Origin of the sequence: Nonomuraea sp. NPDC050733 (assembly GCF_040654215.1) — a bacterium.
Lineage (GTDB): Bacteria > Actinomycetota > Actinomycetes > Streptosporangiales > Streptosporangiaceae > Nonomuraea.
The window spans coordinates 111738-342423 of the sequence record NZ_JBFAHO010000002.1; the positions used below are offsets into that span (position 1 = coordinate 111738).

At 72.2% G+C, this 230686-nt stretch carries 196 protein-coding genes, 3 tRNA genes, 2 pseudogenes and 1 riboswitch (1 of these 202 running past the window's edge); of the genes and pseudogenes, 126 read left to right on the forward strand and 75 right to left on the reverse strand.

The window, feature by feature from the left end; translation table 11 throughout:
• The 7 genes from AB0H64_RS04205 to AB0H64_RS04235 form a co-directional block, all read left to right on the forward strand.
• Positions 1-476: the 3' end of an L-fuconate dehydratase gene (locus AB0H64_RS04205; RefSeq protein WP_357619926.1), read on the forward strand. It extends 850 nt beyond the left edge of the window; 476 of the gene's 1326 nt are visible here — the last part of the coding sequence; its start codon lies beyond the left edge, outside the window; the stop codon is at positions 474-476.
• Positions 473-1207 carry an SDR family oxidoreductase gene (locus AB0H64_RS04210; RefSeq protein ID WP_357619928.1) on the forward strand — a complete coding sequence of 245 codons (735 nt, stop codon included), beginning with the start codon at positions 473-475 and terminating at the stop codon, positions 1205-1207. Before AB0H64_RS04205 ends, AB0H64_RS04210 begins: the two co-directional genes overlap by 4 nt.
• Positions 1208-1296: 89 nt before the next feature.
• On the forward strand, positions 1297-2328 hold the full coding sequence (locus tag AB0H64_RS04215; protein WP_357619930.1) for a sugar ABC transporter substrate-binding protein: 1032 nt from the start codon (positions 1297-1299) through the stop codon (positions 2326-2328).
• A gap of 29 nt (positions 2329-2357) precedes the next feature.
• Positions 2358-3806, forward strand: a complete 1449-nt coding sequence (locus tag AB0H64_RS04220) for a sugar ABC transporter ATP-binding protein (protein ID WP_357619932.1) — start codon at positions 2358-2360, stop codon at positions 3804-3806.
• Positions 3803-4795: an ABC transporter permease gene (locus AB0H64_RS04225; protein WP_357619934.1), complete on the forward strand. Its 993-nt coding sequence runs from the start codon at positions 3803-3805 to the stop codon at positions 4793-4795. The genes AB0H64_RS04220 and AB0H64_RS04225 overlap by 4 nt, the downstream gene beginning before the upstream one ends.
• Positions 4795-5100, forward strand: a complete 306-nt coding sequence (locus AB0H64_RS04230) for an L-rhamnose mutarotase (RefSeq protein WP_357619936.1) — start codon at positions 4795-4797, stop codon at positions 5098-5100. The genes AB0H64_RS04225 and AB0H64_RS04230 overlap by 1 nt, the downstream gene beginning before the upstream one ends.
• Positions 5097-6026, forward strand: a complete 930-nt coding sequence (locus AB0H64_RS04235) for an aldo/keto reductase (protein WP_357619938.1) — start codon at positions 5097-5099, stop codon at positions 6024-6026. Before AB0H64_RS04230 ends, AB0H64_RS04235 begins: the two co-directional genes overlap by 4 nt.
• Before the next feature lie 39 nt (positions 6027-6065).
• On the opposite strand, the gene AB0H64_RS04240 is transcribed toward AB0H64_RS04235, so the two are convergent.
• The 3 genes from AB0H64_RS04240 to AB0H64_RS04250 all read right to left on the reverse strand — a co-directional run bounded on the left by AB0H64_RS04240 (position 6066) and on the right by AB0H64_RS04250 (position 8901).
• Positions 6066-6521: a GNAT family N-acetyltransferase gene (locus AB0H64_RS04240; RefSeq protein WP_357619940.1), complete on the reverse strand. Its 456-nt coding sequence runs from the start codon at positions 6519-6521 to the stop codon at positions 6066-6068.
• Positions 6522-6535: 14 nt separating this feature from the next.
• Positions 6536-7792: an ATP-binding protein gene (locus AB0H64_RS04245; RefSeq protein ID WP_357619942.1), complete on the reverse strand. Its 1257-nt coding sequence runs from the start codon at positions 7790-7792 to the stop codon at positions 6536-6538.
• A gap of 113 nt (positions 7793-7905) precedes the next feature.
• Positions 7906-8901, reverse strand: a complete 996-nt coding sequence (locus AB0H64_RS04250) for a DNA polymerase ligase N-terminal domain-containing protein (protein ID WP_357619944.1) — start codon at positions 8899-8901, stop codon at positions 7906-7908.
• Between the two features lie 252 nt (positions 8902-9153).
• Here AB0H64_RS04250 and AB0H64_RS04255 point away from each other — a divergent pair, with 252 nt between their 5' ends.
• Positions 9154-9876, forward strand: coding sequence for a hypothetical protein (locus tag AB0H64_RS04255; protein ID WP_357619946.1), 723 nt, complete (start codon positions 9154-9156; stop codon positions 9874-9876).
• A 203-nt stretch (positions 9877-10079) separates the two neighbouring features.
• Here AB0H64_RS04255 and AB0H64_RS04260 read toward each other — a convergent pair whose 3' ends face one another.
• From AB0H64_RS04260 to AB0H64_RS04270, 3 genes are all read right to left on the reverse strand, one after another.
• Positions 10080-10772 carry a FadR/GntR family transcriptional regulator gene (locus AB0H64_RS04260; protein WP_357619948.1) on the reverse strand — a complete coding sequence of 231 codons (693 nt, stop codon included), beginning with the start codon at positions 10770-10772 and terminating at the stop codon, positions 10080-10082.
• Between the two features lie 7 nt (positions 10773-10779).
• Entirely contained in the window at positions 10780-11805 is a 1026-nt protein-coding gene (locus tag AB0H64_RS04265) for an MBL fold metallo-hydrolase (RefSeq protein ID WP_357619950.1), read from the reverse strand.
• Positions 11806-12287: 482 nt separating this feature from the next.
• Positions 12288-12851, reverse strand: coding sequence for a TetR family transcriptional regulator (locus AB0H64_RS04270; RefSeq protein WP_357619952.1), 564 nt, complete (start codon positions 12849-12851; stop codon positions 12288-12290).
• 65 nt (positions 12852-12916) lie between these two features.
• On the opposite strand from AB0H64_RS04270, the gene AB0H64_RS04275 reads away from it, so the two are divergent.
• Positions 12917-13876, forward strand: a complete 960-nt coding sequence (locus AB0H64_RS04275) for a polyprenyl synthetase family protein (protein ID WP_357619954.1) — start codon at positions 12917-12919, stop codon at positions 13874-13876.
• A gap of 50 nt (positions 13877-13926) precedes the next feature.
• Positions 13927-14826 (forward strand): hypothetical protein, encoded by a 900-nt coding sequence (locus tag AB0H64_RS04280; protein ID WP_357619956.1) that lies wholly within the window; start codon positions 13927-13929, stop codon positions 14824-14826.
• A gap of 157 nt (positions 14827-14983) precedes the next feature.
• Here AB0H64_RS04280 and AB0H64_RS04285 read toward each other — a convergent pair whose 3' ends face one another.
• The 3 genes from AB0H64_RS04285 to AB0H64_RS04295 all read right to left on the reverse strand — a co-directional run bounded on the left by AB0H64_RS04285 (position 14984) and on the right by AB0H64_RS04295 (position 18207).
• Positions 14984-16102, reverse strand: coding sequence for a steroid 3-ketoacyl-CoA thiolase (locus AB0H64_RS04285; protein ID WP_357619958.1), 1119 nt, complete (start codon positions 16100-16102; stop codon positions 14984-14986).
• A gap of 43 nt (positions 16103-16145) precedes the next feature.
• Positions 16146-17147 carry a sigma-70 family RNA polymerase sigma factor gene (locus AB0H64_RS04290; RefSeq protein ID WP_357619960.1) on the reverse strand — a complete coding sequence of 334 codons (1002 nt, stop codon included), beginning with the start codon at positions 17145-17147 and terminating at the stop codon, positions 16146-16148.
• Positions 17148-17271: 124 nt separating this feature from the next.
• Positions 17272-18207 carry an NADP-dependent oxidoreductase gene (locus AB0H64_RS04295; protein WP_357620782.1) on the reverse strand — a complete coding sequence of 312 codons (936 nt, stop codon included), beginning with the start codon at positions 18205-18207 and terminating at the stop codon, positions 17272-17274.
• Between the two features lie 77 nt (positions 18208-18284).
• On the opposite strand from AB0H64_RS04295, the gene AB0H64_RS04300 reads away from it, so the two are divergent.
• Entirely contained in the window at positions 18285-19265 is a 981-nt protein-coding gene (locus AB0H64_RS04300; protein WP_357619962.1) for a helix-turn-helix domain-containing protein, read from the forward strand.
• A gap of 48 nt (positions 19266-19313) precedes the next feature.
• Here AB0H64_RS04300 and AB0H64_RS04305 read toward each other — a convergent pair whose 3' ends face one another.
• Positions 19314-20042: a TetR family transcriptional regulator gene (locus tag AB0H64_RS04305; protein ID WP_357619964.1), complete on the reverse strand. Its 729-nt coding sequence runs from the start codon at positions 20040-20042 to the stop codon at positions 19314-19316.
• A gap of 188 nt (positions 20043-20230) precedes the next feature.
• Between AB0H64_RS04305 and AB0H64_RS04310 the strand changes: the two genes are divergently transcribed.
• Genes AB0H64_RS04310 through AB0H64_RS04335 form a run of 6 tightly spaced genes read left to right on the forward strand, consistent with a single transcriptional unit; the run spans position 20231 to position 26596 of the window.
• On the forward strand, positions 20231-21910 hold the full coding sequence (locus AB0H64_RS04310) for an AMP-binding protein (protein ID WP_357619966.1): 1680 nt from the start codon (positions 20231-20233) through the stop codon (positions 21908-21910).
• A complete protein-coding gene (locus tag AB0H64_RS04315) occupies positions 21907-22875 on the forward strand; it encodes an acyl-CoA dehydrogenase family protein (protein WP_357619968.1) in 969 nt (322 codons plus the stop codon). The genes AB0H64_RS04310 and AB0H64_RS04315 overlap by 4 nt, the downstream gene beginning before the upstream one ends.
• Positions 22875-24029: an acyl-CoA dehydrogenase family protein gene (locus AB0H64_RS04320; RefSeq protein ID WP_357619970.1), complete on the forward strand. Its 1155-nt coding sequence runs from the start codon at positions 22875-22877 to the stop codon at positions 24027-24029. Before AB0H64_RS04315 ends, AB0H64_RS04320 begins: the two co-directional genes overlap by 1 nt.
• The gene (locus tag AB0H64_RS04325) at positions 24026-24979 is read left to right on the forward strand and encodes a Zn-ribbon domain-containing OB-fold protein (protein WP_357619973.1); all 954 of its coding nucleotides are present in this window, start codon (positions 24026-24028) and stop codon (positions 24977-24979) included. Before AB0H64_RS04320 ends, AB0H64_RS04325 begins: the two co-directional genes overlap by 4 nt.
• A complete protein-coding gene (locus tag AB0H64_RS04330) occupies positions 24979-25404 on the forward strand; it encodes a MaoC/PaaZ C-terminal domain-containing protein (RefSeq protein ID WP_357619975.1) in 426 nt (141 codons plus the stop codon). Before AB0H64_RS04325 ends, AB0H64_RS04330 begins: the two co-directional genes overlap by 1 nt.
• Positions 25405-25432: 28 nt before the next feature.
• On the forward strand, positions 25433-26596 hold the full coding sequence (locus AB0H64_RS04335) for a lipid-transfer protein (protein WP_357620784.1): 1164 nt from the start codon (positions 25433-25435) through the stop codon (positions 26594-26596).
• A gap of 31 nt (positions 26597-26627) precedes the next feature.
• Here AB0H64_RS04335 and AB0H64_RS04340 read toward each other — a convergent pair whose 3' ends face one another.
• Complete coding sequence (locus tag AB0H64_RS04340; protein ID WP_357619977.1) at positions 26628-28160, reverse strand: hypothetical protein; 1533 nt, start codon at positions 28158-28160, stop codon at positions 26628-26630.
• A gap of 292 nt (positions 28161-28452) precedes the next feature.
• On the opposite strand from AB0H64_RS04340, the gene AB0H64_RS04345 reads away from it, so the two are divergent.
• From AB0H64_RS04345 to AB0H64_RS04365, 5 genes are read left to right on the forward strand one after another with little or no spacing between them, the layout of a single operon-like run.
• Positions 28453-29514, forward strand: coding sequence for an ABC transporter ATP-binding protein (locus AB0H64_RS04345; protein ID WP_357619978.1), 1062 nt, complete (start codon positions 28453-28455; stop codon positions 29512-29514).
• Positions 29504-30208 carry an ABC transporter permease gene (locus tag AB0H64_RS04350; RefSeq protein WP_357619980.1) on the forward strand — a complete coding sequence of 235 codons (705 nt, stop codon included), beginning with the start codon at positions 29504-29506 and terminating at the stop codon, positions 30206-30208. Before AB0H64_RS04345 ends, AB0H64_RS04350 begins: the two co-directional genes overlap by 11 nt.
• Positions 30205-30903 carry an ABC transporter permease subunit gene (locus tag AB0H64_RS04355; protein WP_357619982.1) on the forward strand — a complete coding sequence of 233 codons (699 nt, stop codon included), beginning with the start codon at positions 30205-30207 and terminating at the stop codon, positions 30901-30903. Before AB0H64_RS04350 ends, AB0H64_RS04355 begins: the two co-directional genes overlap by 4 nt.
• Positions 30903-31835 carry an ABC transporter substrate-binding protein gene (locus AB0H64_RS04360; RefSeq protein WP_357620786.1) on the forward strand — a complete coding sequence of 311 codons (933 nt, stop codon included), beginning with the start codon at positions 30903-30905 and terminating at the stop codon, positions 31833-31835. Before AB0H64_RS04355 ends, AB0H64_RS04360 begins: the two co-directional genes overlap by 1 nt.
• 58 nt (positions 31836-31893) lie before the next feature.
• A complete protein-coding gene (locus AB0H64_RS04365) occupies positions 31894-32373 on the forward strand; it encodes a flavin reductase family protein (RefSeq protein WP_357619984.1) in 480 nt (159 codons plus the stop codon).
• Positions 32374-32380: 7 nt separating this feature from the next.
• Here AB0H64_RS04365 and sppA read toward each other — a convergent pair whose 3' ends face one another.
• Positions 32381-34078, reverse strand: coding sequence for a signal peptide peptidase SppA (gene sppA, locus AB0H64_RS04370; RefSeq protein WP_357619986.1), 1698 nt, complete (start codon positions 34076-34078; stop codon positions 32381-32383).
• 115 nt (positions 34079-34193) lie between these two features.
• Positions 34194-34775, reverse strand: coding sequence for a hypothetical protein (locus tag AB0H64_RS04375; RefSeq protein WP_357619988.1), 582 nt, complete (start codon positions 34773-34775; stop codon positions 34194-34196).
• A 369-nt stretch (positions 34776-35144) separates the two neighbouring features.
• Between AB0H64_RS04375 and AB0H64_RS04380 the strand changes: the two genes are divergently transcribed.
• From AB0H64_RS04380 to AB0H64_RS04390, 3 genes are all read left to right on the forward strand, one after another.
• Positions 35145-36389 (forward strand): sensor histidine kinase, encoded by a 1245-nt coding sequence (locus AB0H64_RS04380; RefSeq protein ID WP_357619990.1) that lies wholly within the window; start codon positions 35145-35147, stop codon positions 36387-36389.
• On the forward strand, positions 36386-37087 hold the full coding sequence (locus AB0H64_RS04385) for a response regulator transcription factor (RefSeq protein WP_357619992.1): 702 nt from the start codon (positions 36386-36388) through the stop codon (positions 37085-37087). The genes AB0H64_RS04380 and AB0H64_RS04385 overlap by 4 nt, the downstream gene beginning before the upstream one ends.
• Before the next feature lie 613 nt (positions 37088-37700).
• Complete coding sequence (locus AB0H64_RS04390; RefSeq protein ID WP_357619994.1) at positions 37701-38762, forward strand: lipocalin-like domain-containing protein; 1062 nt, start codon at positions 37701-37703, stop codon at positions 38760-38762.
• 33 nt (positions 38763-38795) lie between these two features.
• On the opposite strand, the gene AB0H64_RS04395 is transcribed toward AB0H64_RS04390, so the two are convergent.
• The 5 genes from AB0H64_RS04395 to AB0H64_RS04415 all read right to left on the reverse strand — a co-directional run bounded on the left by AB0H64_RS04395 (position 38796) and on the right by AB0H64_RS04415 (position 48601).
• Entirely contained in the window at positions 38796-40730 is a 1935-nt protein-coding gene (locus AB0H64_RS04395) for a S8 family serine peptidase (protein ID WP_357619996.1), read from the reverse strand.
• Between the two features lie 200 nt (positions 40731-40930).
• Positions 40931-43195, reverse strand: a complete 2265-nt coding sequence (glgB, locus tag AB0H64_RS04400; protein ID WP_357619998.1) for a 1,4-alpha-glucan branching protein GlgB — start codon at positions 43193-43195, stop codon at positions 40931-40933.
• Positions 43196-43324: 129 nt separating this feature from the next.
• Positions 43325-44539: a copper amine oxidase gene (locus tag AB0H64_RS04405; RefSeq protein ID WP_357620000.1), complete on the reverse strand. Its 1215-nt coding sequence runs from the start codon at positions 44537-44539 to the stop codon at positions 43325-43327.
• 1 nt (position 44540) lies between these two features.
• Positions 44541-45209 carry a hypothetical protein gene (locus AB0H64_RS04410; RefSeq protein ID WP_357620002.1) on the reverse strand — a complete coding sequence of 223 codons (669 nt, stop codon included), beginning with the start codon at positions 45207-45209 and terminating at the stop codon, positions 44541-44543.
• A 137-nt stretch (positions 45210-45346) separates the two neighbouring features.
• Positions 45347-48601 carry a BTAD domain-containing putative transcriptional regulator gene (locus tag AB0H64_RS04415; protein ID WP_357620004.1) on the reverse strand — a complete coding sequence of 1085 codons (3255 nt, stop codon included), beginning with the start codon at positions 48599-48601 and terminating at the stop codon, positions 45347-45349.
• A gap of 89 nt (positions 48602-48690) precedes the next feature.
• Here AB0H64_RS04415 and AB0H64_RS04420 point away from each other — a divergent pair, with 89 nt between their 5' ends.
• Entirely contained in the window at positions 48691-49545 is an 855-nt protein-coding gene (locus tag AB0H64_RS04420; RefSeq protein ID WP_357620006.1) for an NAD(P)-binding domain-containing protein, read from the forward strand.
• Between the two features lie 37 nt (positions 49546-49582).
• Here AB0H64_RS04420 and AB0H64_RS04425 read toward each other — a convergent pair whose 3' ends face one another.
• The 3 genes from AB0H64_RS04425 to AB0H64_RS04435 form a co-directional block, all read right to left on the reverse strand.
• Positions 49583-50956, reverse strand: a complete 1374-nt coding sequence (locus tag AB0H64_RS04425) for a phosphotransferase (RefSeq protein ID WP_357620008.1) — start codon at positions 50954-50956, stop codon at positions 49583-49585.
• Between the two features lie 3 nt (positions 50957-50959).
• The gene (treS, locus tag AB0H64_RS04430; RefSeq protein ID WP_357620010.1) at positions 50960-52660 is read right to left on the reverse strand and encodes a maltose alpha-D-glucosyltransferase; all 1701 of its coding nucleotides are present in this window, start codon (positions 52658-52660) and stop codon (positions 50960-50962) included.
• A 71-nt stretch (positions 52661-52731) separates the two neighbouring features.
• A complete protein-coding gene (locus tag AB0H64_RS04435) occupies positions 52732-54885 on the reverse strand; it encodes an alpha-1,4-glucan--maltose-1-phosphate maltosyltransferase (RefSeq protein ID WP_357620012.1) in 2154 nt (717 codons plus the stop codon).
• Between the two features lie 239 nt (positions 54886-55124).
• Between AB0H64_RS04435 and glgP the strand changes: the two genes are divergently transcribed.
• Together glgP and AB0H64_RS04445 are read left to right on the forward strand one after the other, a co-directional pair.
• Positions 55125-57707 carry an alpha-glucan family phosphorylase gene (glgP, locus tag AB0H64_RS04440; RefSeq protein WP_357620014.1) on the forward strand — a complete coding sequence of 861 codons (2583 nt, stop codon included), beginning with the start codon at positions 55125-55127 and terminating at the stop codon, positions 57705-57707.
• 58 nt (positions 57708-57765) lie between these two features.
• Positions 57766-58662 (forward strand): MurR/RpiR family transcriptional regulator, encoded by an 897-nt coding sequence (locus AB0H64_RS04445; protein ID WP_357620016.1) that lies wholly within the window; start codon positions 57766-57768, stop codon positions 58660-58662.
• On the opposite strand, the gene AB0H64_RS04450 is transcribed toward AB0H64_RS04445, so the two are convergent.
• Complete coding sequence (locus AB0H64_RS04450; RefSeq protein WP_357620018.1) at positions 58625-60556, reverse strand: peptidoglycan recognition family protein; 1932 nt, start codon at positions 60554-60556, stop codon at positions 58625-58627. The genes AB0H64_RS04445 and AB0H64_RS04450 overlap by 38 nt on opposite strands.
• An 8-nt stretch (positions 60557-60564) precedes the next feature.
• Entirely contained in the window at positions 60565-60696 is a 132-nt protein-coding gene (locus AB0H64_RS04455; protein WP_357620020.1) for a hypothetical protein, read from the reverse strand.
• Here AB0H64_RS04455 and AB0H64_RS04460 point away from each other — a divergent pair.
• The gene (locus AB0H64_RS04460; RefSeq protein ID WP_357620022.1) at positions 60695-61468 is read left to right on the forward strand and encodes an enoyl-CoA hydratase-related protein; all 774 of its coding nucleotides are present in this window, start codon (positions 60695-60697) and stop codon (positions 61466-61468) included. The genes AB0H64_RS04455 and AB0H64_RS04460 overlap by 2 nt on opposite strands.
• A 128-nt stretch (positions 61469-61596) precedes the next feature.
• On the opposite strand, the gene AB0H64_RS04465 is transcribed toward AB0H64_RS04460, so the two are convergent.
• The gene (locus AB0H64_RS04465) at positions 61597-62964 is read right to left on the reverse strand and encodes a glycoside hydrolase (protein WP_357620024.1); all 1368 of its coding nucleotides are present in this window, start codon (positions 62962-62964) and stop codon (positions 61597-61599) included.
• A 226-nt stretch (positions 62965-63190) separates the two neighbouring features.
• Between AB0H64_RS04465 and AB0H64_RS04470 the strand changes: the two genes are divergently transcribed.
• The 11 genes from AB0H64_RS04470 (at position 63191) to AB0H64_RS04520 (ending at position 76734) form a co-directional block, all read left to right on the forward strand.
• Positions 63191-63550, forward strand: coding sequence for a hypothetical protein (locus AB0H64_RS04470; RefSeq protein ID WP_357620026.1), 360 nt, complete (start codon positions 63191-63193; stop codon positions 63548-63550).
• A complete protein-coding gene (locus tag AB0H64_RS04475; RefSeq protein ID WP_357620028.1) occupies positions 63547-64752 on the forward strand; it encodes a DUF6395 domain-containing protein in 1206 nt (401 codons plus the stop codon). Before AB0H64_RS04470 ends, AB0H64_RS04475 begins: the two co-directional genes overlap by 4 nt.
• Positions 64753-64766: 14 nt before the next feature.
• On the forward strand, positions 64767-65609 hold the full coding sequence (locus AB0H64_RS04480) for a M55 family metallopeptidase (protein WP_357620030.1): 843 nt from the start codon (positions 64767-64769) through the stop codon (positions 65607-65609).
• An 85-nt stretch (positions 65610-65694) separates the two neighbouring features.
• A complete protein-coding gene (locus tag AB0H64_RS04485) occupies positions 65695-67278 on the forward strand; it encodes an FAD-dependent oxidoreductase (RefSeq protein WP_357620032.1) in 1584 nt (527 codons plus the stop codon).
• Positions 67279-67335: 57 nt separating this feature from the next.
• Positions 67336-67857, forward strand: a complete 522-nt coding sequence (locus tag AB0H64_RS04490; protein WP_357620034.1) for a YbaK/EbsC family protein — start codon at positions 67336-67338, stop codon at positions 67855-67857.
• A gap of 179 nt (positions 67858-68036) precedes the next feature.
• Positions 68037-70457 carry a protein kinase gene (locus AB0H64_RS04495; protein ID WP_357620036.1) on the forward strand — a complete coding sequence of 807 codons (2421 nt, stop codon included), beginning with the start codon at positions 68037-68039 and terminating at the stop codon, positions 70455-70457.
• Positions 70458-70473: 16 nt separating this feature from the next.
• Positions 70474-72321, forward strand: coding sequence for a serine/threonine-protein kinase (locus AB0H64_RS04500; RefSeq protein ID WP_357620038.1), 1848 nt, complete (start codon positions 70474-70476; stop codon positions 72319-72321).
• A gap of 35 nt (positions 72322-72356) precedes the next feature.
• On the forward strand, positions 72357-73916 hold the full coding sequence (locus AB0H64_RS04505) for a serine/threonine-protein kinase (protein ID WP_357620040.1): 1560 nt from the start codon (positions 72357-72359) through the stop codon (positions 73914-73916).
• Positions 73917-74163: 247 nt separating this feature from the next.
• Positions 74164-74943, forward strand: coding sequence for an electron transfer flavoprotein subunit beta/FixA family protein (locus tag AB0H64_RS04510; protein ID WP_357620042.1), 780 nt, complete (start codon positions 74164-74166; stop codon positions 74941-74943).
• 19 nt (positions 74944-74962) lie between these two features.
• On the forward strand, positions 74963-75916 hold the full coding sequence (locus AB0H64_RS04515; RefSeq protein ID WP_357620044.1) for an electron transfer flavoprotein subunit alpha/FixB family protein: 954 nt from the start codon (positions 74963-74965) through the stop codon (positions 75914-75916).
• A 479-nt stretch (positions 75917-76395) separates the two neighbouring features.
• Positions 76396-76734 carry a hypothetical protein gene (locus tag AB0H64_RS04520; protein WP_357620046.1) on the forward strand — a complete coding sequence of 113 codons (339 nt, stop codon included), beginning with the start codon at positions 76396-76398 and terminating at the stop codon, positions 76732-76734.
• Positions 76735-77038: 304 nt separating this feature from the next.
• Here AB0H64_RS04520 and AB0H64_RS04525 read toward each other — a convergent pair whose 3' ends face one another.
• The gene (locus tag AB0H64_RS04525; protein ID WP_357620048.1) at positions 77039-78232 is read right to left on the reverse strand and encodes an MFS transporter; all 1194 of its coding nucleotides are present in this window, start codon (positions 78230-78232) and stop codon (positions 77039-77041) included.
• A 693-nt stretch (positions 78233-78925) separates the two neighbouring features.
• A complete protein-coding gene (locus AB0H64_RS04530; RefSeq protein WP_357620050.1) occupies positions 78926-79444 on the reverse strand; it encodes a TetR/AcrR family transcriptional regulator in 519 nt (172 codons plus the stop codon).
• Between the two features lie 53 nt (positions 79445-79497).
• Between AB0H64_RS04530 and AB0H64_RS04535 the strand changes: the two genes are divergently transcribed.
• A complete protein-coding gene (locus AB0H64_RS04535; RefSeq protein WP_357620052.1) occupies positions 79498-80661 on the forward strand; it encodes a cysteine desulfurase family protein in 1164 nt (387 codons plus the stop codon).
• A 95-nt stretch (positions 80662-80756) separates the two neighbouring features.
• On the opposite strand, the gene AB0H64_RS04540 is transcribed toward AB0H64_RS04535, so the two are convergent.
• The gene (locus AB0H64_RS04540; protein WP_357620054.1) at positions 80757-81836 is read right to left on the reverse strand and encodes a DUF695 domain-containing protein; all 1080 of its coding nucleotides are present in this window, start codon (positions 81834-81836) and stop codon (positions 80757-80759) included.
• Between the two features lie 182 nt (positions 81837-82018).
• On the opposite strand from AB0H64_RS04540, the gene mnmA reads away from it, so the two are divergent.
• Positions 82019-83098, forward strand: a complete 1080-nt coding sequence (gene mnmA, locus AB0H64_RS04545; protein ID WP_357620056.1) for a tRNA 2-thiouridine(34) synthase MnmA — start codon at positions 82019-82021, stop codon at positions 83096-83098.
• A gap of 88 nt (positions 83099-83186) precedes the next feature.
• Here the strand turns inward: mnmA and AB0H64_RS04550 are convergent, their stop codons facing one another.
• Positions 83187-83828, reverse strand: a complete 642-nt coding sequence (locus tag AB0H64_RS04550; RefSeq protein WP_357620058.1) for an MBL fold metallo-hydrolase — start codon at positions 83826-83828, stop codon at positions 83187-83189.
• Between the two features lie 23 nt (positions 83829-83851).
• Here AB0H64_RS04550 and AB0H64_RS04555 point away from each other — a divergent pair, with 23 nt between their 5' ends.
• From AB0H64_RS04555 to gatB, 7 genes are all read left to right on the forward strand, one after another.
• Positions 83852-84841: a methionine synthase gene (locus AB0H64_RS04555; RefSeq protein ID WP_357620060.1), complete on the forward strand. Its 990-nt coding sequence runs from the start codon at positions 83852-83854 to the stop codon at positions 84839-84841.
• A 76-nt stretch (positions 84842-84917) separates the two neighbouring features.
• Positions 84918-87107 (forward strand): NAD-dependent DNA ligase LigA, encoded by a 2190-nt coding sequence (ligA, locus tag AB0H64_RS04560; protein ID WP_357620062.1) that lies wholly within the window; start codon positions 84918-84920, stop codon positions 87105-87107.
• Between the two features lie 405 nt (positions 87108-87512).
• Positions 87513-89588 carry an EAL domain-containing protein gene (locus tag AB0H64_RS04565; RefSeq protein ID WP_357620064.1) on the forward strand — a complete coding sequence of 692 codons (2076 nt, stop codon included), beginning with the start codon at positions 87513-87515 and terminating at the stop codon, positions 89586-89588.
• Between the two features lie 52 nt (positions 89589-89640).
• Positions 89641-91077 (forward strand): ATP-binding protein, encoded by a 1437-nt coding sequence (locus AB0H64_RS04570; protein WP_357620066.1) that lies wholly within the window; start codon positions 89641-89643, stop codon positions 91075-91077.
• Between the two features lie 108 nt (positions 91078-91185).
• Positions 91186-91485 (forward strand): Asp-tRNA(Asn)/Glu-tRNA(Gln) amidotransferase subunit GatC, encoded by a 300-nt coding sequence (gene gatC, locus AB0H64_RS04575; protein ID WP_101787882.1) that lies wholly within the window; start codon positions 91186-91188, stop codon positions 91483-91485.
• Positions 91482-92972, forward strand: a complete 1491-nt coding sequence (gatA, locus tag AB0H64_RS04580; protein ID WP_357620068.1) for an Asp-tRNA(Asn)/Glu-tRNA(Gln) amidotransferase subunit GatA — start codon at positions 91482-91484, stop codon at positions 92970-92972. The genes gatC and gatA overlap by 4 nt, the downstream gene beginning before the upstream one ends.
• Before the next feature lie 23 nt (positions 92973-92995).
• Positions 92996-94483 (forward strand): Asp-tRNA(Asn)/Glu-tRNA(Gln) amidotransferase subunit GatB, encoded by a 1488-nt coding sequence (gene gatB / locus AB0H64_RS04585; RefSeq protein WP_357620788.1) that lies wholly within the window; start codon positions 92996-92998, stop codon positions 94481-94483.
• Positions 94484-94630: 147 nt separating this feature from the next.
• On the opposite strand, the gene AB0H64_RS04590 is transcribed toward gatB, so the two are convergent.
• From AB0H64_RS04590 to AB0H64_RS04600, 3 genes are read right to left on the reverse strand one after another with little or no spacing between them, the layout of a single operon-like run.
• Complete coding sequence (locus AB0H64_RS04590; protein ID WP_357620070.1) at positions 94631-96151, reverse strand: tripartite tricarboxylate transporter permease; 1521 nt, start codon at positions 96149-96151, stop codon at positions 94631-94633.
• The gene (locus AB0H64_RS04595; protein ID WP_357620072.1) at positions 96152-96697 is read right to left on the reverse strand and encodes a tripartite tricarboxylate transporter TctB family protein; all 546 of its coding nucleotides are present in this window, start codon (positions 96695-96697) and stop codon (positions 96152-96154) included.
• Positions 96697-97677, reverse strand: a complete 981-nt coding sequence (locus AB0H64_RS04600) for a tripartite tricarboxylate transporter substrate binding protein (protein WP_357620074.1) — start codon at positions 97675-97677, stop codon at positions 96697-96699. Before AB0H64_RS04600 ends, AB0H64_RS04595 begins: the two co-directional genes overlap by 1 nt.
• 135 nt (positions 97678-97812) lie before the next feature.
• Here AB0H64_RS04600 and AB0H64_RS04605 point away from each other — a divergent pair, with 135 nt between their 5' ends.
• The 3 genes from AB0H64_RS04605 to AB0H64_RS04615 all read left to right on the forward strand — a co-directional run bounded on the left by AB0H64_RS04605 (position 97813) and on the right by AB0H64_RS04615 (position 102290).
• On the forward strand, positions 97813-99396 hold the full coding sequence (locus AB0H64_RS04605) for a sensor histidine kinase (protein ID WP_357620076.1): 1584 nt from the start codon (positions 97813-97815) through the stop codon (positions 99394-99396).
• Positions 99393-100121 (forward strand): response regulator, encoded by a 729-nt coding sequence (locus AB0H64_RS04610; protein ID WP_357620078.1) that lies wholly within the window; start codon positions 99393-99395, stop codon positions 100119-100121. The genes AB0H64_RS04605 and AB0H64_RS04610 overlap by 4 nt, the downstream gene beginning before the upstream one ends.
• A 93-nt stretch (positions 100122-100214) precedes the next feature.
• Positions 100215-102290 carry a VanW family protein gene (locus AB0H64_RS04615; protein ID WP_357620080.1) on the forward strand — a complete coding sequence of 692 codons (2076 nt, stop codon included), beginning with the start codon at positions 100215-100217 and terminating at the stop codon, positions 102288-102290.
• Between the two features lie 15 nt (positions 102291-102305).
• Here the strand turns inward: AB0H64_RS04615 and AB0H64_RS04620 are convergent, their stop codons facing one another.
• The gene (locus tag AB0H64_RS04620) at positions 102306-103421 is read right to left on the reverse strand and encodes a PQQ-dependent sugar dehydrogenase (protein WP_357620082.1); all 1116 of its coding nucleotides are present in this window, start codon (positions 103419-103421) and stop codon (positions 102306-102308) included.
• A 38-nt stretch (positions 103422-103459) separates the two neighbouring features.
• On the opposite strand from AB0H64_RS04620, the gene AB0H64_RS04625 reads away from it, so the two are divergent.
• The 5 genes from AB0H64_RS04625 (at position 103460) to ilvC (ending at position 110700) form a co-directional block, all read left to right on the forward strand.
• Positions 103460-104380: a 2-hydroxyacid dehydrogenase gene (locus tag AB0H64_RS04625; RefSeq protein ID WP_357620084.1), complete on the forward strand. Its 921-nt coding sequence runs from the start codon at positions 103460-103462 to the stop codon at positions 104378-104380.
• Positions 104381-104557: 177 nt separating this feature from the next.
• Positions 104558-107230 (forward strand): EAL domain-containing protein, encoded by a 2673-nt coding sequence (locus AB0H64_RS04630; RefSeq protein ID WP_357620086.1) that lies wholly within the window; start codon positions 104558-104560, stop codon positions 107228-107230.
• A gap of 206 nt (positions 107231-107436) precedes the next feature.
• A complete protein-coding gene (locus tag AB0H64_RS04635; protein ID WP_357620088.1) occupies positions 107437-109176 on the forward strand; it encodes an acetolactate synthase large subunit in 1740 nt (579 codons plus the stop codon).
• On the forward strand, positions 109169-109693 hold the full coding sequence (ilvN, locus tag AB0H64_RS04640; protein ID WP_357620090.1) for an acetolactate synthase small subunit: 525 nt from the start codon (positions 109169-109171) through the stop codon (positions 109691-109693). Before AB0H64_RS04635 ends, ilvN begins: the two co-directional genes overlap by 8 nt.
• 23 nt (positions 109694-109716) lie before the next feature.
• Positions 109717-110700: a ketol-acid reductoisomerase gene (gene ilvC, locus AB0H64_RS04645; protein ID WP_357620790.1), complete on the forward strand. Its 984-nt coding sequence runs from the start codon at positions 109717-109719 to the stop codon at positions 110698-110700.
• 43 nt (positions 110701-110743) lie between these two features.
• Here the strand turns inward: ilvC and AB0H64_RS04650 are convergent, their stop codons facing one another.
• Positions 110744-111682, reverse strand: a complete 939-nt coding sequence (locus AB0H64_RS04650) for an adenosine deaminase (protein WP_357620092.1) — start codon at positions 111680-111682, stop codon at positions 110744-110746.
• A 214-nt stretch (positions 111683-111896) separates the two neighbouring features.
• Here AB0H64_RS04650 and AB0H64_RS04655 point away from each other — a divergent pair, with 214 nt between their 5' ends.
• Together AB0H64_RS04655 and AB0H64_RS04660 are read left to right on the forward strand one after the other, a co-directional pair.
• Positions 111897-112292, forward strand: coding sequence for a helix-turn-helix domain-containing protein (locus AB0H64_RS04655; protein ID WP_357620094.1), 396 nt, complete (start codon positions 111897-111899; stop codon positions 112290-112292).
• A gap of 22 nt (positions 112293-112314) precedes the next feature.
• The gene (locus AB0H64_RS04660) at positions 112315-112473 is read left to right on the forward strand and encodes a hypothetical protein (RefSeq protein ID WP_357620096.1); all 159 of its coding nucleotides are present in this window, start codon (positions 112315-112317) and stop codon (positions 112471-112473) included.
• Between the two features lie 64 nt (positions 112474-112537).
• On the opposite strand, the gene AB0H64_RS04665 is transcribed toward AB0H64_RS04660, so the two are convergent.
• The 3 genes and pseudogenes from AB0H64_RS04665 to AB0H64_RS04675 all read right to left on the reverse strand — a co-directional run.
• Positions 112538-112981 carry a hypothetical protein gene (locus AB0H64_RS04665; RefSeq protein ID WP_357620098.1) on the reverse strand — a complete coding sequence of 148 codons (444 nt, stop codon included), beginning with the start codon at positions 112979-112981 and terminating at the stop codon, positions 112538-112540.
• A 147-nt stretch (positions 112982-113128) separates the two neighbouring features.
• The gene (locus AB0H64_RS04670; RefSeq protein ID WP_357620792.1) at positions 113129-113923 is read right to left on the reverse strand and encodes an MFS transporter; all 795 of its coding nucleotides are present in this window, start codon (positions 113921-113923) and stop codon (positions 113129-113131) included.
• Positions 113823-114230: pseudogene (locus tag AB0H64_RS04675) on the reverse strand (MFS transporter); the annotation flags it as partial. The gene AB0H64_RS04670 and the pseudogene AB0H64_RS04675, both read right to left, overlap by 101 nt.
• Positions 114231-114894: 664 nt before the next feature.
• On the opposite strand from AB0H64_RS04675, the gene AB0H64_RS04680 reads away from it, so the two are divergent.
• From AB0H64_RS04680 to AB0H64_RS04690, 3 genes are read left to right on the forward strand one after another with little or no spacing between them, the layout of a single operon-like run.
• Positions 114895-115986 (forward strand): hypothetical protein, encoded by a 1092-nt coding sequence (locus AB0H64_RS04680; RefSeq protein ID WP_357620100.1) that lies wholly within the window; start codon positions 114895-114897, stop codon positions 115984-115986.
• Positions 115983-117290, forward strand: a complete 1308-nt coding sequence (locus tag AB0H64_RS04685; protein ID WP_357620102.1) for a hypothetical protein — start codon at positions 115983-115985, stop codon at positions 117288-117290. The genes AB0H64_RS04680 and AB0H64_RS04685 overlap by 4 nt, the downstream gene beginning before the upstream one ends.
• Positions 117287-117682, forward strand: coding sequence for a hypothetical protein (locus AB0H64_RS04690; protein ID WP_357620104.1), 396 nt, complete (start codon positions 117287-117289; stop codon positions 117680-117682). The genes AB0H64_RS04685 and AB0H64_RS04690 overlap by 4 nt, the downstream gene beginning before the upstream one ends.
• A gap of 138 nt (positions 117683-117820) precedes the next feature.
• Here AB0H64_RS04690 and dacB read toward each other — a convergent pair whose 3' ends face one another.
• Together dacB and AB0H64_RS04700 are read right to left on the reverse strand one after the other, a co-directional pair.
• Positions 117821-119362 (reverse strand): D-alanyl-D-alanine carboxypeptidase/D-alanyl-D-alanine-endopeptidase, encoded by a 1542-nt coding sequence (gene dacB / locus AB0H64_RS04695; RefSeq protein ID WP_357620106.1) that lies wholly within the window; start codon positions 119360-119362, stop codon positions 117821-117823.
• A 105-nt stretch (positions 119363-119467) separates the two neighbouring features.
• Positions 119468-120019: a DUF1707 and FHA domain-containing protein gene (locus AB0H64_RS04700; RefSeq protein ID WP_357620108.1), complete on the reverse strand. Its 552-nt coding sequence runs from the start codon at positions 120017-120019 to the stop codon at positions 119468-119470.
• 109 nt (positions 120020-120128) lie between these two features.
• Here AB0H64_RS04700 and AB0H64_RS04705 point away from each other — a divergent pair, with 109 nt between their 5' ends.
• From AB0H64_RS04705 to AB0H64_RS04715, 3 genes are read left to right on the forward strand one after another with little or no spacing between them, the layout of a single operon-like run.
• Complete coding sequence (locus AB0H64_RS04705) at positions 120129-120641, forward strand: PadR family transcriptional regulator (RefSeq protein ID WP_357620110.1); 513 nt, start codon at positions 120129-120131, stop codon at positions 120639-120641.
• The gene (locus AB0H64_RS04710) at positions 120638-121318 is read left to right on the forward strand and encodes an ABC transporter ATP-binding protein (RefSeq protein WP_357620112.1); all 681 of its coding nucleotides are present in this window, start codon (positions 120638-120640) and stop codon (positions 121316-121318) included. The genes AB0H64_RS04705 and AB0H64_RS04710 overlap by 4 nt, the downstream gene beginning before the upstream one ends.
• Positions 121315-123906 carry an ABC transporter permease gene (locus tag AB0H64_RS04715; protein WP_357620114.1) on the forward strand — a complete coding sequence of 864 codons (2592 nt, stop codon included), beginning with the start codon at positions 121315-121317 and terminating at the stop codon, positions 123904-123906. The genes AB0H64_RS04710 and AB0H64_RS04715 overlap by 4 nt, the downstream gene beginning before the upstream one ends.
• On the opposite strand, the gene AB0H64_RS04720 is transcribed toward AB0H64_RS04715, so the two are convergent.
• Entirely contained in the window at positions 123866-125215 is a 1350-nt protein-coding gene (locus AB0H64_RS04720; protein ID WP_357620116.1) for an MFS transporter, read from the reverse strand. The genes AB0H64_RS04715 and AB0H64_RS04720 overlap by 41 nt on opposite strands.
• Before the next feature lie 159 nt (positions 125216-125374).
• Positions 125375-126232 (reverse strand): hypothetical protein, encoded by an 858-nt coding sequence (locus tag AB0H64_RS04725; RefSeq protein WP_357620118.1) that lies wholly within the window; start codon positions 126230-126232, stop codon positions 125375-125377.
• Positions 126233-126466: 234 nt separating this feature from the next.
• On the opposite strand from AB0H64_RS04725, the gene serA reads away from it, so the two are divergent.
• Both serA and AB0H64_RS04735 read left to right on the forward strand, forming a co-directional pair.
• A complete protein-coding gene (serA, locus tag AB0H64_RS04730) occupies positions 126467-128056 on the forward strand; it encodes a phosphoglycerate dehydrogenase (RefSeq protein ID WP_357620120.1) in 1590 nt (529 codons plus the stop codon).
• 319 nt (positions 128057-128375) lie between these two features.
• Entirely contained in the window at positions 128376-128498 is a 123-nt protein-coding gene (locus AB0H64_RS04735) for a hypothetical protein (protein WP_310708763.1), read from the forward strand.
• 141 nt (positions 128499-128639) lie between these two features.
• Here the strand turns inward: AB0H64_RS04735 and AB0H64_RS04740 are convergent, their stop codons facing one another.
• Positions 128640-129341: a C40 family peptidase gene (locus AB0H64_RS04740; protein WP_357620123.1), complete on the reverse strand. Its 702-nt coding sequence runs from the start codon at positions 129339-129341 to the stop codon at positions 128640-128642.
• 1 nt (position 129342) lies between these two features.
• A riboswitch (cyclic di-AMP (ydaO/yuaA leader) is annotated at positions 129343-129488 on the reverse strand.
• Positions 129489-129587: 99 nt separating this feature from the next.
• Between AB0H64_RS04740 and AB0H64_RS04745 the strand changes: the two genes are divergently transcribed.
• From AB0H64_RS04745 to cimA, 4 genes are all read left to right on the forward strand, one after another.
• Positions 129588-130634, forward strand: a complete 1047-nt coding sequence (locus AB0H64_RS04745; protein ID WP_357620125.1) for a 3-isopropylmalate dehydrogenase — start codon at positions 129588-129590, stop codon at positions 130632-130634.
• A 186-nt stretch (positions 130635-130820) separates the two neighbouring features.
• The gene (locus tag AB0H64_RS04750) at positions 130821-131918 is read left to right on the forward strand and encodes a branched-chain amino acid aminotransferase (protein WP_357620127.1); all 1098 of its coding nucleotides are present in this window, start codon (positions 130821-130823) and stop codon (positions 131916-131918) included.
• A gap of 163 nt (positions 131919-132081) precedes the next feature.
• Positions 132082-132726, forward strand: a complete 645-nt coding sequence (locus tag AB0H64_RS04755) for a thioredoxin domain-containing protein (RefSeq protein ID WP_357620129.1) — start codon at positions 132082-132084, stop codon at positions 132724-132726.
• A 183-nt stretch (positions 132727-132909) separates the two neighbouring features.
• Positions 132910-134487 (forward strand): citramalate synthase, encoded by a 1578-nt coding sequence (gene cimA, locus AB0H64_RS04760; protein ID WP_357620131.1) that lies wholly within the window; start codon positions 132910-132912, stop codon positions 134485-134487.
• A gap of 159 nt (positions 134488-134646) precedes the next feature.
• On the opposite strand, the pseudogene AB0H64_RS04765 reads toward cimA, so the two are convergent.
• Positions 134647-134751 (reverse strand): annotated as a pseudogene (locus AB0H64_RS04765) (IS5/IS1182 family transposase); the annotation flags it as partial.
• Positions 134752-134935: 184 nt separating this feature from the next.
• On the opposite strand from AB0H64_RS04765, the gene AB0H64_RS04770 reads away from it, so the two are divergent.
• From AB0H64_RS04770 to AB0H64_RS04780, 3 genes are all read left to right on the forward strand, one after another.
• Positions 134936-135883 carry a hypothetical protein gene (locus AB0H64_RS04770; protein WP_357620133.1) on the forward strand — a complete coding sequence of 316 codons (948 nt, stop codon included), beginning with the start codon at positions 134936-134938 and terminating at the stop codon, positions 135881-135883.
• 101 nt (positions 135884-135984) lie between these two features.
• Positions 135985-136116 carry a hypothetical protein gene (locus AB0H64_RS04775; RefSeq protein ID WP_357620135.1) on the forward strand — a complete coding sequence of 44 codons (132 nt, stop codon included), beginning with the start codon at positions 135985-135987 and terminating at the stop codon, positions 136114-136116.
• A 271-nt stretch (positions 136117-136387) separates the two neighbouring features.
• Complete coding sequence (locus AB0H64_RS04780) at positions 136388-137095, forward strand: helix-turn-helix domain-containing protein (protein ID WP_357620137.1); 708 nt, start codon at positions 136388-136390, stop codon at positions 137093-137095.
• Here AB0H64_RS04780 and AB0H64_RS04785 read toward each other — a convergent pair.
• Entirely contained in the window at positions 137077-137655 is a 579-nt protein-coding gene (locus AB0H64_RS04785) for a dihydrofolate reductase family protein (RefSeq protein ID WP_357620139.1), read from the reverse strand. The genes AB0H64_RS04780 and AB0H64_RS04785 overlap by 19 nt on opposite strands.
• Before the next feature lie 272 nt (positions 137656-137927).
• Positions 137928-139580, reverse strand: coding sequence for a heparinase II/III family protein (locus AB0H64_RS04790; RefSeq protein ID WP_357620141.1), 1653 nt, complete (start codon positions 139578-139580; stop codon positions 137928-137930).
• A 160-nt stretch (positions 139581-139740) separates the two neighbouring features.
• Here AB0H64_RS04790 and AB0H64_RS04795 point away from each other — a divergent pair, with 160 nt between their 5' ends.
• The gene (locus tag AB0H64_RS04795; RefSeq protein WP_357620143.1) at positions 139741-141153 is read left to right on the forward strand and encodes a hypothetical protein; all 1413 of its coding nucleotides are present in this window, start codon (positions 139741-139743) and stop codon (positions 141151-141153) included.
• Positions 141154-141167: 14 nt separating this feature from the next.
• Complete coding sequence (locus AB0H64_RS04800) at positions 141168-141764, forward strand: HD domain-containing protein (RefSeq protein WP_357620145.1); 597 nt, start codon at positions 141168-141170, stop codon at positions 141762-141764.
• Positions 141765-141778: 14 nt separating this feature from the next.
• Here the strand turns inward: AB0H64_RS04800 and AB0H64_RS04805 are convergent, their stop codons facing one another.
• A complete protein-coding gene (locus AB0H64_RS04805) occupies positions 141779-142144 on the reverse strand; it encodes an antibiotic biosynthesis monooxygenase (protein WP_357620147.1) in 366 nt (121 codons plus the stop codon).
• 124 nt (positions 142145-142268) lie between these two features.
• Here AB0H64_RS04805 and AB0H64_RS04810 point away from each other — a divergent pair, with 124 nt between their 5' ends.
• Both AB0H64_RS04810 and gltX read left to right on the forward strand, forming a co-directional pair.
• The gene (locus AB0H64_RS04810; RefSeq protein ID WP_310708774.1) at positions 142269-143045 is read left to right on the forward strand and encodes a fumarylacetoacetate hydrolase family protein; all 777 of its coding nucleotides are present in this window, start codon (positions 142269-142271) and stop codon (positions 143043-143045) included.
• Entirely contained in the window at positions 143038-144411 is a 1374-nt protein-coding gene (gltX, locus tag AB0H64_RS04815; protein ID WP_357620149.1) for a glutamate--tRNA ligase, read from the forward strand. Before AB0H64_RS04810 ends, gltX begins: the two co-directional genes overlap by 8 nt.
• Here gltX and AB0H64_RS04820 read toward each other — a convergent pair.
• Complete coding sequence (locus AB0H64_RS04820) at positions 144305-145558, reverse strand: MATE family efflux transporter (protein ID WP_357620151.1); 1254 nt, start codon at positions 145556-145558, stop codon at positions 144305-144307. The two genes, gltX and AB0H64_RS04820, sit on opposite strands and share 107 nt — an antisense overlap.
• 55 nt (positions 145559-145613) lie before the next feature.
• Between AB0H64_RS04820 and AB0H64_RS04825 the strand changes: the two genes are divergently transcribed.
• Entirely contained in the window at positions 145614-146162 is a 549-nt protein-coding gene (locus tag AB0H64_RS04825) for a PadR family transcriptional regulator (RefSeq protein WP_357620153.1), read from the forward strand.
• A 50-nt stretch (positions 146163-146212) separates the two neighbouring features.
• Here AB0H64_RS04825 and AB0H64_RS04830 read toward each other — a convergent pair whose 3' ends face one another.
• Complete coding sequence (locus tag AB0H64_RS04830; protein ID WP_357620155.1) at positions 146213-147358, reverse strand: FAD-dependent monooxygenase; 1146 nt, start codon at positions 147356-147358, stop codon at positions 146213-146215.
• Positions 147359-147413: 55 nt separating this feature from the next.
• Between AB0H64_RS04830 and AB0H64_RS04835 the strand changes: the two genes are divergently transcribed.
• The gene (locus AB0H64_RS04835) at positions 147414-147986 is read left to right on the forward strand and encodes a TetR family transcriptional regulator (protein WP_357620157.1); all 573 of its coding nucleotides are present in this window, start codon (positions 147414-147416) and stop codon (positions 147984-147986) included.
• A gap of 60 nt (positions 147987-148046) precedes the next feature.
• Here AB0H64_RS04835 and AB0H64_RS04840 read toward each other — a convergent pair whose 3' ends face one another.
• Positions 148047-150014: a M3 family metallopeptidase gene (locus tag AB0H64_RS04840; protein ID WP_357620159.1), complete on the reverse strand. Its 1968-nt coding sequence runs from the start codon at positions 150012-150014 to the stop codon at positions 148047-148049.
• 151 nt (positions 150015-150165) lie between these two features.
• Here AB0H64_RS04840 and AB0H64_RS04845 point away from each other — a divergent pair.
• The 3 genes from AB0H64_RS04845 to AB0H64_RS04855 all read left to right on the forward strand — a co-directional run bounded on the left by AB0H64_RS04845 (position 150166) and on the right by AB0H64_RS04855 (position 151005).
• Positions 150166-150237 (forward strand) — tRNA-Gln (locus AB0H64_RS04845).
• Between the two features lie 599 nt (positions 150238-150836).
• Positions 150837-150912 (forward strand) — tRNA-Glu (locus tag AB0H64_RS04850).
• Positions 150913-150932: 20 nt separating this feature from the next.
• Positions 150933-151005 (forward strand) — tRNA-Glu (locus AB0H64_RS04855).
• Between the two features lie 439 nt (positions 151006-151444).
• Here AB0H64_RS04855 and AB0H64_RS04860 read toward each other — a convergent pair.
• Complete coding sequence (locus AB0H64_RS04860) at positions 151445-153181, reverse strand: hypothetical protein (RefSeq protein ID WP_357620161.1); 1737 nt, start codon at positions 153179-153181, stop codon at positions 151445-151447.
• A gap of 58 nt (positions 153182-153239) precedes the next feature.
• A complete protein-coding gene (locus AB0H64_RS04865) occupies positions 153240-153956 on the reverse strand; it encodes an IclR family transcriptional regulator (protein WP_310708783.1) in 717 nt (238 codons plus the stop codon).
• A gap of 84 nt (positions 153957-154040) precedes the next feature.
• Between AB0H64_RS04865 and leuC the strand changes: the two genes are divergently transcribed.
• The 4 genes from leuC (at position 154041) to AB0H64_RS04885 (ending at position 156656) form a co-directional block, all read left to right on the forward strand.
• Positions 154041-155426: a 3-isopropylmalate dehydratase large subunit gene (gene leuC / locus AB0H64_RS04870; protein WP_357620163.1), complete on the forward strand. Its 1386-nt coding sequence runs from the start codon at positions 154041-154043 to the stop codon at positions 155424-155426.
• A gap of 12 nt (positions 155427-155438) precedes the next feature.
• Entirely contained in the window at positions 155439-156026 is a 588-nt protein-coding gene (gene leuD / locus AB0H64_RS04875) for a 3-isopropylmalate dehydratase small subunit (RefSeq protein ID WP_357620165.1), read from the forward strand.
• The gene (locus AB0H64_RS04880; protein WP_357620167.1) at positions 156005-156256 is read left to right on the forward strand and encodes a hypothetical protein; all 252 of its coding nucleotides are present in this window, start codon (positions 156005-156007) and stop codon (positions 156254-156256) included. Before leuD ends, AB0H64_RS04880 begins: the two co-directional genes overlap by 22 nt.
• A 100-nt stretch (positions 156257-156356) precedes the next feature.
• The gene (locus tag AB0H64_RS04885) at positions 156357-156656 is read left to right on the forward strand and encodes an HU family DNA-binding protein (protein WP_310708787.1); all 300 of its coding nucleotides are present in this window, start codon (positions 156357-156359) and stop codon (positions 156654-156656) included.
• A 60-nt stretch (positions 156657-156716) separates the two neighbouring features.
• Here AB0H64_RS04885 and AB0H64_RS04890 read toward each other — a convergent pair whose 3' ends face one another.
• Entirely contained in the window at positions 156717-156929 is a 213-nt protein-coding gene (locus tag AB0H64_RS04890; protein ID WP_310708788.1) for a hypothetical protein, read from the reverse strand.
• A 53-nt stretch (positions 156930-156982) separates the two neighbouring features.
• Between AB0H64_RS04890 and AB0H64_RS04895 the strand changes: the two genes are divergently transcribed.
• Positions 156983-158224 carry an MFS transporter gene (locus AB0H64_RS04895; protein WP_357620170.1) on the forward strand — a complete coding sequence of 414 codons (1242 nt, stop codon included), beginning with the start codon at positions 156983-156985 and terminating at the stop codon, positions 158222-158224.
• On the opposite strand, the gene cofC is transcribed toward AB0H64_RS04895, so the two are convergent.
• Positions 158166-158798: a 2-phospho-L-lactate guanylyltransferase gene (cofC, locus tag AB0H64_RS04900; RefSeq protein ID WP_357620172.1), complete on the reverse strand. Its 633-nt coding sequence runs from the start codon at positions 158796-158798 to the stop codon at positions 158166-158168. The genes AB0H64_RS04895 and cofC overlap by 59 nt on opposite strands.
• A gap of 88 nt (positions 158799-158886) precedes the next feature.
• On the opposite strand from cofC, the gene AB0H64_RS04905 reads away from it, so the two are divergent.
• From AB0H64_RS04905 to AB0H64_RS04915, 3 genes are all read left to right on the forward strand, one after another.
• Entirely contained in the window at positions 158887-159597 is a 711-nt protein-coding gene (locus tag AB0H64_RS04905; RefSeq protein ID WP_357620174.1) for a lysophospholipid acyltransferase family protein, read from the forward strand.
• A gap of 4 nt (positions 159598-159601) precedes the next feature.
• Positions 159602-160612, forward strand: coding sequence for an NAD(P)H-dependent glycerol-3-phosphate dehydrogenase (locus AB0H64_RS04910; RefSeq protein ID WP_357620176.1), 1011 nt, complete (start codon positions 159602-159604; stop codon positions 160610-160612).
• A 66-nt stretch (positions 160613-160678) separates the two neighbouring features.
• Entirely contained in the window at positions 160679-161776 is a 1098-nt protein-coding gene (locus AB0H64_RS04915) for a D-alanine--D-alanine ligase family protein (RefSeq protein ID WP_357620178.1), read from the forward strand.
• A 4-nt stretch (positions 161777-161780) separates the two neighbouring features.
• Here the strand turns inward: AB0H64_RS04915 and AB0H64_RS04920 are convergent, their stop codons facing one another.
• Positions 161781-162206, reverse strand: a complete 426-nt coding sequence (locus AB0H64_RS04920; RefSeq protein WP_357620180.1) for a DUF3515 domain-containing protein — start codon at positions 162204-162206, stop codon at positions 161781-161783.
• 30 nt (positions 162207-162236) lie between these two features.
• Complete coding sequence (locus AB0H64_RS04925; RefSeq protein ID WP_310708796.1) at positions 162237-162470, reverse strand: Lrp/AsnC ligand binding domain-containing protein; 234 nt, start codon at positions 162468-162470, stop codon at positions 162237-162239.
• A 68-nt stretch (positions 162471-162538) separates the two neighbouring features.
• Between AB0H64_RS04925 and AB0H64_RS04930 the strand changes: the two genes are divergently transcribed.
• The 3 genes from AB0H64_RS04930 to thiD all read left to right on the forward strand — a co-directional run bounded on the left by AB0H64_RS04930 (position 162539) and on the right by thiD (position 166395).
• Positions 162539-163492 (forward strand): thiamine-phosphate kinase, encoded by a 954-nt coding sequence (locus AB0H64_RS04930; protein WP_357620794.1) that lies wholly within the window; start codon positions 162539-162541, stop codon positions 163490-163492.
• Between the two features lie 126 nt (positions 163493-163618).
• Complete coding sequence (locus tag AB0H64_RS04935; protein WP_357620182.1) at positions 163619-165493, forward strand: hypothetical protein; 1875 nt, start codon at positions 163619-163621, stop codon at positions 165491-165493.
• Positions 165494-165600: 107 nt separating this feature from the next.
• Complete coding sequence (gene thiD, locus AB0H64_RS04940; RefSeq protein ID WP_357620184.1) at positions 165601-166395, forward strand: bifunctional hydroxymethylpyrimidine kinase/phosphomethylpyrimidine kinase; 795 nt, start codon at positions 165601-165603, stop codon at positions 166393-166395.
• Between the two features lie 100 nt (positions 166396-166495).
• Here the strand turns inward: thiD and rpmB are convergent, their stop codons facing one another.
• The gene (gene rpmB / locus AB0H64_RS04945) at positions 166496-166681 is read right to left on the reverse strand and encodes a 50S ribosomal protein L28 (RefSeq protein WP_253772968.1); all 186 of its coding nucleotides are present in this window, start codon (positions 166679-166681) and stop codon (positions 166496-166498) included.
• 197 nt (positions 166682-166878) lie between these two features.
• Here rpmB and AB0H64_RS04950 point away from each other — a divergent pair, with 197 nt between their 5' ends.
• The 8 genes from AB0H64_RS04950 (at position 166879) to mutM (ending at position 174890) form a co-directional block, all read left to right on the forward strand.
• Positions 166879-168435: a DAK2 domain-containing protein gene (locus tag AB0H64_RS04950; protein WP_357620187.1), complete on the forward strand. Its 1557-nt coding sequence runs from the start codon at positions 166879-166881 to the stop codon at positions 168433-168435.
• Positions 168436-168526: 91 nt separating this feature from the next.
• Entirely contained in the window at positions 168527-170740 is a 2214-nt protein-coding gene (recG, locus tag AB0H64_RS04955) for an ATP-dependent DNA helicase RecG (RefSeq protein ID WP_357620189.1), read from the forward strand.
• Positions 170741-171102: 362 nt separating this feature from the next.
• Positions 171103-171774: an RsmD family RNA methyltransferase gene (locus tag AB0H64_RS04960; RefSeq protein WP_357620190.1), complete on the forward strand. Its 672-nt coding sequence runs from the start codon at positions 171103-171105 to the stop codon at positions 171772-171774.
• Between the two features lie 26 nt (positions 171775-171800).
• Positions 171801-172277 carry a pantetheine-phosphate adenylyltransferase gene (gene coaD / locus AB0H64_RS04965; protein WP_357620192.1) on the forward strand — a complete coding sequence of 159 codons (477 nt, stop codon included), beginning with the start codon at positions 171801-171803 and terminating at the stop codon, positions 172275-172277.
• A gap of 71 nt (positions 172278-172348) precedes the next feature.
• On the forward strand, positions 172349-172900 hold the full coding sequence (locus AB0H64_RS04970; RefSeq protein WP_310708803.1) for a YceD family protein: 552 nt from the start codon (positions 172349-172351) through the stop codon (positions 172898-172900).
• 1 nt (position 172901) lies between these two features.
• Positions 172902-173081 (forward strand): 50S ribosomal protein L32, encoded by a 180-nt coding sequence (gene rpmF / locus AB0H64_RS04975; protein WP_033409409.1) that lies wholly within the window; start codon positions 172902-172904, stop codon positions 173079-173081.
• A 212-nt stretch (positions 173082-173293) separates the two neighbouring features.
• Positions 173294-174013, forward strand: a complete 720-nt coding sequence (rnc, locus tag AB0H64_RS04980; RefSeq protein ID WP_357620796.1) for a ribonuclease III — start codon at positions 173294-173296, stop codon at positions 174011-174013.
• A 1-nt stretch (position 174014) separates the two neighbouring features.
• Positions 174015-174890, forward strand: a complete 876-nt coding sequence (gene mutM / locus AB0H64_RS04985; protein WP_357620195.1) for a bifunctional DNA-formamidopyrimidine glycosylase/DNA-(apurinic or apyrimidinic site) lyase — start codon at positions 174015-174017, stop codon at positions 174888-174890.
• Here the strand turns inward: mutM and AB0H64_RS04990 are convergent.
• Positions 174808-175992, reverse strand: a complete 1185-nt coding sequence (locus AB0H64_RS04990; RefSeq protein ID WP_357620197.1) for an MFS transporter — start codon at positions 175990-175992, stop codon at positions 174808-174810. The genes mutM and AB0H64_RS04990 overlap by 83 nt on opposite strands.
• Before the next feature lie 79 nt (positions 175993-176071).
• Between AB0H64_RS04990 and AB0H64_RS04995 the strand changes: the two genes are divergently transcribed.
• The 7 genes from AB0H64_RS04995 to AB0H64_RS05025 all read left to right on the forward strand — a co-directional run bounded on the left by AB0H64_RS04995 (position 176072) and on the right by AB0H64_RS05025 (position 186440).
• Positions 176072-176977 (forward strand): LysR family transcriptional regulator, encoded by a 906-nt coding sequence (locus AB0H64_RS04995; protein WP_357620199.1) that lies wholly within the window; start codon positions 176072-176074, stop codon positions 176975-176977.
• Positions 176978-177161: 184 nt separating this feature from the next.
• The gene (locus tag AB0H64_RS05000) at positions 177162-177437 is read left to right on the forward strand and encodes an acylphosphatase (protein ID WP_310708807.1); all 276 of its coding nucleotides are present in this window, start codon (positions 177162-177164) and stop codon (positions 177435-177437) included.
• A 190-nt stretch (positions 177438-177627) separates the two neighbouring features.
• The gene (locus tag AB0H64_RS05005) at positions 177628-177822 is read left to right on the forward strand and encodes a hypothetical protein (protein ID WP_049556952.1); all 195 of its coding nucleotides are present in this window, start codon (positions 177628-177630) and stop codon (positions 177820-177822) included.
• A 184-nt stretch (positions 177823-178006) separates the two neighbouring features.
• Positions 178007-181762 (forward strand): chromosome segregation protein SMC, encoded by a 3756-nt coding sequence (gene smc, locus AB0H64_RS05010; protein WP_357620201.1) that lies wholly within the window; start codon positions 178007-178009, stop codon positions 181760-181762.
• Between the two features lie 185 nt (positions 181763-181947).
• Positions 181948-183129, forward strand: a complete 1182-nt coding sequence (gene ftsY / locus AB0H64_RS05015) for a signal recognition particle-docking protein FtsY (protein ID WP_357620203.1) — start codon at positions 181948-181950, stop codon at positions 183127-183129.
• Between the two features lie 353 nt (positions 183130-183482).
• Positions 183483-185153, forward strand: coding sequence for a tetratricopeptide repeat protein (locus AB0H64_RS05020; protein WP_357620205.1), 1671 nt, complete (start codon positions 183483-183485; stop codon positions 185151-185153).
• 3 nt (positions 185154-185156) lie between these two features.
• Positions 185157-186440 carry an MFS transporter gene (locus AB0H64_RS05025; protein WP_357620207.1) on the forward strand — a complete coding sequence of 428 codons (1284 nt, stop codon included), beginning with the start codon at positions 185157-185159 and terminating at the stop codon, positions 186438-186440.
• On the opposite strand, the gene AB0H64_RS05030 is transcribed toward AB0H64_RS05025, so the two are convergent.
• The 3 genes from AB0H64_RS05030 to AB0H64_RS05040 are packed head-to-tail and all read right to left on the reverse strand — an operon-like array spanning position 186376 to position 189256.
• Positions 186376-187164: an ABC transporter ATP-binding protein gene (locus AB0H64_RS05030; protein WP_310708812.1), complete on the reverse strand. Its 789-nt coding sequence runs from the start codon at positions 187162-187164 to the stop codon at positions 186376-186378. The two genes, AB0H64_RS05025 and AB0H64_RS05030, sit on opposite strands and share 65 nt — an antisense overlap.
• Positions 187161-188213, reverse strand: coding sequence for an iron chelate uptake ABC transporter family permease subunit (locus AB0H64_RS05035; protein ID WP_357620210.1), 1053 nt, complete (start codon positions 188211-188213; stop codon positions 187161-187163). The genes AB0H64_RS05030 and AB0H64_RS05035 overlap by 4 nt, the downstream gene beginning before the upstream one ends.
• Before the next feature lie 11 nt (positions 188214-188224).
• Positions 188225-189256 carry an iron ABC transporter permease gene (locus AB0H64_RS05040; RefSeq protein ID WP_357620212.1) on the reverse strand — a complete coding sequence of 344 codons (1032 nt, stop codon included), beginning with the start codon at positions 189254-189256 and terminating at the stop codon, positions 188225-188227.
• Positions 189257-189359: 103 nt separating this feature from the next.
• Here AB0H64_RS05040 and AB0H64_RS05045 point away from each other — a divergent pair, with 103 nt between their 5' ends.
• The gene (locus AB0H64_RS05045) at positions 189360-190352 is read left to right on the forward strand and encodes an iron-siderophore ABC transporter substrate-binding protein (protein WP_357620214.1); all 993 of its coding nucleotides are present in this window, start codon (positions 189360-189362) and stop codon (positions 190350-190352) included.
• 4 nt (positions 190353-190356) lie between these two features.
• Here AB0H64_RS05045 and AB0H64_RS05050 read toward each other — a convergent pair whose 3' ends face one another.
• Entirely contained in the window at positions 190357-191430 is a 1074-nt protein-coding gene (locus tag AB0H64_RS05050; RefSeq protein WP_357620216.1) for a PLP-dependent cysteine synthase family protein, read from the reverse strand.
• Between the two features lie 242 nt (positions 191431-191672).
• Between AB0H64_RS05050 and AB0H64_RS05055 the strand changes: the two genes are divergently transcribed.
• The 5 genes from AB0H64_RS05055 (at position 191673) to AB0H64_RS05075 (ending at position 196048) form a co-directional block, all read left to right on the forward strand.
• Positions 191673-192260 carry a sigma-70 family RNA polymerase sigma factor gene (locus tag AB0H64_RS05055; protein ID WP_357620218.1) on the forward strand — a complete coding sequence of 196 codons (588 nt, stop codon included), beginning with the start codon at positions 191673-191675 and terminating at the stop codon, positions 192258-192260.
• A gap of 194 nt (positions 192261-192454) precedes the next feature.
• On the forward strand, positions 192455-192760 hold the full coding sequence (locus AB0H64_RS05060) for a hypothetical protein (protein WP_357620220.1): 306 nt from the start codon (positions 192455-192457) through the stop codon (positions 192758-192760).
• 61 nt (positions 192761-192821) lie between these two features.
• On the forward strand, positions 192822-193613 hold the full coding sequence (locus AB0H64_RS05065; protein ID WP_357620222.1) for a polysaccharide deacetylase family protein: 792 nt from the start codon (positions 192822-192824) through the stop codon (positions 193611-193613).
• Positions 193614-193655: 42 nt separating this feature from the next.
• A complete protein-coding gene (locus AB0H64_RS05070) occupies positions 193656-194309 on the forward strand; it encodes a DUF2461 domain-containing protein (protein WP_357620224.1) in 654 nt (217 codons plus the stop codon).
• Between the two features lie 272 nt (positions 194310-194581).
• Complete coding sequence (locus AB0H64_RS05075) at positions 194582-196048, forward strand: DUF2079 domain-containing protein (protein ID WP_357620226.1); 1467 nt, start codon at positions 194582-194584, stop codon at positions 196046-196048.
• Positions 196049-196072: 24 nt separating this feature from the next.
• On the opposite strand, the gene AB0H64_RS05080 is transcribed toward AB0H64_RS05075, so the two are convergent.
• Both AB0H64_RS05080 and typA read right to left on the reverse strand, forming a co-directional pair.
• A complete protein-coding gene (locus AB0H64_RS05080) occupies positions 196073-198607 on the reverse strand; it encodes a hypothetical protein (protein ID WP_357620228.1) in 2535 nt (844 codons plus the stop codon).
• 178 nt (positions 198608-198785) lie between these two features.
• A complete protein-coding gene (gene typA / locus AB0H64_RS05085; RefSeq protein ID WP_357620230.1) occupies positions 198786-200636 on the reverse strand; it encodes a translational GTPase TypA in 1851 nt (616 codons plus the stop codon).
• Positions 200637-200870: 234 nt separating this feature from the next.
• Between typA and AB0H64_RS05090 the strand changes: the two genes are divergently transcribed.
• The 3 genes from AB0H64_RS05090 to AB0H64_RS05100 are packed head-to-tail and all read left to right on the forward strand — an operon-like array spanning position 200871 to position 206397.
• Complete coding sequence (locus tag AB0H64_RS05090; protein ID WP_357620232.1) at positions 200871-201614, forward strand: AMP-binding protein; 744 nt, start codon at positions 200871-200873, stop codon at positions 201612-201614.
• Positions 201615-201666: 52 nt separating this feature from the next.
• Complete coding sequence (locus tag AB0H64_RS05095) at positions 201667-205596, forward strand: LuxR C-terminal-related transcriptional regulator (protein WP_357620234.1); 3930 nt, start codon at positions 201667-201669, stop codon at positions 205594-205596.
• Between the two features lie 39 nt (positions 205597-205635).
• Positions 205636-206397 (forward strand): alpha/beta fold hydrolase, encoded by a 762-nt coding sequence (locus AB0H64_RS05100; RefSeq protein ID WP_357620236.1) that lies wholly within the window; start codon positions 205636-205638, stop codon positions 206395-206397.
• Positions 206398-206757: 360 nt separating this feature from the next.
• On the opposite strand, the gene AB0H64_RS05105 is transcribed toward AB0H64_RS05100, so the two are convergent.
• Positions 206758-208191 (reverse strand): aldehyde dehydrogenase, encoded by a 1434-nt coding sequence (locus AB0H64_RS05105; protein WP_357620238.1) that lies wholly within the window; start codon positions 208189-208191, stop codon positions 206758-206760.
• A 275-nt stretch (positions 208192-208466) separates the two neighbouring features.
• Between AB0H64_RS05105 and AB0H64_RS05110 the strand changes: the two genes are divergently transcribed.
• Positions 208467-209369, forward strand: a complete 903-nt coding sequence (locus AB0H64_RS05110) for a hypothetical protein (RefSeq protein WP_357620240.1) — start codon at positions 208467-208469, stop codon at positions 209367-209369.
• A gap of 11 nt (positions 209370-209380) precedes the next feature.
• On the opposite strand, the gene AB0H64_RS05115 is transcribed toward AB0H64_RS05110, so the two are convergent.
• The gene (locus AB0H64_RS05115) at positions 209381-210757 is read right to left on the reverse strand and encodes a GH1 family beta-glucosidase (protein ID WP_357620242.1); all 1377 of its coding nucleotides are present in this window, start codon (positions 210755-210757) and stop codon (positions 209381-209383) included.
• A gap of 92 nt (positions 210758-210849) precedes the next feature.
• Between AB0H64_RS05115 and AB0H64_RS05120 the strand changes: the two genes are divergently transcribed.
• Entirely contained in the window at positions 210850-211488 is a 639-nt protein-coding gene (locus AB0H64_RS05120) for a TetR/AcrR family transcriptional regulator (RefSeq protein ID WP_357620244.1), read from the forward strand.
• A gap of 10 nt (positions 211489-211498) precedes the next feature.
• Here AB0H64_RS05120 and AB0H64_RS05125 read toward each other — a convergent pair whose 3' ends face one another.
• Complete coding sequence (locus AB0H64_RS05125; RefSeq protein ID WP_357620246.1) at positions 211499-212434, reverse strand: aldo/keto reductase; 936 nt, start codon at positions 212432-212434, stop codon at positions 211499-211501.
• 77 nt (positions 212435-212511) lie between these two features.
• Between AB0H64_RS05125 and AB0H64_RS05130 the strand changes: the two genes are divergently transcribed.
• The 3 genes from AB0H64_RS05130 (at position 212512) to AB0H64_RS05140 (ending at position 215140) form a co-directional block, all read left to right on the forward strand.
• Entirely contained in the window at positions 212512-212883 is a 372-nt protein-coding gene (locus tag AB0H64_RS05130) for a MerR family transcriptional regulator (RefSeq protein ID WP_357620248.1), read from the forward strand.
• A gap of 36 nt (positions 212884-212919) precedes the next feature.
• A complete protein-coding gene (locus AB0H64_RS05135) occupies positions 212920-214365 on the forward strand; it encodes a penicillin-binding transpeptidase domain-containing protein (RefSeq protein WP_357620250.1) in 1446 nt (481 codons plus the stop codon).
• 247 nt (positions 214366-214612) lie between these two features.
• Complete coding sequence (locus AB0H64_RS05140; RefSeq protein WP_357620252.1) at positions 214613-215140, forward strand: GtrA family protein; 528 nt, start codon at positions 214613-214615, stop codon at positions 215138-215140.
• Here AB0H64_RS05140 and AB0H64_RS05145 read toward each other — a convergent pair.
• Positions 215131-216993, reverse strand: a complete 1863-nt coding sequence (locus AB0H64_RS05145) for an ABC transporter ATP-binding protein (protein WP_357620254.1) — start codon at positions 216991-216993, stop codon at positions 215131-215133. The two genes, AB0H64_RS05140 and AB0H64_RS05145, sit on opposite strands and share 10 nt — an antisense overlap.
• Before the next feature lie 239 nt (positions 216994-217232).
• Between AB0H64_RS05145 and AB0H64_RS05150 the strand changes: the two genes are divergently transcribed.
• From AB0H64_RS05150 to AB0H64_RS05160, 3 genes are read left to right on the forward strand one after another with little or no spacing between them, the layout of a single operon-like run.
• Positions 217233-218531, forward strand: a complete 1299-nt coding sequence (locus tag AB0H64_RS05150; RefSeq protein ID WP_357620256.1) for an ABC transporter substrate-binding protein — start codon at positions 217233-217235, stop codon at positions 218529-218531.
• Positions 218532-218586: 55 nt separating this feature from the next.
• The gene (locus tag AB0H64_RS05155) at positions 218587-219528 is read left to right on the forward strand and encodes a sugar ABC transporter permease (RefSeq protein ID WP_357620258.1); all 942 of its coding nucleotides are present in this window, start codon (positions 218587-218589) and stop codon (positions 219526-219528) included.
• Entirely contained in the window at positions 219525-220382 is an 858-nt protein-coding gene (locus AB0H64_RS05160; protein ID WP_357620260.1) for a carbohydrate ABC transporter permease, read from the forward strand. The genes AB0H64_RS05155 and AB0H64_RS05160 overlap by 4 nt, the downstream gene beginning before the upstream one ends.
• A 37-nt stretch (positions 220383-220419) precedes the next feature.
• On the opposite strand, the gene AB0H64_RS05165 is transcribed toward AB0H64_RS05160, so the two are convergent.
• The 9 genes from AB0H64_RS05165 to AB0H64_RS05205 form a co-directional block, all read right to left on the reverse strand.
• Positions 220420-221439, reverse strand: coding sequence for a 2-hydroxyacid dehydrogenase (locus tag AB0H64_RS05165; protein ID WP_357620262.1), 1020 nt, complete (start codon positions 221437-221439; stop codon positions 220420-220422).
• Positions 221436-222050: a histidine phosphatase family protein gene (locus AB0H64_RS05170; protein ID WP_310708839.1), complete on the reverse strand. Its 615-nt coding sequence runs from the start codon at positions 222048-222050 to the stop codon at positions 221436-221438. The genes AB0H64_RS05165 and AB0H64_RS05170 overlap by 4 nt, the downstream gene beginning before the upstream one ends.
• Positions 222047-223495: an FGGY family carbohydrate kinase gene (locus AB0H64_RS05175; RefSeq protein ID WP_357620265.1), complete on the reverse strand. Its 1449-nt coding sequence runs from the start codon at positions 223493-223495 to the stop codon at positions 222047-222049. Before AB0H64_RS05175 ends, AB0H64_RS05170 begins: the two co-directional genes overlap by 4 nt.
• A gap of 103 nt (positions 223496-223598) precedes the next feature.
• On the reverse strand, positions 223599-225086 hold the full coding sequence (locus tag AB0H64_RS05180) for an FGGY-family carbohydrate kinase (RefSeq protein ID WP_357620267.1): 1488 nt from the start codon (positions 225084-225086) through the stop codon (positions 223599-223601).
• Positions 225086-226312 carry a sugar ABC transporter permease gene (locus AB0H64_RS05185; RefSeq protein WP_357620798.1) on the reverse strand — a complete coding sequence of 409 codons (1227 nt, stop codon included), beginning with the start codon at positions 226310-226312 and terminating at the stop codon, positions 225086-225088. The genes AB0H64_RS05180 and AB0H64_RS05185 overlap by 1 nt, the downstream gene beginning before the upstream one ends.
• 5 nt (positions 226313-226317) lie before the next feature.
• Positions 226318-227139 (reverse strand): ATP-binding cassette domain-containing protein, encoded by an 822-nt coding sequence (locus tag AB0H64_RS05190; protein ID WP_357620269.1) that lies wholly within the window; start codon positions 227137-227139, stop codon positions 226318-226320.
• A 46-nt stretch (positions 227140-227185) separates the two neighbouring features.
• Positions 227186-228277, reverse strand: coding sequence for a sugar ABC transporter substrate-binding protein (locus AB0H64_RS05195; RefSeq protein ID WP_357620271.1), 1092 nt, complete (start codon positions 228275-228277; stop codon positions 227186-227188).
• A gap of 251 nt (positions 228278-228528) precedes the next feature.
• Entirely contained in the window at positions 228529-229488 is a 960-nt protein-coding gene (locus AB0H64_RS05200; RefSeq protein ID WP_357620273.1) for a sugar-binding domain-containing protein, read from the reverse strand.
• A 137-nt stretch (positions 229489-229625) separates the two neighbouring features.
• Positions 229626-230603 carry a DUF5937 family protein gene (locus tag AB0H64_RS05205; protein ID WP_357620275.1) on the reverse strand — a complete coding sequence of 326 codons (978 nt, stop codon included), beginning with the start codon at positions 230601-230603 and terminating at the stop codon, positions 229626-229628.
• Positions 230604-230686: the final 83 nt, after the last annotated feature.

The following is a 230686-nucleotide window of genomic DNA, read 5'->3' on the forward strand; positions in this document are numbered from 1 at the left end:
CGACCAGCCCCGACGACGTGCTCGGCCACGCCGCCATCGCCGAGGGCATCAAGCCCATCCCCGTCGCCACGGGCGAGCACGTGCAGAACCGCATCGTGTTCAAGCAGCTCCTCCAGGCCGACGCCATCTCGTACCTGCAGATCGACTCGGCGCGGGTCGGCGGCGTCAACGAGAACATCGCCATCCTGCTGCTCGCGGCCCGCTTCGGCGTCCCGGTCTGCCCGCACGCGGGCGGGGTGGGGCTGTGCGAGCTGGTGCAGCACCTGTCGATGTTCGACTACGCGGCGGTCAGCGGCTCCATGGACGACCGGGTGATCGAGTACGTCGACCATCTGCACGAGCACTTCATCGACCCGGTCGTGATCGACAACGGAAGGTACCGCGCGCCCTCCGCGCCGGGCTTCAGCGCGGAGATGCGTCCCGAGTCGATCGCCGCCCACAGTTTCCCCGACGGCGAGGTCTGGAAGGACGCATGAGTCTCAGAGCGATCGTGACAGGCGGCGGGTCCGGCATCGGCCTGGCCACCGCGACCCTGCTGGCCGAGCGTGGCATGAAGGTCGCGTGCCTCGACCTCAACCCTCCTGGCGATCCGTTCGTCGGCGTCAAGGTGGACGTCACCGACGACGCGGAGGTACGCGCGGCCGTCGCCGAGGCGGCCGAGCGGCTCGGCGGCATCGACGTGGTCGTCAACAACGCGGGCATCGGCGCCCAGGGGACGGTCGAGGACAACCCCGACAGCGAGTGGCAGCGGGTCTTCGACGTCAACGTGCTCGGCATGGTCCGGGTGAGCCGGGCGGCGCTGCCGTACCTGCGCAGGTCGGAGCACGCGGCGATCGTCAACACCTGCTCCATCGCCGCCACCGCCGGCCTGCCGAACCGCGCCCTCTACAGCGCCACCAAGGGGGCGATGCTGTCGCTGACCCTGGCGATGGCCGCCGACCACGTCCGTGAGGGCATCCGCGTCAACTGTGTGAACCCCGGCACCGCCGACACCCCGTGGGTGGGCCGGCTGCTCGACGCGGCCGACGACCCGGAGGCGGAACGCCTGGCACTGAACGCCAGGCAGCCGATGGGCCGCCTGGTCACCGCCGAGGAGGTCGCCGCCGCGATCGCGTACCTGGCGAGCCCCGAGTCGAGCTCGACCACGGGCACGGCGCTCGCGGTCGACGGAGGCATGCAGGGGCTGCGGCTGCGCCCCGCCACCTGAGGGAACGCAGGGCCCTCGAACTGAAGACAGCAATCCAGGGCCGGCCCCAGCGGGGGACCGGCCCAGCCCGAGGAAGGTGGCTCTCCACGATGAAGCTCGGCCCGGTCGTCGCCGGCGCGGCCCTCATGGCGGTCGTCGCCGCGTGCGGCTCCAGTACAACGTCCACCACCGGCAGCGGCGCGGCGGGCGGTGGGAAGGTCGGCGTCGACTACCCGCGCGCCGACTCCGACTTCTGGAACTCCTACATCAAGTACGTCCCGCAGATGGCCGCCGAGCAGAAGGTGGACCTGATGCAGCCCACCAACTCGCAGAACGACGTGGCCAAGCTCGTCAGCAACGTCCAGGCGCTGGTCGGCCAGGGCGCCAAGGCGATCGTCATGGCCCCCCAGGACACCGGCGCGATCGCCACCACCCTGCAGACGCTGGAGAACAAGAAGATCCCGGTCGTCTCGGTGGACACCCGTCCCGACAAGGGCAAGGTCTACATGGTGGTCCGCGCCGACAACCGGGCGTACGGGACCAAGGCCTGCGAGTTCCTCGGCGAGAAGCTGGGCGGCAAGGGCAAGGTCGTCCAGCTCATGGGCTCGCTCAGCTCGATCAACGGCCGTGACCGGGCCGAGGCGTTCCGCGACTGCATGAAGACGAAGTTCCCCGGGATCACGGTGTTCGAGGAGCCGACGGAGTGGGAGGGCAGCAAGGCCGCGTCCATGCTGCAGACCCGCCTGGAGCAGAACCCGGACATCAAGGGTGTGTACATGCACGCCGGCGGCGTCCACCTGGCACCGACGCTCCAGGTGCTCAAGCAGAAGGGCCTGCTGGTCCCGCCGAGCGACCCCAAGCACGTCTTCGTGATCTCCAACGACGGCATCCCGGAGGAGCTGGAGGCGATCCGCAAGGGCGAGATCGACGCCACGGTCTCGCAGCCGGCCGACCTGTACGCGAAGTACGCGATGTTCTACGCGAAGGCGGCGACCGAGGGGAAGACCTTCAAGCCGGGCGCGACGGACCACGACAGCTCGATCATCCAGCTTCCCAACGGCCTGGAGGACCAGCTTCCGGCCCCGCTGGTGACGAAGGACAACGTGGATGACAAGAATCTCTGGGGCAATCAGGTCAAGTGATGAAATATCATGTTGAAGCGCGAAATGTCGTGAAGCGCTTCGGGCCGACCGTGGCCCTGAACGGCGCGAGCATCGCGATCGCCGAGGGCGAGACGCACGCCCTCGTCGGCCGGAACGGCGCCGGCAAGTCCACGCTGGTGTCGATCCTCACCGGCCTGCAGCCGGCGGACGAGGGCGAGGTGCTGTTCGCGGGGGAGCCCGCGCCGGCCCTCGCCGACCGTGACGCGTGGCGGCGGCGCGTCGCCTGCGTCTACCAGAAGTCCACGATCATCCCCGCCCTCACCGTGGCCGAGAACCTGTTCCTCAACCGCCAGACCGACAGCGGGTTGATCAGGTGGCGGGCGCTGCGGGCCAGGGCCCGCGAGCTGCTCGACACGTACGAGGTGGACGTCGACGTCCAGGCGCTGGCCGGCGACCTCAGCGTCGAGCAGCGCCAGCTCGTCGAGATCGCCCGCGCGCTGTCGTTCGGCGCCCGGTTCATCATCCTGGACGAGCCGACCGCCCGCCTCGACGGCCCGGCCATCGACCGGCTGTTCACCCGCATGCGGTCGCTGCGCGAGCAGGGCGTCACGATGATGTACATCTCGCACCATCTGGACGAGGTGTACGAGATCTGCCAGAGCGTCACGGTCTTCCGCGACGCCCGGCACATCGTCACGCGGCCCGTCGCCGGGTTCCCCCACGACGAGCTGGTGGGCGCCATGACCGGCGAGGCCACGGTCGCCTACGAGGCGCGTTCCCGTACGGCCGGCGAGCGCGTCGTGCTCGCGGGGGAGGGCCTGTCGCTCGGCGGCCGCTACCGGGACGTGGACCTCGCCGTCCGGTCCGGCGAGGTCGTCGGCCTGGCCGGCTCGGCCAGCAGCGGCAAGGTCGGGCTCGCCGAGACCCTCGTCGGCCTGCGCCGCCCCGACACCGGCACGGTCACGGTCAACGGCGTCCGGGTCCGCCCCGGCGACGTGCCGTCCGCGCTGCGCGCCGGGCTCGGCTTCGTCCCCGAGGACCGCCACCACGAGGGATTCGTGCCGCTGCTGTCGGTGGCCGAGAACACCACCATCCCCGTCGCCCGCAAGCTCGGCCGCCTCGGCACGATCTCCCCGTCCAGGCAGCGGGCCCGGGCCGTACAGCTCATCGGCGACCTGGACATCAAGACCGAAGGACCCGAGCAGCCCGTCGGCGACCTGTCCGGCGGCAACGCGCAGAAGGTGGTGTTCGCGCGGGCGCTGGTCGACGGGCCGTCCGCGCTCGTAGTGATCAACCCGACGGCCGGCGTCGACGTCAAGGCCAAGCAGGCCCTGCTCGGCGCCGTCGAGGACGCGGTCGAGCGGGGCGCGGGAGCCGTGCTCGTCTCCGACGACCTCGACGACCTGCGCGTCTGCGATCGGGTGCTGGTGATGTTCCACGGCAGGGTCGTGAAGGACGTGCCGCGTGGGTGGACCGACCACGAGCTCGTGGCCGTGATGGAAGGCATTGAACAGTGACGACACTGACCGCGTCGCCGACCCCCCGGGTACGGCTCGCCCGGCTCCGGGACCTGACCCTGGTCCCGGTGATCCTCATCCTGCTCGTCGTGGGCGCGTTCCTGGACCCGACGTTCCTGACGAGCGGCAACCTGACGAACGTGCTCCAGCAGCAGGCGGCGATCTCCCTGCTGGTGCTGGCCGAGGCCATGATCCTGATCGCCGGCAAGTTCGACCTGTCGCTGGAGTCGACGGTCGGCATGGCGCCCGCGATCGCGGTCATGCTGGCGATCCCGGCCTCGGCCGGCGGGTTCGGCCTGGGCCTGCCCGGCGGGCTGGTCATCCCGCTCTGCCTGCTGGTCGGGGCGGCCATCGGGGCGTTCAACGGCTGGCTGATCGTCAAGTTCCAGCTGTCCGCGTTCATCGTGACGCTGGCCATGCTGATCATCGTGCACGGGCTCCAGCTCGGCCCGACCGAGGGCAAGACGCTCTTCGAGCTCCCCGACTCGATCCTCTACCTGGGCAGCGCCGTCTGGCTCGGCCTGCCGGCCGCCATCTGGATCGCCGGGGTGCTGTTCGCGGCCGGCATCGCCGGGCTCGCCTACTTCCGGATCGGCCGCTCCCTGTACGCCATCGGCGGCAACATCGACGCCGCCCGGGCCGCCGGCATCCGCGTGGACCGGGTGCTGTGGGGCGTGTTCATCCTCGGCGGCACGCTCGCGGCGCTCGCCGGAGTGCTGGAGACGGGCCGCCTCGGCGCGATCGGTTCCAACCAGGGCGTCGGCTGGATCTTCATGGTCTTCGCGGCGGCGGTCATCGGCGGCGTGAGCATGGACGGCGGCAAGGGCACGATCCTCGGCGCGCTGACCGGCGTCCTCGTGATCGGCCTGGTGCAGAACATCCTCACGCTCAAGGGCGTCTCCGGCTTCTGGCAGCCGGTCGTGTACGGCGGGATCATCCTGATCGCGCTCATCATCAGCCGGATCGCGGGCGGAAAGGCGCAGGACTGATGGAACGGCTCGCCCTGCGCACCCGGCTCAGACCGGGCTGCGAGGAGATCTACGACCGGGAGCACGCCGAGATCCCGGCCGAGCTGGAGCAGGCCATGCGCGAGCACGGGGTGCGCTCGTGGCGCATCTACCGCGACGGCCTGGACCTGTTCCACTTCGTGGAGGTCGAGGACTACGCCGCCCTGCAGGCCGCCCTCCGCGACCACCCCGCCGACCAGGCATGGCAGGCCAGGATGAACCGGCTGCTCGACGGAGACTTCGACAAGGGCTCCGGCGGGCTCCCACTGGTATGGGAGATGACATGAACGCGTTACCGCGATACGGGTTCGGCGCGGCGCCGATCGCGGGGCTGTACGAGGCGGTGAGCGAGGAGCAGGCCCGCGCCACGGTCGACGCCGCCTGGGACAGCGGGGTCCGGCTGTTCGACACGGCTCCGCACTACGGGCTCGGCCTGTCGGAGCGCCGCCTCGGGGCCGCGCTCGCCGGCCGTACCGGGTACGTGCTGTCCACCAAGGTCGGCCGGCTGCTGGTGCCGTCCGGCGGGGACGGGCACGACGAGCAGGGCTTCGACGTGCCCGCCGACCACGTCCGGGTCTGGGACTTCTCGCGCGACGGCGTGCGCCGCTCGCTGGAGGACTCCCTGGAGCGGCTCGGCCTGCCGGCCGTGGACATCGCGCTCATCCACGACCCGGACGACCACATGGAGGAGGCGCTGGCCCACGCCTACCCGGCGCTGGCCGAGCTGCGCGACCAGGGCGTGGTCAAGGCCGTCGGGGTCGGCATGAACCAGTGGCAGGCGCCGCTGCGGTTCGTGAAGGAGACCGGCGTCGACGTGGTCATGCTGGCCGGCCGCTACACCCTGCTCGACCAGTCGGGGCTGCCGCTGCTGGAGGCGTGCGCGGAACGCGGCGTGCGAGTGCTCGCGGCGGGGGTGTTCAACAGCGGCGTGCTGGCCACCGCGCGACCCTCGGGCACCTTCGACTACGCCCCGGCGCCGCCCGCCGTCCTCGACCGGGCCCGCCGCCTCGCCCAGGTCTGCGACTCGTACGGCGTGCCGCTCCCGCAGGCGGCGATGGCCTTCCCGCTGCGGCACCCGGCGGTGGCCTCGATCGTGCTCGGCGCCCGCTCCCCGGAGGAGGTCCGAGCCAACGCCGCCCTGTGGGACCGCCCGGTGCCGGAGGACCTGTGGTCGGAGCTGGAGACGGAGGGCCTGCTGCCCCCTGCTCCCTGAAACGGTCTGCTCCCTGAAACGGTCTGCTCCCTGAAACGGTCAGGCGGTGAGGGCGTAGCTCGCGATCCACAGCCCCGGGATCACCTCGCGCTCGCCCCGCGTCTGGAACCCCAGCCGCTCGTACAGCGTCCGCGCGGGCACGTTGTCGCGGCCCGTCGACACCACGACCCCACGGCCGGCCGCCCTGGTCAAGACCTCCTCGACCAGCGCGCGGCCGATGCCGCGCCGATGGGCGTCGGGGTGCACGATCAGCCGGTTGACGTCCACCTCGTCCGGCGTCTCCTCCCACGCCACGGCGCCCACCAGCCGCCCGTCCTCGTCGAACGCGCCCAGCCAGGTCAGCGGCTCGGCGCGCAGCGCGTCCAGGGTCTCGTGCAGGGGCGGGATACGGTCGTCGCCGATGAGCCGCGCCTCCACGGCGTACGCGGCGTGCTGCAGGTCCAGCAGCTCCTGGCCGAAGGGGTCGTCATGGGGGGAGATGTCCGAGATGAGCATGCGACGAGTATGACCTATCCCACCTCCCACAGCGCGCTCACCGGCATCGCCCGCATCCGATCGCCGAAGGAGTAGGTCTGGTCGCCGGTGTACAGCACCACTCCGGTGACGAAGTCGTCGCCGAGCCGGTCGGCCAGGTGCCTGAGTCCCCGGAAGTCCTCAGCCCGTACGGTCGACGCCGCTTTCACCTCGATCCCCACCACGCGGCCCTGCCGGTTCTCGAGGACGGCGTCGACCTCGACCTTGTCCTTGGTCCGGTAGTGGAAGAGGCCCACTCGCTCGTCGGCCCAGGTGAGCTGCCGGCCGAGCTCCATGAGGACGAACGCTTCGAGCAGCGGGCCGAACGCGCTCCCGGGCCGCACCAGGCCGCCCGCGTCCGCCCCCAGGAGGTTCGCCGCGATGCCGGAGTCGACGAAGGCCAGCTTGGGAGCCGCGACCGCGCGGTTCCCCACGTTACGTGACCACGCGGGGATACGTTTGACCAGGAAGACCTCTTCCAGGAGGGCGAGGTACCGGTGGACGGTGCTCGCCGACAGCTGCAACTCATTGCTCAGCCCGTTGACCATGAGAAGCTGCCCGGAGCGGGCGGCGAGCATGCGCAACAGCGCACGCATCTCACCTGATCGCTCGATCTCGGACAGCTGGCGGATGTCCCGGGCGATCAGATCACCCACGTACGAGTCGAAGAAACGCTGACTCCGTCGCGCTACTGGCCGGGCAACGGCCTCGGGGAACCCGCCTCGCACGAGACGCGCGGCGTAATCGGCCCGAGTCACGCCGGTCGTGTGACGCAACTCCGATCCCCGCGCGAACACGGCGTCGACGAATCCGTCGGCCGTGCCGTCGATCTCGCCCTGCGAGAAGGGCCACAGCTCGATGGTCTCCATCCGGCCCGGAAGGGTGTCCGGCAGATCGCGAAGGCCGAGCAGCCGGGACGAGCCCGTCAGCAGATAACGGCCCGGGCGCGGGTCGCGATCGACCTGGGCCTTGATCGCCAGCAGCAGTTCGGGAACCCGCTGGATCTCATCGACGACCATGAGCTGCGGGAAGTCCACGAACCCACCCGGATCCGAGACCGCGGCCTGACGGGCGACAGGATCGTCAAGGTCACGCCACTCCGCGGCGACGCCCTTGGCGATTCCTCTCACCAGCGTGCTCTTGCCGCTCTGGCGCGCTCCGTTGATCAGCACCACGCGTGTGTCGGACAGCGCCTCGCTCACCGCCCGCTCAGCACGCCTGGGGATCACGGTGCCCAAAGGAGTGTTGACCATTTCCCCAGGATGACATACCCGCCTGACATGTTGGTCGTGCTGGTGCTGACATGCCGGCCGTATGGTTGCTGACACGTTGGTCGCCATGATCGCGGCGTGTTGGTCGCTCCACGTCATGGCTTGGTAGAGGGGAGGAGCAGCCATGCCTTGGACGGGCCCGGGTCGTACGGCGTGTCGAGACGCTTGGCGACGACCCCCGGCAGGCCCTGCTCGCGGGCGGCCTGACGGACCGGCGCGGCCTGGCCGGGCCACGACGGGGCCGTTTGCCAGCGCGCCGCCGACAGGCCGAGCGCCTCCAGCGCCGCCCGGCGGGCCGTGTACGGCTCGGCCACCAGCGAGCGGCCGTCGTCGTACAGCAGGTCGTAGCAGACCAGCACCTCCGCGCCGCCCAGTGTGACCACCTCGCCGTCGAGGACCGCGCTGCGGCTGCCGAACGATGCGGCCAGGGGACGCAGCCACGGGTACTCGCGGGCCGCGTCCGTCCGCCCGCCGTCGATCGGCACCAGTGTCCGCCGGCCGCCCCACGCGAACTCGAACGCGTACTCCTCCTCGTCACGCGGCGGCCGGGCGCGCTCGACCGGCAGCATGGGCTCCAGCGGCGGGAACGGGTCGCGTGCCGGCGGGTCCATCCGGTGGATCATCCAGTTCTTGCCGTCCGTCTGGAACAGCACGAACCGCCCCGAGGCGCGGGAGCCGCGCAGCACCACCTTGACCTCGCGGTCCGACCACTTCTCGGTCTCGTACGTGCCCCGGTCCCAGATCGTCATCGCGCCGCCGCCGTACTCGCCGGCCGGGATCTCGCCGTGGAACGTGAGGTACTCCATCGGGTGGTCCTCGGTGTGGACGGCCAGGTGATTGACGGCCGGGTCGGCCGGCAGGCCCTTCGGGATGGCCCACGAGGCGAGGACGCCGTCGTGCTCCAGCCGCAGGTCCCAGTGCAGGGAGCGGGCGTGGTGCTCCTGGATCACGAACGCGGTGCCGTCGCTGTCGCCGTCGCGGGTCTCGGGCCGCTCGGGCGGCTCGGGGCGTTCGGGCGGCTCTGCGGGTACGGGCTCGGGGGTGCGGCTGGGGTCGCGTTTGCTCCGGTATCGCTCGAGTTTGTCGGCCACACGGGCCTCCTACCCCCGGCCGCCCGGCTCGCACTGCTCGCAGGTGGCGCCGGCGGGGCGGGAGGTGCCGACGACCAAAGTCGCGCACGGCCGATACTTTCGGATGAGGGCCGGTCACCCGTGCGCGGCTACGGTTGCTGCGGAGAACGACGCCGAGGGACGACGGACGCCAGGGACAACGGGGGCGCCGGTCGTCCGTCCCCTTCCGTGGCGGTCGTTCATGAGCCGCTCACGACGGAAGGAGCACGGCCCATGCCATCCGGTGACCCGTCCTCGCCGGACGCGACCACCCTGCCGACGCCGGGGGACCGAGTCGTCGTCTGGGTCGGGGCCCCGCTGCTGGGCGCCGGGGCCGGCTGGTTGTTGCGGTACGTCGCCGGTTGGGCGGCGTCACTGCCCTGGACCCCGTTCGAGGGGCCGTTACGGCTGATCGAGTCGATTCCGCCGACGGCGTTCACGATCGGTGCGGTCGTCGTGGGCGTCGTCGCTGGTCTCGTGCTCGCTGCGATCGCCGACGAGTACACCGTGAAGATCGTCATCGACGACCACCGGGTGTCGATCGCGCACCGGAGCTCCCGGCAGGAGCTGCCGCGCTCCGCAGTCGCCGTGGCCTTCCTCGACGCCAAGCAACTGGTGCTGCTCGGTCACGACACCGAGGAGCTGGTCCGGCAGGGCGGCGACCTGCCCCGGCCGCGCCCGCTGGCCGAGGCTTTCATGGCCCACGGCTATCCGTGGCGGGCCGAGGGCGATCCCCACCGCGAGGAGTTCCGGCGCTGGGCCGACGGCCACCCCGACCTGACCGACGCCGCCCACGCCTACCTCAGGGCCCGCGCCCGCGCGCTGGAGAAGGGTGACGGTGACGACGCCGAGCAGTTACGGCAGGAGCTGGCGAGGCTGGGCCTGGCCGTACGTGAGGAGGGCAAACGCCAGTTCTGGCGCCACGTCGGCCGCAGGGCAGGGCATCCCGAGAGCTGACCGAGAGGGTGTTCTGAGCGGTTGACGGGTCCGGTGCATCCGATGGGGAGCGGTGACGGTCTGCGATCGAGCCGATCGTGATGTGGGTCGAGGAGATCGGTAGCCTGGCGGCAATCCCAACCATCGCGGCACCTGGGGTTCGGCGATCATCTCCGACCCTCGAGGATCCGTGGGACGGTGACGTGGGCACGGGCTGACAGCGGTCAGTCCAGGGCCTTGCGGAGCCAGGACTCGACGCCCGCCACGTGCACCGTGGCCCAGGAGCGGGCCACGTCGGCCTGGCGGGCGGCGATGGCCTCGTAGATCGCGGTGTGCTGCTCGCGGGTCTTCTCCATCGCGCCCTCCTGGGTCAGGCCGCGCCAGATGCGCGCCCGGGTGGTCGGCCCGGACAGGCTCTCGATGAACGAGCAGAGCACGGTGTTGCCCGAGCCCTGGGCGATGCGCTGGTGGAACTCCAGGTCGTTGGCCACCAGCTCCTCGACGGTCGGCTCGGCGGGCAGCGACTCCAGGATCACCCGCAGCTCGTCGATCTCGTCATCCGTCATGAGCTTGGTGGCCATCGCGGTGGCGGCCGGCTCCAGGATGCGGCGTACCTCGAAGAACTGCAGCACGGTGTCGTCGCGGTGCAGGTCGAGCACGAACGACATGGTGTCGAGCAGCAGCCTGGGCTCCAGGCTGGTGACGTACGTGCCGTCGCCCTGCCGTACGTCGAGGACGTTGATCAGGGCGAGGGCGCGGACGGCTTCGCGCAGCGAGTTGCGTGACAGGCCGAGCCGTTCGGCGAGGTCGGCCTCCTTGGGAAGCCGGTCCCCGGGGGTGAGCTCGCCGGAGAGGATCATTTGCTTGATCTTGTCGATGGCCGCGTCGGTGACCGCCACGCTTTTCTCCCTAGACATCGGATGTCTAGGATTCTATGGCCTGGAAGCGGACCGCATCGACTCCTTGGACGCGCCTGATGGAGCCCCGGGCCTCCAGCGTCCGGAGATGCGCCGCGGCCTCCCCGGCGGCCATGCCTCTCAGAATGGGCCCCAGGGCGTCCCAGGGACGGTTCCAGGTCATCATCGCGGCGGTCTCCCAGATGGTCAGCGGCTCCGCGCGCTCGGCCAGCGACGTGGCCAGCCGGGCGAGCTTGTCCTCGTGATGGTGGCGGATCTCGGCCGCCCGCGCTGCCACATCCGGAAATATCCATTCATGTGCGGGGAGAGCGTCCAGGAGCCCCAGCTCGCCCACCCGGTCCAGCGAGGCCAGGAAGTCGCCCAGCGGGTCCACGTCGTCACGGTCGTAGGGGTAGATGCCGATGTGCGGGGTGATGTCGGGCAGGACGTGGTCACCGGTGAAGAGCCGGTTCGCGTCCTCGAGGTGCAGGCAGATGTGGCCCGGGGTGTGGCCGGGCGTGTGGACGGCCCGCAGCTTGCGGCCCGGCAGGTCGATCAGCTCGCCGTCGGCCAGCTCCCGGTCCGGCTGCGCCGGCGGCAGCGGGCGCTCGGCGGCGACCGCCTCCAGGTCGCCCGCGTCGGCTCCGGCCCGCTTGAGCATGTCCGCCTGGAACGCCTGCTGCTCACCGTCGCCGGCTCCGCGGATCAGCCTGACCAGCGCCGCGTCCGCCTCGTGCATCGCGATCCAGCCGCCCGACTCCTCCCGCACCCGGCCGGCCAGGCCGGCGTGGTCGGGGTGGAAGTGCGTGACCACCACGCCCCGCACCGTGGCCACGTCCATGCCCAGCGTGCCGAGCCCGCTGCTCAGCGCCTCCCACGCGTCGGGGTGGTTCCATCCCGCGTCGACCAGGACCGGGCCCTCGGGCGACTCGATCGCGTAGACGAGGGTGTAGCCGAGCGGGTTGCCGGGGATCGGCACCGGCACGCTCCACACCCCGCCGCCGAGGTCCTGCGGGCGCTGCTCGGCGTACGGCCTGCGCCGGGTCTTTCTCATGGTCGGTCCCCCGTCGTGCGTGAGCGTGGAACGAGTGTGGCGGACGGAACGGAGCACCGAAAGGGATTGCGGCACCTAACGTGACACATCCGGAGATGACGGGCCGCGCTGGGGCGTCACGGCGCCGGTCGCCAACCGGTGCCCCCGCCGCCGCGATCCAGCACTGGTCGGCGGCCCGGCTGCGAGATGGCGCTGGTCAGCGGCCCTGCCGTGATGAGCCGCCGGCCAACAGTTCTGCTGTGACGTGACGCTGCGGTCTCCCTGTCAGCGCAGGTGCTCCTCCGGCGACAGCCGGGTCATCTCACTCCTGCGGGGGAGCTGCTTCCCCCTCGCAGGTGATCCACGATCATCACTGGTTGGAAAAGAGTGGGGGCATGGCGATCAAGCTTCCTCATGTGGTTCCAGCATCTGGCGCCGCCGGGCGGAGCCCTCCTCGCTGGACGGTCCCTGTCGCTCACGCGATCCCCTGCTGCTCCAGCGCCTCACTTGAACAGGATGGCACGCAGCGTGCGGGCCAGATGTCCGATCAGCACGTCGGACGGCATCTCGGCCAGAGCGCCTGACTTCAGCAGGTAGCGGTTGAACGTCACTCCGATGAGCAGCGCGCCCATCAGGTCGATGCGCCCCTCGGCGTCCAATCCGTCAACGACAGGGCCGTAGGCATTCTGGATGGGCTGGCGCATGGTGGCGAACAGATCCTCGGCCGCCCGATCGCCGGACGCTGCACTGCGGATGAGCACGAGGAACGGATCGTCGTTGGCCGGATGTTCCATCCGCGTGACGTAGGCCTTCGCCATGCGTTCCGGGAGCGTCTCCGGCGTCCCGGGCTCGAGCTCGTCCACCGGCTTCGGTCCGGGAATGGCGGCGACGAAGAGCATCTCCTTGGATCCGAAGTGCCGCATCACCAGACCGTGCGTGACTCCGGCACGCCGCGCGATCTCGCGGATGGTGGCCTTGGCGTAGCCGAGTTCCGCGAAGGCGCCCCGCGCTGCCTGAAGGATGGCCGCGCGATGGGCCTCGGGATCGCGGAGTCGTTTCTTCTGCACCCAAGGAAGTATACAGGTGGTCATTAGGATGCTAATGTCCACCCGGTCATTAACTGGGAGGTCTCATGGAACGTCTGCTGACCCACCCTGCGATCGTCGCAGGGCTGAGTAAGGTCGAGTCCAGGATCGAGCGGCTGGGCGGATCATCCGCGCTGCCGGGAATCAACGCCGGTGCGGAGCGGATCATCCAGGCCGGCGGCAAGCGCCTGCGTCCCGCGCTGACGCTGGGCACGATGCTGGCGTTCGGCAAGCCAGCCGATCGGCGGGCTGTCACCGCCGCCGCGTGCATCGAGTTGATCCACGCCGCATCGCTGATCCACGACGACCTGATGGACGGCGCCTCGCAGCGGCGGGGCACCCCAACGCTCAACGCCACACTCGGCCAGGGCAAGGCATTGGTGATCGGCGACTTCCTGCTCGCCAGGGCCGGGCTGGCCGCCATCACGGCAGTGTCCAAGCCGGTGGCCGAAGTGCTGGCCGCCACGACGGTGGAGCTGGCCGAGGGCCAGTATCTGGAGGCTGTCGACCAGTTCAACCGCGACCGCACCGAGGAGTCGGCGCTCAGGTCGATCACCGGCAAGACGGCCGCGCTGTTCAGGGCGAGCTGTCTGGTGGGCGCGCTCTGTGCCAAGGCTTCCTCGGAGGAGCGCGCCAAGATGGCCGTCTACGGCGAGAAATTCGGCCTTGTCTTCCAAATCCTGGACGATTTGCTGGATCTGACGCTCTCGAGCGAGACGCTGGGCAAGCCGGCGGGCAACGACGTGCGTCAGAGCGTCTACACCCTGCCACTCCTGCGGGCCAGGGATGCAGACCCCCATCTGCTCGACGGCGATGCCGAGACGATCCTGGCCCGGGTCCGAGACACCGGCATCGTCGACGACACGTTGGCCTACTGCCGCGACCTGGCGGCGCAAGCGGTCAACGCTCTTCCTGCGGCGAAGGACGTCGGCCTCCTCGCCGATCTGCCAGGGTCCTACATCGCGAAGGCGGCGGACATGATCTCGGCTCCTGTGAGGGCAGCATGACCTTCCCCGCGAAGAAGCTGGCGGGCGAAGCGGTCTCCTCCAGGGAAGTCATGGCAAAGCTTCCGGTGGTCGCGGGCGTCTGGTCGCTGGCTCTCGGACTGGTGGGCGCCTACTGGGCGGTCGAAGGCAGTTCGTTCCCCCTGGGGAGCAGTGATCCTCGCGGCTCTGACATGGGCTCGTTCTTCGCCACCGCTGAGCCGGGCACCACCGGCGCGATCTTCGCTGTGGCCGGGGTGCTCGGTGTGGCCGCCGCGGTGGTGCTGGCCCGCGCGCCATGGACACAGTGGCCGAGGGCGGTCGGAGCGCTGCTTGCCGTCGCGTTGCTGGTGGCCGTTCCCGACGTCCGGGTGATCCAGAACTTCGGTTACCTGTTCATGGGATACACGAAGCTGTGGGACTGGCCACTGCTGTTCATGCTGTTCAGCATCGCGGGCGGAGGGTTGTGGGCACTGGTTGTCTGGAACACGCGCGGCGGCGACGTGAGCCCCGGGCGGTGGGGGAGGTGGGCCACCTACGCGGCGGCCATGCTGGCTCTGCCGTACGGAATCTCGCGCATCTCGTGGGGGCTGGGCATCCCGCTTGGAGTGCCGGCCGACTATCTGGTCGTGGACCCCGGGGCCTCGGAGTTCGTGCTGGGAGGACTGTGCGTGGCGGGGGCAGTGCTGACACTCGGGCTGGTTCAGGGCTGGGGTGAGGTCTTCCCGCGCTGGATTCCCTTCCTGCGCGGCAGGCGAGTGCCGATCTGGTTCGCCGTCGTCCCGGCGACGGCGGCCTCCATCTTGCTGATCCAGGCTGGGGCCAGGTTGTGGCTGTGGTGGGCCGCCGGGCAGATCACGATATCCGCGAGCCACTGGGGGACGTTCCTTCCAGGACTGTTCTGGCTGCCGTGGAGCCTGGCCCTCGCCGCCGCCACGTACGCCTACTACCTGCGGAGGCGGGCTGGCGGTTGACCGCCTTGCCGTGCAGTCGGCGGGCGATCGTGTCGGCGGTGTAGGCGGCGGTGGGGATGCCGCCCGGCAGGGGCCGTGGATCCGGACCCAGCCCCTGGGGCTTCCTCCGTCGACGGGCGACGTGCGTGACGCTTGGCATGTACGGTCGCTCGTACGGTCACGTGACGCGTTCGAGGATGGTGGCCGTGGCCAGGGCGCCGCCCGCGCACATCGACACCAGAGCCGTGGACGAGTCCGAGCGCTCCAGCTCGTGCAGCGCCGTGGTGAGCAGCCGGGCCCCGGTGGCGCCCACCGGGTGGCCGAGCGCGATGGCGCCGCCGTTGACGTTGACGCGGTCGAAGTCCGGCTCGTGGACGCTCGCCCACGACAGCACGACCGCGGCGAACGCCTCGTTGACCTCGAACCGGTCGATGTCGCCGATCGACATCCCGGCCATGGCCAGGGCCTTCGCGGTCGCCTCCACCGGCCCGTCGAGGTGGTAGTACGGCTCCGCACCCACCAGCGCCTGGGCCAGGATGCGCGCCCTCGGGCGCAGACCGTGTGCGCGGGCCGCCTCCTCGCTCATCACCAGCACCGCGGCGGCCCCGTCGGAGATCTGCGACGAGGTGCCGGCGGTGTGCAGGGCGTCCTCGCCCAGGATCGGCTTGAGCCGGGCCAGGCTCTCGGTGGTGGTCTCGCGCAGCCCCTGGTCCCTGCGGACGTCGCCGACCGGCACGATCTCCCGCTCGAACCGGCCGTCGGCCCACGCCTTGGCCGCGAGCTGCTGCGAGCGCGCCCCCAGCCAGTCGAGCCGCTCCCGGGTCAGCCCGCGCCGCGCGGCGATGCGCTCGGCGGCGGTGAACTGGTCGGGCAGGTCGATGCTCCAGTCGTCGGGCCGCGGCTTGGCGGGCAGCACGTTGCTGCCGAGCGGTGCGCGGCTCATGACCTCGACGCCGCACCCCACGCCCACCTCGATGACGCCGGCCCGGACCATCGCCGCCGCGAGGTGCACGGCCTGCTGCGACGACCCGCACTGCGCGTCGACCGTGGTGACCCCCGTCTGGTACGGCAGGCCCGCGTACAGCCAGGAGTAGCGCCCCACGTGGCCGCCCTGCTCGCCCGCCTGGGTCACGCAGCCGGCGAAGACCTGGCCGACGGCGGCCGGGTCGATGCCGGAGCGCTCGACCAGCCCGGTGAGGGCGGCGGCGAGGACCTGCTGCGGCTTGAGCCCGGACAGCCAGCCGTCGCGCTTGCCGATGGGGGTGCGGACGGCCTCGACGATCACCGGTGTGCCCACAGTCGCCTCCAGAACGATGCTCCGGAGCAGACTGTAACTCGTTCTACTTTCCGGCGGAAGCCTGCTCCGGGGCGGGCAGCGAGTGCGGAAGCCCGAACGGGTCGAAGAGCCCGACGTCGAAGAACATCCCCACGTGGCGGATTCCGTCGGCGGCGAGCGTCAGCACCATCAACGAGAACGCGTGATAGGTGTCACCCTGGCGGAAGTACACCGCGAAGGACGGCTGGCCGTTGGCCGCGATCGGCACCAGCCGCAGGTCGCCCGGCCGCTCGGCCGGGCAGTTGACCGCGATGAGCCGTCCGATCTGCTCCGCCCCCTGGTACCAGCCGGTGTAGGGCGGCATCTCCCAGACCGCGTCCTTGGTGAACAGCTCCACGATCGCCGCCACGTCGTAGCTCTCGAACGCCGCCACGTAGCGGTCGAGCCGCTCCCGCTGCTCGTGGGGCAGCGGCGGCGCGGGGTCGTCGAGGCTCGGTGACACGTCGTTGAGCTGCGCCCGGGCCCGCTGGAGGCCGCTGTTGACGGCGGCCGTCGTGGTCTCCAGCGCCTCGGCCACCTCGGCGGCCCGCCACCGCAGCACGTCGCGCAGCACCAGGATGGCCCGCTGCCGGGGCGGCAGGTGCTGCAGGGCCGCGATGAGGGCCAGCCGGATGCTCTCGCGCGAGGTCACGATCGCGGCCGGGTCGTCGGCGCCGGCCCCCACCATGCCGTCGGGAACCGGCTCCAGCCACGGCGCCTCCGGCCGCTGCGTCAGCGGCGCGGCCGGCTCCGAGCTGGGCGCGCCCAGCCCCGTGGGCAGCGGCCGGCGCCCCCGGCCCTCCAGCGCGGTCAGGCAGACGGTGGTGGCGATGCGGTAGAGCCAGGTGCGCAGGGACGAGCGCCCCTCGAACCCGTCGTAGCCGCGCCAGGCGCGCAGATAGGTCTCCTGGACGAGGTCCTCGGCGTCGTGAACCGATCCCGTCATGCGGTAACAGTGCGCGAGCAGCTCCCGGCGCATGGGGTCGGCCAGCCTGAGGAAGTCTTCCGTCGATGGCCTGTCGCTCATTCCCCCTGTATACGCCTCGCCCCCGACAGAACCCAGCCACAGGTCCGCGGGCCTGGCCATGCCGGGCGCCACCGAGGAGGACACCGGGCTCGCCTCCGGGCTGGTCGACACGACCGCCGTGACCTCACGCGACCGTGAGGACGATCTTCCCGGTGGTGCCGCCCGACTCGCCCAGCTCATGGGCCTTGGCCACGTCGGCCAGCGGCATGACGGCCGCGATCTCGGGTCGCAGCCGTCCGGCGCCGACCAGCGCGGCGAGGGCCCGCAGCGCCGCGTGGTCCGGCTCCACCAGCATGGCCTCCGAGCGGACGCCCTGCTCGGCGGCGGCCGCGTGCAGGCCCGGGTCCAGCAGCGACAGCGTGAGCGAGACGATCACCCCGCCCCGCCGCAGGGTCCGCAGCGACCGCGGGCCGTACTCGCCGCCGATCGTGTCGACGACCACGTCCACGTCCCGGACCGCCTCGGCGAAGTCCACGCTCCGGTAGTCGATGAGCTCGTCGGCCCCCAGCCCGCGCAGGAACTCGTGCTTGGCGACGCTGGCCGTGCCGATCACGTACGCGCCGCGCGCCTTGGCGATCTGCACGGCGAAGTGCCCGACACCGCCCGCCGCCGCGTGCACGAGCACCCGGTCGCCGGAGCGCGTCCCGGCGGTGTCGACCAGCGCCTGCCAGGCCGTCAGCGCGGCCAGCGGGATCGCGGCCGCACCCGTGTGGTCGACGGCCGCGGGCTTGCGGGCGAAGGTCCGCGCGGGCGCGGTCACGTACTCGGCGTAGGCCCCGTTGCCGAACGGGAACGGCAGCATCCCGAACACCTCGTCGCCCGGTTTGTGGATCGTGGTCCCGAGCCCCACGGCCTCCACCACGCCCGAGACGTCCCAGCCCAGCACAAAGGGCGGCGATCCGAGGTGTCCCCCCGTCGTCCGCGTCTTCCAGTCGGCCGGGTTGACCCCGGCCGCGTGCACCCGCACCAGCACCTCCGTGGGCCGGGGCTCGGGCCGGTCCAGCTCCACCGTCTTCAGCACCTCGGGTCCGCCCAGGGCGTCCTGGCTGATCGCTCGCATCCTCATGGGTCCAGCCTGCTGCGGGGCCGCCTCCGGTCGCGAGTGGCCCGGAGGTCAAGGTGTGCAAAGATCGGGCCATGCACCGTGTGGCCGTCCTGGCGCTCGACGGCGTCATCCCGTTCGAGCTGAGCATCCCGTCGAGGATCTTCACCACGGCCCGCGGCCCGGCCGGCGAGCCGCTCTACGAGGTGCTGACCTGCACACTCGACGGAGGGCCGGTGCGCACGGCCGCCGACTTCTCCATCGCCGCCGCGCACGACGCGGGCGCGCTCGCGACGGCCGACACCGTCGTGCTGCCCGCCGCGTCCTCCCACTCGGCCGTCACGGGCCCGGACGACCTGCCGCCCGGCCTGGTCGACGCCCTCTCCCGGGTACGGCCCGGCGCGCGGACGGTGTCGATCTGCGTGGCGACCTTCGTGCTGGCCGCCGCCGGGCTGCTGGACGGGCGGCCGGCCACCACCCACTGGAAGCACGCCGAGCGCTTCGCCCGGCTCTACCCACGGGTGCGGATGGACGCCGGGGTGCTGTTCGTGGACGACGGCGACGTGCTGACCTCCGCCGGCGCGTCCTCCGGCGTGGACCTCTTCCTCCACCTGCTGCGCCGCGACCACGGCAGCGAGGTCGCCAACCAGGTGGCGCGCAGCTGCGTCGTCCCGCCCTGGCGCGACGGCGGCCAGGCGCAGTACATCAAGCACCCGGTGCCGGAGCCGTCCACCGGCGGCACGGCGCCGACCCGGGAGTGGGCGCTGAGCCGTCTCGGCGAGCCCCTGCAGCTCACCGACCTGGCCCGGCACGCGGGCATGAGCAGGCGCACGTTCACCCGGCGCTTCCGCGACGAGGTGGGGACGAGCCCGGGGCAGTGGCTCACGCGGCAGCGGGTCGAGCTGGCCCGCCGCCTGCTGGAGACGAGCGACCTGCCGGTGGACGGGGTGGCGGAGCGCGCGGGCTTCGGCACGGCGGCGTCGTTCCGGCGGCACCTGCACGCCGCGCTGGGCGTCTCGCCGCACGCCTACCGCCGCACGTTCCGGGCCACGCGTGAGGAGCCGGCGCGGGCCTGAGGCCGGTCAGGCCCAGCCGGTCGAGTGGCGTGGGCCGAGCGGGACGGGTCAGGCGATGCCGGTGAGGAGGCGGTCGGCGGCGATCTCGATGCGGCGCTGGATCTGGTCGTAGGTGCGCCGGCCGCGCAGCATCTCCAGCAGCTCCTGGACCCAGACGCTGGACAGCGAGCCGGCCAGGGCGACCTGCTCCTCGGTGGCCTGGTCGCGGGTCAGCCCCGCGGCCGAGACCCGCAGCAGCAGGCCGGTCATGCGGTCACCGAACGGCGTCTCGACCTCGGCCAGGATGAGCGAGCGGATCAGCGCGTCGGCCAGCTCCGGCTCGCGCATGAGGCCGCGCGTGGCGCGCATCAGCACGTCCACGGCCCGTCCCGCCGGGGTCGACGCGCTCGGCGGGCGGCGCTCGATGCTGCTCTCCAGCAGGTCGATCTCCTCGCCGACCACCGCGACGACCAGGTCCATCTTGGACGGGAAGTAGCGGTAGAGGGTGCCGAGCGCGACGCCGGCCCGCTCGGCGACAGTGCGCATCTGCATGGCCTCGACGCCGCCGCGCGAGGCGAGGGCGGCGGCGGCCTGGACGATCCGCTTGCGGCGCTGGTGCTGGCTGCGCGTGCGGACACTGTGCCCACCGGCACCCTGCCCGCCTGCACCTTGCCCACCGGCGCCTTGCCCGCCGGCACCCTGTCCATCGGCAGTGGGCCCGCCAGGCGTGGGATGGCTCACCATGATCCCCTCGGTGTCGACGGAGGGCGCGGTGACGGCCGCGTGCGGGGTACGCATAAGAACACGTTATCTGATTTCTTCCTGGCACGGCTTGTTACTGACGAGTCACAAAGAACCCTGTATAGGCCCATGTCCCCGGCGTTACACGCATATATCAGGACTTCTCGGGGTGTGCGGGTACTGGACAGATACTAGAATCTGTTCTAGTTTGCGGATCGTTTGACCGAGCGCTTGCTGGAGGCGCGATGACCGCGGACACGCTCGCCGCCCTGCTCCTGGCACGGGCCGGCGACGACCGTCCCGGCCTGCTGTTCGAGGGCCGGGAGTGGTCCTGGCGTGAGCACGTGGCGGCCTGCCGGGCCGCCGCCGGCTGGCTCGGCACCCGTACCGTCCCCTCCTGGAACGCGGCCCGCGCCGCCGGCCGGCCGCACGTCGGCGTGCTCTGCGACAACGTGCCCGAGCTGCTCTTCCTCGTGAGCGCCGCCGCCCTGGGCGGGTCCGTGGTGGTCGCGCTGAACCCCACGCGCTCGCCCGCCGAGCTGTCCCGCGACGCCGCGGCGACCGACGTTGCCCTGCTCCTGTACGACGAGCCGTACGAGGAGTCCGCCACCCTGCTGGCCCGCGACCTCGGCGTGCCCCGCGCCCCCCTCGCGGCGCTCGCGGCCACGTCCGCGCCCACGGAGATGACCGCGCCCACGGAAGCGGCGGGGCCGGGACCCGGCGATCTGGTGATGCTGATCTTCACCTCCGGCACCTCCGGGCGCCCCCGGGCCGTGCGGATCACCCAGCGCAAGCTCGCCGTGCCCGGCAGCAGCCTGGGCGCCCTGCTCACCCCTGACGACGTCGTCTACTGCTCGATGCCGCTGTTCCACTCCGGCGCCCTCATGGCCGCCTACGCCCCGGCCGTCGCGTCGGGGGCCGCGCTGGCGCTGCGGCGCAGGTTCTCGGCCTCCGGCCTGCTGCCCGACGTCAGGCGGTACGGCTGCACGTACCTGCACTACGTCGGCAAGGCCCTGTCGTACGTCCTCGCCACCCCGGACCGCCCCGACGACGCCGGCAACCCGCTCCGCCTCGCCTTCGGCAACGAGGGCAGCGCCACGGCGACCAGGCGCTTCGGCGAGCGGTTCGGCTGCCGGGTGATCGACGCGTTCGGGTCCACGGAGACCGCGATCTCCCTCCCCCCGGACCCGGCCGCCCCGCCGGGCTCGCTCGGCCGGCTGCCGGACAATGTCGAGATCCGCGACCCGTTCACCGGCGCTCGCTGCCCCCCGGCGCGCGTCGAGGACGGCCGGCTGCTCAACCCGGACGAGGCCATCGGCGAGCTGGTCAACGTGGCCGGCGCGGGCCTGTTCGACGGCTACTACAACGACCCGGAGGCGGACGCCGAGCGGCTGCGCGACGGCGCGTTCTGGTCGGGCGACCTCGCCTACGCCGACGCCCGCGGCCACGTGTTCTTCGCCGGCCGCGGCACCGAGCGGCTGCGCGTGGACGGCGAGAACCTGGCGGTGGCCCCGATCGAGGCGGCCCTGCGGGAGTTCCCCGGTGTGGTGGAGGCGGCGGTGTACCCGGTGCCCGACGCGGCGGCCGGTGACCAGCCGATGGCGGCGCTGGTCATGGCCGGGCCGTTCGCGCCGGCCGCGTTCGCGGCCTTCCTCGCCGCCCGCCCCGACGTCGGCCGCAAGGCCGTGCCCCGCTACGTCCGCATCGCGCCGGCCCTGCCGCAGACCGCCTCGCACAAGGTCGTCAAGCGGCTGCTCGCCCGCGACGCCTGGCGCACGGCCGACCCCGTCTGGTGGCGTCCCCCCGCGCCCTCTCCCGACCGGGACGGGTGGCGGCGGCTGGAGGAGGACGACGTCAAGGCCATCGAGGACGACTTCGCCAGGAACGGCCGCGGACACCTACTGGCACACCTACGGGAGGAATGATGGACTTCGGCCTGGACGAGACCCAGCGCGACCTGCGCGAGCTGACCGCCGAGCTGCTCACGAAGGACGAGCCCGGGCGGCGGCTGCGCGAGGCCGGGCTGCTCGGCGTCTGCCTGCTCGAGGAGGCGGGCGGCGCGGGGCTCGGCCCCGTCGAGATGGCCGTGGTGCTGCGCGAGGTGGGCGCCCGCGCCGCGTCGGTGCCCGCGTTGCCGGCGCTGGCCGCCTCGCTGTTCCTCAGCCGGCACGGCTCCCGCCCCCAGCAGGAGCGCTCCGCCACCATCGCGCTCAGGGAGCCCGGCCGGGCCCCCGCCGCCCCGCCCGCGACCACCGCGGACCGGACCCGCGACGGCTGGGTGCTGACCGGCCGGAAGACCGGCGTCCCGTACCTGGAGTCCGACGTCCTGGTCACCGCCGACGCCGGCGTGTTCCTGGTGTCGGAGCCCGAGTCGAGCCCCGAGTTCGCCTCCACCGGCGAGCCCGCCGCCACCGTCGTCCTCGACCGGACCCCCGCGGAGCGGGTCGCCGGACCCGAGGCCGTGGACGGCCTGCGGCACGTCCTCACCGCCGCCGTGGCCGCCCAGGCGAGCGGCGTGCTCGCCGGGGCGCTGGAGCTGACCACCGGCTACATCCGGACGCGCCGGCAGTTCGACCGGGCGCTGGCCGAGTTCCAGGCCGTGACGATGCAGATCGCCGACGTCTACATCGCCGGGCGGGCGCTGGACGTGGCCATGTGGTCGGCCGTCTGGCGGCTGGGCGAGGGACTGCCGGCCGAGGAGGACGTGGCGCTGGCCGCCTTCCACGTGGGCGAGGCGTTCCGGGCGCTCTACACCTGCCAGCACCTGCACGGCGGCCTCGGCCTCGACGTGACCTACCCGCTGCACCGGTACTTCGCCCAAGCCAAGCACCTGTCGTTCCTGCTCGGCGGCCAGGACGCCCAGCTCGACCTGATCGGAGCGCTCGCCTGATGCTCATCGACCTGACCCCGGACCAGCGCGGGCTCCGCGACGAGCTGCGCGAGTACTTCCGTCACTGTCTCACCGACGACGAACGCCGCAAGATCGCCGACGACCCGTTCGGCGAGACGTACATGGAGCACTGCCGTCGCCTCGGCCGCGACGGCAAGCTCGGCCTCGGCTGGCCGAAGGAGTACGGCGGAGGCGGCTTCGGCCCCGTCGAGCAGCAGATCTTCGCCAACGAGATCGCCCGCGCCGGCGTGCCGTACCCGATCATCACGCTGCAGACCGTCGGGCCCACGCTGATGCAGTACGGCACGCCCGAGCAGAAGGAGTTCTTCCTGCCCCGCATCCTGGCCGGGGAGTGCCACTTCGCCATCGGCTACAGCGAGCCCGAGGCGGGCACGGACCTGGCCTCGCTGCGCACCACCGCGGTCCTCGACGGCGACCACTACGTCGTCAACGGCCAGAAGATCTTCACCAGCGGTGCCCACTACGCGCAGTACATCTGGCTGGCCGCCCGCACGAACCCCGGGGCGAAGAAGCACAAGGGCATCACCATGATGATCGCCTCCACGGCCGACCCGGGTTACTCCTGGACGCCGATCGTCACCATGGACGGCCGCCACCACACCAACGCCACGTACTACTCCGACGTCCGCGTCCCGGTGGACATGGTCGTCGGCGAGGTGGACAAGGGCTGGGACCTCATCGTCAACCAGCTCAACCACGAGCGGGTCACGCTCGGGCCGGCCGGCAACCTCGGCCAGACCTACGACCGGTTCCTGGCCTGGGCGCACCGTACGGGGCTGGCCGGCGAGCCGGACGTGCGCCGGGCGCTCGGCCGGGTGCGCGCCTACTTCCGTACGAACGAGCTGCTCAACTGGCAGGTGGCCGCCAACATGGACCTGGGCTGGCTGGGCGCGCCCGACGCCTCCGCCACCAAGATCTACGGCTCGGAGCGGATGCAGGAGGCCGGCCGGCTGGTCGGCGACGTGCTCGCCCGGTACGGCGACCCGTCCGACCCGGAGACCGCCGAGCTGCTCGAACGCGTGGACCACGGGGTCAAGGGCGCCGTCGTGCTGACCTTCGGCGGCGGCGTCAACGAGGTGCAGAGGGAGCTGATCGCCATGCTCGGCCTGAACCTGCCGAGGCCGCCCCGGTGACCGGGACCGAGGCCCGGATGACCGAGGCGGAGCTGCGGGAGCTGGCGGGCAAGCAGGCCGCGCTGGGGGAGGTGCGCGGCACCCCGGCCGCCGACCCCGTCAACCTCCCGATGATCAGGCACTGGCTCGACGCGATGGGCGACACCAACCGGACGTACCTGGACAAGGGCATCTCGCCGCCGGCGATGGCCCAGGTCTGGACGATGCCCGGCGTCCGGCGTGACGCCAAGGACCGCTCACCGGTGGACGACATGCTGGCCGCACTGGACGCCGAGGGCTACACGGGCGTGGTGGCGACCAACTGCGAGCAGACCTACCACCGCCACGCGCGCGTGGGCGAGCGGCTCACGCCGGCCACCCGCTTCTCGGGCCTGACCGGGCCCAAGCGCACCGCGCTCGGCGAGGGGTACTTCGCCACGTGGAACGTCACCTGGTACGGCGAGGGCGACGAGCCGGTCGCCGAGATGATGTTCCGGGTGCTCAAGTTCCGGCCCCACCGGCGGCGGGAGAGCCCGCCCCCGGCCGTGCGGCCGGAGCCGGCGGAGCGGGGGCCGTACCCGCTGAGACCCGCGCGGAACCGGGACACCGCGTTCTTCTGGGAGGGCGTGCGGGACGGCGAGCTGCGCATCCAGAGCTGCGCCGACTGCGGCCGGCTCCGGCACCCGCCCGGCCCCGTCTGCCCGGCCTGCCGCTCGGCCAACCGGTCCTACGTCGTCGCCCGGGGCGAGGGCACGGTCTTCAGCTACGTCGTCCACCACCACCCGCCGGTCCCGGGACGCGAGACGCCTTTCGTGGTGGCCGTGGTGGAACTGCCGGAAGGGGTGAGGATTGTGGGCAACGTCGTGGACTGCCCGCCTGACGCGGTGGGTATCGGTATGAAGTTGCGCGCGACCTATCGGGCAATGGACGACGAACTGATCCTTCCTATGTGGGCGCCACGGGAGTCGTGATGCGGACGTTGACCGAAGACCAGATCGAGATCGGCGCGGTCCTGCCCGAGCTGTCGATCGACCTCACGCCCACGGTGGTCGTCTCCACCGCCCTGGCCACCATGGACTTCACCCCGGTCCACCACGACGTCGGCGGTGCGCGCGCGCAGGGCTCCAAGGACATCTTCCTCAACATCCTGACCACGATGGGCCTGGTCGAGCGGTACGTCACCGACTGGACGGGGCCCGAGGCGATCATCAGGCGCATCAACGTCAAGCTCGGCGTGCCCGCGTACGCGGGCGACCGCCTGAGCTTCAACGGCACGGTCGTCACGCGGGACGGGCCCGACTACACGGTCGAGGTGCGCGGCAAGGTCAGCCTCGGCGACCACGCCACCGCCACCGTCACCTTCACCCTGCTGCCCGAGGGTCACGCGGGTCCCTGACCGGAGAACCATGAGGAGCCAGTACGTGTTGGGATCGCGAGCCGCCATCGCGGGCATCGGCGCCACCGAGTTCAGCAAGGACTCCGGCCGGTCGGAGCTCCGGCTGGCCGCCGAGGCCGTGTTCGCGGCGCTGGACGACGCCGGCCTCGACCCGTCCGAGGTGGACGGGATGGTGACCTTCACCCAGGACACCAACCAGGAGATCGCCGTGGCCAGGGAGATCGGGGCGGGCGACCTGACGTTCTTCTCCCGGGTCGAGTACGGCGGCGGCGCGGCCTGCGGGACGGTGGCGCACGCCGCCATGGCCGTCGCCACCGGCATGGCCCGCACGGTCGTCTGCTACCGGGCCTTCAACGAGCGGTCGGGCCGGCGCTTCGGGCAGCCCGACGCGCGGCTGGGCGGCCAGCCGACGTCGCAGGGCCTGGAGATGAGCTGGCACGTGCCGTTCGGGTTGATGACGCCGGCGGCGTGGGTGGCGATGTTCGCCCGGCGGTACATGCACGCCTACGGCGCCACGTCCGAGGACTTCGGCCGGGTCGCGGTGGCGATGCGCCGCCACGCCGCCACGAACCCGGCTGCCTGGTTCTACCGGCGGCCCATCACGCTGGAGGAGCACCAGGCGTCACGCTGGATCGTGGAGCCGCTGCGGCTGTTCGACTGCTGTCAGGAGAGCGACGGGGCGGTGGCCCTGGTCGTCACCTCCGCCGAGCGGGCGCGGGACCTGCGGCGCTCTCCCGCCGTGGTCACGGCCGCCGCGCAGGGGGCGGGGGAGGGACAGCGGATGATGACCAGCTACTACCGCGACGACATGACCGGCCTGCCTGAGATGTCCGTCGTCGGCCGCCGGTTGTGGGAGACGTCCGGGCTCACCCCGCAGGACGTGCAGACCGCCATCCTGTACGACCACTTCACCCCGTTCGTCCTCGCGCAGCTGGAGGAGCTGGGGTTCTGCGGCCGGGGCGAGGCCGCAGACTTCCTGCGCGACGGCGGCATCGAGCTGGGCGGCCGGCTCCCGGTCAACCCGCACGGCGGCCAGCTCGGCGAGGCGTACATCCACGGCATGAACGGCATCGCCGAGGCCGTGCGCCAGATCCGCGGCACGTCGGCCAACCAGGTCCCCGAGGTGGAGCACGTCCTGGTGACGGCCGGGACGGGGGTGCCGACCAGCGGCCTGATCCTCTCCGCCGGCTGACCGCCCCGTCCCGCCCGGGGGCCGGTGGCCGTCAGGGGCTGAGCATGGAGGGGACCGAGAAGAACACGATCATCGCGATCGCCACGCAGATCAGGAACCCGATCAGCTCCCACGCCCAGTCGTGGTGCCGGCGCGGGCGCGGCCGTCCCTTGCGCGGCGCGCCCTTGCCGGAGCGCGGCGGCCTGGGCGGGGCGTCCCTGCCGGAGCGCAGCGGCCTGGGCGGGGCGTCCCTGCGGGGCTTCGGCGGCCTGGCGGCGGCACCGGCGTCATCGGCCTCGTCCCCGCTCGCGGGCTCCGTTGCGGTTGGGGACGAGGTCGTCGTGGACGCGGCCAGGGGCGTGGGCTTGGGCCCGTCGCCGTCCGCCGGGAGCGGCAGCCGGTAGACCGGCTCGGCCGGCCGGTCGCGCCGGGCGAACAGGCTGCCGGGCGCGCGGCTCCCCCCGGTCGCGCCCGGGGAGTCGGGCGTCCTGTGGACCAGCACGTCACCGGACCGGATCGCGGGCATCTCCTGCGTGGCCGGCTCGTCGTCCAGCACGTCACCCGCCACCGGCCCGGCAAGGGGGCCCGCAGGGGCGGCGCGGGGCACCGGGAACACGTCTCCCGTGGCGAACACGTCACCGCCGCCCGGACCGCCGCCCGGCCGGAGGGACGACCGCTCCCCGGAGTCGCCGGTCCGCGGCTGTCCCCGCGTGATGAGCCCCTGGTCACGGGCGGAGGTGAACGCCTGCCACGGCCGCGTGAGCCCCGTGCCCGGCCGGGCCCGGTCCGTCGGGGCGAACGGGTCGTCCACCTTCGGCATCGGCTCGGTCGTGGCCTCGTGCGGCGGCACGCGGGACGGCGACGGCGGCTTGAGCAGCTCGGCGGGGAACAGCCCGGTGCTGGTCAGCGGGTCCCGGTCGCCGAGCGGCAGCGGCCAGACCGGCGGCACCGGCCAGCGCGGCTTGACGAACATCGGCGCGGTGCCGGCCGTGCGGGAGCCGGCGAAGTGCACCCGCAGCGCGGCGGGCGGCTCCGGCCACGGCAGGCGGCCGAGCACGTCGCGCAGCGGCGCGACGCCCAGCGCCCCGTACACGTCGGCCACCGGCTTCGGCACGCGCCGGGCGGCCGCGCGGTCCAGCGCGGCGCCGAGCAGGCGCCGGTAGCGGTGCGCGGCGGCGCCCAGGAGCTCGCCGGCCGTGTCGGGCGCCACGTCGAGCACCCAGGCCAGCTCGGCGCGGTCCAGGCCGCACACCTCGGAGAGCACGAGCACCTCGCGGTGGTGCGGGCGCAGCTCGTGCAGCGTGCGCTCCACCAGGGCGGAGGCGGGATCGATCAGGGGGTCGACGACAGGGGGCGTGTAGGTGACGTCGCGGCGGCCGATCTCGCGGCGGGCGAGCGCGTACAGCGCGGCGCGGGCCGGGACGGAGGCGGCGACGCTGGTGAGGACGGACACCAGGACGTCGGCCGCGGAGCCGGGGTCGCCGAGCTGGTCAGCGCAGTACGCGAACAGCCCGGCGGCGTGACTGTCGTAGAGCTCTGCGACCAACTCGGCGCGGGCGCGCTGGTCGGTGAGCGGCTGTGTCACGGGCCGTTCCTCTTGCTGGTATTGCGATGCGGGGGTATTGCGATGCGGGGGTGGAGAAAGGGGCCGGCGGTACGGGTGTTCTTACCGATGGTGAGGCAATCATGCCAAGTCGCCACCATCGGCGCATCACTAGATCCCTTTTTGTTGCGAATTCCCGCTGGTGAGGTGAAGCGTTTAACCATCGGGGTGACGCGACACACGCGTATCGAGGGTCATAGGGTGGGCGCGAAGAGATCTTGCGGCGGTCGTGGCAGGGGGGCCGCGGCCCTGCCCGGCAGGCGAGAGGTCGCGCGTGATCACATTCGACGCCGTCACCAAACGTTACGCGGACGGCACGGTGGCCGTGGACGGCCTGACCCTTGAGGCGCCCACGGGGGAGATCACCGTGTTCGTCGGGCCGTCCGGGTGCGGCAAGACGACGTCCCTGCGGATGATCAACCGGATGATCGACGCGACCGAGGGGCAGATCCTCCTCGACGGCAGGCCGGTGCAGGGCATCGACCCGCCCACCCTGCGGCGCGGCATCGGGTACGTCATCCAGCAGGCCGGCCTCTTCCCGCACAAGAAGATCGTCGACAACGTGGCCACCGTCCCGCTCCTCCTGGGCTGGGACCGCAGGAAGGCCCGCGCCAGGGCCATGGAGCTGCTCGAACGCGTGGGCCTCGACACCGCGATGAGCGAGCGCTACCCGTTCCAGCTCTCCGGCGGCCAGCAGCAGCGCGTGGGCGTGGCCAGGGCGCTCGCCGCCGACCCGCCCGTGCTGCTCATGGACGAGCCGTTCAGCGCCGTCGACCCGGTCGTCCGCGCCAGCCTCCAGGACGAGCTGCTGCGGCTCCAGGCCGAGCTGAACAAGACCATCGTCTTCGTCACCCACGACATCGACGAGGCCATCAAGCTGGGCGACCGCGTCGCCGTGCTCCGCGTCGGCGGCAGGCTGGCACAGCTCGCCGCCCCCAAGACGCTCCTGTCGGAGCCGGCCGACGACTTCGTGCGGGAGTTCCTCGGCCACGACCGGGGCATCCGCCGCCTGCAGTTCGTCTCCACCGAGGGCCTGCGGCTGCGCGCCGACCTGACCGTGCCCGCGGGCTTCTCCGGAGGCTCGCCGGAGCCTTGGGTGCTGGTCGTCTCCGAGGACGGCCGGCCGGTCGGCTGGGTGCCGGGCGCCGGTAACGGCGCCCCCGAGCCGTACGGCACGTTCCGCCCCGGGCACGACTCCATGCGCTCCGCCCTCGACGCGGCGCTGCTGTCGCCCTCCGGCTGCGCGGTGGCGGTCGACGAGGACGGCAAGGTCGTCGGCGTGGCCACTCGGGAGGCCCTGGACGAGGCGCTCGCGGAGGCAGCCGATGTCGGGTGAGCGGATGTTCCTGCCGTTGGCCGCCGACGGGCCGCCATCGCTGTGGGAGTGGATCGCCCGCAACTGGGACACCGGGCGGGTCGGCAGCATCAAGGACCTCCTCGGCGACCACCTCGTCATGTCGCTGGCGCCGATCGTCGTGGGCCTCGTGCTCGCCCTGCCGCTCGGCCTGGCCAGCGTCCGCTGGCGCTGGCTCTACCAGCCGACGACCGGCCTGTTCAACGTCGTCTACGCGCTGCCGTCGCTGCCGGTCTTCATGCTGCTGATCTCGGTCACCGGCCTGTCCAAGACCACGGTGATCATCCCGTTGACGTTCTACGCGATGGCCGTGCTCATCCCCGCCGTCGTGGACGGCCTCGGCTCGGTGCCCGACCACGTGCGCCAGTCGGCCGTGGCCATGGGCTTCACGCCGCTGCGCCGCCTCGTCCAGGTCGAGCTGCCGATCGCCGTGCCTGTCGTGCTCGCCGGGCTGCGGGTGGTCGCCGTCTCCAGCATCAGCCTGGTCAGCGTCGGCGCGCTGATCGGCCAGGGCGGGCTCGGGATGCTGTTCACCCGCGCGTACCAGAACCCGTTCCTGCCGCCGGTCATCGTCGGCATCGTGCTCATCGTGGCGCTCGCCCTGGTCGCCGACGGGCTGCTCGTTCTCGCGCAGCGGCTGCTCACCCCGTGGGTGCGGGCAAGGAGGACCTCGTGAGCTGGCTCAGCGACTTCTTCGGCGACCCGGCCAACTGGTCCGGCCCCGACGGCATCCCGGCCCGGCTGCTGGAGCACCTGGAGTTCTCGCTGCTGGCGCTGGCGCTGGCCATGCTCATCGCGATCCCGCTCGGGCTGCTCATCGGGCACACCGGCCGGGGCGGCGTCCTCGTGGTCGTCACCGCCAACCTCGCCCGGGCGCTGCCCACGCTGGGCCTGCTGGTGCTGTTCGTGCTGCTGCTCGGCACCGCCTCGATCCTGCCGGTCATCATCCCCCTGGTGCTGCTGGCCGTGCCTCCGATCCTGGTCAACACGTTCGAGGGCATCAGGGGCGTCGATCCCGAGCTGCGCGACGCCGCGTACGGGATGGGCCTGACCGGCGGGCAGGTGCTCGGCCGGGTGCTGGTGCCGGTGGCGCTGCCGCTGATCCTGCTGGGGCTACGGCTGTCGGCCATCCAGGTGGTCGCGACCACCACGGTCGCCGCGTACACCGGGCTGGGCGGCCTCGGCCGATTCGTGATCGACGGTTTCGCCACGAAGGATTACGCGAGCGTCGTCGGGGGTTCAGTACTGATTGTGCTGTTCGCACTCGCGGTGCAGCTCGTCTTCACGCTTCTCCAGCGGACGACGATCTCGCCCGGCGTCAGCCGGCGGGTGAAGGTCCGCCAGGTGACCTCAGAAAGGGAAACAACGTGATGAGACGTAGGTTCGGCACCGCGGCGGTGCTCCTGACGGCGGCACTCGCCCTGACCGCGTGCGGTGGCGGCGGCGGGGGCGGGGGCAACCCGCTCGACACCACGAGCGCGGCGCCCAGCGGCTCCGCTTCGAGCGGCGCGGGCGCCGGCAAGGTCGTCATCGGCTCGGCCGACTTCGACGAGAACGTGCTGCTCGGCTCCATCTACGCCCAGGCGCTGGAGGCCAAGGGCGTGCAGGTCGAGGAGAAGCCCCGCGTCGGCAGCCGCGAGGTCCTCTACGACCAGGTCAAGAGCGGCGGGCTGACGGTCGTGCCCGAGTACAACGGCAACCTGCTGGCCTTCATCGACCTGCAGAACAAGGCGTCCACGACCGACGACGTCAACGCTGCGCTGAAGGAGAAGCTCCCGGCCGAGCTGGAGGTCCTCGCCTCCTCGCCCGCCGAGGACAAGGACACCCTCTCGATCACCAAGGACACGCAGGCCAAGCAGTCCCTCAACACCATGGAGGACCTGGCCAAGGTGTCGAAGACCATGATCGTCGGCGGTCCGCCCGAGTTCAGGAAGCGGTGGGAGGCGCGCTTCAAGGAGGTGTACGGGCTGGAGTTCAAGCAGTGGAAGCCCACCGGCCCCACCACGGCCGACGCCATCAAGGACGGCTCCATCCAGGTCGGCAACGTCTTCTCCACCGACCCCAAGATGACGGCCAACAACCTCGTGCCGCTGCAGGACCCGAAGAACATCTTCCCCGCGCAGAACGTCACGCCCCTCGTGAACAAGGCCGCCGTGACCGACACGATCAGGACCACGCTGGACGCGGTCTCGGCCAAGCTGACGACGCAGTCGCTGCTGGACATGATGCAGAAGATCAGCGTCAACAAGGACGAGCCGGCCACGGTCGCCAAGGAGTGGCTGACGGGCAACGGCCTCGCCTGACCCGGTGACGGGCCCTCTCACTTCGGGGGCCCGTCGTCACCCGTCGTCGGAGGGGACCTTGGAATTCACGGAGGCGATGGCCCAGCTCGCCGCCGGGGTGGCGGTGGTGACCGTACAGGATGGGCGGGACGACCTCGGCACCACGGTGTCGGCGCTCATGTCCGTCTCCCTGGACCCGCCCCTCGTGCTCGTCAGCCTGGCCGCCCGCGGCTACCTCTGCGAGGTGCTGCTGCGCCAGGACCGCTGGGCGGCCTCGATCCTGTCGTCCGGCCAGGCCGCGATCGCCAGCCGCTTCGCCACCGCCGGCCGCCCCAGCGCCCGCCACCTCGTGGCGGGCGTCCCGCACCACCGCGGCCCGCACTCGGGCGCGATCATCGTCGAGAACGGCGTCGCGGCCGTGGAGGCGGAGACGACACAGGTGGTGCCGGCGGGGGACCACACGCTGTTCCTGGCCGGCGTGCTGAACGTCGCCTACATCACGCCGACCCTGGCCCCTCTGATCCGCCTCCGCGGCCGTTACCGCCCCATGGGCGGCTGAGGCGACGCTAACGGATCGTGTACCAGCCCGGCAGGGCGAGCGGCCCCGCGGCCGGCAGGCCCAGCTCGGCCGAAAGCCGCGCCAGCGGCCCCCAGGCGTCGATCCGGACCCTGGTCAGCGCCGCCGCCTTGTCCTCGCTCGACTCCGCCCCGCGCAGCCGCTCCAGCGGGTGGACGCGCGGGTAGAGCCGCACCGGCGCGTCGTCGGCCAGACCCGCCCGCTTGCGGGCCACGCCCAGCGCGTCCTCCAGCCCGCCCAGCTCGTCCACCAGCCCGCGCTCCTTCGCGTCGGCGCCGGTCCACACCCGGCCCCTGGCCAGCTCGTGGGCGCGCTCGCGGGTCAGGTCGCGCGACTGCGCCACCTTGCCCACGAAGTCGTCGTAGATGCGGTCCAGCCAGGCGTTCACCCGCTCCCACTGCTCGGGCGAGAAGCCGCGCGTGGTGGAGAACATCCCGGCGTTCGCGCCGCCGGTCACGAGCTCGGAGTTGACCCCGATCCGCTCCAGCAACTCCGACAGCACGGGCTTGCCGCCGAACACGCCGATCGAGCCGGTCAGCGTCCCCGGCTGGGCGACGATCACGTCCGCGGCCATGGAGACGAAGTAGCCGCCCGAGGCGGCCAGGTCGCCCATCGACACGATGACGGGCTTCACCTTGCGGGTCAGCACCACCTCGCGCCACACGGTGTCGGAGGCCACGTACGAGCCGCCGGGGCTGTCCACCCGGAACACGACCGCCTTGACGTGGTCGTCCCGCCGGGCGGCGCGCAGCGCGGCGCCGACCGTGTCGGAGCCCATCGCGCCGCCGCCCCCGAGGGGGCTGCGCCCGCTGCGGCCCATCCTGATCTGCCCGTGGCCCTGGACGAGCGCGATCCCGTCGGCGGTGGGCTGCGGCAGTTTCCGCACGGCCGCCGCCTTGGCGTACCGGGACACGTACTGCAGGTGCGCGTCGCTCCCGGCGGCCCGCTTGACCTCCTCGTACACCTCGTCCCGGTAGGCCAGCCCGTCCACCAGCCCCGTCTCCAGGGCCTCGGACGCGATGAACGGCCCGCGGTCGATCAGCTCGCGCACCTTGGCGGGGTCCAGCCGGCGCCCCTCGGCGATGCCCGCGACGACCTGCTCGACGACGGACTCGACGATCCGCTCCATCGACTCGCGGTGCGGCTCGGTCATGTGGTCCTGGGTGAACGTGTTCGCGGCGGTCTTGTACTCGTGCCGCTGGCCCAGCTCGTACCCGACGCCCAGCTTGTCCAGCGCCCCCTTGACGAACCGCTGCTCCAGCGCCACGCCGGTCAGCCCCACGTCGCCGCTCGGCTGGAGGTAGACGCGCTCGAAGGCGCTCGCGAGGTAGTAGGGGACGGTCCCGTTGCCGAACTCGCCGTACGTCTCGGCGAATGCCACGGTGAGCTTCCCGGAGGCGCGGAACCGCGTCACGGCCTCCCGCAGCTCCTGCGCCACGGCCAGCCCGAGCGGGTTCCCGCCGACCTTCACGACCAGCGCCTTGACCCGGGAGTCGGCACGCCCGCGCTTCAGCCCGGCGAGCACGTCGGCCAGCCGCGGCTTCCGCATGGACAGCACGGCGGACAGCGGATCGGTGGGCGGCCCCTCGGTGAGGCCCTCGGTCAGGTCCAGCTCCAGGACCAGCGGGGCGGTGCGCCGCTGACGAAGCCTGTCCACGGTCTCGAAGATCGCCTTGCCTGCGTCCATGAAGCCACCCTAAGCGACACATCTCGGACGCACGCGGGCACGGCTACGGCGGATCATCGGATCGGGATCGCGGCAGGCCGAGCAGGCGCCGACCGCACGAATCAGAGCCACACCGTCAGGCGGCCTCGTTCACGACGGCGGTTCGGCGCGGCAGGACCGGTAGCGCGAGCCAGATCAGCGACGCGCCCGCCACCACGTGCACGGCGCTGGTGACCAGGGTGTCGGGCAACGGGGCGAGCACCGCCAGCAGCGGCAGCGCGACACCGTACCCGTACACGGCGAGCCGGGGGAAGATCCGCGAGCGCGCCATCGAGACGGCGAACAGAACCGTGCCGGCCACGAACACCGCGGTCGCGGCGAGGAACGCCACCCTGGTCGGCCCCTGGAGCAACCGCTCCACGTTCGCCGGCTCCAGGTAGAACAGCACGAGGTTCAGGGTGAACGCGACACCGGCGAACAGGCTGAGCCCGACGATGTTCACCGCGTACGCGACGAGCCCGAAGCGCCCGCCGGCGGCGGCCTGGTGAAGGTAGAGGACCGTCAGCGCCGGTGTTCCCAGCGCGGTCCCGATTCCGAGGACGAAGCTCGTCGCGGCGGTCTCGCCGGTGAACGCCTCGACCATTGCCGGGCCACCGATCGACAGGCCCAACAGAATGGCGCAGATCGCGCCGAAGCGCGGCAGCCAGGTGGAAGTCATGGGGAAGCGGCTCCTTGCCGTAGGCAGCGGACGTGACGACCGTAGGAGCCCCAGGGTCGGCGCGTGCAGATGCCGGTCGTCCCGGCTTGCGTCCAGAGGTCACGGCGCGTACGCCAGGCGGGGCCGCCGGGTCCGGAGCGGCCCGTGCCGGTCGGCATGTGCCGTCCGGCCAGAACCGGCCCGCGACGATCGCCCCCGGCGGAAGCGGGGCGTAGCCTGACGGCGGGCGCTCCGGCCGGGCGGACGGGGACCCGCCGCCGTGCGGGAGCGGCTCCGGTTCCCCTCATCAAGGTCGCGCGAGCCGGCACGGCCGTGAGGGACGTGCTGCCCGGGAGGCGGGTGCCTCCGTACCGGTAGGGAGGGTTTGGGATGAGTCCGTCACCGACCGCGCTCGTCCCGGCCGGCGATCCCCCGTCACGCGCGTCCGGGCGTCCGGTGCCGTGGGTCGCGCCGGTGCTCTACGCCGCGGTGCTGGCAGGCGGGCTGTACTACGACGCTGTCGGCGCCGTCCCTCCGCCGCCCTCCGGAGTGGCCGTCCTCGTCGCAGGTCTCGCGGCGCTGTCCGGCCTGGACGTGCTGGAGCGGTGGCGCTACCGCGTGCGGACGCCCAAGGGCCCCGCCGCGGCCCTGACGGGAGCCCGGCTGGCCCTGTTCGTCGTGGTCGCGGCCGCCGACCCGGCCGGCCTGTCCCGGGTGCTGTTCGTCCTGCTCCCCTTCACCGCGTACTTCGCCTTCGGCCGCCGGGTCGCGGTCGCGCTGGCCGCCATGTGCCTCGGCCTGCTCGTCGCGTGGTTCTCGATCGCGGCCCCGGGCTGGTACGTGAACGCGGCCTACGTCTCCGACCTGCTCATGTTCGTCCTGGGCCTGGTCCTCGCCATCTCCATGGCCGCCGTGGCCGTCGGCGAGCAGGAGTCGCGTACGCGGCTGGAGCACGCGCTGGAGGAGGTGGAAGAGTCCCACGCGCGGCTCAGCAGGTACGCCGAGCGCGTCGCCGAGCTCACAGCGGCCGAGGAGCGCAACCGGGTGGCGCGCGAGATCCACGACAGTCTGGGGCATCACCTCACCGCCGCCGCGGTGCAGATGGAGAAGGCGGAGGCGTTCCTCGACCGTGACCGGCCCACCGCCGAGCGCGCGCTGGCCGACGCGCGGACGTCGGCCGCGCAGGCCCTGGAGGAGGTCCGTCACTCGGTGCGCGCCCTGCGTGGGGAGGCGGGGCCGTTCCGCCTGTCGGAGGCCCTCGCCGAGCTCGTACGGCGCCTGGACGGCGCCCGTCCACGCGTGACCCTGGAGACGGCCGGCGAAGAGTCGGGCTACGACGACGCGGCGCTGAGGGCGCTGTACCGGGCCGCTCAGGAGGCGCTGACCAATACCCTCAGGCATGCCGCCGCCGGGCGGGTCACGGTCTCGGCGACCTGCGGGGACGTGGAGGCGCGGCTCGTCGTGACGGACGACGGCACGGGCCTTCCCCCCGGCCCCTGGGAGGAGCGGGGGGTCGGCCTGCGCGGGATGCGGGAGCGGGTGCGTCTCGCCGGCGGAGCCGTCGCCGTCACGAGCGAGACGGGGCGCGGCACCACCGTCACCGTGACCGTGCCGCGCCGGTCGGCGGTGGGATGATGACGCTCTCCCCCGCGGATCCCACCGGCCCGGCCGGACCCGGCGAGCAACGCGTGCGGGTGCTGGTCGTCGACGACCAGGAACTGGTTCGCGAGGGCATCGCCTCCCTGCTCGGCATCCAGCCCGGCATCATCGTCGTGGGCACGGCCGCGGACGGTCAGGAGGCCGTCGAGGCCGCGCTCTCGCTGGAGCCGGACGTGGTCCTCATGGACGTCCGCATGCCGCGGATGAGCGGCGTCGAGGCGGTGTCGGTGCTGCGCCGCCGGGCCCCCGCCTGCCGTGTGGTGATGCTGACGACCTTCGACAACGACGAGTACGTCGTCGAGGCGCTGCGGGCGGGCGCGGCCGGTTATCTGCTGAAGAACCTCCCCGCCGCCCGGCTCGCCGAGGCGGTGCGGCTGGCGTCCGCCGGCGTCGCCCAGCTCGACTCCTCGGTCACCCTGCGCCTGGCCGCCGCCCTGCCGTCCGAGCCGGCGCCCGGCCGCGACGCCGGGCCGTCACCGGCCTCGCTCCTGACGCCCCGCGAGATCGAGGTCCTGAGGCTCATCGCGACCGGATCGACCAACAGGGAGATCGCGGCGCGCATGTATCTCAGCGAGGGCACGGTGAAGAACCACATCTCGCGGATCCTCGGCCGGCTGGGCCTGCGCGACCGGACCCAGGCCGCCGTCTACGCCAGGGATCACCGGCTCCTGTGAGCGTGCTGTTCAACCCCGCGCCCCACACGCGGGACGGCGTCCTACGGCGTGACGCCGACGGTTCGCGGCCTTGGACTCGGCGCTCAGCCGGACCTTCTCCGCGCTCGCCAGCCTCGCCGTGCCGCTCGTCCCGTGGGCCCAGGTCAGCCGGCCCGCCAGCAGCGAGGCGTCCAGCCGCTGCCGGGACGTCTTTCAGCAGGACGTATCCCAGGTGTCCGAGGTCGGTGAGGGGCCGCTGCACCCCCCTTGGCTGCGATCCTGGCCAGGGTGCCCTGGACCTGCATCACGGTGACGAAGAGCGCGAGCAACAGTCCTGCGCCGGCGCGGGCAGGCGCAGCGACGTACCGTGGTGGTCCATGCCGCGATCCTGGGGTTCGCGCGTGCGGGAGCACTCCACCTGGACGCGCGGCCGCCCTACCGCGACGGGCGTACGTGAGCACGAGTCGTCTACGCGGAACTGCGTAGACGCCGCCGCCCGCCGTCGGAGGCCACGGCGCCGCGACGGCGCGATGATCCATTTCGTGAGGTGGCGGCCCCCTCCGCTCGGGCTCGCCCGGGGATGGCGCCGACCACGTGAACAGGTGCGTTGCGCCGGTTGGAGATGAGGACTCGTATGCCAAGACAGCAACGTCGATCAGTCGCGGCCATCACCGCCCTGGTGCTCGGCGCGGTGCTGACCGTGGCGGCATCACCGTCCGTGTCGGCGGCGGCCGAGACCGGTCCCGGCCCAGCGGGCAGGGGCGCGCCGCCGGCGGCCACGGCGGCACCCGCCTTCCCCACGTTCGTGCGTCTTCCGGCAGATCAGGCGGCGCACCCGGAAGCGCGCCAGGAATGGTGGTACCTGGTGGGACACGTCAACGCCCGCGGCCACCGGTTCGGCTACCAGGTCACGATCGGTGGCGCCGGAAAACCGCAGGTCATGATCGCGATCTCTGACAAGACGACCGGCGCGTTCCACACGGAGAGCAAGAGTTACCCGCTCGACCAGACCAGCTTCTCCACTACCGAGCTGGACATACGCACGCCGACGGCGACGCTGTCCGGGCCCATGGAGGCGATGCGCCTGCGCGCCACGCTGCCGGTCGGCGAGCTGGATCTGACACTCAGGCCGCAGGGACCCGTGCTGTACAACAACGGGACGGGGCTGATCCCCTTCCTCGGCGGCACGAGCTACTACTACTCCCTGCCCAGCCTGGCGACGCAGGGAACGCTCAAGGTGGACGACCGTGCCTACCCGGTGACCGGGGAGTCGTGGTTGGACCGCCAGTGGGGCACCTGGGACTGGAGCACCATGCAGAAGTGGACCTGGATGGCCGTGCAGCTGTCCAACGGTGACCGGGTCAACCTCTGGGACCTGTTCGCCGAGGGAAGTGAGTTCCCCTACGCGACCGTGCTGCGCCGGGACGGAACCCACGAGGTCGTCGCGGTGAAGCCGCTCGCCGACACCGCCTCCGGCTTCTGGACCAGCCCCACCAGCGGGCAGCGGTACGGCACGCGGTGGATCGTGAACATCCCCGCGCTGGACACCAGCCTCACCGTCACCGCCAAGCCGGGACACGAACTCCAGAGCGCCTTCGGCGGCCTCTATGAGGGCGCGGCCACCGTCACCGGCCGGTACCGGGGCAAGCCGATCACCGGACAGGCGTTCGTCGAGCAGAACGGCAACTGGCGATAGAGCGCATCCGGCCGGCCGCGCCGCTGACCGGGGCTACTTGGCGAGGCTCTTGGCCGCCTTCTTCAGGATGGCGGCCTTGGACTTGGCGCTCAGCCGGACCTTCTCCGCGCTCGCCAGCCTCGCCGTGCCGTTCGTCCCGTGGGCCCAGGTCAGCCAGCCCGCCAGCAGTGAGGCGTCCAGCCGCTGCCGGGACGTCTTCGACGCCTTCAGCACCCGGTACGCCGTGCCCAGCGACGACGCCTTGGTGATCTCGGGGAACACCTTGCTGGCCTTCTGCACCAGCTTCAGGTAGCAGGTCAGCGTCGCGTCGGGGATCGTGCCGCTGGAGCGGTGGATCTCCACGGCCCACTGCTTGGCCGTCAGCCGCTTGGCGGTCTTGCCCCGCGTGCAGACCGGGGCGGGGGTGGCGGTGGCGGTCGGGGTGGGGGTGATCGTCACCGTGACCGTGACGGTGGGCAGCGGGATCGGGCTGGACGACGGCGTGGGCGTGGGATCGGGGTCGTCGTCCGTCGGGCCGGGCTCGGGCGTCGGGCCGCTGCCGTCCGTGGGGTCCGGCTCGGGGTCGGGGTCGGGCGCGGGGTCGTCGCCCGTCGGGGCGGGGGCCGGCGTCTGGCTGACCGTCGGCTGCGGGCTCGCGCCGCCCAGCGCCGCCAGCACGTCCAGGCGCGGCGTGACCACGTCCTTGTCGTTCGCGCGGTACGCGTACGGCCTGCCGGTCGACTTGAGCTTGGCGATCAGGTCCGGCATCGGCGTGTCCGGCGACTGGGCCTTCAGCAGCGCCAGCGCCCCGGCCACGTGCGGCGAGGCCATGGACGTGCCGCTGTGCACGGCCTTCTGGTTGTCCGGCACCGACGACTCGATGTCCACCCCCGGCGCGAACAGGTCGACCAGCTCGCCCCGGTTGGAGAAGTCGGCGATGACGTCGTTCCCGTCGTTGGCGCCGACGGCCACGGCCGACGAGACGCAGGCCGGGAACGACACGCCCTCGTAGTACTCGTTGCCGGCCGCCACCACGGTCGCGATGCCCTTGGCGAGCAGCGCGTCGACCAGCGGCTTGAAGACCTGGCCCTCCTCGCTGGTGTCGCAGGAGGTCTCGTGGAGCATGCCGCCGAGGCTGAGGTTCACCGCGGCGACGGGCGTGGACAGCTCGGCCACGTGCTCCATGGCCAGCCGCAGCGACGACTCGTACGCCAGCAGGCAGGACGGCTCGCCGCACACGCTCTCGTCGTCCACCCGGCTGAACACCTGGATCGCCACGATCTTCGCCTCCGGCGCCACCCCTTCGGCGCCCGCGGCGATGCCGGCCACGTGCGTGCCGTGCTCGCACAGGTTCACGCCGCCGGCCAGGCACCGGTCCGTGACGGCGTCGGCCGCGCCCGCCCCGACCATGCTGGTCTGGCCGTTGGGGCAGAGCGACGTGACCCCCTCGTCCACGGCGGAGAAGCACGCCTGCGCCACGACCCGGCCGCCGAACGACGGGTGGTCCAGGTCGATGCCGGTGTCCAGGACGGCCACCGCCTGCCCGGCACCCTTGAACCCCCGCGCGTGCGCCTGGTCGGCGCCGATCAGCTGGAGGTTCGACACCTCGGACGGGGGATAGGCGCGGTCCCGGTGGACGGCGGTGACACGTGGGTCGTCCGCCAGCGCGGCCAGCTCCTCGGCCGTGCCCTCCACGACCATGAACGGCTGCGTCCGCGACCGCAGCACCACGTCCACGCTCTCCTCGGCCGCCCGGGCCGCGATCGGCTCACGCTGGGCCGGGTCGGTCAGCTCGACGATCGCGCGTACGGTGCCCCGGTCGAGCGCGAGGCCGTCCTCCAGCTTCTCCTCGGGAGTGCTCGGTGTGGGCACCGGCTGCGCGGACGTCTCGGGGGAGGCGGTGGGGTCGTCGGCGAAGGCCGGGACGGCGGGGGTCGCCGTGAGCAGGGCCAGCGTGGTCACCCAGGTGACCAGGGAGCGAAGTCGCACGCGTCCTCCGAGCAGGGGGATGATCTCGGAGTTTAGGGTGATTTATCCGGCAGGCACAGGGCTGGAGACGGTTTCTCAGCGAACTCTGGGCGACCTCTCAGCGACGGTGAAGCGCATCGAATCCAGGCTCGAACGATCTCTGGCGGCCATGGAACGACGACCTCGGGCCCGGCCGGTCTCCCGGACGGGCCCGTACGAGATCACAAGGTCTCGGGCCGCTCCTCCGCCCGCACGGCCTGGTCGAGCGCCGCGGCCTGCTCCTCGATCCGCGCGCTCTCGTCGAGCGCCGCGGCCTCCTCCCCGTCGGGCGACGCCTCCGGCGCCTCCTTCAGCAGCCACACCACGCCCAGCGGCGGCACCCGCAGCCGGGTCGAGTACGGCAGCCCGTGCCAGGAGTCCTCGGCCGCCTCCACGGCGCCCAGGTTGCCGACCCCGCTGCCCCAGTAGGCGTACGCGTCGGTGTTGATCACCTCGGCCCACTGCCCGCCGTACGGCAGGCCGAGCCGGTAGTCCTCGTGCGCCGCCCCGCTGAAGTTGGCCACGCAGGCCAGCGCGGACCCGTCAGCCGCGTAGCGGACGAACGAGAACGTGTTGCCCGAGGCGTCGTCGGCGTCGATCCACCGGAAGCCCGCGGGGTCCGTGTCGAGCTCCCACAGGGCGGGCGTCTCGCGGTAGCGCGCGTTCAGGTCGCGGACGAGCTGCTGCACGCCCTTGTGCCCGTCGAACTCCAGCACCCACCAGTCGAGCCCGCGCTCCTCCGACCACTCCGAGCCCTGGCCGAACTCGCCGCCCATGAACAGCAGTTGCTTGCCCGGATGCGCCCACATGAACGCCAGCAGCGCCCTGAGCTGGGCGAACCGCTGCCACTCGTCGCCCGGCATCTTGCCCATCAGCGAGCCCTTGCCGTGCACCACCTCGTCGTGCGACAGGGGCAGCACGTAGTTCTCGGAGTAGGCGTAGATGAGCGAGAACGTCAGCTGGTGGTGGTGGTACTGCCGGAAGACCGGCTCGTGCTGGAGGTAGGCCAGCGTGTCGTGCATCCAGCCCATGTTCCACTTGAACCCGAACCCGAGCCCGCCCAGGTGGGCCGGCCGCGACACGCCAGGCCAGGCCGTGGACTCCTCCGCCACGGTCGAGATGCCCGGAGCCTCCCGGTAGGCGACGGCGTTCATCTCCTTGAGGAACTCGACGGCGTCGAGGTTCTCGCGCCCGCCGTAGATGTTGGGCGTCCACTCGCCCTCGCGGCGCGAGTAGTCGAGGTACAGCATCGAGGCCACGGCGTCCACCCGCAGCCCGTCGATGTGGAACTCCTTCAGCCAGTACAGCGCGTTGGCCACCAGGAAGTTGCGCACCTCCCTGCGGCCGAAGTCGAAGACGTACGTGCCCCAGTCGGGCTGCAGGCCGCGCTTGGGGTCGGCGTGCTCGTACAGCGGGGTGCCGTCGAAGCGGGCGAGCGCCCAGTCGTCCATCGGGAAATGCGCGGGCACCCAGTCGAGCAGCACACCGACGCCGGCCTGGTGCAGCCGGTCCACCAGGTGGCGGAACTCGTCGGGCGTGCCGAACCTCGCCGTCGGCGCGTAGTAGGACGTCACCTGGTAGCCCCACGACCCGCCGAACGGATGCTCGGCCACCGGCAGCAGCTCCACGTGCGTGAACCCCATGTCGAGCACGTACTCGACGAGCTGGTCGGCGAGCTCCAGGTACGACAGGCCGGGCCGCCACGAGCCCAGGTGCACCTCGTAGATGCTCATCGGTCCGCGCTGCGGCTGCTCCTCCTGCCGCCGCCCCATCCACGCCTCGTCGTCCCAGGCGTACGCGGTCTGCTCCACCACCGACGCCGTCTGCGGCGGCACCTCGGTGCGCCGGGCCATCGGGTCGGCCTTGTCCCGCCACACGCCGTCGGCGCCGAGGATCTGGAACTTGTACCGCTCGCCCCGCTCCACCCCCGGGATGAACAGCTCCCACACCCCGGAACGGCCCAGCGAGCGCATCGGGTAGGCGGTGCCGTCCCAGTGGTTGAAGTCGCCGACGACCCGGATGCCGCGCGCATTGGGTGCCCAGACGGCGAACGCGGTGCCGTCGACGTCCTGGTGACGCATGACGCGGGCGCCGAGGGCCTCCCACAGCCGCTCGTGCCGTCCCTCGCCGATCAGGTGCAGGTCGACCTCGCCCAGCGTGGGCCAGTGACGGTACGGGTCGCGGACCTCGTGCGGCTCCCCGCCGGGGTACTGGACGCTCAACGTGTACGCGGGCACCTTGTCGAGCCCGGACACCGTCCCCTCGAACACACCATGTGCCTGGTGTTTCAGCTCGTGAGCCGTTCCGTCCTCCAGCACCACCCGCACCCGCTCGGCCAGCGGGCGCAGGGTGCGGAACGTCACACCACCCGCCACCGGGTGCGCCCCCAGGATCGAGTGGGGATCGTGGTGCGCCCCACCCGCGAGGCGGTCGAGCTCTGTCCTCATCGGCATGCTCCCAACCCTGCCCTACGACGACCGTCCATCCCAGCCACTGCCCGCTTTCACGGCGACAATCACCGAAAGTTGGGAATACCTGGTGTATGTCCGGGCACCGGCCGTCCGAGGGACGCCGGGTCAGGGAGTCGGGTTCTTGGCCGTGACGTCGCGCGGGGTGACGCGGAAGCCCTGCCAGTGCACGGGCATCGGGTCGGCGTCCTCGTCGCGGGCCACGTGGTGGAAGTCGACGTTGACCCAGGCCACCGGGTCCGTCAGCCGCTCACCGTTCGCGTAGCGGTCGACGGAGTCACGGCAGCGCGGCAGCGGGTTCTGGGTGGCCAGGCGCTCGCACGCGTGGTACTGCGTGACGTACAGGTCGGCCCGGGTGAACGCCTCGTCGGCCGGACCGCGGTACTCGGAGCTGTCGGGGTTGTCGATCTGCCAGGACACGGGGTGCCGGTCGGCGTTGAGCGCCTTGGGGTCGAGGACGCGCCACCAGCGCATGGGCGCGTTGACGGCGCTCGTCTCGTGGGTGAAGCGGGTGCGGACCATGAAGCGCCGCTTCGTCCCGGTGCCCGTGAAGTCGTACTGCTCGACGGCGTCGCGGGTGCCGCCGTGGACGTCGAAGTCCAGCCGCCAGAACACGTTGTGGCTGTGGGACTCCTCGAAGTGCCGCCGCCCGACGCCGACCGGCCAGCCGTGCCCCGGCGTGGTGACCGTGCCGGCCAGCGACCCCGTGGCGCCGAGGCGCGGGGTGATGGAGCCGTCGTCGCCGAACACCCACTCCGCGACGTACGCGTACCAGCCCACCTGGTAGGCCGACAGCACCACCAGCTCCTGCCCCTGCCGGGACCTGCGCAGCTCCTCGTCGCCGAAGCCGTCCTTGAGCAGGGCGTGGCCGCGCGCCCTGGTGGTGACGCACACCTTCGTGCCGCGCCGCTCGCCGCCCGGACAGTCGGCCGCGTTCAGCGCGACGGCGGACTCGCCGAGCGAGCCCAGGTCGTGGTAGCGCGGCTCGCCGCTGTCGTACGGCACGTGGATCTGCGCGAGCGCCGCGCTGCGCAGCACGCTCTGCGGACCGCCGCCCTTGGGGACGTAGACGACGTGGTTCAGGGTCAGGCCCTCGATCGTGCGCATCTCCCAGCACATCCGCCAGCGCGCGCCGTTCGGCAGCGTCCGGTCGACGAGGTACGGCGAGCCGCACGAGGCCGCGCCGCCGGGCGCCGAGGCCGGGACCGGACCTTGTGCCGAGGCCGGGACGGAGTCTTGTGCCGAGGCCAGGACGGCGCGCGGGACCGGGGCGGCGTGGGCCGCGGCGATGACGAAGGCCGCGAGGGCGATACGGAGGAACACCTCACCACTCCAGGATCTGAACCTTCTTGGCGGACAGGTCGGCGACGACACGGCTGGTGTCCAGGAACGTGCCGTCCGGCAGCCGTACGAACAGCCGCACGCACCGGTGCGTCGCGCAGGCCCCGCGCCGTGCCGTGTAGATCAGCCCCCGGAGCCACAGGTCGGCCGTGGAGCCGAGCGGCTTCCCGGCGGCCCGCCGGTAGGCGGTCCTGACGCCCTCGCCGAGGCGCGGGTGCGCGAGCAGCAGCTCGGCGGCGCGCGTCTCCTCGCGGTGGGACGGGGGAGGCTGGGTGCCGGTGCCGGAGACCTCGCGCACCACCTTGCCCTCGCCGAGATCCACGGTGCGGACGGTCAGCGTGTCGGTGCCGTAGTCGTAGACGTAGGCCTCGGCCCGCCGGGTGCCCTCGCTGGCCTTGCCGTCGTCGCGCTCCACGTAGAGCAGCTCGGCCCGGCCGGCGGCGAAGTGGGCCCGCGGGCCGGCGGAGGTGGCGATGTCGCCGGCCCGCCGGATCTCCTCGTCGGACAGGGGATCGCCGGGCGCGGGGGAGACCACCGCAGGCAGCGCCGCCCGCGCGGTGAGCGGCGCGCCGTCGCCGGGGAGCAGCACAACGGCGGCGGTCATCGCCGCCACGACCCCTGCTGAGACCGCGAGCACAATCACGCCGCGCATGCCGGCTCCTTTACTCTTCGTTTGCGAGCACCTGCGAAGAGTAATCGCCCGGAGTGCGGTCCGTGGCGGAACGGCGAGATTGACCGACGATCCGGCCCGGGTACGAAGCGGGGCCGGACGCGCCAGACGGGCCGGAGTCAGAGGCGCTGGGGGAGCACGGCGTCCAGCGGGGCGTGGGTGCCGCGGGACAGGGCCGTGGCGAGGGCGTCGTCGCCGAGGGCGGCGCGGGCGGCCGCCGTGATCCGGTCCACGTCGCCGCGCTCACCGGGCGGCAGCGGCGCCCCGGCGGACTCGCGCAGCGCGGCGGCCTTGCCGAGCAGCCGCGCCGCCTCCTCGTGCTCCTCGGTGAGCGCGCGGCTGCCCGCCAGCCCCTCCAGGGCGAGCGCGGTGGCGCGGGGGTCGCCGACGTGCCGGGCCGCCGCGAGCGCCCCGAGGTGGAGCTCCTGGGCGGCGGCCGCGTCGCCACGCAGCTCCGCGACGAATCCCAGCTCGGACAGGATCAGCGCCTCCCCGGGCGCGCCCGACACCTCGCGCACCCAGGCGATCCACTTGCGGAGCAGCCGCTCCGCCTCGTCCAGCCGGCCCTGCCTGCGGGCCCCCAGCGCCAGGCCGATCTCGGCGAACTCCTCGGCGGGCCGGTTGGACTGCGCCACGGCCAGTGCCCTGGCCCGGCCGTGGTAGTCCTCGGCCCGGGCGTGGTCGCCGGTCAGCATGGCGATCCGGCCGAGCCGCGACAGGGCGTCGCAGGCCGCGCCCCACAGGCCCAGCTCCTCGGCCATCCGCAGCCCGTCGCGCCGCAGCTCGGCGGCGTGCGCGTAGCCGCCGGTGATCTCGGCCAGGGTGCCGAGATTCTCCGCGGCCCGCATCTCGCCCCATCTGTCGCCGGCCTCGCGGAAGAGCGCCAGGCCGCGCTCGCCGTCGTGCCGGAGCGCCGCGAGGTCGCCCCGCATGCCCGCTCCTCTGGCCCGGACGATCAGCGCGGCGGCCGTGCCCCACCCGTCACCCAGGGCCTCGAAGCCGGCCAGCGCCGACTCGATCAGCCCCATGCTGATGGACGAGTCGTCGAAGCCGAACAGCGCGAACCCGGCGAACCAGAGCGCCATGGCCCGCTCCGCCGGGTCGGTGACCGCCTCGAACAGGCCGGCGTCGACCGGCCGGGGCCGCCCGGCCAGCGCCTCCAGCCCGTCCAGCCAGAGCCGCGCCCGCGCCCCACCGGAGCCCGGCGGGTAAGGAGCGGATGGCGCGGGGCCGGCCGGGGTCGGGGCGGACGCGGGGACGGACAGTGCGGTCTCCAGGGCTCGGCGGCCCTCGCCCAGCCTGCCGCGCAGCACCCAGTACCAGGCCATGGCGTTCGCCGGCCGGATCGCCTCGTCGGCCGCGCCGAGCCGTACGGCGTGCTCGATGGCGGCGCGGACGTTGGCGCTCTCGGCGTCGAGCAGTGTGAGGACGCGGCGCTGCTCGTGCCCGCGCAGGTACGGCTCGGCGCGCTCGGCCAGCTCGGCGTAGTGGCGGGCGTGCCGGAGCCGGACGGCGTCCAGCTCACCGGCCTCAGCCAGCCGGTCCAGGCAGTAGGCGGCCACCGACTCCAGCAGCCGGTACCTGCCGTCCGCCGATCGCACCACCAGCGACCGGTCCACCAGGCGGGCCAGCGGGCCGAGCACGTCCAGGCCGGGCTCACCACAGACCGCCTCGGCGGACTCCAGCGTGCAGCCGCCGGCGTGGACGGCGAGCCGGCGCAGCACCACCCGCTCCTGCTCGCCGAGCAGCTCCCAACTCCAGTCGATCATGGCGCGGAGCGTCCGCTGCCGGGCCGGGCCGCCGCGCAGGCCGGGGGCGAGCACCCGGAACCGGTCGTCGAGGCGGTCGGCGAGCTGGCGGGGCGTGAGCGCCCGTAGCCGGGTGGCGGCCAGCTCCAGGGCCAGCGGGATGCCGTCGAGCCGCTCGCAGATCTCCACGAGCGCGCCGCGTCCGGGCTCCTCGCCGGCGGGCGGGATGCCGGCCCGGGACGTCAGCAGCTCGACGGCGGCCTCCACGCTCAGCGGGGGGACGCTCCACAGCGCCTCGCCGGAGACGCGCAGGGACTCCTGGCTGGTGGCGAGGACCCGCAGCCCGTGGGCGGCGCCCAGCAGACGCCCGGCCAGCTCGGCGACCTCCTCCACCACGTGCTCGCAGTTGTCCAGCACGAGCAGCGTCTCGCCGGTCCCCGGCGCCGCCGCCAGCCGGTCCGTGAGCCGATCCGTCAGCGACCCCGGCAGGTCGTCCCGCAGTCCCAGCGTCGCGGCCACCGCCTCGGCCACCCCACCGGGCGCCGCCTCCGCCGTCCCGCCGGGCGCGGACGTGGGCGTCGTGGCGGGCGCGGAGGCGGCCAGCTCGACCAGCCACACACCGCCCGGGAACGGCCGGCCGGGGTCCGCGGCCACCTCCAGCGCCAGTCGCGTCTTGCCGACGCCGCCCGGTCCGTTGAGCGTGACCAGCCGGTGCGCGTCCAGCAGGGCGCGCACCTCGGCCACCGCCCCGCCCCGGCCGACCAGCGGGGTCAGCGGAGCCGGCAGGTTCGCGGGAGCCGGGAACGGGGCCGAGGACGGTGACGGGGAGAGAGCAGACGGGGACGGGGAAAGGCTCAGGGACGGAGGCGGCGAGGGACGGGGAGGGGGCTCCAGGGCCGGATCGCGCTCCAGGATGGCCTGGTGCAGCGTCACCAGCTCCGGCCCCGGGTCGATTCCCAGCTCGTCCGCGAGCCGGGTACGCAGGTCGGCGTAGCTGGCCAGCGCCTCGCCCTGCCGTCCGGCCCCGTACAGGGCGCGCACCTGGGCGGCCCGCAGGCGCTCGCGCAGCGGGTGCTCGGCGACCGGGCCCGCGAGGTCGGCGGCCAGGGGGCCGTGCTCGCCCAGCGCGAGCCGCGTCTCGGCCAGCTCCTCCAGCGCCACCAGCCGCTGCTCCTCCAGCCGGGCGATCTCGGCGCGGGCGAACTCCTCGTCGCCGTGGCCGGCGTACGCGGGGCCGCGCCAGAGCGCCAGCGCCTCGGTCAGCAGTGCCCGGCGCTCCGGGAGGCCGCCGCCGCGCCGGGCGTGGTCCAGGAGGGCCGCGAACCGGTCGGCGTCCACGTCGAGCGCTCCGCCGGTTCGCAACACGTAGCCCCGTCCCTGGTGGACGATCAGGTCACGGTCGCCGAGGACGCGGCGCAGCTGCGACACCTTGACGCGCAGCGCGGCCGGCGCGCCGGCGGGAGGGCGGTCGCCCCACAGGTCGAGGATGAGCCGGTCGGCGGAGACGGGGGTGCCCCGGTGCGCCAGCAGGTCGGCCAGGAGCGTGCGGACCTTCAGCTCGGGCACCTGGACGGGCTCGCCGCCGGGCGCCCACACCGCCAGAGGGCCCAACACCCCGAACCGCATCAGCCCCCCATAACGCTCTCCGAACGGCACCATAACCCCGGTCCGGCACCGTGGATTCCCGTCGTCCCCACACCATAAGGAATCCTGAAATGTCGGAGAATATTGCGGTTCTTGGCCTCGGCCTCATGGGCACCGCCCTGGCCGAGACCCTGCTCACCGCCGGCCACCGCGTCACCGTCTGGAACCGCTCGGCCGCCAAGGCCGATCCCCTGACCGCCAAGGGCGCCACCGGTGCCGCCACCCCCGCCGAGGCCGTCGCGTCCGCCTCGCTGGTGATCGTCTGCGTGCTCGACTACGAGGCCGCCCGGGAGATCCTCGACGGTGCCGACCTGGCGGGCCGTACGGTGCTGAACCTCACCAACGGCCGCCCCACCGAGGCCCGCGACACCGGCGGCTGGGTGGTGGAGCGCGGCGGCGAGTACCTGGACGGCGGCATCATGGCCGTCCCGCAGATGATCGGAGGGCCCGGCGCGCTGATCCTCTACAGCGGCTCCCCGGCCGCCTTCGACCGGTACGAGGACGCGCTCAAGCCGCTGGCCGAGCCCCGTTACCTGGGCGAGGACCCGGGCCTCGCGCCGCTGTACGACCTGGCCATGCTCACCGGCATGTACGGCCAGATCGCCGGGTTCCTGGAGGCGGCGGCGCTGATCGCCGCCGAGAAGCGGCCGGTGCGGGAGTTCACCGAGTCGCTGCTCGTGCCGTGGCTGCACGCGATGGCCTCGCTCCAGCCGCGCTGGGCCGAGGAGGTCGAGAGCGGCGACTACGCGACCGAGGTCTCCAACCTGGAGGTCAACCGGGTGGGCGTGGCCAACCTGGTCGTCGCCTTCGAGGAGCAGGGGGTCCGCCCGGACCTGCTGCTGCCGATGAAGGAGATCATCGACCGGCGGGTGGCGCGCGGCCACGGCGCGGAGGGCCTGTCCGGCCTCATCGAGGAACTGCGCTGACGCGCCACGGGGAGAAGCGCCACACGGAGCTGACGCGTCAGAGGCCGGTGCGGCGGAAGGCGGCCAGCGGGATGCCGATCCACGTGGGCCGGTTGCGGGCCTCATAGACGACCTCGTAGACCGCCTTGGCCATCTCGAAGGCCCGCAGCAGGGCCGCGTCACCGGTCGAGATGCTCCCGCCGCCGTCGGTGTAGCCGTCGAGGAAGGCGGCCCGGTTGCGGGCGGCCCACTCCTCCGCCTTGGGCTCCAGCGACGCGGCGTCGGGCCGCCCGGCCAGCAGGTGCCTGGCCGCGTAGTCGAACGAGCGGAGCATCCCCGCCACGTCCCGCAGCGGCGACGACAGCGCCGTGCGCTCGGCCAGCGGCTGCCCCGGCTCGCCCTCGAAGTCCAGCACCACCCAGTCGGTGTTGGTGCGCATCACCTGGCCGAGGTGGTAGTCGCCGTGGACCCGCTGCACGGGCACCTCGGTGGTCAGCTCCTGGACCCGGTGGTAGACGGCCTCGATCGCGCCGACATGCTCGCGCAGCTCCGGCGCCTCCGCCACGGCCCGGCCGAGCCGCTGCCTGAAGCCCTCGGCCATCCGCTTGACCTCGTGCGTCTCGATGACGTCGGTGGGGAACGCCTCGGCCAGCTCGTGGTGGACGCGCGCGGTGGCCGCGCCGAGCCGGCAGGACTCGGCGGCGAAGTCGCCGCCCGCGTCGGCCGCGCTGACGCCGGACACGGTGGCGTAGAAGTCGCGGACGCTGGTGAGCGCGAGGTCCCAGCCGTCGTTGGCGTTCGACAGGAACTCCTGCATGAACGCCAGCGTCGTCGGGACGCCGTCGAGGTCGGTCTCCACCCATCCGTACGGCTGGGCGATGTGCGGCGCCTGCCGCTCGGCGAGCGCGGTGACGATCTCCAGCTCGGGGTTGATCCCGGGGACGAGCCGGCGGAACAGCTTGCAGATGTACGCGTCGCCGTACACGAGCGAGGTGTTGGACTGCTCGGCGCCCAGCACGAGGCTGCGCAGGGAGGTGTCGATCTCGAGGTCCGGGAGGTGGCGGAAGCGCACCGTCTCCCAGTCGCAGTCGCGGCCCATGCAGTCGAGGAGCCACGGGGTGAGCTCGTGGTCGTGGACGGCGTCGTAGGCGTACCAGTCGGAGCGGGAGGGCCCCTCGGCGAAGGTGTACGGGCCGTAGCTGCCGATCAGCGCGTGCGAGAGCCGTTCGGGCAGGTCGGAGCGCATGCCGAGGAGCAGTTGGTAGCGGTCGCGCGTGCCTTCCTGCCACACCGACACGATCAGGTGACGCAGGCCGGGGTCACCGGCCTCGATCGTGGCGTCGGAGTCGATCGACACTCTGTCGATCGGGCGCCCCTTGCCGCCGAACCATCGTTGACGACCGATCCATGCGGCAAGGAGCTCCTCAAGCACGTCTTATTCCTCCTGGGTGGCTGCCGGCGGGAGGGTGAACCAGTAGAACCCATGCCCAGGAAGCGTCAAAAGATACGGAAGCTCGCCAATTGGTGGGAATGGGACCCCGCCCATCGTCTCGACAGGCGAGACGCCGACGAATCTCCGCAGGTCGAGCTCCACCGGCTGGGGGAAGCGGGACAGGTTGTTGACACACAGCATCCGGTCGTCGCCCAGCTCGCGGACGAACGCCAGGACGCTCGGGTTGGAGGAGTTGAGCTCGATGAACTCGCCGAGCCCGAACACCGGGTGGCGCTTGCGGATCTCGATCATGCGCCGGGTCCAGTGCAGCAGCGAGCCGCCGTTCTTCTGCTGCGCCTCGACGTTGAGACCCTGGTAGCCGTAGATCGGGTCCATGATCACCGGCAGGTAGAGCCGCCCCGGGTCGCAGTCGGAGAACCCGGCGTTGCGGTCGGGGTCCCACTGCATGGGGGTGCGCACGCCGTCGCGGTCGCCCAGCCAGATGTTGTCGCCCATGCCGATCTCGTCGCCGTAGTAGAGCACCGGCGAGCCGGGCAGCGACAGGAGCAGCGCGGTGAACAGCTCGATCTGGTTGCGGTCGTTCTCCAGCAGCGGCGCCAGGCGCCGGCGGATGCCGACGTTGGCGCGCATGCGCGGGTCCTTGGCGTACTCGGCGTACATGTAGTCGCGTTCCTCGTCCGTGACCATCTCGAGCGTAAGCTCGTCGTGGTTGCGGAGGAAGATGCCCCACTGGCAGTTCTCGGGGATCTTGGGGGTCTGGGCCAGGATCTCGGAGATGGGGTAGCGCGACTCCCGGCGCACGGCCATGAAGATGCGCGGCATCAGCGGGAAGTGGAACGCCATGTGGCACTCGTCGCCGCCGCCGACCGGGTCGCCGAAGTAGTCCACGACGTCCGAGGGCCACTGGTTGGCCTCGGCCAGCAGGACGCTGTCGGGGTAGAGGCGGTCCACCTCGGCCCGGACGCGCTTGAGGTACTCGTGGGTCCGGGGGAGGTTCTCGCAGTTGGTGCCCTCCTCCTCGAACAGGTAGGGGACCGCGTCCAGCCGGAACCCGTCGATGCCGAGGTCGAGCCAGAAGCGCAGGACCTCCAGCATCGCGTCCTGCACGGCCGGGTTCTCGTAGTTGAGGTCGGGCTGGTGGTGGAAGAACCGGTGCCAGTAGTACTGGCCGCGCACCGGGTCGTAGGTCCAGTTGGAGGTCTCGGTGTCGATGAAGATGATCCGCGCGTCGGAGTAGCCGGAGTCGTCGTCGGCCCAGACGTAGAAGTCGCCGAACGGACCCTCCGGATCGTGCCGGGACGCCTGGAACCACGGATGGGCGTCGCTGGTGTGGTTCATGACCAGGTCGGCGATGACGCGCATGCCGCGCTTGTGGGCCTCGTCGACCAGCTTCACGAAGTCGCCCAGATCGCCGAACTCCGGGAGGATCTTCATGAAGTCGGCGATGTCATACCCGCCGTCACGCAGCGGCGACTCGTACAGCGGCAGCAGCCACAGGCAGTCGACGCCGAGCCACTGGAGATAGTCGAGCTTGCCGATCAGGCCCTTGATGTCGCCCGTGCCGTCTCCGTTGGAGTCGGAGAAGCCTCGGATCAGGACCTCGTAGAAGACCGCGCGCTTGTACCAGTACGGGTCGCGAGGCTTCTCCTCGTCGTAGGGGTTGGGTATGGGTGTGGAGCTCATGAGCCCTCCCTTGGCGGGCTCATGAGGGAGGCGCTAACACACACGTTGAAGACTCCCCGCTGAATTCTGGTCTACCGTGGCGCGGCTCGAACGGTGAAGATGTGGGCAGGATGGATATGGGGATCGAGGCGGACATAATTCCTCTGTCGCCAACGATACGACTCGCCGGACAGTTCGTCGTCCACCAGGAACTCCGCGTTCCAGTCGAGGCCGAGCGCGGGCATGTCCAGCTCGACCGTCGCCTCGTGGGTGTGGTGCGGATCGAGGTTGACGACGGCCAGGACGACATCGCCCAGCCCGTGCCTTCGTGTGGCGGGGTCGTAGGCGCCCGGGAGCCGCTTGGAGAAGCAGACGGTGTCCGGCTGGTCGACCCGGTGGAACCGTAGGTTACGCAATTCCTGCAGTGCGGGATGGGCTCTTCGGAACAAATTAAGGTGCGTGATGAACGGGGCGAGAGTGCGACCTTCGCGCTCCGCCGCATCCCAATCGCGAGGTCTGTACTGATATTTCTCGCTATTGAGATATTCTTCACTCCCCGGGCGAACTGGAATGTTTTCTCCGAGTTCGTACCCGGAATACACGCCCCAGGTCGGCGAGGTCAGCGCGGCCAGCACGGCCCGGATCTTGAACGCGGGAAGCCCTCCGTGCTGGAGGTACTCATGCAGGATGTCCGGCGTGTTGACGAACAGGTTGGGCCGCAGGAAGTACGACGTGTCCTGGGCCAGCTCCGACAGGTAGGACTCCACGTCCTCCTTGGAGTTCTTCCACGTGAAGTACGTGTACGACTGGTGGAAGCCCACCTTGGCCAGCGTCTGGAGCATCGCCGGCCGGGTGAACGCCTCGGCCAGGAACAGCACGTCCGGGTCGGTCTGGTGGATGTCGGCCAGCAGCCGCTCCCAGAAGCCCACCGGCTTGGTGTGCGGGTTGTCCACCCGGAAGATCCGCACGCCGTGGTTCATCCAGTGCCGGACCACCCGCTTGACCTCGGCGAAGATGCCCTCGGGGTCCTTGTCGAAGTTGATCGGGTAGATGTCCTGGTACTTCTTCGGCGGGTTCTCGGCGTACGCGATCGTGCCGTCGGCGCGGATCGTGAACCACTCCGGATGCTCCTTGACCCACGGGTGGTCGGGGGAGCACTGGAGCGCCAGGTCGAGCGCGACCTCCATGCCCAGCTCGCGGGTGCGGGCGACGAACGCGTCGAAGTCCTCCAGCGTGCCGAGGTCCGGGTGGACCGCGTCGTGCCCGCCCTCCTCCGAGCCGATCGCCCACGGCGAGCCCGGCTCGTCGGGCTCCGGGCTGAGCGAGTTGTTGCGCCCCTTGCGGAACGTCCGGCCGATCGGGTGGATCGGCGGCAGATAGACGACGTCGAAGCCCATCTTGGCGACGGCGGGCAGCCGCTTGGCCGCCGTCAGGAAGTTCCCGGACTGGCTGACGCCGGACTCGTCGGCGACCGCGCCCTCCGACCGCGGGAAGAACTCGTACCACGAGCCGTACAGGGCTCTGCGCCGATCGATCCTGATCTTCCTCGGCCGGGACCGGGTGACCATGTCGCGCAGCGGGTGCGCCTCCAGCAGCGCCGCCGTCTCGGGGAGCTGGGCGATCGCGAGCCGTGCCCGTGGGTCCAGCTCGTCGTCGCGCAGCGTGGACGCGATGGCGAGCAGCGCCGCCCGGTGCCCGCAAGCGCTCGCGCCCGTCCCCTGCTCCCGGGACGTCTCCTTGAGTGATCCCTGCCTGGCCGCCGCGCGCGCGGCGGCCTTGGCCGGGTCGGCCGGGATGTGCCCGTTCCTGGCCTGCGGCGCCGTGCGGCCGCCGGGTGCCGGACAGTCGGCCTGCCGCACGCCGCGGGCGGCCCGCTCGAACAGCCGGGCCCCCTCCTCGCACATCAGATCGGCGTCCAGGCCGCGCGGGATCTTGATCTCCGCGTCGTGCAGCCAGGTCGCGACAGGGTCGCTCCACGCCTCCAGGCGGAAGAGCCACTCGCCCTCGGTGGGCAGGCTCACCTCGACCCCCCACCGGTCGGTGCCGGGGGCCAGCTCGCGCATCGGTCTCAGGCGGTCACGCTGCCCGTCGGGCGCGGTGAACACCACGCCCGCGGCCACGGCATCGTGACCTTCTCGGAACACGGTCGCCGAGACCTGGAAGGTCTCGCCGGCGACCGCCTTGGCGGGCCACTGCCCGCAGTCGACGACGGGGTGGATGTCCGTGATGGGAATTCTTCCGATCATCGCGCATTTCGAGGTTGCGACGGCACACTCGGTACCGCCGGAGGCTTCCGGGGCAAGAACGATCCTTGCATGTAAATTGCGGGCAGCAGTGGATAGACCTCCCGTGTCCCCGGGAGAACTGACAATGGTGGAAGTTGCCCCAATCGCCGCGCTTCATGCTTCTTCCCGGAAGTGGTTTGAACGTCCTTGCTGAGGGTGAGGGACTGAGAGGTCCCTCCTAGCCCATAGGGTGCACAAACGTGAGAGCTATCCGCCGGTTTACCGTACGCACAGTCCTGCCCCGGGAGCTGGCCGCACTCGGCGAGCTGGTCCACAACCTCCGATGGTCGTGGCATCCTGAGACCACAGACCTGTTCGCCGAGGTCGACCCGCGCCTGTGGGAACAGGTGGGCCACGACCCGGTGGCCCTCCTCGGCGCCGTGGACCCCTCCAGGCTTTCCGAGCTGGCGGCCGACCGCCGCTTCCTGCGCCGCCTGGCCGACGCCGCCGACGACCTGCGCGAGTACATGACCGCCCCGCGGTGGTATCAGACGCTGCCCGACGCCGCGCGTGCCATCGCCTACTTCTCCCCCGAGTACGGCATCGCCGCCGCGCTCCCGCAGTACTCAGGCGGGCTCGGGATCCTGGCCGGAGACCACCTCAAGGCCGCCAGCGACCTCGGCGTCCCCATCCTGGCCGTGGGCCTGCTCTATCGGCACGGCTACTTCACCCAGTCGCTGTCGCCCGAGGGCTGGCAGCTCGAGCACTACCCCTCGCTCGACGCGGGCGGCCTGCCGCTGACCCTCCTGAAGGAGGAGGACGGCACCCCCGTCAAGATCCGCGTCGGCCTGCCCGAGGGCCGGGCGCTGCACGCCCAGCTCTGGGTGGCCCAGGTCGGCCGGGTGCCGCTGCTGCTGCTCGACTCCGACGTGGCCGACAACGACAACGCGGCCCGCGACGTCACCGACCGCCTCTACGGCGGCGGCACCGACCACCGGCTCATGCAGGAGCTGCTGCTCGGCGTGGGCGGCGTGCGCGCCATCCGCGCCTACTGCCGCATCACCGGCCACCCGGAGCCCGAGGTGTTCCACACCAACGAGGGCCACGCCGGGTTCCTCGGCCTGGAGCGCATCCGCGAGCTGACCGAGGCGCGGCTGTCGTTCGACGAGGCGCTGGAGGCCGTGCGGGCCGGCACGGTGTTCACCACGCACACGCCCGTCCCCGCGGGCATCGACCGGTTCCCCGTCGAGATGATCGAGCGGCACTTCGGCGGCGACAACGCCTGGCCGACCGTGCCCGTGGAGCGCATCCTCGCCCTGGGCGCCGAGGCCGACCCCGGCCGGTTCAACATGGCGGTCATGGGCATGCGGCTGGCCCAGCGCGTCAACGGCGTGTCGGTGCTGCACGGCGAGGTCAGCCGGGAGATGTTCAAGAGCCTCTGGCCGGGCTTCGACGTGGCCGAGGTGCCGATCGGCTCGATCACCAACGGCGTCCACGCCCCCACCTGGGTCGGCCGTGAGCTGATGGAGCTGGCCGGGCGCGAGCTGCCCTCGCTGATCGAGCGGGCGCGCGGCTGGGAGGGTGTGCAGAAGATCGCCGATGGCGACCTCTGGGACATCCGCGGCGTCCTGCGGCGCCGCCTGGTCGAGGGGGCGCGGGTCCGGCTGCGCCGCTCCTGGCGCGACCGCGGCGCCTCCGACGCCGAGCTCGGCTGGATCGACGACGCGCTCGACCCCGACGTGCTGACGATCGGCTTCGCCCGGCGCGTGCCGTCGTACAAGCGGCTCACGCTCATGCTGCGCGACCCCGAGCGGCTCAAGAGCCTGCTGCTCGACCCGGACAAGCCGGTGCAGATCGTGATCGCCGGCAAGGCCCACCCGGCCGACGAGGGCGGCAAGAAGCTGATCCAGCAGATCGTCAAGTTCGCCGACCAGGCCGAGGTGCGGCACCGGATCGTGTTCCTGCCCGACTACGACATGGCGCTCGGTCAGCTCATGACGCAGGGCTGCGACGTGTGGCTGAACAACCCGCTGCGCCCGCTGGAGGCGTCCGGCACGTCCGGCATGAAGTCGGCCCTGAACGGCGGGCTCAACCTGTCCATCCGCGACGGCTGGTGGGACGAGTGGTACGACGGCACCAACGGCTGGGCGATCCCCACGGCCGACGGCGTCGCCGACACCGACCGGCGTGACGAGCTGGAGGCCGCCGCCCTCTACGACCTGATCGAGCACGAGGTGTCCGACCGGTTCTACGACCGGGCCGCGGACGGGCTGCCGCGCCGCTGGCTGGAGATGGTCAAGCACACGCTGACCTCGCTCGGGCCCAAGGTGCTCGCGGGGCGGATGCTGCGCGACTACGTCGTCGGCCTCTACACGCCGGCGGCCAAGGCGGGCCGCGCGCTGTCGGCCGACTCCGCCGCCGGGGCCCGCGCCTTCGCCGCCTGGCGGCTGCGCGTGGCCAAGGCGTGGCCGGGGGTCCGGGTCGAGCACGTGGAGGGCTCGGGCGTCGGCGACACCCCGGAGGTGGGGGCCGCGCTGGAACTGCGGGCCACGATCGCGCTCGGCGACCTGACCCCGGACGACGTGCTCGTCCAGGCCGCCTACGGCAAGGTCGGGCCGCACGACGAGCTGATCCGCCCGAGCTATCTGGCGCTCACGCCCGTCGACACGGACGACGACGGCCGTGCCCACTACACGGGCGTGGTGCCGCTGGACCGCACGGGACCGTTCGGCTACACGGTCCGGGTGGTGCCCCATCACGCGCTGGCGGCCTCGCCGGCCGAGCTGGGGCTGGTCACCGTGCCCGAGGAGCCGGTCGGGATGACCAACGGCACCCTCCGGTGACGACAGGGTCGCCGTCCGGCCGGGGCGGCGGGCCTTGACGGCGCTGGATAATCGGGATGTGGACGACAGCGGGAACGGCGTGCGAGCCGACACTCTGGTGGCCACGGTCCGCGGCGTGCTCCCCTCGTTGACGCCCGCCGCGCAGACCGTCGCACGCCTCATCCTGGAGGATCCCGCGACGGTGGCGCGGAGCACCATCACCGAGCTGTCCGCCGCCTCCGGCACCAGTGAGGCCACGATCGTGCGCACGGCCAGGCTGCTGGGCTTCGCGGGCTACCCGCAGCTCCGCCTGGCCCTGGCCGCCGCGGCCGCCCAGCCCGACCGGCTGGTGCCCGGCGACCTCGCGCCCGACGATCCGCTGTCGGAGGTCATCGTCAAGGTGGCCAGGGCCGAGTCCGAGGCGATCAACGACACGGTCGCCCAGCTCACCTCCGAGCGGCTCGGCCTGGTCATCGACGCCATCGTGGGGGCGCGCAGGGTCGACGCCTACGGCGTGGGCGCCTCGGGCCTGGTCGCGGCGGACGTCGCGCAGAAGCTGCTGCGCATCGGCCTGTCCAGCCACGCGTTCCAGGACGCCCACCTGGCGCTGACCAGCGCCGTCCTGCTCAAGCCCGGCGACGTGGCGATCGGCATCAGCACGTCGGGCGAGACGCCCGACGTGCTGGAGCCGCTGGGCCGGGCGAAGGAGGCCGGCGCCACCACCGTGGCGATCACCAACAACCCCCGCTCGACCATCGCGGAGCTGGCCGAGCACGTGCTCATCTCGGCCGGGCGCGAGACGGAGTTCCGTCCCGGCGCGCTGGCCAGCCGCATCAGCCAACTCCTCGTCATCGACTGCGTGTTCGTCGGCGTCGCCCAGCGCACGTTCGACTCCTCCCAGGAGGCGTGGAACAGCACCAGGCGCGCCGTTCAGGAGTTCACCCGGAGAACGACACCCGGACGTCGTCAGCCTTGACGAACATGACGCGGTGCCCGAACTGGATCTCCAGGTACTTCGTCTTGCCCTTGACCACGCTGTGCGGCTCCGGCTCGAAGGTGACCGCCCGGTAGTACTCGGTCGCCGCCGGGCCGGCCAGCGTGTACTTCTCGCCGGCCGAGAAGGTGTACTGCAGCGGGGTGACCGCCTGGTACGGGATGTCCGCCGGGTACGCCTCCTTCTCCGGGTAGGCCCTGCCGTACACCGGGACCGTGGCGAGGCCCGGCTTGGGCGTCACCACGAGGCCCATGGAGGGCACGGCGGTCGGCGCGGAGGCGGGGTTGTGGAACCACGCCTTCTGGCCGAGGTACCAGATCGCCGTCCAGTCGCCCTGCCGGTCGGCCACGGCGAAGCGCTGGCCGGTGGTGGCGCGGGCGCTGTGGTCGTACACGCTGTAGAGCGACTCGCCGGTGGGGTGCTTGCCGATGTCCTTGACCAGCGGGGCGTCGGCGCGCGGCTCGGTGCGCAGCCAGACCGTGGAGGCGGGCAGCGGCGGGCAGGCGTTCTCCGGGTTCTTGCGGTCACAGCCGTAGAAGTACGGCTTGTTGGTCGCGAAGTCCGGCTTGATCATGATGGATCCGGACCTGGGGCCGCCGAACTGGTGCAGCGGGGCGCCGATCAGCTCGAAGTAGTGCGCCCAGTCCCAGAACGGGCCCGGGTCCTCGTGCATGCCCTTGACCGTGGTCGGCAGCGTGCCCGGCACGTTGTCGTGGCCGATGATGTGCGCGCGGTCGAGCGGCACGCCGTGGCGCAGCGCGAGGTAGCGCACCAGCTTGGCCGACGAGCGGTACATCGCCTCGGTGTACCAGGTGCTGCCTTCGGCCAGGAAGCCCTCGTGCTCGATGCCGATGGACTTGGCGTTGATGTACCAGTTGCCGGCCTGCCAGCCGACGTCCTTGGTCTTGATCTGCTGGGCGATGTGGCCGTCGCTGGAGCGGACGGAGTAGTGCCAGCTCCCGGGCCACTTCGGGTCCTGGTTGAGCTTGACCGAGGGGCCCCAGTAGCCCTCCATGTCGTGGATGACGATGTAGTCGATCTTCTGGCTGACCGGGCGGTTCGCCAGGTCGTAGTGGCCGTAGTCGTCGTCGGGGAGCTGGGCGTAGGCGGCCGGGATCCACTCGCAGGAGATCGTGGGCGGGCACTCGACGCCGTCGCGGCGCGGCGGGCGCAGGCCGAGCTTCTCCAGCCACTTCTCGACGGCCTCCAGGCCGGGGATCGGCTTGAGGGTGACGCGGTCGCCGCCGTCGGTGACCCGGTCGGCGCCCTCCTTGATGGTCGCGTACACCTCGTCGGCGAAGACCTTGGCGGCCTGCGACTCCTCCGCTCCGGAGTACTTCGCGACCGCGCCGTACCACTCGGCCGGGTCGTCGCTCAGCGGCGCGCCGATCGACTTCTGGTAGTCGGCGAGCAGGGCCGCGCCGCCCCTGATGTTGGCGGCGTCGTCGGCGCGCAGCTTCTCACGGCTCTCGCCGGTGAGCTCGGCGGCCTTCTCGATGGTGCGCAGCGAGGCGGGGATCTCGGCGGGGGCGGGGGTCGTGGTGGGGGCGGCCAGCGGCCGCGTCTCGTCGCCGCGGGGGTCCTCCTCGCCTTCCGCGTGGTGGTTGGAGCCGGCGAAGGAGGCGGCGTCGGTCAGGTGCATCGGGCCGAACCCGGCGTTGTTGCTGGGCTGGCCGGCGTGGGCGTCCCAGCGAGACTCCAGGTAGGAGACGCCGAGCAGGACGCTCTCGGGGACCTTGAACTCCTCGGCGGCGGCGGTGAACGCCTGCTGCCGGTCGTCGGGTTCGGCGGCGTGGGCCGCCGTGGGGATGATCGTTAAGGGAAGGCTCGCTAAGGGAAGGAAGGCGACAGCGGCGATCGCCAGCGCTCTGCGCATGGGCGCTCCTAGACTGCTGGGGGCGGGTGCAGGCACAGCGTCTCAACATTTTCTTTCTTCGGCGAGAGCTTTGCGAAGGTTTTTTTCAGCACTTCACGGCGGCCGATCTTCCGCGGGGCGCTCTTGTAGGGTCGGGTCATGGCTGAGTTCGTACGCGTAGAGGTAGCCGGGCAGACCGCCACCATCAGGCTCGACCGCCCCAAGATGAACGCACTCAACGGCCAGGTGCAGAGGGAGATCGCCGAGGCGGCCCGCGCCGTCGACGCCGACCCCGACGTCCACGCGGTCGTGCTCTACGGCGGCGAGCGCGTCTTCGCCGCCGGCGCCGACATCAAGGAGATGGCCGGCATGTCGTACGCCGACATGGCCGTGCACTCCCGGACGCTGCAGGACTGCTTCACCGCCGTCGCGCGCATCGGCAAGCCCGTCATCGCCGCGATCACCGGCTACGCCCTCGGCGGCGGGTGCGAGCTGGCGCTGTGCGCGGACTTCCGCGTCGCGGGGGAGTCGGCCAAGCTCGGCCAGCCGGAGATCCAGCTCGGCATCATCCCCGGCGCGGGCGGCACGCAGCGGCTGCCGCGCCTGGTCGGGCCGGCGCGGGCCAAGGACCTCATCTTCAGCGGCCGGCACGTGGCGGCCGCCGAGGCCCTCGCGATGGGGCTGGTGGACCGGGTGGTGCCGGACGCGGACGTCCACACGGCGGCGCTGGAGTGGGCGGCCACGTTCGCCGGCGGCCCCACGGTGGCGCTGCGGGCCGCCAAGCAGGCGATCGACCAAGGCCTGGAGACCGACCTGGACACGGGGCTGGAGATCGAGCGCCTCCAGTTCTCCGGCCTGTTCGCCACCGAGGACGCGAGTGCCGGGATGACCGCCTTCGCCGAGAAGACGCGTCCCAAGTTCTCCGGGCGATGACGTCCTTCCGTCACGGCACGGCCGGCCGGCCCCCGGTCGCCGTGCGGGGCTGAGGGCCTCCAGGGACACGGCCGCTGAGCCCGCACGGGCCGGGCGCCGTCACGGCCGCCAGGTCACCGGGGCCGTGGTCACCCGTCGACCACCACCGTGGTGAGGGCCCGTGGGGCCAGGGTCACCGTGCGGTTCCTGACCGGGGACGGGGCCAGGTCGTTGGTCTCGTCCGTGAGGTATGCCGTCGCCCGGCCGGGTACGCCGGTCCACGTGACCGGAGCGGTCCCCGTGTTGAGGACCTCCACCACCCGGGAGCCGTCCGCGTTGCGGAACGCCGAAACTTTCAGCGCCGGGTCGGCGGCGGAGGCGTCCACCCGCACCGCCCCCGGCCGGATGAACCGGCTGTAGGCCGCCAGCGCCCACAGCCGCTTGGACACGTGGTAGGTCTTGGCCGTCTCGTCGATCTGGAGCAGCGCCCGGGTGGCGCCGCGCGAGGCGCCCAGCCAGTAGACGTAGCCGCTGACGTTCCCGAGGGTGAGCGCGTCGTGCACGGCGGAGGCGATGGTCATGCCGTCGTAGCCGCCGCCGTCGTCCCAGCGCTCGTCCCAGGTGCTGCCGTTGGGGTTCCACTCCGACATCCACGTCCGGCGGGCGGTGGGCAGGGGGCCGTCCACGGGGCTGGCGTAGGTGTGGCCGGTGTGGGTCTTCACCCAGCGGCGGGCCTCCGGGTCGGCCTCGACGGCCGCCGTGTACGCCTTGGCCTCCTTCCAGCCGAAGGAGTCGCAGCACACCACGTCCACGCCCTTGGCGACGGGCCCGAGGACCTTGGCGAACTCCGCGGCCTCGGCCGGGGTGAACCGCATGGAGGCGTAGGTGGCGGTGAAGTCCGGCTCGTTGGTGAAGCCGAGGTCGGTGATCCTGATGCCCTCGCGGGCGTAGAAGCGGGTGTACTGCGCCAGGTAGCGGGCGTAGGCGGCGCGCCACTCGGGTTTGAGCGAGCCGCCGTTCTTGTCGTCGCCGTTGGTCTTCATGTAGCCGGGGGCGCTCCAGGCGTCGGCGAAGAACCGGCGCACGCCGTACTCCTTGGCCGCCTTGGCGACCCAGACCTGGCTGTTGTCGTCGCCGTCCCAGACGTAGCGGGGCGGCGCGTCGGGGCCACCCGGGTCCTCGGGCTGGATCGACGCCATCTGGTCGTACGGGCTGCCGGTGGGGGAGGAGCCGATGCCGAGGCGCAGGATGCTCAGTCCGGCCCCCTCGCGGCGGTCGAACCACAGGTCGAGGATCTCCCGCTGCTGGGCCTCGGGCAGGGCGCGGACCAGCTCGTTGCGGCGGAACGCCTGGGAGATGCCGAAGCCGTCGATCGCCTGGTGGCGGACGTGCTCGCGCACCGTGATCGCGGCGGCGGCCGGGGACGGGCCGGTTGATGAGTCGGTGGATGGATCGGCGGATGGGACGTGGACGGCCGGCAGGCCGAGCAGGGTGATCGCGACAACGCCTCGCCACATGACGCCCTCCGAAATTTTCGGAACTGCAACGATATATTTCGCACGCGTCCCGGAAACGTAAGCGCCCGCCGGGCATCCGTCAACACCCCTGTCAGCGCCGGGAGGCCCGAGCTGGGCGGCCTCCCGGCTCCGGCACGCGGGTCCGCGCGGGCGCGAGTAAGAGATGGTGTTGCCATTCGGGCACGGCGCGATGGCGGGTGGTGATTTCCCACTATGGTGACGTTTCATGATGCGCGTCCTGGTCCCCGCGCGGCTCCGTCAGGCCGTGCGCACGTGGTTCGATGCCCGGTACATCTCCATCGCCGACCATCGCCAGGACATCCGGGACGCCCTGTGGGAGGTCCAGACCCTGCGCCGCGAGATGGCGACGCTCCAGGCCGAGGTCGAGCGCCTGCGCAACGCCAGGCCCGCGACGGCGGGGCCGGACCGCGCCAGGCTGGACGAGGCCCGCCGCCTCGCCCAGGACGCCCAGCGCCTGGCGCAGGAGACGGCCAAGGCGATGGACGGCGTGCTGCAGAACGAGGTCCTGGTCTGGCAGGCCATCGACGACCTCAGGTCCCACGCCGGCGCCCAGGAGCGGTCGTGAGGGTCACCTGGTCGGGGGGTCACCTGACCTTCCGCCTGGACCCCGAGGACGAGATCACCGGCCACGCCTCCGACGGTCACCCCGTCAAGCTCGCGATCAACTCCTGCACCGTCTCGGGCGTTCCCGAGGACGCGCACCCCGACCTGTTCGCCGTGGCCGCGTGGACCGTCGCCGCCCCGTGGACGCGCAGGCGGATCACCTTCGACCGGGCCGTGTCGGCCGAGGTCGCCGCCGTGCTGCACGACGGGTGGGGCGTCGAGGCCGGGCCCGTGGGCGCCGAGCCCCGCCGGGCCGGGAGCACGCTCGCGATCTCCTACAGCGGCGGCGCGGACTCCGTGGCCGCGGCCACCGTCTACCCGGATGCCCCCTTCGTCCACTTCCGGCGGGTGCCGCACTCCCGCGTGCCGAACCGGTGGCCCCACTACCGCTCGGACGTCCTCGCCACGCTGGCCAAGGGCACCGGGCGCGATCTCACGATCTTCGAGTCCGACCTGGAGTACACGCTCGCCGAGCCCCGCCCCGGCTACCCCGAGCACCAGGCCGTCGCGGCCGGCGCGCTGCTGTCGGCCGACCGGCTGGACCTCGGCGGCCTCGGCTTCGGGTACGAGATGGGCTCCCGGTGGCTCGGCGGCGGCCGTTACCTGCTGCGCTACACGCCCGACAACGACCTGTGGGCGCCGCACGGCAAGTGGGGGCGGCTGTTCGCCGCGGTGGGCGTCCACATCGTGCTGCCGGTCGGCGGCGTCAGCGAGGCCGTCACCATGCGGCTGGCGCTGGGCTCGGACCTCAAGGACCACGTCCGCTGGTGCCTGCGCGGCACCGACGGCCCCTGCCGAACCTGCGGCAAGTGCCTGTACAAGGAGCTCATCCAGGCCGCCGTCGAGCGGCGGCCCCTCGACACGCCCATCACCGCCGACCGGGCCGTGGCCCGCAAGTGGATGCGCCCGCCGCCCTACGGCGGTCAGGAGATGATCCAGTACGGTCTGGCGCGCGTGCCCGGCATCGAGAACACCGTGTTCGCCAAGGCGCTGGAGTACTTCGACGTCACCGAGGAGTCGACGAGCTGGCTCGACCACTGCTACCCGCCGGCGATCGAGGAGATCCCGCTGGCGTGGCGCGAGCGGGCGGCGGCGTTCATGGCCGCCGAGGTCGGGTTCATGACGGACGACGAGGTGCGCCGGGTGGAGACCTGGGGCTCGTGAAGGAGGAGCGGCGGATGAAGGTGTACCTGTCGGTCGACATGGAGGGCGTCACCGGGCTCACCGACCCCGAGGAGATGCACGCCGGCAAGCGCGGCTACGAGCGCGGGTGCGAGCTGATGACCGCCGACGCCAACGCGGCCGTCGCGGGCGCCTGCGCCGCCGGCGCCACGTCGGTGCTGGTCAACGACGCGCACGGCTCCACCAAGAACCTCCGCATCGACCTGCTCGACCCGCGCGCCACCCTCATCCGTGGCCCCGGCAAGGCGCAGCGGATGGCGCAGGGCCTGGACGGCTCGTACCAGGCGGCGGGCTTCGTCGGCTACCACGCCCGCGCCGGCGTCCAGCACGGCGTGCTCAACCACACGTGGATGGGCAAGGAGATCCAGAACGTCTACCTCAACGGCGAGGTGTGCGGCGAGACCCGGCTGGTGGCCGCGTGCGCCGGGTTCCACGGCGTCCCGGTCGTGCTGGTGACCGGTGACGAGGCCGTCGGTGAGGAGGCGCGCGAGCTGCTCGGCGACGTCGAGACGGTCGCGGTGAAGAAGGGGATCGACAAGTTCTCGGCCGAGTTGCTGCCGCCGGGGGTCGCCCAGTCCCTCATCCGTGACGCCATGAAGCGGGCCCTCACCCGGTTGACGGACTTCACGCCGTACCGGCCGGCTCCGCCGTACACGCTTGGGGTGGAGTGGAACTCCACGGCCATCGCCGCCGCGGTGGGGCTGATCCCGGGGGTGAAGGCGGTGGGGTCGCGGCACGTCGAGTTCACGACGGACGACTTCACGCAGATCATGGCGCTGTTCGGCATCTTCGCCACGATCGGCGGCCAGATCGCCTGCGGCAGCGGCCCCTACGGCTGACACGGCCCGGCCGGAACCGCCGCGACCGACGCGGGGTGTACGGTGCGGAGCGGCCGTCGCCCCGCCGAGGGGGACGGCCTTCTGGATGTCCGGAGACCTGCCTGGAGAGAGGTACGGCGTGGAGGGTGCGGCGCTGACGCGGCGAGGACTGCTCGTCGGCATCGGGGCGGTCGGCGGCGCGGGCGCGATGTACGCCGCCATGGGCGCTCTGGGCCTGGCGCCGTCCGGTCAGGACAAGGCGTTCGCGGCTCCGCGCCCCGGCGACTTCTCCCTCAGCGGCAGGGCCGCGGCCAAGGTGGTGATCCTTGGCGCCGGGATCGCGGGGCTCACCGTGGCGTACGAGCTGGGCAAGGCCGGCTACGACTGCACGCTGCTGGAGGCGCGCGGACGGGCCGGCGGGCGCAACCTCACGCTGCGCGGCGGCGACCGGCTGACCGAGACGGGCGGCGGCTCGCAGGAGGCGAGGTTCGGGGAGGGCGTCTACTTCAACGCCGGCCCCGCCCGCATCGCGCAGTGGATGGTCACGCTCGACTACTGCCGCGAGCTGGGCGTGCCGATCGAGACGTTCGTGAACAGCAACGCCCAGGCGTACGTCCACACGAACGGCGGCACCATGCGGGCCCGCACCGCAAAAGCCGATATGTATGGATATATAGCGGAGCTGCTGGCCAAGGCGACGAACGCCGGAGCCCTCGACCGGCGGATGACCAAGGACGACCAGGAACGCCTGCTGGACTTCCTGCGCAGGTTCGGCGACCTCGGCCCCAAACTCGACTACGAGGGCTCGCCGCGGCGCGGTTACCTGACGTACCCGGCCCTGGACGGCGGAATCCCCGTCGCCGGCCCCGGCGCGCTGCACGACGTCCTCGCCGCCGGCACCGGCCGCGCCATACTCAACGACTTCGGCTACGACCAGGCCACGCCGATGTTCCAGCCGGTCGGCGGCATGGACGCCATCGTCACGCGGCTGACGGAGTCCGTGGGCGCCGACCGGATCAGAACCGGTGCCCGCGTCACGAAGATCACGAACCTGCCCGACGGTGTCGAGGTCACCTGGGACGGCGGCAGCCTCAAGGCCGACTACTGCGTCGCCACCCTGCCGCCCCACCTGCTCGCCCGGGTCCCGCACAACCTGGGCGCGCAGGTCACCGCCGCGCTGAGGACGCCCGTCCCCGTCGCCGCCGGCAAGATCGGCATGGAGTACGGCCGGCGCTGGTGGGAGCTGGAGGACCGCGTCTACGGCGGCATCACCGAGACCGACCTCGACATCACCCACATCTGGTACCCGTCGTACGGCTACCACGCCGAGCGCGGCCTGATCGTCGGCTACTACAACACCGGGCGCGACGCCGAGCTGTACGGAGCCCTCACGCCTGAGGACCGCCGCCGCCGTGCCCTCACCCAGGGCCGCAAGATCCACGGCGACAAGTACGGCAAGGACCTGCTGTCCAGCGTCTCCGTCGCCTGGGAACGCCAGGAGCACATCCAGGGCGGCTGGGTCTACTGGCCGGCCTTTGATTCGTCGTTCACTCTTCTGCAACGTCCCACCGGAAGGGTCTACTTCGCGGGCGACTGGCTCACCCACCTGATCGCCTGGCAGGCGGGCGCCATGGAGTCGGCCCGCGCGGCCGTCACGCAGCTGCACCAGAGGGTGCTGCGCGCGCAGTGACGGCAACGCTGTCACCGGGACCGCGTAGGGTCCTGGGAGAGCGAACAAGGAGATGGGATGACGTTGCACTGGGTGCCCGCGACCGAGCGGACCGATCTGCTGGCCGACCCGGTGGCCCGCGCGGTGCGTGAGCTGGCCGAGGCCGCCGAGGTGGCCGAGATCGACCCCGAGCTGGCCGACACGGCGGCGTTCTGCGAGCGCTACGGCGTCGGCATGGACGAGTCGGCCAACTGCGTCGTCGTCGCGGCCAGGCGCGGCGGCGAGACCCGCTACGCGGCCTGCATGGTGCTGGCCACGATGCGGGTCGACGTCAACGGAGTGGTGCGCAAGCACCTCGACGCCCGCAAGGCGAGCTTCGCGCCGATGGCGGAGGCGGTGGAGCTGACCGGCATGGAGTACGGCGGCATCACGCCGCTGGGCCTGCCGGCCGACTGGCCGATCCTGGTCGACGCGCGCGTGGCCGAGCACCCGAAGGTGGTCATCGGCAGCGGCCTGCGCCGCAGCAAGCTGGCCGTCGCCGGCTCCACCCTGGCCGGGCTGAAGGGCGCGGAGGTGCTCGCCCTCTCGACTGACGCCTAGAACAACACCGAGCAGAACGACACAAAGCAGACGGTCGCCGCGGCCCCCCGAATGTCGTGGCCGATTCGATACCGACGGATCGGAAACCGATGGCCCCGATCCAGACGTTGTACGAGTGGGAATGTGGCCTCATGGTTCATCTCGTGGGCGGGGATTAAGCCGGTATGGTGCTTCATGCCATGAACGATGACCGACTTGGCCCTTACCGGCTGCTCAGGCGGCTCGGTGAAGGCGGAATGGGCGTTGTCCACCTCGCTGTCGACCCCCAGGGCCGGCAGGTGGCGGTCAAGGTCCTGCGGGGCGAGGTCGCCGGCGACGAGGTCGCCAGGCGACGGCTGTCGCGCGAGGTCGAGACCATGCGCCGCGTGCGCAGCAAGTACATCGCCGAGGTCGTCGACGCCGACGTGACCGGTCATCGCCCGTACATCGTCACGCGCTACGTCGCCGGACGCTCGCTGGACGAGATCGTCAAGGACGACGGCCCGCTGGACCTGCCCGCGCTGGTGCGCGTCGCGCACGGCGTGGCGACGGCGCTGGCGGCCGTCCACTCCGTCGGCGTGATCCACCGCGACCTGAAGCCGGGCAACGTGCTCATCCTCGACGGCGAGCCGGTGCTCATCGACTTCGGCATCGCGCAGGCGGTCGACGCGACGCGGCTGACCCAGACCGGCATGTTCATCGGCACGCCCGGCTACCTCGCCCCGGAGATCATCGAGGGGCAGGAGGCGGGGCCGGAGGTCGACGTCCACGCGTGGGCCGGCACGCTGCTGTACGCCAGCACCGGCCGGCCGCCCTTCGGCAAGGGCACGCTGGAGATGGTCTTCTACAACATCACCGCCGGCAAGGCCGAGATCGGCGCCGCGCCGGCCGAGCTCCAGCCGCTGCTCAAGGCCGCCTTCCAGCGCAACCCGGCCAAGCGGCCGAAGGCGACGGAGCTGGCCGAGCAGACCGCGCGCATGCTGCCCCGGACACCGGGCCGGGCGCCCGACGAGATCTCCACCGTGCCGGGGCCCGACCGATCGCCGTTCGACCTGCCGGCGCCGCGGCCCGTCGCGGAGCGGCCGGCGTGGGAGATCTCCACGCCGCCGGTCACGCCCCGGCAGCTCCTCGACGGCCAGGACGTCCGCTTCGGCCGGCCGGGCGGGCCCGGTCCCGGGGTCTCTGGCGTCTCCGGGCAGATGCCGTCGCACCAGGATCTCGCGCAGACGGACCAGCCGTTCGTGTCGCTGCTCCCCGGTCAGGCAGGCGCGCCCGTGGTGGGCGGGCAGACGGCCGGCCAGGCGGGCGGCCCGGCCGCCGGTGGCGACCAGGACGACCCGTGGGCGAGCGACGAGGGCGACCCGTGGCCGACCCGGCGCGTGACGCCCCAGGAGCTGCGCCGCATGCAGCAGGAGGGCGGCTCGCAGCCGTGGCACAACGCGCCGCGGCCCGGCGACGACGCCTTCTCGGCACGCCCTGGCGAGCACGTCCCGCCGTCGCACGACGGCGACCTGCCGACCCGGCGCGTACGCCCCGACACGCCCGACTACGGCCGTCCCAACGTCGACCACGGCCGCCCCAACGCCTCACCCGCGCCCGGCACGGGACCGAACGCCGGCCCCGCGCCGTACCCCGGATCGGGTCCGCACGCCGCCTCGGCGCCGCCCCACGGACCGGCCGTGTCCCACGGATCGGCCCAGTCCCACGGGTCGGTCCCGTATCCCGGATCGGGCCCGCACGCCGGGCCCGCCGCGTTCTCCGGGCCGCACGCCGCGCCCGGCGCCGGTCACCAGGCGGGCCATCAGGGCGGGTACCAGGGCGGGCACCCGGCGGGACATCCGGCCGGGCACGGGTTCGGCATGGGCGGACCGGCCGGACCGTCCGGCCCGGCGCCGGTGTCGCAGCCGCGCCCCGTCCAGCAGCAGCCGCCGCCCTACATCCCCGCGCAGCCCCAGTACCCCCCGGACCCGAGGACCAAGCGGGAGCCGTTCATCCCGGGCGCCGTGCCCGGCCAGGCGCTCCAGCGCTCCCGGGCGTACGGCGTGGCGGGCGCGATGCTGCTCATCATCATGATCGTGCTGGCGGTCATGGCGCCCGTGCTGGTGGCCGTGGTCGTCGTGCCCGTCGCGGTGCTGCTGCGCGCCGCCGACCTGGCCCAGCCCGAGCTGATCGCCCGCCGCTCGACCGGCGCGGCGGCGCTGGACGTGGTCAGGGTGTTCGGGCATCCGCGAGCCCTGGCCAAGTCGGTGGGCATCACGCTCGCCCTCGTGCTTTACGCGCTCATTCTCGGGCTACCGGTTACGCTGCTGCTCACCGTGGTGCTCGGGACGGACCCGTACAACGCGCTGGCCTGGGGGGCGGCGGTCGCCCTCTGGACCCTGTGCGCGGGGCCGGGAGTGGAGGGACCGGGGCGCCAGATGCGCAGGACCCTCGCTTCCCTCGTACCCTCGAGAACAGCGGCGATGGTCGTCGCGGGCGTCCTGTCGGCGGTCGCGGCGCTGTCGCTGGTCCTCGCCTACGGCACGTTCAGGGACGACGCGAGGAGGGCCGTATGGACTCCGGTGAACGTGGGACCTGTGGTGGAGCAGCTCAACGGACTGAAGGGGGACGCGGGGGGATGACGGGGGGAAGACGGCGATGAGCACGGGCAACACCCAGGCGCCAGAGCGGCTCGGCCCCTACCGGGTGGTACGGAAGATCGGCGAAGGCGGCATGGGGGTTGTCCACCTCGGCGTCGACTCCGAGGGCCGCGAGGTCGCCATCAAGGTCCTGCACCCGCACGTGGCGGCCGACCTCAAGGCCCGCGACCGGCTCACCCGTGAGGTCGAGACCATGCGCCGCGTGCGCAGCCCGCACGTGGCCGAGGTGCTCGACGCCGAGCTCGTCGGGGGCCAGCCGTACGTGGTGACCCGCTTCGCGCCGGGCCGCACGCTGGAGGAGACCGTACTCAACGACGGTCCGCTGGCAGCGGGCGAGGTGATCAAGCTCGCCCGCGGGCTCTGCCAGGCGCTCGTGGCCATCCACGCCGCCGACGTGATCCACCGCGACTTCAAGCCGTCCAACGTCATGCTGGTCGACGGTGAGCCGCTGGTCATCGACTTCGGCATCGCCCACCTGGTCAACGCCACCCGGCTGACCCAGACGGGCATGTTCGTCGGCACGCCTGGCTACCTCGCGCCGGAGATCATCCGCGACTCGGAGATCACCCAGGCGGCCGACGTCCACGCGCTGGCCTCGACGGTGTTCTTCGCCGCGACGGGCGCGCCGCCCTTCGGGACCGGCACGTTCGAGGTGGTCTGCTTCAACATCATGGAAGGGCGCGCCCAGCTCGACAAGGCGCCCCCGTGGCTGCGCGGCTGGCTCACCCGCGCCCTCGACGTCGAGCCCACCTCCCGGCCCAGCGCCCAGGAGCTGCTGCGGATGGCCAGGGCGCTCGACCCGTCGGTCACGACGTTCCACGAGACCACGCCGGACGCCGGCCCCGGCGGCACCAAGAAGCTGTCCAGCCGCACCCGGGTCCTCGACTCGCCCGCCGACTCCTACGCCGACCTGCTGCCGCCGGTCGAGTACGGCACGCCGCCGCCCCGGCGGGAGCCGCCCAGGCCGCGGCAGGAGGAGCGCCCGCCGCCCTACGTCCCGGCGCCCATGCCGGCCCGCCCGCCCGCGCCACGGCCGGACCAGCGGGTCGCCGGCTATCCCGGTCAGGCCCCCGGCTATCCGGCCCCCGGATACCGGCCGCCGACGGCGCCCGCGAGCGCGCCCGAGACCCAGGGCAGTCGTCGCCCGGCCACCCCGCCCCCGTACACGCCGCCCGCCGAGCGCAGGCGCTACCTCGTGGCCAGCCAGCTCATCGGCGGGCTGCTGCTGGTCATGCTCGTCGCGCTGACCGTCATGATGCCCGTCGCCGTGGGCGCGGTCGCCATCGCGCTGGCGGTGGTGCTGCGGGTGGGCGACTACCTGTTCGGCGACATGGTCAAGCGCCGCCAGATCCGCGGCTCCAGCGCCGCCGACCCGCTGCTCGTGCTCGTGGGCACCCCGTGGGCGCTGGTCAAGGCGGCGCTCGTGTCGCTGGTCCACGTGCCGCTGTCGATCCTGTTCGGTCTCTGCGCGTACGGCGTGCTGCGCTGGGGCGGCGGCATGGGCGTCAACGAGGCCGCCGCGTGGGCGGCCGGCGCCTTCTCGGCGGGCCTGTTCATGCTGCCGGGCGGCGGACCGCCCCGCCGGGCCGTCACCCGCGCGGTCACCGGCATGCTCCGCAGCCCCGGAGCCGCCACGGTCGCACTGCTGGCGGTGGGCACCCTGACGCTGGTCGTCACGATGTTCGCGCTGGGCCAGGAGACGGTGTGGAGCCCGTGGCGCGCTCCCGAGACCGTGATCAGGGAGCTGACACGCAACGCCCAGGACAGCGCGATGGGGCTTTTCACCGGTCTCGTCGACGACCTCCTGCGAAGGGTGGGATTGGGCTTCCTGTCGCCCTGGTCGTGAGTGTCCCGACGCGCCCCTGAGGGGAAGGAAGCGGTATGAGCGAGCATCTCGGCCCGTACCACCTGCTCTCCAGGCTCGGCTCCGGCGGTTTCGGCCAGGTGCATCTCGCGCTCGACCCCGAAGGGCGCACGGTCGCGGTCAAGGTGCTGCATCCGCACGTCGCGGCCGACACCGTCGCGCTGGCGCGGCTGGCGCGCGAGGTGGAGACGATGCGCCGGGTCGGCGGCCCGTACGTGGCGGAGGTGCTCGACGCCTCGCTGGACGTGGCGCGGCCGTACCTCGTGACCCGGTACGTCCAGGGCAGGCCGCTCAGCGCGATGCCCGTACCGGTGGCCGACCTGCCGCGGCTCGCGGCCGGGCTGGCCGCCGCGCTGCTCGCCATGCACGGGGCCGGGGTCATCCACCGCGACCTCAAGCCGGCCAACGTGATGATGGCCGAAGGGCGGGCCGTGGTCATCGACTTCGGCATCGCGAGCGCGCTCGACTCGCTGTCGGTGACGGCCTCGGGGGCGGTGGTGGGCACGCCGGGCTACCTGGCGCCTGAGGTGCTCGAAGGCCATGAGGCGGGCATGGCGGCCGACGTGTTCTCCTTCGGCGCCACGCTGGCGTACGCGGCCACCGGACGCCAGCCGTACGGGCAGGGCCCGGCCTCGGCGGTGGCCTACCGGGTCGTCCACCACGAGCCGGACCTGGAGGGGACGCCGGAGTGGCTGGAGCCGCTGCTGCGCCGCTGCCTGTCCACGGACCCGGCGGACCGTCCGACGGCCGCCGAGCTGTACACGCACCTGGGCGCCCTGGCCGGGCCCGCGCAAGCTGGGACGGTGGAGGCGCACGACGGGCGGCAGCCGCCCGCCCCTTCGCCCGCCGCCTCATCGCCCGCCGCCTCGGCCGCCTTCGCCTCTTCGACGGGGGAGTCCGTGCCGGGCGGTTCAGCCGGGGGCGCTCTGGCGGCGGGTGCTCCTCCGCCGGGTGGCGCGGCTGCCGGCGGTCCGACCCTCTGGCCGCGGCCCGCCGACCCGCCCGGCGCGCCTGGTGCGGGAGCGTCGGGTACGGGTCTGCCCAGTGCCGGGTTGCCTGGTGTGGGGTCGCCCGATGGTGAGGCGGCGCGGCTGGACCTGCCCGGACTGTCCGGCGGGCGGTTGCCGGACCTGCGTCGTGAGCGCCGCCGATCGCGGGCCGAGCGTCGCCGTGAGGGGCTGCACGATCTGGAGACGCGCGAGTGGCGGCCCGGCGACGACCGGCGGCGCCGCTCCCCCGAGGAGTCCATGGCGCGGCACCGGGAGAAGGTGCGCAGGCGCTGGGTGATCGGGTCGGCCATGTTCGTGGCGCTGCTGGCCGCCGCGGCGCGCGAGCCGCTGCCGGAGGTGGCGCTGTTCCTGCTGGCCGGCTACACGCTGGCGGTGGTGGCCGACGCGGGGGTGGCGCTGTTCTCCCACAGGCCGTACCGGACGAGCCGGATCGTCGTGGACTTCGCGAGCATCGCGGGCGCGGCGGGGCTGTGCCTGGGACTGAGCGTGGCGTTCAGCACGTTCACGCTCGCGCTCTTCGCGGGCACCGCGCTGGTCGTCGGGATCGTGTTCCTGCTGTCCGCCTGACCCGGTGCCCCCTCGCAGCGTACCGAACAAAGTTCGGTAGTGTGGGCCTGGTGAAGCCGAGACGCGGGTACGGAAGGCCGTGTTTGCGTCGAAGCTACCCGTGGGTAACATGTCGGCGGGGGGCCGGGAACGACCCGTGCCACCCGCTGTCACGGAGCCCACGCGACACCTGGCAGTCTGGACAGCATCCAGCGCCCGCCGCACCGACGCGGTGGCGCACGCGAACACGGGAGGTCGGCCACCGGCCATGAACATCGTCGTCTGCGTGAAGCAGGTCCCCGACACGGCGACCGAGCGCAAGCTGCGGTCCGATGACAAGACGCTCGACCGTGACGCCGTAGACGGCGTGGTCAACGAGCTGGACGAGTACGCGGTCGAGGAGGCCCTCAAGCTCAAGGAGGCCCACGGCGGTGAGGTCACCGTCCTCACCATGGGCCCCGGCAAGGCCACCGAGACCATCCGCAAGGCCCTGGCCATGGGCGCCGACAAGGCGGTCCACCTCAGCGACGACGCCCTGCACGGCTCCGACGCGCTGTCCACCTCCTACGCGATGGCGCAGGCGCTGAAGCGGATCGGCTTCGACCTGGTCATCCTGGGCTCCGAATCCACCGACGCCCGCACCGGCCTGCTCGCCGCGATGCTGGCCGAGCGGCTCGGCACCCCGCAGCTCACGCTCGCCAACAAGGTCGAGGTCGACGGGTCGTCCATCACGATCCAGCGGCTGACCGACTACGGGTTCGACCGGGTCGAGGCCACCCTGCCCGCCGTCGTCTCCGTGGTGGAGAAGATCAACGAGCCGCGCTACCCGTCCTTCAAGGGCATCATGGCGGCCAAGAAGAAGCCGGTCGAGACGCTCGGCATCGCCGACGCCGAGATCGCCGCGGACCAGGTGGGCCTCGGCGCGGCCTGGTCCGAGGTCGTCGACTTCGCCGCGGCCCCGCCGCGCGCGGCCGGCACCATCGTCAAGGACGAGGGCGACGGCGGCGTGAAGGCCGCCGAGTTCCTCGCCTCCAAGAAGTTCATCTGAGAACGGGGGTTTTGCTGATATGTCGGAGATTCTCGTTCTCGTCGAGCAGGTCGACGGCGAGGTCAAGAAGGTCACGCTGGAGCTGCTGACGCTGGCCCGCTCCCTCGGCACGCCGGCCGCCGTCTGGGCCGGCCCCGGCATCACCGACGGGGCCAAGGCCAGGCTGGCCGAGTACGGCGCCGAGAAGATCTACGTCGCCTCCTCCAGCGACGTGGTCGACTACGTGGTGGCCCCCAAGGCCGAGCTGCTCGCCCAGCTCGTGGCCGAGAAGTCGCCCGCCGCGGTGCTGGTGGCGGCCACGGCCGAGGGCAAGGAGGTCGCCGGCCGCCTCGCGGTCAAGACCGACTCGGGCGTCATCACCGACGCCGTGGGCCTCGGCGAGGGCTTCGTGGCCGACCAGTCGATCTTCGGTGGCGGCGTCAACGTCCGCTCCCGGGTGCGCAGGGGCACGCCCATCGTCGCCGTACGCCCCAACTCGACCGCCCCCGAGCCCGCCTCCGGCGCCGGCACGGAGGAGGAGGTGTCGCTCTCGCTGAGCGACACCGCCAGGGCGGCCCGCATCGTCGAGCGGGTCAAGCAGGAGAAGGGCGCGCGTCCGGAGCTCACCGAGGCCGCGATCGTGGTCTCCGGCGGGCGCGGCGTCGGCTCGGCCGAGAACTTCTCGGTCATCGAGGGCCTGGCCGACGCGCTCGGCGCGGCCGTGGGCGCCTCCCGCGCCGCCACGGACGCCGGCTGGTACCCGCACCAGTTCCAGGTCGGGCAGACGGGCAAGACCGTGTCGCCGCAGCTCTACATCGCGGCCGGCATCTCCGGCGCCATCCAGCACCGGGCCGGCATGCAGACCGCGAAGACGATCGTGGCGATCAACAAGGACCCGGAGGCGCCGATCTTCGAGCTCGCCGACTACGGCGTGGTGGGCGACCTGCACCAGGTCGTGCCGCAGCTCGCCGAAGAGGTCGCCAAGCGCAAGTAGTCGCAGGGGAGAGCACGGTCTTGGCTGAATGGCGCTTCGCGCATGGGGCTCAGGCTGTGACATTGGGGGGCGCAGCCCCCCAAACCCCCGGCTATAACGGCGCGGTCCTCGCAGTGGGGCGCTTCGCGCATGGGGCTCGGACTGTGACATTGGGGGGCGCGGCCCCCCAAACCCCCGCTCAAGAGCCGCTTCGCCGATTCGGCTGCCAACGACGTCGGACCGGTGTCACATGGCAGGGAACGCTGCACATCATTGGATGGCGCCACCTTCGAGAGACCAACAGTCAGGGCTGTGCGTCGGAAGATGTCAGCGGTGGTGGCGTGGCGTTGGGGGCGTAGCTCCCCCCGGAACGCGAGTTCGCCGGCCATTTCTCGTAACCATGTGTGCCTGGAGCATTACGATAAGTGTCATGCCGTCCCTCCGTCATGACGCCCTCATCCGGCTGTTCAGCAACCGCCCCCTGGCGGTCGAGGTTTTGCGTGACCTTCTGGAATGGACCTGCCTGCCACCCCGCTGATCCGGCTGAATACACCTACAGCATGTCAGCACCCGAAGTACGGCGCCTCCTGGAGGAGATCATGACGTCCACAGACTGGCCCGTCTACAGCCCCTTTGCCCGCGAACACTACGGCCGCGGTCTCGATGAGGGCAAGGCCGAAGAGGCGGCCAGGATGCTCCTGCTCGTGCTGGGCGCCCGTGGCTTCGACGTTCCAGACGACCTACGCGCCCGGATCTCCACCTGCGCTGATCTTGCCCAGCTGGAAAGCTGGACCACCCGCGCGGTGACCGCCCAGACTCTTCAGGACCTGTTCACGTAGAGCGGCTGCTAACGCCGGCAGCGCGGGCACCATCGGTTCGCGATCACCGCCTTCGGGCGGCCGAGCATCGTTGCCGGCCGCGTCCAGTTCCGCGTGGAAGACTGCCGGCCCGTGAGCAGGCAGTTGCCCCAGTGGTGCAAGGCACGTTCTCGACGACGCGGAACGGCGCCGCACGGATCATCCGTGCGGCGCCGTTCGCGTGGCTCAGCCGTTCGCGTGGCTCGTTCGTGCGGTACCGTTCGTGTGGCTCAGCCTTCGCGTGGCTCATGCGGTGCCGTTCGCGTGACGCCCCGAGCGTGGGGTCTCAGGCGGCGACCTCAACGCGCTCGCGGTCGCGTGCCGGCAGGACGCGGACCGCGGCCGGCTCCTCGCGCGGCAGCAGGCGGGCCGCCAGCGCGATCAGCACGCCGAGCACCACCGCGATCCCGAGCGCGGTACGCAGCGAGGTGGCGTCCGACAGGAAGCCGATCACGACCGGCCCGAGCAGCAGCCCCGCGTACCCCATGGCCCCGGCCTGCGCGATGGCCGGACCCGGGTTGTCCGTGGCGGTCCCGGCGAGCGAGAGCGTCATCGGCGAGATCGTCGCCACGCCCAGCCCGACGAAGAACATCGCGAGCACCGCCATCAGCGGCGCGGGCGCCGCCAGCACGACCGTGAAGAACCCGGCCGTGGCCAGCCCCGACACGGTCAGCATGCCGCGCACCCCGAACCGGGACCGCAGCCGGTCACCGGTCAGCCGCGCGAGCAGCATGCCCGCCTCGAACACGGGATAGCCGAGCGCCGCCAGCGCCTCCGGCGCGCCCAGCGTGTCGCGCATGAACAGGCCGTTCCAGTCGGCGACCGTGCCCTCGACCATGAACGCGAAGAACATCAGCGCGCCCAGCAGGTAGACGATCGGCGGCATGCGGCGCCGCGCGGCCGTGCCGGCCTCGGAGGCGGGGGCCTCGGGCAGGTAGGCGCGGCCGGCCAGGATCATCACCGGCAGGGAGACCAGGCCGACGGCCGCCAGGTTGGCGGTGAACGACATGCCCATTGCGATGGCCAGGCTGCCCACGGCGCCGGCGGAGATGGCGCCGACGCACCAGCCCGCGTGCATGCCGTTCATGAGGGGACGTCCGTAAGCGCGCTCAACCGTGGAGCCCTGAGCGTTCATGGCGATGTCCACCATGCCGAACGCCATGCCGAAGAACGCGGCGGCGGCCAGCAGGACGGGCAGGTTCGGCGCGTAGGCCACGGCGGCCAGGCCGACCGCCGTCAGCGGCCCGCCGACGCGCAGGACCGACCTGCTGCCGAACCGGGCCATGGCGCGGCGCATCGACTGCATGGTGACGAGGGCGCCGAGGCCCCAGACGAGCAGGATCGTGCCCACGACGGACTCCGACAGGCCCAGCTTGTCGGTCAGCGCCGGGATGCGCACAGTCATCGTGCCCACCATCAAGCCGGCCATCACAAATGTAAGGATCGCCCCGTATCGGGCCATCCGCAGGTCCTTCGCCATCAGCACACCTCTCAGAGCGTCACGCAAGGTCAGTCAGTCGGAATGTCGGGGGATCGGGCGCCGGAGGGGACCGGCGTCCGTTCGGGAGGCCGGCGGGGCCGGCACCCAGAGGGAACCGGCGCCCTTCGGGGGGAGGGGTGGGGCGGCGGGAATTCCGCGCCCCTTGGGGCTGTCGGGCGCCTTGGGGCAGGCGGCCGCCGTCCTGAGGGCAGGAGGGGGCGGCATGCCGCCCCGGCCGTGGAGGCTGGGACGAGGTCCGCGCCTTCGCGCGTCCGGGCACGGCGCCTCCGGCTCGGCCGGTGTCTCTCCGAAGCCAGGGCGCAGCGCTCGGACGGGGCGTGCCGCTCGGCCTGGAGCGTTCCGGCTGGGGCCAAGGCGTCCCGGCCCGACCGCCGAGCCGCGCGCAGACCGCCGCGCCGTCGGCGAGGCCACGAGAGGGATCAAGGACCGCAGGGACCGCGGCGATCCGCGGCGTCCAGAGGAGACCGAAATCGCGTCTCCGATTCCAGCCCCGCACCGGCCACCGTGACCAGGCACGATTCCCGAGCCAGAGCCTCCAACACCGCCCCGCGCCGCCTTATTTCCGCCCGCGCGCCGCGTTCACGACCCGACCGGAAACCGCACCCGAAACCCCGGGCGCGGCACCCGGAGCGGGCCGCGGACGGACCGCGGCGGAGGGGAACCCCAGGGGCGCTAGGACATGGGAGGAGGTTTCAGCAGGGAGCGGAGCCGGGCCTCCAGGGCCTGCAGGTCGCTCTCCGTGTTGAGCTCCGGGTCGTGACTGGCCACGTCCCAGAGCCCCTCACACGCGAGCCGTACGATCTGCGACGCCAGCGGGTCGGGCTCCCCGCGCAGCTCGTCGCGGTGCCAGCGGGTCATGGCCTCGCGCAGCGGCGCCAGCAGGAACAGGTTGCCCGAGGCGCCGGTCACGACGGCCCATCTTCGCAGCCTGCCCGAGCGCACGGCGGCCAGCGTGGCCGTGAGGTAGCGCTCGGTGTAGGTGTCGCCCGGCTGGGCGGCCATGAGCTGGTCGAAGTCGTCGATGAGGCGCTCGACCATGGCTTTGATCAGGGTCTCCTTGCTACTGAAGTGGTAGAGGAGACCGCCCTTGCTCACCCCCGCGCGGTCGGCGACGGCGGAGAGCGTGAGCGCGGCCGAGCCCTGATCGCACAGCAGATCCTCCGCGGCGTCCAGCAGCTCGTCCCGTCTCATGCGTCTACTGTACCGTCCGGACGGTACAGGGGCAAACGAGATACCCTTGGTGGGTGAACAGACCGTCGGCCTACCTCGATCACGCCGCGACCACGCCCATGCTCCCCGAGGCGATCGAGGCCATGACGGAGCAGCTCGGCCAGGTCGGCAACGCCTCGTCGCTGCACGCGGCCGGGCGGCGGGCGCGCAGGGTCGTCGAGGAGGCGCGCGAGACCATCGCCGACGCGCTCGGCGCCCGCCCGAGCGAGGTGGTGTTCACCTCCGGCGGCACCGAGGCCGACAATCTCGCCCTCAAGGGCCTCTACTGGGCGCGCGCCCCGCGCCGCCGCATCCTGATCAGCTCGATCGAGCACCACGCCGGCCTCGACCCCGTCCACTGGCTGGCCGACACGCAGGGCGCCCAGGTGGAGCCGCTGCCGGTCGACGAGGTCGGCCGCGTCCACCCCGACACGCTGCGCGCCGCCATCGCCCGCGACCCCGGCGGCGTCGCCCTGGTCAGCGTGATGTGGGCCAACAACGAAGTCGGCACCGTCCAGCCGGTCCAGGCGCTGGCGGCGGTGGCGCACGAGCACGACATCCCGTTCCACACCGACGCGGTGCAGGCGGTCGGCCAGCTCCCCGTGTCGTTCGCCGAGTCGGGCGCCGACGCCATCACCGTCAGCGGCCACAAGACAGGCGGGCCGGTCGGTGTCGGCGCGCTGCTGCTGGCGCGCGGCCTGACGCCCGTCCCCGTGCAGCACGGCGGCGGGCAGGAGCGCGACGTGCGCTCGGGCACGCTGGACGTGCCCGCCATCTCGGGCTTCGCCGCCGCGGTGCGGGTCGCGGTCAAGGAGCAGGAGAGCCAGCGGCTACGGCTGACGGAGCTGCGCGACGACCTCATCCGGCGCGTACGTCAGGCGGTGCCCGACGTCGTGCTCAACGGCGACCCGGGGGAGCGGCTGCCGGGCAACGCCCACTTCTCGTTCCCCGGCTGCGAGGGCGACGCGCTGCTCATGCTGCTCGACGCCAAGGGCGTGGAGTGCTCGACCGGCTCGGCCTGCTCGGCGGGGGTGGCCCAGCCGTCCCACGTGCTGCTGGCCATGGGGGCCGACACGGTGGCGGCGCGCGGGTCGCTCAGGTTCTCGCTCGGTCACACCTCGACGCGGGAGGACGTGGACCGGCTCATCGAGGTGCTCCCGGCGGCCGTCGAGCGCGCCCGCCGCGCCGGCCTCGGCTGACCCGGCCGATCCGCCGCCAAGCCGGTCCGGCGCCAAGCCGGTCCGGCGCCAAGCCGGTCCGCCGTCAGGCCGGTCCGCCGTCAAGAAGAGAGAAGTCAGGTGAGGAAGGGGGCGACCGCCGTCCAGGCGGGGTCGTCCGACACCCGCACCCGCGCCCTGCCCTCGGCCCACCCCTTGGCCAGCTCCTCGACCCAGGTGTGGGCGTCGCCGTCCCGGTCGGCGTACAGGTGGAAGATCCGCAACCCCTCGGCGCTCAGCCGGACGGCCAGCAGGGCCGTCTCCCGGCGGTCGAGCAGCCCGGCGGTGAGCCGATCCTCGAAGGACTTCAGCGAGGTCAGTGAGCCGACTGCGGGCAGGCCGCCCTCGTCGCGGTGCCGGTACGGCAGCGTGATCTCGATGTGCCGGTCGAACAGCGGATGGTCCACCGGCCGCAGCGGATGACGGGCGGTCGCGTGCAGCGGCGCACCGCCGGCCGTCTGCCCCTCCAGCAGCGCCCACTGCTCCTCGCCGGGGGCGGGGGCGAGGTCCGAGGCCAGGTCGGCGACCACGGCCGGCAGGTGCGCGGCGGCCACCGCGTCGATCGGCTCGAACGTCACCGGCGTGATCTCGCCCACCCACCGGGCCACGTCGTCCTCGCCCAGCAGCCAGTCGAGGGCGAGCAGCGTCGCCTCCATCCGGACCTCCTCGTCGAGCTCGCCGAAGATCGGGTGGTAGGCCGACACGTCCACGCGCGAGCCGTCGCGCGGCACGCGCAGACCCAGCGTCAGCTTGTCCAGCTCCACCGTGTGCTCGTCCACGTCGAGGGTCCGCTCCGAGGCGCGCGGGTCGGCCTGCCGCGACGGGTGGAACTCCCACAGCAGGTCGCCCTCCGGCGCCGCCCTGGCCCAGCGGTGGGCCAGCGGGCGCAGCTCGGCGTCGCCCGCGGCGGTCACCACCAGGGCGTGCGCCGCCTCCTTGCCGGGGGCCAGCTCCCAGACCAGGCCGGGATGCAGCGCGCTCACGACGGGGTCGAGCAGCTCCGCCAGGCCGTCCGTGTCACCGGCCGCCACCGCGGCTTCGACGCGGGGCCGCGCCTCCTGCCACCACGCCCAGAACGCGGGCACGCCGGCACCCGGCCCGCCCGTCCCCTGCCCACCGGTGCCGTCCTCGCCATCCTTGCGCCCGAACAGTCGCATAGCCGTGCATCCTTTCAGACCTCGCGCGTCCTCGCCTCCTCACCCCGGAGCGACCGCCCGAGGGCGAGCGGGGGCATCCGTCGCGGCCGGCCGTCATCAGGCGGCACGGACCGTCACCGGCTCGCGGCGGGCCGCCGTCGGCGCGAGGCGCACTCTCCACGGGACAGTACGCTTGGAACGTCATGGGATTGCGTGTGCTTGCCGCCATGTCGGGCGGCGTCGACTCAGCCGTGGCCGCGGCCCGGATCGCCGAGGCCGGCCACGAGGTCACCGGTGTCCATCTCGCCCTGTCGGCCAACCCTCAATCCCACCGTACGGGAGCCAGGGGCTGCTGCACGATCGAGGACTCGCGGGACGCGCGCCGCGCCGCCGACGTGATCGGCATCCCGTTCTACATCTGGGACATGGCTGAGCGCTTCCAGCGTGACGTGGTCGAGGATTTCGTGGCCGAGTACGCGGCGGGCCGCACGCCCAACCCGTGCCTGCGCTGCAACGAGAAGATCAAGTTCGCGGCGGTGCTCGACCGGGCGCTGGCGCTCGGGTTCGACGCCGTGGCGACCGGCCATCACGCCAGGCTCGTGGACGGCGTGCTGTCCCGCAGCGTCGACCAGGGCAAGGACCAGTCGTACGTGCTGGGCGTGCTCACCCGCGAGCAGCTCAGCCACGCGATCTTCCCGCTGGGCGACTCCACCAAGGCCGAGGTGCGTGAGGAGGCCGCCCGGCGCGGCCTGACCGTCGCCGACAAGCCCGACAGCCACGACATCTGCTTCATCGCCGACGGCGACACGCGGGGCTTCCTGGCGCAGCGGCTGGGCGAGGCCGAGGGGCCGATCGTGGACGAGTCGGGCGAGGTGGTGGGCAGCCACCAGGGGGCCCACGGGTTCACGGTGGGGCAGCGCAAGGGCCTGCGCATCGACCGGCCCGCCTCCGACGGCAGGCCGCGCTACGTGCTGTCGATCGAGCCGGTGTCCAACACGGTCACCGTGGGGCCGCGGTCGGCGCTGGAGGTCACGACGATCACGTGTGGCCGTCCGGTGTGGAACGGGCCGTCCGCCACCGACGACCCGCCCGGCCGGCTCGGCGACCTGACCGTCCAGCTCCGCGCGCACGGCGAGGTGTACGGGTGCCGCTTCGAGGAGACCGGTGACGGGCTGCGCATCGAGCTGGACCGCCCGGCCACGGGCGTCGCCGCGGGCCAGGCGGCGGTGCTCTACTCCGGCGCGACCGTCATCGGCAGCGCCACGATCAGCCACGCCGCCTGACGGCCGAGCGCCACGATCAGTCACGGTCAGCCACGCCGCCTGACCCGAAGCCCGTGCTCCCGGGCGCGGTCGGCCCGGGGCGGTGCTGTCAGCCGAGGGTGACCGACTCGCCGACGGGGATGCGCCGGATGTCGGCGCCCTGCTTGTCCGACTCCAGCTTGAGCCAGGTGTCCAGCAGGCCCAGCCCCACGTCGCTGTACAGCGCGTCGTGCGTGGAGTACGCCCGCGCCGGCCGTACCTTGCGCAGGTACTCGATCATCTCCGGCAACTTCAGCCACGGCGCGGAGGTGGGCACCAGGAGGGTCGGCACGTCGGCTTCGGGCACCGTGAGCGCGTCGCCCGGGTAGAACACCTCGTCGTCGATCATGAAGCCGACGTTCTGCACGATCGGCATGTCGGGATGGTTCGCCGCGTGCCACTCGCCGAACGCCTTCACCCCGAACCCCGCCACCTCGAACGTGTCGCCGTGGCGCACCGTCCGCACCTTGGCGGGCAACCCTTCCGCCGCGGCCAGCTCCTCGGCGACCGCCTCGCACGTCCAGATCTCCAGCTCCGCCGGGGCGGCCCTCAGCCGGTCGGGGACGACGTGGTCGGCGTGCTGGTGGGTGATCAGCACCGCGTCGGCGCCGTCCAGGGCCTCGGCCTCGCTGAACATCCCCGGGTCGATGACGAGGACCTTGCCGTCCTTCTCGAGCCGCACGCAGGCGTGGCCATATTTGGTGAGTCTCATCTTGGAGAGCCTACGCTTGTCCCATGTTGACGTGGGAAGCCACCGGGGTCGGGTCGCAGCCGGGACAGGATCACCTGGAGGCGGCACGGCTCGTGTTCGGCGAGCTGCCGGACCTGCCCTACCTTCCGGAGCTCCCCGCGCGGGGGGTGGGCGCGGACATGATCGGCCGTACGGCGGGGCTGCTGGTGGAGCTGCCGGTGGAGGTGCAGCCGTCGGGCTGGCGGCTGACCGGCCGGCCGGGGCGCGACCACCAGCGGGCCGTGGACCACCTCAGGCGCGACCTCGACGGCCTGGAGGAGGTGGGCCACGCCTACGAAGGGCCGCTGAAGGTGCAGGTGTGCGGCCCGTGGACGCTGGCGAGCGCGCTGGAGCTGCGCCACGGCGACAAGGTGCTGTCCGACCACGGGGCCGTGCGCGACCTGACCGACTCCCTCGCCCAGGGCGTCGCCGAGCACGTCGCGGAGGTGCGGCGGCGCCTGCCCGGCGTCACCGAGGTGGTGCTCCAGCTCGACGAGCCCGGTCTGCCGGGGGTGCTGGCCGGCACCGTGCCGACCGCCTCGGGCTTCGGCCGGCTGGCCGCCGTGGAGGAGTGGCGGGTGGAGGCGTCGCTGCGCCGGTTCCCCGCGCCGATCGTCCACTGCTGCGCGCCGTCCGTCCCGTACGACCTGCTGCGCCGCGCGGGCGTGCGCGGCATCTCCGTGGACGCGTCCCTGGTCAGGCGGCGCGACGAGGAGGCGGTCGGCGAGGCGGCGGAGGCCGGGCTGCTGCTGTTCCTCGGCGTGGTGCCCGGCACCGACACGCGGCTGCCGGACGTGGGCGTCGTCGCCAAGCCCGCCGTGGAGCTGTGGCGGCGGCTCGGGTTCCCGGCGGAGCGGCTGGCCGGGCAGGTGGTGCTCACCCCGTCGTGCGGGCTGGCCGGCGCCTCACCCGCGTACGCGAGGGCGGCCCTGGCGGCCTGCCGGAAGGCGGCCCGGGTGCTCCGTGACGATCCGGAGGCGGGGGGCGCCGAATGACGCCCCCACCTGGCCAATCTTGTCGGTGCCCGGCGATAGCGTTCTCCCAGGGGTCGAGGAAGGAAGGAGTGCCGGCGTGAGCGAGCTGAACACCGAGGCCGGGGGCGTGCCGGTGGAGGCGCTGAAGCGGCATGCAGAGGTGTCGGAGCTGGTCGAGGAGGCCCGCTGGCGCTACTACGTGCTCGACCAGCCCACGGTCAGCGACGCCCAGTTCGACGCCTGGTTCAACGAGCTGCTGGCGCTGGAGGAGGCGCACCCCTCGCTCCAGACGCCCGACTCGCCGACCCAGAACGTGGGCGCGCCGGTCTCGGGCGACTTCGCCAAGGTCGACCACCTCGCCCGCATGGAGAGCCTCGACAACGCCTTCAACGCCGCTGACATGGCCGCCTGGCAGGCGCGCGCCGAGCGGCTCGCCGAGCGCGACCCCGGCCCCTACCTCGTGGAGCTCAAGATCGACGGGCTCGCGGTCGCGCTCGTCTACCGCGACGGCAGGCTGGAGCGCGGCGCCACCCGGGGCGACGGCCGCACCGGCGACGACGTGACGGCCAACGTCCGCACCATCAAGGGCGTGCCCCACCGGCTGACGGGCGACGACGTGCCCAGCCTGGTCGAGGTGCGCGGCGAGGTCTACATCCCGGTCGCCGACTTCAAGACGCTCAACGAGCAGCTCGTCGAGCAGGCCAAGCCCCCCTTCGCCAACCCGCGCAACTCCGCGGCCGGCACCCTGCGGCAGAAGGACCCGCGCGTCACCGCGCAGCGGCCGCTCCGCATGATCGTTCACGGGGTCGGCGTCTGGGAGGGCGCCACCCCGCCGCGCACCCAGTCCGAGATGTACGAGCGGCTGCGTGCCTTCGGGCTGCCGGTGAGCGACCTGTACCAGGTCGTGGCCAGCCCGGCGGAGGTCGACCGGTTCATCGAGCACTACCACGTCCACCGGCACGACCCCGCCTACGAGATCGACGGCGTGGTGGTCAAGGTGGACGACTTCCGCCTCCAGCGGGAGCTGGGCTCCACCTCGCGGGCGCCGCGCTGGGCGATCGCCTACAAGTACCCGCCGGAGGAGGTCAACACCAAGCTCCTCGACATCCAGGTGGGCGTCGGCCGCACCGGCCGGGTCACGCCGTTCGCCGTGATGGAGCCGGTGACCGTGGCCGGGTCCACGGTGGAGCGGGCCACCCTGCACAACGCCGCGATCGTGGTCAAGAAGGGCGTGCTGATCGGCGACACCGTGGTGCTGCGCAAGGCGGGCGACGTCATCCCCGAGGTCGTCGGGCCGGTGACGGCGCTGCGCGACGGCTCCGAGCGGGAGTTCGTCATGCCGACGCACTGCCCCGAGTGCGGCACCGAGCTGGCCTACGAGCGTGAGGGCGACGCCGACCTGCGCTGCCCCAACGCCCGCGGCTGCCCCGCGCAGATCCGCGAGCGCCTCTACTTCGCGGCCGGGCGCTACGCCCTCGACATCGACGGCCTCGGCTACGTCGCGGCCACCGCGCTCACCCAGCCGCTGCCGCCGCAGGAGCCGGTGGTGCGCACCGAGGCCGACCTGTTCGACCTGACGCTCGACCAGCTCATCCCGATCCGCTCCGTGGTGCGCGACATGGACAGCGGCCTGCCCAAGATCGACCCGAAGACGGGCGGGGAGAAGGTCGTCTCGTTCTTCTCCAACCTCAACGGCGAGGCCAGCCAGAACGCGGTCAAGCTGATGGAGTCGCTGGAGCAGGCCAAGCAGGTGCCGCTCTGGCGGGTCCTGGTGGCGCTGTCGATCCGCCACATCGGCCCGCCCACCGCCCAGCTCCTCGCCCGCGAGATGCGCTCGATGGACGCCATCATGAACGCCTCGGAGGAGGAGCTGGCCGCGGTCAAGGACATCGGGCCCCGTACGGCGGCGACGATCCGCGAGTGGTTCCAGGTCGACTGGCACCGCGAGATCGTCGAGCGCTGGCGCGCGGCCGGGGTCCGCATGGAGGACGAGCCGGCGCCGGAGAAGGGGCCGCAGATCCTCGACGGGCTCACGTTCGTGGTGACGGGCACGCTGGAGGGCTACACGCGCGACTCCGCCGCCGAGGCGCTCACCAGCCGGGGCGGCAAGGTGTCGGGGTCGGTGTCGAAGAAGACCGCGTTCGTGGTCGTCGGGGAGAACGCCGGGTCCAAGTACGACAAGGCGGTCAGCCTGGGGGTGCCGATCCTGGACGAGGCGGGCTTCGAGATCCTGCTCAAGGACGGACCGGAGGCGGCGGCCAAGGCGGCGGTGACGCCGGAGGGCTGACCGGGCACGATCCCCGCCCGGCCTGGCGCCAGGGGGCGAGGCTCGGTGATGTGACACGAGGTGGGGGAGTAAGCCGGTCCCCTGCGTGACACGGATCGGGGAAGCGGGCCGGTCCCCTGCTTGACACGACACGGGGGAGTAGGACGCCGCCCCTGCGTGACGCGACACCGGGGAGCGGGGCGGGGCTCCGGGCGACACGCCCGGGGAGCGAACAGATCACATCGGCGGGGAGCAAAAGGGCCGAAAGCCGCCGCGCAGGTACAGAGCGTCGATATGCTGGCTACACAGTGTGCTTTCCGGGCATATGTCCGAAAGGAGAAGTGACGGAACGTACGCGGTTGGTTTCGCGAAGTGGGGTAAAGGTCGTACCCTCCCATAGTGACCTGATGGGGGTTCTGTTTACCGATGACTGACCCAACCGACACCCGCGACACAGGCCCACGCGTCGGCACGCCACTATGGGCGTACCTCGCGGGCATCACCGTGATCGGCTTCACCGCCCTGGCCGTGGCCCTGCTGAGGCTGGATCCCGCGCCCCTGGTGGAGCTCGCCCGCACGCCACTGTTCTGGGTGCTGGCCGTGCTGGTCATCCTGGGAGAGCTGCGGCCCGTGATGGTGTCCTCCGCGGCCGTGGTGGGCGGCACCTACCCCTCCACGATGTTCACCTTCGCCGTGCTGCTGCACTTCGGCCTGCCCGTGGCGGTGCTCATGCAGTGCGTGGCCGTCGTGATCAACGGGGTGGTGACGCGCCGGGCGTGGCACCGGGTGATGTTCAACACCGCGCAGTCGACGCTGGCGCTGACCGCCGCCGCCGTGGTGCTGGGCGCGTTCGGCATCATGCCGAGCCCGGCGCGGCCGTGGGTGCCCGACGGGAGCGACCTGGCCGCGCTCGGCATCGCCGGCGTCGCCTACTTCGCCATCCGGGCCGCGCTGGTCAGCGGCGCCGTCGCCCTGCACGAGCGCCGCTCGATCGCGCGGGTGCTCAGGGCCTCGGCCGGGCCGCAGAGCCTCGTGTACGCGGGCCTGCTCGGTCTCGCGCCGCTGGTCGTGGTCGTCATGGGCCAGGCGCCGGAGATGGTGCCGCTGTTCGTGGCGCCGCTGGCCGCCGTCTACTTCACCGCCACGCTGTCGATGCGCCGCGACCACCAGGCCATGCACGACGAGCTGACCGGCCTGCCCAACCGCAAGATGCTCATCGTCAGCACCGAGGAGGCGCTGGCCGAGGCCCGCCAGGACGAGCGGGTCGGCCTGTTCCTGCTCGACCTCGACCGGTTCAAGGAGGTCAACGACACGATGGGGCACCCGGTGGGCGACCGGCTGCTCCAGATGGTCGCCCACCGGCTCACCCACTCCGTGCGGCCCGGCGACGTCGTGGCCCGGCTGGGCGGCGACGAGTTCGCCGTGCTCCTGCCCTCGATCCGCGACGCCCACGCGGCCCGCGAGGTGGCGGCCCGGTTGCGGGCGGCCCTGACCGAGCCCGTGCGCCTGGAGGGCATGACGTTCGATCTCGACGGCTCGGTCGGCATCGCCCTCTACCCCGACCACGCCCCCGACTTCGAGCTGCTGCTGCAACGCGCCGACGTGGCCATGTACCTCGCCAAGGAGAGCCGTACGGGCGTGGAGCTCTACCAGCCGAACAAGGACCGCAACTCGCCCGAGCGTCTCAACCTCCTGGGCGACCTGCGCCGCGCCGTCGACAACGGCGAGCTGCGGCTGCACTACCAGCCCAAGGTGGGCCTCGCCGACGCGGCCGTCCACGGGGTGGAGGCGCTGCTGCGCTGGCGCCACCCGGTGCACGGGCCGATCGCGCCGTCGGAGTTCATCCCACTGGCCGAGCAGTCCTACTTGATGCGCCAGCTCACCGCGTACGTCATCGAGAGCGCGCTGGAGCAGGCGGCCCGCTGGTGGCACACGGGCCTGCGGGTGCGGATCTCGGTCAACATCTCGGCCCGCGACCTGCTCGACTCGGCGCTGCCGGAGCAGCTGGAGCTGGGGCTGGCCAAGTACCAGCTCCCGCCGGCCGCCATCCAGCTGGAGGTGACCGAGCGCATCCTCATGGGCGACCAGGTCTACCAGCACGAGGCGATCAAGGCGCTGGCCGCGCTCGGGGTGCCGCTCGCGCTGGACGACTTCGGCACCGGCTACTCCTCGCTCATCCGGCTCCAGCGGCTGGCCATCTCCGAGGTCAAGATCGACGCGTCGTTCGTGCGGCGCATCGCCGAGTCGGAAGACGACGCGCGGATCGTGCGCTCGATCGTCGACCTGGTCCGCTCGCTCGGGCTGCGCTCGGTCGCCGAGGGGGTCGAGACGGACGCGGTCGCCCTGCGCCTGGCCGAGATGGGCTGCGACCTCGGCCAGGGCTGGCTGTTCGGCAAGCCGATGCCCCCGGCCGACGCCACGGCCTGGCTCCGCGACCGCTTCGACCCCTCCACCTCGGACGTCGAGTACGGCTACCGCCCGGAGGTCACCCAGACGGCCTAAGAGCGAGGAGTACACTTCGTCGAAGTACACTCCTCCATTCTTGGGATGCCGCGTGGTTCCGAAACCCGACCGTGTCTTCGCGAGAGACGCCGAGTGGCGGCACCTGGCCCGCTTCGCGGCGGGCGCGGGCCGCCGGCCCCAGCTCGGCGTCATCAGCGGACGCCGCCGACAGGGCAAGACCTTCCTGGTGGAAGCCCTGGCCAGAGAGACCAACGGGTTCTACTTCGGCGCGACGGAGGCCACCGAGACCGAATCGCTCCGCCTGTTCTCCACCGCGCTCACCGAGCATGTCCAGCCGGCCACGCCGTACCGGTTCGGCGACTGGAACGAGGCCATGCGGCAGCTCGTCGCGCTCAGCGCCGAGCGACGGGAGGTCATGGTCATCGATGAGTTTCCCTACTTGAGCAAGGCGTCGCCGACGCTCCCGTCGATCATCCAGCGGGAGATCGACCGGGCCATCGCCGAAGACCTGCCCGCGTCCCTGCTGCTGTGCGGGTCGGCGATGTCCGTCATGGGCCGCCTGCTCGCCGGGAACGCGCCGCTGCGCGGCCGGGCGTCCATGGAGCTGGTGATCCGTCCCTTCGACTACCGTCTGGCCGCCCGGTACTGGGGGATCGAGGACTTTCGGCTCGCCGTTCAGGCTCATGCCGTGGTCGGTGGCACGCCGGCATACCTGCGCTTCGTGAGCGATGACACGCCTCGAGGACCCGGCGACTTCGACGACTGGGTGCGGCGGACCGTGCTCGACCCCGGCATCCCGCTGTTCCGCGAGGCGCGCTACCTCCTGGAGGAGGCGGCGGACGTGCGGGACTCGGCGCTGTACCACTCGGTGCTGGCCGCGGTCGCCACCGGCAACGGCACCCGTGGCGGCATCGCCGCCTACATCGGGCGCAAGGCGGCCGACGTCGGCCATCACCTCAACGTGCTGGAGGACAGCTCTCTGCTGCGCCGGGACCCCGATGTCTTCCGCTCCTCCCGCTCCGTCTACCGCGTGAGCGAACCGTTGATCACCTTCTACCAGGTGGTGATGCGGCCACGGTGGGGGCTCCTGGAGAGCGGCCGGGCTGAGGCCGTATGGAAGGACTCGCGTACGCGCTTCAGGGACCAGGTGCTGGGCCCGCATTTCGAGGAGCTGTGCCGCGCGTTCGCGCGGGCGGAGGACGTGTTCGGTGAGCTGCCGGGTGACGTGGGCGCCGGAGTGGTCACCGACGCGGGGCGGCGCGAGCAGATCGAGGTGGACGTCGTGGTCTTCGCCCCGGCCATGCCCGGCGAACCCCGCCGGATCCTGTCCCTCGGCGAGGCGAAGTGGGGCAGGACGATGGGGTCCGGGCACAGCGGGAGGCTCCGGCGTGCCAGGGACGTGCTGGGTGCCAAGGGCTACGACGTGCGCGACACCGTGATCGCCTGTTACAGCGGTACGGGGTTCGACGCCGCGTTGCGGGCGGAGCCGGATGTCCGGGCCATCGGGCTCGACGAGTTGTACGGGTGAGTGTGGCGGGGCGCGTGTTTCCAGGTGGTTAAGGGTTCGGAGGCGATCCGTCAAGGCCCCTAGGATGTGAGTGTCCAAACTCCATCCACGAAACGGGTTCAACGACTCATGTCCGCCATAACCCGCGACGAGGTCGCACACCTGGCCCGGTTGTCCAGGCTGGCGCTCACCGACGACGAGCTCGACCACTACGCCACGCAGCTCGATGCCATCATCGAGTCGGTCGCGAAGGTAGCCGAGGTCGCCGCCGAGGACGTGCCGCCGTCGTCGCACGCGCTCCCGCTGACCAATGTCTTCCGTGCCGACGAGGTGCGACAGTCCCTGACGCCCGAGCAGGCGCTCTCCGGCGCCCCCGCCGTCGAGGACGACCGCTTCCGGGTGCCGCGCATCCTCGGGGAGGAGGCATGAGCCTGATTCGTAAGACCGCCGCGGAGCTCGGCGCGATGATCTCGGCCGGTGAGGTGTCGGCCGTCGAGGTGGCCGAGGCGCACCTCGACCGCATCGCCGAGGTCGAGCCGAAGGTCAACGCGTTCCTCCACGTCGACCGGGAGGTGACGCTCGGCCAGGCGCGCGCCGTCGACGAGCGGCTGCGCGCCGGTGAGCGGCTCGGCCCGCTGGCCGGCGTGCCCATCGCGCACAAGGACATCTTCGCCACCCAGGACATGCCGACCACGGCCGCGTCCAAGATCCTCGAAGGCTGGCGCCCGCCGTACGACGCGACCGTCACGCGCCGCCTGCGCGAGGCCGGGCTGGTCATCCTGGGCAAGACCAACCTGGACGAGTTCGCGATGGGCTCCTCCACCGAGAACTCCGCCTACGGCCCGACCCGCAACCCGTGGGACCTGGCCAAGATCCCGGGTGGCTCGTCGGGTGGTTCGAGCGCGGCCGTCGCCGCGTACGAGGCGCCGCTGTCGACCGGCACCGACACGGGCGGCTCGATCCGGCAGCCCGCCGCGGTCACCGGCATCGTCGGCATGAAGCCGACCTACGGTGGTTCGTCCCGCTATGGCCTGATCGCGTTCGCCAGCTCGCTCGACACGCCGGGCCCGTTCGCCCGCAACGTGCTGGACGCGGCGCTGCTGCACGAGGCGTTCTCCGGGCACGACCCGATGGACTCGACCTCGATCGACGCGCCGGTGCCCTCCGTGGTGGAGGCGGCCCGGCAGGGCGACGTGGCCGGCCTGCGGGTCGGCGTGGTCAAGGAGTTCGGCGGCGACGGCTACCAGCCGGGCGTGCTGGCCCGCTTCCACGAGGCCGTGGCGCTGCTGGAGTCGCTCGGCGCCAAGGTCGTCGAGGTGTCCTGCCCGTCGTTCGCGACCGCGCTGCCCGCGTACTACCTGATCGCGCCGTCGGAGTGCTCGTCCAACCTGGCGCGCTTCGACGCCATGCGGTACGGCCTGCGCGTCGGCGACGACGGCACCCGCAGCGCCGAGGAGGTCATGGCGCTGACCCGGGCCGCCGGCTTCGGCCCCGAGGTCAAGCGGCGCATCATGCTCGGCACCTACGCCCTGTCGAGCGGCTACTACGACGCCTACTACGGCCAGGCGCAGAAGGTGCGCACGGTCATCTCGCGCGAGTTCGAGGCCGCCTACCACCAGGTGGACGTGCTGGTCTCGCCGACGACGCCGACGACGGCGTTCGCGATCGGCGAGCGCGCCGACGACCCGATGGCGATGTACCTCGCCGACCTGTGCACGATCCCGACCAACCTGGCCGGCAACGCGGCGATCTCGGTGCCGTGCGGCCTGGCCGACGAGGACGGACTGCCGGTCGGCCTGCAGATCATGGCCCCGGTGCTGGGCGACGACCGCTGCTACCGGGTCGGCGCCGCGGTCGAGAAGGCCCTGGAGAGCCGCTGGGGCGGCCCGCTGCTGAAGGAGGCTCCGGCACTGTGACGGACACCGGTACGACCACGAAGATGCCCTACGACGAGGCGCTCGACCGGTTCGAGCCGGTGCTCGGCCTGGAGACGCACGTCGAGATGGGCACCGCGTCGAAGATGTTCTGCGGCTGCTCGACCACGTTCGGCGCGCCGCCCAACACGCACGTGTGCCCGACCTGCCTGGCGCTGCCGGGCTCGCTGCCGGTGGCCAACGCCCAGGCGATCGAGTCGACGATCCGCATCGGCCTGGCGCTGAACTGCTCGATCGCCGAGTGGTGCCGCTTCGCCCGGAAGAACTACTTCTATCCGGACATGCCGAAGAACTACCAGATCTCCCAGTACGACGAGCCGCTCTGCTTCGACGGCTACGTCGACATCGAGGTCGACGGCAAGGCGGTGCGCATCGAGATCGAGCGGGTCCACCTGGAGGAGGACACCGGCAAGTCCACCCACATGGGCGGCGCGACCGGTCGCATCCACGGCGCCGACTACTCGATCGTCGACTACAACCGCGCCGGCATCCCGCTGGTCGAGATCGTCACCAAGCCCATCCCGGGCACCGACCGGCTGGCGCCGGAGGTGGCCAAGGCGTACGTCACCGAGCTGCGCGAGATCATGCGCTCCCTCGGCGTCTCCGACGTGCGCATGGAGGAGGGGTCGCTGCGCTGCGACGTCAACGTCTCGCTCATGCCGCGCGGCTCGTCGGAGTGGGGCACCCGCACCGAGACCAAGAACGTCAACTCCCTGCGCAGCGTCGAGCGGGCGGTGCGCAGCGAGATCGAGCGGCAGGCCGCGGTCCTGGCCGGCGGCGGCCGGATCGTGCAGGAGACCCGCCACTTCCACGAGGACACCGGCACGACCACGTCCGGCCGGTCCAAGGAGGAGGCGCAGGACTACCGCTACTTCCCCGAGCCCGACCTGGTGCCGATCGCGCCCGACCCGGCGTGGGTGGCCGAGCTGAAGGCGGCCCTGCCGGAGCTGCCGTCGGTCAAGCGCCGGCGGCTGCAGGCCGAGTGGGGGCTGTCCGACCTGGACATGCAGGCCATGCACAACGCCGACGCGATCGACCTGGTCGAGGCGACGGTGGCGGCGGGCGCTCCGGCGGCCGACGCGCGCAAGTGGTGGATGGGCGAGCTGGCCCGCCGCGCCAACGAGACCGGCGTCACGCTCGCCGGCCTGCCGATCACGCCGGCCCAGATCGCCCGCGTCACCGAGCTGGTGGCCTCCGGCGCGCTCAACGACAAGCTCGCCCGCGAGGTGCTCGAAGGCGTGCTGAACGGCGAGGGCACGCCGGACGAGGTGGTCGACAAGCGCGGCCTCAAGATCGTCAACGACGAGGGCGAGCTGTCGGCGATCATCGACGAGGTGCTGGCCGGCAACGCCGACGCGGTCGAGAAGGTCCGCTCCGGCAAGGTCGCGGCGGTGGGCGCGCTGGTCGGCGGCGTGATGAAGGCCAGCCGCGGCAAGGCCGACGCGGCTCGGGCACGGGTGCTGATCCTGGAGAAGCTGGGCGTCTCCGAGTAAGCCCGCGCCGCGGCAAGAGCGCACCGCAGCGAGTGGGCTCAGGACGTGCGAAAGGCCCCGCCGGCACCTGAACGGCGGGACCTTTCGCACATCCCCTTGACGCCTCCCCTGAAGAAGCACTGACCCCAGTGCCCCTCAGAACGGCGGTCAATCCTCTTCGTGGATGACGGCCGGCGCCAGGTCCTTCCGCATGGCCAGCTTGCGCACCACCGGCGTGAGCAGCGCCGCCAGGGCGAGCACCAGCAGCACCACGGCGACCGGGCTCTTGACCAGCACGGTGACGTCGCCCGCGCCGATGGCCAGGGCCCGGCGGAGCTGGATCTCCGCCATCGGGCCGAGGATCATGCCGATGACGGCCGGCGCGACGGGCAGCCCGAAGCGGCGCATCGCGAACCCGAGCAGCCCCAGAATGAACAGCACGACCAGGTCCACCACGGTCCCGTTCAGGGCGTAGACGCCGAGGGCGGCGAACACCACGATCCCGGCGTACAGGTAGGGCCGGGGAATGCGCAGCACCCGCGCCCACAGCGGGGCGAGCGGCAGGTTCAGCACCAGCAGCATCGTGTTGCCGACGAACAGCGACGCGATCATGCCCCACACCAGCGCGGGGTTGTGGTCGAACAGCTGCGGGCCGGGCTGCAGGCCGTACTGCTGGAAGGCGGCCAGCAGGATCGCGGCCGTCGCCGAGGTCGGCAGGCCGAGCGTCAGCAGCGGCACGAGTGTGCCCGCCGCGGAGGCGTTGTTGGCCGCCTCCGGCCCGGCCACACCCTCGATGGCGCCCTTGCCGTACTCCTCGCGGGCGACGCCGCGGGCCAGGCGCTTCTCGGCGGCGTACGACAGGAAGGTGGGGATCTCCGCGCCGCCGCCCGGCAGCGCGCCGAACGGGAAGCCCAGCGCGGTGCCGCGCAGCCACGGCGCCCAGGAGCGGGCCCAGTCGGCGCGGCCCATCCAGGCCCGGCCCACGGGCACCACCTCGGGCGTGGAGTGACGCAGCCGGGAGGCCACGTACAGCGCCTCGCCGAGCGCGAACAGCCCGACCGCGACGATCACCACGTCGATGCCGTCGAGAAGTTGCGGGATGCCGAGCGTGAGCCGCGCCTGCCCGGTCTGCTGGTCGATGCCGACGAGCCCGATCACCAGGCCGAGCCCGAGCGAGGCGAGGCCGCGCACGAGCGAGCGCGACAGCACGGCCGACACGGCGGTGAACGCGAGGATCGCCAGCGCGAAGTAGTCCTCCGGCCCGAACGAGATCGCGAAGGCCACCACCGCCGGGGCGGCGACGACGAGCAGCGCGGTCGCGATCGTCCCGGCCACGAACGAGCCGATGGCGGCCGTGGCCAGGGCCTGGGCGGCCCGCCCGCGCCGGGCCATCTTGTTGCCCTCCAGCGCGGTGATCATCGACGACGACTCGCCGGGCGTGTTGAGCAGGATCGACGTGGTCGAGCCGCCGTACATGCCGCCGTAGTAGATGCCGGCGAACATGATGAACGCGCTCGCGGGCGGCACCGTGAACGTGATCGGCAGCAGCAGCGCCACGGTCATGGCCGGGCCGATGCCGGGCAGCACGCCGACGAGCGTGCCGAGCGTGACGCCGATCAGCGCGTACATGAGGTTGACCGGGGTCAGCGCGGCGCCGAACCCGTCGAGCAGGAGCTGGAGCGAGTCCACCTACAGCACCCCCCTCAGCCAGCCGGCTGGGAGCGTCACGCCGAGCCCTTTGACGAACAACAGGTACGTGACGAGTCCGATGACCACCCCGACGACCGCCGCGCGCACCCTGTGCTCGGCGCCGAGCGCCAGGGACAGCCCGAAGAACAGCAGGGCCGAGCCGATGACCCACCCGACGACGTTGAGCACGGTGACGAACGCCAGGAAGATCCCGCTCACCAGCGCGACGCTGCGCCAGTCGGCGGGCGCCCCGGCGTCGACGTCCTCGCTGTCCTCGGGGTCGCCGTGGCCGCCGCGCAGCACGTCGATCACGTAGAACACGCCCACGACGATCATCGCGCCGCCGACCAGGGTGGGGAAGAACCGGGGCCCGATGCCGAGCTGGGAGCCCGCCGCCGACACGTTGAGCGTGCCGACGATGACCAACACGCCCAGCCCCAGCACCACGAGGGCCAGCACCAGCTCGGGCCGCCACCACCGGCGCGGCGCCTCCCCGGACGTGGGCTCACCGGAGGGGGCGCGCACGGGTGTGTCTGGGGAGGACATCAGGACACGAGCCCCATCTCGGCGATGATGCCCTTGACCCGGGCCTGCTCGGCGTTGAGGTAGTCGGCGAACTGCTGCCCGGTCTGGAACGAGTCGATCCAGCCGTTCTTGGCGACCGCGTCCTTCCACGCCTGCGAGTCGTGCATCTTGGTCACCAGGTCGGTCAGGGCCTGCTTGTCGGCGTCGCTGATCCCGCCGGGGGCCACGAAGCCGCGCCAGTTGGCCAGCTCGACGTCCAGGCCGCCCTCCTTGAGGGTGGGCGCGTCCAGGCCGGAGATCGGCTGCGCGGAGGTGACGCCCAGGGCGCGCAGCTTGCCGGACTTCACGTGCTCGGCGAACTCGCCGACGCCGGAGATGCCGATCGTGACCTTGCCGCCGAGCAGCGCGTTGAGCGCCTCACCGCCGCCGGAGTGGGCGATGTAGTTGACCTGCTTGGGGTCCACGCCCGCGGCCTTGGCCATGAGGCCGGCCACGATGTGGTCGGTCCCGCCCGCCGAGCCGCCGGCGACGGACACCTTGGCCGGGTCCGCCTTCCAGGCCGCGGTCAGGTCGGAGAGCTGCTTGAGCGGGGAGTCGGCCGGGACCACGACGATCTCGTACTCCTCGGTCAGCTTCGCGATGGGCGTCGTCTCGGCCAGCGTGACCTTGGACTTGTTCTGCTCGATCGCGCCGAGCATGACCAGGCCCATGGTCATCAGCAGGTTGCCGTTGCCCTTCTCGCCGGCGAGCTGGGACAGCCCGATGGTGCCGCCGGCGCCGGGCACGTTGTAGACCTCGACCCTGCGCTTGGGGTCGGCGGACTTGATCGCCTGCTCGGCGACGCGGGACGTCTGGTCCCAGCCGCCTCCGGGCGAGGCGGGCGCCATGATCCGAAGGGCGCCGGTGCCGCCGGAAGTGCCGCCGCCACCGGCGTTCTCGCCGCAGCCGGTCAGCGCGGCGACGGAGATCGCCGCGAGGGCGGCGAGTATGCGAAGACGCATGAGAACTCCAAAGGGGGGATTTCACGGTATGAAACCTGGATGGTGAGGTCCGCCCCTGGCAGAGTCGAGCTTTATCCGATAGTAGTCTTTTAGGTCTTTTTGGTCGGTATCGGCCTGTGACCTGCGGGTGTTTCCATGAGTCAGGTGAGACGAGTACGCGACGCGTCCCTGGGGACGCAGCTCTTCGTGCTCCAGATGGTGATCGTGCTGCTCGCCGTCGGGGGCACCGCCGGCGTGTGGGCCGAGCACACGCGCGACCAGCTCGACGCGCTGCACCAGCAGCGGGCGCTGGCCATCGCCCAGTCCGTGGCCGCGCTCCCGCAGGTGCGCGACGCCTTCGACCTCAAGAACCCCGAGACGGTGCTCCAGCCGCTCGCGGCCAGCGTCCAGCACTCCACCGGCGCCGACTACGTGGTGATCGCCAACCGCGAGCAGACCCGCTACGCCCATCCCAACACCGCGCTCATCGGCCGCAAGCTGTCCACCGACGGCACCGCCGTGCTCACCACGGGCCGCAGCTGGGTCGGCACCGAGACGGGCACCATCGGCACCACGGTGCGCGGCAAGGCGCCGGTCTTCGACGAGTACGGCGAGGTCATCGGCCTGGTGTCGGTGGGGGTGCTGGAGACCACGGTCACCGGCCAGCTCGCCGGCGCGCTGCCGCCGCTGCTGTGGACCGCGCTGGCCGTCCTGGTGGCGGGGCTCGCCTTGGCGGGGCTGATCACCGCGCGGGTGCGGAGGCAGACGTTCGGGCTGGAGCCCAGCGAGATCGCCGCGCTGCTGGAGCAGCGCGAGGGCGTCCTGCACGGCGTGAAGGAGGGCGTGCTCGCCCTCGACCTCACCGGCAGGGTGACGCTGGTCAACGACGCCGCCCGCGAGCTGCTCGGCGACGTGGGGGAGGACCTGACGCGCATGCCGGTCTCCGACCGCATGCGCGACGTGCTCGGCGGCGCCGACCCCGGCGAGGACCGGATCGTGCTGCACGGCGACCGTGTGCTCGTGCTCAACCGCACCCCCGTGTCCGTACGCGGTCAGCACCGCGGCTGGGTGGTGACCCTGCGCGACCGCACCGAGCTGGTACGCCTGGCCCGCGAGCTGGACGACACCAGCAGCGCGACCGAGGCGCTGCGGGCCCAGGCGCACGAGTTCGCCAACCGCATGCACACGGTCGTCGGGCTGCTGGAGCTGGGGGAGCACGACGCCGCGATCGGCTTCATCACCCACGGCACCGGCGCCGCCTACACCGCCGACCTGCGCGAGCGGGTCCAGGAGCCGACACTCGCGGCGCTGCTGCTGGCCAAGTCGGCCGAGGCGGGCGAGCGCGGCGCGCGGCTGGTGCTGTCCGACGACTCGGCGGTGCCCGAGGGGTCGCTCGGCGACCCGCGGGACGCCGTCCTGGTGGTCGGCAACCTGGTGGGCAACGCGATCGACGCGCTCGACGGCGCGCCCGGCACGATCGAGGTGTCGGTACGGGCCGGCGCGGACGGCCTGCGGGTGCGAGTGGGCGACTCCGGCCCCGGCATCGCGCCGGACCTGGTGGAGGAGGTGTTCCGGGAGGGGTTCACCACCAAGGCCGCCCAGTCGGGGCCGCGCGGCCTGGGTCTGGCGCTGACCCGGCAGGCATGCCTGCGCAGGGGCGGCTGGGTCAGGGTGCGCAACGAGCGGGGCGCGGTCTTCACGGCCCTGCTGCCGCCCCAGATGGAGGCGGTGGCGCGATGACCCGGAGCGGTGAGGACCGGCGGGACGCCGGCACGGCCGGGACCGGCGACGACGGGGCGGAGCGGGCGGAGCTGCGCGTGCTGGTCGTGGACGACGACTTCATGGTGGCGCGCATCCACAGCGGCTACGTGGCGCGGATCCCCGGCTTCCGGGTGGTCGCGACCGCGCACACCGGCGCGGACGCGCTGGCCGAGGCCGCCCGGCACCGGCCCGACCTCGTCCTGCTCGACATCTACCTGCCCGACATGTCCGGCCTCGACGTCCTCAAGGACCTGCGCGACACCGACGCGCTGGTGATCAGCGCCGCCCGTGACGTGCCGACCGTCAAGGAGTCCATGCGCCGCGGCGCGGTCAACTACCTGATCAAGCCGTTCACCGCGGACGCCCTGGCCGAGCGGCTCCGGCAGTACGCCGAGACCCGCAGGCGGCTCACCTCCATCGGCCCCGAGGCGCGGCAGGACGACGTGGACCGGCTCTTCGGCACGCCGACCTCGGCCGCGTCCCTGCCCAAGGGCCTGTCGCCGGCCACCTGCGCCCTGGTCGCCGAGACGCTGCGGGAGGCGGGCGGCGACCTGTCGGCGGCCGAGGCCGCCGAGCTGGCGGGCCTGTCGCGGGTCAGCGCCCGCCGTTACCTGGAGTACCTGTGCGCGGAGGGCCGGGCCGAGCTGAGACCCCGGTACGGCAGCGCCGGTCGCCCCGAACATCGCTACCAGTGGAAAGGATGACACCCTTCCGTAGCCGTATTCCGCGACATATCCCCATGCTCGTGCCTTAGTGTTGCCTGAAGATGTGGCTGCGGAGCGGGAGGAGATTGAGGCGTGCGTAACGCCGGGCCGATCGACTCGCCGACCGATCCCTTCTCCTCGGTGCCCCTGCCCAGTTCAGGCACCACGAGCAGGAAACCGCGGATCGAGGGCCTACCCCCGGGAGTGTCCCGGGACATCTTCGGCCCCACCGGACCGCCCGTGCCGCCGGAGCCCCGCACCGCGCCGGCCGCCGGACAGGGCGGCCCCGCGAACGGCTCGCCGGACGGCGCCCCCAACGGCAACGGCACCCCCAACGGCAAGAGCACGCTGCCCCCGATGGCGGCCCCCGTGCAGCCGTGGCCGGTGAGCCGTACCCGGGTGGACCCGCCGCGCGGCCCCGTCTTCGGCATGCCCGAGCCGCCGGAACGGCCCGAGCGGACACCCGCCCTCCTCGACCCCGAGCCGCCCCGCCGCGGCCGCCTGCTGCCCGCCCTCCTGCTGGTCGTCGTGGCGCTGGCCGTGCTCGCTTACCTGGTGCCCGCCGTGCTGATGTCGGGCTCGGTCTTACGCGGCACCCGCGTCGGCGGCGTGGACATCGGCGGCCTGACCGTCACCCAGGCGGCCGACAGGCTTCGCGACCGGCTGGCCGTCAAGCTCAACAAGCCCGTCACCGCGGACATCGGCGGCCAGAAGGAGATCATCCAGGCCGACGAGGCCGGGCTGGAGCTGGACGTGGTCGGCACGATCGGCCAGGCGCGCAGCGGCTTCCCCAGCCCCGTCGACGTGTGGCGGGGCCTGACCGGGACCGTCGACCTGGAGCCGAAGGTCACCATCGACGTCGCCCAGCTCACCCGGACCGTCGAGGGACTCGCCGAGAGTCACGACAAGGTGCCGCGCGAGGGCCGGATCACCTACGACGGGCTGCGGCCGGTCGTGACGGAGCCGCGCGACGGCGTGCTCCTCGACCGGGACGACGCGGTCCGCGCCATCGACGCCGCCTTCCGCTCCGGCCGCGAACTGGCCCCCCTCACCCTGCGGCCCGCCAAGCCCGAGAGCACGCCCGAGACCGTCGCCAAGGCCAAGACCCTGGCCGAGCAGGCCGTCGCGGCCCCCATCACCCTCACCCTGAACGGCAAGCAGGTCCAGCTCCCGCCCGCGGTGATCGCCGCCAACCTCACCTTCGCCGTCGGCGAGGACTCCGAGGACGGCGAGCTGACCCCCCGCTTCGACGCCGAGAAGGCCCTCGCCGGCGTGGAGAGCGGCCTCATCGACGAGGCGCAGGCGCCCCGCGACGCCACCTACGACATCGTGAACGGCAAGCCCGTCCTCGTCCCGGCCCGCACCGGCAGGGGAGTGGACCCCGACCGCCTCGCCGCCGACGTGGCCCGGGTCGTCGCCGGCCAGGGCAGCCGCGTCGTCCCGGTGAAGCTCGCCACCGTCAAGCCCGAGGTCGCGACGGGCCAGGTGAGCGGCCTCGGCATCAAGGAGAACGTCGGCGAGTTCACCACCACGTTCGAGTGCTGCCAGCCCCGGGCCACCAACATTCAGCGGATGGCCGCCCAGCTCGACGGCCGCGTGGTCCGGCCGGGCCAGACGTTCTCGCTGAACGACGCCACGGGCGAGCGCACCCGCGAGGGCGGCTACGTGGAGGCCGGCCAGATCGTCGGCGGCAGGCTTGTCAACATCGTCGGCGGCGGCGTCTCGCAGTTCGCCACGACCCTCTACAACGCGGCGTACTTCGCCGGGTTCGAGGACGTCGAGCGCACGCCGATGGACTACTACGCCACGCGGTACCCCGCCGGCCGCGACGCGGCGCTGCTCTACCCGGACCGGGACCTGAAGTGGCGCAACGACTCCGACCACGGGGTGCTCATCAAGACCGCCACCACGGGCACGTCCGTCACGGTCACCCTGTGGAGCACCAGACGCTACGACAAGATCCAGGCGATCGAGTCGGAGAAGCGGGACTTCACCCCGTTCCGCACCCAGACCAACAGCGACCCGGCGTGCGTGCCGACCGCCGGCGTGCAGGGCTTCACGGTCGACGTCACGCGGGTGTTCCTCAAGGACGGCAAAGAGGTCAGGCGCGACCGCAAGCAGACCACCAAGTACCGCCCCCAGGCCCAGGTGATCTGCGCCGCCGAGTGACGGGACGCCCCCGTCCTAGGGGACACGGAGCGGCACCGACAGGATGCGGTCGTCGCCCCGCCGGGGCGAGCCGCGCCCGTCCTTGTTGCTGGTCGACACCCACAGCCCTCCACCCGGGGCCGCCGCCACCCCGCGCAGCCGGCCGTACCTGTCCGTGAAGCGGGCCACCGGCCGCGCCACCGAGCCGTCGGCGCCCAGCGGCACCTGCCAGAGCCGCTGCCCGCGCAGCGCGCCCATCCACAGCGACCCGCCGGCGTAGGCGAGGCCCGACGGCGAGGCGTCAGAGGTGGGCCAGACCAGGACCGGATTCGTGAAGCGCGGTTCGTCGCCGCGGCCCTCCACCTCCGGCCAGCCGTAGTTGGCGCCCGGCTTGATGAGGTTGAGCTCGTCCCAGGTGTTCTGTCCGAACTCCGAGGCGTACAGACGGCCCGAGGGGTCCCAGGCGAGCCCCTGCACGTTGCGGTGGCCGAGGCTGTACACGAGCGTGCCGAACGGGTTGCCCGGCGCGGGCGCGCCGTCCGTGGTCATGCGCAGGATCTTGCCGCCGAGGGAGTCGCGCCGCTGGGCGAGGTCGCGGTCGCCGGTCTCGCCCGTGGTGGCGTACAGGAAGCCGTCGGGGCCGAACGCGAGCCGGCCGCCGTTGTGGATGGCGCCCTTCGGGATGCCCCGGACGATCACCTTCGGCTCGCTCAGCCGGCCGCCGGCGAAGCGGTAGCGGACGATCCGGTTGTCCTCGGCCGCGGTGTAGTACAGGAACACCTGCTCGCCCTTCACCGCCACACCCATCAGCCCGCCCTCGCCGTCGGGCTCCACGCCCGCCACGGTGGCCACCTCGGTGACGCGGCCCTGCGGCGTGACCCGCACCAGCCGCGCCGAGTCCCGCTCGGTGACCAGGGCGTCGCCGCCCGGCAGGAACGCCATCCCCCACGGCACCGCCAGGTCACGGGCGACCGTGCGCGGCTCGCCCGGCACGGCCGCTCCGTCCGGCAGGGAGGCGGCACCCGACGGCTCCGCCACGCCGGACTCGGCCGGCCCGCCCGCCGTCCGCCCCGCCGCCCCGCCCGCGCCCGAGCACGCTCCCACGGCCGCCGCCAGGCCCGCCACCAGAATGATCCTCCTGAGCTTCCTCATGTGGTTCATACTTCCCCCCGGGTCGTAAGGTTCTCGGCATGAGGATCTGGGTTCCTTCCGACGCGGTGGCCGATGTCCTGTCCGACCTGCCCGGCGTGGAGTGCGCCGTGTTCGACGGCTCGGGACCGCTGCCGGAGGGCGTCGAGGAGGTCGAGGTCTGGATCCCGCCCCTCGTCACGGTGGCCGACGTGCCGGGGATCCTGTCGCGGATGACGTCCCTGCGCCTGCTGCAGACGGTGACCGCCGGCGTGGAGCCGTACCGGCCGCACGTGCCGGAGGACGCGGTGCTGTGCAACGCGCGCGGCGTCCACGACGCGGGCACGGCCGAGTGGGCGGTCGGCGCGATGATCGCGGTGCTGCGGGAGTTCCCCGGGTTCGTGGACGCGCAGCGGCGCGGCGAGTGGACCTACCACCACACCGGCGTGCTGGCCGACGCGACCGTGCTGATCGTCGGCTACGGCTCCATCGGCGCCGCCCTGGAACGGCGCCTTGACGGCTTCGAGGTGGACGTCGTCCGCGTGGCCCGCACCGCCCGCGACGGCGCCCGGGGCAGGGTCCACGGCATGGACGAGCTGCCCGTGCTGCTTCCCGAGGCGGACGTGGTCGTCCTGCTCGTGCCCGCCACCCCCGACACGGCGGGCATGGTCGACCCGGCGTTCCTGGCCCGGATGAAGGACGGCGCCGTGCTGGTCAACGCGGCCCGCGGCGGGGTCGTCGACACCGACGCGCTGGTGGCCGAGCTGAAGACCGGGCGGCTGCGCGCCGCGCTCGACGTGACCGCGCCGGAGCCGTTGCCCGCCGGCCATCCCCTGTGGAGCGCCCCCGGCGTGCTGATCACCCCGCACGTCGCGGGCAGCACCCCCGCCTCCGGGCGGCGGCTGCTGCGCCTGCTCCGCTCCCAGCTCCTGCGTCATCTCGCAGGTGAGCCCCTCAACAACGTCATCACCGACGCGTACTGAGAGGAATCCGGAAAGTGGCTGCACCGTGACCTTCGGTGCGTACGGTTGCTTCTACCTAAGATTCCTGACTCACTGTCAAGTAAGTTCTCGGAGCAGATTGGTCCGCGCGGTTATCAGATCGGTGACGACATCGGCGTTGTCACCACCCGGGCCCGCGCGAGCGCACACACTGGCGATGTGGCCGGCGGCCTTCGGCGGTCACTGAGCGAGTTCGAGACGGGATGGGCGACGACTGTGATCCGCTGGCGTGATCCACGTGCACCGCTGACCGCCGCCGCGGCGACCGGTGCCGCTGGGTTCGCGGCTGCGCTCCTTGCGGGCGGTCCGGCCTCGGTGACCGGCGCGGTCGCCGGTGTCCTCGCTGCGCTGCTCGCCGCCGTCTCCCTGCTCACCACCTCGGCGCGGCTGAACGACCATCGTCCCGCGGCGACGGGCACCCGCTGGATGGGCGGCGGCGCCGTCGTCTGGGCCGGCGGCGTGGCCCTGCGTCCGGTCGCCGAGAACACCGGCCTCATGGTGAGCTTCGCGGACCTGCTGGTCCTGCTCGGCACCGTCCTGCTGGCCGGCGGCGCGCTCATCGCGAGCGGCCGCTCCCTGCCGGGGACCGTCGTTTTACGGCTCGTCACGGACTCCTACCTGTGCGCCGTCTCGCTGTTCCTGATCGGCTGGGTGGTCGCCCTGCGCAGGGTGTACGAGCAGGCCGATCCCGCGACGTTCACCTTCACCATGCTCCCGCCGATGCTCGCGCTGCTCGTGACCTGCGCCGCGGTGCCGTCGGCGTTCAGGGGCCGGTCGGCGCCGCTGGCGGCGGCCGGGGTGGGGGTGCTGGCCACGACCACGGTCGCCGGGATCGCCGAGGCCGTCGCCCGGCTGACCGACGCCGTGCCGCCCCTGTGGAGCGTCATGCTGGCGCCCGTGGCGTTCCTGCTGCTGGCCGCCGTGCCCTGGGCCGCGCGCGAGCAGGACCCGCCGCCCGCCGGCGCGTCCCTCGGCAACGTGATCGCACTCGTGCCGCTCGTGCTCGTCGGCGTGGCCACCTGCACGCTGCTCGCCCACCTGGCGGGCGTGCGCCAGCTCGCGCCCGTGACCGGCGTCGTGGTGCTCGCCGGCTCCGCCGTCCTGCTGCTGCTCTTCCGCGTGTTCGTGCTGTCGGGCGCCAACGGCCGGTTGCGCCGCCTGGCCGTTCTCGGCGACCGCCAGCTGCGCGAGCTGGCCGAGAGCACCGGCGACGTGGTGCTGATCTGCGACTACGAGGGCATCGTGCGCGAGGTCGGTGCCGGTGTCGAGGTCACCTACGGGTACCGTCCGGACGAGCTGGTGGGCGGCACGATCTTCGAGTACATCCACCCCGAGGACGTCCCCGGCATCCAGGCGGCGCTGCGCGCGATGGGCCTCGACGACGACGGCGCGAGCCCCGGCGCCTGTCTCATCGCCTGCCGGGTACGCGCAGCCGACGGCACCTGGCGGCCCACCGAGTCGGTCGCCACCCGCCACCTGGGCGGTGAGGACCTGCTGCTCGTCACCACCCGCGACGTGAGCGACGAGGAGGCCCTGCGCAACCAGGTCGCCCACCTGACCTTTCACGACGGCGTCACCGGCCTGCCCAACCGGGCCTACTTCGAGGAGCGCACCCGGGAGGTGCTCTCCGGGCGCGCCGGCCAGGTCGCGGTCATCTTCCTCGACCTCGACGGGTTCACCTCGGTCAACGACTCCGTGGGCCACGCCAGCGGCGACTACCTGCTCGGTCAGGCCGCCCGGCGGCTGCGCGGCGCCGTACGGCCCGACGACACGCTCGCCCGGTGGGGCGGCGACGAGTTCGCGGTGCTCGTGGAGACCGGGGGAGAGGCGCAGCTCGCCGTCGACCTGGCCGAGCGGCTGCTGCGGGAGGTGTCCCAGGAGCCGTTCCGGGTGGCCGACCGCGACGTGGCGCTGACCGCCAGCGTGGGCGTCGCCTTCGCCGAGGACGAGATGCCCTCCGGCGACCTGATCCGCAACGCCGACGTGGCGATGGCGCGGGCCAAGGAGATGGGCGGGCGCCGGGTCGAGGTGTTCGCCGCGCAGATGCACGCCGACGTGGTGCGCCGGCTGGAGCTGGCCGCCGACCTCCAGCGGGCGCTGATCGAGCAGCAGTTCGCGATCGAGTACCAGCCGGTCGTCGACCTTGCCACCTCCCGCGTGACCGCCGTCGAGGCGCTGGTGCGCTGGTGGCGCGGCTCGGTGTTCGTGCCGCCCGAGCAGTTCCTCGGTCCCGCCGAGGACACCGGGCTGATCGTGCCGCTGAGCGAGTGGATCCTGCGCGAGGCGTGCCGCGAGGTGGCCGCCTGGCGGGCCTCCTCCTGGGACATCGGCCTGTCGGTCAACCTGTCGGCCCGGCAGATCACCGCGCCGCGCTTCGTGGAGACCGTCGAGGAGGCGCTGACCGAGAGCGGGCTGCCCGCCTCGGCGCTCACCCTCGAAGTCATCGAGGAGATGCTCGTCGAGGACGCCGAGGAGACCATCCGGCGCCTGTCGGAGCTGCGCGCCCTCGGCGTGCGTCTGGCGATCGACGACTTCGGCACCGGGTACGCGTCGCTGGCGTTCCTCCGGCAGCTCCCGGTGGACATGATCAAGATTGACCCGTCCTTCGTGTCCGGCCTGGGCCGCGACGACACGCTCACCCTGCTCACCCGGACCATCGTCCGGCTCGGCCACGACCTCGGCCTCATCGTGGTGGCCGAGGGCATCGAGCGGCCGGAGCAGCTCGAACTGCTGCGTGAGATGGGCTGCACCCGTGGCCAGGGCTTCCTCGTGGCCAGGCCGATGGCCGCCCGGGGAGTGGACTCGCTGATGAGGACCAGTCTCACCGTTTGAGACACGCGTCCCATCAAGTTGACACGAACCCGCGAGGGGCGGCTATGGTGAGGCCATGCTTCGCATGCAGATCCTCGTAGTACTTCGCCGGCGCGCAGGCCGTTAGCGAAGCACGACGACCTGCGCGCCGCCCCTTGGTCCCGCCTGACGGTGGGGCAGGGGCATTTTTTATGTCCTCAAGAGACAGCCACGCAAGGAACGAGCCGATGACCGAACGGATGACAGGTGCACAGGCCCTCGTCAGGGCTCTGGAGCACGTCGGAGTCGACACCGTGTTCGGGATCCCGGGCGGCGCCATCCTCCCGGCCTACGATCCCCTCTACGACTCGACCAAGGTCCGGCACGTGCTCGTACGGCACGAGCAGGGCGCCGGTCACGCCGCCGAGGGCTACGCCCAGGCGACCGGCCGGGTCGGTGTCTGCATGGCGACCAGCGGCCCCGGCGCCACCAACCTGGTCACCCCGCTGGCCGACGCCTTCATGGACTCCGTGCCGATCGTGGCGATCACGGGCCAGGTGGCCTCCCCGATGATCGGGACGGACGCCTTCCAGGAGGCCGACATCTCGGGCATCACGATGCCGATCACCAAGCACAACTTCCTGGTGACCGACCCGGCCGACATCGCCCGCACGATCATGGAGGCGTTCCACATCGCCTCCACCGGCCGTCCCGGACCTGTGCTCGTGGACATCTCCAAGGACGCGCTGCAGGCCGAGACCACGTTCTCGTGGCCGCCGGTCATGCAGCTGCCCGGCTACCGCCCCGTCACCCGTCCCCACTCCAAGCAGATCCGCGAGGCCGCCAAGCTGATCGCCGAGGCCAGGCGCCCCGTCCTGTACGTGGGTGGCGGTGTCCACAAGGCGGGCGCCGCGGCCGAGCTGCGCCGGCTGGCCGAGCTGACCGAGATCCCCGTGGTCACCACGCTGATGGCGCGCGGCACGTTCCCCGACAGCCACCCGCAGCACATGGGCATGCCCGGCATGCACGGCAGCGTGGCCGCGGTGGGCGCGCTGCAGAAGTCGGACCTGATCATCGGTCTCGGCGTGCGCTTCGACGACCGGGTGACCGGCAATCTGTCGACGTTCGCCCCCCACGCCAAGGTGGTCCACGCCGACATCGACCCGGCCGAGATCTCCAAGAACCGCCACGCCGACGTCCCGATCGTCGGCGACTGCAAGGAGGTCATCGGCGACCTCATCGCCGCCATCGAGTCGTCCGGCCAGCAGGGCGACTACGCCGCCTGGTGGGCGCTGCTCAACGGCTACAAGAAGACCTACCCGCTGGGCTACGACGAGTTCGAGGACGGCTCGCTCGCCCCGCAGTACGTCATCGAGCGGCTGAGCGCGATCGTCGGGCCCGACGCCTTCTACGTGGCGGGCGTCGGTCAGCACCAGATGTGGGCCTCGCAGTTCGTCCAGTACGAGAAGCCGGGGACGTTCATCAACTCGGGCGGCGCCGGCACGATGGGCTTCGCCGTCCCGGCTGCGATGGGCGCCAAGATGGGCCGCCCCGACGCCACCGTGTGGGCCATCGACGGCGACGGCTGCTTCCAGATGACCAACCAGGAGCTGGCCACCTGCGCCCTGGAGGGCGTGCCGGTCAAGATCGCCGTCATCAACAACGGCAACCTGGGCATGGTCCGCCAGTGGCAGACCCTGTTCTACGACAAGCGCTACTCCAACACCGACCTGCAGTCCGTCCGCCGCATCCCCGACTTCGTCAAGCTGGCGGAGGCCTATGGTTGTGTGGGGCTGCGGTGTGAGCGGCCCGAGGACGTCGATGCCATCATCGAGAAGGCCATGGAGATCAACGACGTGCCCGTCGTGATCGACTTCGTCGTCCACGCGGACGCGATGGTGTGGCCGATGGTGGCGGCGGGCACCAGCAACGACGACATCAAGATCGCCCGTGACATGGCGCCGACGTGGGAGAACGAGGATGAGTAGGCACACGTTGTCTGTGCTTGTGGAGAACAAGCCCGGCGTGCTCGCGAGGGTGTCGGCGCTGTTCAGCCGGCGGGGCTTCAACATCGACTCGCTGGCCGTCGGCCCGACGGAGCACGACGACATCTCCCGCATGACCATCGTGGTCAACGTGGAGGAGCTCCCGCTGGAGCAGGTCACCAAGCAGCTCAACAAGCTGGTGAACGTGCTCAAGATCGTCGAGCTCGACCCGGCCCAGTGCGTCCAGCGCGAGCTGATGCTGATCAAGGTCAAGGCCGACGCCGACAACCGCTCCTCCGTGCTGGAGCTCGTCCAGCTCTTCCGCGCCCGCTGCGTCGACGTGGCGGCCGACGCCGTGACCATCGAGGTCACCGGCACCACCGACAAGCTCGAGGCCTTCGTCAGGGTGCTTGAGCCGTTCGGCATCAAGGAGCTCGTCCAGTCGGGCATGGTGGCCATCGGCCGCGGAGCCCGTTCCATCACCGACCGGTCCCTCAGGGCACTGGACCGTACCGCCTGAAAGGTTTTATGCAAGTGACCGAGATCTTCTACGACGACCAGGCCGACCTCTCGATCATCCAGGGGCGTCACGTGGCCGTGCTGGGGTACGGCAGCCAGGGCCACGCCCACGCGCTCTCCCTGCGTGACTCGGGCGTCGACGTGCGCGTCGGCCTTCCCGAGGGCTCCAAGAGCCGCGAGAAGGCGGAGAACGACGGCCTGCGCGTCCTCACCCCGTCGGAGGCTGTCGAAGAGGCCAACCTGACGATGATCCTGGCGCCGGACCACATCCAGCGCCACCTGTACGCCGAGCACGTCGCGCCGAACCTCGTCGAGGGCGACGCGCTGTTCTTCGGCCACGGCCTGAACATCCGCTACGGCCTCATCGAGGCCCCCGAGGGCGTCGACGTGTGCATGGTGGCCCCCAAGGGCCCCGGCCACCTCGTGCGCCGCCAGTTCGAGGCGGGCCGCGGCGTTCCGTGTCTCGTCGCCGTCGAGAAGGACGCCTCCGGCAAGGCGCTCGACCTCGCCCTGTCGTACGCCAAGGGCATCGGCGGCACCCGCGCCGGCGCGCTGAAGACGACCTTCACCGAGGAGACCGAGACCGACCTGTTCGGCGAGCAGGCCGTGCTGTGCGGTGGCGTGTCCGAGCTGATCAAGGCGGGCTTCGAGACGCTGATCGAGGCCGGCTACCAGCCGGAGGTCGCCTACTTCGAGTGCCTGCACGAGATGAAGCTCATCGTCGACCTCATGTACGAGGGCGGCATCTCGAAGATGTACTGGTCGGTGTCCGACACCGCCGAGTACGGCGGCTACACCCGCGGCCCGCGCGTCATCACCGACGAGACCCGTCAGGAGATGCGCCGCATCCTCGGTGAGATCCAGGACGGCACGTTCGCCCGGCAGCTCGTCGACGAGTTCGACGGCGGCCAGAAGGACTTCTCGCGCTACCGCGAGGAGCTGGCGGACAACCCGATCGAGAAGACGGGCGCCAAGCTGCGCCCGATGATGAGCTGGCTCAAGGCCTGACATCGTGGCAGCCGGCGCGGGGGGCACCCCGCGCCGGCGGCCCTCAGGAGGCGGGGACGTCCACGGGGACGAACGACGCCTCGAAGGAGTCGCGGGCGATCCGGTCGAGCTGGTCGTCCGTCACGCCCAGCTCGTCGCGCAGCGCCCGGTAGTTGTCCTCCACGTACCCGCCGAAGTAGGCCGGGTCGTCGGAGTTGACCGTCACCAGCAGCCCCTCGTCCAGCATCGCGGGCAGGATGTGGTCGCGCAGCGTGGGCACGACCCGCAGCCGCACGTTCGACAGCGGGCACACCGTGAGCGGGATCCGCTCCTCACGCAGCCGCGCCACCAGCTTCGGGTCCTCCATCGCGCGGATGCCGTGGTCGACGCGCTCGACCTTGAGGACGTCCAGCGCCTCCCACACGTAGTCGGGGCCGCCCTCCTCGCCGGCGTGCGCGACGCGCCGCAGCCCCTCGCCGGCGGCGATGTCGAACACGCGCCGGAACAGCGACGGCGGATGCCCCACCTCCGCCGAGTCCAGCCCCACGCCGATGAACCGCTCCCGGTGCGGCAGCGCCGCGCGCAGCACGGTCTCGGCCTCCTCGGCTCCCCGGTCGCGCAGGAAGCACAGGATGAGGGCGGTGGACATGGGGCTTTCGTCGAACGCCGCGGCCAGCCCGGAGAAGACCGCCTCCAGCGGGACGCCGCGCGTCAGGTGCGCCTGCGGGTCGAAGAAGATCTCGGCGTGCCGTACGCCCTGCTGGTCGGCGCGGCGCAGGTAGGCGGCGGCGAGGTCGTGGAAGTCCTGGTCGGTGCGGAGCACCGCGAGGTTGTCGTAGTAGACGTCCAGGAACGACTGGAGGTCGGCGAAGTCGTACCGGGCCCGGATCTCCTCGGTGTCGAACGTGGGCAGCTCGACGCCGTTGCGCCGGGCGAGCTCGACGACGAGCTCCGGCTCCAGGGTGCCTTCGATGTGCAGGTGGAGTTCCGCTTTGGGCCGCATGGGACCGAGTAAACCGGACCGGGGGCCGTCGCGGTATCGTGCGAACCTCTGAACTGTTGCCCCCTGACCTGGCATAACATCAAATTTCGGGAAATCGGGGGTGTTGCATGAGACTGGCGGACCTGTCGGCGCGTGACGACATGAGCCTCACCGTCGTGACCGGCCACGACGCGCGTCCCAGCTCGGTGAGGCGCTGGAGACGGCGCGACGCGGCATGGAGTCGGCGCTCGACGGCGAGGGACCCGTCTCGGTGATGTCCGTGGCCGACGTCGCGAGCTTCGACCTGCTGCTCGCCGCGCTGCCCGGCGGGGTGCGGCGCACCTTCCGCGAGCACGTGCTCGGGCCGGTGGAGGAGTACGACGCGCGGCACGGCTCGGAGCTGCTGCGCACGCTGGACGTCTTCCTGGAGACGTGCGGGTCGTGGCAACGGGCCGCCGACGAGCTGTACGTGCACGTCAACACGTTGCGCTACCGGATGCAGCGGATCGAGGAGCTGACCGGGCGGCGCATGTCGTCGATGCGCGACCGCACCGACCTGTACCTGGCGCTCAGGTCCGTGACGTCACGGCCGGCGGCCGGGGAGGGCGCCGGCGACGAGTCGGCCCCGTGACACCACGGCCACGATGTTCTCCGTGGCCAGTGGGAATACGGTCCGGGACGCGGCCATCGGCTTCACCGCCGTGATGGTCGCCGCCATGGCGGTGGCGGGCGCGTTCGTGCTGTTCAGGACCGTCGAGCAGACGTTCATGCCGGCCGCCATCTGCTGCGGTCGGTGGCGCTGGTCGTCATGACACCGCTGATCACCCTCGTCTTCGTCCTGTCCCGCGGCCCCTGACCGGCGCCTCCGACCGGCGTTCACCGGCGGTGGGCGGCGGGGCGGCGGATCGGGCACGGATGCGCGGTGTGGCGGTTCGGGCAGCAGACCATCGCGATGCTCGCGAACCGCCCGCCCGTCAGCCACTCGCCCCACACCACGTCCACCCCGCGCGGCAGCGCGTCGGCGGCCCCGTCGAGCCGGACCCGCAGGCCCACCCGGTCCGGGCGGGGGAAGGACCTCCCGGCCCGGCGGTACTGGGCGGCCAGCCACTCCAGCGCCGGGCCGGGCTCGTCGAAGGTCGCGGCGATCCGGGAGGCCGGCCGGGCCAGCCAGTCGCCGGTCAGCATGGGCGGCACGTCCGAGGCGCCGAACTCCGGCGAGCCGGGCCGCCGCTCCTCCTCCCGCTCGCGCTCCTCGCCGTCGCCGACCCAGGCGTAGGCATGCCAGTGCACCGTCCACCCCCAACGGTCATGGACTCCCACCAGGGTTCCTTCCCGCCCGGGCCCGGGTCGCTCACCTCCTGCCGGGGGAGCGATCCCGGGCGGCCGAGGCGGGTCCGGGCGGCCAAGGGGGGTCCGGGCGGCCCAGGCGGGTCCGGGTGCTCCTGGTAGGCCTGGTGGTCCGGGTGGTCAGTGGTGGCCGGCCGCCGCGGCTTTCGGCAGCAGCGGCAGGCACAGCGCGCAGAGCACGATCGCCCCGAGGACGCCGCACAGCGTGAGCAGCGCATCCGACCGCGCGTCCTGGCCGGTGCTGACGGTCAGGAAGACCGTCGAGACGCCGGCCGCGCCGAACGCGTTGGCGAGCTGCTGGACGGCGTTGAGCGCCCCGCTGGCGCTGCCGGACTCGTCCACGCCGACGTCGCCGAGCGCCACCGCGAAGATCGAGCCGAAGCAGCAGCCCATCCCGAGCCCGCACACGAGCAACGGCGCCGTCAGAACCCACGTGGACAGCCCCGGAGCCGCCACGACGGCCAGGTAGCAGAGCACACCCGCACCCGTCAGCGCGAGCCCGATCGCCACCAGCCGGCGGCCGAGCCGGGTGATGAGGCCGCGCGCCGAGAACGAGGCCACGATGATGCCGACGGACAGCGGCGCCATCGTCCCCGCGGTCGTCAGCGGTTCGAGCCGCTGCCCGTCCTGCAGGTACAGGGACGAGACGTACAGCAGACCCGAGACGGCCGCGAAGAACAGCGCGCCGACCAGGACTCCGGCGATGAACCCGCGGTTGCGGAACAGCGACGGCTCCAGCAGCGGGTTGCCGCCGCGGGCCGCTGATCGAGCCGACGGCCATGAGCGGCGCGAACAGCCCGAAGACGCGGCCGAGCTCCTCGCGCGGGAAGACGCGCAGCAGGATGCCGAAGCCCTGCGGGATGAGCAGGGCGCCGAACACGCCCTGGGCCAGTCGCGCGCCGATGATCGACTCAGGGCTCCAGGCGAGGGCGCACAGCAGGGACGCGACGGCGAACCCGGCCGTGCCGGCCAGGAAGGCACGGCGCTGGCCGTACCGGTCGCCGATCCGGCCGCCGATCACCAGGATCGAGCCGAGCGCCAGCGCGTAGGTGGAGCCGAGCCAGGGCGTCAGCGAGGGTGGGGCGTGCAGGTCGCGCACCACGGACGGGGCGGCGATGTTGGTGACCGTCGTGCTCAGCAGGTCGAGGATGTCGGCGACGAGGATGACGGCGAAGATCCGCCAGCGGGCGGAGACGCGGATGTCGGTGCCGGTTTGCGGCATGGCGAAGCACTCTCTGTTCTCGAGAGACTCAGACGTTCACCCGCTGTGGGGACGTCGTGCCGGCCGGAAGTCCCGGCACGAGACCACGCCCAGGCGTGCCTCGCCGCACCTTACGGATCGAGAGCATAGCGGAGGAATGGGGCGGGCCCGGCCGCGGTCCGTGTGCGGGGGAGGCGCGGCCGGGCCCGCCGGGAAGGGAGCGCCGTGGCGGGCGGTGGGAACCGGGCGCGGTGACGCGCTCGGTGGGGCCAGGCGCTCCCTGGCTCGGCGGTCCCGAGGCGGTCCCGAAGGCGGGACCGAGGCGGGGCCGACGCCGGGCCGGCGCGGGCCGGGGCATGGAGTCGGCAGTCAGAGGTACGCGGGGCCGGTCGCCGGGGTTCAGCCGGCGGCGAAGTCCCGCGTCCGGCGGGCCCACGGCGGCTCGACGATCAGGCAAAAGACGGCGCAGGGCAATTACGACGGCCGCAGATTTATGAAAGCCACATCCGCGCGCAGCGGCCGGCAGCCATTAGGATCAACGCCGTTTGGGGTTCATGACGCGGTTTCTCGCCGCCGCCCCGACATCTCGATAAAGAGCTGTGACCTGACGGAAAGGATTCATGAAGTGGCATTAGCCGCCGGCGTTCGGCGATTCATGGTGGATACGGGGGAACCCCGCGGATGGGTGTCCCCCAGGACAGACCTGGTGATGGCGCTGCTCGGCATCTGGTTCGGGGTCGGACTGATGATCGACGCCTGGGCGCACACCAACCTGGGGGGCCTGGAGACCTTCTTCACTCCATGGCACGCGGTGTTCTATTCCGGCTTCGCCGTCGTGTCCGCCTGGATCATCTGGCAGGTTTGGCGGAACATGCGCGTCGGGCGGCAGGGGATGGCGGCCGTCCCCATCGGTTATCTCGCCGGGCTGGTGGCGATTCCCGCGTTCGCCGCCTTCGGACTCGCCGACATGATGTGGCACACCATTCTCGGCATCGAGACGACCATCAACATTCTTTTCAGCCCGTCACATCTCGGCCTCGTCGTGACGATGATGCTCATCATCACGACACCGCTGCGCTCGGCGTGGAACGCCCCCGACATCGGTGCCCAGCCGTCGCTCGGCCGCCTGCTGCCTGCGCTGATCGGGCTCGCGTTCGCCACCACGCTGGTGTCGCTGTTCCTGTCGTACGGCGACGCCCTGCAGTACCAGTCCCAGGGGATCGTCCAGGCGTTCTCCATGCTGCAGGACTCGGGCGCCGGCCCCCGGCCGGTGGGTCCGGGCGCCGACCGGGTGGCGGTCGCGATGGTCGTCACCAACGTCATCATGCTCAGCCCGGTGCTGTTGCTGGTGCGCCGCTGGAGGTTGCCGTTCGGCTCGGTGACCGTCATGTACCTGATCATGGTGCTCATGCCGGGGGCCCAGACGGCGTTCCGCAACGTGCCGATCCTGTTGTCGTTCGTGGCCGCCGGGTTCGTGAGCGACCTGCTGATCCGCCGGCTGCGGCCGTCGGGTGAGCGGCGCGCCGCGTTCTGGGCCTTCGCCGGGCTGTCGGCCTTCGCCACCTGGTCGCTGTACATCGGGGTCGCCTCGGCCACGGGGGGCGGCCTGCCCGCCGTGCCCGAGCTGTGGACCGGCGCGCCGATCATCGCCGGGCTGATCGGGCTGGCGCTCGGGGCGCTGTTCCTGCCCAACGCGGTCAGCGCCGAGCCGGTACCGCGCCGCGAGGTCACCGCCGAGCCGGTTCCGCCCGGCGCGGCCGACGCCGAGCGGGCATGATCCGAGTTCTGTGCCTCGTCGCCGTCTTCGTGCTGGCGTGGGCCGGCCCCGCCGCGGCGCACAACGTCACGGCGGGGGCGGACCTGCGGATCGCCCAGACGATCGCCGGCGCCGAGGTCACCGTGGTGGTCAAGGGAACAACCCGGGTGCCGGGGCCGCTGCGGATCGGCGTCGTCGCCTACCAGCCGGTGTCCGGCCTGCGCTTCGGCCTCGAAGTCCGCTCCCTCGATGACGGCCGCACGGTGACCGGCACCGCCCAGGCGACGGCGGACCCGCAGTACACGCAGCTCCAGGTGCAGCGGACCGGGCCGCACGAGCTGAGACTGAGCGCCGGGAGCGAGGTCGCCGTCATCCCGTTCCGCGTCCTCGTCGAACGCCAGTCGGCGGGCGACTTCCTCATCTACGGCGGCCTGTTCGTGGCCGCGATCCTGCTGGTGGGCGGCCTGCTCGCCGGGGCACTGGCCCGCCCGGGACCGGCGATGGCGCTGGCCGGGGGCGCCGCGGCCGGGGTGACGGTCGCCGCCATGGTCGTCGTGTTCGCGTCGCGGGTGCCGCCGCCCGCGCCCGCCGGCGCCGCCCCCACCTCCACGACCGCGCAGGGGCGGCCGTACGCACAGATCCGCATGGAGACGGTCCCGGCCCGGCCGGCGGCGGGGGAGGAGTTCACCCTGCGAGCCGATCTCGTCGACGGCTCCACCGGGCGGCCCGTCGACGACCTCACCGCGCACCACGAGGCGCTCGCCCACGTGATCGTCACCAGCGAGGACGGACGCTACTTCCGCCACGTGCACCCGCTGCGCACGGCACCCGGGCACCTGGAGGTCAGACTGACCGCCGACCGCCCCGGCCGGTACCTGGCGCACGCCGAGCTCGAACGGGAGAACTCCGGCGGGCAACTCGTCGCCGCGGATTTCACCGTTGGAGGGACGGCCCAGGCACCGGAGAAGGCCGACACGGCCACGGAGCCGGGTGGTACCGGCGCACCCGCCGCGCAGGCCGGTACGACCGCCACGCCGCGGCTGCAACCCGGCACGCCTGTCGCGGGCCGGCTCACGACGATCGAGCTGGACATCCCCGCCGGCGTGCGGACCTGGCTCGGCATGACCGGGCACCTGCTCATACGCAGCATGGACGGCGACTTCTTCGGCCACGTGCACGAGATGGGCGCCCCGGGGTCCCGGGTGCGCTTCACCTTCAGCTTCCCCGAACCGGGCCGGTACCTCGCCTGGATCCAGTACGCCACCGCCGACCGCATCGTGACCGTCCCTCTCACCGTGAACGTGACCGCATCGGAGAGCCAGTGATCAGGGGGTGGCATGTGGCGGCCGTGGCCGCGCTCGTGGTCGCGGCAGTGGCGCTGTTCGTGGTGGGCAGGAGCACGGCCGCCGAACCGGTCGAGGTGACCACCACGGGCACCCGCTACGCCGTCACCGTGGTCATCGCGGACGCGGCTCCCGGCCGGGTCACCGTGGAGATCAGGGTGAGCAGGGGCGACGCCGACACCGTGGCCCTGTCGGCGGTGATGGCCGAGATGGGACACTCCACACCCGAGATCTCCGCCACCGAGCGGGAGCCCGGCCGCTTCGTGGCCGTGGGCGAGCTGTTCCCGATGAGCGGCGTCTGGGAGCTGGAGATCCGCCTCGACGGGCCCGCGGGGGAGGAGCAACTCGCCGTCAAGACGCTGATCACCGGATAGGCGAACATGTGAGAACGGCGCCCCGGACGTCCGGTGACCTCGGTGAAGGCGTCCGAGGCGCTCCCGAACGGCTCGGCCCGAGCCCCGTCACGCGGACGGAGGCTCGGGCCGAGGTGGGTGACTACGTTCCGGGCCGGGTCAGCACTCGGCGGGCTTGAGCCAGGAGCACTCCAGGTCAGGGGCGTCCACCGCGGCCTGGCGAAGCTGCGCCGTGGCGTCCACCGTGGCGGTGCGGGAGAACTGGGCGAGGCGGATGGCGATCTTGTCCTCGATGTCCTTCGGCGAGCCCGACAGGAACTGGTTGAGCATGATCGAGAAGACCAGCGGCTCGCCCTCGGCGCTGGTCACGTACCCCGACAGCGACGTGACGCCGGTCAGCGAGCCCGTCTTGGCGTGGACGTTGCCGGCGGCCGGGGTGTTGCGCATCCGGCTGCGCAGGGTGCCGCCGACGAAGCGCTCGGCGTTCCCGGCGATGGGCAGGGCCTCGTACCAGGTCTTGAACCACGGCTTGCCGCGTACGGCGGTCAGGAGCTGCGCGATCGAGCCAGGCGAGAAGCCGTCACGCCGCGACAGGCCGGAGCCGTCACGCATGTTGATCACCTGGACGCCGTTCGCCTTGGCGAAGTCCGTGGACACCTTGAGGCCGGCCGACCAGGTGCCCTTGCCGGAGACCTTGCGGCCCATCGCCTTGGTGAGGATCTCGGCGTGCATGTTGTTGCTCAGCTTCAGGAACGGCACGAGCAGCTCGCCGAGCGGCATCGACTCGTGCTTGCCGAGCTCGGCCGCGCCGGACGGGGCGGCACCGGTCACGGTGGGGCCGAGCACGCGCACGCCGTGCTTGGTCAGCGCCTTGCGGAACAGCGAGGAGACGTAGGCGGTCGCGTCGTCCACGGCGACCCACTCCTGGTACGGGTCGGCCACGGTGCCGGTGATGACGACGGTCCGGCTGTTGTGCTGGCGCTCGATGAGCACGTCGGTGGACGAGCCGACCGTCGCCCTGTTGACGATCTTCAGGTAGTCGGTCTCGGGGGTGGTCGACACCTTGACCTTGTCGCCGTCGGCGGCCACCGAGACGATCACCGAGCCGGCGTCGTAGTCGCGGTCGGGCGAGGCGGTCAGCGCCGAGATCGGCGCCGCGTAGTACGCGGTCTCGTCGTCCCACGCCCAGTCGCTGCCGAGCCGCGTGGAGTCGAACCAGGTGTCGTCCGCGACCAGCTTGCCCGTGACGACCTTGATGCCCGCGGCGGCGACCTTGGCGGCCAGCGCGTCGTAGTCCTCGGCCAGCATGGTCGGGTCGCCGGTGCCGCGCAGCACCAGGTCGCCGGTCAGCGCGGAGCCGATCTTGCGGCCGGCGGACAGGACCGTGGTGGGGAAGCGGTAGTCGAGGCCGAGCGTCTCGGCGGCGGCGGCCGAGGTGAACAGCTTGGTGTTGGAGGCGGGGATCATCTGCTTGCCGGCGTCGGTGGAGTAGAGCTCCTCGCCGGTGGCGGCGCTCTTGACCACCACGCCGGCCCGGGCGATGGTCAGTCGCGAGTCGGCGAGGATCTGGTTGATGTCCTGGGCCAGGTCGGCCACGCCGGGCGACGGTTCGAGCGCGATCGCGGACGTGCTGGGGCTGGACGCCCACGCGAGGGCCGCGACGAGCGCGCCCGCGACGAGGGAGGCTGAGGTGCGCCGCATGGAGTCTCCAAAGGGCTGGGGGTCTCGCCCTGGATCATCGAGCAGCGCAGACGCCGTGTAATCCGCAAATATCCGTATCTTTCGCCGCCCCGCGGGCCGGAGGGGTCAGGCGGCCGGGGGGCCGGAGGTGACGAGGAAGCCGCAGTCGCCGAAGGAGATCTCGTCGCCCGACGTGACCCGGGCCGGTCCGACGAGCCGCCAGCCGTTCAGCCGCGTGCCGTTGAGCGAGCCGAGGTCCACCAGCATCCACCCGCCGCCCTCCTCGCGCCGCAGCTCGGCGTGCACGCGCGAGACGGTGAGGTCGGACAGGACGAGATCGCACGCCGCGCCCCGGCCCACCACGTAGCGGGCGCGGTCGTCCTCGGGCAGCGCCAGTCGGGGCAGGCGGGGCTTGCGCCAGGCGGCGCGCAGGCCGGTGGTGAAGTCGGAGGCCGAGGACACCATGTCGGTCACGCGCTCCCGGAGCGACCGGCGCCGGGGCAGGTCGGCCACCAGGCGGTCGAGCTCGTCGCGACTGCGGGCGCGCAGGGCCTCGTCCACCCGGCCGATGAAGGTGTCGTGGGAGATGCGTCCCTCCACGGCCCGGTCGCGAAGCTCGCCGATCGCGCGATCGCGTTCCCCGTCGGACGCGCGAAACGGTGGATGCGTCGAGCTCATGCCCCGAGTATCGGCCCACTCCGCGTTCCGTGTCCAGAAACCCCGGATTCCGCGGCCGTTCCGGCGTTCGCCTTGCGTGGGGCATACTCGGTATGCATACTCAGTATCCATGTCGATCAGGCACGGACTACTGGCACTGCTGAGCAAGGGGCCGAGGTACGGCTACCAGCTCCGGGTGGAATTCGAGGCGTCGACAGGGGCGACCTGGCCGCTCAACATCGGCCAGGTCTACACGACGCTCTCTCGGATGGAACGTGACGGCCTGGTCGCCCCGGGCGGCACCGACGATCAGGGCCGGGCCGTCTACACGATCACCGAGGCCGGTCGGGAGGAGCTGGAGCGATGGTTCGGCACCCCCGTCGACCAGGCCGACCGCCCTCGGGACGAGCTGGCCATCAAGCTCGCCATGGCCGTCGCCACGGGGGGAGTGGACGTCCAGGCGGTCGTCCAGGCCCAGCGCCTGGCCGCCATGGGGGCGCTGCAGAAGCTCACGCGGGCCAAGCGGGCCGCGTCGGGCGGGCTCGCCGAACGGCTCGTCCTCGATTCATTGATCTTCAAGGCCGAGGCGGAACAGCGCTGGCTGGACCACTGCGAGGCCGTTCTGAGGGAGAAGAAGGCATGACTGTGGTGATGTTGCGGGACGTGACACGCGTCCACGGCGACGTGCACGCGCTCAAGGGGGTGAGCCTCGAGGTCTCGCGCGGCGAGCTGGTGGCCGTGATGGGATCCTCGGGCTCGGGCAAGTCCACGCTGCTCAACGTGGCGGGCGGCCTCGACCGGCCGTCCTCCGGGAGCGTGACGATCGGCGACACCGACCTCGCCGCGGTGAAGGACCTGGCCGCGCTCCGGCGCCGCGAGGTCGGCTACGTCTTCCAGGACCTCAACCTCATCCCGTCGCTCACGGCGGCCGAGAACGTGATGCTGCCCCGTGAGCTCGACGGGGTGCGCACGGGCCGGGCGCGGGCCGAGGCGATGACGGTCCTCGCCGAGGTCGGGGTGGAAGAGGTCGCCGACCGGTTCCCCGAGGAGCTGTCGGGGGGACAGCGGCAGCGGGTCGCCATCGCGCGGGCGCTGGCGGGGGAGCGGAGTGTGCTGCTGGCCGACGAGCCCACCGGCGCGCTCGACACGGCGACCGGCGACGACATCCTGGGCCTGCTGCGCGAGCGCTGCGACGCGGGCGCGGCGGTGCTGCTCGTCACCCACGAGTCCCGGTACGCGGGCTGGGCCGACCGTGTCGTCTACCTGCGCGACGGCGAGATCGTGGAGGCGGGCGCGGTCCGCCTGGAGAGCGCCCGATGAGCGCCTTCACCGCCGCCCTGCGGATCTCCCGCAGGGACGCCCTGCGCTTCAAGGGACGCAGCGCCCTGATCATGGTGATGATCGGCTTACCGGTGCTCGTGTTCACGGCCCTGTTCACGGGCTACCGCACGCTGGACGTCGACCCGCTCGAAGGGCTGACCACGCAGCTCGGCGCGGCGGACGCGCGGATCTTCGCCGTGGGGTCCTCCAGCACCGCCATCATCCAGGACGTCTCCGGCGACGGCTGGCAGGTCAGGGGCAAGCAGGACGCGGAGGAGCGCGAGCCGAAGCAGTGGACGACGGACATGCTCCGCGCCGTCCTCGGCGGCCCCCGGCTGGTCCCTCTCCGGACCGACGAGGTGGAGGCGCGCCTGGCCGACGGCTACGACCCGGTGCGGCTCCTGGAGGGGGATCTGCGCGATCCGCTCACCCGAGGCATGCGCCGGCTCGTCGAGGGCAGGTTCGCCGCCACGCAGGATGAGATCGCCATCACGCCGCCGCTCGCGGACGCGGGGGTACGGGTGGGCGAGACCCTCAAGGTCACCCGATGGGACCGGCCCCGGCGGGTGGTCGGCATAGCCGAGAACCCGAACAGGCCCGGCGACCTGGAGGTCCTCGCGCTTCCCGGCGCTGTCCTGAGCCGGGACAACGCTCCCAACTCCTGGCTCGCCGACACGCCCGCGCCGCTCCAGTGGCGTGACGTGCGCAGGCTGAACGCCGAGGGGCTGCGGGTGTCGTCCCGTGCCGTCATCGAGGCCCCCGAACCGCCCAGGGGATCCTTCATACGGGACCACGGTCTGGACAAGGACGAGCTGCTCTGGATCGCCACCGACGTGGTCATCGTCGTCATGGAGACGGTCCTGCTGGCCGGCCCGGCCTTCGCCGTGGGCCTACGGCGGCGCAGGCGGGAGCTGGCCGTGATCGCCGCCCAGGGCGCGTCGGCCGCCCACCTCAGGACGATCGTGCTGGCGGACGGCCTGGTGCTCGGCGGCGCGGCCCTTCTGCTCGGCGTCCCCGCCGGGATCGGCGGCGCCTGGCTCGTCACCCCCTTCGTCGCACGGTCGGGGATGTCGCTGGGGCCGCTGGACGTGCCGTGGGCGCAGGTGCTCGGCGTCGCGGCGCTGGGCCTGGTCAGCGCTCTGGTGGCGGCCGTGGTTCCGGCGGTGCAGGCCGCCCGGCAGAGCCCGGCCCAGGTGCTGGCGGGCCGCGAAGGCGAGGTGGGCGAGATCCGCGGCCGTGGGGGCCGGCCCGTCCTGGGGCTTGTCCTGCTGCTGCTCGGCCTGGGGGCGACGGGGGCGGCGGTGTTCGCTGTGCGCCGGGGCGCGCTGCCCGTCGTGATGGCCTCGGTCCTGGTCGTGCTCGGTCTCGTCGCGCTGATGCCGTGGCTGGTCCGGTTCCTGGGGCGGCTCGCCCCCCGGCTGCCCCTTCCGGCCCGGCTGTCCGTGCGCGACGCGGTCCGTCACCGCGTCCGCACGGCGTCGGCCTCGGCGGCGGTCATGGCGGCCACCATGGCGGCGGTCGCGGTGGGCGTCGGCGCCGCCAGCGCGGACGCGAGCAGCGAGGCGCGCTTCCAGCCCCAGATGCGCATCGGCACCACTCAGGTTCGTGTGTTCGACCCGATCGACGACGCGACCTGGGCCAGGATCAAGGACGCTCTCCACAGACAGCTTCCAGGCGTGGAAGCGGTCCCCGGGCAGATGGTGATCGACGCCAAGGGCAACGCGCTGACAGCGCAGCTCATGCGGAGCTCGCAGTCGTGCCGGCTCGTAGAATGCGGCGGAGACGATGTGATGATCGGAGACGAGCGGCTGCTCGTTTTGCAGATGGGGCGGCGCGACGCCCGCGCGGCGTCGGCCCTGGCGCAGGGGAAGGCCGTGGTCTTCGACGGGCGGCTCCTGCGCGACGGCATGCTGGAGATCGGCGTGCCCCCGAAGATCGGCTCTGTCCGCCTCAAGCGGATTCCGGTGGCGGCCGTGGTGGCACGGGGCGCCCACGCGCGGCAGGGCGGCGTCATCGTCCCCCCTGCGGTGCTCACCAAGGCGGGCTTCACGCCGGTCGAGCGGGAGCTGTACCTCCGCCACCGCCCTGCCGACGAGGATCGGTTCCGGCGGGACCTGTCCGCGGTGGACCAGCGGGCGAGCACATGGACCGAGACGGGTTACCACAGCCGCTACGCATTGGTGTTCGTGCCCGCCCTCGGCCTGGCCCTGGTCCTGGTGCTCGGTGGCACCTTCGCCGCGACCGGGCTCGCGGCCGCCGACATGCGCCGTGATCTCGACACGCTGTCGGCGGTCGGCGCCGCGCCACGGACCCGCCGGCTCGTCGTGGCGGCCCAGGCCGGATTCATCGCGAGCACCGGCACGCTCGTGGGACTGGTGGCGGGCCTGGTCGCCGGGCTCGCGGTGACCTTTCCCGGCAGCCACACCCTCAACTTCTCGCCGGGTTGGACGACCGTGAGCGTCCCCGACGTCGTCGCGGTCCCGTGGCTCTACGTCGCCGCGATCGTGCTCGGGCTGCCGCTGCTGGCCGCGCTGGTGGCGGGCGTGTTCACGCGGACGCGCTGGGCGCCGGCACGCCGCCTGGCCTGAGCCGGTACTTCAGCGTCATCAGCACCGACAGGAAGAGCACCAGCGCCGGGACCGCGGTCTCCCCGACGAGGATCGCGGTCACGGCGCCGTCCGGCTGCTGGACCGGCCGGCTGGCGTCCGACTCCAGGAAGCCGCCCAGCGACAGGACGCCGCCGAAGATCAGCGCCCCGAACGAGCTGATCCCGCTCTCGATGGCCGTCCACAGCCCGGTGAACACCCCCGCCCGCCGCTTGCCCGTCCGCTCGGCGTCGGCCGCGATCACGTCCGCCAGCATCGAGAACTCCAGAAGCTGGACGCCCGCGTACCCCATGCCCACGACCAGCATGGCCGCGTGCGCGTACCAGGACCCGAAGACCGGTGTGGCGGCGGCGGCCAGCGTGCCGCCGCCGAACAGCAGCCCGGCCAGGATCATCGCCCCCCGCTTGTCGTACCGCTTGGCCAGCCACACCCAGGCGGGCATGGCCAGCAGCATGGGGCCCACGATGACCGCGAACAGCGTGCTCGTCGCCTTGGGGTCGTCCAGGATGTACGAGGCGAAGTACGGCGCGCCGGCCAGCAGCATGCTCACCGCGGTCATCTGCGCGCAGCTCAGCCCCAGCAGCCAGACGAACGCCGAGTCTCCCCGGGCCGCGGCGAACTGCTCGCGCAGGCTGCCCGCGTCCGGCTCCGGCGCCCCGGTCATGGGGGCGCGGGCCGTGCCGAAGAACGAGCCGAGCATCGAGGCGAGCAGGACCACCGCGATGGTCACCGCCATCAGCCGGTAGCTGTCCAGGGTGCCGCTGGGGCCGTCGCTGTTGACGATCGCCGGGGCGACGATGCCGCTGATCACGGTGGCTGCGCCGATGAAGACCATCCGCCACTGCAGCAGCGAGGTCCGCTCGTGGTAGTCGCCGGTCATCTCCGCGGGCATCGCCTTGTACGGCACCTCGAACAGCGCGTACGCCGTCGCGGCGCCCATGAAGCAGGCCCCGACGTACAGGGCGGCCTGCAGCCCGGTCAGCGGCGGCCCGGCGAAGACCAGGAAGAAGGCCACCGGCAGCGTGCAGGCGCCGGCCAGCAGCCACGGGCGCCGGGGGCCCAGCCGCGACGTGGTGCGATCCGACCAGCGGCCGACGAGCGGGTTGATCACCAGGTCCCACGCCTTGGGGGCGGCGACCACGGTCCCGGCCAGCCAGGCGGGCACGGCCAGGAAGTTCGTCATGTAGTACAGCAGCAGCAGACCGGGCACGGCGTTGAACGTGGCCGTGCAGAACGAACCGACGCCGTAGCCGAGGCGCACGCCCCTGGAGACGGTGGGCGTTGTGATCATGCCCTCATCTAAACCGAGCGAGCCCTTGTTCGGTAGGGCCCAGTTCCGGCGCCACCCGCACGGCCACCGGCCGAGGGGGCGGCGCCCGTGCGGCTGCTCGGCGACATTCGCGGGTGGCGCGGGCGGCTGGTCGGTGACGCTCGCGGGTGGCGCGGACGGCTAGTCGGTGACGCTCGCGCACACCACGTGCGCGCCGATCTCGATCATCCGGCGCTCGCTGCGCGCGTCGGCCACGCGGGCCATGAGGATCGGCGCCCCGCTCGCCGCGAACTGCGGCAGCCGGGCGCGCACCCCGCGGTGCAGGTCGCGCACGACGTCCTCGGCCGCCGACATGTGCACCTTCACGTGCAGCATGATGCCGGGGACGCCCGAGGCGGTGCGGGCCTCGGAGATCCAGACGTGGTGGACCAGCGGGTAGTCCATCAGCAGGTGCGCGATGGCGCGCCGCAGCGCGGGCAGGATGGGGTGCGTGCAGCGCCGGTAGCCGGGATCGACCTGCTGCATCGGGCCCGACAGGTGCGGGCGCGGCGCGGGGATCCACGGCATCTGCGGCGCCTCGGGAGCCGGCGGCGCCACCTGGGCGAGCGCGGGGGCCCCGCGCGACACCATGGCCATGGCGCCGGTCGCGTAGGCGGCGGGGGCGGCGCCCGACAGGACGGGCGTCGGCCCGGTGCGCGTCGAGGTCAGGAACCGCTGGAGGTCGTCGATCGGCACGGCGGCCGCGGCGGGCCCGGCGGCGTCGATGACGATCTCCCGCACGCCCGTGACGCGCTGGATGTCGAGGATGGTGTCGGCGTCGCAGGCCGACAGGGAATGGCAGCCGCGGTGCCTGGCGTAGGTCCCGGGGCCGGTGTATCCGAGCAGGACCCGGTCGCCGGCCTGCGTGGTGCCCAGGACGACGGACCGGTCGGGTCGCACGGCCACCAGGACTCCGCCCTCGGCGAGGGCCGCGAGCAGGAGGTGCGGGGCACCATGCTGGACGAGCACGTCGGCGAGCGCAGGATTCCCGATGCTCATATGACGAACCATAGGTAGTGGGCCACGGCTTATCAGGCTAATGGCGAAGAAATCCCCCGATCAAGACAAAGATGGACGCGACGTGGATGACTTTGGCCGTCCGCGGGTAGGGCGGCGTCCGTCTCACATTCCGGGTCCCTCGTGAACGCGTTCACAAGCGCGGATACACTCTGTGGGACTCCGAGGGGCTCGCCGACGTGCCCCTAGCCCGCCGCTCGCCTTAAGGATCCATCCGTGACAAAGCCCGTCGTCCTGGTCGCAGAGGAGCTGTCCGAGGCCGGCCTCGCCGTGCTCGGCGCCGATTTCGAGGTCCGCCACACCGACGGCGCCGACCGCTCGCAGCTGCTGCCCGCGCTCGCCGACGTGGACGCGCTGATCGTCCGCTCCGCCACGCAGGTGGACGCCGAGGCGATCGCCGCCGCGCCCAAGCTGCGCGTCGTCGCCCGCGCCGGGGTGGGCCTCGACAACGTCGACGTCGAGGCGGCCACCAAGGCCGGAGTGATGGTCGTCAACGCGCCCACCTCCAACATCACCAGCGCCGCCGAGCAGACCGTCGCCCTCATCCTGGCCAGCGCCCGCAACACGGCCCAGGCCCACGCCGCGCTGAAGAACGGCGAGTGGAAGCGGTCCAAGTACACCGGTGTCGAGCTCGACGAGAAGGTCGTCGGCATCCTCGGCCTCGGCAAGATCGGGCAGCTCGTGGCGCAGCGGCTCCAGCCGTTCGGCGTCGAGCTGATCGCCTACGACCCCTACCTGCCGCCGGCCCGCGCCGCGCAGATGGGCGTCAAGCTGCTCAGCCTCGAAGAGGTGCTCAAGCAGGCCGACTTCATCACCGTCCACCTGCCCAAGTCCAAGGAGACCGTCGGCCTCATCGGCGACAAGGAGCTGCACGAGGTCAAGCCCTCGGTGCGGATCGTCAACGTGGCCCGCGGTGGCATCGTCGACGAGGCGGCGCTCTACACCGCGATCAAGGAGGGTCGCGTGGCGGGCGCCGGCATCGACGTCTTCGCCAAGGAGCCCTGCACCGACAGCCCCCTGTTCGAGCTCGACCAGGTCGTCGTGACGCCGCACCTCGGCGCCTCCACGCACGAGGCCCAGGAGAAGGCCGGCACCCAGGTGGCGCGCAGCGTGAAGCTCGCGCTGGCCGGCGAGTTCGTGCCCGACGCCGTCAACGTCCAGGGCGGCGCCGTCGCCGAGGACGTCAAGCCGGGCCTGCCGCTCGCCGAGAAGCTCGGCCGCGTCTTCACCGCCCTGGCGGGCGAGGTGGCCACCAAGCTCGACGTCGAGGTGCGCGGCGAGATCGCCTCGCAGGACGTGCGGGTGCTGGAGCTGGCCGCGCTCAAGGGCGTCTTCACCGACGTGGTCGAGGACTCCGTGACGTACGTCAACGCGCCGCTGCTCGCCAAGGACCGCGGTGTCACGGTGGAGCTGGTGACCAGCTCCGAGAGCCCCGACTGGCGCAACGTCATCACCGTGCGTGGCGTGCTGGCCGACGGCCGGCAGGTCTCCGTGTCCGGCACGCTGTCCGGCCCGCGGCAGATCACGAAGATCGTCGAGGTCAACGGCTACGAGATGGAGATCGAGCCGACCGAGCACCTGTCGTTCTTCACCTACACCGACCGGCCCGGCGTGGTCGGCGTCGTCGGCCGACTCCTCGGCGAGCACGGCGTCAACATCGCCTCGATGCAGGTGGCCCGGGACGTCAAGGGCGGCAAGGCGCTCATCGCGCTGACCGTCGACACGGCCATCCCGGCCGACGTGGTCGAGCAGATCGTCGCCGAGATCGGCGCGGACAGCGGCCGCTCGGTCGACCTCGACGGCTGACGGGCCGTCCCCCTCCCGAAGACCGCCGCCGGACAGCATCTGTCCGGCGGCGGTCGTTTTTGTCTCACGATGCGAGATATTAGGACGTCCAAGGAGACAGCCCGGAGGCCGGAAGGTACATTGCTAGCAATGCGCCAGGTTCTCGTACTCATTACCTGCCGCGGCGGGGCCTGTTAGGGCAGGCCGGCGACCCGCCGCGGTGTGGCGTCGCGTCGGCCGTCAGCCCCATCGCCTGGTCCGTGTCCCCGTGCTGCGAGCTCATGCTCGGCCGGGATCCGACTTCCGTCTGTACGACGCCCTGCGAAATGAGATGAACCACATGTATGAGATGTACTCCTGGAACGGCGCCGAGGAGCGCGACGACGAGGCGGCCGAGGCCGTCCAGACCGCGCTGGACCGCCGCGACAACGGCGGGGCCCCGCAGGCCGCCGACCAGCGCTGACCTCCCCCCGCTCCTCCTGCACGCGGCCGGCCCGCCGCTGACCCACGCCTGATCCCCGTCATGCCGGTGAGCCGGGCGCGACCGTCGGCCGCGTCCGGCCCACCGGCAGTGGGTCACGGGACAGGTGTCACCGAACGGGTGTCACAGGATGGTGGCCGCGGGGATGTTGGCCGGTGCGGGAGCCTTGCGCTCGGCCTTCATGGCGGCCCACGCCTTGACGCCCTTGGGGTCGGGGCGGACGGCGCCGACGAAGGAGGTGCGGCGCCAGGCCGACAGGCGCTCCACCTTGACCACGTCACCCGTGTGCGGGGAGTGGACCATGTACCCGGGCTTGGAGATCATCCCGACGTGCCCGAGGTTGTGGAAGAAGACGAGGTCGCCAGGCTTGAGGTTCTTCCAGGAGATCTTCCGGGAGAACGCCTGGTACTGCTGTGCGGCGGTGCGGGGGAGCTGGATGCCGGCGTGCTGGTAGGCCTTCAACGTCAGGCCGGAGCAGTCGTAGCCCTTGCGGGTGGTGCCGCCCCACACGTACGGGGTGCCGCGTTTGTCGAGGGCGAACTTGAGTGCCTGTTTCCAGGCGGGGAGAGAGGTCTTCTTGTCGCGGGCGGCTTGGACGTCCGCCGCGGTCAACGTGACGATGGGCGAGGTCAGGCGGGCCGTCGTGGTCTCCTCCTTGGCGCTGCCCGGCAGCGAGGAGGACGCGTTCTGGAACGTTCCAGAGGAGGTGGGGGGAAGGGGGGTGCTTTGCCGCGACGGCTGGGAGGAGGCGAGGGAGGCGCTGGCCGGGGCGGCGAGCACGACCCCTGCGGTCGCGACGGCGGCGAGCATGGCGATGCGAGACACGAAGGTCCTTCCATACGGCCTACCGGGTTAGCTGACGGGCTCGGGCCTGGAAGTGGCCCTACGGCGGTGACCTGCCGATTCGCCCCAAAAAGGGGAATGGGTCCCCGGCTCCACGCAGCTGCTGCGCGGATTCGGCTCGATGGACTCTAACGAAACGGTCAAACGACCGCAATACCTGGCAAAACGGATAGTCCGCTAGGTGAGATGGTGTGTTCGGCAGCCGAGACGAGCCGGTAGGGTACGGCCATGGATTCGCGCGACATTCGCCTGGCAGTGATCCCTGGGGACGGCATCGGCACCGAGGTCGTGACCGAAGGGCTCAAGGTGCTCGAAGCCGTCGGCACGAAGATCGAGGCCACCCACTACGACCTCGGCGCCGCCCGCTACCACCGCACGGGCGAGACCCTGCCCGACTCCGTCCTGGAGGAGCTGCGCGGCTACGACGCGATCCTGCTCGGCGCCGTCGGCGACCCCAGCGTGCCGCCGGGCATCCTGGAGCGCGACCTGCTGCTGCGCCTGCGCTTCGTCTTCGACCACTACGTCAACCTGCGCCCGGTCAAGCTCTACCCGGGAGTGGAGACGCCGCTGGCCGGCGCCGGCGCCGAGGACATCGACATGATCGTCATCCGCGAGGGCACCGAGGGCCTGTACGCGGGCACGGGCGGCGTGATGCGCGGCGGCACCCCGCACGAGATCGCCACCCAGGAGTCGCTCAACACCGCCCACGGTGTGGAGCGCGTGGTGCGTTACGCTTTCGCCAAGGCGCAGTCAAGGCCGCGCAAGAAGCTCACGCTCATCCACAAGACCAACGTGCTGACCTATGCCGGAGACCTCTGGCAGCGCACGGTCAACCGGGTGGCCGAGGAGTTCCCCGAGGTCACGACCGACTACAGTCACATCGACGCGGCCTCCATGTTCTTCGTCACGCAGCCCGAGCGGTTCGACGTGATCGTCACCGACAACCTCTTCGGCGACATCATCACCGACCTCGGCGCGGCGATCGCGGGCGGCATCGGCCTGGCCGCCAGTGGCAACATCAACCCCGACCGCACCGCGCCCAGCATGTTCGAGCCGGTCCACGGCAGCGCGCCCGACATCGCGGGCCAGGGCAAGGCCGACCCGACCGCGACGATCCTGTCCGTCGCCATGCTCCTCGACCACCTCGGCCTGCACGCCGAGGCCGCCAAGGTGGAGCAGGCCGTCGCCGACGACATCATCGAGCGGGTGAGCGGCGGGGCGAGCCGGACGACCAGCGAGATCGGCGACGCCATCACCGCGCGAGTATCGGGCTAGGGCCGCCCCAGCTCCGTAAGCGCCTGGCGGTCCGAACCGGACCCACCAGGCGCTTTTCGCATGTTCAGGGTCATACCATCCCAGTGACCCCTTGCCATCCCAAATAGCGAGACAATAGGAAGTACGTGGACTGCCGGCGCGCAGTGCCGCCGACATCACCGAGTCGTAGAGAGAAGGACCATCGTCATGACCATCGCTCAGAAGCTCAGCTTCGACGTGCAGCTATCCGACCACGCTCGCACCGCGGCGGAGCGCGAGCAGGTACTGGCGAGTCCGGGCTTCGGGCAAACCTTCACCGATCACATGATCTCCATCGAGTACACCGAGGGCGAGGGCTGGCACGACGCGCGGCTCCAGCCGTACGGGCCGCTCACGCTCGACCCGGCCACGGCGGTCTTCCACTACGCGCAGGAGCTGTTCGAGGGGCTGAAGGCGTACCGGCAGATCAACGGCTCGGTCGTGACGTTCCGCCCGTACGCCAACGCGGCCCGCTTCAACCAGTCGGCGGTGCGCATGGCGATGCCGGAGCTGCCCGAGGAGACGTTCGTCGAGTCGCTGGAGCAACTCGTGCAGGCCGACCGCGAGTGGGTGCCGACCACTGAGGGGCACAGCCTCTACCTGCGGCCCTTCATCATCGCCACCCAGGTCGGGCTGGGCGTCAACTACCCGTCGCGCACCTACAGGTACATGGTGATCGCCTCGCCGGCGGCCTCGTACTTCACCGGCGGCGTCAAGCCCGTCTCGGTGTGGCTGTCCACCGAGTACACCCGCGCGGCCCCCGGCGGCACCGGCTTCGCCAAGTGCGGCGGCAACTACGCCGCCGCGTTCGTCGCCCAGCGCCAGGCCGTGGAGAACGGCTGCGACCAGGTGGTGTGGCTCGACGCGGCCCAGCACGCGTACGTCGAGGAGATGGGCGGGATGAACCTGTTCTTCGTCATCGGCGGCAAGCTCGTCACTCCCTCCCTGACCGGCACCCTGCTCCCCGGCATCACCCGCGACTCGATCCTCGCGCTGGCCGACGACCTCGGCCTGGAGGCCGAGGAGCGCCTGGTCAGCGTCGAGGAGTGGCAGGAGGGGTGCGCGTCGGGCGAGGTCAGCGAGGTGTTCGCCTGCGGCACGGCGGCGGTCGTCACGCCGGTCGGCTCCGTCAAGGGCGCCGACCGCTCCTGGACGGTCGCCGACGGCACCCCCGGCCCCGTCACCATGCGGGTGCGCGAGGAGCTGCTCGGCATCCAGTACGGCGCCCGCCCCGACCTGCACGGCTGGATCCACAAGGTCCTCTAGCCCCCGCTCCCCATGTCTCCCCGTGTCTCCTCGTAGCGGCTCGACGCGGCCCGCCTCCCCGGCGGGCCGCGTCGCTGTGTAGCGGTCTCCCGGGATGCCCGATTCGCGGCGTTCACAGGTGATTCCGGTAAGGTCACCGCGACCGGATCGAGGGACGGGACGAATGACGAAGAGGGTGGCGGCCGTGGTGGCCGCCTTGGCGGTGCTGGCCGCGCTCGTGGTGTTCCAGACGAGGGGCGGCGACGGGCCGTCGCCGGGTGTGCGGCTGCTGCGGCAGGCCGACGGCAGCATGGTGCTGGCCGACACCAGTGCCACGGCGCCGGTGCTGGACCTGTACGAGGACTTCGACTGCCCGGTCTGCAAGGAGCTGCACGCCCGGGTGGACGCCACGATGCGGCGCCTGGCGGCCGAGGGCAAGGTCAAGGTCGTCTACCACCCGATCACGATCTTCCAGGACGAGCCGATGCGCTCGAACTCCATCCGGGCCGCCGCCGCGGCACGCTGCGTGCCCGAGGCCAGCTGGCTGGCCTTCCGCGACGAGCTGTACGGCATGCAGCCCGCCCCGCACGGCGAGGCCTCCGGCTTCACGCTGGAGGAGCTGGTCAAGGCCGCCCGCCAGGCCGGCGCGTCGGTGGACCAGTGCGTCACCTCCCAGACGTACGCCGAGGACCACCTGAAGCAGAGCGCCAGGATCCGTCTCGAGGGCACGCCCACGGTCGTGCTCGACGGGCGGATGCTCGGTGACGAGGCGTTCGACCCCAGGGCCCTGGAGACGGCCATCACCGGAGGCTCGGGCGTCACCGTGTGACTCCCTGTGTCCACAAGGTGAGATCGATGTGCCGAATGGTGAGTCCGTATGGCAGACTCCTAGGCACCATGTTCTACGGTCTGCTCATTATCGGCAGGCGCGCTGGCTGACGCAGGGACCGAGCCAGCGCGCAGACCTCTCACGCCCGTGAGGGGTCTTTTTGTTTTCCAGGGAGACGACACCATGGCCGACGACCGCTTCCACGTCTATGACACGACGCTGCGTGACGGCGCACAGCAGGAGGGGCTCAACCTCACCGTTGCCGACAAGCTCGCCGTCGCGCGCCATCTGGACGGGCTGGGCGTCGGCTTCATCGAAGGGGGATGGCCGGGCGCCAACCCCAAGGACACGGAATTCTTCAGGCGGGCCCAGACCGAGCTCGACCTGAAGCACGCGCAGCTCACCGCGTTCGGCGCGACCCGCCGGGCCGGTGTGAAGGCAGCCGACGACCCACTGGTGGCCGCACTGCGCGAATCCGGAGCGCCGGTGGTGACCCTTGTCGCCAAGAGTCACGACCGGCACGTGGATCTGGCCCTCCGCACGACCCTTGAGGAGAACCTCGCGATGATCCGCGACACGGTCTCCCATCTTCGCGCGGAGGGCCAGAGGGTCTTCCTCGACGCCGAGCACTTCTTCGACGGCTACCGGTCCAACCCCGCCTACGCGCTGGAGGTCCTCAGGACCGCCGCCGAGGCCGGCGCCGACGTCGTCGCCCTGTGCGACACCAACGGCGGCATGCTCCCCGACGAGCTGGCCGACATCGTCCACGCGGCCTCGCAGACCGGCGCCCGCGTCGGCATCCACTGCCACGACGACACCGGCTGCGCCGTCGCCAACACCCTGGCCGCCGTCCAGGCCGGCGCCACCCACGTGCAGGGCTGCGCCAACGGCTACGGCGAGCGCTCCGGCAACGCCAACCTGTTCACCGTGGTCGCCAACCTCCAGCTCAAGCGCGGCTTCGACCTCGTGCCGCCGCAGGCGCTGGCCGACATGACGCGCATCGCCCACGCCATCACCGAGGTCACCAACGTGACCCCCAACTCCCACGCCCCGTACGTCGGGACGTCGGCGTTCGCGCACAAGGCCGGCCTGCACGCCAGCGCCATCAAGGTCGACCCCAACCTCTACCAGCACATCGACCCCGCCCAGGTGGGCAACGACATGCGGATGCTGGTCTCCGACATGGCGGGGCGCGCCTCGGTCGAGCTGAAGGGCCGCGAGCTGGGCTACGAGCTCACCCCCGAGCACACGAAGTCCCTGGTCGAGCGGGTCAAGGATTTGGAGTCGCAGGGCTTCACGTTCGAGGCGGCCGACGCCTCCTTCGAGCTGCTGCTGCGCGACACCGTCCAGGGCGGGCGGCACCGCCACTTCGAGGTCGAGTCGTGGCGGGTCATCGTCGAGCGCACCAAGGGCGGCGACCTGGTCAGCGAGGCCACGGTCAAGCTGCACGCCAAGGGCGAGCGGATGGTCGCCACCGGCGAGGGCAACGGCCCCGTCAACGCGCTCGACCGGGCCGTGCGGCTCGGGCTGGAGAAGCTCTACCCGGAGCTGGCCAGGCTGGAGCTCATCGACTACAAGGTCCGCATCCTGGAGGGCACCCACGGCACGGGCGCCATCACCCGCGTGCTCATCACCTCCAGCGACGACACGGCCGAGTGGGCCACGGTCGGCGTCGCCGAGAACATCATCGACGCCTCCTGGCAGGCACTGGAGCAGGCCGTCACCTACAGCCTCCTCCGCGCGGGCCACGAGACCTCCTAGAAGCAGCCTCCAGGGGAATCCACCCGGCTGAGCGCATGCTCCCCGGGGAAACGCGCGGTCCTTCGCAGGGGGCGCTTCGCGCCATGGGGCTCCGGGCAGCCCCCTGTGATCGTGCTTGGCCATTTGGGCGATGGCCAAAAGGCATGGAGTGAGCACTTTTCATCCTGAGCACCGGCCTTCTTCGATGAGCTGCAGGACGAGGATGGCTTGCACGATCGTGGTGGCGCGGTGCGGGCAGCAGCGCACCCGGGTCAGGATCTTCCAAGCAGCCGCGCGGGAACGTACGACGGCGGGAGTATCGCGTACCGTCTTCGGCCGTACGACGACGGCGGCGGGTACGGGCGGCGAAGATCGAGACTCCGCATCACGCAGCCGTCGAAGGGCACGATTCATGCCGTCATTGATACGTCACGTTACTCCCGTTTCCCCGGACCGCGCCGTCGGTATCGTGGCCGAGGTCTATGCACAGGTCAACGCCGAGTTCAGCAGCATCGGCCCGGCCGTGATGATGATGTCCCCTTCTCCGGAGCTGATGGCGGCTGGCTGGTCGCTCATGCGCGAGGCCCAATTGGCCGGCGGCGTTCCGGCGTTGGAGAAGGTCGTGGTGGCGTTGGGAGCGGCACAGGCCAACGACCTGGAGTACGACGTCCAGGCGTTCCTGTCCGTATTGCGACTCCTTGGCCAGGCGGAACTCGCCGACGCCGTCGAGCGCGGCGGCCAGCCAGCCGATCCCACTCTGGCGGCCCTGCTCCGCTGGGCAGTCGCCACCGGAGGCGACCCGGTGGAGGCGCCGTTCTCCGGCGACAGCGCCGCCGAATATGTAGGGACGGCGCTGTTCACGCACTTGGTCGACAGGGTGGCGGCGGCCATGCTGCCCGCTGGACTGACCCCGGGCAGCATGGCCGCCGACGACGAGCCGCCGTTCGAGGGAGCCCCAGTCTTGCGCGACCTGGACCAGGACCTGCGCTCGGGTGCCACCCTGTCGCTGTTGGAAGGGCTGCCCGCCGGGAAGGATCCGGCGTGGGCGACCGGCCTGCCGATCGGCACGGCCTACGCCACGCTCGCCGCTACCGCCGCGCAGGGCGCCGGCCTCCTCACGCCCGCCGCCGCGGAGGTGGTGGCCAAGACGATCGCCGAGCACCGCGGACGCCGCCGCCCCGCCGGTGACTGGCTGGACGAGCCGCTGGCGGCGCTGGCGGAGCAGGAGCGAGCGGGAGCGAAGGTGGCGATCCTGGCGGGGCTGGCGCCCGAGGCGGTGACCGACGAGCAGGTTGCCGCCTGGCGCGCTACGGACCGCCGTCTCAGCGACCACTGCACGGTGTTCCTGCTGGCCTACGGCGCCATGACCGCCGTCACCCACGTCGAGGCCGACATCGCCGCCACACTCGCCGCATGAGGGCCTTCGACGGGCCTCGTCAAGGCCGGTGATGATGTCGCGCGTGACGCGGTGAATCGGACGACCACCGCGCTGGTCGGGGAACCGGCAGTGGTGCCGACATGTCTGTCTCCGGCGAGGAGCCTGACGCGATCCTTGACCGCTACTTCGTTCCGGACTTCGAGTACTGTAACGACGGGCTCGTGATCGACCGGCAGCGCATGATCGATCATGTCCGCCCTGTCCGTAAGTGAGTGTTTGAGAAGTTTCCACGTAGACGGTGTGGCGGCGTGACGGCATTGTCGAGGCAAGACAAGGCAAGGTGTGCGGGGTGCCGTCTCACGGTGGGTATCCCCCGCGACAAGGAGGGACCTCTACGGCCGGTAGGCCTGCGACCGCGTTCGCATGGTCAAGTCGAGCGGTCGAGGTCGAAGCTTGGTTCGGCGCAGCCGCACAGCCAGCCGTAGCGCAAAGCCGCATGTCCGGGCAGGCCACGGAGAATGCGAAGCGACGTATCCTTCCCCCGTGCTGCGGTTCAAGACGCGCGAGTCGGACTCGGCGTGGGTCGACACCGTGTGGACATGCACGAGCGAGCAGGTCACTGCAATGACGTCCGTCGCAGGGGTGCGTTGGGGCCTGGTGTTCTGGGAACACGCTGGCCGGGCATACGCGGGCATCACCGGTCCCGAGACCCGGACCGGCACGGCACCGGTGCCGGAGGGCGCGACCTTTACCGGCATCGAGTTCGCCGTGGGCACCTCGTTGCTGGCCGTGCCCACTCTGGCGCTGGTCGACGGCGGCATCGGACTCCCCGACACAACGCGCCGGACGTTCCGGCTGGACGGCGCGCGCTGGGAGACGCCCGGCCCCGACGACGCCGAGGCTCTGGTCGAAAGTCTCGTCCGGGCCGGGATCGTGGTCCGTGACCTGCTCCTCGTCGAGGTGCTGCGGGGTCACCGTCCAGCCGTCTCGGTGCGCACGGTCGAACGCCGGTTCCGCGCCGCAACTGGACTGGCGCAGGGCACCATCCGGCAGATCGAGCGCGCCCGCACGGCGGCGCAGCAACTGGCTGCCGGCGACCCGGCCGCCGCCGTCGTTGCCAAGCTCGGCTACTGCGACGAGCCGCACCTGGCCCGCGCCTTGCGCTCCTACGTCGGACGCACCGTCAGGCAGCTGCGCGAGGGCTCCGGCGGCGCGATCGCCCTCGACCTGGATCAGCGTTCGACGTCGTAAACCAGCTTCAGGATCCCGTTCGAGTAGCTCTCCGATTCCCGCAGGGTCAGCATGTGCTTGTCTCGGTCGGCCCGGCCGAACAGGCTCTTCCCGGCACCGAGCAGCACGGGAAAGACGAGCAGGTTGTACTGGTCGATCAGACCCGCGTCTGACAGCCGCCGAGCCAACTCCGCGCTCCCGTGGATGAAGATCGCGCCGCCCTCACCCTCCTTGAGCGCCGCGACGTCCTCGGTCGAGCGCAGGATCGTGGTCGCCCCCCACCCGTTGACGATGGCGTCGTCAGACAGCGTGGTCGACACCACATACTTGGGCAGTTTCTTGTAGCCGGCGTGGTCCTCCGAGCCGGGCCAGACCGCCGCGAACGCCTCGTAGCTGCGACGACCGAACATCAGCGCCGTCGTGTCGGTGAGCTCCTCACCCTTCAGCGACCAGGCTTCGGGGACGAACTCGAGGTCCTTGAACACCCACCCGCCGCTGCGGTGTTCTTCTCCCGGCCCGCCCCCAGGCGAGTCCACGACGCCGTCGAGCGACATGAAACCGGTGTAGACCAAGTTACGCACTGTGCTGTCTCCTTATGCGCGGGCGAGCTGCCGGATCCACGCTAGTTCACGGCCGCGGTTGCCGTCTTGGACGGAAACGACAGCGGGGGCCAGAACCCGTATCTGAACACCGCCGCGACCGGCTCGTCCTTGGTCAGTGAAAGTGCGGCCGGAGCTGCCGGCGGGCAGGTTGTCCGCGGGCGATCCGACGGAGGATGCCGTGGATGACGGCCCAGCGGATGACGGCTTCCGAGGTCTTGGGGTGTGACGTGCCGCTTCCGCGGATACCGTCGTCAGAGCAGGCCGGCTGAGAACGACACGCCCTCGACCTTTACCTTGCCGCCCGAGCACGACACCTTCGGGTTGTCCGTGCCCGGCACGACGACCGTCAGCAGTGACGCGGCGGCGGGGGAGACGACGACGGCGGCCGGCTGCTTGGACAGGTAGGTCGGCGACACCCAGCCCAGCTTCCCGCCGCGCTCCACCTTCTGCCCGCCCACCGGGCGGCAGGAGGAGTCGAGCTGGACCAGCGTGACCCGGAACTTGCCGTCGCCCAGCACCACCCGGCCGCCCTCGTTCGAGACGACCTTGAGCGACGGGGCGAACCGCCACAGGTTGCGCACCTTCGCGCCGCCCGCCGCCGTGTCGAGCACCGCCATCAGGTCCTCGCCGTGGTTGACGAGCACCGACCGGGTGCGGGCGGTGCCGTACGCCTTGTCGGTCAGGCGGAACGCCTGCCGGTCGTCGCCGATCACCGACTTGGTCAGCTTGCTCGCCGTGCGCGGCCGGAACCGCTGCCCGACGACCGTCGGGACGTTGTGCGCCTCGGGGGAGAGCGTCCAGTAGCGGTAGGCGCTCTTCTCGTAGGAGTGGAAGCCGGCGTCCATGAGGATGTCGCGGCCGTGCGCGTAGTACGTCACGCCCAGGTGGTCCTCGTGGCCGTGGAACTTCAGGCCGGGGCCGAACCGGATCGAGTAGAAGGTGGAGTCCGGCTTGTTCCACGCCGTCCGGCCGTACACGTAGCCGGCGCGGTAGACCTTGACCTCCTGCTTGGGCGTGCCGGTGTCCACCCGGGGCTCGGTCTCGGCGCTGCCGTCGCCCAGGGGCACCATGTAGCCGTTGGGCATGGTGGAGTGGGCGATGAAGTCCTTCAGGGCGTCGGTCCGCTCGGAGATCTCGCCCGGCACCTTGCGCCCGCAGTCCTTCATGTTGGCGATGGCCACCTGGAGCCGGCCGTACACGTAGACGGCGTAGCGCGGCGCCTGCTCCATGAGCGCGCCCTGGGAGTCCACGTCGAGCTTGACGGTGCCGGTCAGGCGCCGGGAGGCCAGGCTCGCCCAGTCGGAGCGGCCGTAGCGGCAGCCGATGCCCATGAGCGCGATGTCCTGGTCCATCCCATGGTTGTGGCCCTTCTTGTAGAGCCTCGGGTCGGCCAGCAGCCGGGCGTGGTCGGCCAGGCTGTCCTTCAGCCAGGCGTCCTTGACGTGCATGCTCAGGCAGACCAGCGCCTGCGAGCGCAGGGAGACGGGGTGGTCCTTCCAGACGTACGACGCGGTGCCGCGGGCGCCGCGCCGGTTGTGGGCCACCCAGTCCTTGGTGATCTCCTTGGCCCGGTCGAGGTAGCGCTCCTCGCCGCTGTTCTCGTAGGCCACCACGAGCGTGCCCATCCAGCGCAGCGACTGGAAGACGAACTCCCAGGAGCGGTTCTTGTACGGGCTCGCCGCCCAGTTGATCTTGCTGCCGAGCTTGTACGGCGGCAGGCCGACGAGGGAGATCTCGCCCCGCATGACCTCGTCGGCCGTGGGCGTGGCGGGCAGCCAGTCGCCCTGGCACTGGGCGGTGCGCTTCACCTTCTCCGGTCCGGTGGCGGGGGTGTCGGCCCGCGCCGAGCCCGCCAACCCGCAGAGAAGGAGCAGGGAGGCAAGGGGGATCGCGAGGCGGCGCACGCCGGTTTCCTTCCGGGCCGTGAAGATGGGGGCGGAACATGCTGTCCGAATCGCGATCAACCGGTCAAGTCAGGTGGCATGCCAGGTGTCAGATCGTTAGCGGCCCGATAGTTGTTCGTCCTTTGTATCCTGTTTGCTCGTCCGGAGGCGGAGGAGGCCGATGATGTCGTTGGTACGCCGGCACTGGCCGCTGCTCCTCGTCCTCGTCGCCGGGGTCGTGCTGCGCGGCCTGGCCCTGCTCGGCTACCGGCCGGCGATCTGGTTCTGGGCGGACTCCTTCGCCTACCTCAACGCCGCGCTCGACCTGCGCCCGCTGGAGTCGCGCACCTCCGGCTACTCGTTCTTCCTGTGGGCACTGCGCCCGCTGGCGAGCGTCGAGGCGGTCGTGGTCGTGCAGCACCTGCTGGGGCTCGGCATCGGCGTCCTCGTGTACGCGCTGCTGCGCCGCCGCCTGCCCGCCTGGGCCGCCGCCCTGTTCGCCCTGCCGGTCCTCCTGGACGCGTACCAGATCCAGCTCGAACACATGATCATGGCGGATCTGCTGTTCGTGTTCCTCGTCATGGCGGCCGTCACGCTGCTCCTGTGGCGGCCCCGCCCCACGGTGACCACGGCCGCCGCGGCCGGGGTCCTGCTGGCCGCCGCCACGGTCACGCGGACCATCGGGCTGCCGCTGATCGCCGTCGTCGCCGTGGCGCTGCTGCTGCGCCGCGCCGGCTGGCGCTCCGTCGCCGCGCTCGCCGTGGCTGCCGCGATCCCGCTCGCCGGCTACGCCTCGTGGTTCGCCTCCGTCCACGGCACGTACCAGCTGAGCCGCGGCAACACGTTCCTGTGGGCGCGCACGCTGACCTTCGCCGACTGCGCGCGCGTCCAGCCGGACCTGCCGCGCCTCTGCCCGAAGGAGCCGCTCGGGCAGCGCAGGCAGCCGCCCGAGTACATCTGGGACGCCGACTCGCCGATCAACACGGTCAAGGGCGGCAACGCCGCGCGCGACGAGGCCGCGGGCCGCTTCGCCCGGCAGGCGATCCTGGCCCAGCCGCTCGACTTCCTCGCCGCCGGGCTCGCCGACGCGGCCCACGTCTTCAGCTGGGAGCGCTGGGTGTACCCGGTGGACGGGGAGCAGAGCGCCTACTCCTTCCCCGAGCGGATACCGCCGTTCAGGGACGTGCCCGCCTCCAAGGACCGCACCGCCGCCGAGATCACCACCGACTACCAGGGCGCCTCCGGCCGGACGGCGGTCGTCGAGCCGTACGCCGGCTTGATCCGCGGCTACCAGAGCCAGGGCTTCCTGCGCGGACCGTTCCTCGGCGCGCTGCTCCTCGTCGGCCTGGCCGGGGTGGCGGTCAGGTGGCGGTCGCTGGGCGGCGCGGTGCTGCTGCCGTGGGCGGCCTCGGTGACGCTGCTCCTGCTGCCCGTGCTGATCGCCGCCTTCGACCACCGGTACGTGCTGCCCGCCGTCCCCCTCGCCTGCCTCGCGGCCGGCCTGGCCGTCGCCCGCCGCACGCCGTCGCCCCCTCGCGGGGACGACGCGGCGACCCGCGGGCAGCCCGCTCAACCGGCCGGGCGGGCCGGCTGAGTCATGATGACGTCATGAAGCTGAACGACCTGGTGATCCCCGACACCGCCGCCTGCCGCGGCGCGCTGGAGGTGGCGACCAGATACCACTCGCCCTCGCTGCTCAACCACTCGGTGCGCGCCTACCTGTGGGCCGCCGCCCACGCCAGGAAGCACGGCATCGCCTTCGACGCGGAGCTGCTGTACGTGTCGGCCATGCTCCACGACGTCGGCCTGACCGCGGAGTTCGACAGCCACACCGTGCCGTTCGAGGAGGCGGGCGGGCACGTCGCCTGGGCCTTCTGCGCGGGCGCCGGCTGGTCCCGCGAGCGCAGGCAGCGCGCCCTGGAGGTGATCGTCCGGCACATGTGGGACGAGGTGCCCCTGGCGGACGACCCCGAGGGACACCTGCTGGAGCTGTCCACCGGCATGGACATCTCCGGCCGGCGCACCGACGAGATCCCGCCCGACCTGCGGGAGGAGGTCCTGGGTCGCTACCCGCGGCTGAGCATCGCCAAGGAGTTCGCCGCCTGCGTCACCGAGCAGGGCGAGCGCAAGCCGTCCAGCCTGGCGGGCGGGTTCGTCCGGTCGGGCATCGTCGAGCGGATCGCCCGCAACCCGCTCGACTCCTGACCCGTTGGTTCCCCCTACTTGGGGGCGGCGCTCTGGACGACCTCGAACGACCACAGCTCCGAGCCGGACGCCGCCGGGCTCTGCCCGTGGCCGTGACCGGCACCCTGGCCCTGGTCACCGCCCTGGCGTCCGGCCTCGGCGGCGGCCTGGGCGTGGCCGCGCTGGAACGCCTGCCCCTTCTGCCAGGCCTGGAAGTCCTCCTCGCTGCGCCAGCGCGTGTAGACGAGGTAGCGGTCGGTGCCCTCCACCGGCCGCAGCAGCTCGAACCACTCGAACCCGTCGGAGGACTCCACCATCCCCGCCCGGTTGGAGAACCGGCGCTCCAGCTCTTCCCGCATCTCGGCGGGAACGTTCAGCACATTGATCTTCACGACGGACAACGCGACCCCTCTCGCGGCAGTCTCACCGCACCGGCCGCCCCATCGCGAGCCGGTGCCGTTGCCAGGCTAACCCGCGCCCCCTCCGGGGGGCGGACCGGCTCGGCGGCGACGATAGCCTTGTCGGGTGCGTATAGCGAGGTTCTCCACAGGCGAAGGCGTCACGTTCGGCGTGGTCGAGGGCGGCCCCGGCGAGGAGTTCGTCTCCGCCATCTCCGGCCACCCGTTCGGCGAGGTCCAGTTCACCGGCGAGCGGTTCCCGCTCAGCCAGGTGAAGCTGCTGGCCCCCATGCTGCCGAGCAAGGTGGTGGCCATCGGCCGCAACTACGCCGAGCACGCCCGCGAGATGGGCAACGAGGTGCCGGACGAGCCGCTGATCTTCATGAAGCCGTCCACCTCCGTCATCGGCCACGGCGAGGCCGTCGCCTACCCGACCTCGCTGTCCCACCGGGTCGACTTCGAGGGCGAGCTGGCCGTGGTGATCGGCCGGCTGTGCCGCGAGGTGCCGGTCGAGCGGGTCAAGGACGTCATCTTCGGCTACACCTGCGCCAACGACGTGACGGCCCGCGACCTGCAGAAGCGCGACGTGCAGTTCACCCGCGCCAAGGGCTTCGACACGTTCTGCCCGCTGGGCCCGTGGATCCGCACCGACCTCGACCCGAGCGACCTCGCGCTCACCACGACGGTCAACGGCGAGGTGCGCCAGAGCGGCCGCACCAGCCAGCTCATCCACGACATCCCCGCGCTCGTCGCCTACGTCAGCGCGGTCATGACCCTGATCCCCGGCGACGTCATCCTGACCGGCACCCCGGCCGGGGTCGGCCCGGTCGAGATCGGCGACGAGGTCAGCGTCGGCATCGAAGGCATCGGCACTCTGACGAACAAGGTGGTCGCTCGTGACTGATCTCCGGGTGCGGTTCGCCCCGTCCCCCACCGGCATGTTCCACGTGGGCGGCGCCCGCACGGCGCTGTTCAACTGGGCGCTGGCCGAGCAGGCGGGCGGCCGGTTCGTGCTGCGCGTCGAGGACACCGACGCCACCCGCAACCGTCCCGAGTGGACCGAGGGCATCATCTCGGCGCTCGACTGGATCGGCATCAACGGCACCAACCCGGCGTTCGAGGGCCCCTACTTCCAGTCGGCGTACGAGCCGCAGCACCGCGAGGCCGTGGCCAAGCTGCTGGCCGACGGCAAGGCGTACTACTGCGACTGCACCCGCGAGCAGCTCGTCGCCCGCACCGGCTCCGAGCACCGCGGCTACGACGGCCACTGCCGCGAGCGCGGCCTGACCGAGGGCGCGGTCCGCTTCCGCACCCCCGACGAGGGCGTCACCGTGGTCGACGACGTGATCCGCGGGCGGGTGGAGTTCCCCAACGACGCCCAGGAGGACTTCGTCATCGCCCGCACCGACGGCTCGCCCCTCTACGTGCTGGCCAACGCGGTCGACGACATCACCCAGGCCATCACCCATGTGGTGCGCGGCGAGGAGCACCTGGGCAACGCGGCCAAGCAGGAGCTCCTGTGGCCCGCGCTCGGCGCGACGCCGCCCGTGTGGGCGCACCTGCCGGTCATCGTCAACGAGCAGCGCAAGAAGCTGTCCAAGCGGCGCGACAAGGTGGCGCTGGAGGACTACCGCGAGGAGGGCTACCTGGCCGAGGCCATGGTCAACTACCTCATGCTGCTCGGCTGGGGCCCCGGCGACGACCGGGAGATCATGCCGTGGTCGGAGATGGTGCCGCTGTTCCGGCTGGCGGACGTCAACAGCTCCAGCGCGTTCTTCGACGAGAAGAAGCTGCGCGCCTTCAACGGCGAGTACATCCGGGGGCTGCCGGTCCACGTCTTCGAGGAGCGCTGCTCGCCGTACCTCGACCCCGACTGGGACCGTGAGACCTTCAGCAAGGTCGCGGCGCTCGCCCAGACGCGCATCGCGGTGCTGTCGGAGATCCGGCAGAACGTCGACTTCCTCTTCCTCGACGAGCCGGTGTTCGACCAGGCGTCCTGGGACAAGGCGATGAAGAACGCCCCGGTGGAGATCCTCACCGGCTACCTGGAGCGTCTGGACGGGGTGAGCTGGGACCCCGAGTCGCTGAAGGAGGCGCTGGAGGAGGTCGGTGCCGCCCACGGCCTCAAGCTCGGCAAGGCGCAGGCCCCGGTCCGCGTCGCGGTCACGGGCCGGACGGTCGGTCTGCCGCTGTTCGAGTCGATCGAGGTGCTCGGCCGCGAGCGCTCCCAGGATCGCCTCCGCGCGGCGCTAGCGCGCCTGCGAGGCTGACGGCCGCCCCGGCGGCCATCGCCAGCCACACCCCGGTGACGCCGGCGTACGCGCTCAGCCCGTACGCCAGCGGCACCTGCACGGCGAAGCCGGCCAGCGTGGCGGCCAGCAGCCGGCCGCCCCTGCCGCTCGCCTGGAGCACCCCGCCCACGGCGATGAGCCCGCCGAAGGGCACCAGGTAGAGCGTCATCCAGCGCAGGAAGCTCACGGCGGGCCCCGGGTCCGCCGTGAAGAGCGCGGCGACGGGCGCCGCCACGACGTTCAGCGCGAGCGCCACGGCCGCGCCGGCGCCCAGTCCCAGCAGCAGGGGCGAGCCGGCGGGCTCGGAGCGCGCGGTGCGGATCATCGCGGCCTGCCGCAGCGCGTAGAACACCATGACGCCGGCCAGCATGATCTTCTGCCCGATGCCGTACCCGGCCAGCTCCCGCGTCCCGAACCCGGCCACGAGGTCCACCAGCGCCATGCCCACGGCCGAGCGGGCGAGGAAGTCGCCGGACATGGGCAGCCCGGTCCGCACCACCTCCCATGCCGCGCGCCCTCCCGGTCCCCGCTCTGTGATGAGGTGGCGCGAGGTCACGAGGGCGAAGGCCAGGGTCACCAGCCGGGCGGCCACGGTCGCCAGCGCCGCCCCCTGGACGCCCATCCCGAGCCCGTAGACGAACAGCGGGTCGAGCGCGACGACCAGCACGTTGCAGATGATGGCGTGCCGCATCGGCCGCCGGGTGTCCCCCCGGCCCTTGAGGATGCCGTCCACGACGGTCTGCGCGAAGAACACGGGCAGCCCGCCGAGCGAGACCAGGAAGAACCCGGCCGTGAGCCGCCACTCGTCGGTGAACAGCGCCGCCAGCGGCTCGCGCAGCAGCACGCCGGGCACGGTGATCACGGCCGACAGCACCGCCCACAGCGCCCAGCCGGCGCGGATCACCGGCGCGACGGGCGCGCGCCCGTCGCGCCGGCCGACCAGCACCGTGACGCCCGTGGGGACCGCAAGGAACAGCCCGTAGGCCAGGTACTCGACGGTGGTGCCGACGGTCACGGCGGCGATCGCCCCCTCGCCGAGCCCGGAGACCCAGAGCAGGTCGATCAGCCCCACCGCCACGACCGCCGTCACCAGCTCCACGTACACGGGAACCGCCAGCCGGATCATCCTCTACCTCGATTCGTTGTATCTCGTTTAGAGGTATAACGGTACGATGTGCCCCATGGCAAGCGGAGGCGACCTCGCTCTCACGATCCTGGGCTTCCTGAGCGAACGGCCGATGCACGGCTACGAGCTCAAGACCCGCCTCGCGGCGCTCTCCGGTCACCTGCGCCCGGTCAGCGACGGCGCCCTCTACCCGGCCATCTCACGGCTCGAAGCGGCGGGCCTGGTCGAGCGGCACGAGGAGGCGGGGGCGGCGGCCGCGCGCCGGCAGGTGCTCACCCTCACCCCGGCGGGCCGCGAGGAGCTGCTGGCCCGCCTCCGTGCCCCCTCGGATTTCCAGATCAGCGACCAGGCGCGGTTCTTCGTCCTGCTGACGTTCCTGTCGGCCCTGCCGGACCCGGCCGACCGTGCCGCCGTGCTCCGCCGCCGCCTCGCCTTCCTGGAGGCCCCGGCCAGCTTCTTCCACGAGGGCGGCCGGCCGGTGCGCGCGGAGGACGAGGCGGACCCGTACCGGAAGGGGATGCTGCTCGTCGCGCGGGCCGTGAGCCGGGCGGAGAAGGAGTGGCTGCGCGAGCAACTCGCGGACTCACCCGCCGACCCGGGCTGACCGCTCGGCCTCGCCGCCCCTGGCCATCCACGATCACCGACGGCCACCGGCTAGGCGTGCCAGAGGGCGGCGAGCTGCCGGGTGGCCAGCCGGGACGGTATGGCGCGCAGCAACGCGTCGCGAAGCCACGCGGGGACGCCGGTCTGGGAGGTCAGCCGCGACTGCCGGTACGCCGCCCGCATGATGCGGTTGGCGCTGGGCCTGCGCTCGGCGTCGTAGCGCAGGAGCCGCTGGGCGACGTCCGCCGGCTCTGCGCCGGTCAGGTGGCGGGTCAGCGCGGCCGCGTCCTCGAAGGCCTGGCTGGCGCCCTGGCCCAGGTCGGGTGGCATGGCGTGCGCGGCGTCGCCGAGGAGCGCGATCCTGCCGACCGCGAACGAGGGAAGGGGTTCGGCGAGGCGAGCGATCGGGTCGACGTAGATGTCGGCAGGTGGGGTGGCCTCGATCAGTGCCGTGACGAGGGGGTGCCAGTCGGCCATCAGCGACAGCATCTGCCGGCGTGCCTCGTCCGCGCCGGGCGGCGGGCCGTGCAGGGCGGAGTCGGTGAACCAGTACAGGCGGTGCTCGCCGACGGGGAACAGGCCGAACATCGCCCCGCTGCGGCGGTCGACCAGCTGGCTGGCGAGCAGGTCGGTCACCAGGTCGGAAGGGCGGGGCAGCATGCCGCGCAGGTCCATCCGGCCGGTCCGCCGCAGCCCGGGGTGGCCGGGAACGAGGTGTCCGCGGAGCTTGCTGCCGATGCCGTCGGCCACGATCACGGCGTCCGCTCTCGCGATGGGATCGCCGTCGCTGATCACGCTCACCCCGGTGGCGTCGGGCTCCAGGCGCTCGACGGGGGTCGCGGTACGCACCAGGTCGGCGGGCAGCGGGGCGCGTAGCGCCCGGTGCAGTTCGGCCCGGTCGATGATGGCGGGCGTCCCGACCTCCTGCTGCGCCTGGACCGCATCGGTGACCAGCAGCGGCCGTCCGCGCCGGTCCCGTAATCCCGCGCGGCCGGCGGGCATGACGTGCCCGCGAACGTCCTCAGCCAGCCCCAGCGCCTCCAGCGCGCGGAGCCCGTTGGGCATGACCACGATCCCGGTACCCGCTTCCCGGAGCTCGGCGCCCCGTTCGAAGAGAGTCACCTCGTGGCCCAGGCGATGCAATCCCACCGCGGCCGTCACTCCGCCGAGCCCGGCACCGACCACCACGATCCTCATGGAGCCTCCCCATTCACTACGGTCGTACTAGTACGCCCATTGGTAGCATGGCCGCATGCCGCCCACCAATCCGGCCCGTCGCCGAGTCCTTGCCGATGCCGCCATCGAGCTACTGGCGTCATCGGGCGTGCATGGACTGACCCACCGCGCGGTGGAGAAGGAAGCGGATCTTCCGCCGGGCACGGCCTCGAACTATTTCCGCAATCGGGAAGCGCTGCTGGTGGCCGCGGCGGAGCGCATCGCCGAGCTGCATCACGCCGACACCGACCGGGCCACCGGGCAGCCCGCGACGCTGGTCGACCTGCTGACGGAGTCGCTGCTCGCGGCGGCGACCACACTGCGCAACCGCTATCTGGCGATCTTCGAGCTCCAGCTTGAGGCCGTGCGCCGGCCGCTGCTCGCCTCGGCGCTCGCGGGGCTGCAGGACACGTCGTTGCAGATCACCGCCGGGCATCACGACAGACTCGGCCTCGCCATCCCGCGCGAGAAGATACCCGCGCTGATCGCGCTCTACGGGGGTGCGCTGTTCACCCTGGTCACCGCGCCGCCGGACAGCGTCAGCAGGGACGTCGTCAAGGGCGTGGTCCAGGTCATCCTGGAGGGCTGTGCTCCGGACGACGAGAAATGAGGCCGGCGAAGGGCGCCGTCACCCCGGTCGGGCCCCCGTACGCACGGGGGCCCGGAGAGGTCAGGTGAGGCCGCGGCGCTTCAGCAGCGGCTCGATGGACGCCTCACGCCCGCGGAAGTCGCGGAAGGCCGTCAGCGGGTCCGTGGCGCCGCCCCTCGACAGCAGCGTGCGCCGGAAGTGGTCGCCGTTCTCACGCCTGAGCCCGCCGTTCTCCTTGAACCACTCGACGCTCTCCGCGTCGAGCACCTCACTCCAGATGTACGAGTAGTACCCGGCGCTGTAGCCGCCCGAGAAGATGTGCGCGAAGTAGTTGGTGCGGTAACGCGGCCGGACCGGCGGGAAGGCGATCTGGGCCGCCTCCAGGGCCGCCCGCTCGAACGCCTCCGCGTCCTCCACCGTCTGGCCGGGCTCCAGCTTGTGCCAGGCCCAGTCGAGGAGGGTGGCGGCGAGGTACTCGACGGTCATGAAGCCCTGGTTGAACTGCTCGGCCGCCTTCATCTTCGCCACGAGCTCGGCCGGCATCGGCTCGCCCGTCTCGTGGTGGCGGGCGTAGTTGGCCAGCACCTCGGGCCAGGTCCCCCACATCTCGTTGACCTGCGACGGGTACTCGACGAAGTCACGCGGCACGCTCGTCCCCGAGACACGCGGGAAGCGCACCTGCGAGAACAGCCCGTGCAGCGCGTGCCCGAACTCGTGGAAGGCCGTGTTCACCTCGTCGTAGGTGAGCAGCGTCGGCCCGGAGGCCGGCTTGGTGAGGTTGAGGTTGTTGAGCACCACCGGCTTCTCGCCGAACAGCAGCGACTGGTTGACCAGGTTGTTCATCCAGGCGCCACCCCGCTTGCCCTGCCGGGCGTACGGGTCGAGCGCGAACAGGCCGAGGGCGCTGCCGTCCTCGTTGAACACCTCGAAGACGCGCACGTCCTCGTGGTAGCCGCGCAGGTCGGGCCGCGGCGTGAACGTGATGCCGTACAGCCGGGTGGCCGCGTAGAAGACGCCGTCGCGGAAGACGCGGTCCAGCTCGAAGTACGGCCGCATCGCGCTCGCGTCGAGGTCGTAGCGGGCCCGGCGCACCTTCTCGGCGTAGAACGACCAGTCCCACGGCTCGATCTCGAAGCCGGCCTGCTCGGCCAGCGCCGCCGCCTCCTTGCGGGCGTTGCGCACGGCCGGGCCGACGAGCTGGCCCAGCATCTCCTCGACCGCCTCGACGGTCTTGGCCGTCTGGTCGGCCACCTTGTACGCGGCGTGGCTCGGGTAGCCGAGCAACCAGGCCCGCTCGGCGCGCAGCGTCGCCATGCGGACCGCCAGGCCGAAGTTCGCCGGCGCCCGCTCGACGCTCAGCGTGTAGAGCCGGCGGCGCACGTCGCGGTCGGTGAGCTGGGCGAGGCCGGGCTGGTTGGTGAAGTTCAGCAGCGGCAGCACGTACCTGCCGTCGCTCTTCAGTGACGCGATCCGGTCCTCGTCGAACCCGTCGAGCTCCTTGGGGTCCTCCACCACGAGCGCGGACTCGGTGGAGGCGCGCATGAGGTTCTGGGCGAACTCGGTGGACAGCCGCGACAGCTCCTCGTTGAGCTCCCTGAGCCGCTCCTGCTGGGTCTCGGACAGGTCGGCGCCGGCCCGGACGAAGTCCTCGCGGTACTTCTCCAGCAGCCACGCCTCCTCGGGGTCCTCGGTGGTGACCTGCTTGACGCGGGCCCACAGGGCGCGGTTGAGGCGGATGGCGTCGCTGTGCTTGGCCAGCTCGGGGGAGATCCGCTTCTCGATCTCCATGATCCCGTCGGTCGAGACGGACGCGGCGACCGAGAAGAACGCGGTGGCGGTGCGGTCGAGCAGGCGGCCGGAGCGTTCGAGCGCGGCGATCGTGTTGTCGAACGTCGGCGGCTCCTCGCTCCCCGCGATCGCGTCGACCTCGGCCAGCTGCTCCGCCATCCCGCGCTCGAACGCGGGCGGGTAGTGCTCCTCGCGGATGTCGGCGAAAGGCGGCAGTTGGTACGGCAGGGGACTGGGGGCGAACAAGGGGTTCTCAGCCAACGCTCGGGCTCCTCCACGTGGTGTTTTGTCCCTCTCAGCTTGGCACGGAGAGAAGCCCGCCGGGTGTTCCGGGGGAATCGTTTTGGCCTTCGCCCGAAGCTGGGCTATTCTTTCGGACGTCGCCGAACGCGCCCCCCGGGGCTCGGAACGGTGGGGTATGGTGTAATTGGCAGCACGACTGATTCTGGTTCAGTTAGTCTAGGTTCGAGTCCTGGTACCCCAGCAGTGAGCAGCGGATGTCTCGGAAACCGAGGCGTCCGTTTTTCATGTCGCCAGACTGTCGAGGATCTCGGTGATCCGCCGGTACGCCGCCGTGGTGGGCGCGTGAGTAGCCTCCACGGTGTGCACGTCGAACCGTGTGCACATCGAACAGGTGTGCACGTCGAACGGGTTGCCGGGGTCGCCGCGTCGGCCTCCCTGATCATCCGGCCCTGCAGGGCGAGCGGGATCGTCCGGTCGCGCGTGTGCCGGATGCAGGTGCGCGGCACCCGTCCCCAGGCCTCCTCGCGGCCGCGCGCGTCGGCGCCCGACACCAGCAGGCTCTCGTCAGGCAGCAGCCCGTTCAGCATCGCGAGGAACTCGCCGTCGCTCGCGTCCGCCATGTACGCCTCCTTGGCCGCGTCCAGGAACACCGGGTCGGCGGTGCGCCAGTTGACCCGGATCGCGCCGATCACCCGCGGATGCGCTGGCGGACCGGGGCGGGCGCGGACCGGGCCCCATGCCGCGATCTACCGGCGCGTGATCGCAGTTTGGTGTGGTCTCCGGGGTGCGGTAGAGTTACGTCCGTCGCCGGGGCAGCCCGGCGGATCACTTGTGGGACGCGGTCCCGTCGTCTAGTGGCCCAGGACGCCGCCCTCTCAAGGCGGTAGCGCCGGTTCGAATCCGGTCGGGACTACCACAGTCACACAAGTAAGCGAAGGTCCCGTCGTCTAGTGGCCCAGGACGCCGCCCTCTCAAGGCGGTAGCGCCGGTTCGAATCCGGTCGGGACTACGTTCTCTCTCACCCACGCCCCGTGCGCACTGCGCCGGGGCGTTTCCGCATGTCCGGCCGGCCGACTTCGGCGAGCTCCAGGAGTGGATCCGCCGAGCGGTCACCGCCGACTCCCTCGACGACGTCTTCGCCTGACGAAGCCCCGGACAGAAAGCCCCGGACAGAAAGCCCCAGACAGAAGGCTCCGGACGGCAAGCCCTTGCCGGCAAGCCCCGGCCGGCAAGCTCCGGCCCGAAAGGCCGCGAGGCGTCGAATGCCTGGACGCGGTCGAGGGGCTGTCCCACGCGCGGCCCGGGAGCCGTTCGGGCCCTCCTCGGCATGCCTGGCCGGCGCGCAGGACGGTACACAAGACGGGGGAACGCGGACCGGGACCGGGAACCCCAGGAGGGGTGCCCGGTCCCGGAGGAACGCCTGGGAGGCGTAGGACGCGGAGAAGCGCCTAGGAGGCGTTGGAGCGGGCCTTGAACAGCGCCCGCCGGGCCGCCTTGGCGACCTGCTTGTCCGGATGCACCTGGGAGATCAGGTCCAGCAGCTCCTCCACGTGGGAGTGCGGGATCTTCCAGATCACTTCCAGGAGGTTGTTGAGCAGCTCCGGCCCGATGTCGCGCAGGCTGCTGACGAACTCCGACCGGCCCAGCCCGGCAGAGATGGTCCACATGTCCAGGATCAGCCAGTGGGTGTCGTCCTCGGTCGGCTCGGGCGCCCCCTCGATCTCGAGCTGGCTCAGGTGCGTGGCCGCGTACGGCCGCAGCGACGGCTCCTTGAGCGCGGCCTCCCAGGCCGGGATCGCGGCCTCGCCGAGCGTGCCCACGACGCTGGCGGCCTGGACCCGGATGAGCGCGTCACTCTCGTCCTCGGCCGCCGCGTCGAGCAGCTCCTCGGCCGCCTTGGCCGGCTCGCGCAGCCGCATCCAGGCGGCGAACTCGGCGTCGGCCTCCTCCTCGGGCAGCTCGGCGCTGAGGGCGAGCAGCTCGTGGGCGCTCATGGACTCGATGGCGGGCCGCGCGTCGATCTCGACGTCGGCGTCGTCCACGAGGTGGATGACGCCCTCGGTGCCGAGCGCCGTCAGACTGAGCGTGCCACCGGCGCCCTCGGCGGGGTCGAGGGCGACCATGCCGTAGCCGGTCAGCCAGTCGATCGCCGGGGCCAGCGGGTCGCCCGCCGCCTCCCACGCGTCGGCGCCCAGCTCGTCCAGGTCGGCCGCGGCCTCGGCCAGCTCCTGGCGCAGGCCGTCGAGCTCGCGCGCGCCGCCGGCCAGCAGCAGCCGCACCAGCACGCCTCGGGTGAGCCCCGACAGGGCCATGGTCAGGTCGTCGTCGGGCAGCTCCGGGTCGCCGTAGTCGACGGAGTGGAGGCCGAGCATCCAGGCGTCGAGCACGTCCTCGTCGTCGTCGAACGGCCACTCGGACGTGTCGTCCTGGACCGCCACCGTGTTGCCCTCGCCCGGCTCCAGGAACTCCAGGTCGACGGCGAGGTTCCAGACGTTCCAGAGCTGGGGAACGGCCTCGGCGAGCGAGCCTTCGGTCTCCGGCCTGGGCAGGCCGACGGCGGTCAGCGCCTCCTCGACCTCGGCGTCGGACAGCAGGGTGTCCTCGCCGACGCGGCGGCCCGACCCGACCCACAGGGCCAGGTCGCGGGCCTTGGCGATCAGCGGCACCTCGCGGGCGGCGGCGGCCAGCTCGGAGTCGGGCCGCAGCCGGATCGTGGGCAGGGCGGCGAGCTCGTCGGCGAACGGCTCGAAGTCTCCCAGATCGCTGGTCTCCTCGTCCTCGTCCTCGTCTCCGCCCTCGGAGTCGTCGAGGAGCTCCTCCATGAGCTCGACGAACTCGTCCTCGACGTCGTCGAGCTCCTCCCGCAGGCCCTCCAGGGTGTCGGAGCCCTGGGTCAGCCTCCCGGTCTCGGAGAGGAAGGTGAGGTAGGCGTCCACGGCCGGCAGCATCCCGTCGGCCGCGGCGTCGGGGTCCTCCACGACCTTCGGCATGCGGTCCAGCAGGAGGTTGCGCAGGTCAGGGCGCTTCCACGTGCCGAGGTCGCTGGAGAAGGCGAGACGGTGCCACAGGGCGGCGGGCCCGACGAGCTCGGGGTCGCTGTCGGGCGCGTTGACCCGTGCCCACATGATGAACTCTTCGAGCAGGGGTCGCAGCTCAGTGGCGGCTACCTCGATGCGATCTGTCACGCACTCAGGCTAGTGCGCCAGCGGCGCACTCGGCCCCCCAAATGCGTGCTTTTGCTGATCATGACGTGCGGCGCATCGATTCGGTGATCCGCTCGGCGGCGGCCATGACGGGTACGGCGTGCAGCCGCCCGGGGGCCCGGGTGAGCCGCTCGATGGGGCCCGAGACCGACACAGCGGCGATGACCTTGCCGCCGCTGCCCCTTATGGGCGCCGAGACGCTCGCCACGCCCTGCTCGCGCTCGCCCACGCTGTGCGCCCAGCCCCGGCGCCGCACCGACGCGAGCGTCGCGGCGGTGAACTTGGCGCCGCGCAGGCCGCGGTGCAGCCGGTCGGGCTCCTCCCAGGCCAGCAGGATCTGCGCCGCCGAGCCCGCCGTCATGGGCAGCGCCGATCCCACGGGCACGGTGTCACGCAGGCCGCTGGAGCGTTCGGCGGCGGCCACGCACACGCGCTCGTCACCCTGGCGGCGATAGAGCTGCGCGCTCTCGCCCGTCAGATCCCGAAGGTGCATCAGCACCGGCGAGGCCACCGCGAGCAGCCGGTCCTCGCCGGCGGCCGTGGACAACTCCGAGAGGCGCGGACCCAGGACGAACCTGCCCTGTGTGTCACGGCTCACAATGCGGTGGTGTTCGAGCGCGACGGCGAGCCGATGCGCGGTGGGGCGGGCCAATCCGGTGGCCTGAACGAGCTGTGCCAGCGACGCCGGGCCGGCTTCGAGGGCATTGAGCACCAGAACGGCCTTGTCGAGTACTCCGACTCCGCTAGAGTTGTCCATAGGCCGATACTGCCGTCTCGACATATGAGAAGGCAAGTCGGGGCGAGCCGCGATGCGGAGCATCGCCACAAGCAGGAGGAGATCATGGGCCGCACACTGGCGGAGAAGGTCTGGGAGCAGCACGTCGTGCGCCGCGCCGACGGCGAGCCCGACCTGCTCTACATCGACCTGCACCTCATCCACGAGGTGACCAGCCCGCAGGCGTTCGACGGGCTCCGGCTCGCCGGGCGCAAGGTGCGCAGGCCCGACCTCACCATCGCCACCGAGGACCACAACGTCCCCACGGTGCTCGGCCCGATCGCCGACCCGGTGTCCAAGACCCAGGTCGAGACGCTGCGCAAGAACGCCGCCGAGTTCGGCATCCGGCTGCACCCCATGGGCGACGCCGGCCAGGGCGTGGTGCACATCATCGGCCCGCAGTTCGGCCTGACCCAGCCCGGCATGACGATCGTCTGCGGCGACTCGCACACCTCCACGCACGGCGCGTTCGGCGGCATCGCGTTCGGCATCGGCACCTCCGAGGTCGAGCACGTGCTGGCCACGCAGACCCTGCCCGCCTACCGGCCCAAGACCATGGCCATCGAGGTCTCCGCCGAGCTGCCCGTCGGCGTCACCGCCAAGGACCTGATCCTGGCCATCATCGCCAAGATCGGCACCGGCGGCGGCCAGGGCTACATCGTCGAGTACCGCGGCGAGGCCATCCGCAAGCTCTCCATGGAGGGCCGGATGACGGTGTGCAACATGTCCATCGAGGCCGGCGCCCGCGCGGGCCTGATCGCCCCGGACGAGACCACGTTCGCCTACCTCAAGGGCCGCCCGCACGCCCCCTCCGGCGAGCAGTGGGACCAGGCGGTCGAGTACTGGACGTCGCTGCGCACCGACGACGACGCCGAGTTCGACAAAGTCGTGGAGATCGACGCCTCGACCCTCACGCCGTACGTCACCTGGGGCACGAACCCCGGCCAGGGCCTGCCCCTGGACGCGTCCGTCCCGGACCCGGCGGGCTTCGCCGACCCGATCGAGCGCTCCGCCGCCGAGCGCGCCCTGGAGTACATGGGGCTGACCGCCGGCACGCCGCTGCGCGAGATCGAGGTCGACACCGTGTTCGTCGGGTCGTGCACCAACGGCCGCATCGAGGACCTCCGCTCGGCCGCCGAGATCCTGCGCGGCCGGCAGGTGAGGACGCGCACCCTCATCGTGCCCGGCTCGATGCTGGTCAAGCTGCAGGCCGAGCAGGAGGGGCTGCACGAGGTGTTCAAGGCCGCCGGCGCCGAGTGGCGCGAGGCGGGCTGCTCCATGTGCCTCGGCATGAACCCCGACACGCTCCAGCCGGGCGAGCGCAGCGCCTCGACCTCCAACCGCAACTTCGAGGGCCGCCAGGGCAAGGGTGGCCGCACCCATCTGGTGTCGCCGCAGGTCGCCGCCGCGACCGCCGTCACCGGCCGCCTGACGGCTCCCGCCGACCTCTAGGAGATCCCGACCATGGACGCGTTCACCACCCACACCGGTACGGCGGTGCCGCTGCGCCGCAGCAACGTCGACACCGACCAGATCATCCCGGCCGTCTGGCTCAAGCAGGTCAGCCGCACCGGCTTCGAGAACGGCCTGTTCGCCGCGTGGCGCGAGGACCCCGGCTTCGTCCTCAACGACCCGGCCTACCAGGGCGCCTCGATCCTCGTCTCCGGCCCCGACTTCGGCACGGGCTCCTCGCGCGAGCACGCCGTGTGGGCGCTGCAGCAGTACGGCTTCCGCGTCGTGATCGCCGCCCGGTTCGGCGACATCTTCCGCAACAACTCCACCAAGATGGGCCTGCTGCCGGTCATCCTGCCGGGCGACAAGGTGGAGGAGCTCCAGGCCGCGGTGGAGGCCGACCCGACGCTCCAGGTGACGGTCGACCTGGACGGCCGCGAGGTCCGCTGGGCCGGTGAGGCCGTCGGCTTCGAGATCGACGACTACACCCGCTGGCGGCTCATGGAGGGGCTCGACGACATCGGCCTGACCCTGCGGCACGCCGAGGACGTGGCGGCGTACGAGAATGAGCGGCAGCCATGGCTGCCGACGACCGTCTAGAGGACGACGAGCTGGCGCGGCGGTTGCGCGAGGCGCACCGCCGCGTCAGCGCCGTGCTGGCCGGGCTTCCCGCCGACCGGAAAGAGCGGCTGGCGCGCAGATATCTGACGATCTGCGACCTCGCGAAGCACGATCCGGTACGGGCTGCGGCCCGTCTGGACCTTCTCCTGGCCTCCCTGGACGGCGATTTCGACACGCCACGCGCACCCGAAAGCACGCCGGGTGATTGAGTTCGCCCGCAATCCGGCCTAGTTTCGGGAGTGTAAGGGGTTTCTACGTCGAACTTCGTTAGCTGGAACCCCGAGCCGTAACGGGGGGAGCACAACTTACATGAACAAGCGAGAGCTCGTTGACGCCATAGTAGAACGGGTCGGCGACCGGAAGACGGCGACTGAGGCGGTCAACGCGATCATCGACGTCGTCCAGAAGGCCGTGGCCGGTGGGGACAAGGTCTCGATCACCGGCTTCGGTGCCTTCGAGATGGTCCACAAGCCGGCACGCTCGGCCAGGAACCCGTCGACCGGCGCCGAGATCAAGGTCCAGGAGAGCTGGGGACCGAAGTTCCGGCCCGGGTCGGACTTCAAGGAGCTGGTGAACGCCGGCGGCAAGAAGGCCGCGAAGAAGAAGTAACGACGTTGTACCCGCCCGGTCCCTGTCTCGGGGGCCGGGCGTTCCTCTGCCCGGACCTCCTCACCCGGGAGGCTCCGGCACGGGGAACGTGGACAGCGTGACGTAGCTGATCTCCCCGTCCGTCATCGCCAGCCGCACTCGCTGACCCGAGCGGAGCAGCAGCAGCGGGCCCGCGTCGAAGGCGTGCGTGGCGAAGGGCAGCACGGTCCCGTCGTCGAGGAAGACCGTGCCGGAGCGGGTGACCTCGTCGAAGGTGCGCACCGTGGCCTGCACGCGTACCAGCCTAATCCGTTTGCCCGGGCCGCCGAACGGAACTGTTTTCACCTATGCGGTCGAACTCTGACTTTCAGCGCTTCGTCTGGGCGAACGCGGTGACCCAGATGGGCACGCAGGTCACCACCGTCGCCCTGCCCCTGGCCGCCGTCCTCACCCTGGACGCCGGCGCCCTGGAGCTCGGGCTGCTGGCCGCCGCCCAGATGGTCGCCTTCCTCCTCGTGGGGCTGCCGGCCGGCGTCTGGGTGGACCGCGTGCGCCGGCGGCCCATCCTCGTCCGGTCCGACCTCGTGCGCGGCCTGGCGCTGGCCACGGTCCCGCTCGCGGCCTGGGCGGGCGTACTCACCCTGCCGCAGCTCTACGTGGTGGCGCTGGTCGTCGGGTTCGGCACGGTGTTCTTCGACGTGGCCCACATGAGCCTGCTGCCCGCCGTCGTGCCCGAGGACCGGCTCGAACGCGGCAACGGCGCCCTGGAGGTCACCCGCAACGTCTCCCTCCTGGCCGGCCCCGGCGTGGGCGGCTGGCTCGTCAACGTCCTGACCGCGCCCGTCGCCCTGCTCGCCGACTCCGCCAGCTACCTCGTCTCCGCGCTGCTCCTGTCCCGCGTACGGGCCGAGGAGCTGCCGTTACGACGGGAACGGCGGCGGCTGCGCCGGGAGATGGCCGAGGGCCTGGCCTTCGTCGCCCGTGAGCCGGTGCTGCGCCGCGTCGCCGCCGGCGGGGCGCTGGCCATGGCCGCCAACAGCGTCTGCTCGGTCGGCTTCCCGCTCTACCTGGTCAAGGAGCTCGGGGTCGGGCCGGGCGCGTACGGGCTGCTGCTGTCCGCCTCCGCCTGCGGCGCGCTGGCCGGCGCGGCGCTGGTGCCGCGGCTGACCGCCCGCTTCGGCACGGGCGCCACCCTGTACGGCTCGGCGGCGCTGGCCACGGTGCTCTACCTGCCCGCGCTGGCCACCGGGCCCGGGTGGCGCCTGGCGTTCCTGCCCGTGGCCGGGGCGCTGTTCGGCGCGGCCAGTTCGGTCTTCGGCGTCGCCCAGCTCAGCCACCGGCAGCGCGTCACCCCGGGACACCTGCTGGGCCGCGTCAACGCCTCCATGCGCTTCCTCATGTGGGGCGCCGTGCCGCTGGGCGGGCTGCTCGGCGGGGCGCTGGGGGAGCGGGCGGGCGGTCACGCGGTGTTCGCCACGGGCGTCGCCGCGCTCGGCCTCTCCCACCTGGCGGTCGTCACCGCGCCCCGGCTCAGGACGGCCACAGCTCCGCGACCACGGCCGCGGTGTGCGGACCGAGACCCAGCCTGATCGCCGCGCGCAGGTCGTCGGGGGTGTCCACGTCGCGCCGCACCGAGTCGACGCCGTCGAGGCACAGCTCCTTGGCCCCGCCCGCCAGGTGCCTGGCCCGTGACTCCCCGCCGAAGCGGGGCGCGAACGGCAGCCCGGCCCGTACGCCGTAGAAGGTGGTGCCCACGTCCAGCGCGTCGGGCACGAACGCCTGGTCGAACTCCGCCGCGGCGGCCAGCACCACGGCCAGCTCCGCGGGCCGCAGCGCGGGCAGATCCGCCTGCAGCGCTCCCACGGGGTCATCGGGGGCCAGGCGTACGGCGTGGGCGGCGCCCGTGCGCAGCGCGGTGTTGAGCCCGCGGTCGGGGTCGTGCACCACGTCCGCGCCCAGCGCGGCGAGCGGCCCCGCGGCGGCGGGATCGGCGGTCACGACGACCACCCGGGCCACGGCCGGGCAGGCCAGCGCGGCCGACACGGTGTCACAGGCCACGGCGACGGCCAGCCGCGTGCGATGCGGGCCGGTCGCTGCGGCCAGCCGCGTCTTCGCGGCGACCAGCGTCTTCACCGGGATGACCAGTGACCAGCGGTTGCTCATAGGGTTAAGCATCGCGCCTCGACATCCCACGCGGCCAACCGGGAGACTTGGGGCGCGATACGTTCGTGTTGGAGGGTTGGAGGAGAGCATGAGGCGCCTCACGCGACCATCGCGTTTCTGGGAGACCCTGGCCGTGGTGATCGTGAAGCCACTGTCGCTGCTCCTGGTCCGGCATGACTGGCGCCATGGGGAGCGGATCCCGCGTGCGGGCGGCATCATCATCGCCGCCAACCACCTGTCGTGGTCCGACCCCGTGCTGCTGTCCCATTTCCTGTACAACAACGGACGCTGGCCGGTCATCCTGGCCAAGGCGGCGCTGTTCCGGGTGCCGCTGCTCGGCCACGCCGTGCGCTCCCTGTGCGCGATCCCCGTCGAGCGGGGAAGCAGCGAGGCGGCCAGGTCGCTGGAGGCGTCGGAGCAGCGGCTGCGCGACGGCGGTGCGATCTTCTTCTACCCCGAGGGCACCTGCACCCGCGACCCCGGCCTGTGGCCGATGGTGGGCAAGACCGGCGCCGCCCGGCTGGCCCTGGAGAGCGGCGCCCCGGTGATCCCCGTGGCCCACTGGGGGGCGCACGAGCTGCTGCCGTACGGGGAGAAGAAGCCCAGGCTGTTCCCGCGCAAGACGTTCCGCGTGTCGGTGGGGCCGCCGGTGGACCTGTCGCGGTACGCCGGGAAGCCGGCGCACGGGCAGGTGCTGCGCGACGCGACCGCCGACATCATGGCGGCGATCACCGTGCAGCTCGCCGAGCTGCGCGGCGAGAAGGCGCCCGAAACCCCCTACGACCCGGCCGGACGGTGACCCGATGACGAAGGCGGCGGTGTTCGGCACCGGCTCGTGGGGCACCACGTTCGCCATGATCCTGGCCGAGGCGGGCAACCGGACCACGCTGTGGGGACGGCGGCCGGAGTTGGTCGAGGCGATCGACCGTACCCACACCAACTTCGACTACCTGCCGGACGTGACGCTGCCCGCCTCGCTGCGCGCGACGACCGACCCGGCCGAGGCCCTGGACGGGGCCGACTTCGTGGTGCTCGCCGTGCCGTCGCAGACGCTGCGCGCCAACCTGGCCGCCTGGCGCGCGCACATCCCGCCGGACGCGGTGCTGGTCAGCCTGATGAAGGGCGTCGAGCTGGGCACCACCAAGCGGATGAGCGAGGTGATCCGCGAGGTGGCGGGCGTCCCCGAGGAGCGGGTGGCGGTCGTCTCGGGCCCCAACCTCGCCAAGGAGATCGTCCAGCGTCAGCCCGCCGCCACCGTCGTGGCGTGCAGCGACGAGAGCGTGGCCGCGCGCCTGCAGAGCGCCTGCCATCTGCCGCCGTGGTTCCGCCCCTACACCAACACCGACGTGGTGGGCGTGGAGTTGGGCGGCGCGGTCAAGAACGTCATCGCGCTGGCCGTCGGCGTCGCGGTGGGCATGGGCATGGGCGACAACGTCGCCGCCATGCTGATGACCCGGGGCCTGGCGGAGATCTCGCGGCTGGGTGCCGCGCTCGGGGCCGACCCGCACACGTTCGCCGGGCTGGCCGGCATGGGCGACCTGGTGGCGACCTGCACCTCGCCGCTGTCGCGCAACCGCACGTTCGGCGAGCGCCTGGGCCGCGGCATGACGCTGGAGGAGGTCGTGGCCGCCACCAAGCAGACCGCCGAGGGCGTCAAGTCGTGCGAGTCGGTGCTGGAGCTGGCCAGGAAGCACGACGTCGAGATGCCGATCACCGAGGTCGTCGTGGGCGTCGTCCACGACGGCATGTCGCCCAGTGAGGCGGGCATGCTGCTGATGTCCCGTTCGCCGAAGCCTGAGCGTTACGGGGTCTGACCATTGCGGACAACACCGGCGTGCTTGGCTCGCTGTGGTGGGAACACGCCGGTAGATTCGGACGTCATGAGCAAGCCACGTGTCGCCGTCGTTTTCGGGGGTCGTAATTCCGAGCACGCCGTGTCCCTGATGGGCGCGGGCAGCGTGCTGGAGGCGATCGACAAGGACAAGTACGAGGTGATCCCCGTCGGGATCGCCCAGGACGGCAGGTGGGTGCTCGCCGCGGCCGGCCAGCGGTTCGCCATCGAGGAGGGCGAGCTGCCCAGCGTCGACACCTCCGGCGCCGCGCTCGCCGTGCCGCCCGGCCAGGGCTCGCTCGTGGCCTACGACCCGGGCAGCATCCCGGTCGAGCTGGGCACGGTGGACGTGGTGTTCCCGGTGATGCACGGGCCGTTCGCCGAGGACGGCACGATCCAGGGGCTGCTGGAGATGGCCGGCGTGCGGTACGTCGGCTCCGGGGTCCTGGCCAGCGCCGTCGGCATGGACAAGGCGTACATGAAGACCGTCATGGCCGCGGCCGGGCTGCCGGTCGGGCGGTACGTGGTGGTGCGCGACCGCGACTGGCGGCTCGACCGCGAGCGGGTGCTGAAGGAGGCCGAGGAGCTGCTCGGCTGGCCGGTGTTCGTCAAGCCGGCGCGGGCCGGCTCGTCGCAGGGCATCTCCAAGGCGCACGACCGGGCGACGCTGGCCGAGGCGGTGGAGGCGGCCCGGCGGCACGACCCCAAGGTGCTGGTCGAGGCGGCGGTCGAGGGGCGCGAGATCGAGTGCGCGGTGCTCCAGTCGCTCGGTGACGAGCCGTCGCGGGCGTCGCTGCCCGGCGAGGTGAGGGTCGAGGGCGGCCAGGAGTTCTTCGACTTCGAGGCCAAGTACTACCCCGACCAGATGTCGCTGACCGTGCCCGCCGACCTGCCGGGCGAGGTGGCGGAGGAGCTGCGGGCGATGGCTGTGCGGGCGTTCGAGGCGCTGGAGTGCGAGGGGCTCGCGCGGGTGGACTTCTTCTACACGCCCGAGGGCCGCATCGTCTTCAACGAGATCAACACGATGCCGGGGTTCACGTCGCTGTCGGTGGCGCCGCAGTTGTGGGCCGCCTCCGGGATGAGCTATCCGGAGCTGGTGGACCGGCTCGTCCAGCTCGCCCTGAACCGGCCGGCCGGGCTGCGCTGACCGCTCAGGGCTTCGAGGTGACCTGGCCGATCGGGTCCGAGAGGTCGGCGAGCACCTGCGGGGCCCCGTGCGTCCCGGCGATCGTCACCTCCACGTACAGAGGGGCCGCGACGGCCGTGTAGAGGGTGGGCTTGTCGGGGTCGGCGAACCAGCCGACCCCGTTGATCTCCTGGAGCTGGTCGGTCGGCGCCATCCGGGCCGGTCGCGGCACGCCGCAGCGCAGCGCGATCTCCCCTTCACCCCAGACGGCCACGTACGGCGACTCGGGGACGGACGTGCCGTGCGCGGCGCCGTCCAGCGTGCGCGGCAGCAGCCCGGACAACCGTTGGCAGGCCGAGACCGCCTCGCCCTGCGGGGTGGGCGGCTCGACCTGTACGGCCCCGCACGCGGCGAGCGCGAGCAGCAGGAGCGCTGTGGCGGCGGCACGCATGGACGGCGAGTTCTCCCGGAAAGATCTACCTCAGATGTGCACGATCGGGCATGTCAGGGTCCGTGTGATCCCCTCGACGCCCTGGATCTGGGCCACGACGAGTTTGCCCAGCTCATCGACGTTGCGGGCCTCCGCTCGCACGATCACATCGTACGGTCCCGTCACGTCCTCGGCCTGCGTGACTCCGGGGATGCCGGAGATCTCGCCGGCCACGCTCGCCGCCTTGCCGACTTCGGTCTGAATAAGGATGTAGGCCTGCACCATTACGTCCTCCCGGGCGATTGGATCACGCCGAAGGGCCACCGTACCCTGTGTGGGTCAGGAGGTGTGTCATCAGAGTCGGAGATCTCGGCGAATTCGGAGCGGTAAGGCGTATTTCCGGACGTCTACCGCAAGGAGCCACTGTTCTACTCGGACCGGGCGATGATGCCGCGATGGTCGGTGCGCCGGACGGGCGCGTCGTGGTGTCAACGGACCTCTTGATTGAGGGTAGGCACTTCCGGCGCGATTGGTCCAGCGGCTACGACGTCGGCCGGAAGGCGGCGGCCCAGAATCTCGCCGACGTGGCCGCCATGGGCGCGGTTCCGACGTCTCTCGTGGTCGGGCTGGGGATGCCGGCGGATCTGCCGGTCAGCTGGCTCGACGCGCTGACCGACGGGTTCCGCGACGAGTGCGCGGTCGTGGGGGCGAGCGTGGTCGGGGGCGACATCGCCCGCAGCGACCAGGTGGTGCTCGGGGTGACCGCGCTCGGCGACCTGGGCGGACGGCCGCCGGTGACCAGGTCCGGGGCGCGTCCCGGCCAGGTGGTGGCCGTGGCGGGGCGGCTCGGCCACGCCGCGGCGGGCCTCGCTCTCCTGGAGGCCGGTCGTGACGTCCCGCGTGAGGCGGGGGCGCTGTTCGAGGCGGTGGAGGCGCACCGGCGGCCGTGCCCGCCGTACGAGCAGGGGCCGGAGGCGGCGCGGCTGGGTGCCACCGCGATGCTGGACGTGAGCGACGGGCTGCTGCAGGACCTCGGGCACATCGCCCGGGCCGGCGGGGTGCGGGTGGAGGTGGACCCGGACGCCCTCGTGGTGGGGAAGCCGGTGGCCGCCGCCGCCGAGGAGCTCGGGGCCGACCCTCTCGACTGGGTGCTCACGGGTGGTGAGGACCACGCGCTCGCGGCCGTGTTCCCGGCCGAGGCGCGGCTGGGGGCGGCGTGGCATGTCGTGGGGGCTGTCGTGGTGGGCGAAGGCGTGACCGTACGGGGACGTGCCGTCGGGCAGGGTGGCTGGGATCACTTTCAGTAACGAGATGTCCCATTTTGCAGGATATTTTCCCGATATGAGATGTGACTCACGGGAATGCTGGGACAAAGTCGTAGCGAAGGTGTTATGAAGATTGGCGGCCACTGTAACCGGCAAGAAAGGGCAGCCATGGGCCGCCACGGCACAGGTGGATCCGACGACGCGAGCGAACGGGGGAACGGCAGGTCCGACGACTCTCAGGACGAGGACTCCGGACTGACCGACCGCGCCGCGCAGTGGGCCGCCGCGCCGGATCCGACCGCTAGGAGCTCCTTCTGGGACTCCGACGACCAGCAGGCCGAGCCGCCCGGCTGGCCGGAGCCGCCGGACCAGGTGGGGGTGACGGGTCAGTGGGCGCCGATGCCCAAGCAGGAGCCCGGCCCCGCCGTCCGCCGCCCGGAGAACGATCCGTTCGAGACAACCGGAGCCTTCCAGCCGCCCTCGCGGGGCGCGGGCGGCCCGGGACCGGCCGCAGACCAGCCGTTCGAGACGACGGGCGCCTTCGTACGGCCCCCGAACTGGGACGAGCCCGGAGCCTGGGACGCGCCCGCACGCGGCGAGGTCGGAGACAGCACACAGACCTTCGGCATGCCACAGGACTTCGGCGGTGATCGTCCGTCGAGTCCCAACGTCTTCGGGGGTGATGCTCCTTCGGGTCCGCACGGGTTCGGCGGTGATCGTCCGTCGAGTCCCAACGTCTTCGGCGGTGACGCTCCTTCGGGTCCGCACGGGTTCGGGCCTGGCGCGCCGCAGGCGTTCGGGCCCGCCGACCCGCACGCGACCGCACCCGGGGCGCCGCACGGGCTCGGGCCCGCGGGCCCGTTCGGAGCCGCGGACCAGCGACCGTCCGGGGCCGACGCCACGCAGGTGTTCGGGCAGGACCGGGACGCGTCCGGGCAGACGCAGGCGCTCCAGCCCCCGGCGGGCGGCCCGCCCGAGCCCGGCGACGTCAAGGTGTACGGCAGCCCGACCATGATGGACCTGCAGGGCCCTGAGTGGTCCGAGCGGCCCGACAACGGGTTCCTCGGCTCCGGCTGGTCCGGCGACGACGAGCCCGCGGGAGAACGCGCCGGCGAGCGCGACAAGGGCCGTGACGGGGGGCGTGACAGCGGTCGGGACGGTGAGCCCGAGCCACGCCGCCGCGGGCGCCGCAAGTCCCCGTCCGGCGACACCGACCCGTTCGCCGAGCCGCCGGCCAAGGGCCGGGGCCGCCTCGCGCTGCTCTCCGTGGCGGCCGTGGCCGTCGTGCTGGGCGGCACCGTGGCGGGCGTGAAGCTGATGAGCGGAGGGTCGCAGCCGGCCGGCTGCCCCGGAGACGGCTGCGCCGCCGTGCAGGCGACCAACCAGCCCGGTCCGCAGGGCTCCCAGCCCGTCGAGGAGGACACCGAGCCGGCGGAGGACGAGACCGAGGAGCCGACGGAGGAGCCCACGGGCAAGACGGCGCAGCCCGCCGGGACTCCCGGCCCGCAGGCCACGACCGGCACCCGCGTCCCGCGCCGGACCGCCTCTCCTCAGCCGAAGCCCACCAAGACCAAGAAGCCGGCCAGGGCCACCCAGGAGCCGCTGCCGACGAGCTTCCAGGCGACCGAGACGTCCACGCCGGAGGAGGTCGCCACGATCACGGTCACGGACCCCGCGGACAACACCTCGGGCAACCCGGCGCCGACGGCCCCGTCCACCGAGACGGCGGCGCCCATGGGCGGCGGCTCGGTCAGTCTCGGCTTCAGCGTGGTCAGCCAGCGGCTGACCGGTTACACGGCCCACCTCGACGTGGCCAACGCCTCGCCGCAGGCGCTCAAGTCCCTCACGGTGTCGGTACCGGTGAAGGGGCGCGTGCTGAACATGACGGGCGCGGAGTGGACGCAGGACGGCGATCTGCTGATCATCGACCTGCCGGACTCGCTGGACGAGGGTGACTCGACCGAGATCACCTTCACCGCCACGGGCCGTGCCGCCGAGCCGCGGAACTGCGGCCTCGTGGGCGGCGACTGCGCCGTCGACTGACGTCCCCGGGGCGGGCGGCGCCAGGGTCGCCCGCCTCCTGCCGCCGCCCCTCCGGCGAGCCCGGCCGGCTGCGGAGGGCGCGGACGGGGGAATGGTTGGATGGGGGCATGACCGCTACGACCCCTCCGCGTGTATTGACCGTCGCCGGATCCGACTCCGGCGGCGGGGCGGGCATCCAGGCCGATCTCAAGACCATGCTGGCCCTGGGCGTGCACGGCATGAGCGTGATCGCCGCCGTGACGGCCCAGAACTCCGTCGGCGTCCAGGGCTACTGGGAGCTGTCCGCCGAGGCCGTGCGCGCCCAGCTCGACTCCGTGCTGGGCGACATCGGCGCGCAGGCGGTCAAGACCGGCATGCTCGCCTCACCGGAGCTGGTCGAGATCGTGGCCGTGACGCTCGGCGCGTACGAGGCGCCGGTCGTGGTCGACCCCGTGGGCGTGTCCAAGCACGGCGACTCCCTGCTGGCGCCCGAGGCCGTCGAGACGATGCGCACGCGGCTGCTGCCCGTCGCCACCGTCGTCACGCCGAACCTGTGGGAGGTCGAGCAGCTCACCTCGGTCAAGGTCGAGGACGAGGACGGGATGCGGCGGGCCGCCGACGCGGTGCTGGAGCTGGGCCCCGCCTGGGCGCTCATCAAGGGCGGGCACCTGCCCGGCGAGCCGGTCGACCTGCTGACCGACGGCGCCCGCGAGTACCGCTTCACGGCCGAGCGGCTCGACAACCGCCACACCCACGGCACGGGCTGCACGCTCGCCTCGGCGATCGCCTCCTACCTGGCGATGGGCGAGGACGTGCCCGGGGCGGTGGGCAAGGCCAAGGAGTACGTCACGGGGGCGATCCGCCTGGGTTTCCCGCTCGGCGACGGCATCGGCCCGGTGGACCACGCCTGGCGGTGGCGCTGATCGCCCATGGCTTCCCGGGCATGACAGGAGCCCTTGGCTCCCGGGCATGACGAAAGCCCGCCGCTCGGCCGGGAGCGGCGGGCTTTCGCGAAGATCGGTACTAGCGGGTGACCTTGCCCGCCTTGATGCACGAGGTGCACACGTTCAGCTTCTTCGGCGTGCCGCCGACGACCGCGCGAACCGTCTGGATGTTGGGGTTCCAACGGCGACGGGTACGGCGGTGGGAGTGGGAAACGTTGTTGCCGAAGATCGGGCCCTTGCGGCAGACATCGCAGACGGAAGCCACGGTATCGCTCCTTAAAACAGTCGATGTAGCCCTGTCCGCTGATGTTCGTCGGGCGGAGGGCATGCCGGGACAACCGGCCAGCCAGACGAGGATATCCGATCCACGCCACCAGGTGCGAACTGGAGCACTGGACTGGGACAGATGCGGCGATATCCTCCTCGTTCAACGGTAGCGCACTCGGGAGGTCGTAGCACCGCATGGAGGTTCTCGACCCGCCCGGGGTGCGCCGCTGGGCCCGCCTGGCCGCGGACGCGCTGGGCAGGTCACGGGCGGAGATCGACGCGCTCAACGTGTTCCCCGTCGCCGACGGCGACACCGGCACGAACCTCCACCTGACCATGCTGGCCGCCGCCGAGGCCGTCGAGGCGCTGCCCGACGACGTGGACCGCGCGGTGGTGTGGCAGACGCTCGCGTACGGCGCCCTGGTGGGCGCGCGCGGCAACTCCGGCGTCATCGTCAGTCAGGCCCTGCGCGGGCTGGCCGAGGTGCTGAAGGACGGCTCCGACCTGAGAGCCGGCCTGGTCAGGGCGTCCTCGCTGGCCAGGGAGGCGGTCGCCCGGCCCGTCGAGGGCACGGTCCTGAGCGTGCTGGGCGCGGTGGCGGGTGCCGTGCGGGACGCCGACGGCGACCTGGCCGAGATCGCTCGGCGGGCCGCGCGGGAGGCCCGCGCCGCGCTCCGCCGCACCCCCGGGCAGCTCGACGTGCTGGCGCGCAGCGGCGTCGTGGACGCGGGCGGCGCCGGGCTGGCGATCATCCTGGAGTCGCTGGCGGCCGTGGTGACGGGCTCCTCCGGCGATCGGTACGGCGAGCGGTACGAGGTGCCCGCGCCGACGGCGCGCGTGTCGCCGATGACCGAGGTGGGCGCGGGCTACGAGGTGATGTACCTGCTGGACGCCGACGACGCCGCGGTGGCCAGGCTGCGCGAGGAGCTCGACGCGATGGGCGACTCGCTGGTGGTCGTGGGCGGCGACGGGCTGTGGAACGTCCACGTCCACGTGGACGAGGCCGGACCCGCGGTGGAGGCGGCGCTGCGAGTGGGGCGGCCGTACCGGATCAGGATCACGTACCTCGCCGAGCGGACCCACCGCGGCGACGCGGGCAGGGGCGTGGTGGCCGTCGCCGCCGGCGACGGCATCGCGGCGCTGTTCGAGGAGTGCGGCGCGGTGGTCGTGCGGCGGGAGCCGGGCACGCGGCCGTCGCTGCCGGTCATGCTGGCCGCGATCAGGCAGGCGGGCGGCGAGGTCGCCGTGCTGCCGAACGACGAGGGCGCCCAGGCGGTCGCCGCCGCGGCGGCGGAGATCGCCCGGGAGGACGGCGTCGTGGTCAGCGTGCTGCCGACCCGGGCGACGGTGCAGGGGCTGGCGGCGCTGGCCGTCCACGACCCGCTGCGCCGCTTCGACGACGACGTGGTGGCGATGACCGGCGCCGCGGGGCACACGCGCCACGGTCACCTGGTGGTGGCCCGCAGGGAGGCGGTCACCAGCGCGGGCGTGTGCCGGCCCGGTGACGTGCTCGGGCTGATCGACGACGACGTGGCGGTGATCGGCCGTGGGCTGGGGGAGGTGGCCGTCGCCGTCGTGGACCGGATGGTCGCGGGGGGCGGCGAGATGGTCACGCTGGTCACGGGCGCGGACGCGCCCGAGGATCTCGCGGGCGCGGTGGAGGAGCACCTGCGGGCCACCCGGCCGGACGTGGACTTGGTGGTGTACGCGGGGGAGCAGGGCGGCTACCCGCTCCTCATCGGCGTGGAGTGAGCGGGTGGCGCCGGTGAGCGGGCGCGGCGGCGCGGCGGTTCGGGGGCGCGACACGCGTTCCTGTCGGTCGCAGGCGGTAGAACATAGTGCCGTGAGCCGTTTCGACGAGCCGCTGACCAAGGCGCTCGACCCGAAGACCGCCAAGCTGCTGCACAGCGTGCTCGGCCTGGAGACGGTCGGCGACCTGCTGCGCCACTACCCCCGCCGCTACGCCGAGCGTGGCGAGCTGACCGCGCTCGACGCGCTGGAGGTCGACGAGCACGTCACCGTGGTCGGCGAGGTGAGCCGGCTCATGCGCAAGCCCATGCGCAACCGCGGCGGCACCTGGCTGGAGGTCGAGGTCGTCGACGCCGCCCGCAACAAGATCTACCTGTCGTTCTTCGGCAAGGGCTCCCACGTGGCCGAATCACGGCTCAAGCCGGGACGGCGCGGCATGTTCGCCGGGAAGGTCGGCCTCTTCGGCTCCCGGACACACCCGCGCTGGCAGCTCTCGCACCCCGAGTTCGAGCTGTTCGAGGAGAACGAGGCCGGCGCCGAGGAGTTCTCGGCCGCGCCGGTGCCGATCTACCCGGCCGGCAAGGACCTGACGCCGTGGGTGATCAGGCGGGCCGTGGGCGTCGTGCTCGACACGCTGGGGCCGCTGGCCGACCCGCTGCCCGGCGACCTGCGCGCCCGCCATGGCCTGCGCGACCTGGCCGAGGCGCTGGAGGCGGTGCACCGGCCGAAGGACTTCGGCGACGTGCAGCGGGCCCGCGACCGGCTCAAGTTCGACGAGGCGTTCGTGCTCCAGGCCGTGCTGCTCCAGCGCCGGCAGGCGGCGACCGCCTGGCCCGCCAAGGCCCGCCCGCGCCGCGGCGACGGCATCCTGGCCGACTTCGACGCGCGGCTGCCGTTCGAGCTGACCGAGGGCCAGTCCCAGGTCGGCGAGGAGATCGCCGCTGACCTGGCCCGCGAGAACCCGATGCACCGGCTCCTGCAGGGCGAGGTCGGCGCGGGCAAGACCGTGGTGGCCCTGCGGGCGATGCTCCAGGTGGTCGACGCGGGCGGCCAGGCGGCGCTGCTGGCGCCCACCGAGGTGCTCGCCCAGCAGCATCACCGCTCGATCACCGCCATGCTGGGCGACCTCGCGCAGGGCGGCATGTTCGGCGGCACGGCCGTCACCCTCCTCACGGGCTCCATGGGCGCCGCCGCCCGCCGCGCCGCGCTGCTCGACGCGGCCTCCGGCACGGCCGGCGTCGTCGTGGGCACCCATGCCCTGTTGCAGGAGCACGTCCAGTTCGCCGACCTCGGTCTGGTGGTGGTCGACGAGCAGCACCGCTTCGGCGTGGAGCAGCGCGACGCGCTGCGCGAGAAGGCCGGCGGCGGGCGCCCGCACGTGCTCGTCATGACCGCGACCCCGATCCCGCGCACGGTCGCCATGACGGTCTTCGGCGACCTGGAGGTCTCCACGCTGTCGCAGCTCCCGTCCGGGCGCGCGCCCATCACCACCCACGTGGTGCCGGCCGCCGAGAAGCCCCACTTCCTGGAGCGCACGTGGGAGCGGGTGCGCGAGGAGGTCGCCCTGGGTCGGCAGGCGTACATCGTCTGCCCGCGCATCGGCGACCTGGAGGGCGACGAGGGCGACCTGGAGGCTCGGCCGGGCGAGTCCGGCGAGGGAGCGTCCGGCGAGGGGGCGTCGGGGGAGGAGCGCCGGCCGCCGCTGGCCGTCCTGGACGTCGCCCAGCTGCTGTCCGAGGGGCCGTTCCACGACCTGCGGCTCGGCGTCCTGCACGGCAAGCTGCCGCCGGAGGAGAAGGACGCGATCATGCGGGCGTTCAGCCGGGGCGAGCTGGACGTGCTGGTGGCGACGACGGTGATCGAGGTCGGCGTCGACGTGCCCAACTCCTCAGTCATGATCATCATGGACGCCGACCGGTTCGGGGTCTCGCAGCTCCACCAGCTCCGCGGCCGCGTCGGCCGAGGCGGGCTGCCGGGGCTGTGCCTGCTGGTGTCCGACTTCCCGGAGGGCACGCCCGCGCGGGCGCGGCTCGACGCGGTGGCCGCCACGCTCGACGGGTTCGAGCTGTCGCGGGTGGACCTGGAGCAGCGGCGTGAGGGCGACGTGCTGGGCGCGGCCCAGTCGGGCAAGCGGTCGTCGCTCAAGCTGCTCCAGCTCCTGCGCGACGAGGACGTGATCGAGGCGGCCCGCGACGAGGCGGCGCGGCTGCTGGCGGCCGATCCCGAGCTGTCGGCGCACGAGGCGCTGCGCGCGGAGATCGACCGGCTGCTGGCCGACGAACGCGCCGAATACCTGGAGAAGACCTAACCAGCTGGGGACGACGTACTCCACCTGGAGCAGACGTGAGGTCCGGAGACGGGGCGCGGCGCGCGTGGCGTGCGGCGGCCCGGTCACCGCTTGGAAGCGGCGGAGACAGGTGCTGGGCCCAGCCATGGGGACGGCCTCCCCCCGAATGCCGTCCCCGGCTGGGCCCACCCCTCGGGTCAGGTGCCGAGGGAACCGGCGTGCGGAAGGGCTCACGACCACGCCGGTCGGCCTTCTGATGGGTCACCTCGAAGGCCGCAGACCCATCATGCGTGGCCGGTGGGGTGATGGGAATCACCCTTGCGTCTTCGAGGCCGACACTTGTCCACTCTTGACCTGCGCCGACGTGCGCGAGAATGGCTCACATGACTCGGATCATCGCGGGCAGCGCGGGCGGGCGACGCCTGGCGGTCCCGCCGGGGCGCGGCACGAGACCGACCAGCGACAGGGCTCGCGAAGGCATCCTCTTGACTCTCGACTCCCTGGGCGGGGTGAGGGGGGCCCGGGTGATGGACCTGTACGCGGGGTCGGGGGCCGTCGGGCTGGAGGCGCTGTCGCGGGGCGCGGACCACGCGCTGCTGGTCGAGTCCGATCCCAGGGCCGTCCGGGCCATCAGGACGAACGTCCGGGAGCTGGGGCTGCCCGGGGCGCGGGTGGTGGCCGACAAGGTCGAGCGGTTCCTGGGCCGGGCGGGCGGGGACGTCGCGGGGCGGGGCCGGCGGGGTGGGGAAACTCACACCGACCCGGCCGGGCCGGCCGAGCAGGCCGGGCCGGCCGAGCCGGTCGGGCCGGCCGAGCCGGTCGAGCCGTACGACATCGTGTTCGCCGATCCGCCGTACGCGGTGTCGGACGAGGAGGTCACGAGGGTGCTGGAGCTGCTGCGCGACCACGGGTGGCTGGCCGAGGACGCGGTGGTGGCGTTCGAGAGAGAAACCCGGGGAAAAGCCCTGGTATGGCCGGAAGGTTACGTTGAGGAGAGGGTTCGCCGTTATGGCGAAGCGTCCGTTTGGTACGGTCGCGCCGCCGGTAATCCGTAGACCTGCCCGCTGACCAGGGAGGCGTCTTGCGCCGCGTTGTCTGCCCAGGGTCCTTCGACCCCATCACCAACGGTCACCTCGACATCATCGCCCGGTCCGCCAGGCTGTACGACGAGGTGACCGTGGCCGTGCTCATCAATGTGGAGAAAAGCAGCCTCTTCACGGTCGACGAGCGGATCGAGATCCTCCAGACCGTGACCAAGGAGTTCCCGAACGTCACGGTCCGGAAGTTCCACGGGCTCCTCGTCGACTTCTGCAAGCAGAACGACATCCCCGCCATCGTCAAGGGCATCCGGGTGGTCAGCGACTTCGACTACGAGCTCCAGATGGCCCAGCTCAACTACCGGCTGTCCGGGGTCGAGACGCTGTTCATGCCGACCAATCCCGAGTACTCGTTCCTGTCGTCCAGCCGCGTCAAGGAGATCGCGCGGTACGGTGGGGACGTGTCCGGCCTGGTCCCTGACCTGGTGCACAAGCTGCTCGTCGAGCGGCTCAGGGGCTGACCGCCACCTGGTATCCTTTCATTTCGGCCTTGTACGACGGCGACAGTTCCGCCATGCCTAGCGAGAGCAGGATGACTCAGCACCTCGACCCCCGCTCGCCTTGGGTGATCTCCACTCACGACCTGGGAAAGCGGCCGGGGACGATGAGGCAGATGACTCTGTCCCTCCCGGCTCCGGCGAATCTCGGCGTCGACATGATCGGCGTTCCCAAGGACGCCGAAGTCGAGCTGGACCTCCGGCTTGAAGCAGTGATGGAAGGCGTGCTCGTGTCCGGCACGGCGCAGGCCCCGCTGGGCGGGGAGTGCGCGCGGTGTCTCGACCCGTTGTCCTCGGACCTCGAGGTCGACCTGCAGGAGCTGTTCTTCTACTCCGACGAGGACGCCTCGGAGGACGACTCGCTGATGGACGGGGAACTGCTCGACCTCGAGCCGACGTTCCGTGACGCGGTGGTGCTCGCACTGCCGTTGAGCCCGGTCTGCCGTGACGACTGCCCGGGGCTCTGCACGGAGTGCGGGATCAAGCTGGCCGAGGCCGGCGACGATCACCGGCACGAGAAGATCGACGCTCGCTGGGCGTCGTTGCAAGGTCTGGTTTCCGAGAACGATAACGATCAGGAGAAGTGACGTGGCCGTCCCGAAGCGAAAGATGTCGCGGAGCAACACCCGCGCCCGTCGCTCCCAGTGGAAGACGACTGCTGTCGCCCTGGTGAGCTGCCCGCAGTGCCGTTCGCCCAAGCAGCCGCACATCGCGTGCCCCACCTGCGGCACCTACAACCGTCGTCAGGTCATCGAGCCGTCCGCCTGATCTCGCAGTTGACGTGATGCCGACCGGGTGCCATTGTGCCCCGGTCGGCGTAAACGTCTCAGTTGCGCACGGCGGCGGCTCGCCCGCGGTCGTGGTGGACGCCGGGGCTCTGTACCCCCCGACGCCCACCACGTTTTCGGGCATCCTCCGCGGCCGTCGCGGCATGTGAAGGTGTCCGAGGAGGAAAACCCGTGGGCGCAGGTCCCAAGCCGGTGGCCGTCGAGGTCGCCAGAGCAGAGCTGGAGCGAGTGCTGTCGATCAGCCTCGACTCCGACATCCTGGAGCGGGCGTTGACGCACCGCTCCTACGCGTACGAGAACGGCGGCCTGCCCACCAACGAGCGCCTGGAGTTCCTCGGCGACTCGGTGCTGGGCCTGGTGGTCACCGACACCCTCTACCGCAACCACCCCGACCTGCCCGAGGGGCAGCTCGCCAAGCTGCGGGCCGCGGTGGTCAACATGCGCGCCCTCGCCGACGTGGCCCGCGGGCTCGGTCTCGGCCGGTTCCTGCGGCTCGGCAGGGGCGAGGAGGGCACCGGCGGTCGCGACAAGTCCTCGATCCTGGCCGACACCCTGGAGGCGCTGATCGGCGCCGTCTACGTGGACAAGGGGCTCGACGAGGCGTTCCGGGTGGTCCACGTGCTGTTCGACCCGCTGATCGTCCGCTCGGCCTCGCTCGGCGCCGGGCTCGACTGGAAGACCTCCCTGCAGGAGCTCACCGCCTCCGAGGCGCTCGGCGTCCCCGAGTACCACGTCGAGGAGAGCGGCCCCGACCACGCCAAGTCGTTCACGGCGGAGGTGCGCGTCGGCGGCGAGTCCTACGGGGCGGGCAACGGGCGCAGCAAGAAGGAGGCCGAGCAGCAGGCGGCCGAGGCGGCGTGGACCCGCATCCGGGCCCGCCGCGAGCAGCGCGAGAGCCAGCCGGCGGGCTAGGTTGCCTGAGCTGCCGGAGGTCGAGGTCGTCCGGCGCGGCCTCGCGCAGTGGGTGGCCGGGCGGGAGATCGCCTCGGCCGAGGTGCTGCACCCGCGGGCGGTGCGCCGGCACGTGCCGGGGGCCGAGGAGTTCGCCGCGCGGCTGAAGGGCCGGGTGGTGCTCTCCGCCGAGCGGCGCGGCAAGTACCTGTGGCTGCCGCTGTCGGGCTCGGAGGAGGCTCTGCTGGCCCATCTGGGTATGAGCGGCCAGCTCCTCGTCGTGGAGCCGGACTCGCCGCCGGAGAAGCATCTGCGCGTACGGCTCGCCTTCCAGGACGGCGGCCCCGAGCTGCGCTTCGTCGACCAGCGCACGTTCGGCCACGTCATGCTGACGCCGCTGGAGGGCGGCGTGCCCGCGCCGATCTCGCACATCGCGCCTGACCCGTTCGAGGAGGCGTTCGACGACGACCGGTTCGCCGCCGCCCTGCGCCGCAAGGACACCGAGATCAAGCGGGCCCTGCTCGACCAGACGCTGATCAGCGGTGTCGGCAACATCTACGCCGACGAGGCCCTGTGGCTGGCCCGGCTGCACTGGGCGTACCCCACCCGGACGCTCACCCGGCCGAAGATCGCCGAGCTGCTCGCCGCGGTCCGCGAGGTGATGACGGCCGCGCTGCGCCAGGGCGGCACGTCGTTCGACAGCCTGTACGTCAACGTCAACGGCGAGAGCGGCTACTTCGAACGCTCCCTGGAGGCGTACGGCCGGCGCGATCGGCCCTGCTCCCGCTGCGGCAGCCCCATCATCCGTGACGCGTTCATGAACCGCTCGTCCTTCTCCTGCCCCACCTGCCAGCGGCGGCCGCGGCGGCCAGCGACAGCCCCGCGCCGAGCCACATGACGGCGGAGACCGACATCCCGTCCACCACCCGGCCGCCGGTGAGCGCGCCGAGCGAGATGGCCGCGTTGAAGACGGCGGTCAGCATGGCCGTGCCCGCCTCCCCGCCGCCCGCCCTGACGATCCAGATCTGCACCGTCACCGACACGCCCCCGTAGGCGACGCCCCACAGCAGGAGCAGGGCCGCCGCCAGGACGATCGAGCCCGGCGCGGCGGCGAGGACAGCGGTGGCGCCCCCGATGAGCAGGGCGAGCGTCACGAGCGTGCCCCTGGGGCGCCGGGCCGCCCGCGCTCCGGCGGCGAAGTTGCCCACCACGCCCGCGACGCCGTAACCGAGCAGGACGGCGCCCACGACGGCCGCCCCCGTGCCCGCGCCCGCCCCCGTGGCCTGCTCCAGGAACGGCCGGACGTAGGTGTAGGCCGCGAAGTGGCCGGTCACCACGAGGGCGGTCACGATCAGCACGATCCTCGACGGGCCGGCCCGCCACACCGCCCACAGGTCGGACGGGCGCGCGGCCCGCTCGGCGGGCAGCGGCGGCAGCAGTCCGGCCAGCGCCACGCACAGGACGGCGGCGAGCAGGGCGACGGCTCCGAACGCCACCCGCCACCCGGCGGCCGAGGCGACCAGCGTCCCGGCGGGCACACCCAGCACGGAGGCCACCGCGATCCCCGAGGCGATCGTCGCCGCCGCCGGGCCGACCCGCGGCTCCGGCACCAGACGTACCGGCAGGCCCACCGCGTACGTCCAGAACCCGCCGATGCTCACCCCCGTCAGAACCCGCGCCGCCAGCATGACCGGGTAGGCAGGCGAGAGGGCGGCCACCAGGTTGGCGAGCGCGAGCAGGGCCATCAGCGCGCACAGCACCCCCCGGCGGTCCAGGCGCCGCGCGGCAAGCGTCATCAACGGCGCGGACACGGCCGCCACCAGGCCCGGAGCGGTCATCATGAGCCCCGCAGCGCCGTCGGACACACCCAGCTCGGCGCCGATCGGGGTCAGCAGGCCGACAGGCAGCATCTCGCTGGTGACGATGGTGAACGTGCCCGCCGCGACCGCCGGTACGGCGAGCCGGTGCGACACGGTCGGGGTCTCAGGTGTGATGGTCATGACCTCCACCCTTCGGCGGTGGCGCCGGGGGAACAATGACGGGACGCTCAGGCTTGGTTTAGCTGGACTAGGGGGTGACATGGAGTTCCGGGAACTGGAGTGCTTCGTCGTCCTCAGCGAGGAGCTTCACTTCGCGCGGGCCGCCGACCGGCTGTACCTGTCGCCGGGGCGGGTGAGCCAGCTCGTGCGGTCGCTGGAGACGCGGATCGGCGCCCGGCTGTTCGACCGGACCAGCAGGCGGGTGCGGCTGACGCCGCTCGGCGAGCGCTTCCTGACGGACCTGCGCCCGGCGTACGACGGGCTGCGGGACGCGGTGGACCGGGCCCGTGCGGCGGCCCGCCAGGTGACGGGCGTGCTGCGCGTCGGCTTCCTCGGCACGCCGACGGAGCTGGTGACCGAGGCCGTGCGGGCCTTCGAGGGGCTCTACCCGTCGTGCGAGGTGCGGCTGGTGGAGGTGCCGCTGTCCGACCCGTTCGGCAAGCTCCGGGCGGGCCTGGTGGACGTGACGTTCACGCTGCTGCCGGTGGACGAGCCGGATCTGGAGACGGGCCCTGGCCTCAACCGGGTGCCCGTCAGCCTCGGCCTGCCCGCCGGCCATCCGCTCGCGGGCCGGGACGCCGTCGACGCGGAGGAGCTGGCGGACCTGCCGCTGATCGAGCCGGGGGGACCGGCGCCGCGCGCCTGGCGCGAGCTGCTCGCGCCGGCGGGCACCCCGGCGGGCCGGCCCATCCCCCGAGGGGGTACGGTCGCCACCAGCCAGGAGGGCATCACGCTGGTCGCCCTGGGCCGCGGCGGGATGCTGTTCTGCACGCCGACGGCGGCCTACCACGAGCGTGGCGACGTGGTGTTCGTGCCGGTGAGAGGCCTGCCCGCGTCGGTGCTCGGGCTGGTGTGGCCACGGGCCGGCGCGACGGCCGCGGTGCGCGCGTTCGGCGAGACGGCCGCGGGCGTGGCGGGCCCGGAGGCGGCGCGCGGGGTGGCGTAGAACGGTCCGGAGGCGCCTGGCAGGGTGGTCTTCGTTGAACGGCCAGGAGGCGCCCGGCGCGCCGGCGTGGAACGGCCAAGAGGCGTCCGGCAGGCCGGCGTGGAACGGCCCGGAGGTGTGGCCCGGAAAGGGGCGGCCGGGGTGGCCGGAACGGGTGGCCGGGGATGGCCGGAAGGGGTGGGGCATGGAGGACGTACGGCTGACCGCCTGGGTCAGGGGGCGCGTGCAGGGCGTGGGGTTCCGCTGGTGGACCCGGGCGCGGGCGCTGGAGCTGGGACTGGAGGGCTGGGCGCGCAACACGGACGACGGCCGGGTGGAGGTGGTCGCCGAGGGGCCGCGTGAGGCCTGCGTCAAGCTGCTGGAGCTGCTCAGGGGTTGCGACACGCCGGGCAGGGTCGATGGAGTAGTGGAGAGGTGGAGCGAAGTCCGAGGTGGTTTGGGTGGTTTCCGGGAGCGGTAGCCGCTTTCGCGAAACGGGCCAAATGGGGTATAGTTATATGTCGGGAGTGCCCCGCGAGGGGTGTGGCGGTTCGTTCGACTTGACCGCCCACACTGCCGGTGCGACTCTTGTTAAGTACCACGCGCACCCCTCCCGCGGAATAAGAAGTGCGCGAACCAGTCTGGTCACTCAGCGTGGAGGACCCTTTACCATGGCGAAGGCTCTACTCGGCCACGTCGGTGGTCCTGACCCTCGAATGGTCTCGGAGATGCGGCGCTTGCAGCAGCGGATCCGTGACCTGGAGGCAGAACTCATCCGGCTTCAGGCTCAGAATGACGCTCTTGCGGCGCAAACCCGCGATGAGGCGATCAGCCGCATGCAGGAGCGCGAGCCGGCACTCACCTGAGAGTGATCGGAACGCAAGATTGAGGGACGTCTCGGCGAGGCGTCCCTTGTTATTTGCCCTCGTTCGGGATGTCTTTGCGCCCCCTTTCCGCGTCCGTCCGCCGGCGCCACCGTTGTGGCCAGCGACGAGGCGCTCGGACCAGTAGGCTTTCCCGAAGTCCGTTCAGGGAGAAGGGGGCCTGTTCTTGCATTTGAAGACCCTGACCCTGCGCGGCTTCAAGTCCTTCGCCTCGGCGACCGCCCTGCGGTTCGAGCCCGGCATCACCTGCGTGGTCGGTCCCAACGGCTCCGGCAAGTCCAACGTCGTCGACGCCCTGGCCTGGGTCATGGGCGAGCACAGCGCCAAGTCGCTGCGCGGCGGCAAGATGGAGGACGTCATCTTCGCCGGCACCTCGTCACGCCCGCCGCTGGGCCGGGCCGAGGTCACGCTGACCATCGACAACACCGACGGCGCGCTGCCCATCGACTACACCGAGGTCACGATCAGCCGGCTGATGTTCAGGTCCGGCCAGAGCGAGTACGCCATCAACGGCGACACCTGCCGCCTGCTCGACATCCAGGAGCTGCTGTCGGACTCGGGCATCGGCCGCGAGATGCACGTCATCGTCGGCCAGGGCCAGCTCGACGCCGTGCTGCACGCGGGGCCGGAGGACCGCCGGGCGTTCATCGAGGAGGCCGCGGGCGTCCTGAAGCACCGCAAGCGCAAGGAGAAGGCGCTGCGCAAGCTCGACGCGATGCAGGCCAACCTGACGCGCGTCCAGGACCTCGCCACCGAGCTGCGCCGCCAGCTCAAGCCGCTGGGCCGCCAGGCCGAGATCGCCCGCAAGGCCGCTGTCATCCAGGCCGACTGGCGCGACGCGCGGCTGCGGCTGCTCGCCGACGACGTGTGCGTCCTGCGGGTCACGCTGGAGCGGGAGGCGGCCGACGAGGCGGCGGTCCTCGCCCGGCGCGCCCAGGTGGAGGCCGAGCTGGCCGAGGGACAGCAGCGGGAGGCCGCGCTGGAGACGGCCGAGGCCGAGGCCCAGCCCCGGCTGACCGCCGCGCAGCAGACCTGGTTCCGGCTGTCGTCGCTGCGCGAGCGCATCACCGGCCTGGAGCAGCTCGCCGCCGAGCGACACCGGCACGCCCTCGACGCCGCCGCCATCGAGCGCCGAGGCCGTGACCCCGAGGACCTCGAACGCGAGGCGGCCGAGGTGCGCGAGAGCGAGCTGGTGCTGCGGGCCGAGCTTGAGGAGGCGCAGGAGCTGCTCGACGCCGCCGCCGAGCGGCGCGCCGAGGCCGAGTCGGAGCTGGCAGCCGAGGAGCGGCGGCTGGCGATGGCCGCCCGCGCCGCCGCCGACCGGCGCGAGGGCCTGGCCCGGCTGCGCGGCCGGGTCGACTCCGCGCGCAGCAGGTCACGCGCCGCCGAGGACGAGATCGGCCGGCTGACCAAGGCGGTCGCCGACGCGGCCGAGCGCGAGCGGCGCGCCCTCGACGACCTGGAGGAGCGGCGGAGCGAGGAGCCCGCCGCCGACCCGGCGCTGGCCGAGGAGCTGGCGACCGCGCAGGCGCTGGTCGAGGAGGCGCGCGCCACGGCGGAGGAGGCCCGTTCGGCCGTCGAGCAGGCGAGGGCGGCGCTCGGCGGGCCGCGCGACGCGCTCCAGGCCGCGAGATCGAGGGTCGGCACGGCCCGAGCCGCCGACCAGGAGGCCCAGCGGGCCGTGGCCGCGCTGCGGGCCCGCGCCGAGGCGCTGGAGCTGGGCCTGTCCCGGGGCGCCGACGGCGGCGCGGCGCTGGTGGAGACGGGCATGTCGGGGGTGCTGGGCCCGCTGGCCGCCGCGCTCCAGGTCGCGCCGGGCGCCGAGGCGGCCGTCGCCGCCGTGCTCGGGCCGGTGGCCGAGGCCATCGCGGTCGAGTCGGTGGGCGCGGCGGTCGAGGCGCTGGAGCTGCTGTGCGTCAAGGAGGCCGGCCAGGCCACCTTGCTGGTGGCGGGTGCCGGAGACGCGGCGGGATCGGGGCAGGGCCCCGCGGGGCCGGCGAAGGAGGCTTCGGGCGGCGGCTCCCTCGGGGTCGCCGGAGGCGTCGCGGAGCGTGGGGGCGCGCCCGAGGGCGGGGAGTGGGCGGCCGACCTGGTCGGCGTGCCCGGCCCGCTGAGGGGCTCCGTCGCCCGGGTGCTCGACGGCGTCGTCGTCGTGAACGACCTCGCCGCCGCGCGCCGTCTCGTCGAGGGGCACCCCGGACTGCGCGCCGTCACCCGGGGCGGCGACCTCGTCGCCGCCCACCTGGCCAGCGGCGGCTCCGAGGGCGGCACCTCGGTCCTCCAGGTACGGGCCGCGCTCGACGACGCCCTGGCCGACCTGGAGGAGGCCGAGGCGCGCGCGGAGCAGACCGCGACCGGCATGGACGACGCGCTGGCCGCCGAGCAGCAGGCGCAGGCGGCCGTGGAGGCCGCCCAGGCGCGCGTCGCCGAGGCGCAGACCGCCGCCGACACCGCCCAGGCCGGCGTCGGCGCCGCGCAGGGCGCGCTGGACCAGGTCAGCGCCCGCCAGCGGGAGGCCGACCGGCGCAACGCCGACGCCGCCCGCCGGCTGGCGCAGCTCGAAGCCGCCGCCAAGGCCGCGCACGACGAGGCCGAGCGCCTGGCGCGCGGTGTCACGACCGCCGAGGAGGCCCGTGCCGAGGGTCTGGAGGAGCTGGCCGAGCTGGAGATGCGGCTCGCCGAGGCCGAGTACTCCCAGGAGCTGGAGAGCGAGCCCACCACCGAGGCCCGCGACGAGCTGGCGGCGGCCTGCCAGGCGGCCCGCCAGCGGGAGATGGAGGCCGGCCTCCAGGTGCGCACGGCCGAGGAGCGGGTCAAGGGCATCGAGGGGCGCGCGGACGGCCTGCTGAGGGCCGCGCAGCGGGAGCGCCAGGAGCGGGCCCAGGCGGCCGCCCAGCGCGCCCGCCGCCGCCGTCAGGCGAGCGTCGCGGAGGCCGTGAGCAAGGGCGCCCGGCAGGTGCTGGCCGCCCTGGCCGCCTCCGTCGAGCTGGCGGCGCGCGAGCGCGACGAGGCCGACCTGGCCCGCGTCGCCGTCGACGCCGAGCTCAAGCAGGTCCGCCTGCGGGTGCGCGAGCTCACCCAGGAGCTGGACAAGCTGGTCAACAGCGTCCACGGCAGCGAGATGGCCCGCACCGAGCAGCGGCTGCGCCTGGAGCAGATGGAGCAGCGGGCGATGGACGAGTTCGGCGTCGAGACCGAGGCGCTGATCTCCGAGTACGGCCCCGACGCCCCGGTGCCGGGCGAGCCGCCCGTGCCGTACGTGCGGGAGGAGCAGGAGAAGCGGGCCCGCGCGGCCGAGCGGCAGATGCAGCAGCTCGGCAAGGTCAACCCGCTGGCGCTGGAGGAGTTCGCGGCGCTGGAGGAGCGGCACGCGTTCCTCAACTCTCAGCTGGAGGACCTCAAGAAGACGCGGCGCGACCTGATGACCGTGGTCAAGGAGGTCGACGACCGGGTGGAGCAGATGTTCGCCTCCGCCTACGAGGACGTGGCCCGCGAGTTCGAGCAGATCTTCGGCAGGGTCTTCCCGGGCGGCGACGGCCGGCTGGTGCTCACCGACCCCGAGGACATGCTGACCACCGGCATCGAGGTGGAGGCCCGGCCGCCGGGCAAGAAGGTCAAGCGGCTGTCGCTGCTGTCGGGCGGCGAGCGGTCGCTGACGGCGGTGGCGTTCCTGGTCTCGATCTTCAAGGCGCGGCCGTCGCCGTTCTACGTCATGGACGAGGTCGAGGCGGCGCTCGACGACACCAACACGCAGCGGCTGCTCACGCTGTTCGAGGAGTTGCGGCAGAGCTCGCAGCTGATCGTCATCACGCACAACAAGCGGACGATGGAGATCGCCGACGCCCTGTACGGCGTGTCGATGCGCGGCGACGGCGTGACGCAGGTGATCAGCCAGCGCATGCGCGAGCGCGAGCCGGCCTGAGCCCGCCAGATCCCGCACGGGTCAGGTGATTCGGCACTCCCGGCAGGTGTGACGGCGTCCGGAGCGGGCACCAGGTTCGCCGGCGGCGTGATCGCGGCCCGGCGCGGGCGAGTCGCCCGGCCTGGGACGAGATCGGCGTGGCCCTGGTCATGACCACGACGGACGATCTGGAAAACTGACTTCTTGTGGATGGTTACCTCGGCGTCATAGTGATCGTGGTCGTCGTCGCCCTCGTGGCGGCCGGCGGCCTCTTCCTGCTCTTCAGGCCGGGCGGTAAGTCGGCGCCGCCGGTCGAGCCGCCCGAGACGGCGCCCCTCCCGGAGGACCAGGAGAAGGAGCGCCCGGCCACGGGGGCCGAGGAGGGCGAAGGAGCGACCACCACGCTCCCTCCGCCGGTCAAGCCGGCCGAGCCGATGGTCGTCACGCCCGAGGTGGAGGTCCCGCCGCCGTCCGCCGGGCGGATGGTGCGGCTGCGCTCGCGGCTGGCCCGTTCGCAGAGCGCGCTCGGCCGTGGCCTGCTCGACCTGCTGTCCCGCGACCGGCTCGACGACGACGTGTGGGACGAGGTCGAGGAGCTGCTGATCAAGGCCGACGTCGGCGTCGCGCCGACCCAGGCGATCGTGGAGGAGCTCCGCACCCGCGTCAAGGTGCTCGGCAGCCGCACGCCCGACGAGGTGCGCGCGCTGCTGCGCGAGCAGCTGCTCGTCCAGGTCAACCCCGACCTCGACCGCACCCTGCACGTCCAGCCCCACGGTGAGCGGGCCGCGGTGGTGCTCGTGGTCGGCGTCAACGGCACCGGCAAGACCACCACGACCGGCAAGCTCGCGCGCGTCCTCATCGGCGACGGCAAGAAGGTCGTGCTCGGCGCGGCCGACACGTTCCGCGCGGCCGCGGCCGACCAGCTCCAGACCTGGGGCGACCGGGTCGGCGCCGAGGTCGTGCGCGGCCCGGAGGGCGGCGACCCCGCCTCGGTGGCCTTCGACGCCACGGCCAGGGGCATCGCGGACAAGGCCGACGTCGTCATCGTGGACACGGCGGGCCGTCTGCACACCAAGACGGGCCTGATGGACGAGCTGGGCAAGGTCAAGCGGGTCATCGAGAAGAAGGCCACGGTCGACGAGGTGCTGCTGGTGCTCGACGCCACCACCGGCCAGAACGGCATGCGCCAGGCCCAGGTGTTCGGCGAGGTGGTCAACATCACCGGCATCGCGCTGACCAAGCTCGACGGCACGGCCAAGGGCGGCATCGTCATCTCGGTCCAGCGGGAGCTGGGTGTTCCGGTCAAGCTGGTGGGGCTGGGCGAGGGGCCCGACGACCTGGCGCCCTTCGACCCCGAGGTGTTCGTGGACGCGATCATCGGCGAATAAAGGACCAATATTTTCGGATATGGGCGTCCAAATTAGGATGGCTTCCGAAAATGGATAGGAAATTTAATTTACCCGGAAAAGCCTTGATCGTCGTACTTGGCGTGTGTTCACATGAACCGGTCATCCGAGAGATCGCCCCGCGACGGTTCGCGACGGTCTCGTCATGCTTGAACACGAGAGGCACCCGATGAAGAAGGTCGTCGTCCACAAAGCCGGAACCGTGAAGCCCTCCGGCGCGGCCGCTCCGCGACACACCCACTGATTCCCACCCGGCCGGCGTCCCCCACGAGGGGCGCCGGCCGAGGCGCGACCGGAGACGGATCACGGAAGAAGGTCAACGGAAGAAGGTTCGGGTGGACACGATCGTCCTGGACGCCGACCGCAGGCTCCACGGCCCCTACACGCTCGCAGCCGCGCTGCTGGACCACCTCGTGCCCGAGGCGCTGGCCCACCGGCCCGACCTCGTCGCCGCGTACGACATCGAGATCGGGGTCGCGGCGCCGCACCTGACGATCCCCCGGAGCAGGACCACCCTGGCCGAGACACTGCCGAGGGGACAGCGCATCCTCATCCCGGGCGCCCGCCGGACGCTGCGCATCGCGAACGGGCTGGCCGAGTTCGTCCGCGACCACCTGAGCCGGACCGGTCCCCTGACCGTCACCGCCGACAACCTCGGCGAGGCCGACCCGACCGACGCCGAGCTGGTCGAGGTGCTGCGCAGGCGGGTGGACCCGGGCCTGCTGCGCGTCGTCGCCGGCCGGTGCGCGCCCGCGGACAAGCCGCTGAACGCCGACTTCGACCGCTTCCGCGACGAGGGATTCCACCACGCCATGGCCGAGGCCGGCCTGGAGGCGCTGCGCGGGCTCTCCCAGGACGGCGACCCGGAGGGCCGTCGGCTGCTGGTGCAGCGGGTGGGCGCCGCGCTGGAGGCCGTCGAGCGGGAGGACGAGGCCCGCGCCCTGTACGACGCGTCCCGCCGCCTGAGCACCGACCCCAAGCACCGCGCCACGATCGCGTACGCCACGGCCATGCTCCTGGTACGCCACCACGACCTCGCCCGGCGCGACCCGGAGGAGGCCCTGGCCTGGGTCAACGAAGCCGTCACGATCACCTCGCTGCTGCCCGACGCCCGCGAGCGCGCCTTCCACCTGGGCTTCGACCTCAACGGCAAGGCCCTGGTCGAGGTGCGCAGGGGCAACCTGGCGGCGGCGCTCGACCTGGTGCGCCAGGCCATCGACCTGGCCGAGGCGCATCTCGGCGGCACGCACCCGATCCACCGGCTCGTGCTGTACGCCAACCGCGCCCAGCTCCTGGCCGCCGCCGGGCGCACCCAGGAGGCGCTGGCCGACTACGCGATCGCCATCGGCACCGACCCCGGCTACCCCGACTACTACCTGGACCGCGGTGCCCTGCTGCACAAGCTGGGCCGCTACGAGGACGCGAGGGCCGACTTCGAGGCCGCGATCCGCCTCAGCCCGCCGTTCCCGGAGGCGTACTACAACCGGGCGGAGGTCCGCTACGCGACCGGCGACCTCGACGGCGCGCTCGCCGACCTCGACCACACGCTCGACCTCGACCCGGACTTCGCCCCCGCGTACGTCAACCGCGCGGGGCTGCTCGCGGCGGCGGGCGAGCACGCCGCGGCCCGGCGCGACGTGCGGCGGGGGCTCGCGCTCGACCCGCGCAGCCCGCACCTCAGGTGCGTGCTCGGGCAGGTCGAGGCGGCCGAGGGACGGCCGGAGGAGGCCGTGGCCGCGTTCGACGCCGCGCTGGAGCTGGACCAGGACCTGGTGGCCGCCTGGGCGGGCCGGGCCGCCGTGTCGTACGAGGAGGGCGACCACGACGCCGCGCTGGCCGACCTCACGCGGGCGCTGAAGCTGGAGGAGACGGCCGAGCTGCTGTTCAACCGGTCCCTGGTGCACAGCGCCGCGGGACGGCCGGAGGCGGCGCGAGGCGACCTGCTGCGGGCCGCGCGGCTGGCACCCGGAGATCCCGACATCCGGCGGGCGCTCGCGGAGGTGTGAGGCGTGGGCCGGTCCTACTGGCTCCTGCTGGCCGGGTTCCTCGCCTCGTCCCTGGGCACGTGGATCTACCGGCTGGCGCTGCCCCTCCTGGTGTACGACCTGACGGGGTCGCCGCTCGGGACCGGCCTGGTCTACGTCGTGGAGTACGTCCCGTACCTGCTGCTGGGGATGGTCGGCGGGGTGCTCGCGGACCGGTTCGACCGCAGGCGGCTGCTGGTGCTGGGCGATGTGGCGTCCGGGGTCGTCACGCTGGTGCTCGCCGTGATGGTGACGCTGGGCGTGGGACGGCTGTGGCCCCTCTACCTGGTGGCGCTGCTGCTGGCAGCGGTCGATCCGCTCTACCAGCCGGCGTTCCGGGCCGTGCTGCCGTCGCTGGTGCCGCCGGAGCGGCTGCCGCAGGCCAACGCGCGCGTCCACATCGGCGAGCACGCGGTGAACATGGCGGGGCCGGTGGCGGGCGGGGCGCTGGTGGTGGCGTTCGGCTACCAGGTCGCGGTGTACGTGGACGCCGGGTCGTTCCTGGTGTCGGCGCTGCTCATCGGCTTCATCGGCGGGCGTGCGGCCGCCACGGGCCACCGCGCGTCCCGGCAGGGGCAGGAACGGGAACGGTCGTCGATGGCGGCGGACGTGCGGGAGGGCCTGCGGTTCCTGCTGCGCGGCGACCGGGCCGTGCTGACGACCGCGGTGACCTCGTTCGCCTGCAACTTCGGTGTGTGGCTGCTGCTGGCGAACCTCGTCTACTACCTCAGCTCCTACCACGGGTTCACGCCGGGCGAGGTGGGCGTCGTCTACGCCTTCCAGGGGGCGGGGGCGGTCGTGGGGGCGCTGCTCGGCGGGCGGCTGATCCGGCGGTGGCCGCCGGGGCGGATCGTGACCTGGTCGCTGGTGGGCGGCGGGGCGGCGATGCTGCTCATGGCCGCCGCCCGGGGGCCGGTCCTGATCGGGCTGGCCTGGACGGGGCAGTTCGCGGCGGCGGGGGCGATGATCGTGGCGACGGCCACCGTACGGCAGCGGCTCGTCCCCGACCACCTGCTCGGCCGGGTGCTGGGCACGGCCCGGATGATCGCGTTCGCGTCCATCCCGCTGGCGGCGCTGGCGGCCGGGCTGTTCGAGTCGGCGGTGCGCGACGCGTACGCGGTCATGGTGTTCGCCGGCCTGAGCTGGCTGGCGATCGCCGCCGGGGTGGCCCGCTCGCCCCTGCGGCGGCTGACCGCCGGTGACCTCAGGACCGGGACAGCGGCCGGATCGGCACCACCAGCGGAGTCCCCGCGACCGGATCCTGGATGACCTTGGCGTCCAGCTCGAACACCTCGCGCATCAGCTCCTCGGTCAGCACCTCCTCCGGGGAGCCCGCGGCGACCACCCGGCCGGCGCGCATGGCCACCAGCCGGTCGGCGTAGCGGGCCGCGAGGTTGAGGTCGTGCAGGACCATCACGATGGTCCGGCCCGCCTCCTGATGCAGGTTCCGTACGAGCTCCAGCACCTCCACCTGGTGTGCCAGGTCGAGGAACGTGGTCGGCTCGTCCAGCAGCAGCAGGTCGGTGCCCTGGGCGAGGGCCATGGAGATCCACGCCCGCTGCCGCTGCCCGCCCGACAGCTCGTCCAGCGGGCGCTCCGCCAGGTCGGCCAGGCCCGTCAGCTCCAGGGCGAGGGCCACCGCCGTCTCGTCGTCGGACGACCACTGCCGGTACCACGTCTGGTGGGGGTGCCTGCCGCGCGCGACCAGGTCGGCCACGGTCAGCCCCTCGGGCGCGGTGGGGGACTGCGGCAGCACGCCGAGCACCTTGGCCACCTCCCGAGTCGGCATCCGGTCGATGCGCCGGCCGTCGAGCAGCACCTCGCCTCCGCGCGGCTTGAGCAACCGGCCGAGGGCGCGCAGCAGCGTGGACTTGCCGCACCCGTTGGGACCGATGATCGTGGTCACCGTGCCCGCCTCGACGCCGAGGTCGAGCCCGTCGACGACGACCCGGTCGCCGTAGCCCAGCGTGACGCCGGCGGCCTGGAGCCTCATGTGCGTGCCCTCCAGATGAGGTGGATCAGGTACGGCGCGCCGAGCACGGCGGTGACGACGCCCACGGGCAGCTCGATGGGGGAGAAGAGGGTACGCGCGATCAGGTCGGCCCCGGTCGTGAGGACGGCGCCGGTCACGGCGGACGACAGCAGCGGCGGCTGGGCGCACCGGACCAGGCGCAGCGCGATCTGCGGCGCGGCCAGCGCCACGAACGCGATCGGCCCGGCCGAGGCGGTCGCCACGGCGGCCAGCAGCACGGCGGCGAGCAGCATGAGCGCGCGCGACAGGTTGACCCGGACGCCGAGCGCGGTGACGGTGTCGTCGCCGTAGCGCAGCGCGTCGAGGGAGCGGGTTCCGAGCAGGGTCAGCGGGATCAGCGCGGCCAGGGCCAGGCCGACCGGCACGACGTGCTCCCAGCCGCGGCCGTTGAGCGAGCCGCTGATCCACACCATGGCGCGAGTGGTGTCGTTGACGTCGCCGACGGTCAGCAGCCAGAACTTCACGTTCGTGAACACGGCGGCCACGCCGATGCCGACCAGGACCAGCCGGTAGCCGTCGAGGCCGCGCCGCCAGGCCAGCGCGTACACCACCGCGGCTCCGGCCAGGCCGCCGAGCAGCGCCAGCGCCGGGATGCCGAGCGCGGAGAACAGGCCGCTGGCGCCGCCGTACGCGCTGCCGCTCATGACGACGCCGGCCACCACGGTCACCGAGGCGCCGGTGGTGACGCCGAGGATCTCGGGGCTGGCCAGCGGGTTGCGCGCGATGGACTGGATGATCGCGCCCGACAGGGCGAGCGCGGCGCCGACGAGCGCCCCGGTCAGCGCGCGGGGCAGGCGCAGCTCCATCACCACGAAGTGCTCGGGCACGGACGGGTCGAACGTGGCGCGCACGACGTCGGCCAGGCCGAGGGGGAGGTCGCCGAGGCGCATGTTCAGGGCCATGAGCAGGGCGAGCAGCGCCAGGCCTGCCACGGTCACGGCGACGCCGCGGGGCCGTACCCGCCAGGACATGCCGCCCGCGCGCAGCGCGAACGACGGCTTCACCCTCACGGAGGTCCCGGTCACAGCCGCACCGGCTTCCTGCGGCGGACCAGCGCCACGAAGAACGGCGCGCCGATCAGCGCGAGCACCACGCCGACCTCCAGCTCGCCGGGGGCGACGACGCGGCCGATCACGTCGGCGAGCAGCAGCAGCGCCGCGCCGATCAGGCCGGAGAACGGCAGCAGCCAGCGGTGGTCGGTGCCGGACAGCGGACGGGCCAGGTGCGGCACCAGCAGCCCGACGAACGCGAGCGACCCGCAGGCGGCCACCGCCGCCCCGGTCAGGAGTGTGACGGCGGCGACGCCGACGCCCCGGGTGAGCCCGATGTTCTGGCCGAGGCTGCGCGCGACGTCCTCGCCGAGGGACAGCGCGTTGAGGCCGGGCGCGTTGACCAGCGCCAGCACCAGACCCACCGCGATGAACGGCAGCACCTGCCAGACCACGTCCGGGCCGCGTCCGGCCACCGAGCCGGCCTGCCAGAACCGGAACACGTCCATGGCCTGCTCGTCCAGGAGCACGATCGCGGAGGTCAGGGCGTACAGGAAGGCGCTGACGGCGGTGCCCGCGAGCGCGAGCGTCACCGGCGTGGGGCCGCCCCGGCCGCCGACCATGCCGAGCGCGAACACGGCCACGCTGGCCACCAGCGCGCCGGCCAGGCCGAACCAGATGTAGGCGAGCAGGCTCTGGGCGCCGAGCAGGATGATCGAGGCGACCATCGCGAACGCGGCCCCCTGGGTGACACCGAGCAGGCCGGGATCGGCGAGCGGGTTGCGGGTGTGGCCCTGCATGAGCGCCCCGGCCACGCCGAGCGCGACCCCGGCCAGCACGCCGAGGGCGGTCCTGGGCACGCGCAGGGAGCGGATGACGATGTCGTTCTCGGTATTGCTCGGGGCGGTGAGCGCCTGCCAGGCGTCGCCGAGCGGAACGGCCTTGGCGCCGATCGTGACGCTCAGGACCACCGCGACGCACACGGCCGCGAGCAGGGCCGCGAGCAGCAGGCCGCGGCGCCGGCGGATGCCGTGAAGGCGCGGCGCGACGGCGGTTGCGCTCACATTGACCCCTTCCGGCAGTTGCCCGTCCCGCTGAAGTATGCCAGCTTAGGCAGGGCTAACCTAAATAAGGGTTGCCTAACTTTTTGCCCGGGAAGGGGTTTCGATGAGACGGTTGCGCGCGTTGGTGGGCGCGATGCTGGTGGCGGGGCTCGTCGCCGGCTGCGGTTCGGCCGGCACGGAGTCGACCGGCACCGGGGCCCCGGCGTCCGGCGAGGCCGGCACGCCGTTCCGCACCGTCAAGCACGCGATGGGCGAGACCGCGATCCCGGCCCAGCCCAAGCGGGTGGTCGCCCTCGACCAGAGCTTCGTCGACGCGGTTCTCACGCTGGAGACGCCGGTCGTCGGCTACACCACCTACCGCTCGATCGAGACCAAGCTGCCCGACTACCTCGGCGCGGTCGCCGCGCAGTACGGCAAGGAGGCGGTCGCGGTGGGCACGCTGGAGCAGCCCAGCCTGGAGAAGATCATCGCGCTCAAGCCGGACCTGATCGTCTCCGCCAAGGTCCGCCACGAGGCGCTCTACGACAAGCTCTCCAAGATCGCGCCGACGGTCTTCAGCGAGTCGACCGGCGCCATCTGGAAGGACAACGTCCGCCTCATGGGCCAGGCGCTCGGCAAGGAGGAGCTCGCCGAGACCAGGATCAAGGAGTACGAGGCCCGCGCCGCGAAGATCGGGGAGGCGGTCAAGGCCAAGGAGGGCGGCGAACTGCCCACCATCTCGATCGTCCGCTTCGCAGGGGAGCCGACGGCCCGCCTGTACGTCGAGAAGTCCTACTCCGGCATCGTCCTGAAGGACGTCGGCTTCCCCCGCCCGAAGGGCCAGCCCACCGTCACCGACTCGATCGTGGTGGACGTGAGCCAGGAGCGCATCTCCGACCTCGACGCCGACCACATCTTCGTGGCCACCTACGGCGACCCCGAGGCGACGAAGTACAAGGACAAGTTCGCCGCCAACCCGCTGTGGGGCAGGCTGAAGGGCGAGAAGCACGAGGTCGAGGACCAGACGTGGATGACCGCGGTCGGCATCCAGGGCGCGCACGCGATCCTGGACGACCTGGCCGGGTTCTTCTCGGTGGACCCGGCCAGGACCGCCTGACGGCTCAGCCCGCCAGGAAGGCGTGCAGGTCGTCCAGGTGCGGGTGGATGTCCAGGCCCTGGGCGGCCAGCCAGGCGGGCTCGCAGTACGTGCCCCGGTAGCGCTCGCCGCCGTCGCAGATGAGGGTGACGATGCTGCCGCGCTCGCCGGCGGCGCGCATCTGCTTGATCAGCTCCACGCAGGCCGCCACGTTGGTGCCGGTCGAGCCGCCGACGTCGCGGCCGGTCACCTCACGCACCCAGTGCATGGCGGCGATCGACCGGGCGTCCGGTACGGTCAGCATGCGGTCGATCACCGACGGCTGGAACGACGGCTCCACCCGGGGCCGTCCGATGCCCTCGATCCGCGAGCCTCGCGCCGTGACCGAGGCCTCGCCCGACACCCACGCCGGATAGAAGGCCGACCCCTCGGGGTCGGCCACGGCCAGGCGGGTGGAGTGCCGCCGGTAACGGATGTAGCGGCCGATCGTGGAGGAGGTGCCGCCGGTGCCGGCGCCGACCACGATCCAGGTGGGCACGGGGTGCGGCTCCATGGCCATCTGGGCGAAGATCGACTCGGCGATGTTGTTGTTGCCACGCCAGTCCGTGGCCCGCTCGGCGTAGGTGAACTGGTCCATGAAGTGGCCGCCGGACTCCGCGGCCAGGCGGTGCGACTCCTCGTAGATCGTGGTGGGGTCGTCGACCAGGTGACACTTGCCGCCGTAGAACTCGATGAGGTGGCACTTCTCCGGCGAGGTCGAGGCCGGCATCACCGCGGTGAACGGCAGGCCGAGCAGCCGGGCGAAGTACGCCTCGCTGACCGCCGTCGACCCGCTCGACGCCTCGACGATCGTCGTGTCGGGGCCGATCCAGCCGTTGGCCAGGCCGTACAGGAAGAGCGAGCGGGCCAGTCGATGCTTGAGTGAACCGGTGGGGTGCACCGACTCGTCTTTCAAGTAGAGGTTTACCCCCCACTGCGGGGGCAGCGGAAAGACATGAAGGTGCGTGTCACAACTCCGGTTGGCGTCGGCCTCCACTGTGCGGATGGCCTCAGCCACCCAGTGGCGCGTCCTCGTGTCATGACGATCCACAAAATCCATGCTCATACGCTATCTCATGTGACTCTGGCCACTTTTTCCGCGAAATTGGGTGGATAGTGTTATGGTACTGAGACAAGTCCAGCCGTGGACGTGATAACGCACGCCGCGAGCAGACGGACTTCTCACCTCTCTGACCAGGCGTAACCGTTAACGCGGCCCTTACGTGGGTGTTGACACCATGGACTTTGCTGCGGGCCGACCTGTGCCGAGATGGGATAGCGCAAGGGGGAATCTTGATCACTATGACCGAAGAGCAGCGTCAGGACTGGTTCGAGCGCGATGTCGTGCCCGTGACGTCGCAGCTGTTCGCCTCCGCCATGCGCCTGACCCGTAACACCGCCGACGCGGAGGACCTCGTCCAGGAGACGGTGGCCAAGGCGTACACCTCCTACCACCAGTTCCGCGAGGGCACGAACCTCAAGGCGTGGCTGCATCGCATTCTGACCAACAACTTCATCAACGACTACCGCAAGCGGCAGCGCTCGCCGAAGCTGTCGGCCGCCGAGGAGATCGAGGACTGGCAGCTGCACGCCGCCGAGTCGCACTCCTCGACCGGGCTGAAGTCGGCCGAGACCGAGGCGCTGGATCGCCTGCCCGACAACGTCGTGATGAACGCGCTCCGCTCCCTGCCCGAGGACTTCCGCGTGGCCGTCTACCTGGCCGACGTCGAGGGGTTCGCGTACAAGGAGATCGCCGAGCGCATGGGCACCCCCATCGGGACCGTGATGTCCCGCCTCCACCGGGGCCGCCGCCAGCTCCGGACCATGCTGGAGCCGTACGCGATGGAGGAGGGCGCCTTCCGCCCTCCGGCGCAGCGCACGGCGGCCTGAGCCCCCACCCGTCCCGCCCCTGACTCCCGCCAGGCGCCTGTGGAGCCGCACGCGCGGCGCCCCGCGCCGATAACGCGGAACAGCCCTCGCCGTCACCCAGCGGAGTCTCATGATGACGACATGTCATTGTCGGTTGTGGCCCCTGGGTGGGTACATCCCTGTGTGTGCGTCCGAGCACCGGCAGGGGGTGACGCGTGACCGAGGCCCGCGCGGCGACGGAGAAGCTCCGGGCCGAGCTGCGAGAGCTCGGCGTCACCACCGCGTACGAGCTCGGTGACGGCGCCACACTGCCCGTCTGGATCGGCCTCGTCGTCCGCTACCGGCACGGGTTCTACCGCTGGCAGGAAGGACCGGTGAAACGTCGACATTTGGGTACGGATGCGGTCGGATGTGCCATAAGGGTGGCGCGTCGCTTCGCGGAGCTCCAGGCTGATGTCCCACTGTGGTGGCATGACCTGGCCAAAGAGTTGCGCGGGCACTTGGCGCAGGACTACCCGTAGCGGTGTCACAGCCGGCCTGGCCGGTGGGCTCGCCCGCCGGGAATCGGTCCGGCTGGCCGTCGTGACCGCCTGTGCCGCGCTCGCCGCTGCCACGGCCGCATGCGGCACGACGCACACGATCTCCACGACGCCCGTCGCGGCGCCGCGGCCGTCCACCGTCATCGCCCCCGGCGTGCTCGCCCGGCGGCCGGCCGCCGTCCAGCCCGACTGGCCCGCCCACCGCGTGGTCGACTGCCGGCGGCGCAAGTGCGTCGCCCTCACCTTCGACGACGGCCCCGGCGAGTACACCGGCAGGCTGCTCGACCTGCTGCGCGAGCGGCGCGTGCGGGCCACGTTCTTCGTCGTGGGGCAGATGGTGGCCGCCGACCACACCGGGCTCACCCGCCGCATCGTGGAGGACGGGCACGAGCTGGGCAACCACTCGTGGAGCCACCCGCCGCTGACCGCCCTGTCCGACGAGCGGCTCAGGCGTGAGCTGGCCGACACAGAGGAGATCGTCCAGCGGACGACCGGGGTGCGGATGGGGCTCATGCGGCCGCCGTACGGGGCGACGAACGCCCGCGTCGCCGAGCAGGCGCGCCACGAAGGGCTGGCGCAGATCCTGTGGAGCGTCGACACGCTCGACTGGCGCGATCGGAACGCCGGGATCGTGGCCCGGCGCGCCGGCCACGCCGCTCCCGGCGCGATCGTGCTCCTGCACGACATCCACCCGACCAGCGTCGCGGCGGTCCCGCGGGTGCTCGACACGCTGACCAGGAAGGGCTACCACTTCGTCACGGTGTCCGAGCTGTACGGCAGAGCGCTGCTGCCGGGCCGGAGGTACGAGTCCGCCGAGCCGCCGGGGGCCCGGTGAGCGTGTGCCATGTTGTCGGTGCGACATGGCAGGCTGGCCCGTATGGGTTTCACCGGCTTCCCCGACGAGGCGTTCGTCTTCTACGAGGGCCTGGAGGCGGACAACACGAAGACGTACTTCACCCGGCACCGGGACCTCTACGAGGAGGCGGTGCGGGCACCCATGCTCGCGCTCACCGAGGAGCTGGCCGCCGAGTTCGGGCAGGCCCACCTGTTCCGGCCGCATCGGGACGTCCGCTTCGCCAAGGACAAGTCACCGTACAAGACCCATCAGGGCGCCTTCGTCGACCGCATGCCGGGGATCGGGCTGTACGTCCAGATAGGCGCCGACGGGCTCTACACCGCGGGCGGTTGCTACACCCAGGCCCCCGACCAGATCGCCCGCTACCGCGCGGCGGTCGCCGAGGACCTGTCGGGCGAGCCGCTGGAGGCGGTGATGGCCGAGCTCCGGGCGGCGGGCTACGAGCCGGCGGGTGACCGGCTGAAGACCAGGCCCCGCGACTACCCGGCCGACCATCCCCGCATCGACCTGCTCCGCCACCGCTCCCTGCACGCCGGCCGCCGCTTCCCGCCGGAGCCGTGGGTCCACACGAAGGAGGTCGTGGAGCGGGTGCGGGAGACGTGGCGCGCCTACGGTCCGCTGGTGGAGTGGCTGGCCACGCACGTCCGGGGCAGCGAGCTGCCCCGCCGCCGCTGACCGGCGGCGGGCCGGACAGCGAGACCCGCGGGTGGCGGGAGTGGGGCGTTCGGCCGGTCAGTGGGACCCGCGGGTGGCGGAGGTGGGGCGTTCGGCCGGTCAGTGGGATCCGCGGGTGGCGGAGGTGGGGCGTTCGGCCGGTCAGTGGGATCCGCGGGTGGCGGGAGTGGGGCGTTCGGCCGGTCAGTGGGATCCGCGGGTGGCGGGAGTGGGGCGTTCGGCCGGTCAGTGAAATCCGGCGGGAGTGGGGCGTTCTGGCCGTCATCACCGTCGTGGCGGCCGTGCTGTACGGCGCCGTCTCCTTCGTGCGGCTGGCCGGGTTCCGGGCCGGGGCGTACGACCTGGTGATCTTCGATCAGGCGGTCCGGTCCTACTCGCGGTTCGGCCTGCCGGTGGCCGTCGTCAAGGGCGTCCACAACGACTTCGGGCCCGGCTTCACCGTCCTCGGTGACCACTGGTCGCCGATCCTGGCCGTGCTCGCGCCCCTCTACTGGATCCACGACGGCCCCGGCACGCTGCTGGTCGCGCAGGCCGTGCTGCTGGCCTCCGCCACCGTGCCGCTGTGGGTCTTCACCAGGCGGGCCCTGGGCGTCCGCGCCGCGCACCTCGTGGCGGTGGCGTACGCGCTGTCGTGGCCGGTCGTGGAGACGGCGGCGTTCGACTTCCACGAGGCCGCGTTCGCGCCGCTGCTCACCGGCCTGCTGCTCGAACGCCACCAGGCCGGGCGGCGGGTCCATGTCGTGCTCGTCGCCCTGGCGCTGCTGTGCGTCAAGGAGGACATGGGGCTGCTCGTCGCCGGGTTCGGGCTGGTGCTGCTCGGGCAGCGCGGCCGGCGGGTCATGGGCGGGGCGTTCGCCGTGGGCGGCACGGTCTACACGTGGCTGGCCTCGCAGGTGCTGATCCCGCTGTTCGGTGGGCGGCCCGACTACTACTGGGCGTACGGCGCGCTGGGGGCTCACGCGGGGGCCGCCGCCCGCACCGCGCTGACGGACCCGCTGGCGGTGGTGGCGCAGCTCGGCAGCCCGCCCGTGAAGCTGCTCACGCTGGCCCTGCTGCTCGGCACCACGCTGCTGGCGGCGCTGGGCTCGCCGCTCCTGCTCGTGGCGGTGCCCCTGCTGGCCGAGCGCATGCTGGCCAGTTCCTTTCCCAACTGGTGGGTGCCGGGGTACCACTACAACGCTTTCGTCGTGGTCGTCGTGCTGGCCGCGGGGGTGGACGGGGTCCGCCGCCTGGGCGACCGCCTGGGGGAGGAGCGGGGCGGGCGGATCGTGCGGTGGTGGGCGGCGGGCGTGGTGGTGTTCGCGGTCGCGACCGTGCCGTTCTTCGCGCTGGCCGAGCTGGCCGATCCCGCGTCCTACCGGCGCGACGGGCGCGAGAGCGCCGCCGCCGCGGCCGTGTCGGCCGTGCCCGGCGGGGTGCTGGTGGAGGCGGCCAACAACCTCGCCCCGGCGCTGTCCGGCCGCGACACGGTGCTGCTGTGGGACCGCACCCCGCGCTGGGCCCCGTGGGTGGTGGCCGACGTGGGCCGCCGCACGTTCCCGTTCCCGGACGTGGAGGAGCAGCGGGCACGCGTGCGTACCCTCCTCCAGCACGGCTACCGGGTACGGCTCTCCCGCGACGGCTACTTCGTGCTGAGCAGGGAAGGAAGCGGCGTGCTGAGCACGGAAGGAAGCGGCGTGCTGAGCACGGAAGGAAGCGGTGTGCTGAGCACGGAGACGACCGGCGGCGGGCCCCGTTAAGGCGGGCGGTCACTGCCGAGGCGGTCACTTCGGAGCCGTGGTGGTGACGTGCTCGTCGCCCTGGAGGATGCGGTCGACCGTCTGGCCGGCCGCCGAGGTCGCGGCTGTGGTGACCGCCGCGATGACCACCGCCAGCAGCGGAGTGGCCAGGCTGCGGACGCTGCGGATGTTGCGTACCCGCGCCCACGGCTCCCCGGCCAGGTGCATGAGCCGCCACTCCCAGTACAGCCCGAGCCCGATGCACACCAGCGCCACCTCGCCCCCCACGATCGCCACCACCTGCACCTTGTCGAGCCCGCCGATGTCCGGCTCCACCAGCGCCGACAGGTATCCGGACAGCTCGGTGGCGAGGGCGGCGGCCATGAGGTAGAGGGCCTTGGTCATGGGCTGGGTGCCGCGGACGCGCGGGTAGAAGTACCCGAACAGGAACCCGAAGGCGGGCAGGGTGAGCAGGTAGCGCATGTCGAACACGAAGCTGCTCAGGTCCACCCCGGCGGGCCGGCCGTACAGGAGCGCGAACGGCACGCTCAGCAGCAGGCTCACCGCGAAGCCGTACACGCCGTTGACCCACGGCGGGCAGCCCGCGGCGGTGGCGAAGGCAGTCTCCGGGTCGCGCCCGTGCCGGCGGAGCGCCTCCTCCAGGGCCTCCCGCCGCTCGTCGAAGTCGGCCATCGTCATCTCGCCCGCGCCGATCCTGCCTCGGCCGAGCCGGTACAGCTCCTGCTCGGAGATGAGCAGGAGCCGCTTGTGCAGCGCGGACCTGATCAGCTCGCGGTGCTCGTCGGCGGAGGCGGGCTCGACCACCGACGGGTGCGGGGTGACGAGCAGCCAGCGGGCCGCGAGCCAGGCGACGATCGAGGTGATCGACAGCAGCGGCAGCGGCACGTCGCTGTCGGCGATCGTGATGCTGCCCCGGGGAGTGAGGTACAGGACCATCAACCCGGCGATCATCGTGGCCTCGGCGCCCGGATGGTGGATCGCCGCGATGGACCCGCCGAGCCGCCACAGCCGTACCAGCAGCAGCCCGAACCCGAGCAGCAGCAGGCCGAGCACGCCACGCATGAGCGGGCTCAGCGGCAGGTCGCCCAGCTTGGGCTCCGCCGGCGAGGCCAGGGGCAGACTCCACGACCCGGCGTCCAGCCACTCGGTCGGCCAGCCCTGCACGAGCAGGCTCGCCACCACGGCGACCACCACCGCCCGCCGCGACCACCGCCGCGTGGCCACGGCGACCGCGGTGATCGGGATGAGCGCCCAGCCCAGGCCCAGCACGAGCCGGACGCTGTCCGGCGGGTAGACGCCGTCCACCAGCGCCCGCGTCCACAGCGCGAGGGCCAGCAGCGCGACGGCCGACCCCGCGGCGAACGCGGCCAGCCGTACCGCGACCATGCGGATGCCGAGGTCCGAGCTGAACCCCACGGCGGACCCGGCGGCGGCCAGCGCGGCGATGACGGAGCACGTCAGCAGCGTGCCGGGCGGGAGCTGCTCGTGCAGCCACGACCAGGTCAGCATGCCCAGGCTCAGCAGCACGCCGAGCGCGGTCACGCCCAGCACCTCGCGCGCCGTCCACGGCGGGCTCGTCGGCAGGACCCGCCCGGCATGCCACACGGCCAGCGCCGGCACCGCGCCGAACAGGATCACGTACGCGAACGGCGTGAAATCCTTGGCCACGAGCGGGATCAGCAGGGTCGGCGCGGCCAGCATCAGGCCGATGGCGAACTCGCGGTTCGCCGTCCGCTGCCACCAGGCCATGCCCATGGCCCGCACGAGATACCACACGAGCACCACGGCGGTCCCGATGCCGAGCGCCGTCGCCCAGGAGAAGTCGTCCTCCTCCTGGCGGTCGGGGAACCCGTAGGAGTCCTGGGCCAGCGTCACGCTCACCGGGTAGAACCCGACGGCGAACTCCAGCCGCTCCGGGTCCTCCCGCGACGGCCGCACGCCCTGGACGCGCAGCGGCGTCCACTCGCCGGGGAACACCGTGACGGCGCGCCGCAACACGATCAGCGGCCGGCCGGCGGGCTCCTGGAACCCCAGCTCCATCAGCTCGCCCTGCTGGAACTGCCGCAGCATCGTCACCTGGAACTCGACGGTGGTGTGCCCGGCGGAGGTGGTCAGGACCGGCGCGAGCCGCTTCGTCGGAGCCAGCACGGTACCGAGCACCTTGATCGCCCCGAACCCGTCGTCGGTGAAGCGCTGGATCCCGCCGGGGAACTCGCTGCCCTGGCGCAGCGTCGCGGCCAGCTCGTCCTCGGCGCGCATCCGCAGCCGGTGCCTGACCGTGACCTTGACCTGGCGCAGCCGCTCGTCGATGCGCCCGGCGGGCACCCCGGTCAGGTCGGCGCGGCCGGCCCGCCCCACCACGACCTCGGTCGTGGCCTCACGCGCGGCCGCGTAGTCGGCCGCGGTGCGCCCGGCGGTCAGCTCCCAGGTGTCGGGCACCTGAGGGCTCGGGGTACGCGTGGACCACTCGACCGGTCTGGCCGCCACGAGGCACCAGAGGATCGCGCCCAGCGAGACCATGGCCAGCCCGAACGCCACGACGATCCGGAGCTTTCCCACAGTGTGGATGATCCACGGGCACGGCCGGATGTTCTCCGCGGTGCGGTAACGGTGTGGTCACACCTACCCGGACCGACCCTGCCTGGACCGACCCTGTCCGGACAGACGCTGCCCGGACCGACCCCGCGCCGCCCACCAGGTGGGCGCGCGCGGAGGCGTCGCGGGAGAGCCCGCAGTGTCAGGAGCGCTTGGCGCGGGCGACGGCGCGACCGCGGGTGGCGGCGTCGAGGACCACCTTGCGGATGCGCACGTGGTCGGGCGTGATCTCCACGCACTCGTCCTCGCGGATGAACTCCAGCGCCTGCTCCAGCGACAGGACGCGCGGCGGGATCACCTTCTCCGTCTCCTCGCTGGTGGAGGAGCGCATGTTGGTGAGCTTCTTCTCCTTGGTGATGTTGACGTCCATGTCGTCGGACCGGGAGTTCTCGCCGATGATCATGCCCTCGTACACCTCGGTGGTGGGCGAGACGAACAGCGTGCCGCGCTCCTGGAGGTTGAGCATGGCGAACGCGGTGACGGGACCGGACCGGTCGGCCACCAGCGAGCCGTTGTTACGGGTGCGCAGCTCGCCGAACCACGGCTCGTAGGAGTCGAACACGTGGTGGACCAGGCCCGTGCCGCGCGTCTCGGTGAGGAACTCGGTGCGGAAGCCGATCAGGCCGCGCGCCGGCACCACGAACTCCATCCGGATCCAGCCGGTGCCGTGGTTGGTCATGTGCTCCATGCGGCCCTTGCGGACGGCCAGGAGCTGGGTGACCGCGCCGAGGTACTCCTCCGGGCAGTCGACGGTCAGCCGCTCGACCGGCTCGTGGACCTTGCCGTCGATGACCTTGGTGACCACCTGCGGCTTGCCGACGGTCAGCTCGTAGCCCTCGCGGCGCATCTGCTCGACCAGGATGGCCAGCGCCAGCTCGCCGCGGCCCTGCACCTCCCAGGCGTCGGGCCGGTCGGTCGGCAGCACGCGCAGCGACACGTTGCCGACGAGCTCCTTCTCCAGGCGGTCCTTCACCATGCGGGCGGTGACCTTGGAGCCCTTGACCTTGCCGACCAGCGGCGAGGTGTTGGTGCCGATGGTCATCGAGATGGCGGGCTCGTCGACCGTGATCAGCGGCAGCGGGCGCGGGTCCTCGGGGTCGGCCAGCGTCTCGCCGATCATGATGTCGGGGATGCCGGCGATGGCGATGATGTCGCCGGGGCCGGCCTCCTCGGCCGGCTTGCGCTCCAGCGCCTCCGTCATCAGCAGCTCGGTGATCTTGACGCGCTGGATCGTGCCGTCGGTACGGCACCAGCCCACCTGCTGGCCCTTGCGCATCACACCCTGGTGGATGCGGCACAGCGCGATGCGGCCGAGGTAGGAGGAGGCGTCGAGGTTGGTGACATGGGCCTGCAGCGGGGCGTTCGGGTCGTAGGTCGGGGCCGGGATCGTCGACTTGATGATGTCGAACAGGGGCTCCAGGTCCTCGGAGTCCGGCATGCCGCCGTCCTCGGGACGGTTGAGCGAGGCGCGGCCGGCCTTGGCCGAGGCGTAGACGATCGGGAAGTCGATCTGCTCCTCGGTCGCGTCGAGGTCCATGAAGAGCTCGTAGACCTCGTCGACGACCTCCTTGATGCGCGCGTCGGGCCGGTCGACCTTGTTGATGCACAGGATGACCGGCATCTTGGCGGCCAGCGCCTTGCGCAGCACGAACCGCGTCTGCGGCAGCGGGCCCTCCGACGCGTCCACGAGGAGGACGACGCCGTCGACCATGGACAGCCCGCGCTCGACCTCGCCGCCGAAGTCGGCGTGGCCGGGGGTGTCGATGATGTTGATGGTCATGCCGCCGTGCTTGACCGCGGTGTTCTTGGCGAGAATGGTGATGCCCTTCTCGCGCTCCAGGTCGTTGGAGTCCATGACCCGGTCGTCCACGTCCTGGTTGGCGCGGAAGGCCCCGGACTGCCAGAGCATGGCGTCGACCAGCGTGGTCTTGCCATGGTCGACGTGCGCGATGATCGCGATGTTCCGCAGGTCGTCGCGGCTGTTCAAGGGCATGATGACGTCTCGCTCTGTGTCGGTGAGGGCCGCCGCGCGATGTCGCGGCTCAGTCAAGTCTAGTTGATCCCTGCTCATGGCACGTGCGGACGGCCTTGCGAAAGGACGTAGTGCACCATCCGGGGCGTACCGGGACAGGTTTGGAACGCGTTCAACGTCCGTCGGGCCGATGTACATATCAGGATGCACAATTGTGCGCATGCCAGGGAGGTCTGGGGTCCCTACATTGTCGCCATGACCTGGACGGAGCTGGTTATGGGAGCCGCGGACGAGCACGACGGCGACCCGACGATCACCGACGTCCGCACGGGCCAGATCCTGACCCGCACCGCCTTCGCGCGACGCGTCACACACGTGGCGGGCGGGCTGCGGAGCCATGGGCTCCGCTACGGCGACCGGGTGCAGATCGACCTTCCGCTCGGCATCGAGCTGGCCACCGCCGTCCACGCCGTCGTCTGGGCGGGCGGCGTGGCGGTCCTCCACACCCGTGGACCGGCCCGCATGCTGATCACCCAGCGCGTCCACGGCCCCATCAGGACCGACGTGGAGCGCGTCTTCACCGTGGAGCCCTCACCGGGCGCGCAGCAGTTCACCGAGCTGATGGGCGAGCGCGCGGTCGACTTCGGTCCGCTGTCCGGGCCCGCGCTGGTCCTGTACGGCGGGCGGACGCTTGAACTGGAGGAGCTGACCGAGGACCTGCGCCAGATCGACGAGGATCTGCTGCTGGAGGAGGAGGACGTGGTGCTCGCCGCGGTGAGCGACACGTTCAGGGGGCTGCGGGCGTTCGACATCGCCATGATGGCCGCCTCCAGCGTGGTGATCGCGCACGAGCCGTCGCTCGTCGGGTGCCGGGTGCTGATCGAGGAGCACGAGGTCACGCTCGTCGTGGCCGCGCCCGAGCTGGCCCGCCGGCTGGCCGGCGATCCAGATCTACGCGTTCTGGACGAAAGAGCGATCGTGAGAGCGCTGGCCCTGTGAGAAGTGCAACACTATGCAAAAGTGTGATCCTTCCGCGACGCAGGGTGACCACATGCCGCACTCCCTCATGCACAACCTTCCGGCCGAGCCGAACCGGTTCGTGGGGCGCGAACGCGACCTCGCCGGCCTCTGCGCCCTCCTCGCGGCCGCAGCGCCACCCACCCGAGACGAGGCGTGCCCCGACGGGGCGTGTGCGGGCGCGGGGTGCCGGGACGAGACTTCGGAGGACGGGGCGGCGTGGGCCGGCGGGCCGGCGGAGTGGGTCCCCGACGACGCCCGCGCGCTGACCCGCCTGGACGCCCCCGCCCTGGAGGGATGGGAACGGACCGGGCCGGCGGGACGTGAGCGCCAGGATTTCGGTCCGGGTCCGGGTGTGGGCGGGCGCGCCCGGGCCCGGCTGAGGGCCTTGGGTCAGATCGGGACCGGGGGCGGGGGCGGGACCGCGTTCGGCGTCGGGGAGGCGGTGGTCCGGGCGGCCGGAGGCACGGTCGCGGTGCCGCGTCAGGACGACGGCGACCGCCTCGACCTGGCTGGGCGGGATGATCGCCTGGACGTGCCCGGGCGGGGTGACCGGCTCGGCCTGCCCGGGTGGGACGACTGGCTGGATCTTCCTCACCGGGGCGACCCGGGCCTCCTGCCACGTACGGACGGCCTGCTCGACCTGCCGCACCAGGTTGATCGACTCGATCCGGGCCGGCGCAACGACGGGATCGAGCTGATCCGGAGGCCGGAGCGAGCGAACGCGGGCGGACGTCGTGGGCGGGCGGGGTGCGCGGTCGGCGGGGCGCGGGTGGTGACCCTGTGCGGGGTCGGCGGAATCGGCAAGACCAGGCTGGCGCTGCGCGTGGCCGCCCGGCTCGTGCCCGCGTACCCGGGAGGCGTGTGGCTGGTCGAGCTGGCCCGGATCAACCGGCCCGAGCTGGTCACGGGCGAGATCGCCCGAGTGCTCGGCGTACGTGAGGAGGTGGGGCGGCCGCTGCTGGACACCGTGGCGGCCCGGCTGTGCGACACCCGCTGCCTGCTGTTGCTGGACAACTGCGAGCACCTGATCGACGCGTGCGCCCGGGTGAGCGCCGAGCTGGTGGCCTCCTGCCGGCTGGTCAGCATCCTGGCCACCAGCCGTGAGCCGCTCCGCATCGCCGGAGAGATCGTGTGGCGGGTGCCGCCCCTCGCCCTCCCCCCAGCCGACGCCCTCTGTCTCCCCCACCCGCCTCTCGAGCCCACCCACCCCCTGGATGCCTTCCCTCAGGGAGGAACCGCCGAGGCGGAACACGACCCGCCACCCGCCCGGCTTTCCTGCCCAGCCTGGTTCTCTTGGTCAACCTGGTACGGCATTCCCGCCATGTCCGGCAGCTCGCCCGCGTCCGGCAGCACGCCTGGCCTGCCCGCTTCCCCGGGACGGTCGGACACCTCCGGCCCGGCCGCTTCCCCGGGACGGCATGCCGCCTCGCACCCATCTGCTCTTCCCGGACGATCCGCCGCGTCCGGTCGGCACGCCATGGCTGAGCCGGCGCCGTCGGCTGAGTGTGACGCCGTGTCCGTGGGGGCCGAGCTGTTCGAGTGGGACGCCGTGCCGGGATGTGGCGCCGTGTCCGGCCGGCACGCCTTGCCCGAGCGGACCGCTCTGTCCGGGCCCGCCGTTCGCTGCGGAGAGCCGGAGCTGCCCGAGGGGGACGCCCTGCCGGGACGGCCCGGCACGTCTGCGGGGAGTGAGGAGCCCGAGCGGGGTCCATGGTCAGGACGGGCCACCACGTTCGCGGAGGTCGAGGGGCCTGAGTGGGACGCCTGGCCCGCACGGATCACCATGTCGCCGGGGACCGGGTCGCCTGACGGGGATGCCCTCGCCGGGCCGGTGGAGCCGGCGGCCGGGGCCGGGGGTGCCTTTTTCGGAGGGGGCGTTCGGGCTGCGGCCTGGGACGGGCCGGGGTGCGGGCGGTGGGCCGTGCGGAGTGCGTACGACGCCGAGGCGGTTCGGTTGTTCCGCGAGAGGGCCGCTGCCGCGGGCACCCGGTTGGGCCTGGAGAGCCTGCCCGACATGGTGCGGCTGTGCCGTGCCCTCGACGGTCTCCCGCTCGCCCTGGAGCTGGCCGCGGCCCGTACCAGCCTGCTCACCCCCGGCCAGATCGCCGACCGCATCGACGACCGGTTCTCACTGCTGACCACCGGCGGGCGTACCGCCCCGGCGCGCCAGCGCACGTTGCTGGCCGCGATCGAGTGGAGTCACGACCTGCTGTCGCCGCGCGAGCAGGTGCTGCTGCGGCGGCTGTCGGTTTTCGCCGGGGCGTTCGACCTGGAGCTGGCCGAGCGGGTGTGCGCGGACGAGCCCATCGGTCCGGCCGAGATCGTGGAGCTGCTCGGCGGGCTGGTGGACAAGTCGCTGGTGCTGCGCGACGACGAGCGGGGCCGCTACCACCTGCTGGAGACGATCAAGCGGTTCGCCGCCGGCCGGCTGCGCGAGGCGGGGGAGCGGGAGATGGTGCGCGACCGCCATCTCGGCGTTCTGTGCGAGCTGCAGGAGCGTCATTTCAGGGAGGAGCTGGTCGAGCCGCGCCTGCCGTGGGGGCGGCGGCTGGCCGCGCTCAACGCCTGCCGCGCCCTGGCCGACGACCAGCGGGCGGCGCTCGACTGGGCGATCGAGTCCGCTGACGTGCGGCGCGGCCTGTGGCTGTGCTTCCACAGCACGAGCCTGCTCCCCGTGAGCGGCCCCACCGAGGTCGTCGGCTGGGTGGAGCGGCTGCTCGCCCTCGACCTGGACGAGGTGCCGGCCGAGCAGGTCGCCCGCGCCAAGGCGTACCTCGCCTACGGGCTGGAGGAGCGCGACGAGCTGGCCCGGGCGCTGGAGCTGGTCACGGAGAGCGTGGGGCGGCTCGACGGCGCCGGGCCGTTCGCCGCCGGGGTGAGTCACAGCCTGTCCGTCCTGGTGCTGCTGCGCCTGGGACGGGCGGACGAGGCGCAGCGTCATGCCGAGGACGGCCTGGCGCTGGCCCGCGCCTCCGGTGACTCCTGGAACGAGGCCGCCGCACTGGCCGGCCTGTCGGCGGTGGCGCTGGTCCGCGGGCGGCTGCGGGAGGCGCAGCGGCACGGTGAGGAGGCGTTGCGGCGGGCGTGCGAGCACGGCCACCGCTGGATCATGGCCCGTACGGCGGTGCAGCTCGGCGCGGTGGCCGAGGCGCGCGGCGACCTGATGACGGCCATGGCCCACTACGAGGCGGCCGTGCCCTGGCTGCGGGAGCTGGGGGAGGGGCCGGGCACCGGCGTCGCGCTGTCCCGTTGCCTGGCGCGGCTGGGACGGGTGGCGGCCATGCTGCGGGAGTTCGAGGCGGCGCGGGACCGGCTGGGGGCGAGCCTGGCGCTGAGCACGCGATCCGGCGAGCACCGGGGCCTGGCCCGTTGCCTGACCGGGCTGTCGGTACTGGCCGAGGCCGAGGGCGACCTGGAGGGTGCGGTCCTGGCCGCCGGGGCGGCGGTCGCGCTGCGCGAGGTGACCCACCCGGGTCCCGACCGTGCCCGCGTCGAAGAGCTGCTCGGCCGGGCCCGTGCCGCGCTGGGCGAGGGCCGCGCCGCGTTGCTGTGGGTGCACGGGACGGCCATGGACCCGGTGGATGTGGCTCGTCACGTTCTGGACGGCGGTGGTCGTCAGGGTGCTGGTGCGGAGGCGGGCCGTGGGGCAGGAGGCCAAGGTGCCGCAGAGGCGCCCCTGCCGGCTGCGCCGGTCACGGCGTCGCCGGTCGCGGCCCTGCCGGGTGCGCCGGTCGGGGACCCGCCGCATGGGACGGTCAAGCCGGCGCCGTTGACGGCGCGTGAGCGGGAGATCGCCGCGCTGCTGACCCGGGGCCTGTCCAACCGGGCCATCGCCGCCGAGCTGGTGATCAGCCCGGCGACCGTGGCCCGGCACATCGCCAACATCATGGACAAGCTCGGCCACAGCTCCCGAGCGCAGATCGCGGTCTGGGCGACGCGGCATCTGGGGACACCCGCCTAGCGACCTGCGGGGACGGCGGTCGGTCGTAGGCTCGGTCTCATGCCGTTCGCGCCCCACTTCCCCGTCATGCTCCGCACTCAGGACGGTGTCCGCATCGACGCCGCCCACACGCCGCCCGCCACCGGACCGGGCGGCGGGCTGGGGATCGTGATGGCGCACGGGTTCACCGGCTCGTGGCGGGATCGCACCGCGCGGCGGATCGTGCACGTGCTGAGCGGGTACGGCGGCGTGATGGCGTTCGACTTCCGTGGCCACGGCCGGTCCGGCGGCGAGACGACGGTCGGCGACCTGGAGATCCTCGACGTGGAGGCGGCGGTGCGCCACGCCCGGGTCATCGGCTACGAGCGGATCGCCGTCGTGGGGTTCTCGATGGGGGCCTCGGTCGCCGTGCGGCACGCGGGCCTGCGCGGCGGCGTGGGCGCCGTGGTGTCGGTGAGCGGCCCGGCGCGCTGGTACTACCGGGGCACCAAGCCGATGCGCCAGGTCCACTGGGCCATCGAGCGGCCGCTCGGCCGGTGGGCGGCGCGGGTGGCCAAGCGCACGAGGATCGCCCGGGGCCAGTGGGACCCGATCCCCATGCCGCCGTACGAGGCCGCCGCGCTCATCTCACCCGTCCCGCTGCTGGTCGTCCACGGCGACGCCGACGCGTTCTTCCCGCTGGAGCACGCCCATCAGATCTACGACGGCGCGCGGGAGCCGAAGGAGCTCTGGATCGAGCCGGGATACGGCCACGCGGAGTCCGCGGCGACCCCCGAACTCATCCATCGCATCGGAAAATGGATCACAACGAACCTTTTGTGAGTAACAAGCGTCTACCTAGGACGTAAGGAAGAAATCCGCTGGGAGAAAGTCCTTGGGGAAGGAAACCGCCTTCGGTGGTATCCGTAGGACATACTTCTTGTATCCGGGCGGTCGCTCAGAGTGGTCCGCTTCGGCGGGTCGCCGAGGGTGGGCATCTGGGGTGGCCTGCGTTCAGCAGGCCTCCACAGGTAGCCGCGTGAGTGGCACCTAGCGTTGCGGGGGCGCGCTGGGTGCCATCCGACCGGAACGGGCCCCGGCACATGAGTGCCGGGGCCCGCGTCGTGCCGGTCGTCCGTGCCGGTCGTCCGTCGTGCCGGACGGAACGGGCGTCCGCTCAGTCCAGGCGCAGCGAGCGTCCGCTCAGCCCAGGCGCGTGATCGACTTGTGCTCCAGGTAGCCGGCCAGCCCCTCCGGGCCCAGCTCCCGGCCGAGGCCGCTGGCCTTGTAGCCGCCGAAGGGCGCGTTGGCCTCCAACATGAAGCAGTTCACGCCGTACGTGCCGGTGCGCACCTGACGGGCGACGTCCATGCCGTGGTCGGTGTCGGCCGTCCAGACCGAGCCGGCCAGACCGTAGTCGCTGTCGTTGGCGATGCGGATCGCGTCGGCCTCGTCCTCGTACGGGATGACCGCCAGGACCGGCCCGAAGATCTCCTCGCGGGCGATCCGCATGTCGTTGCTCACACCGGAGAAGACCGTCGGCGCGACGTACCAGCCGCGGTCGTACGGCCGGTCGAGGCCGCCGACGACCACCTTGGCGCCCTCGTCCATGCCGATCCTGATGTAGTCCTCGACGCGCTCCTGCTGGCGCCTGGCGACGAGCGGGCCGATGCCGGTGGCCGGGTCGGCCGGGTCGCCGACCCGCTGCGAGGTGACCATGCCGGCCACGGCCTCCACGACCTCGTCGTAGCGGTTGCGGGAGGCGAGGATGCGGGTCTGCGCGACGCAGGCCTGGCCGTTGTTCATCAGGGAGGCGATCGCCAGCATGCCGACGCTGGCGGCCAGATCGGCGTCGTCGAGGACGATGGCCGCCGACTTGCCGCCGAGCTCCAGGCTGACCCGCTTGAGCTGCTCGCCGCAGATGGACCCGATGCGCCGGCCGGCCGCGGTGGAGCCGGTGAAGGCCACCTTGTCCACGCCCGGGTGGGACACCAGGTGCTCGCCCGCCTCACGTCCGGCGGGCACGATGTTGAGCACGCCCGCCGGGAGGCCGGCCTCCTGCGCGATCTCGGCCAGCAGGTACGCGTCGAGCGGCGTCTCGGGGGCGGGCTTGAGCACGATCGCGCAGCCTGCCAGCAGCGCGGGAGCGATCTTGGTCATGGCGACGAACTGGGGGACGTTCCACGGGACGATGGCCGCCACGACGCCCACCGGCTCGCGCCGCACGGTCGTGGGGCCGAACAGGCCGGGCCGCTGCTCCTCCTGCTGGAACGTCTTGCCGAGCTCGGCGTAGTACTGCAGCATGCCGAGCGGCTGCGGCGCCTGGGCGAGCTGGGAGAAGGTGATGGGCGAGCCCATCTCCTCGGTGATGAGATCGGCCATCTCGCCCTGCCGGGCCGCGTAGACCTCGGCCAGCCGGGAGATCGCGGCCGCGCGCTCGGCGAAGGTCAGGTGCGGCCACGGGCCCTGGTCGAACGCCTGCCGCGCCGCGGCCACGGCGCGGTCCATGTCGGCGGCCGTGCCGTCGGGCACCCGGCCGACGACCTCCTCGGTGTGGGGGGAGACCACGTCGATCGTCCCGGTGCCCGCCGGGGCCACCCACTCGCCTCCGATGAACAGCGTGTCGTGCTGGCGCATGTCGTGAGCCTCCTGCTTGACCGGATGCTTGGTTGTCTCAGGGCGGTCCTCAAGGCGACCGAATCATGTTCTGTGCGTGCGCGCAAGAGGAGTGCCGCGGTACTGCCGTACCCCTCCCGTGACGCCTCAGCGGGTCGCCGACCAGGCGCGTCAGCCCAGAGCCGACAAACAGTGATTTATGGCGATATAGCTCGCCAAAAGGGCGCAGGTTCGGTCGTTCGGGTGACAGCATTCAAGATCATCTTCTATAGTTTCGGACCGTCTATGAGGGGAGGATGGGCGTGAGAGTCGGTCGCATCGCCCTTTTCGTCGCCACTCTCTCCGGCCTGCTCCTGCTCCCCGTCCCCCAGGCGGCGACGGCCGCGCCCAACCCCGCCGAGCTGCGCAAGCTCACCAAGCAGGCGCAGCAGCTCAACGAGCGCTACCGCGGCCAGATCCAGAGCCTTGAGGAGATCAAGGTCCAGGTCAAGAAGGCCATCACCACCTCGGGCGCCCTGAAGGCCCGATTGGACCGCGCCAAGGCCGACGTGTCCGCCATCGCGCGGCACGCCTACATCAACGGCCCCGTCGACGGCACGCAGCTCCTCGGCCTCGACGGCGACCCGTCAGCGGCGCTCAGCCAGGCGGCCACCATGTCCTACATCGCCGCGGAGCGCGCCGGCCGCGTCCAGGCCATCCAGCGGCTCATCGATGACGCCAAGAAGGCCGAGGTCGCGGCCGACGACAAGGTGGAGAAGCTCCGGCGCGAGATCAAGACCATGCAGGGCAGGCGCCGCGAGATCGAGCGCCTGCTCGCCAAGTACGGCTTCCAGCAGCCCGGCGGCTCCGACGGGCTCACCGCGCGCATGGTCGCGGTCCGGGCCGCCGTCATGTCCAACTTCCCCATGCCGTACGGGGTCGGCTGCCTGCGCCCCGGCGACCCCGGAGAGCACGGCAAGGGCCGGGCCTGCGACTTCATGATGTCCAGCGGCGGCCGGGCCGCCTCCGGCGCCGACGAGGAGCGCGGCGACGCGCTGGCGGAGTGGCTGATCCAGAACGGCCCACGGATCGGCGTGATGTACATCATCTGGAAGCAGCGGTACTACGACATCCGGTCCGGTGGCGGCTGGGACCCCATGTCCGACCGGGGCGGCGTCACCGCCAACCACTACGACCACGTCCACGTGTCCGTCTTCTGACGGCCGGCGGGTCAGGGGCGGAGCGCGGCGGCGATGTGCTCCCGGTACCAGCGGTAGGACGCCTTGGGGGTGCGCTTCCCGCTGGCGAAGTCCACGTGGACCAGGCCGAAGCGCTGGTGGTAGCCCTCGGCCCACTCGAAGTTGTCCAGCAGCGACCACACGAAGTAGCCCCGCACGTCCACGCCCTCCTCGCGGGCCCGCTCCACGGCGGCGATGTGGTCGCGGAGGAAGGCGATCCGCTCCGGGTCGTCCACGACGCCCTCCGGGGTCGGCTCGTCCGCCTGGGAGCAGCCGTTCTCCGTGACGTACACCGGCGGCAGCGCCTCGCCGTACCGGTCGCGCAGCCCCGTCAGCAGCTCGCGCAGGCCCTCGGGCACGACGGGCCAGCCGAACGCGGTGGTCGGGTAGCCGGTGACGCCCGCGTCGGTGAACGGCAGGCCGCCCTCCCCCGGGGCGGAAGTGCCTGTGGAGTCGGCCGGGGCGGAGATGCGGGTGGGGTTGTAGTAGTTGACGCCCAGGCCGTCGAGCGGGGCGGAGATCACGGCCAGGTCCCCGTCCCGGACGTCCAGCACGGAGCCCAGCTCGGGCCCCTCGCCGGCCGCGCCGTCCGGCCGGATGCCGAACGCCGTCAGATCCGGGTACGCCCCCAGCAGCACCGGGTCGTTGAACAGCCGGTTGTGCAGCGTGTCGTAGGCCGCGGCGGCGGCCACGTCCTCCTCGGCGCCGGAGGCCGGCCAGACGGGCGTGCAGTTGTTGGTGATCGCCACCTCGCGTGCCCCCGCCGCCCGCAGCGCCTGCACGGCCAGGCCGTGGCCGAGGAGCTGGTGGTGGGCCACGGGCAGCGCGTCGAGCAGCAGCGCCCGGCCGGGGGCGTGGATGCCCAGGCCGTAGCCGAAGGCCATGTGGATGAACGGCTCGTTCAGCGTGATCCACATCGGGACGCGGTCGGCGAGCCGCTCGGCCACCACGGCGGCGTACTCGGCGAACAGGCCGGAGACGTCACGGCTCAGCCATCCGCCGCGGTCCTCCAGCGCCTGCGGCAGGTCCCAGTGGAACAGCGTCGGCACCGGCGTGACGCCCGCCTCCAGCAGCCCGTCCACCAGCCGCTCGTAGAAGTCGAGGCCCTTGGGGTTGACGGCTCCGGAGCCGTCGGGCAGGACGCGGGTCCAGGCGACGGAGAAGCGGTAGGCGTTGACGCCCAGGCCCGACATGAGCGCCACGTCCTCGCGCCAGCGGTGGTAGTGGTCGCAGGCCACGTCGCCGGTGTGCCCGTCGCGGGTGCGGCCCGGGTCGTGGGAGAACGTGTCCCAGATGGACGCGCCCCTGCCGTCCTCGGCGACGGCTCCTTCGATCTGATAGGCGGCCGTGGCCGTACCCCACAGGAACATCGCGGCTCCTCCGTACTTTGCGAGTGCCGCTCATGTTAACTGACGGCAAAGCGAGATCCTCTACCTGCCGGTAATGAGCCAGGATGGAGGGCATGACCAGTACCTTGCGGCGCCGTCCCGCCCAACGCCGCAGCCTTGAGCGGGTGGAGCGGATGCTCGACGAGTGCGCCGTGCTGCTCGACGAGATCGGCTACGACGCACTCACCACCAAGGAGGTCGCCCGGCGCGCCGAGGTGCCGATCGGCACGTTCTACCAGTTCTTCCCCGACAAGCAGGGACTGGTGCGCGCGCTCGCCCGGCGCAACCTCGACGCCTTCCTGCGCCGGGTGACCGAACGGATCTCCCGCGCGCGGCTCGGCCACTGGACCGACCTGATCGACCTGGCCATCGACGAGTTCGTGGCGATGAAGCGGACCACGCCCGGGTTCGGGGTGGTGGACTTCGGGGAGGTGCTGCTGACACCCGGCGGGCCCGCCCTCGAGGGCACCAACCGGATGCTCGACTCGGCCCTGGAGAACAACGCCATCGTCGCCGACCGGCTGCGGACGCTCGCGCGCGACCTGCTGGACGCCCCCGTCGGCGAGGGCTTCGACCGGGCGCTGCTCGTCGCGGTGGAGGCCACGGACGCGGTGCTGAAGCTGGCCTTCCGCATGGACCCGGCCGGCGACGCCGACATGATCGCCGAGTGCAAGCAACTCGTCCGCCGCTACCTCTCCGACCACCTCCCCTGACCCGGAGCCCTTAGCAGGCGGCGTCGAGACGGGCGCGGATGTCGTCGTCCAGCTTGACCTCGGCCGCTCCGATCGCCTCGTCGAGCTGCGCGGCCGTGGACGCCCCGACGATCGGCACGTGCCCGTCGGCCATCAGCCAGGCCAGCACCACCTGGTTGGCGGTCGCGCCCACCTCCGCGGCCACCTCACGGAGCGTGGCCAGCCGCCGGTCCGTGCCCGGATGGTCGTACGACTCCGGCAGCGGCCGGTCGGCGCGGGTGTAACGGCCCGACATGAGCGTGTTGTAGGCCCACAGCGTCAGGTCCGGCTCGGAGCGCAGGTAGTCGAGCAGGTCGTCCGTGGCCAGCATGTGCCCACCCTCGGCCAGCTTCGTGAACGGGCGCGGGCGCAGGTACGTGTGGCGTTGCTGCGCGTACGTGTAGCGGATCCAGCCGTGCGCGGCCGACACGGCGCGCGCCCGCTCCAGCCGCCAGGCCGGCATGTTGCTGGCGCCGAGCTCACGGATCTTGCCCTGCCCGGCCAGCTCCGCGAACGCCCCGAGGCTCTCCTCCAGCGGCACGGACCGGTCCTCGATGTGCGACCAGTACAGGTCGACGCGGTCGGTGCGCAGGCGGTGCAGGCTGCCCTCCACGCCCCGCGCGACGGCCGCCGCCGACAGTCCCTCGGCCGAGGCCAGTGTGGTGTCACCGGGGACCGTGGGCCGGGCGCCCACCTTCGTGCTCAGGAAGATCTCGTCGCGGTTGCCGCGGGCGGCCATCCACGCGCCCAGCGTCGCCTCGCTCTCGTCGCCCGTGGCGCCCTCCACCCAGAAGGGATAGTTGTTCGACGTGTCGAGCATGCGCCCGCCCGCCTCGAAGAAGCGGTCGAGCAGCGCGAACGAGTCCTTCTCGCTGACGGCGGTGCCGAACGGGATGGTCCCGAGAACGATGTTCAAGCCAGTGTTCATGGGCACGACTCTCGGACCTGGAGTGCGCTCCATGTCAAGCGGCGACTGACCTTGACCTGGAGTCGGCTCCGGGTGAGATGCTCTACCGCGTGAGCGTCTACACACCCGCCGAAGCCGTCGAGGAGACCGGCTTCACCCTCGACACCCTGCGCTACTACGAGAAGATCGGCCTGCTGGAGCCCGTCGAGCGCAACGCGGCGGGGCAGCGCCGCTTCAGCGAGGAGGACGTGAGCTGGCTCGGCATGATCCGCTGTCTGCGCGACACGGGCATGCCGATCGCCGAGATGCTGCGCTTCGCCGAGCTGGTGCGGGCCGGTCAGCACACGATCCCCGACCGCATCAGGCTGCTGGAGGAGCACGACCGCCGTGTCCAGGGGCAGATCGCCAACCTCACCGAGCGCCAGAGCTACATCCACCACAAGATTTCCTACTACCGCAGCGTCCTCTAGCCCCGTCTTGGGTCCGCGGTTGCTAGACCAGGAGCCATGGCCGGGTTCAGGGCGCGACGCATCGACGTCCCGCTGCGCCGCGTCAGCCTGGCCTGCGCCGCGATGCTGTTCGTGCTGCTCGCCGACATCACGTTCCTGCAGGCGTTCGGCCGGTACGACCTGGAGGCCGACCCGCGCAACGAGCGGGCGCTGCTCGCCAGGTTCGGCCATCCGCGCGGTGACATCCTCACCCACGAGGGCGCGGTCGTCGCCACCAGCCGCCGCGCGGACGGCGGGCCGTACGATCATCTGCGGGTCTACGACCACGGCGAGATGTACGCGCACGTCACCGGCTACGCCTCGCTCCAGCGGGCCACCGGCGTGGAGGGGGAGAGCGACGCGGTGCTGTCGGGCAGCGACCCGAAGGTGCGGGTGCGGGCGCTGGTCGAGGACCGCGTCTACGGGGGCGCCGACGTCCGGCTGACGATCAGGGGGCGGGTGCAGCGGGCCGCGTACGAGGCGCTGAAGGCCACCGGGCGGCCGGGCGCCGCGGTCGCGCTCGACCCGGAGACCGGCGCGGTCCTCGCGCTGGCCAGCTACCCGTCCTACGACCCCGGCGTCTACACCCCCGGCGACCCGCAGGCCACGGCCGCCGCCGACCGGCGGCTGCGCGACGACCCGCGCCGGCCGCTGCTGAACCGGGCCCTCGACCGGACGTACCCGCCGGGGTCCGTCTTCGAGCTGGTCACCACGGCGGCCGCTCTCACCTCGGGGGAGTACACGGTCATCTCGCGGGTCGGCGCGCCGGCCCGGCTGCCGCTGCCCGGCCGGCCCGCCTACCTGACCGCCTCGGCCGGCCGGCCGTGCGGCGACGGGCGGCCCTCCCTGGCGTACGCCTTCCAGCTCTCCTGCGACACCGCGCTCGCCAACCTCGGGCTCCAGCTCGGCCCGGACCTGCTGCGCGACCAGGCGGAGGCGTTCGGCTTCAACGCCGACGACCTCTCCGTCCCGCTTCCCGCCAGGACCGGCACGTACCCGGGCGACCTCGACCAGTCGCGCGCGGCGCTGTCGGCGATCGGCCGCGACGAGGTCCGGGCCACGCCGCTCATGCTGGCCATGCTGTCGGCGGCGGTGGCCAACGGGGGGCTGTTGATGCGGCCCTACCTGGTGGAGGAGGTACGGCTGCCGGACGGCTCGGTCACGGACCGGGCCGAGCCGGCGCCGTACCGGACGGTCATGCCGTCGCTGCCGGCGGGGCAGCTCGCGGCCATGATGACCACCACCACGGTCCCGGGCGGGCCGGCGGCGGGGGTGGCGCTGCCGGGGGTGGAGGTGGCGGCCAAGACGACCACGGGCCCCGGCCCCGGCCCCGGCCCGTCGGCCTGCACGGCCTTCGCCCCGGCGGACGCACCCCAGGTCGCGGTAGGGGTCGTCCTGGAGGACGCCACCCCCTCGGCAGCCACGCCCCTGGCCCGCACGATCCTGAAGGCGGCTCTGTCGTAGGGCCGCTGCTCGCCGGACCTGCAACCATCTTTTACGGCACGGCCCACGTCACCCGCACGCGCCGACGTCACGGTCCGCCTGTCATGGCCGGTCGTGAGGGCTCACGGGGTGCGCGCCGTTACGACGCGTCTTCTTGACCAGGGCCGTGGGTCACACGAAAGCACCGAAAATACGTGAGCGCCCGGATGTCCCTCGGCCGATGAGAAGATCGGGGGTGCTCCGAATAGCGAACGCAGTACTCGCGAGATTGCCGGAACCGCTGCACGCACTTGTGCTGAAGCACGGTGAACTGCTGAAGTTTGCGGTGGTGGGCGGAACGACGTTCTTGGTGGACAACGCGGTGTTCTATGGGCTGAAGCTGACCGTTCTGGAGCCGAAGCCGGTGACCGCGAAGATCATCGCGGTGCTCGTGGCGACGATCGTGTCCTACGTGTTGAACCGTGAATGGTCGTTCCGGACCAGGGGCGGCCGCGAGCGCCGTCACGAGGCGGCGCTGTTCTTCCTGGTCAGTGGCGTCGGTCTGGTGCTCAGCTCCGCGCCGCTATGGATCTCCCGGTACGTGTTCCGCCTGGAGACCCCGGACGTGAGCCTGGTGACCCAGGAGATCGCCGACTTCATGAGCGCGCAGGTCATCGGCACGCTGATCGCCATGGTCTTCCGCTTCTGGGCGCTCCGGAAGTGGGTCTTCCCCGACGAGAAGGCCCGGTCCGGCAGCGGGCGGCCGGCTCCCGCTCCCGATTCCACGGAGTCTGACATCACGATGCGTCATCGGTAGGCCGCGGCCTGCAGCGTGTAGAGGTCGGCGTACAGGCCGGACTGGGCGAGCAAGGTGGCGTGGTCGCCCTGCTCGACGATCTTGCCGTGGTCGAGGACGTAGATGCGGTCGGCATAGCGGACCGAGGCCAGGCGGTGCGTGATGAGCAGGACCGTGCGCCCCTCGGAGTGGTCGCGGATGCGCTCGAACAGGGCGTGCTCGGCCCGCGCGTCCAGGGCGGCCGTGGGCTCGTCGCAGATGAGCAGCTCGGCCTCGCGGTGGAAGCCGCGGGCCACGGCGATGCGCTGCCACTGACCGCCCGACAGCTCGTGGCCGTCCTTGAAGCGCCGGTCGAGCAGGGTGCGGTAGCCGTGGGGCAGCTCGTCGATCACCTCGGCGGCCCCCGCGACCGCCGCGGCGGCGTGCAGCGCGGGCTCGCCCCGTTCGGTGCCCATGGTGATGTTGTAACGGGCGGTGAGCGGCCAGCGGGTGTGGTCCTGGGCGATGACGGTGACGCGCTCCCTGACCGCGCGGGGGTCGACGTCGCGTAGGTCGACGTCGTCCCAGGTGACGGAGCCGGAATCGGGTTCGTACAGGCCGGACAGGATCTTGGCCAGGGTCGTCTTGCCGGAGCCGTTCTCGCCGACGAACGCGATGACCTCGCCCCGCTTGACCTCCACGGACACCCCGCGTAGCGCCGGCGCGTCGGCGCCGGGGTAGGTGAACGTGATGTCCTCCGCGCCGATCCGCTGGAAGCGCTCCGGCGGCGCGGCCGCGCGCGGCCCGGTGAGGCGGCGCTCGGCGTCGGCGCAGAACTCCAGGAAGTCCGTGAAGTACAGCCCCTCCTCATACAGCCCGTTGGTCGAGCGCATGAGCTGGGCCAGCGCGCTCTGGCCGGATCGGATCGCCAGCACGGCCGTGCCGGCGACGGCCAGCGGGATCGCGCCGGCCGCGAGCAGCACGCCGAGCGCGACGTAGACCAGGCCGCTGCCGAGCCCGCCCAGCGCCTCGCCGGCGACCCTGGCCACGGCCTGCCGCTTGGCCAGCCGCAGCAGCACCTCCTGCTCGGCTAGCGCCACCGCGTCGTACATGCGCAGCAGGAAGCCGCGCATGGTGAACGAGCGGACCTCGGCGGCCGGGTCGCGGTCGGCCAGCAGGTCGGCGATGATCCACTTGCGGCGCCGGGCCGGGATGAGGGCGTGCAGCGTCGAGTACCGCATGCGGGCGCTGCGCACGGCGGCCCACGCGTCGGGCAGCACGGCGAGCAGCAGCAGCGGCAGGAGCACCGGATGGAGCACGCCGAGCACGCCGGCCACGGCGACGATGCCGACGGCGGCGGTCATCACGTCGATGGCCGAGGACACCACGTTGTCGGCCGTGGCGACGCCGCGCGAGCGGGCCCGATCGAGCGAGTCGTGGAATGTGGGGTCGTCGTAGGCCACCAGTTCCACCCGGCTGGACAGCCCGTACAGGCGCTCCTCGCTCTGGCGGGAGATCTGCGGCTCCAGGCGCGCCTGCGCCCAGCCCGCCCCGGCCTGTACGGCCGTGCGCAGCGCCGCGGCCACGCCCACCAGCACGAGGCTGGGCAGCGCGGCCCGCACCCGCTCGGGTGTCGGCCCTTGCTGGAACAGCGCTGTCAGGACTCCGGTCGTGGCCAGCAGCCCGAACGCGGTGAAGACGCCGCCGAGGAACTGGAGCACGACGGTCGCCGCCGTGTCGCGCGGACTGGCCCGCCAGGCCATGCCCATGGCCTGCCGGACCAGCGAGGGTAACCGCCGGGCGATGGCGAGGAAGCCCACCTGGTTCATCGTGTCCACGTGGGCGTACCAGTCGGGGTTGGCGATCTCACCGAGTTCGAGGGGCTCGTCGGCCATGAGGTGAGTGTGCCCGGCGGCACCGGAGTTCTCCCTTCCATGAACGCCCGTGAAGGTAGAAGGGCGATCTTGTGAAGGTGTTTCGCGACGTTCCTCATGGTCCGCGTGGGTATGCGGAGCTGTTATCGCACACGCCTTGACGGTCACGAGTGCGAAGTGGGTTGATTCGTACTGACAACGTTGTCAATCTGACAACGTTGTCAACACGCGTTCTCGGGGGTTTCTCGAAGGGACGGTGCATGATGCGGCGTAGGTGGACGGCCACCGTCGCGATCACTTTGGCGAGCGTGCTGACCCTGTCGGCCTGCGGCGGCGGCGGGGACAAGGCGGCACAGCCCTCCACGGGCGGCGGCGACGCCAAGAAACAGGTAGAGGTGTTCTCCTGGTGGACGGGACCAGGTGAGGCCGACGGACTCAAGGCGATGCGGCAGATCTTCGAGCAGAAGAACCCGTCGTACACGTTCTTCGACGCGGCGGTCGCGGGCGGCTCGGGCGACAAGGCCAAGGCGCTGCTCCAGTCGAAGCTCCAGGCCGACACCCCGCCCGACACGTTCCAGGGCCACGCGGGCGCCGAGCTGCAGGGCTACATCAAGGCCGGCGACCTGGAGGACCTCAACTCCCTCTACGACGAGCTGAAGCTGCGCGACGTCTTCCCGGCGCAGCTCGTCGACCAGATCAGCGTCCAGGGCAAGGTCTACTCCGTGCCGGTGAACATCCACCGCTCGAACGTCCTGTGGTTCAACCCGTCGGTGCTGAAGGAGGCCGGCGTCGCGGGCGCGCCCAAGACGCTGGAGGAGTTCGTCGCCGACCTGGAGAAGGTCAAGGCCAAGGGCAAGATCCCGCTCTCGATCGGCTCCGAGTGGACGGTGACGCACCTGATGGAGAGCGTCCTGCTCGGCTCGCTGGGCACGGACGCCTACAACGCGCTGTTCAAGCCGGGCGCCGACTGGAGCTCCCCGCAGGTCACCAAGGCCCTGGAGACGTTCAAGACGATCCTGTCGTACGCGGGCGACCCGCAGGACGACTGGCAGCCCGCGGCCAAGCAGGTGGCCGACGGCGAGGCCGCGTTCAACATCATGGGCGACTGGGCGTACGGCTACTTCCACAACCCGCCGGAGGGCGGCCTCGGCAAGACGTCGAAGACGGACTTCGACTGGGCCCCCTCGCCCGGCACCGAGGGCACCTACCTGTGGCTGTCCGACAGCTTCACCCTGCCCAAGGGCGCCAAGAACCGTGACGGGGCCATCGCGTGGCTCAAGGTCGCGGCCGGCAAGGAGGGCCAGGACGCCTTCAACCCGAAGAAGGGCTCCATCCCGGCCCGCAAGGACGCCGACCAGTCGCTCTACACCGACTACCTGGCCGACGCGCTGAAGGACTGGTCGAGCGACAAGCTCGCCGGCTCCATCCAGCACGGCGTGTCCGTGAACCAGCCGTGGCTGGCCGCGATCACCGAGGCGGTCGGGCTGTTCATCGGCAGCAAGGACGTGGCCGCGCTGCAGAAGGCGCTGGCCGACGCCGCCAAGGCCAACGCCCAGTGAGTCACGGGTACGGCGGGCGCCCGGACGGCGCCCGCCGTGCCGCCGGGAGAGGGCCGTGCGGGAAAAGGGCCTGCGGGAGAGGGCCGTGCGGGAGAAGGTCCTGGAGGGAGTCCTTGTGAGGCGGGCACGCACCTGGCTGCCGGGTCTGCTCCTGGTCGCACCGTCGATCGTGGCGATCGGCGTGTTCGTGTACGGGATGCTGGGCTGGAACTTCCGGCTGGCCATGACGGACAAGCACGACGAGGTGTCCGAGGGGAAGTTCGTCGGGCTGGACAACTTCGTCAGCATCTGGGACCAGCCCAGATGGCACCTGTCGGTCAATCACGCGATCATGTTCACGGTCGTGTTCGTGCTGGGCGCGCTGGTGCTCGGCTGGTTCCTCGCCTTCCTCATGGAGAAGGGCATCCGTGGCGAGGGCACGTTCCGGGCCGTCTACCTGTTCCCGATGGCCATCTCGTTCGTCGCCACCGGCATCGTGTGGCGGTGGCTGATGAACTCCGGCATGGAGGAGCGGGCGGTCGGGCTGAACCGGCTGTTCGACGCGATCGGGCTGCCGCAGTGGCAGTGGTTCCGGGACCCGGACTGGGGGATGGCCGCGATGGCCCTCCCGGCAATCTGGCAAATGTCGGGATATGTCATGGCGTTGTTCCTGGCGGGCTTCCGGGGCGTCCCCGAGGAGCTGCGCGAGGCGGCGCGCGTGGACGGCTGCAACGAGTGGGGCGTCTACCGGCACGTGGTGCTGCCGCTGCTGCGCCCGGTCACGCTGTCGGCGCTGATCATCCTCGGCCACATCTCGCTGAAGGTGTTCGACCTGATCGTGGCGGTGTCGGGCAAGCAGATCATCACGGACGTGCCGGCGGTGTTCATGTGGGTGGCGGTCTTCGACTCCCACGACCCGGCCAAGGGCGCCACCATCGCCTCGTACATCGTGCTCAGCGTCGCGGTCTTCGTCATCCCGTACCTGGTCTGGTCCGTGCGCAAGGAGAGGCGCTCATGACGGCGGTCGCTCCGCGCGGGCGGGTGTTCACCGGGGTGCGGCTGGTCGTGCTGGTCGCCTTCATGGTGGTCTTCCTGATCCCCATCTACGTCCTGCTGGTCACCAGCTTCAAGCCGCTCACCGAGGCCGACCCCGGCCAGGCGTGGAACCTGCCCGGGACGTGGACCCTGGAGGCGTGGCGGGTCGCCTGGAAGAAGCTGGCGCCGGGCCTGTGGAACAGCGTGCTGCTGGCCGTCCCCGGCTCGCTGCTGTCGTGCGCCCTCGGGTCGATGAACGGGTACGTGCTGTCCAAGTGGCGCTTCCCCGGCGCGGACGTGCTGTTCACGCTGTTCCTGTTCGGCATGTTCATCCCGTACCAGGGCGTGATGATTCCGCTGGTGCAGCTGCTCGTGGGCCTGAACGAGCTGACCGGGCTCCAGGGCGTCTTCTACGGCGGCATCCCGGGCCTCGTGCTCGCGCACGTGGTCTACGGCATCCCGATCTGCACGCTGATCTTCCGCAACTACTACGTCACGATCCCCGACGAGCTGATCGAGGCGTCGCGGGTGGACGGCGCGGGCATGCTGCGGACGTACTGGTCGGTGGTGCTGCCGGTGTCCGCCCCGGCCATCGCCGTGGTGGTCATCTGGCAGTTCACCTCGCTGTGGAACGACTTCCTGTTCGCGGTGTTCCTCACAGGGCCGCAGAGCTGGCCGGCCACGGTGATGCTGAACAACATCGCGGGCGCGCAGGCCACGCCGTACAGCCAGCAGATGGCGGCGGCGATCCTGTCGTCCATCCCCACCATGCTCATCTACGTGCTGCTGGGCCGCTTCTTCATGCGCGGCCTGATGGCCGGGGCGCTGAAGGGCTGAGCGTGTCCCCGCCGCGACCGGCGGGGACACGTCACCGTCAGGAGGAGGCCAGGGACGGGTTGGCGCAGTGGGCCAGCGGCTCGCCGCGCACGTAGCGGGCCACGTCCGCCGCGACGATCCGGGCCGCCTTGACCGCCGTCTCCTTGCTCGCCCCCGCCAGGTGCGGGGTCATGACCAGGTTCGGCGTGGTCAGCAGGCGTGACCCGGCCGGGATCGGCTCCTCCGGGAAGACGTCCATGGCGGCGCCGAACAGGTGACCGGAGTCCAGCGCGTCGCACAGGGCGTCGTAGTCGAGCAGCGCCCCCCGCGCGCAGTTGACCAGCACCGACCCGGCCGGCATGGCCGCGATCTGCGCGGCGCCGATCATGCCGGTGGTCTCGGGCGTGGCCCGCGCGTGCAGGGACACGAACCGGGAGCGCGACAGCAGCTCCTCCAGCTCCACCTTGCCGGGCACGTCCACGTACGGGTCGTGGACCAGCACCTCGGCGCCGAACCCCGCCAGCATGCGGCTCACGCGCCGCCCGATCGCGCCGTAGCCGACCAGCCCGACCGTGCTCCCGTCCAGCTCGGGCCCGACCATGTCGTACCTGTAGTAGTCGCCCCGCCACACGCCCCCGGCCAGGTCGGCGTGCGTCTGCGGGATGCGGCGGGTGGCGGCGAGGAGCATGGCCAGCGTGTGCTCGGCGGTGGCGACGGCGTTGCGGCCGGGCGCGAACGTGACCGCGACGCCCGCCTCGGTGGCGGCCTCCAGGTTGGCGTTCACGGGGCCGCCCCGGCTGACGCAGAACAGCCGCAGCGCGGGGCTGGCGTCGAGGACGCGCCGGGTCAGCGGCGCCATCTGCGTGACGCACACCTCCACGTCCCGCAGCGCCTCGATCAGCTCGTCCTCCACGTCGGACGCCTCGTTCACCTCGCCCACGGGACCGAACGGCACGACCGGCCACGGCAGCGTGAGCTCACTGATGTCCAGGTCGCCGGGCACCTCGCGCTTGAGCGCGTCGATGAGCAGGCGGTTCTGGACGAAGTGATCGCCTGCGGCGAGGACTCGGATGGTCAACGGTCGGCTCCAATCGGGGAGTTGAACTGCAGCATGGCGACCTGCCCGTCCCGGAGGCGCAGCTCCGTGACGGCGCAGTTGTCCAGGCGCGGGAACAGCCGGCGGTAGGAGCCGAGCGGCACCCCGATGAGCCGGCACAGGGCGAGCCTGATGGCGGTCGTGTGGGCCACCACCAGCACCCGGCCGTCCGGCTGGGCGGCGCGGACGTCGTCCAGCGCGGCCACGAAGCGGTCCGCCACGGCGTGCGGGTCCTCGCCGCCCGGCAGCGGATGGGCGGCGGGGTCGGCCTCGAACGCGGCACGCTCCTCGGGGAAGCGCTCGTGCATCTCGGCCGAGGTCAGGCCGTCGCCCTTGCCGAAGTCGATCTCACGCAGCCGGTCGTCCACGCGCAGCTCGACGCCGGCGGCCTCGGCGCTGGGCGCGGCGGTGATCGAGGCCCGGCTGAGCGGCGACGCCCAGACGCCGGTGAGCCCCGCGGTGGCGGCCCAGCCGGCCAGCCGGCCGGCCTGCTCGTGGCCGAGAGGGGTCAGCGCGACGTCGCTGAGCCCGGCGTAGCGGTTCTCCGCGTGCCAGACGGTCTCACCGTGGCGCACCAGAACTAGACGGGTCAAGGTGTGGTCCTCTCACGGGCGTGGGCGGCGGCCGTGGCGGGCAGCCAGCCGCGGGTCTCCAGCTCCTCGACGAAGCGCAGGTAGTGCTCGCTCAGGTCGGCGCCGTCGGGGTGGACGATCTCGCGGGTGCGCACCATCCCGTCGGTCGCGCCGGGGCCGGCGGCCAGGGCGGCCATGCCGAGCGCGGGCTCGGCGTTCTCCCGCAGCGTCACCGGGCGGCCGAGGACGCTCGCGCGCAGCCGGTTCCAGTAGGCGCTCCGCGTGGCGCCGCCGGTCAGGATGATCTCGCCGTCCACGGGGGCGCCGAGCAGGTCGAGGTAGTCGAAGCAGAGCCGCTCGACGTAGGCGGCGCCGCGCAGGATCGCCGCGTAGCGGTCCACGTCGTCGCTCACCTCGCCGAGCGTGAAGCCCTCCGCCTCCGGCGCGGCGAACGGGAACCGCTCGCCGCGCGACACCAGCGGGTACGTGGTCGCCGCCGGTTTCCTGCCGCCGGGGCCGAAGCGGCGGGCGGCCTCCTCGCCGAGCGCGTCGAGGTCGCGTCCGGGCAGGTCGCGCGCCAGCACCCCGGCGCCGGTGCTGGAGGCGCCGCCGGGCAGCCAGGAGCCGTCGGGCGCGCGGTGGGAGTAGACGACGCCGAGCGGGTCGTGCACCAGCTCGGGGGTGACGCCCTTGAGGACGAGCGTGGTGCCCATGACGGAGTTCCAGCTTCCCGGCCGCAGGGCGCCCGCGCCGAGCTGGGCGGCGCACCCGTCGGTGGTGCCGGCGACGATGGGGGTGCCCACCGGGATGCCGGTGGCCTCCGCCGCCTCGGCGCACACCTCGCCGATCACGCCGCCCGGCCGTACGACGCCGGGCAGCATGGCGGCGGGCACGCCCAGCGCGTCCAGCACGTCGTGCGGCCAGCGCTCCTCGATGAGGTCCACGCCGGTCTTGAGCGCGTTGCTCAGATCGGTGGCCACCTCCCGGCCGGCCAGGCGGCGGTTGACGAAGTCGTTCTGGTGGGCCAGCCTGGCGCCCTCCGGGGCGTCGCGAAGCAGCCACAGCAGCTTGGGCAGCGCCCAGTTGGCCTGCATGCGCCGGTAGCCGAGCTTCTCCCACACGTGCGCGCCCACCGCGTTGACCCGCTCCACCTCGTCGGCGGCGCGCCGGTCGTCGTACATGAGGCCGGGCGTCAGCGGGCGGCCGTCGCGGTCGGCGAGCAGGATCGTGCCGGAGGTGGCGTCCACCGCCACGCCCCTGACCCGCTCCGGCGGGACGTCCCGCAGCGCCTCACGGGTGGCCGCGGCCAGCTCCCGCCACCACTGCTCGGGGTCCTGCTCGTGCCGGGGGCCGTCGCGGTGGCTGGTCAGCGGCCGGCCGGCCGCGCCCAGCACCCGCCCGTCGGCGGCGACGGCCATCGCCCGCACGCTCTGCGTGCCGAGGTCGACGCCGATCCACACGCTCATGTCCAGCTCCCTGTCGTGCCCAGGCTCCCCGTCATGACCGGACTCCGCGTCACGCCTGCACTCCGCGTCACGCCTGCACTCCGCGTCATGCCTGCATTCCGCGTCATGACGGGCTCCCCGTGCGGGCGCGCATCTCGGCCAGCAGCGGCCACGACCCGGCGGTGGTCCCCCGCAGCGCGAGGAAGTCCTCGTACGCGGTCCGGTACGCGCCGGGCTCGGGCTGTACGGCGTCGCGCAGCCGTACGTGCCGGTCGGCGGCGGCCGCGATCCCGGGGACGGCGCCGGTGGCGGCCAGCCCGACGAGATAGGCGCCCCGGGCGCCGACCTCCGCGTCGCCCGAGCGGAGCACGGGGACGCCGGTGACGTCGGCGATCATCCGGACCCACAGGTCGCTGGCGGAGCCGCCGCCGCACACCCGCAGCTCGCGGGCCGGGGCGCCGGTGGCGGCCAGGCAGTCCTGGACGACGAGCGTCAGTCCCTCCAGCACGGCCCGCGCGACATGCTCGCGGTCGTGCTCGAACGACATGCCCAGGAAGGCGCCGCGGGCCAGCGGGTCGGAGAACGGAGCCCGTTCGCCCGCCGGCGAGAAGTACGGTTGGAACGCCAGCCCGGACGCGCCCGGCGGCGCGCCGGCGGCCAGCTCGCCCAGCTCGGCCGGGCCCGCGAGCCCGAGCATGCGGCACGCCCAGTGCAGCACCTCGACCCCGGCAAAGGTGGGGAAGGCCCGCAGGTAGCCGCCGGGAACGGCGATGGTGATGCCCACGGGCGGGCCGTCCAGCTCGGGCTCGGCCACGACCGTCTCGGTGCACAGCGTGGTGCCGAGGATGCTGCACGCCTGGCCGGCGCCCACGGCCCCCGCGCCGATCGCGGTGGAGACGATGTCGTAGGGGGCCATCACGACGGGGGTCCCGGCCGGCAGCCCCAGCGGCCCGGCCGCCTCGGCGCTCAGCCCGGCCACGCGGTGGTCGTCGTCGCGCACCTCCGGCAGCAGCCGCGCCGCCCACTCCAGGCCGAACAGCCCCAGCAGGTCGGTGGAGTAGGCGCGGGTCCGCAGGTCCATGAACGGGGCGGAGGCGTCCGACTCGTCGGCCGCGATCTCCCCGGTCATCCGGGCGAAGATCCACCCGCCGCACGTCAGGAGCGCGGCCGAGCGGTCGAGCCGGTCGGGGTCGTGCTCGCGCAGCCAGGTGAGGATGGCGTGCGGCAGCCCGGAGGCGGCCGACGAGCCGTTGATCCGGAAGGCCCGCTCGGACAGCCCGGAGTGGGCCCAGCGCTCCACCACGGTGGCGGCGCGGGCGTCGTTCCACAGGACCGCCGGGCCGGTCGGGCGGCCGTCGGGGCCGACGAGCCAGGCCCCGTCGCCCTGTGCGGTGAGGGCGACGAAGTCGACCGGCCCGTCCATCCGGGACGCCACCTCGCGCACGGTGTGGGCGACGGCGTCCCAGACGTCGTCCATGTCCTGCTCGGTGTGGCCGGGCAGGGGCCGGGACACGCGGGTCTCCCGGCGGGCGACCGCGACCTCGGCGCCCTCCTCGTCGTAGCCGACCGCCTTGATCACCGTGGTGCCGGCGTCGACGCAGATGGCCGCCATCAGGCCCTTCCGTGAGAGGTACGGGACTTGCGCGCCACCGAGTCCACGACCACGGCCAGCAGCAGCACGACGCCCGTCACGACGAAGCGGATGGAGGAGTCGAGGTTGAGCAGTGTCAGGCCGGAGGAGATGGACTGGATGACGATGATGCCGAGCAGCGCGCCGAACGCGGTGCCGCGCCCGCCGAACAGGCTCGTCCCGCCGATGACCGCCGCCGCGATGGCGTTCAGGTTGACGTCGCCCGCGCCGCTGCTCTGGTTGGCCGCGGCCAGCCGGGCGGCGGCCAGGATGCCGCCCACGGCGGCGAAGGACGAGCAGAGCACGAACACCGAGGTGTAGACGGCCCTGACGTTGATGCCGGCCCGCCGGGCCGCCTCCACGTTGCCGCCGACGGCGTAGACCGACCGGCCCCACTTCGTCCGCGACAGCAGGTAGTGCATGATCAGGACGAGCGCGACGAAGAAGACGAACATCCAGCCCACGCCGCGCGTCTGGCCGAGGTACCAGACCACGAAGAGCAGCACGACGAGCAGCGCAGCGCTCCGCATGGCCAGCATCGGCACGCTCTTGGCCGACAGCCCCGCCCGGTGGCGCTCGCGGGCGTGCAGGTAGCCGGTGGCGAACAGCCCGGCCGCGGCGAGCACCGCGAACGTGTACGACAGCCACGCGGGCACGAAGTCGAGCTGGGCGAAGCCCACCAGGCCCGAGTCGAACGGCAGGTTGATCGAGCCCCTGGTGCCCAGCACGTAGAGCTGGAGCCCGAGGAAGGCGAGCAGGCCGGCGAGCGTGATGACGAAGCTCGGCACCCCGAACCGGTTGAACAGCTGGGCGTACACCCAGCCGATCACCGCGCCCATGATCACGGAGGCGGCGATCGCCAGCCACACCGGGAGCCCCTGCCCGACGAACAGGACCGCGAGCACCGCCGCGGACAGGCCGCTGACCGAGCCGACCGACAGGTCGATCTCCCCGACGAGCAGCACGCACACGATGCCGAGCGCGATGACGCCGACCGCGGCCGACTCCAGCGTGAGGTTCACCAGGTTGGCGCTGGACAGGAAGACCGGGTTGAGGATCTGGAGCACCGTCCAGATCACGACGAGGCCGACCACGACGGGGATCACGCCCAGGTCGCCGCCCCGGGCGCGCTCCACCACGTCGGTGATCGCGCCGCGCAGCCCGGTGCGGCTCTGCAGCCGCTCGTCCTGGCGATCGGTGGTGACCATGCTGTTCACGACGAGAGCCCTTCCTTGCTGCGCGCCTGCCGCTGCGTCACCACGTTGTCGGTGGCGCCGGTGATGGCGGCGATGATGTCCTCGGTGGAGACGTCGGCCACGTCGAAGACACCGTTGTTGCGGCCGAGCCGGAGCACGGCCACGGTGTCGGCCACGGCCTTCACGTCGGCCATGTTGTGGCTGATCATGATGACGCCGAGGCCGTTCTCACGGAGCCGCTCGACGAGGTTGAGCACCTCGGCCGTCTGGGCGACGCCCAGCGCCGCCGTCGGCTCGTCGAGGATGATGACCTTCGGGTCGCCGAGCAGGGACCTGGCGATCGCGACCGTCTGCCGCTGGCCGCCGGACAGCGACGCCACCGGCACCCGCACGCTGGGGATCTTCGCGGAGAGCTGCCGCAGCAGCTCCCACGAGCGGGTCTCCATCGCCACGTCGTCGAGCCGGTGGGGACGCACCTCCTGGCCGAGGAAGAGGTTCTGGATCACGTTGAGGTTCTCGCACAGGGCGAGGTCCTGGAAGACGGTGGCGATGCCCAGCTTGTGCGCCGCCGCCGGCGTCGGGATGTGCACCTCACGCGACGCGAACGTGATCGTGCCCGAGTCCGGAGGGTGCACCCCCGACAGGATCTTGACCAGGGTGGACTTGCCGGCGCCGTTGTCGCCGACCACGGCCACGACCTGACCGGCGGCCACTTCCAGCTCGACGTCCGTCAGCGCGGCGACGGCGCCGAAGGTCTTGCTGATCCCGCGCAGTGACAGGACGCTCTCGGCGCGCGGGGCGTCCGCCTGCTCGCCGTCTTTCTGCCGGATGGAGGACAAGGAATCTCCTGTCGGTCTACTTGATGCCGAGCTGCCGGAGCGAGGGCTACTTGATCCCGAGCTCGGCGCAGCCCTTGGCGTACGCGCCCGTGCAGGCGTCCGCCGCCTTCATGATCCCGCTCTGGAACAGCACCTCGTTGATGTTCTCCCTGGTGACGACCGTGGGGACGAACAGCTCCGACGGGGTGTTGTAGAGGGTGGACTTGCCGGCCGGCTTCTCGCCCTTCATGAACTGGTAGGCCACGTTCGCCGACGCCTCGGCCACGATCTTGATGGGCTTGGAGATGGTGTTGAACTGGTCGCCCGCGATGATCCGCTGGGCGGCGGCCACCTCGGCGTCGTTGCCCGTGACCGGCGGCACCTTCACACCCGCGGCCTTGAACGCGGCGATCGCGCCGCCGCCGGTGCCGTCGTTGGCGGCCACCACGCCCACGATCTGGTCGTTGAAGCGGGTGATCTGGCCGCTGACCCACGTCTGCGCCTTCTCCGGCTGCCAGTCGGGGGTGTCGTACTCGGCCAGCAGCTTGAAGCCGCTGGGGTCGACGGCGCTGTGGATGCCCTTCTTGATCAGGCCGGCCGCGGCGTCCGTGGGGGAGCCGTTGACCTGGAGGAGGCCGCCCTTCGCGTTCTGCGACTTGAGGTGGTCGACCAGGGACTGGGCGATCATGGCGCCGATCTTCTCGTTGTCGAACGAGACGTAGTAGTCGGCGGGGGTGGCCGGGATCGGCCGGTCGTAGGCGATGACCGGCACCTGCTGGGACTGCGCCGTCTTGACGATCGTGGCCGCGGCGGCGGAGTCGACGGGGTCGATCACGAGGGCCTTGACGCCCTGGGCGAGCGCGGAGTTGGCCTGCTGCTGCTGCTTGGCGGCGTCGGAGTCGGCGTTCTGGTAGATGACCGTGCAGCTCGGGCAGAGCTGCTTCATCTTGGCCTCGAACAGCGGCTTGTCGGCCAGCTCGTACCGGGTGGAGGCCAGGTCCGGCATGAGGAAGGCCACCTTGGCGTTCTCCACGCCGCCACCGCTGGAGGCGGTGCTGCCGCCCCCGCCGCTGGAGCCGGAGCCGCAGGCGGTCAGGGAGACGGCGGCGGCGACGGCCGCCGCGGCGAATGCGGAGGTCCGGATCTTGGCTCTGTTCACGGGTCGCTTCCTCACTACTTGCTAGGTCCTCGCGGAGCCGGTCGGGGTCGGGATCCCGGCCACGCACGGACCGCACGAACGGCACCGTGCTGTGGTGCGTTTCACGCTAGCGCGCTCGCGGAATATTTGTCCAGCAAAAGTGTTCACGGTATTTCCATGCGTTTGACCTGCGGTTCACCTGGAGTGAGCCGTGGGAAGGCATGGCGAAGCCCGGAAGGGCACGGTGGAGTTACTACCCGGAGGGTGGCGGATCAGCGGGTGGCGGCGAGCAGACTCTCGGCCGTGAGGGCGTCGGTGACGAGCCGGTTGAAGTAGCCGCCCCTGGCGCCGGCGACGATGGACACGACCTTCTCCGGGCCGGCCGCCACCGCGATCGAGAACGGGATGCGGCGCAGCTCCTCCAGGCCGGTGGCGACCAGCCGCTCACTGCCGGGGTAGCTCACCGGCTCGCCGTCGCGGTCGTAGAAGCGCGAGCAGACGTCGCCCACGGCGTGGCGCAGGCTGTCGGCGTAGCGGGGCACGAAGGCGGGCGTGACCTGCCGCATCAGCGGGGGCGAGCCCACGCCGACGATCGCGCACTTGGCGTGCGCCCACAGGTCCATGACGCGGCGCACCGACGGCTCGTGCTGGAGGGAGGAGAACAGCTCCGGCCCCGGCAGGGCGGGCGCGTAGAGGTAGCTGGGCACGCCGCCGACCCGCTCGGCGAGCAGGCGGGTGGTCTCGTTGGTCTGGAACCAGGGCTGCGGGTCCTCCTGCCCGCCCACGGCCGGCGCGATCGTCACGCCGGGGAAGTGGCCCAGGCTCTCGCGCGCGCACTCGTACACCGTGCTGCCGGAGGAGACCAGCACCGTGTCGCCCGATCGCAGCCCGACGCCCGCCAGGGCCCTGGCCAGGCCGGGAGCGAGCCACGGCCCCAGCGCCGGCCCGCTGACCTTGGGCACCAGGTAGACGCGCTGGAGCCGCAGGGCCTCGGCCACCTCTGCGGCGAGCGGGCCCTCCTCCAGGGTCGCGGGGCGGTGGACCCGGATCTCGACGATGCCGTGGCGCCGCGCCTCGGTCAGCAGGCGGCTCACGGTCGCCCTGCTCACGCCCAGCCGCTTGGCGATGTCGGCCTGCGTCGCGTCCTCCAGGTAGTACTGGGAGGCGGCCGCGTACATCAGCTCCTGAGGGAACCGGGTCTGGGCCTCCGGTGCGACGTCGGCGGCATTCATGCGCGCGGTCTCCCTGGGTGCGAGTTCAACTGCCGGATCAGGTGCGTGAACACGTGTGCAGAACGGATGCGCACCGACTATACCTCTGTGCCCCCGGAGCAAAGGCTAGCGAGCCCGCGGCCGGGACGTGACGGGCCTCAGGGAAGATCCCCGGCGACCAGCGCGTCCCCGAGCGGCGTGCGCGCGTAGAGGACGGATCGGCCGGAGCGGGTGCCGGCCACGAGCCCCGTGCCGCGCAGCGCGGCGAGATGCTCGCCCGTGGTGCCGAGGCTCTGCCCGAGCAGGGCCGCGAGGTGCGTGGTCGTGGCAGGCACGGCCAGCTCGGCCAGGATGCGGGCGCGGGTGCGGCCGACGAGCGCCGCCAGGCCCGCGTCCGCCTCCGGCGGCTCCACCGCCACCCCCCGCGCCGGGTAGATCAGCGCGTACGGCCACGCCTCCTCCAGGTACGCGCCGACGTTGCCCGTGAACACCGACGGCAGGAACAGCAGCCCGCGCCCGCCCAGCCGGTGGTGCGCGTCGGAGCGGCCCATCCGGATCTCGATGCGGCCGTCGCGCCAGCGCACCTGCGAGCTGAGGTCGCCGAGCGCCGCGGCCCAGCCGTACGTGGCCAGCCGTCCGGCCCGCTGGATCACGTCCCGCTCCAGCGTCGCGTGGAAGCGCGGCCAGGACGGCGAGACGACCTCCCGCCACAGCACCTCGAACGCGTCCGCCAGCACCCGCACCACGTCCGGCCCGAGCAGCAGCTCCCGCACCCACGCGGGCACCGGAGGACGGCCGGCCAGCACCGCGGTGACCTCCGCGTGCGCCTGCGCGACCGGGGTGGCGCGCATCGCCGCGAGCTCCGTCTCGAACGGCACGCTCATCCCGGCGGGCGGCGGGGCGACGAAGTCCACGTTGTCGCCCCGGTTGCCGGTGATCGCGGCCGTGGCGCGCAGCGCGGGGAGGGCGCGTTCGAGCTCCAGGTACGGCCCGCGCCACCGCTCGACCCAGCGCCGGTGCGGACCCGCCTCGACCCGTCCGGCCAGGACCCACTGGGCGTGCATGGTCTCGATCAGCGGCGAGATGGCGAACCGGCTGGCGGCCACGTCCTGGGGGGTGACCTCGATCGTGAACACCTTTCGGTTATATCCGAAAGGTTCGCCTGGGCCGGAGGCGGGCGCGAGCATCGGGACTCCGGCCAGGGGGGCCGGCGCGGTGA

Bases quoted from the DNA above. Each gene is read 5' to 3' on its own strand.
- AB0H64_RS04210 (WP_357619928.1), top strand. From the start codon at position 473: ATGAGTCTCAGAGCGATCGTGACAGGCGGCGGGTCCGGCATCGGCCTG.
- AB0H64_RS04215 (WP_357619930.1), top strand. From the start codon at position 1,297: ATGAAGCTCGGCCCGGTCGTCGCCGGCGCGGCCCTCATGGCGGTCGTC.
- AB0H64_RS04230 (WP_357619936.1), top strand. From the start codon at position 4,795: ATGGAACGGCTCGCCCTGCGCACCCGGCTCAGACCGGGCTGCGAGGAG.
- AB0H64_RS04235 (WP_357619938.1), top strand. From the start codon at position 5,097: ATGAACGCGTTACCGCGATACGGGTTCGGCGCGGCGCCGATCGCGGGG.
- AB0H64_RS04240 (WP_357619940.1), bottom strand. From the start codon at position 6,521: ATGCTCATCTCGGACATCTCCCCCCATGACGACCCCTTCGGCCAGGAG.
- AB0H64_RS04245 (WP_357619942.1), bottom strand. From the start codon at position 7,792: ATGGTCAACACTCCTTTGGGCACCGTGATCCCCAGGCGTGCTGAGCGG.
- AB0H64_RS04255 (WP_357619946.1), top strand. From the start codon at position 9,154: ATGCCATCCGGTGACCCGTCCTCGCCGGACGCGACCACCCTGCCGACG.
- AB0H64_RS04260 (WP_357619948.1), bottom strand. From the start codon at position 10,772: ATGTCTAGGGAGAAAAGCGTGGCGGTCACCGACGCGGCCATCGACAAG.
- AB0H64_RS04265 (WP_357619950.1), bottom strand. From the start codon at position 11,805: ATGAGAAAGACCCGGCGCAGGCCGTACGCCGAGCAGCGCCCGCAGGAC.
- AB0H64_RS04275 (WP_357619954.1), top strand. From the start codon at position 12,917: ATGGAACGTCTGCTGACCCACCCTGCGATCGTCGCAGGGCTGAGTAAG.
- AB0H64_RS04280 (WP_357619956.1), top strand. From the start codon at position 13,927: ATGGCAAAGCTTCCGGTGGTCGCGGGCGTCTGGTCGCTGGCTCTCGGA.
- AB0H64_RS04290 (WP_357619960.1), bottom strand. From the start codon at position 17,147: ATGAGCGACAGGCCATCGACGGAAGACTTCCTCAGGCTGGCCGACCCC.
- AB0H64_RS04295 (WP_357620782.1), bottom strand. From the start codon at position 18,207: ATGCGAGCGATCAGCCAGGACGCCCTGGGCGGACCCGAGGTGCTGAAG.
- AB0H64_RS04300 (WP_357619962.1), top strand. From the start codon at position 18,285: ATGCACCGTGTGGCCGTCCTGGCGCTCGACGGCGTCATCCCGTTCGAG.
- AB0H64_RS04305 (WP_357619964.1), bottom strand. From the start codon at position 20,042: ATGCGTACCCCGCACGCGGCCGTCACCGCGCCCTCCGTCGACACCGAG.
- AB0H64_RS04310 (WP_357619966.1), top strand. From the start codon at position 20,231: ATGACCGCGGACACGCTCGCCGCCCTGCTCCTGGCACGGGCCGGCGAC.
- AB0H64_RS04315 (WP_357619968.1), top strand. From the start codon at position 21,907: ATGATGGACTTCGGCCTGGACGAGACCCAGCGCGACCTGCGCGAGCTG.
- AB0H64_RS04320 (WP_357619970.1), top strand. From the start codon at position 22,875: ATGCTCATCGACCTGACCCCGGACCAGCGCGGGCTCCGCGACGAGCTG.
- AB0H64_RS04330 (WP_357619975.1), top strand. From the start codon at position 24,979: ATGCGGACGTTGACCGAAGACCAGATCGAGATCGGCGCGGTCCTGCCC.
- AB0H64_RS04350 (WP_357619980.1), top strand. From the start codon at position 29,504: ATGTCGGGTGAGCGGATGTTCCTGCCGTTGGCCGCCGACGGGCCGCCA.
- AB0H64_RS04360 (WP_357620786.1), top strand. From the start codon at position 30,903: ATGAGACGTAGGTTCGGCACCGCGGCGGTGCTCCTGACGGCGGCACTC.
- sppA (WP_357619986.1), bottom strand. From the start codon at position 34,078: ATGGACGCAGGCAAGGCGATCTTCGAGACCGTGGACAGGCTTCGTCAG.
- AB0H64_RS04375 (WP_357619988.1), bottom strand. From the start codon at position 34,775: ATGACTTCCACCTGGCTGCCGCGCTTCGGCGCGATCTGCGCCATTCTG.
- AB0H64_RS04380 (WP_357619990.1), top strand. From the start codon at position 35,145: ATGAGTCCGTCACCGACCGCGCTCGTCCCGGCCGGCGATCCCCCGTCA.
- AB0H64_RS04385 (WP_357619992.1), top strand. From the start codon at position 36,386: ATGATGACGCTCTCCCCCGCGGATCCCACCGGCCCGGCCGGACCCGGC.
- AB0H64_RS04390 (WP_357619994.1), top strand. From the start codon at position 37,701: ATGCCAAGACAGCAACGTCGATCAGTCGCGGCCATCACCGCCCTGGTG.
- glgB (WP_357619998.1), bottom strand. From the start codon at position 43,195: ATGAGGACAGAGCTCGACCGCCTCGCGGGTGGGGCGCACCACGATCCC.
- AB0H64_RS04410 (WP_357620002.1), bottom strand. From the start codon at position 45,209: ATGCGCGGCGTGATTGTGCTCGCGGTCTCAGCAGGGGTCGTGGCGGCG.
- AB0H64_RS04415 (WP_357620004.1), bottom strand. From the start codon at position 48,601: ATGCGGTTCGGGGTGTTGGGCCCTCTGGCGGTGTGGGCGCCCGGCGGC.
- AB0H64_RS04420 (WP_357620006.1), top strand. From the start codon at position 48,691: ATGTCGGAGAATATTGCGGTTCTTGGCCTCGGCCTCATGGGCACCGCC.
- treS (WP_357620010.1), bottom strand. From the start codon at position 52,660: ATGAGCTCCACACCCATACCCAACCCCTACGACGAGGAGAAGCCTCGC.
- AB0H64_RS04435 (WP_357620012.1), bottom strand. From the start codon at position 54,885: ATGATCGGAAGAATTCCCATCACGGACATCCACCCCGTCGTCGACTGC.
- AB0H64_RS04450 (WP_357620018.1), bottom strand. From the start codon at position 60,556: ATGCGCAGAGCGCTGGCGATCGCCGCTGTCGCCTTCCTTCCCTTAGCG.
- AB0H64_RS04460 (WP_357620022.1), top strand. From the start codon at position 60,695: ATGGCTGAGTTCGTACGCGTAGAGGTAGCCGGGCAGACCGCCACCATC.
- AB0H64_RS04455 (WP_357620020.1), bottom strand. From the start codon at position 60,696: ATGACCCGACCCTACAAGAGCGCCCCGCGGAAGATCGGCCGCCGTGAA.
- AB0H64_RS04465 (WP_357620024.1), bottom strand. From the start codon at position 62,964: ATGTGGCGAGGCGTTGTCGCGATCACCCTGCTCGGCCTGCCGGCCGTC.
- AB0H64_RS04470 (WP_357620026.1), top strand. From the start codon at position 63,191: ATGATGCGCGTCCTGGTCCCCGCGCGGCTCCGTCAGGCCGTGCGCACG.
- AB0H64_RS04480 (WP_357620030.1), top strand. From the start codon at position 64,767: ATGAAGGTGTACCTGTCGGTCGACATGGAGGGCGTCACCGGGCTCACC.
- AB0H64_RS04485 (WP_357620032.1), top strand. From the start codon at position 65,695: ATGTCCGGAGACCTGCCTGGAGAGAGGTACGGCGTGGAGGGTGCGGCG.
- AB0H64_RS04490 (WP_357620034.1), top strand. From the start codon at position 67,336: ATGACGTTGCACTGGGTGCCCGCGACCGAGCGGACCGATCTGCTGGCC.
- AB0H64_RS04495 (WP_357620036.1), top strand. From the start codon at position 68,037: ATGAACGATGACCGACTTGGCCCTTACCGGCTGCTCAGGCGGCTCGGT.
- AB0H64_RS04500 (WP_357620038.1), top strand. From the start codon at position 70,474: ATGAGCACGGGCAACACCCAGGCGCCAGAGCGGCTCGGCCCCTACCGG.
- AB0H64_RS04505 (WP_357620040.1), top strand. From the start codon at position 72,357: ATGAGCGAGCATCTCGGCCCGTACCACCTGCTCTCCAGGCTCGGCTCC.
- AB0H64_RS04510 (WP_357620042.1), top strand. From the start codon at position 74,164: ATGAACATCGTCGTCTGCGTGAAGCAGGTCCCCGACACGGCGACCGAG.
- AB0H64_RS04515 (WP_357620044.1), top strand. From the start codon at position 74,963: ATGTCGGAGATTCTCGTTCTCGTCGAGCAGGTCGACGGCGAGGTCAAG.
- AB0H64_RS04525 (WP_357620048.1), bottom strand. From the start codon at position 78,232: ATGGCGAAGGACCTGCGGATGGCCCGATACGGGGCGATCCTTACATTT.
- AB0H64_RS04530 (WP_357620050.1), bottom strand. From the start codon at position 79,444: ATGAGACGGGACGAGCTGCTGGACGCCGCGGAGGATCTGCTGTGCGAT.
- AB0H64_RS04540 (WP_357620054.1), bottom strand. From the start codon at position 81,836: ATGCGACTGTTCGGGCGCAAGGATGGCGAGGACGGCACCGGTGGGCAG.
- mnmA (WP_357620056.1), top strand. From the start codon at position 82,019: ATGGGATTGCGTGTGCTTGCCGCCATGTCGGGCGGCGTCGACTCAGCC.
- AB0H64_RS04550 (WP_357620058.1), bottom strand. From the start codon at position 83,828: ATGAGACTCACCAAATATGGCCACGCCTGCGTGCGGCTCGAGAAGGAC.
- AB0H64_RS04555 (WP_357620060.1), top strand. From the start codon at position 83,852: ATGTTGACGTGGGAAGCCACCGGGGTCGGGTCGCAGCCGGGACAGGAT.
- AB0H64_RS04565 (WP_357620064.1), top strand. From the start codon at position 87,513: ATGACTGACCCAACCGACACCCGCGACACAGGCCCACGCGTCGGCACG.
- gatC (WP_101787882.1), top strand. From the start codon at position 91,186: ATGTCCGCCATAACCCGCGACGAGGTCGCACACCTGGCCCGGTTGTCC.
- gatA (WP_357620068.1), top strand. From the start codon at position 91,482: ATGAGCCTGATTCGTAAGACCGCCGCGGAGCTCGGCGCGATGATCTCG.
- gatB (WP_357620788.1), top strand. From the start codon at position 92,996: ATGCCCTACGACGAGGCGCTCGACCGGTTCGAGCCGGTGCTCGGCCTG.
- AB0H64_RS04595 (WP_357620072.1), bottom strand. From the start codon at position 96,697: ATGTCCTCCCCAGACACACCCGTGCGCGCCCCCTCCGGTGAGCCCACG.
- AB0H64_RS04600 (WP_357620074.1), bottom strand. From the start codon at position 97,677: ATGCGTCTTCGCATACTCGCCGCCCTCGCGGCGATCTCCGTCGCCGCG.
- AB0H64_RS04605 (WP_357620076.1), top strand. From the start codon at position 97,813: ATGAGTCAGGTGAGACGAGTACGCGACGCGTCCCTGGGGACGCAGCTC.
- AB0H64_RS04610 (WP_357620078.1), top strand. From the start codon at position 99,393: ATGACCCGGAGCGGTGAGGACCGGCGGGACGCCGGCACGGCCGGGACC.
- AB0H64_RS04620 (WP_357620082.1), bottom strand. From the start codon at position 103,421: ATGAGGAAGCTCAGGAGGATCATTCTGGTGGCGGGCCTGGCGGCGGCC.
- AB0H64_RS04625 (WP_357620084.1), top strand. From the start codon at position 103,460: ATGAGGATCTGGGTTCCTTCCGACGCGGTGGCCGATGTCCTGTCCGAC.
- AB0H64_RS04635 (WP_357620088.1), top strand. From the start codon at position 107,437: ATGACCGAACGGATGACAGGTGCACAGGCCCTCGTCAGGGCTCTGGAG.
- ilvN (WP_357620090.1), top strand. From the start codon at position 109,169: ATGAGTAGGCACACGTTGTCTGTGCTTGTGGAGAACAAGCCCGGCGTG.
- AB0H64_RS04650 (WP_357620092.1), bottom strand. From the start codon at position 111,682: ATGCGGCCCAAAGCGGAACTCCACCTGCACATCGAAGGCACCCTGGAG.
- AB0H64_RS04655 (WP_357620094.1), top strand. From the start codon at position 111,897: ATGGAGTCGGCGCTCGACGGCGAGGGACCCGTCTCGGTGATGTCCGTG.
- AB0H64_RS04685 (WP_357620102.1), top strand. From the start codon at position 115,983: ATGATCCGAGTTCTGTGCCTCGTCGCCGTCTTCGTGCTGGCGTGGGCC.
- dacB (WP_357620106.1), bottom strand. From the start codon at position 119,362: ATGCGGCGCACCTCAGCCTCCCTCGTCGCGGGCGCGCTCGTCGCGGCC.
- AB0H64_RS04700 (WP_357620108.1), bottom strand. From the start codon at position 120,019: ATGAGCTCGACGCATCCACCGTTTCGCGCGTCCGACGGGGAACGCGAT.
- AB0H64_RS04705 (WP_357620110.1), top strand. From the start codon at position 120,129: ATGTCGATCAGGCACGGACTACTGGCACTGCTGAGCAAGGGGCCGAGG.
- AB0H64_RS04710 (WP_357620112.1), top strand. From the start codon at position 120,638: ATGACTGTGGTGATGTTGCGGGACGTGACACGCGTCCACGGCGACGTG.
- AB0H64_RS04715 (WP_357620114.1), top strand. From the start codon at position 121,315: ATGAGCGCCTTCACCGCCGCCCTGCGGATCTCCCGCAGGGACGCCCTG.
- AB0H64_RS04720 (WP_357620116.1), bottom strand. From the start codon at position 125,215: ATGATCACAACGCCCACCGTCTCCAGGGGCGTGCGCCTCGGCTACGGC.
- AB0H64_RS04725 (WP_357620118.1), bottom strand. From the start codon at position 126,232: ATGAGCATCGGGAATCCTGCGCTCGCCGACGTGCTCGTCCAGCATGGT.
- AB0H64_RS04735 (WP_310708763.1), top strand. From the start codon at position 128,376: ATGTATGAGATGTACTCCTGGAACGGCGCCGAGGAGCGCGACGACGAG.
- AB0H64_RS04745 (WP_357620125.1), top strand. From the start codon at position 129,588: ATGGATTCGCGCGACATTCGCCTGGCAGTGATCCCTGGGGACGGCATC.
- AB0H64_RS04750 (WP_357620127.1), top strand. From the start codon at position 130,821: ATGACCATCGCTCAGAAGCTCAGCTTCGACGTGCAGCTATCCGACCAC.
- AB0H64_RS04755 (WP_357620129.1), top strand. From the start codon at position 132,082: ATGACGAAGAGGGTGGCGGCCGTGGTGGCCGCCTTGGCGGTGCTGGCC.
- cimA (WP_357620131.1), top strand. From the start codon at position 132,910: ATGGCCGACGACCGCTTCCACGTCTATGACACGACGCTGCGTGACGGC.
- AB0H64_RS04775 (WP_357620135.1), top strand. From the start codon at position 135,985: ATGTCTGTCTCCGGCGAGGAGCCTGACGCGATCCTTGACCGCTACTTC.
- AB0H64_RS04795 (WP_357620143.1), top strand. From the start codon at position 139,741: ATGATGTCGTTGGTACGCCGGCACTGGCCGCTGCTCCTCGTCCTCGTC.
- AB0H64_RS04800 (WP_357620145.1), top strand. From the start codon at position 141,168: ATGAAGCTGAACGACCTGGTGATCCCCGACACCGCCGCCTGCCGCGGC.
- AB0H64_RS04820 (WP_357620151.1), bottom strand. From the start codon at position 145,558: ATGATCCGGCTGGCGGTTCCCGTGTACGTGGAGCTGGTGACGGCGGTC.
- AB0H64_RS04825 (WP_357620153.1), top strand. From the start codon at position 145,614: ATGGCAAGCGGAGGCGACCTCGCTCTCACGATCCTGGGCTTCCTGAGC.
- AB0H64_RS04830 (WP_357620155.1), bottom strand. From the start codon at position 147,358: ATGAGGATCGTGGTGGTCGGTGCCGGGCTCGGCGGAGTGACGGCCGCG.
- AB0H64_RS04835 (WP_357620157.1), top strand. From the start codon at position 147,414: ATGCCGCCCACCAATCCGGCCCGTCGCCGAGTCCTTGCCGATGCCGCC.
- AB0H64_RS04865 (WP_310708783.1), bottom strand. From the start codon at position 153,956: ATGGACAACTCTAGCGGAGTCGGAGTACTCGACAAGGCCGTTCTGGTG.
- leuC (WP_357620163.1), top strand. From the start codon at position 154,041: ATGGGCCGCACACTGGCGGAGAAGGTCTGGGAGCAGCACGTCGTGCGC.
- leuD (WP_357620165.1), top strand. From the start codon at position 155,439: ATGGACGCGTTCACCACCCACACCGGTACGGCGGTGCCGCTGCGCCGC.
- AB0H64_RS04880 (WP_357620167.1), top strand. From the start codon at position 156,005: ATGGCTGCCGACGACCGTCTAGAGGACGACGAGCTGGCGCGGCGGTTG.
- AB0H64_RS04885 (WP_310708787.1), top strand. From the start codon at position 156,357: ATGAACAAGCGAGAGCTCGTTGACGCCATAGTAGAACGGGTCGGCGAC.
- AB0H64_RS04895 (WP_357620170.1), top strand. From the start codon at position 156,983: ATGCGGTCGAACTCTGACTTTCAGCGCTTCGTCTGGGCGAACGCGGTG.
- cofC (WP_357620172.1), bottom strand. From the start codon at position 158,798: ATGAGCAACCGCTGGTCACTGGTCATCCCGGTGAAGACGCTGGTCGCC.
- AB0H64_RS04905 (WP_357620174.1), top strand. From the start codon at position 158,887: ATGAGGCGCCTCACGCGACCATCGCGTTTCTGGGAGACCCTGGCCGTG.
- AB0H64_RS04910 (WP_357620176.1), top strand. From the start codon at position 159,602: ATGACGAAGGCGGCGGTGTTCGGCACCGGCTCGTGGGGCACCACGTTC.
- AB0H64_RS04915 (WP_357620178.1), top strand. From the start codon at position 160,679: ATGAGCAAGCCACGTGTCGCCGTCGTTTTCGGGGGTCGTAATTCCGAG.
- AB0H64_RS04920 (WP_357620180.1), bottom strand. From the start codon at position 162,206: ATGCGTGCCGCCGCCACAGCGCTCCTGCTGCTCGCGCTCGCCGCGTGC.
- AB0H64_RS04925 (WP_310708796.1), bottom strand. From the start codon at position 162,470: ATGGTGCAGGCCTACATCCTTATTCAGACCGAAGTCGGCAAGGCGGCG.
- AB0H64_RS04935 (WP_357620182.1), top strand. From the start codon at position 163,619: ATGGGCCGCCACGGCACAGGTGGATCCGACGACGCGAGCGAACGGGGG.
- thiD (WP_357620184.1), top strand. From the start codon at position 165,601: ATGACCGCTACGACCCCTCCGCGTGTATTGACCGTCGCCGGATCCGAC.
- AB0H64_RS04950 (WP_357620187.1), top strand. From the start codon at position 166,879: ATGGAGGTTCTCGACCCGCCCGGGGTGCGCCGCTGGGCCCGCCTGGCC.
- AB0H64_RS04960 (WP_357620190.1), top strand. From the start codon at position 171,103: ATGACTCGGATCATCGCGGGCAGCGCGGGCGGGCGACGCCTGGCGGTC.
- AB0H64_RS04970 (WP_310708803.1), top strand. From the start codon at position 172,349: ATGACTCAGCACCTCGACCCCCGCTCGCCTTGGGTGATCTCCACTCAC.
- AB0H64_RS04990 (WP_357620197.1), bottom strand. From the start codon at position 175,992: ATGACCATCACACCTGAGACCCCGACCGTGTCGCACCGGCTCGCCGTA.
- AB0H64_RS04995 (WP_357620199.1), top strand. From the start codon at position 176,072: ATGGAGTTCCGGGAACTGGAGTGCTTCGTCGTCCTCAGCGAGGAGCTT.
- AB0H64_RS05000 (WP_310708807.1), top strand. From the start codon at position 177,162: ATGGAGGACGTACGGCTGACCGCCTGGGTCAGGGGGCGCGTGCAGGGC.
- AB0H64_RS05005 (WP_049556952.1), top strand. From the start codon at position 177,628: ATGGCGAAGGCTCTACTCGGCCACGTCGGTGGTCCTGACCCTCGAATG.
- AB0H64_RS05030 (WP_310708812.1), bottom strand. From the start codon at position 187,164: ATGAGGCTCCAGGCCGCCGGCGTCACGCTGGGCTACGGCGACCGGGTC.
- AB0H64_RS05045 (WP_357620214.1), top strand. From the start codon at position 189,360: ATGAGACGGTTGCGCGCGTTGGTGGGCGCGATGCTGGTGGCGGGGCTC.
- AB0H64_RS05050 (WP_357620216.1), bottom strand. From the start codon at position 191,430: ATGGATTTTGTGGATCGTCATGACACGAGGACGCGCCACTGGGTGGCT.
- AB0H64_RS05055 (WP_357620218.1), top strand. From the start codon at position 191,673: ATGACCGAAGAGCAGCGTCAGGACTGGTTCGAGCGCGATGTCGTGCCC.
- AB0H64_RS05070 (WP_357620224.1), top strand. From the start codon at position 193,656: ATGGGTTTCACCGGCTTCCCCGACGAGGCGTTCGTCTTCTACGAGGGC.
- typA (WP_357620230.1), bottom strand. From the start codon at position 200,636: ATGCCCTTGAACAGCCGCGACGACCTGCGGAACATCGCGATCATCGCG.
- AB0H64_RS05090 (WP_357620232.1), top strand. From the start codon at position 200,871: ATGACCTGGACGGAGCTGGTTATGGGAGCCGCGGACGAGCACGACGGC.
- AB0H64_RS05095 (WP_357620234.1), top strand. From the start codon at position 201,667: ATGCCGCACTCCCTCATGCACAACCTTCCGGCCGAGCCGAACCGGTTC.
- AB0H64_RS05100 (WP_357620236.1), top strand. From the start codon at position 205,636: ATGCCGTTCGCGCCCCACTTCCCCGTCATGCTCCGCACTCAGGACGGT.
- AB0H64_RS05105 (WP_357620238.1), bottom strand. From the start codon at position 208,191: ATGCGCCAGCACGACACGCTGTTCATCGGAGGCGAGTGGGTGGCCCCG.
- AB0H64_RS05110 (WP_357620240.1), top strand. From the start codon at position 208,467: ATGGGCGTGAGAGTCGGTCGCATCGCCCTTTTCGTCGCCACTCTCTCC.
- AB0H64_RS05115 (WP_357620242.1), bottom strand. From the start codon at position 210,757: ATGTTCCTGTGGGGTACGGCCACGGCCGCCTATCAGATCGAAGGAGCC.
- AB0H64_RS05120 (WP_357620244.1), top strand. From the start codon at position 210,850: ATGACCAGTACCTTGCGGCGCCGTCCCGCCCAACGCCGCAGCCTTGAG.
- AB0H64_RS05125 (WP_357620246.1), bottom strand. From the start codon at position 212,434: ATGAACACTGGCTTGAACATCGTTCTCGGGACCATCCCGTTCGGCACC.
- AB0H64_RS05130 (WP_357620248.1), top strand. From the start codon at position 212,512: ATGCTCTACCGCGTGAGCGTCTACACACCCGCCGAAGCCGTCGAGGAG.
- AB0H64_RS05135 (WP_357620250.1), top strand. From the start codon at position 212,920: ATGGCCGGGTTCAGGGCGCGACGCATCGACGTCCCGCTGCGCCGCGTC.
- AB0H64_RS05145 (WP_357620254.1), bottom strand. From the start codon at position 216,993: ATGGCCGACGAGCCCCTCGAACTCGGTGAGATCGCCAACCCCGACTGG.
- AB0H64_RS05150 (WP_357620256.1), top strand. From the start codon at position 217,233: ATGATGCGGCGTAGGTGGACGGCCACCGTCGCGATCACTTTGGCGAGC.
- AB0H64_RS05160 (WP_357620260.1), top strand. From the start codon at position 219,525: ATGACGGCGGTCGCTCCGCGCGGGCGGGTGTTCACCGGGGTGCGGCTG.
- AB0H64_RS05175 (WP_357620265.1), bottom strand. From the start codon at position 223,495: ATGAGCGTGTGGATCGGCGTCGACCTCGGCACGCAGAGCGTGCGGGCG.
- AB0H64_RS05180 (WP_357620267.1), bottom strand. From the start codon at position 225,086: ATGGCGGCCATCTGCGTCGACGCCGGCACCACGGTGATCAAGGCGGTC.
- AB0H64_RS05185 (WP_357620798.1), bottom strand. From the start codon at position 226,312: ATGGTCACCACCGATCGCCAGGACGAGCGGCTGCAGAGCCGCACCGGG.
- AB0H64_RS05200 (WP_357620273.1), bottom strand. From the start codon at position 229,488: ATGAATGCCGCCGACGTCGCACCGGAGGCCCAGACCCGGTTCCCTCAG.